General features: G+C 53.8%; 194 protein-coding genes, 5 tRNA genes and 5 pseudogenes. 141 read left to right on the top strand and 63 right to left on the bottom strand.

Translation table 11 applies throughout. The features are described from left to right. Window positions 1-113: 113 nt before the first annotated feature. A complete protein-coding gene (locus FYJ24_RS03670) occupies window positions 114-983 on the bottom strand; it encodes an MFS transporter (protein ID WP_154543686.1) in 870 nt (289 codons plus the stop codon). Window positions 984-1,204: 221 nt separating this feature from the next. Here FYJ24_RS03670 and hrcA point away from each other — a divergent pair, with 221 nt between their 5' ends. The 13 genes and pseudogenes from hrcA (at window position 1,205) to FYJ24_RS03605 (ending at window position 14,473) form a co-directional block, all read left to right on the top strand. Then, complete coding sequence (gene hrcA, locus FYJ24_RS03665) at window positions 1,205-2,218, top strand: heat-inducible transcriptional repressor HrcA (RefSeq protein WP_154543684.1); 1,014 nt, start codon at window positions 1,205-1,207, stop codon at window positions 2,216-2,218. Continuing rightward, complete coding sequence (gene dnaJ, locus FYJ24_RS03660; protein ID WP_154543727.1) at window positions 2,218-3,324, top strand: molecular chaperone DnaJ; 1,107 nt, start codon at window positions 2,218-2,220, stop codon at window positions 3,322-3,324. Before hrcA ends, dnaJ begins: the two co-directional genes overlap by 1 nt. After that, entirely contained in the window at window positions 3,324-4,052 is a 729-nt protein-coding gene (locus tag FYJ24_RS13520; RefSeq protein ID WP_206192476.1) for a 16S rRNA (uracil(1498)-N(3))-methyltransferase, read from the top strand. Before dnaJ ends, FYJ24_RS13520 begins: the two co-directional genes overlap by 1 nt. Beyond that, complete coding sequence (locus FYJ24_RS13515) at window positions 4,049-4,975, top strand: PhoH family protein (protein ID WP_404814689.1); 927 nt, start codon at window positions 4,049-4,051, stop codon at window positions 4,973-4,975. Before FYJ24_RS13520 ends, FYJ24_RS13515 begins: the two co-directional genes overlap by 4 nt. Further along, window positions 4,972-5,424 (top strand): rRNA maturation RNase YbeY, encoded by a 453-nt coding sequence (gene ybeY, locus FYJ24_RS03645; RefSeq protein ID WP_154543680.1) that lies wholly within the window; start codon window positions 4,972-4,974, stop codon window positions 5,422-5,424. The genes FYJ24_RS13515 and ybeY overlap by 4 nt, the downstream gene beginning before the upstream one ends. Next, on the top strand, window positions 5,421-6,728 hold the full coding sequence (locus FYJ24_RS03640) for a hemolysin family protein (RefSeq protein WP_154543678.1): 1,308 nt from the start codon (window positions 5,421-5,423) through the stop codon (window positions 6,726-6,728). The genes ybeY and FYJ24_RS03640 overlap by 4 nt, the downstream gene beginning before the upstream one ends. Then, a pseudogene (gene era, locus FYJ24_RS03635) lies at window positions 6,727-7,629 on the top strand (GTPase Era); the annotation flags it as partial. The gene FYJ24_RS03640 and the pseudogene era, both read left to right, overlap by 2 nt. 8 nt (window positions 7,630-7,637) lie before the next feature. Further along, window positions 7,638-9,032: an LssY C-terminal domain-containing protein gene (locus FYJ24_RS03630; protein ID WP_154543674.1), complete on the top strand. Its 1,395-nt coding sequence runs from the start codon at window positions 7,638-7,640 to the stop codon at window positions 9,030-9,032. Window positions 9,033-9,209: 177 nt separating this feature from the next. Then, window positions 9,210-10,958, top strand: coding sequence for a 2-isopropylmalate synthase (gene leuA / locus FYJ24_RS03625; RefSeq protein WP_318656506.1), 1,749 nt, complete (start codon window positions 9,210-9,212; stop codon window positions 10,956-10,958). Beyond that, window positions 10,955-11,692 carry a DNA repair protein RecO gene (gene recO, locus FYJ24_RS03620; RefSeq protein ID WP_318656504.1) on the top strand — a complete coding sequence of 246 codons (738 nt, stop codon included), beginning with the start codon at window positions 10,955-10,957 and terminating at the stop codon, window positions 11,690-11,692. The genes leuA and recO overlap by 4 nt, the downstream gene beginning before the upstream one ends. Further along, window positions 11,689-12,444 carry an isoprenyl transferase gene (locus tag FYJ24_RS03615; protein ID WP_154543672.1) on the top strand — a complete coding sequence of 252 codons (756 nt, stop codon included), beginning with the start codon at window positions 11,689-11,691 and terminating at the stop codon, window positions 12,442-12,444. The genes recO and FYJ24_RS03615 overlap by 4 nt, the downstream gene beginning before the upstream one ends. 60 nt (window positions 12,445-12,504) lie before the next feature. Continuing rightward, on the top strand, window positions 12,505-12,870 hold the full coding sequence (locus tag FYJ24_RS03610) for an RNA polymerase-binding protein RbpA (protein WP_154543670.1): 366 nt from the start codon (window positions 12,505-12,507) through the stop codon (window positions 12,868-12,870). Window positions 12,871-13,018: 148 nt separating this feature from the next. Then, window positions 13,019-14,473: a cation:dicarboxylate symporter family transporter gene (locus FYJ24_RS03605; RefSeq protein ID WP_318656503.1), complete on the top strand. Its 1,455-nt coding sequence runs from the start codon at window positions 13,019-13,021 to the stop codon at window positions 14,471-14,473. 85 nt (window positions 14,474-14,558) lie between these two features. Here the strand turns inward: FYJ24_RS03605 and FYJ24_RS03600 are convergent, their stop codons facing one another. From FYJ24_RS03600 to FYJ24_RS03585, 4 genes are all read right to left on the bottom strand, one after another. After that, window positions 14,559-15,086 carry a DedA family protein gene (locus FYJ24_RS03600; RefSeq protein WP_154543668.1) on the bottom strand — a complete coding sequence of 176 codons (528 nt, stop codon included), beginning with the start codon at window positions 15,084-15,086 and terminating at the stop codon, window positions 14,559-14,561. Between the two features lies 1 nt (window position 15,087). Continuing rightward, window positions 15,088-15,471 (bottom strand): Fur family transcriptional regulator, encoded by a 384-nt coding sequence (locus FYJ24_RS03595; protein ID WP_318656502.1) that lies wholly within the window; start codon window positions 15,469-15,471, stop codon window positions 15,088-15,090. A gap of 74 nt (window positions 15,472-15,545) precedes the next feature. Continuing rightward, window positions 15,546-16,382, bottom strand: a complete 837-nt coding sequence (locus FYJ24_RS03590; RefSeq protein WP_154543664.1) for a metal ABC transporter permease — start codon at window positions 16,380-16,382, stop codon at window positions 15,546-15,548. A gap of 26 nt (window positions 16,383-16,408) precedes the next feature. Beyond that, a complete protein-coding gene (locus FYJ24_RS03585; protein WP_154543662.1) occupies window positions 16,409-17,155 on the bottom strand; it encodes a metal ABC transporter ATP-binding protein in 747 nt (248 codons plus the stop codon). A 193-nt stretch (window positions 17,156-17,348) separates the two neighbouring features. Between FYJ24_RS03585 and FYJ24_RS03580 the strand changes: the two genes are divergently transcribed. The 3 genes from FYJ24_RS03580 to FYJ24_RS03570 are packed head-to-tail and all read left to right on the top strand — an operon-like array spanning window position 17,349 to window position 20,708. Then, on the top strand, window positions 17,349-18,674 hold the full coding sequence (locus tag FYJ24_RS03580; RefSeq protein ID WP_154543660.1) for an ammonium transporter: 1,326 nt from the start codon (window positions 17,349-17,351) through the stop codon (window positions 18,672-18,674). Window positions 18,675-18,690: 16 nt separating this feature from the next. After that, on the top strand, window positions 18,691-19,029 hold the full coding sequence (locus tag FYJ24_RS03575) for a P-II family nitrogen regulator (RefSeq protein WP_154543658.1): 339 nt from the start codon (window positions 18,691-18,693) through the stop codon (window positions 19,027-19,029). Beyond that, window positions 19,026-20,708: a [protein-PII] uridylyltransferase family protein gene (locus FYJ24_RS03570; protein ID WP_154543656.1), complete on the top strand. Its 1,683-nt coding sequence runs from the start codon at window positions 19,026-19,028 to the stop codon at window positions 20,706-20,708. The genes FYJ24_RS03575 and FYJ24_RS03570 overlap by 4 nt, the downstream gene beginning before the upstream one ends. Here FYJ24_RS03570 and FYJ24_RS03565 read toward each other — a convergent pair. The 3 genes from FYJ24_RS03565 to FYJ24_RS03555 all read right to left on the bottom strand — a co-directional run bounded on the left by FYJ24_RS03565 (window position 20,705) and on the right by FYJ24_RS03555 (window position 22,533). Then, complete coding sequence (locus FYJ24_RS03565; protein WP_154543654.1) at window positions 20,705-21,259, bottom strand: PadR family transcriptional regulator; 555 nt, start codon at window positions 21,257-21,259, stop codon at window positions 20,705-20,707. The two genes, FYJ24_RS03570 and FYJ24_RS03565, sit on opposite strands and share 4 nt — an antisense overlap. Before the next feature lie 186 nt (window positions 21,260-21,445). After that, window positions 21,446-21,892 (bottom strand): aminoacyl-tRNA deacylase, encoded by a 447-nt coding sequence (locus FYJ24_RS03560; RefSeq protein WP_154543652.1) that lies wholly within the window; start codon window positions 21,890-21,892, stop codon window positions 21,446-21,448. A gap of 47 nt (window positions 21,893-21,939) precedes the next feature. Next, the gene (locus FYJ24_RS03555; RefSeq protein ID WP_154543650.1) at window positions 21,940-22,533 is read right to left on the bottom strand and encodes a hypothetical protein; all 594 of its coding nucleotides are present in this window, start codon (window positions 22,531-22,533) and stop codon (window positions 21,940-21,942) included. 172 nt (window positions 22,534-22,705) lie between these two features. Between FYJ24_RS03555 and FYJ24_RS03550 the strand changes: the two genes are divergently transcribed. From FYJ24_RS03550 to FYJ24_RS03540, 3 genes are read left to right on the top strand one after another with little or no spacing between them, the layout of a single operon-like run. Further along, window positions 22,706-22,966, top strand: a complete 261-nt coding sequence (locus FYJ24_RS03550) for a WhiB family transcriptional regulator (protein ID WP_404814692.1) — start codon at window positions 22,706-22,708, stop codon at window positions 22,964-22,966. Next, window positions 22,966-26,100: a glycosyltransferase gene (locus FYJ24_RS03545; protein WP_154543648.1), complete on the top strand. Its 3,135-nt coding sequence runs from the start codon at window positions 22,966-22,968 to the stop codon at window positions 26,098-26,100. The genes FYJ24_RS03550 and FYJ24_RS03545 overlap by 1 nt, the downstream gene beginning before the upstream one ends. Then, window positions 26,090-27,313 carry a DUF5719 family protein gene (locus FYJ24_RS03540; RefSeq protein ID WP_154543646.1) on the top strand — a complete coding sequence of 408 codons (1,224 nt, stop codon included), beginning with the start codon at window positions 26,090-26,092 and terminating at the stop codon, window positions 27,311-27,313. Before FYJ24_RS03545 ends, FYJ24_RS03540 begins: the two co-directional genes overlap by 11 nt. Window positions 27,314-27,346: 33 nt before the next feature. On the opposite strand, the gene FYJ24_RS03535 is transcribed toward FYJ24_RS03540, so the two are convergent. Further along, complete coding sequence (locus FYJ24_RS03535) at window positions 27,347-27,772, bottom strand: metallopeptidase family protein (RefSeq protein WP_154543644.1); 426 nt, start codon at window positions 27,770-27,772, stop codon at window positions 27,347-27,349. Between the two features lie 40 nt (window positions 27,773-27,812). Here FYJ24_RS03535 and FYJ24_RS03530 point away from each other — a divergent pair, with 40 nt between their 5' ends. From FYJ24_RS03530 to secA, 7 genes are all read left to right on the top strand, one after another. Further along, window positions 27,813-28,271: a DUF3499 domain-containing protein gene (locus FYJ24_RS03530; protein ID WP_154543642.1), complete on the top strand. Its 459-nt coding sequence runs from the start codon at window positions 27,813-27,815 to the stop codon at window positions 28,269-28,271. Window positions 28,272-28,283: 12 nt separating this feature from the next. Next, on the top strand, window positions 28,284-28,964 hold the full coding sequence (gene mtrA, locus FYJ24_RS03525) for an MtrAB system response regulator MtrA (protein ID WP_154543640.1): 681 nt from the start codon (window positions 28,284-28,286) through the stop codon (window positions 28,962-28,964). Beyond that, window positions 28,930-30,516, top strand: a complete 1,587-nt coding sequence (gene mtrB / locus FYJ24_RS03520) for an MtrAB system histidine kinase MtrB (RefSeq protein WP_318656500.1) — start codon at window positions 28,930-28,932, stop codon at window positions 30,514-30,516. The genes mtrA and mtrB overlap by 35 nt, the downstream gene beginning before the upstream one ends. Then, entirely contained in the window at window positions 30,503-32,131 is a 1,629-nt protein-coding gene (locus tag FYJ24_RS03515) for an LpqB family beta-propeller domain-containing protein (RefSeq protein WP_154543638.1), read from the top strand. Before mtrB ends, FYJ24_RS03515 begins: the two co-directional genes overlap by 14 nt. Before the next feature lie 82 nt (window positions 32,132-32,213). Then, the gene (locus tag FYJ24_RS03510) at window positions 32,214-32,867 is read left to right on the top strand and encodes a ComF family protein (protein WP_154543636.1); all 654 of its coding nucleotides are present in this window, start codon (window positions 32,214-32,216) and stop codon (window positions 32,865-32,867) included. A 262-nt stretch (window positions 32,868-33,129) separates the two neighbouring features. Then, complete coding sequence (gene hpf / locus FYJ24_RS03505) at window positions 33,130-33,792, top strand: ribosome hibernation-promoting factor, HPF/YfiA family (RefSeq protein WP_154543634.1); 663 nt, start codon at window positions 33,130-33,132, stop codon at window positions 33,790-33,792. A 113-nt stretch (window positions 33,793-33,905) separates the two neighbouring features. After that, window positions 33,906-36,689 carry a preprotein translocase subunit SecA gene (gene secA, locus FYJ24_RS03500; RefSeq protein ID WP_318656499.1) on the top strand — a complete coding sequence of 928 codons (2,784 nt, stop codon included), beginning with the start codon at window positions 33,906-33,908 and terminating at the stop codon, window positions 36,687-36,689. 9 nt (window positions 36,690-36,698) lie between these two features. Here the strand turns inward: secA and FYJ24_RS12835 are convergent, their stop codons facing one another. Next, window positions 36,699-37,199 (bottom strand): Rv3235 family protein, encoded by a 501-nt coding sequence (locus FYJ24_RS12835; protein ID WP_225871964.1) that lies wholly within the window; start codon window positions 37,197-37,199, stop codon window positions 36,699-36,701. Between the two features lie 204 nt (window positions 37,200-37,403). Here FYJ24_RS12835 and FYJ24_RS03490 point away from each other — a divergent pair, with 204 nt between their 5' ends. Next, window positions 37,404-37,796: a hypothetical protein gene (locus tag FYJ24_RS03490; RefSeq protein WP_154543630.1), complete on the top strand. Its 393-nt coding sequence runs from the start codon at window positions 37,404-37,406 to the stop codon at window positions 37,794-37,796. On the opposite strand, the gene FYJ24_RS03485 is transcribed toward FYJ24_RS03490, so the two are convergent. Continuing rightward, entirely contained in the window at window positions 37,776-38,522 is a 747-nt protein-coding gene (locus tag FYJ24_RS03485; protein WP_206192475.1) for a glutamine amidotransferase, read from the bottom strand. The genes FYJ24_RS03490 and FYJ24_RS03485 overlap by 21 nt on opposite strands. 40 nt (window positions 38,523-38,562) lie before the next feature. On the opposite strand from FYJ24_RS03485, the gene hisN reads away from it, so the two are divergent. Beyond that, the gene (hisN, locus tag FYJ24_RS03480; RefSeq protein WP_206192474.1) at window positions 38,563-39,348 is read left to right on the top strand and encodes a histidinol-phosphatase; all 786 of its coding nucleotides are present in this window, start codon (window positions 38,563-38,565) and stop codon (window positions 39,346-39,348) included. Window positions 39,349-39,425: 77 nt separating this feature from the next. On the opposite strand, the gene rsgA is transcribed toward hisN, so the two are convergent. Genes rsgA through FYJ24_RS03465 form a run of 3 tightly spaced genes read right to left on the bottom strand, consistent with a single transcriptional unit; the run spans window position 39,426 to window position 42,115 of the window. Beyond that, entirely contained in the window at window positions 39,426-40,400 is a 975-nt protein-coding gene (rsgA, locus tag FYJ24_RS03475) for a ribosome small subunit-dependent GTPase A (protein WP_154543624.1), read from the bottom strand. Further along, window positions 40,393-41,580, bottom strand: a complete 1,188-nt coding sequence (locus tag FYJ24_RS03470) for a 3-phosphoshikimate 1-carboxyvinyltransferase (RefSeq protein WP_318656498.1) — start codon at window positions 41,578-41,580, stop codon at window positions 40,393-40,395. Before FYJ24_RS03470 ends, rsgA begins: the two co-directional genes overlap by 8 nt. A 43-nt stretch (window positions 41,581-41,623) precedes the next feature. Beyond that, window positions 41,624-42,115: a DoxX family protein gene (locus FYJ24_RS03465; RefSeq protein ID WP_154543620.1), complete on the bottom strand. Its 492-nt coding sequence runs from the start codon at window positions 42,113-42,115 to the stop codon at window positions 41,624-41,626. A gap of 52 nt (window positions 42,116-42,167) precedes the next feature. On the opposite strand from FYJ24_RS03465, the gene FYJ24_RS03460 reads away from it, so the two are divergent. The 53 genes from FYJ24_RS03460 to glmM all read left to right on the top strand — a co-directional run bounded on the left by FYJ24_RS03460 (window position 42,168) and on the right by glmM (window position 83,305). Further along, window positions 42,168-42,737: a sigma-70 family RNA polymerase sigma factor gene (locus tag FYJ24_RS03460; RefSeq protein ID WP_318656497.1), complete on the top strand. Its 570-nt coding sequence runs from the start codon at window positions 42,168-42,170 to the stop codon at window positions 42,735-42,737. Continuing rightward, a complete protein-coding gene (locus FYJ24_RS03455) occupies window positions 42,727-42,906 on the top strand; it encodes a hypothetical protein (RefSeq protein ID WP_154543618.1) in 180 nt (59 codons plus the stop codon). Before FYJ24_RS03460 ends, FYJ24_RS03455 begins: the two co-directional genes overlap by 11 nt. 82 nt (window positions 42,907-42,988) lie before the next feature. Further along, window positions 42,989-43,063: a 50S ribosomal protein bL37 gene (locus tag FYJ24_RS13510; protein WP_404814691.1), complete on the top strand. Its 75-nt coding sequence runs from the start codon at window positions 42,989-42,991 to the stop codon at window positions 43,061-43,063. 402 nt (window positions 43,064-43,465) lie between these two features. Next, complete coding sequence (rpsL, locus tag FYJ24_RS03450) at window positions 43,466-43,840, top strand: 30S ribosomal protein S12 (protein ID WP_318656496.1); 375 nt, start codon at window positions 43,466-43,468, stop codon at window positions 43,838-43,840. Continuing rightward, a complete protein-coding gene (gene rpsG, locus FYJ24_RS03445; RefSeq protein WP_154543616.1) occupies window positions 43,840-44,310 on the top strand; it encodes a 30S ribosomal protein S7 in 471 nt (156 codons plus the stop codon). The genes rpsL and rpsG overlap by 1 nt, the downstream gene beginning before the upstream one ends. A 22-nt stretch (window positions 44,311-44,332) precedes the next feature. Continuing rightward, the gene (fusA, locus tag FYJ24_RS03440; RefSeq protein WP_318656495.1) at window positions 44,333-46,453 is read left to right on the top strand and encodes an elongation factor G; all 2,121 of its coding nucleotides are present in this window, start codon (window positions 44,333-44,335) and stop codon (window positions 46,451-46,453) included. Window positions 46,454-46,603: 150 nt separating this feature from the next. Next, complete coding sequence (tuf, locus tag FYJ24_RS03435) at window positions 46,604-47,794, top strand: elongation factor Tu (protein WP_318656494.1); 1,191 nt, start codon at window positions 46,604-46,606, stop codon at window positions 47,792-47,794. A gap of 238 nt (window positions 47,795-48,032) precedes the next feature. Beyond that, window positions 48,033-49,136: a serine/threonine-protein kinase gene (locus FYJ24_RS03430; protein WP_206192473.1), complete on the top strand. Its 1,104-nt coding sequence runs from the start codon at window positions 48,033-48,035 to the stop codon at window positions 49,134-49,136. A gap of 17 nt (window positions 49,137-49,153) precedes the next feature. Continuing rightward, a complete protein-coding gene (locus FYJ24_RS03425) occupies window positions 49,154-54,937 on the top strand; it encodes an Ig-like domain-containing protein (protein ID WP_206192472.1) in 5,784 nt (1,927 codons plus the stop codon). Window positions 54,938-54,960: 23 nt separating this feature from the next. After that, complete coding sequence (locus FYJ24_RS03420; protein WP_154543612.1) at window positions 54,961-55,929, top strand: AAA family ATPase; 969 nt, start codon at window positions 54,961-54,963, stop codon at window positions 55,927-55,929. Beyond that, complete coding sequence (locus FYJ24_RS03415) at window positions 55,926-57,290, top strand: DUF58 domain-containing protein (RefSeq protein ID WP_154543610.1); 1,365 nt, start codon at window positions 55,926-55,928, stop codon at window positions 57,288-57,290. Before FYJ24_RS03420 ends, FYJ24_RS03415 begins: the two co-directional genes overlap by 4 nt. After that, window positions 57,287-59,713: a DUF3488 domain-containing protein gene (locus FYJ24_RS03410; protein WP_154543608.1), complete on the top strand. Its 2,427-nt coding sequence runs from the start codon at window positions 57,287-57,289 to the stop codon at window positions 59,711-59,713. Before FYJ24_RS03415 ends, FYJ24_RS03410 begins: the two co-directional genes overlap by 4 nt. Window positions 59,714-59,889: 176 nt before the next feature. Further along, window positions 59,890-60,486, top strand: coding sequence for an FHA domain-containing protein (locus tag FYJ24_RS03405; RefSeq protein ID WP_206192471.1), 597 nt, complete (start codon window positions 59,890-59,892; stop codon window positions 60,484-60,486). A gap of 3 nt (window positions 60,487-60,489) precedes the next feature. Beyond that, window positions 60,490-61,272: a PP2C family protein-serine/threonine phosphatase gene (locus tag FYJ24_RS03400; RefSeq protein WP_154543604.1), complete on the top strand. Its 783-nt coding sequence runs from the start codon at window positions 60,490-60,492 to the stop codon at window positions 61,270-61,272. A gap of 2 nt (window positions 61,273-61,274) precedes the next feature. Then, the gene (locus FYJ24_RS03395) at window positions 61,275-61,772 is read left to right on the top strand and encodes a hypothetical protein (protein WP_154543602.1); all 498 of its coding nucleotides are present in this window, start codon (window positions 61,275-61,277) and stop codon (window positions 61,770-61,772) included. A gap of 277 nt (window positions 61,773-62,049) precedes the next feature. Next, window positions 62,050-62,358 (top strand): 30S ribosomal protein S10, encoded by a 309-nt coding sequence (gene rpsJ, locus FYJ24_RS03390; protein ID WP_154543600.1) that lies wholly within the window; start codon window positions 62,050-62,052, stop codon window positions 62,356-62,358. Between the two features lie 11 nt (window positions 62,359-62,369). Continuing rightward, window positions 62,370-63,023 (top strand): 50S ribosomal protein L3, encoded by a 654-nt coding sequence (rplC, locus tag FYJ24_RS03385; protein ID WP_154543598.1) that lies wholly within the window; start codon window positions 62,370-62,372, stop codon window positions 63,021-63,023. Beyond that, window positions 63,020-63,706, top strand: a complete 687-nt coding sequence (rplD, locus tag FYJ24_RS03380) for a 50S ribosomal protein L4 (protein WP_318656493.1) — start codon at window positions 63,020-63,022, stop codon at window positions 63,704-63,706. The genes rplC and rplD overlap by 4 nt, the downstream gene beginning before the upstream one ends. Next, on the top strand, window positions 63,703-64,005 hold the full coding sequence (rplW, locus tag FYJ24_RS03375; protein WP_318656492.1) for a 50S ribosomal protein L23: 303 nt from the start codon (window positions 63,703-63,705) through the stop codon (window positions 64,003-64,005). Before rplD ends, rplW begins: the two co-directional genes overlap by 4 nt. Window positions 64,006-64,022: 17 nt before the next feature. Next, window positions 64,023-64,859, top strand: coding sequence for a 50S ribosomal protein L2 (gene rplB, locus FYJ24_RS03370; protein ID WP_154543596.1), 837 nt, complete (start codon window positions 64,023-64,025; stop codon window positions 64,857-64,859). 12 nt (window positions 64,860-64,871) lie between these two features. Then, window positions 64,872-65,153: a 30S ribosomal protein S19 gene (gene rpsS, locus FYJ24_RS03365; RefSeq protein WP_154543594.1), complete on the top strand. Its 282-nt coding sequence runs from the start codon at window positions 64,872-64,874 to the stop codon at window positions 65,151-65,153. 21 nt (window positions 65,154-65,174) lie between these two features. Then, entirely contained in the window at window positions 65,175-65,531 is a 357-nt protein-coding gene (gene rplV / locus FYJ24_RS03360) for a 50S ribosomal protein L22 (protein WP_154543592.1), read from the top strand. A gap of 10 nt (window positions 65,532-65,541) precedes the next feature. Beyond that, complete coding sequence (gene rpsC, locus FYJ24_RS03355; protein ID WP_154543590.1) at window positions 65,542-66,351, top strand: 30S ribosomal protein S3; 810 nt, start codon at window positions 65,542-65,544, stop codon at window positions 66,349-66,351. Between the two features lie 5 nt (window positions 66,352-66,356). Further along, window positions 66,357-66,776, top strand: coding sequence for a 50S ribosomal protein L16 (gene rplP, locus FYJ24_RS03350; protein WP_154543588.1), 420 nt, complete (start codon window positions 66,357-66,359; stop codon window positions 66,774-66,776). Then, a complete protein-coding gene (gene rpmC / locus FYJ24_RS03345) occupies window positions 66,776-67,009 on the top strand; it encodes a 50S ribosomal protein L29 (protein WP_154543586.1) in 234 nt (77 codons plus the stop codon). The genes rplP and rpmC overlap by 1 nt, the downstream gene beginning before the upstream one ends. Before the next feature lie 2 nt (window positions 67,010-67,011). Continuing rightward, window positions 67,012-67,287, top strand: a complete 276-nt coding sequence (gene rpsQ / locus FYJ24_RS03340; protein ID WP_318656491.1) for a 30S ribosomal protein S17 — start codon at window positions 67,012-67,014, stop codon at window positions 67,285-67,287. 62 nt (window positions 67,288-67,349) lie between these two features. Beyond that, entirely contained in the window at window positions 67,350-67,718 is a 369-nt protein-coding gene (rplN, locus tag FYJ24_RS03335) for a 50S ribosomal protein L14 (protein WP_154543584.1), read from the top strand. After that, complete coding sequence (gene rplX, locus FYJ24_RS03330; RefSeq protein ID WP_154543582.1) at window positions 67,718-68,137, top strand: 50S ribosomal protein L24; 420 nt, start codon at window positions 67,718-67,720, stop codon at window positions 68,135-68,137. The genes rplN and rplX overlap by 1 nt, the downstream gene beginning before the upstream one ends. Before the next feature lie 2 nt (window positions 68,138-68,139). Continuing rightward, entirely contained in the window at window positions 68,140-68,688 is a 549-nt protein-coding gene (rplE, locus tag FYJ24_RS03325; protein ID WP_154543580.1) for a 50S ribosomal protein L5, read from the top strand. Between the two features lie 2 nt (window positions 68,689-68,690). Then, window positions 68,691-68,876 (top strand): type Z 30S ribosomal protein S14, encoded by a 186-nt coding sequence (locus FYJ24_RS03320; protein WP_154543578.1) that lies wholly within the window; start codon window positions 68,691-68,693, stop codon window positions 68,874-68,876. A gap of 71 nt (window positions 68,877-68,947) precedes the next feature. Then, the gene (gene rpsH, locus FYJ24_RS03315) at window positions 68,948-69,346 is read left to right on the top strand and encodes a 30S ribosomal protein S8 (protein ID WP_154543576.1); all 399 of its coding nucleotides are present in this window, start codon (window positions 68,948-68,950) and stop codon (window positions 69,344-69,346) included. Between the two features lie 10 nt (window positions 69,347-69,356). After that, window positions 69,357-69,893, top strand: coding sequence for a 50S ribosomal protein L6 (rplF, locus tag FYJ24_RS03310; protein WP_154543574.1), 537 nt, complete (start codon window positions 69,357-69,359; stop codon window positions 69,891-69,893). Further along, window positions 69,893-70,264 carry a 50S ribosomal protein L18 gene (rplR, locus tag FYJ24_RS03305; protein ID WP_154543572.1) on the top strand — a complete coding sequence of 124 codons (372 nt, stop codon included), beginning with the start codon at window positions 69,893-69,895 and terminating at the stop codon, window positions 70,262-70,264. Before rplF ends, rplR begins: the two co-directional genes overlap by 1 nt. Window positions 70,265-70,292: 28 nt before the next feature. Then, entirely contained in the window at window positions 70,293-70,973 is a 681-nt protein-coding gene (gene rpsE / locus FYJ24_RS03300) for a 30S ribosomal protein S5 (RefSeq protein ID WP_154543571.1), read from the top strand. Beyond that, window positions 70,970-71,152: a 50S ribosomal protein L30 gene (rpmD, locus tag FYJ24_RS03295; protein WP_450097626.1), complete on the top strand. Its 183-nt coding sequence runs from the start codon at window positions 70,970-70,972 to the stop codon at window positions 71,150-71,152. Before rpsE ends, rpmD begins: the two co-directional genes overlap by 4 nt. Before the next feature lie 2 nt (window positions 71,153-71,154). Beyond that, the gene (gene rplO, locus FYJ24_RS03290) at window positions 71,155-71,637 is read left to right on the top strand and encodes a 50S ribosomal protein L15 (protein ID WP_154543567.1); all 483 of its coding nucleotides are present in this window, start codon (window positions 71,155-71,157) and stop codon (window positions 71,635-71,637) included. Window positions 71,638-71,734: 97 nt separating this feature from the next. Next, window positions 71,735-73,030: a preprotein translocase subunit SecY gene (gene secY, locus FYJ24_RS03285; RefSeq protein WP_154543565.1), complete on the top strand. Its 1,296-nt coding sequence runs from the start codon at window positions 71,735-71,737 to the stop codon at window positions 73,028-73,030. After that, on the top strand, window positions 73,027-73,608 hold the full coding sequence (locus tag FYJ24_RS03280) for an adenylate kinase (RefSeq protein ID WP_154543563.1): 582 nt from the start codon (window positions 73,027-73,029) through the stop codon (window positions 73,606-73,608). Before secY ends, FYJ24_RS03280 begins: the two co-directional genes overlap by 4 nt. 1 nt (window position 73,609) lies before the next feature. Then, window positions 73,610-74,434: a type I methionyl aminopeptidase gene (gene map, locus FYJ24_RS03275; RefSeq protein ID WP_318656490.1), complete on the top strand. Its 825-nt coding sequence runs from the start codon at window positions 73,610-73,612 to the stop codon at window positions 74,432-74,434. An 18-nt stretch (window positions 74,435-74,452) separates the two neighbouring features. Then, window positions 74,453-74,959 carry an HXXEE domain-containing protein gene (locus FYJ24_RS03270; RefSeq protein WP_206192470.1) on the top strand — a complete coding sequence of 169 codons (507 nt, stop codon included), beginning with the start codon at window positions 74,453-74,455 and terminating at the stop codon, window positions 74,957-74,959. Window positions 74,960-75,103: 144 nt separating this feature from the next. Continuing rightward, window positions 75,104-75,325, top strand: a complete 222-nt coding sequence (gene infA, locus FYJ24_RS03265) for a translation initiation factor IF-1 (RefSeq protein WP_154543559.1) — start codon at window positions 75,104-75,106, stop codon at window positions 75,323-75,325. Between the two features lie 16 nt (window positions 75,326-75,341). Then, on the top strand, window positions 75,342-75,455 hold the full coding sequence (rpmJ, locus tag FYJ24_RS03260) for a 50S ribosomal protein L36 (RefSeq protein WP_017793389.1): 114 nt from the start codon (window positions 75,342-75,344) through the stop codon (window positions 75,453-75,455). Between the two features lie 114 nt (window positions 75,456-75,569). Beyond that, window positions 75,570-75,944 carry a 30S ribosomal protein S13 gene (gene rpsM, locus FYJ24_RS03255; protein WP_154543557.1) on the top strand — a complete coding sequence of 125 codons (375 nt, stop codon included), beginning with the start codon at window positions 75,570-75,572 and terminating at the stop codon, window positions 75,942-75,944. 40 nt (window positions 75,945-75,984) lie between these two features. Next, window positions 75,985-76,389 (top strand): 30S ribosomal protein S11, encoded by a 405-nt coding sequence (gene rpsK, locus FYJ24_RS03250; protein ID WP_154543555.1) that lies wholly within the window; start codon window positions 75,985-75,987, stop codon window positions 76,387-76,389. A gap of 69 nt (window positions 76,390-76,458) precedes the next feature. Next, on the top strand, window positions 76,459-77,445 hold the full coding sequence (locus tag FYJ24_RS03245; RefSeq protein WP_318656489.1) for a DNA-directed RNA polymerase subunit alpha: 987 nt from the start codon (window positions 76,459-76,461) through the stop codon (window positions 77,443-77,445). Between the two features lie 29 nt (window positions 77,446-77,474). Continuing rightward, window positions 77,475-78,011: a 50S ribosomal protein L17 gene (gene rplQ, locus FYJ24_RS03240; RefSeq protein WP_154543553.1), complete on the top strand. Its 537-nt coding sequence runs from the start codon at window positions 77,475-77,477 to the stop codon at window positions 78,009-78,011. A gap of 143 nt (window positions 78,012-78,154) precedes the next feature. Then, the gene (locus FYJ24_RS03235) at window positions 78,155-78,400 is read left to right on the top strand and encodes an FtsB/FtsL family cell division protein (RefSeq protein WP_154543551.1); all 246 of its coding nucleotides are present in this window, start codon (window positions 78,155-78,157) and stop codon (window positions 78,398-78,400) included. Then, window positions 78,372-78,956 (top strand): hypothetical protein, encoded by a 585-nt coding sequence (locus tag FYJ24_RS03230; protein ID WP_154543549.1) that lies wholly within the window; start codon window positions 78,372-78,374, stop codon window positions 78,954-78,956. The genes FYJ24_RS03235 and FYJ24_RS03230 overlap by 29 nt, the downstream gene beginning before the upstream one ends. After that, a complete protein-coding gene (locus tag FYJ24_RS03225; protein ID WP_154543547.1) occupies window positions 78,953-79,720 on the top strand; it encodes an ROK family protein in 768 nt (255 codons plus the stop codon). Before FYJ24_RS03230 ends, FYJ24_RS03225 begins: the two co-directional genes overlap by 4 nt. After that, window positions 79,701-80,579 (top strand): tRNA pseudouridine(38-40) synthase TruA, encoded by an 879-nt coding sequence (gene truA / locus FYJ24_RS03220; RefSeq protein ID WP_154543545.1) that lies wholly within the window; start codon window positions 79,701-79,703, stop codon window positions 80,577-80,579. Before FYJ24_RS03225 ends, truA begins: the two co-directional genes overlap by 20 nt. Before the next feature lie 169 nt (window positions 80,580-80,748). Next, window positions 80,749-81,192 (top strand): 50S ribosomal protein L13, encoded by a 444-nt coding sequence (gene rplM, locus FYJ24_RS03215; protein ID WP_318656505.1) that lies wholly within the window; start codon window positions 80,749-80,751, stop codon window positions 81,190-81,192. A gap of 22 nt (window positions 81,193-81,214) precedes the next feature. Then, entirely contained in the window at window positions 81,215-81,706 is a 492-nt protein-coding gene (gene rpsI, locus FYJ24_RS03210; RefSeq protein ID WP_318656488.1) for a 30S ribosomal protein S9, read from the top strand. A 249-nt stretch (window positions 81,707-81,955) separates the two neighbouring features. Continuing rightward, window positions 81,956-83,305, top strand: coding sequence for a phosphoglucosamine mutase (gene glmM / locus FYJ24_RS03205; RefSeq protein ID WP_154543541.1), 1,350 nt, complete (start codon window positions 81,956-81,958; stop codon window positions 83,303-83,305). A 63-nt stretch (window positions 83,306-83,368) separates the two neighbouring features. On the opposite strand, the gene FYJ24_RS03200 is transcribed toward glmM, so the two are convergent. From FYJ24_RS03200 to coaA, 6 genes are all read right to left on the bottom strand, one after another. Beyond that, entirely contained in the window at window positions 83,369-83,605 is a 237-nt protein-coding gene (locus tag FYJ24_RS03200) for a hypothetical protein (RefSeq protein ID WP_154543539.1), read from the bottom strand. Next, complete coding sequence (locus FYJ24_RS03195) at window positions 83,562-84,464, bottom strand: hypothetical protein (protein ID WP_154543537.1); 903 nt, start codon at window positions 84,462-84,464, stop codon at window positions 83,562-83,564. The genes FYJ24_RS03200 and FYJ24_RS03195 overlap by 44 nt, the downstream gene beginning before the upstream one ends. 8 nt (window positions 84,465-84,472) lie before the next feature. Beyond that, window positions 84,473-85,000, bottom strand: coding sequence for an RNA polymerase sigma factor (locus FYJ24_RS03190; protein ID WP_206192469.1), 528 nt, complete (start codon window positions 84,998-85,000; stop codon window positions 84,473-84,475). A 197-nt stretch (window positions 85,001-85,197) separates the two neighbouring features. After that, a complete protein-coding gene (locus FYJ24_RS03185) occupies window positions 85,198-85,635 on the bottom strand; it encodes a hypothetical protein (protein WP_154543533.1) in 438 nt (145 codons plus the stop codon). A 44-nt stretch (window positions 85,636-85,679) separates the two neighbouring features. Continuing rightward, on the bottom strand, window positions 85,680-85,850 hold the full coding sequence (locus FYJ24_RS03180) for a hypothetical protein (RefSeq protein ID WP_154543531.1): 171 nt from the start codon (window positions 85,848-85,850) through the stop codon (window positions 85,680-85,682). Window positions 85,851-86,097: 247 nt separating this feature from the next. Next, on the bottom strand, window positions 86,098-87,072 hold the full coding sequence (gene coaA, locus FYJ24_RS03175) for a type I pantothenate kinase (protein WP_154543529.1): 975 nt from the start codon (window positions 87,070-87,072) through the stop codon (window positions 86,098-86,100). 58 nt (window positions 87,073-87,130) lie between these two features. Between coaA and glmS the strand changes: the two genes are divergently transcribed. The 10 genes from glmS to FYJ24_RS03125 all read left to right on the top strand — a co-directional run bounded on the left by glmS (window position 87,131) and on the right by FYJ24_RS03125 (window position 97,044). Beyond that, entirely contained in the window at window positions 87,131-89,050 is a 1,920-nt protein-coding gene (gene glmS / locus FYJ24_RS03170) for a glutamine--fructose-6-phosphate transaminase (isomerizing) (RefSeq protein WP_154543527.1), read from the top strand. Next, on the top strand, window positions 89,043-89,804 hold the full coding sequence (locus FYJ24_RS03165) for an ADP-dependent NAD(P)H-hydrate dehydratase (RefSeq protein WP_154543525.1): 762 nt from the start codon (window positions 89,043-89,045) through the stop codon (window positions 89,802-89,804). Before glmS ends, FYJ24_RS03165 begins: the two co-directional genes overlap by 8 nt. After that, window positions 89,801-90,769 (top strand): GRP family sugar transporter, encoded by a 969-nt coding sequence (locus tag FYJ24_RS03160; RefSeq protein ID WP_154543523.1) that lies wholly within the window; start codon window positions 89,801-89,803, stop codon window positions 90,767-90,769. The genes FYJ24_RS03165 and FYJ24_RS03160 overlap by 4 nt, the downstream gene beginning before the upstream one ends. Before the next feature lie 15 nt (window positions 90,770-90,784). Continuing rightward, complete coding sequence (alr, locus tag FYJ24_RS03155; protein ID WP_318656487.1) at window positions 90,785-91,906, top strand: alanine racemase; 1,122 nt, start codon at window positions 90,785-90,787, stop codon at window positions 91,904-91,906. Further along, window positions 91,903-92,391 (top strand): tRNA (adenosine(37)-N6)-threonylcarbamoyltransferase complex ATPase subunit type 1 TsaE, encoded by a 489-nt coding sequence (tsaE, locus tag FYJ24_RS03150; RefSeq protein WP_154543521.1) that lies wholly within the window; start codon window positions 91,903-91,905, stop codon window positions 92,389-92,391. The genes alr and tsaE overlap by 4 nt, the downstream gene beginning before the upstream one ends. Continuing rightward, the gene (tsaB, locus tag FYJ24_RS03145) at window positions 92,388-92,969 is read left to right on the top strand and encodes a tRNA (adenosine(37)-N6)-threonylcarbamoyltransferase complex dimerization subunit type 1 TsaB (protein WP_154543519.1); all 582 of its coding nucleotides are present in this window, start codon (window positions 92,388-92,390) and stop codon (window positions 92,967-92,969) included. Before tsaE ends, tsaB begins: the two co-directional genes overlap by 4 nt. Further along, a complete protein-coding gene (gene rimI / locus FYJ24_RS03140; RefSeq protein WP_154543517.1) occupies window positions 92,959-93,423 on the top strand; it encodes a ribosomal protein S18-alanine N-acetyltransferase in 465 nt (154 codons plus the stop codon). Before tsaB ends, rimI begins: the two co-directional genes overlap by 11 nt. A gap of 180 nt (window positions 93,424-93,603) precedes the next feature. Further along, a complete protein-coding gene (locus tag FYJ24_RS03135) occupies window positions 93,604-94,305 on the top strand; it encodes a succinate dehydrogenase cytochrome b subunit (protein WP_154543515.1) in 702 nt (233 codons plus the stop codon). 16 nt (window positions 94,306-94,321) lie between these two features. Beyond that, window positions 94,322-96,304: a fumarate reductase/succinate dehydrogenase flavoprotein subunit gene (locus tag FYJ24_RS03130; protein ID WP_154543513.1), complete on the top strand. Its 1,983-nt coding sequence runs from the start codon at window positions 94,322-94,324 to the stop codon at window positions 96,302-96,304. Then, entirely contained in the window at window positions 96,301-97,044 is a 744-nt protein-coding gene (locus FYJ24_RS03125) for a succinate dehydrogenase/fumarate reductase iron-sulfur subunit (RefSeq protein ID WP_318656486.1), read from the top strand. Before FYJ24_RS03130 ends, FYJ24_RS03125 begins: the two co-directional genes overlap by 4 nt. A gap of 283 nt (window positions 97,045-97,327) precedes the next feature. Here FYJ24_RS03125 and tsaD read toward each other — a convergent pair whose 3' ends face one another. Genes tsaD through FYJ24_RS03110 form a run of 3 tightly spaced genes read right to left on the bottom strand, consistent with a single transcriptional unit; the run spans window position 97,328 to window position 100,762 of the window. Next, on the bottom strand, window positions 97,328-98,386 hold the full coding sequence (gene tsaD, locus FYJ24_RS03120) for a tRNA (adenosine(37)-N6)-threonylcarbamoyltransferase complex transferase subunit TsaD (protein ID WP_154543509.1): 1,059 nt from the start codon (window positions 98,384-98,386) through the stop codon (window positions 97,328-97,330). Next, window positions 98,386-99,561, bottom strand: a complete 1,176-nt coding sequence (locus FYJ24_RS03115; protein ID WP_154543507.1) for a glutamate--cysteine ligase — start codon at window positions 99,559-99,561, stop codon at window positions 98,386-98,388. Before FYJ24_RS03115 ends, tsaD begins: the two co-directional genes overlap by 1 nt. A gap of 1 nt (window position 99,562) precedes the next feature. Continuing rightward, on the bottom strand, window positions 99,563-100,762 hold the full coding sequence (locus tag FYJ24_RS03110; protein ID WP_154543505.1) for a class I SAM-dependent methyltransferase: 1,200 nt from the start codon (window positions 100,760-100,762) through the stop codon (window positions 99,563-99,565). Between the two features lie 187 nt (window positions 100,763-100,949). Between FYJ24_RS03110 and groES the strand changes: the two genes are divergently transcribed. Then, the gene (gene groES, locus FYJ24_RS03105) at window positions 100,950-101,243 is read left to right on the top strand and encodes a co-chaperone GroES (protein WP_318656485.1); all 294 of its coding nucleotides are present in this window, start codon (window positions 100,950-100,952) and stop codon (window positions 101,241-101,243) included. A gap of 64 nt (window positions 101,244-101,307) precedes the next feature. On the opposite strand, the gene FYJ24_RS03100 is transcribed toward groES, so the two are convergent. Next, window positions 101,308-101,592: a WhiB family transcriptional regulator gene (locus FYJ24_RS03100; RefSeq protein ID WP_154543503.1), complete on the bottom strand. Its 285-nt coding sequence runs from the start codon at window positions 101,590-101,592 to the stop codon at window positions 101,308-101,310. 489 nt (window positions 101,593-102,081) lie between these two features. On the opposite strand from FYJ24_RS03100, the gene FYJ24_RS03095 reads away from it, so the two are divergent. The 4 genes and pseudogenes from FYJ24_RS03095 (at window position 102,082) to putP (FYJ24_RS03080) (ending at window position 107,438) form a co-directional block, all read left to right on the top strand. After that, window positions 102,082-102,966 (top strand): MerR family transcriptional regulator, encoded by an 885-nt coding sequence (locus FYJ24_RS03095; protein WP_206192468.1) that lies wholly within the window; start codon window positions 102,082-102,084, stop codon window positions 102,964-102,966. Beyond that, window positions 102,957-104,201 carry an AGE family epimerase/isomerase gene (locus FYJ24_RS03090; protein WP_154543499.1) on the top strand — a complete coding sequence of 415 codons (1,245 nt, stop codon included), beginning with the start codon at window positions 102,957-102,959 and terminating at the stop codon, window positions 104,199-104,201. The genes FYJ24_RS03095 and FYJ24_RS03090 overlap by 10 nt, the downstream gene beginning before the upstream one ends. A 24-nt stretch (window positions 104,202-104,225) precedes the next feature. Continuing rightward, on the top strand, window positions 104,226-105,746 hold the full coding sequence (gene guaB / locus FYJ24_RS03085) for an IMP dehydrogenase (RefSeq protein WP_154543497.1): 1,521 nt from the start codon (window positions 104,226-104,228) through the stop codon (window positions 105,744-105,746). A 187-nt stretch (window positions 105,747-105,933) separates the two neighbouring features. After that, window positions 105,934-107,438, top strand: a pseudogene (gene putP / locus FYJ24_RS03080) (sodium/proline symporter PutP). Between the two features lie 26 nt (window positions 107,439-107,464). Here putP (FYJ24_RS03080) and FYJ24_RS03075 read toward each other — a convergent pair. Then, complete coding sequence (locus tag FYJ24_RS03075) at window positions 107,465-107,878, bottom strand: class B sortase (protein ID WP_154543495.1); 414 nt, start codon at window positions 107,876-107,878, stop codon at window positions 107,465-107,467. A gap of 10 nt (window positions 107,879-107,888) precedes the next feature. On the opposite strand from FYJ24_RS03075, the pseudogene FYJ24_RS03070 reads away from it, so the two are divergent. Beyond that, window positions 107,889-108,444, top strand: a pseudogene (locus FYJ24_RS03070) (IS3 family transposase); the annotation flags it as partial. 13 nt (window positions 108,445-108,457) lie between these two features. Here FYJ24_RS03070 and FYJ24_RS03065 read toward each other — a convergent pair. The 6 genes from FYJ24_RS03065 to FYJ24_RS03040 form a co-directional block, all read right to left on the bottom strand. After that, window positions 108,458-108,889, bottom strand: coding sequence for a hypothetical protein (locus tag FYJ24_RS03065; protein WP_154543493.1), 432 nt, complete (start codon window positions 108,887-108,889; stop codon window positions 108,458-108,460). Between the two features lie 155 nt (window positions 108,890-109,044). After that, window positions 109,045-109,365 (bottom strand): hypothetical protein, encoded by a 321-nt coding sequence (locus tag FYJ24_RS03060; RefSeq protein ID WP_154543491.1) that lies wholly within the window; start codon window positions 109,363-109,365, stop codon window positions 109,045-109,047. A gap of 187 nt (window positions 109,366-109,552) precedes the next feature. Then, window positions 109,553-111,343, bottom strand: coding sequence for an ABC-F family ATP-binding cassette domain-containing protein (locus tag FYJ24_RS03055; RefSeq protein WP_318656484.1), 1,791 nt, complete (start codon window positions 111,341-111,343; stop codon window positions 109,553-109,555). Beyond that, on the bottom strand, window positions 111,343-113,091 hold the full coding sequence (locus tag FYJ24_RS03050) for a hypothetical protein (RefSeq protein WP_206192467.1): 1,749 nt from the start codon (window positions 113,089-113,091) through the stop codon (window positions 111,343-111,345). Before FYJ24_RS03050 ends, FYJ24_RS03055 begins: the two co-directional genes overlap by 1 nt. Next, window positions 113,076-113,831, bottom strand: coding sequence for an ABC transporter ATP-binding protein (locus FYJ24_RS03045; protein WP_154543487.1), 756 nt, complete (start codon window positions 113,829-113,831; stop codon window positions 113,076-113,078). The genes FYJ24_RS03050 and FYJ24_RS03045 overlap by 16 nt, the downstream gene beginning before the upstream one ends. A 16-nt stretch (window positions 113,832-113,847) precedes the next feature. After that, window positions 113,848-114,351 carry a MarR family winged helix-turn-helix transcriptional regulator gene (locus FYJ24_RS03040; RefSeq protein WP_318656483.1) on the bottom strand — a complete coding sequence of 168 codons (504 nt, stop codon included), beginning with the start codon at window positions 114,349-114,351 and terminating at the stop codon, window positions 113,848-113,850. Window positions 114,352-114,448: 97 nt separating this feature from the next. Between FYJ24_RS03040 and FYJ24_RS03035 the strand changes: the two genes are divergently transcribed. The 5 genes from FYJ24_RS03035 (at window position 114,449) to FYJ24_RS03015 (ending at window position 118,359) form a co-directional block, all read left to right on the top strand. After that, window positions 114,449-114,519, top strand: a tRNA-Gln gene (locus FYJ24_RS03035). Between the two features lie 29 nt (window positions 114,520-114,548). Then, window positions 114,549-115,508 (top strand): NTP transferase domain-containing protein, encoded by a 960-nt coding sequence (locus FYJ24_RS03030; RefSeq protein ID WP_318656481.1) that lies wholly within the window; start codon window positions 114,549-114,551, stop codon window positions 115,506-115,508. A gap of 20 nt (window positions 115,509-115,528) precedes the next feature. Continuing rightward, entirely contained in the window at window positions 115,529-116,509 is a 981-nt protein-coding gene (locus FYJ24_RS03025) for a ribose-phosphate diphosphokinase (protein ID WP_154543483.1), read from the top strand. A gap of 105 nt (window positions 116,510-116,614) precedes the next feature. After that, window positions 116,615-117,229, top strand: a complete 615-nt coding sequence (locus tag FYJ24_RS03020) for a 50S ribosomal protein L25/general stress protein Ctc (protein WP_154543481.1) — start codon at window positions 116,615-116,617, stop codon at window positions 117,227-117,229. A gap of 128 nt (window positions 117,230-117,357) precedes the next feature. Then, entirely contained in the window at window positions 117,358-118,359 is a 1,002-nt protein-coding gene (locus FYJ24_RS03015) for a mannose-1-phosphate guanylyltransferase (protein WP_154543479.1), read from the top strand. A 17-nt stretch (window positions 118,360-118,376) separates the two neighbouring features. Here FYJ24_RS03015 and FYJ24_RS03010 read toward each other — a convergent pair whose 3' ends face one another. From FYJ24_RS03010 to FYJ24_RS13150, 7 genes are all read right to left on the bottom strand, one after another. Beyond that, complete coding sequence (locus tag FYJ24_RS03010) at window positions 118,377-119,168, bottom strand: hypothetical protein (RefSeq protein ID WP_154543477.1); 792 nt, start codon at window positions 119,166-119,168, stop codon at window positions 118,377-118,379. Further along, window positions 119,165-119,869 (bottom strand): ABC transporter ATP-binding protein, encoded by a 705-nt coding sequence (locus tag FYJ24_RS03005; protein ID WP_154543475.1) that lies wholly within the window; start codon window positions 119,867-119,869, stop codon window positions 119,165-119,167. The genes FYJ24_RS03010 and FYJ24_RS03005 overlap by 4 nt, the downstream gene beginning before the upstream one ends. Next, a complete protein-coding gene (locus FYJ24_RS03000; protein ID WP_154543473.1) occupies window positions 119,862-120,233 on the bottom strand; it encodes a GntR family transcriptional regulator in 372 nt (123 codons plus the stop codon). Before FYJ24_RS03000 ends, FYJ24_RS03005 begins: the two co-directional genes overlap by 8 nt. A gap of 183 nt (window positions 120,234-120,416) precedes the next feature. Continuing rightward, window positions 120,417-121,616, bottom strand: a complete 1,200-nt coding sequence (nhaA, locus tag FYJ24_RS02995) for a Na+/H+ antiporter NhaA (RefSeq protein ID WP_154543471.1) — start codon at window positions 121,614-121,616, stop codon at window positions 120,417-120,419. A gap of 140 nt (window positions 121,617-121,756) precedes the next feature. After that, complete coding sequence (locus FYJ24_RS02990; protein WP_154543469.1) at window positions 121,757-122,809, bottom strand: glycosyltransferase family protein; 1,053 nt, start codon at window positions 122,807-122,809, stop codon at window positions 121,757-121,759. Then, window positions 122,806-125,220 (bottom strand): sodium-translocating pyrophosphatase, encoded by a 2,415-nt coding sequence (locus tag FYJ24_RS02985; protein WP_154543694.1) that lies wholly within the window; start codon window positions 125,218-125,220, stop codon window positions 122,806-122,808. Before FYJ24_RS02985 ends, FYJ24_RS02990 begins: the two co-directional genes overlap by 4 nt. A 245-nt stretch (window positions 125,221-125,465) precedes the next feature. Next, complete coding sequence (locus FYJ24_RS13150; protein ID WP_154543468.1) at window positions 125,466-125,999, bottom strand: TetR/AcrR family transcriptional regulator; 534 nt, start codon at window positions 125,997-125,999, stop codon at window positions 125,466-125,468. A gap of 137 nt (window positions 126,000-126,136) precedes the next feature. On the opposite strand from FYJ24_RS13150, the gene FYJ24_RS02975 reads away from it, so the two are divergent. Then, the gene (locus tag FYJ24_RS02975; RefSeq protein ID WP_154543466.1) at window positions 126,137-127,648 is read left to right on the top strand and encodes an MFS transporter; all 1,512 of its coding nucleotides are present in this window, start codon (window positions 126,137-126,139) and stop codon (window positions 127,646-127,648) included. A 14-nt stretch (window positions 127,649-127,662) separates the two neighbouring features. Next, window positions 127,663-128,358 carry a 2-phosphosulfolactate phosphatase gene (locus tag FYJ24_RS02970; RefSeq protein WP_154543464.1) on the top strand — a complete coding sequence of 232 codons (696 nt, stop codon included), beginning with the start codon at window positions 127,663-127,665 and terminating at the stop codon, window positions 128,356-128,358. On the opposite strand, the gene cimA is transcribed toward FYJ24_RS02970, so the two are convergent. Genes cimA through FYJ24_RS02945 form a run of 5 tightly spaced genes read right to left on the bottom strand, consistent with a single transcriptional unit; the run spans window position 128,345 to window position 132,185 of the window. Beyond that, window positions 128,345-129,949, bottom strand: coding sequence for a citramalate synthase (gene cimA, locus FYJ24_RS02965; protein WP_154543462.1), 1,605 nt, complete (start codon window positions 129,947-129,949; stop codon window positions 128,345-128,347). The genes FYJ24_RS02970 and cimA overlap by 14 nt on opposite strands. Before the next feature lie 58 nt (window positions 129,950-130,007). Further along, entirely contained in the window at window positions 130,008-130,502 is a 495-nt protein-coding gene (locus tag FYJ24_RS02960; RefSeq protein WP_154543460.1) for a dihydrofolate reductase, read from the bottom strand. Next, window positions 130,499-131,296 carry a thymidylate synthase gene (locus FYJ24_RS02955; protein WP_154543458.1) on the bottom strand — a complete coding sequence of 266 codons (798 nt, stop codon included), beginning with the start codon at window positions 131,294-131,296 and terminating at the stop codon, window positions 130,499-130,501. The genes FYJ24_RS02960 and FYJ24_RS02955 overlap by 4 nt, the downstream gene beginning before the upstream one ends. Then, on the bottom strand, window positions 131,293-131,694 hold the full coding sequence (locus FYJ24_RS02950) for an OsmC family protein (RefSeq protein WP_154543456.1): 402 nt from the start codon (window positions 131,692-131,694) through the stop codon (window positions 131,293-131,295). The genes FYJ24_RS02955 and FYJ24_RS02950 overlap by 4 nt, the downstream gene beginning before the upstream one ends. Then, the gene (locus FYJ24_RS02945; protein WP_206192465.1) at window positions 131,691-132,185 is read right to left on the bottom strand and encodes a DUF2505 domain-containing protein; all 495 of its coding nucleotides are present in this window, start codon (window positions 132,183-132,185) and stop codon (window positions 131,691-131,693) included. Before FYJ24_RS02945 ends, FYJ24_RS02950 begins: the two co-directional genes overlap by 4 nt. Before the next feature lie 79 nt (window positions 132,186-132,264). Here FYJ24_RS02945 and FYJ24_RS02940 point away from each other — a divergent pair, with 79 nt between their 5' ends. Beyond that, window positions 132,265-133,719, top strand: a complete 1,455-nt coding sequence (locus tag FYJ24_RS02940) for a sensor histidine kinase (RefSeq protein ID WP_318656480.1) — start codon at window positions 132,265-132,267, stop codon at window positions 133,717-133,719. Window positions 133,720-133,731: 12 nt separating this feature from the next. Here FYJ24_RS02940 and FYJ24_RS02935 read toward each other — a convergent pair whose 3' ends face one another. After that, complete coding sequence (locus tag FYJ24_RS02935) at window positions 133,732-133,980, bottom strand: WhiB family transcriptional regulator (RefSeq protein ID WP_154543452.1); 249 nt, start codon at window positions 133,978-133,980, stop codon at window positions 133,732-133,734. Window positions 133,981-134,059: 79 nt separating this feature from the next. Continuing rightward, window positions 134,060-136,747: an FtsK/SpoIIIE domain-containing protein gene (locus tag FYJ24_RS02930; protein ID WP_154543450.1), complete on the bottom strand. Its 2,688-nt coding sequence runs from the start codon at window positions 136,745-136,747 to the stop codon at window positions 134,060-134,062. A gap of 108 nt (window positions 136,748-136,855) precedes the next feature. On the opposite strand from FYJ24_RS02930, the gene ligA reads away from it, so the two are divergent. Further along, on the top strand, window positions 136,856-139,138 hold the full coding sequence (ligA, locus tag FYJ24_RS02925) for an NAD-dependent DNA ligase LigA (protein ID WP_154543448.1): 2,283 nt from the start codon (window positions 136,856-136,858) through the stop codon (window positions 139,136-139,138). Window positions 139,139-139,149: 11 nt separating this feature from the next. Here ligA and FYJ24_RS02920 read toward each other — a convergent pair whose 3' ends face one another. Next, the gene (locus FYJ24_RS02920) at window positions 139,150-141,645 is read right to left on the bottom strand and encodes a DEAD/DEAH box helicase (RefSeq protein ID WP_404814690.1); all 2,496 of its coding nucleotides are present in this window, start codon (window positions 141,643-141,645) and stop codon (window positions 139,150-139,152) included. Window positions 141,646-141,742: 97 nt separating this feature from the next. Here FYJ24_RS02920 and FYJ24_RS02915 point away from each other — a divergent pair, with 97 nt between their 5' ends. After that, window positions 141,743-142,519, top strand: a complete 777-nt coding sequence (locus FYJ24_RS02915) for a fumarylacetoacetate hydrolase family protein (RefSeq protein ID WP_154543446.1) — start codon at window positions 141,743-141,745, stop codon at window positions 142,517-142,519. 99 nt (window positions 142,520-142,618) lie between these two features. Here FYJ24_RS02915 and FYJ24_RS02910 read toward each other — a convergent pair whose 3' ends face one another. After that, window positions 142,619-143,758 carry a MalY/PatB family protein gene (locus FYJ24_RS02910; protein ID WP_154543444.1) on the bottom strand — a complete coding sequence of 380 codons (1,140 nt, stop codon included), beginning with the start codon at window positions 143,756-143,758 and terminating at the stop codon, window positions 142,619-142,621. 35 nt (window positions 143,759-143,793) lie between these two features. Here FYJ24_RS02910 and gltX point away from each other — a divergent pair, with 35 nt between their 5' ends. The 5 genes from gltX (at window position 143,794) to FYJ24_RS02885 (ending at window position 146,755) form a co-directional block, all read left to right on the top strand. Further along, the gene (gene gltX, locus FYJ24_RS02905; RefSeq protein WP_154543442.1) at window positions 143,794-145,299 is read left to right on the top strand and encodes a glutamate--tRNA ligase; all 1,506 of its coding nucleotides are present in this window, start codon (window positions 143,794-143,796) and stop codon (window positions 145,297-145,299) included. Window positions 145,300-145,387: 88 nt separating this feature from the next. Continuing rightward, window positions 145,388-145,459, top strand: a tRNA-Gln gene (locus FYJ24_RS02900). 18 nt (window positions 145,460-145,477) lie between these two features. Further along, a tRNA-Glu gene (locus tag FYJ24_RS02895) sits at window positions 145,478-145,550 on the top strand. A 34-nt stretch (window positions 145,551-145,584) separates the two neighbouring features. Beyond that, window positions 145,585-145,660 (top strand) — tRNA-Glu (locus FYJ24_RS02890). Between the two features lie 18 nt (window positions 145,661-145,678). After that, the gene (locus FYJ24_RS02885; protein ID WP_154543440.1) at window positions 145,679-146,755 is read left to right on the top strand and encodes a glycosyltransferase family 4 protein; all 1,077 of its coding nucleotides are present in this window, start codon (window positions 145,679-145,681) and stop codon (window positions 146,753-146,755) included. Here the strand turns inward: FYJ24_RS02885 and FYJ24_RS02880 are convergent. Beyond that, entirely contained in the window at window positions 146,752-147,489 is a 738-nt protein-coding gene (locus tag FYJ24_RS02880) for an IclR family transcriptional regulator (protein ID WP_154543438.1), read from the bottom strand. The two genes, FYJ24_RS02885 and FYJ24_RS02880, sit on opposite strands and share 4 nt — an antisense overlap. A 112-nt stretch (window positions 147,490-147,601) precedes the next feature. Here FYJ24_RS02880 and leuC point away from each other — a divergent pair, with 112 nt between their 5' ends. The 9 genes from leuC to FYJ24_RS02835 all read left to right on the top strand — a co-directional run bounded on the left by leuC (window position 147,602) and on the right by FYJ24_RS02835 (window position 155,445). After that, a complete protein-coding gene (gene leuC / locus FYJ24_RS02875) occupies window positions 147,602-149,008 on the top strand; it encodes a 3-isopropylmalate dehydratase large subunit (RefSeq protein ID WP_154543436.1) in 1,407 nt (468 codons plus the stop codon). Window positions 149,009-149,013: 5 nt separating this feature from the next. Further along, the gene (leuD, locus tag FYJ24_RS02870) at window positions 149,014-149,616 is read left to right on the top strand and encodes a 3-isopropylmalate dehydratase small subunit (protein ID WP_154543434.1); all 603 of its coding nucleotides are present in this window, start codon (window positions 149,014-149,016) and stop codon (window positions 149,614-149,616) included. 45 nt (window positions 149,617-149,661) lie between these two features. After that, the gene (murA, locus tag FYJ24_RS02865; RefSeq protein ID WP_154543432.1) at window positions 149,662-150,987 is read left to right on the top strand and encodes a UDP-N-acetylglucosamine 1-carboxyvinyltransferase; all 1,326 of its coding nucleotides are present in this window, start codon (window positions 149,662-149,664) and stop codon (window positions 150,985-150,987) included. Window positions 150,988-150,989: 2 nt separating this feature from the next. Next, window positions 150,990-151,823 (top strand): lysophospholipid acyltransferase family protein, encoded by an 834-nt coding sequence (locus FYJ24_RS02860; RefSeq protein ID WP_154543430.1) that lies wholly within the window; start codon window positions 150,990-150,992, stop codon window positions 151,821-151,823. 84 nt (window positions 151,824-151,907) lie between these two features. After that, window positions 151,908-152,930, top strand: a complete 1,023-nt coding sequence (locus FYJ24_RS02855; RefSeq protein WP_154543428.1) for an NAD(P)H-dependent glycerol-3-phosphate dehydrogenase — start codon at window positions 151,908-151,910, stop codon at window positions 152,928-152,930. Between the two features lie 9 nt (window positions 152,931-152,939). Continuing rightward, window positions 152,940-154,028, top strand: a complete 1,089-nt coding sequence (locus FYJ24_RS02850) for a D-alanine--D-alanine ligase family protein (protein WP_154543426.1) — start codon at window positions 152,940-152,942, stop codon at window positions 154,026-154,028. Between the two features lie 29 nt (window positions 154,029-154,057). Continuing rightward, the gene (locus FYJ24_RS02845) at window positions 154,058-154,972 is read left to right on the top strand and encodes an ATP-grasp domain-containing protein (RefSeq protein WP_154543424.1); all 915 of its coding nucleotides are present in this window, start codon (window positions 154,058-154,060) and stop codon (window positions 154,970-154,972) included. Continuing rightward, window positions 154,969-155,313 (top strand): metallopeptidase family protein, encoded by a 345-nt coding sequence (locus tag FYJ24_RS02840; protein ID WP_318656478.1) that lies wholly within the window; start codon window positions 154,969-154,971, stop codon window positions 155,311-155,313. The genes FYJ24_RS02845 and FYJ24_RS02840 overlap by 4 nt, the downstream gene beginning before the upstream one ends. Before the next feature lie 56 nt (window positions 155,314-155,369). Then, window positions 155,370-155,445 (top strand) — tRNA-His (locus tag FYJ24_RS02835). 337 nt (window positions 155,446-155,782) lie between these two features. On the opposite strand, the gene FYJ24_RS02830 is transcribed toward FYJ24_RS02835, so the two are convergent. Together FYJ24_RS02830 and FYJ24_RS02825 are read right to left on the bottom strand one after the other, a co-directional pair. After that, entirely contained in the window at window positions 155,783-156,502 is a 720-nt protein-coding gene (locus tag FYJ24_RS02830; protein WP_154543420.1) for a response regulator transcription factor, read from the bottom strand. Further along, complete coding sequence (locus FYJ24_RS02825) at window positions 156,489-157,553, bottom strand: sensor histidine kinase (protein ID WP_154543418.1); 1,065 nt, start codon at window positions 157,551-157,553, stop codon at window positions 156,489-156,491. The genes FYJ24_RS02830 and FYJ24_RS02825 overlap by 14 nt, the downstream gene beginning before the upstream one ends. Window positions 157,554-158,280: 727 nt before the next feature. On the opposite strand from FYJ24_RS02825, the gene FYJ24_RS02820 reads away from it, so the two are divergent. Then, a complete protein-coding gene (locus tag FYJ24_RS02820) occupies window positions 158,281-159,576 on the top strand; it encodes a coiled-coil domain-containing protein (protein ID WP_154543416.1) in 1,296 nt (431 codons plus the stop codon). A 70-nt stretch (window positions 159,577-159,646) separates the two neighbouring features. Here the strand turns inward: FYJ24_RS02820 and FYJ24_RS02815 are convergent, their stop codons facing one another. Continuing rightward, entirely contained in the window at window positions 159,647-161,641 is a 1,995-nt protein-coding gene (locus tag FYJ24_RS02815) for an ABC1 kinase family protein (RefSeq protein WP_154543414.1), read from the bottom strand. Between the two features lie 86 nt (window positions 161,642-161,727). Further along, window positions 161,728-163,161 (bottom strand): L,D-transpeptidase family protein, encoded by a 1,434-nt coding sequence (locus FYJ24_RS02810; RefSeq protein WP_154543412.1) that lies wholly within the window; start codon window positions 163,159-163,161, stop codon window positions 161,728-161,730. 343 nt (window positions 163,162-163,504) lie between these two features. Here FYJ24_RS02810 and putP (FYJ24_RS02805) point away from each other — a divergent pair, with 343 nt between their 5' ends. Both putP (FYJ24_RS02805) and FYJ24_RS02800 read left to right on the top strand, forming a co-directional pair. Beyond that, window positions 163,505-165,034, top strand: coding sequence for a sodium/proline symporter PutP (putP, locus tag FYJ24_RS02805; protein WP_154543410.1), 1,530 nt, complete (start codon window positions 163,505-163,507; stop codon window positions 165,032-165,034). 73 nt (window positions 165,035-165,107) lie between these two features. After that, a complete protein-coding gene (locus tag FYJ24_RS02800) occupies window positions 165,108-168,698 on the top strand; it encodes a proline dehydrogenase family protein (RefSeq protein WP_154543408.1) in 3,591 nt (1,196 codons plus the stop codon). Between the two features lie 45 nt (window positions 168,699-168,743). On the opposite strand, the gene FYJ24_RS02795 is transcribed toward FYJ24_RS02800, so the two are convergent. Then, window positions 168,744-169,613, bottom strand: coding sequence for an HhH-GPD family protein (locus FYJ24_RS02795; protein WP_318656477.1), 870 nt, complete (start codon window positions 169,611-169,613; stop codon window positions 168,744-168,746). 51 nt (window positions 169,614-169,664) lie between these two features. Continuing rightward, complete coding sequence (locus tag FYJ24_RS02790; protein ID WP_154543404.1) at window positions 169,665-171,086, bottom strand: APC family permease; 1,422 nt, start codon at window positions 171,084-171,086, stop codon at window positions 169,665-169,667. Window positions 171,087-171,198: 112 nt separating this feature from the next. Here FYJ24_RS02790 and FYJ24_RS02785 point away from each other — a divergent pair, with 112 nt between their 5' ends. The 4 genes from FYJ24_RS02785 (at window position 171,199) to FYJ24_RS02770 (ending at window position 179,015) form a co-directional block, all read left to right on the top strand. Beyond that, a complete protein-coding gene (locus FYJ24_RS02785) occupies window positions 171,199-173,259 on the top strand; it encodes a chorismate-binding protein (RefSeq protein WP_154543402.1) in 2,061 nt (686 codons plus the stop codon). Next, window positions 173,250-173,552, top strand: a complete 303-nt coding sequence (locus FYJ24_RS02780; RefSeq protein WP_206192464.1) for a hypothetical protein — start codon at window positions 173,250-173,252, stop codon at window positions 173,550-173,552. Before FYJ24_RS02785 ends, FYJ24_RS02780 begins: the two co-directional genes overlap by 10 nt. A 93-nt stretch (window positions 173,553-173,645) precedes the next feature. Next, window positions 173,646-178,223: a DEAD/DEAH box helicase gene (locus FYJ24_RS02775; protein WP_154543398.1), complete on the top strand. Its 4,578-nt coding sequence runs from the start codon at window positions 173,646-173,648 to the stop codon at window positions 178,221-178,223. Continuing rightward, window positions 178,224-179,015 carry a DNA-formamidopyrimidine glycosylase family protein gene (locus FYJ24_RS02770; RefSeq protein WP_154543396.1) on the top strand — a complete coding sequence of 264 codons (792 nt, stop codon included), beginning with the start codon at window positions 178,224-178,226 and terminating at the stop codon, window positions 179,013-179,015. Window positions 179,016-179,091: 76 nt separating this feature from the next. On the opposite strand, the gene FYJ24_RS02765 is transcribed toward FYJ24_RS02770, so the two are convergent. Next, the gene (locus tag FYJ24_RS02765) at window positions 179,092-179,586 is read right to left on the bottom strand and encodes a hypothetical protein (RefSeq protein WP_154543394.1); all 495 of its coding nucleotides are present in this window, start codon (window positions 179,584-179,586) and stop codon (window positions 179,092-179,094) included. A 302-nt stretch (window positions 179,587-179,888) separates the two neighbouring features. Here FYJ24_RS02765 and FYJ24_RS02760 point away from each other — a divergent pair, with 302 nt between their 5' ends. After that, complete coding sequence (locus tag FYJ24_RS02760) at window positions 179,889-180,680, top strand: ABC transporter ATP-binding protein (RefSeq protein ID WP_225871961.1); 792 nt, start codon at window positions 179,889-179,891, stop codon at window positions 180,678-180,680. Beyond that, the gene (locus FYJ24_RS02755; protein WP_154543392.1) at window positions 180,677-182,074 is read left to right on the top strand and encodes an ABC transporter permease; all 1,398 of its coding nucleotides are present in this window, start codon (window positions 180,677-180,679) and stop codon (window positions 182,072-182,074) included. The genes FYJ24_RS02760 and FYJ24_RS02755 overlap by 4 nt, the downstream gene beginning before the upstream one ends. Before the next feature lie 6 nt (window positions 182,075-182,080). Here FYJ24_RS02755 and FYJ24_RS13505 read toward each other — a convergent pair. From FYJ24_RS13505 to FYJ24_RS02735, 5 genes and pseudogenes are all read right to left on the bottom strand, one after another. Beyond that, window positions 182,081-182,242 (bottom strand): annotated as a pseudogene (locus FYJ24_RS13505) (hypothetical protein); the annotation flags it as partial. A 14-nt stretch (window positions 182,243-182,256) separates the two neighbouring features. Further along, complete coding sequence (locus FYJ24_RS13145; RefSeq protein WP_206192463.1) at window positions 182,257-182,430, bottom strand: MGMT family protein; 174 nt, start codon at window positions 182,428-182,430, stop codon at window positions 182,257-182,259. 5 nt (window positions 182,431-182,435) lie between these two features. After that, window positions 182,436-183,335, bottom strand: coding sequence for a SpaA isopeptide-forming pilin-related protein (locus tag FYJ24_RS13335; protein WP_154543390.1), 900 nt, complete (start codon window positions 183,333-183,335; stop codon window positions 182,436-182,438). Between the two features lie 24 nt (window positions 183,336-183,359). After that, a complete protein-coding gene (locus tag FYJ24_RS02740) occupies window positions 183,360-184,706 on the bottom strand; it encodes an RCC1 domain-containing protein (protein WP_154543388.1) in 1,347 nt (448 codons plus the stop codon). Between the two features lie 139 nt (window positions 184,707-184,845). Further along, window positions 184,846-185,154, bottom strand: a complete 309-nt coding sequence (locus FYJ24_RS02735; RefSeq protein ID WP_154543386.1) for a hypothetical protein — start codon at window positions 185,152-185,154, stop codon at window positions 184,846-184,848. A gap of 995 nt (window positions 185,155-186,149) precedes the next feature. Between FYJ24_RS02735 and FYJ24_RS12570 the strand changes: the two genes are divergently transcribed. The 3 genes and pseudogenes from FYJ24_RS12570 to FYJ24_RS02710 all read left to right on the top strand — a co-directional run bounded on the left by FYJ24_RS12570 (window position 186,150) and on the right by FYJ24_RS02710 (window position 189,060). Then, window positions 186,150-186,308 carry an LPXTG cell wall anchor domain-containing protein gene (locus FYJ24_RS12570; protein ID WP_154543382.1) on the top strand — a complete coding sequence of 53 codons (159 nt, stop codon included), beginning with the start codon at window positions 186,150-186,152 and terminating at the stop codon, window positions 186,306-186,308. 145 nt (window positions 186,309-186,453) lie between these two features. Next, window positions 186,454-187,330, top strand: a pseudogene (locus tag FYJ24_RS13500) (class C sortase). A 59-nt stretch (window positions 187,331-187,389) separates the two neighbouring features. Further along, window positions 187,390-189,060 (top strand): alpha/beta-hydrolase family protein, encoded by a 1,671-nt coding sequence (locus FYJ24_RS02710; protein ID WP_206192460.1) that lies wholly within the window; start codon window positions 187,390-187,392, stop codon window positions 189,058-189,060. A gap of 192 nt (window positions 189,061-189,252) precedes the next feature. Here the strand turns inward: FYJ24_RS02710 and FYJ24_RS02705 are convergent, their stop codons facing one another. Then, on the bottom strand, window positions 189,253-189,648 hold the full coding sequence (locus tag FYJ24_RS02705) for a PaaI family thioesterase (protein ID WP_154543374.1): 396 nt from the start codon (window positions 189,646-189,648) through the stop codon (window positions 189,253-189,255). Then, window positions 189,645-189,950, bottom strand: coding sequence for an ArsR/SmtB family transcription factor (locus FYJ24_RS02700; RefSeq protein WP_206192459.1), 306 nt, complete (start codon window positions 189,948-189,950; stop codon window positions 189,645-189,647). The genes FYJ24_RS02705 and FYJ24_RS02700 overlap by 4 nt, the downstream gene beginning before the upstream one ends. Window positions 189,951-190,031: 81 nt before the next feature. Here FYJ24_RS02700 and FYJ24_RS02695 point away from each other — a divergent pair, with 81 nt between their 5' ends. The 8 genes from FYJ24_RS02695 (at window position 190,032) to FYJ24_RS02660 (ending at window position 202,370) form a co-directional block, all read left to right on the top strand. Beyond that, window positions 190,032-192,014 (top strand): heavy metal translocating P-type ATPase, encoded by a 1,983-nt coding sequence (locus tag FYJ24_RS02695; protein ID WP_154543372.1) that lies wholly within the window; start codon window positions 190,032-190,034, stop codon window positions 192,012-192,014. 184 nt (window positions 192,015-192,198) lie between these two features. Next, window positions 192,199-193,689, top strand: coding sequence for an SLC13 family permease (locus FYJ24_RS02690; protein WP_206192458.1), 1,491 nt, complete (start codon window positions 192,199-192,201; stop codon window positions 193,687-193,689). 61 nt (window positions 193,690-193,750) lie between these two features. Continuing rightward, window positions 193,751-195,439 carry an ABC transporter ATP-binding protein/permease gene (locus tag FYJ24_RS02685; RefSeq protein WP_154543368.1) on the top strand — a complete coding sequence of 563 codons (1,689 nt, stop codon included), beginning with the start codon at window positions 193,751-193,753 and terminating at the stop codon, window positions 195,437-195,439. Then, the gene (locus FYJ24_RS02680) at window positions 195,426-197,120 is read left to right on the top strand and encodes an ABC transporter ATP-binding protein (protein WP_206192457.1); all 1,695 of its coding nucleotides are present in this window, start codon (window positions 195,426-195,428) and stop codon (window positions 197,118-197,120) included. Before FYJ24_RS02685 ends, FYJ24_RS02680 begins: the two co-directional genes overlap by 14 nt. A gap of 52 nt (window positions 197,121-197,172) precedes the next feature. Then, window positions 197,173-198,012 carry an HAD-IIA family hydrolase gene (locus tag FYJ24_RS02675; protein ID WP_154543364.1) on the top strand — a complete coding sequence of 280 codons (840 nt, stop codon included), beginning with the start codon at window positions 197,173-197,175 and terminating at the stop codon, window positions 198,010-198,012. Between the two features lie 283 nt (window positions 198,013-198,295). Next, window positions 198,296-199,894: an anaerobic glycerol-3-phosphate dehydrogenase subunit GlpA gene (gene glpA / locus FYJ24_RS02670; RefSeq protein WP_154543362.1), complete on the top strand. Its 1,599-nt coding sequence runs from the start codon at window positions 198,296-198,298 to the stop codon at window positions 199,892-199,894. Further along, window positions 199,891-201,138 (top strand): glycerol-3-phosphate dehydrogenase subunit GlpB, encoded by a 1,248-nt coding sequence (gene glpB / locus FYJ24_RS02665; protein WP_154543360.1) that lies wholly within the window; start codon window positions 199,891-199,893, stop codon window positions 201,136-201,138. The genes glpA and glpB overlap by 4 nt, the downstream gene beginning before the upstream one ends. Continuing rightward, complete coding sequence (locus FYJ24_RS02660) at window positions 201,135-202,370, top strand: anaerobic glycerol-3-phosphate dehydrogenase subunit C (protein ID WP_154543358.1); 1,236 nt, start codon at window positions 201,135-201,137, stop codon at window positions 202,368-202,370. Before glpB ends, FYJ24_RS02660 begins: the two co-directional genes overlap by 4 nt. A 346-nt stretch (window positions 202,371-202,716) precedes the next feature. Here the strand turns inward: FYJ24_RS02660 and FYJ24_RS02655 are convergent. Beyond that, on the bottom strand, window positions 202,717-203,103 hold a 387-nt coding region (locus FYJ24_RS02655), incomplete at its 5' end, for an integrase core domain-containing protein (protein ID WP_154543356.1).

The raw sequence follows: 203,103 nt of genomic DNA, 5'->3' as shown, positions 1-203,103 counted from the left end.
AAACCCTTATGCGATGTCACAATCGAGATCGCCGGGACCCAGCAAACGCTACCCAGCCATATCCCCGAAGAGTTCCGCCACTACCTCAAGACCGAACCGGGGCACTAGCCGCGTCAGAAGTCAGGAGGTTTAGCATCTTGCGCCGTGGTGCCATAGGTGAGTGCAAATGTGGTGGTGAGGTAGAAGAGGACATAGGTGGCCAACATAATGAAGGTTCCTAGTACCACCTCACGGAAATGATGACGGAGAGTCTCTCCTAGAGGAAGTTTGCTGATCTTTCCCTGTTTTTCTGCCTGCTTGAATGCTGCAGATTCCGTGAGTTTAAGGCGCACCCACAGGCCAATAATGACCATGACAGCAGAGAAAATGAAGGGGATTCTCCAACCCCAACCTAGAAACGCATCGGAGGTCATCAGTGGATCGTCGGGGTGAGGCAGTGCCCAGTTAATGATGAGAAAGAGACCATTAGCGATGATGAAGCCGATGGGAGCTCCCAGTTGGGGAAAGGTACCGTACCAACCGCGTTTGCCTTCTGGCGCGTTCTCCGTGGCAACTAGCGCAGCACCAGACCATTCGCCACCGATCGCAAAGCCTTGTGTGAGGCGTAGAGCAAGCAGAAGAACCGGCGCTAGTATGCCGATCTGGTCAAACGTGGGCAGGAATCCTATGAGGAACGTAGCAATGCCCATGGTCATGAGGGATGCAACCAACGTGGTTTTGCGTCCGCGTTTGTCGCCCATATGTCCGTAAAAGACTGCGCCGACGGGACGTGCAACCATTGCCGCTCCAAATACGGCAAAAGATGCTAACAGGGCTGTTGTTGAGTTTTCAGAGGGAAAGAAGAGTTTGGGGAACACCAATACTGCGGCCGTGGCATAGACATAAAAGTCATAGAATTCGATGGTGGTTCCCACTAGGCTGGCAGCGATGACCCGGCCTGGAGAGTTAAGAGGCTTCGCCTCTTTTGCGCTTGTAGCAGACATATGAAGGTACTTCCTTCTATGAGATAGGTGACAGTGTGCTGCACTTATGCAGCATTTTCTGGCCAAGACGCTACGCCTTAGAACTTTACAAGGAAATATTCGTCCGCATAGTGAGGAAATGTGATTCAGGTCCTGGTATTTCCTAGGATCAGGGCCCCGGACTAGACTTAGCAGTCTAGGGAGGCAAGTGCCAGAATCGTGAATGGAATGAGGAGGGGAGAATGACAGAGCCGAAAATGCGACAACTTGACGTTTTACGCGCGGTGGTTTCGCAGTATGTTGCAACAGGTGAACCTGTAAGCTCGAAGGCTGTGGCTAATGCGCATCCTCTCGATGTTTCATCGGCGACCATCCGAAATGATATGGGTGTACTTGAGGATGCCGGATTCATTTATCAGCCGCACACTTCGGCTGGCCGCGTTCCTACTGAAGCCGGTTACCGCAGGTTTGTTGATCGCCTCACAGAAGTGCGGCCATTGTCTTTGCCGCAACGTCAGGCAATTGAGAGATTTCTTTCAGAGTCGGTCGATTTTGAGGATACAATCGGTCGGACTGTACGCCTTTTGGCGCAGCTCACTGGATCTGCGGCCGTGGTGGAATATGCACTTCCAGGTATAGGGCGTGAAACTCTGCGTCGCCTGGACATTGTTGATCTTGATTCGCACCGGATTTTGGTTGTCGCGATCACAAGTCTTGGACGCGTGGTAGAGACGACGCTGACTCTCGACACCGAAGTGACTGCCGATTTTGTTGAGAGGCTTCGAGAGGCGCTAGGTGAAAGACTTGTCAATCTTGACTCAGATGAGATTGCGGACGCGGCAGCAGATGCAGCCGAGTCTTTTGTTGAGGCTGAACGGGAGATTGCTACAGAAGTAGCTCTTGCCTGTGGTCGGTTGGCCCAACGGGAGCGGCCAATGCGAATGATGGCATCTGGGCTGTCGAATCTGGCGAGATCAGGCTCAGATTTTATGGATGTGTCTGAGGTACTCGATACTATTGAGGAACAGGTGGTATTGCTCCGGCTTTTGGCAGAGGTCCACACAGGTCCTTTGCAGGTCTCTATCGGTGCTGAGAATCAGTCAGAGGCGCTATCGCAAGCTTCAGTGATCTCAGCCAGTTACCAGGGTGAAGCTAGAGTGGGGGTCGTCGGACCTACGCGTATGGACTACCCGGGCTCATTGGCGGCGGTGGAAGCAGTCTCCCGCTACCTTGCTAGGTTGATAGAAAGAGGATGATGAGGGACTTCTACGAAGTTCTCGGGGTGTCACGAGACGCCTCCGCGGATGAAATTAAACACGCCTACCGTAAGAAAGCTCGGCAATTACACCCGGACTATGCTGGCCCTGAGTCAGAAGAGGCTTTCAAAGAAGTCTCTGTCGCCTACGAAGTATTGCGGGATCCTCAAAAGCGCCGAGAATACGACATGGGAGGTGCTTCAGCCTTCTCAGGTGCCGGTGCCGGTGATAACTTCGGATTTGCCGATCTTTTCGAAGCCATGTTTGGTTCGATGGGGTTCTCCAGTGGGATGGGCCAAACGAGAGCAAGGCGCGGACAGGACTTACTTCGAGCAGTCGAGATTACTCTCGAAGAAGTCACTTTTGGAGTAACTAAAGATATTCGCCTGGATACCGCGGTCGTGTGTGAGACCTGTGAGGGTAGCTGCTGTGCGCCGGGTACTTCACCGGCAATCTGTTCGACTTGTGGTGGTTCTGGATCAATCCGCACGGTCCAAAACAGCCTTTTGGGCCCGATCCAAACCACTATCGCGTGTCAAGCCTGTGCGGGACGTGGACACACAATTCCGCATCCCTGCCCTGAATGTGCTGGGGAAGGGCGGGTTCGCGCAACACGAACCCTGCAAATCCAGATTCCGGCTGGCGTTCAGGACGGGGCGCGCTTGCGTTTGACTGGTGAAGGAGAAGCCGGTCCCGAGGGCGGCCCATCGGGCGATCTTTACATAGAGATTCGGCAAAAGAGCGATTCCCGTTTTTCTCGCCAGGGGACCGACTTGCATACGCGGATCACCATACCGATGACTACGGCAGCTCTAGGAACTGTGTTCTCACTGGAAACCTATGATGGTGAGCAGGAAGTCATTATTCCAGCTGGAACACAGCCTGAGACAGAAATCGTTCTCAAAGGTTTGGGGATCGGACGTCCGACGGGACGGGGAAGAGGTAACTTGCGCATCCATATTGGCGTGAATATTCCTGACGATTTATCAGCTGATCAGCGCAATGTCCTTGAGCAACTTGCCCAAGAACGGGGAGAAACCCGCGTACCTCCTCCGGACAGTGCAGCTGGCCCCTTGGGCTGGCTCAAGAACAAGTTTGGGGCCTAGTGACACTCCCGGTATTCATAGACCTCGATGCCGATGCCTCAGCCGAGTATTTGACACTCGATGGGCCTGAGGGACGTCATGCTGCCACCGTGATGAGGGCCCGGCCTGGTGAACTTATCGAAGTGGTCAATGGTCGAGGGTTACGAATACGCGCTGAAGTTGAGGAAGTAACTCCAACCGGCCTCTCACTGCGAGCCGTCACGACAGTGCAGGATCCTCAATCCGTCCCCCACGTCACTATTATCCAAGCCTTGGCAAAGGCTGGTCGCGATGAGATGGCTGTCGAAATCTGCACGGAGTTGGGGGCTGATGCTTTTATACCTTGGCAGGCCGACAGGTCGATTGTGCGGTGGAATAGTCAAAAAGCTCTCAAAGGGGAGAAAAAGTGGAGAGACCAGGCTATAGCGGCTGCTAAGCAGTCTCGTCGGTCGTATGTTCCTGAAGTAAAATCGGTGATGAAGAGCACTGAGCTAGCTCGCGCAATCGATGGGTATAGCCAAGTTCTCATCTGCCACGAAACGGCGACTCAGGCAATCGAAGATGTCGATTTTGGAATGGATATTGCAGTTGTCGTTGGTCCCGAGGGTGGTATCTCAGACGCTGAACTGGCGGCATTTGAGGAAGCCGGTGCAACTGCAGTTTCGCTAGGACCGCATGTTCTCAGAGCATCTACCGCTGGCGCTGTGGCCTTGGCGGCTATTAGCATCGTCAGTGGGAGGCATAGGTGAAGAGAATAACGATTCCTGAGGGAGTCGACCCTGTAACCGTATTTGGACCATCGGACCAGGTATTGCGTGCTATTGAGCGGGGATTTCCTGGCATAGAGATTTCTGGGCGGGGTGACAAACTTGCTGTCAGCGGTGATGCACACACCGTCGATATTGCCGCAGGGCTGCTAGAAGAACTGATGGCGGTGGCACAGACGGGCACCCGTCTCACTGTCGGCCTTGTCGACCAAGCAATCGCACTCTTGCAGGCACCCTCGGTGCGTGTTCCTATCTCCGTCCAGGGTAAGGAAGTTCATGCGAAAACGCCGGGGCAAGAAGCCTATCTAGAGGCGCTGCGTTCCTATCCGGTGGTGTTTGGTATTGGACCCGCGGGAACGGGGAAAACTTATCTGGCAATGGCGGAGGCGGCGGCGTCGCTTTTGTCGGGGCATGTGCGGCGCATAGTATTGACCAGACCTGCTGTCGAGGCTGGTGAGAATCTTGGGTTTTTGCCCGGGTCCGCTTCGGAAAAGATCGACCCGTATTTGCGTCCACTTTTTGATGCACTGGGGGATCTTGTTGAGGAAGAGACTCTTGCAAAACTCATGGCGGCTGGGGCGATCGAAATAGCTCCTCTGGCGTATATGCGTGGGCGAACTCTTAACGACTCCTACATCATTTTGGACGAGGCGCAGAACACAACTGCGGCGCAGATGAAGATGTTCCTTACTCGCTTGGGTTTTGGGTCACGCATGGTGGTCACTGGAGACGATTCCCAAGTTGACTTGGGGCAGACAAAAGTGTCGGGTCTGCAGGTTGTCCAAGACATTCTTGGAGATATCCCACAGGTCAACTTCACTTATTTGACCAGTGCAGATGTGGTTCGCAATCCACTTGTGGGGCAAATAGTGGAGGCGTACTCACGGTGGGAGGCATCTCGATGACCACTGAAGTCATTAATGAGACTGATTATTCGTTAGATGAAGCAGAGTTCGCTGCACTGGCAGAGTACGTATTTGATCAGATGCATATCGGCTCTGCTGTCGAAATGTCGATTCTTTTTGTCGACGAAGAAGAAATGGAGCGTCTACACGTTCGATGGTTAGATCTTCCCGGTCCAACGGACGTGATGAGCTTCCCCATGGATGAGCTACAACCAGGACGTCCCGGTAGGCCGGTTCTCGTTGGAAACTTGGGCGACATTGTTATTTGCCCCAGCGTTGCTGCCGCGCAGGCCGCACGTGCCGGACATTCAGATATTGAGGAAATGCTGCTGCTAGCCACTCACGGCATGCTGCATTTGCTTGGATATGATCATGTCACTGATGAGGAAGAACGTGTCATGTTTGATCTGCAACGTAAACTTTTTCTCACTTTCTTGGCCCAAGCATGAGTGAATCTTTTGGTTCGGCACCGGTGGCCGTACTCCTTGCCGCGGCAATCGCGGCGATAGTTGTTACGGGTTTGCTTTCTGCCGTCGAGTTATCTCTTGCGAATCTCTCAAGAGCCTACGTTGAGGACCTTGTTGAGGAAGGACGTCCTCGCGCAAATAAATTGGTTCCTCTTGTTGAGTATCCAGAGCGAACAAATCTGTCGCTGCGCGGTGCCAGAGTGACGCTACAAACCGTGGCGATAGTCGGAGCGACGATTGCCCTGGTTGATTTACTGGGCGATGTCAACATGTCTTGGTGGGGGACGTTTCTCATCGCCACTATCGCCATTGGAATAGTGGAATTCTTTGCTGTTTCGGTGTTGCCAGTCTTGTGGGTGAAGCGCAACTATGTGGCGGTCGCGTCTGCAGGGGCAGGTATCGCGGCATTTCTCGTTCGACTCTCTCACATATTCGATCCGCTCATTCGTACCAATGGGCGCCGTGAGCGTCGCACCAATGAAGAGGCGCAGGACGCCAGGTTAGCCGTTGCTGATGATTTACGCGAGATCGTAGACGAGGTCGGGGAACCTGAAGACTTCGATGACGAAGATAAAGAAATGCTTCGTTCTGTCTTTGAGTTTGGACAGACTTTGGTTCGCGAGGTGATGGTGCCGCGCACTGCGATGGTCGTTATCGATGCAGACAAGAGTCTTGACAAGGCAGTAAGATTATTCGTCCGGTCGGGCTTTTCGCGCATCCCGGTGATCGAAGATGACATTGATGATGTGATTGGCATTGTCTATTTCAAAGATGTCATTCGCCGACTCACGGATGATCCGGCTCAAAAGGACGTGCCGGTACGTAACGCTCTTCGCCAGGCTGCTTTCGTTCCAGAGATGGTGCGTGTCGACGATGAGCTCCGGGCCATGCAAACAGAGAACACACACTTAGCTCTTGTTGTTGACGAATATGGTGGTATCGCGGGTTTAGTCACCATGGAAGATCTCCTGGAAGAGCTGGTAGGCGAGGTCACCGACGAACATGACCACCGCGAAATGGAACCAGAGGAAATAGAGCCAGGGCGTTGGCGTGTTCCGGCTCGTTTTGGACTTGGAGATCTTGAAGAACTGCTGGATGTTGAAATTGACCAGGAAACTGTTGACTCGGTCGGTGGACTTCTCACGTGGGCAGTGGGAAGAGTACCGGTTGCCGGTGCGACAGGCGAGGCATTCGGGGTGAGAATGGAAGCTGAATACCACGTAGGTCGCCGCCATGAACTTGGAACGGTGCTGGTGGAAAAGGTGGAAGAGGAACGGGATGACTGAAAATTATCGCGCGGGCTTTGTTTCTGTGGTAGGGCGCCCCAACGTGGGGAAATCGACTCTTACGAATGCGCTAGTAGGCCACAAAGTTGCGATCACTTCAATGCGGCCCGAAACCACTCGGCATAACATTCGCGGAATTGTCACGACGGATCAAGGCCAGCTCATCTTGGTGGATACGCCCGGATACCATCGTCCCCGTACTCTTCTGGGCAAGCGACTCAACGACATGGTAAGAGAAGCCCTGGCAGACGTAGACGCCGTTGCTTTTTGTTTGCCTGCCGATCAAAAGGTAGGTCCGGGTGATCAGTTTATTGCGCGTGAACTACGAGGCCTTAGAGCTCCTGTAGTTGCTGTGGTCACTAAAACTGACACCGTGACAAAAGATCAACTCTTGCAACACCTCCTAAACGTTGAGAGTCTCGCTGACTTTGCCGCTATTGTGCCGGTTTCAGCAGCTAAAGCCGATAACCTAGATGAATTGGTCAGTGTGCTGATTGGCCTCATGCCACAATCACCACAGCTTTACCCCACCGGCGATGTCACCGAAGAAGATGACGAAGTGTTGATAGCTGAGTTTGTGCGCGAGGCGGCTCTCGAAGGGGTGAGGGATGAACTGCCGCACTCCATTGCTGTTCAGGTCGAAGAAATCATCGAAAGGGAGCAGCAACCGGGGGCGAAGAAACCTCCACTATTGGATGTGCATGTCAATATCTATGTGGAGCGGGAATCACAGAAGGCCATTATTATCGGCCGTAAGGGTGCGCGTCTAAAGGATGTGGGCACGCGCGCACGCAAGCACATTGAAGAGTTACTGGGTCGGCGGGTTTTTCTCAGTTTGCATGTGAGGGTGGCCAAGGATTGGCAAAGTGACCCGAAGATGCTGCGGAGACTTGGGTTTTGAGAGGTCAGATGGTGAATCGTGAATCGGGGATTCTTCGTACCGTAGCTGCCCTCATCGATCTCTTTTTCTTCCTCTTTGCTGGAGCAGCCTCTATTTGGCTAGTGTGGCTGATCTTCGCGGATACAAATCGCAGTCCTTGGGCGTGGATACTCTTCTTCATTCTGCTGTGGGGCGCGCTTGCATATTTCCTGTTGCCGCGTCTGCACAGGCTCTTCACCGCGATCTATGTCCCCAACTATTTCATCGGGCGGTCTCGCACCGGAGAGGGCCTCTTGGGTGACCCGGTGAATCTCGCATTCAACGGTACAGAAGATGACATCCATCGCATTATGCAAGCTGCCGGTTGGACGTTGGCCGACCCCTTAGGATTGCGTTCCTCACTGGGCATTGTCGCCTCAACCCTTGCGAGAAAATCCTATGATGCCGCTCCCGTGTCCACGTTGAAACTTTTTGATTCCATGCAAGACTTTGCCTATCAGCAGGAAGTTGATGGTAGTCCCTCTAAGCGTCACCACATTCGGTTTTGGAAATGCCCTGATGATTGGCCGCTGCCAGGGGGTTCGCGGCATGTTCAATGGATGGCGGCAGCCAGTTATGACAGGGCAGTGGGCTTGTCGCTTTTCACTCTCCAAGTCACTCACAAGATTGGTGCGGATATTGACAAGGAGCGCGACCACGTTGTCGATACCCTCAAGGCAGTCGATCCAGGTCTACATGTTGAGTATCTGAAAGACTTTTCCACTGCCTATCATTCAGTCAATGGAGGAGGGGACGCAATCGAAACTGATGGGACGCTCCCCATCGTGGCTGTCGAAAACCTACCTGAACAGCTTCCACAGCCCACCTTTAATGCCGCTCAGATTGCGCGCACGCGCGGAAGTAATGAAGATCAAGCATCGCAGGTCGAACTCGCCAGGATTCCTCGTCCACCAGCACTGTACGGGGCTCTGTGTCTTATTGGGCTCCAACTGATCAGCACGCTGGTTTTCTTATGGGAAGTTCTAGTCAATAGAGATGAGCTTGCTGTTCTTTTTGACCCCCAAGCCCAAGAAATTATGGGAAGCGCCGACTTTGATGGGCACGATATTCTCACCATTGTTGTTGTCACAGTGATTGTGATCGCGGTGATAAGGGTGGCTTTAGCGTGGGCGATGTGGGCTGGATACGGTGGAGCGCGAACTACGTTGATGATTTTTGAAGGCATCACTGTCATCAACAGTTTTGTGCAGTGGTATCAACTCAAGGAAGCAATAACCGTCGATACGACGTTAATTCCGGTTGCCATGGCGATTGTTCTTCTTCTACTCTTGTCGTCTTCGGCCGTGGGAGACTTTGCCGCACAAAAAAGAAAATGGCGACAAGATCGTAAAGACGCAAAGCGCGAACATCATGTGGCTCCATGAATCTGTCCCACGAGGTGTATCACGTTTGCACATTGCCTCGCACTTCGCTAGATTGCGAACTATGACATTGGCACGTGAACTACTTACTCGCCGCGATTTGCCCCGTTTCTGATCGGAAGGCATATCGCGGAGGATGTGGAGTTCCGATCATCCATTAATCGTATGTGGGATGAAAAAGTGAAAACAACAGGATCAGTGCCAGCACAACAATCAACCGCAATGCCTAGGGGAAAATACCGCCCTTTTTTGGATGTCAACCCCATTTCGCTGCCGGATCGGCAGTGGCCCAATAACCGCATCGTGAAGGCCCCCAGGTGGCTCTCAACAGACCTTCGAGATGGAAACCAGGCCCTTGTCGAGCCAATGGATCCGGCAAGAAAGCGAAAGCTCTTTGACCAACTTGTGAACATGGGGTTCCAGGAAATCGAAATCGGTTTCCCGGCCGCCTCGCAAACCGATTTTGACTTCGTTCGCTCCCTCGTTGACGATGATGCAGTTCCCGAAAATGTGACAATCTCAGTTCTCACTCAATCACGACCGGAGATTATCGAGCGGACTGTTGAATCATTGGTCGGGTTTCCTCGAGCCACGGTACACCTATATAACGCCACTGCTCCGGTATTTCGCGATATCGTATTTGGAAATAACTGGGAGCAAACAGTCGACTTGGCCGTATCTGGCACCAGGGAAGTAATGGCGCAGGCTGAGAAACGCCTAGGAGACGAAACAATTTTTGGTTTCGAATACTCTCCAGAAGTCTTTATCGATACAGAGATTGATCGGGCGCTAGAGATTTGCGATGCAGTAATGGGGATTTGGCAACCTGGGGATGATCGCGAGATTATCTTGAATCTTCCAGGAACTATTGAGCGCGCAACTCCCAATGTGTATGCCGATCAAATCGAATATATGTCGCGGCACCTTCCCCACCGTGACCATGTGGTGGTCTCTGTACACCCTCATAACGACCGTGGTACGGGCGTTGCCGCGGCTGAACTCGCGCTCTTGGCTGGAGCCGATCGAGTCGAAGGATGTCTTTTTGGGCAGGGTGAACGCACCGGAAACGTCGATCTCGTGACCGTGGCACTGAATCTCTATACGCAAGGCGTAGACCCACAGCTCGATTTCAGTGACATAGATCAGGTGCGTGGCGTCGTCGAGTATTGCACACAGATGAAGGTACCCGAGCGCACTCCTTATGCGGGGGACCTCGTCTACACCTCGTTCTCAGGCTCACACCAAGATGCCATCAAGAAGGGCTTTGCTGTCAGGGACGCACAACTTGCCAAGGGGATTTCCGACAACGAACTGGCGTGGAATATTCCCTACCTCCCTATCGATCCACATGACGTGGGCAGAACGTACGAGGCGGTTGTGCGGGTCAACTCGCAGTCAGGCAAGGGTGGCATCGCCTATCTCATGTCGAATGCGCACTCGCTGGAACTTCCACGCAGGCTACAAGTTGAGTTCTCCCGCTTAGTGCAGCGATACACCGACGCTCACGGCGGCGAGATCGATGCTGACACTTTGTGGAAGGTCTTTGCTGATGCTTATCTTCCGGCTTCCGCCGCCCACGGATTGGAACCCTGGGGGCGTTTCCAACTGGGCAGTACTTCTGTGCGAGCAGACGGTGATGTAGCAGTATTAGAAGCAGAACTATTCGACCGCGGCCAGAGAGTGAAACTGCAGGCTAAAGGAAATGGCCCCGTCGATGCCTTTGTGCATGCACTCACCGAACTGGGATTCGACATGGCAGTTCGGGACTACTCGGAACACGCCCTCTCCCGCGGTAAAGATGCAGAAGCTGCCTCATATATCGAAGCCGAAATCGATGGACAAATAGTCTGGGGTGTGGGAATCGATGCATCGATTGCTCGCGCAACCTATAAGGCCGTAATTTCTGCACTCAACCGTGCTTTGCGGTGAAAAGCTACCGCGACCGAGCAATAGTGCTGCGAACCTACAAACTAGGGGAAGCAGACAGAATCATCGTGCTTTTAGCAGAACAGAAAGGTCAGATTCGCGCGGTCGCGAAAGGTATCCGCAAGCCGACATCACGGTTTGGGGCACGCCTTGCGCCATTCAATCTTGTCGATTTGCAGCTACATAAGGGCCGTGCAATGGATACCATCACACAGGCAGACCTCATTGCAGGGTATGGCACTCCCGTTGCCGCGCAGTATCCTAATTTTGCTGCAGCAAAAGTGATGGTTGAGGCGGCGCAAAAACTCACAGACGGGGTGGCAGAATCACAAGCTGAGCATTTCGCGCTTCTCCATGGCGGACTTGCTGCATTGGCTGCGGGCCGCATTGATCCAACAATGGCAGCAAGCTCCTACCTCCTGCGTTCCATGAGCCTAGCCGGATGGACCCCCTCATTTGGCGTGTGCGCAGTGTGTGGTGCCACAGAAGGATTGCGATCCTTTAGCCCAGAAGCGGGCGGATTTGTATGTTCCGCTTGCCTGGGCCAGGGGGCTTTAGCGGTACCGCCAGGAACCCGCGATCTGGTTGAGTCACTCATGCGTAGCGACTGGAAGAGTGTCGAGATGGCTCCTCCAGCCGCAAAGGCATACGCTTTGACAGTAGCAACGCGGTGGACTGAATGGCATGTAGAACAGCGCTTGCGGTCTGTCGAACATCTACGATCGGAGCAAAGATGAGTTTCACCGATCCTATTGCACCTCCTTTTCGACCGGCGGAGGAGGTGTGTAGAGCAGCCCCGCAGCACGTTGCAGTCATCATGGATGGCAATGGTAGATGGGCAAATGCGCGAGGTCTTCCGCGCACTGAAGGCCATAAGGTTGGCGAGCTCTCGCTGATGGATACCGTGGCTGGAGCCGTGGGAGCCGGAGTTGGGTATATCTCTATGTATGCATTTTCAACGGAAAACTGGCGAAGGTCGCCCTCAGAAGTACGTTTTTTGATGGGCTACTCTCGCGATGTGATCCGTCATCGAGCACAGCAGCTTAACGAGTGGGGTGTGCGCATTCGATGGGTTGGGCGTGAGCCTCGACTATGGAAGTCGGTCATTCGCGAGTTGAGAGCCGCAGAGCAACTTACGGCTGCCAATACCGGAACTCAATTGCTGTTATGTGTCAACTATGGTGGGAGAGCAGAGATTGCTGACGCGGCTAGAGGCCTCGCTCTCGAAGTCGAGACCGGTAGGAGAAAGGCCTCAAGCATCAATGAGAAGTCTTTGGCCAGGCATTTGTATGCGGCCGATGTTCCAGATGTGGATCTTTTGATTCGGACATCGGGAGAACAAAGGATTTCTAATTTCTTGCTGTGGCAGTTGGCATATGCTGAGTTGGACTTTGTCGATATTCCTTGGCCCGATTTTGGCCGTGAGGCACTTTGGAAGTCCATTACGGCATTCGGCCGAAGGCAGAGACGCTTCGGTGGTACCAACTAGTTAGCGGCACAGTGGTACAATGATCGATGCACTTTTGTTCCCTATCTAAATGAGGTTGTCTTGGCTGACCGGGCACTGCGTGGAATGCAAATTGGCTCCAAATCACTGGAATCTGAGGACGGTGTCGTTTTCGCGGATAGGTTTGAAGCGCGTTATGTGTGCCCCAAGGGGCACGACTTTAAGGTGACTTTGGCCGCAGAAGCAGAACCACCTGCGGTGTGGGAATGCAAATGTGGTGAAGAAGCAGAACTCGTGGGTGATACGGAGGGGGAAGAGGAAGAAAAGCCTCTCAAACCCCAACGCACGCATTGGGACATGCTTCTTGAGCGTCGCTCTATAGAGGAATTAGATCAGCTTCTCGGTGAACAATTAGAGGCGTATCGGTCTGGTGAACTTCAACTGGGTGGTTCTTACCGCAAACCGTAAGGTGGAAAGACTTCCGCATATCTGAGCGAAAGGTAGGACTTCAGTCCCTACTGTGACATATTTCACACTACCGTTTGGTTAAACTTTTCTTTCTCGAGGGTAAAGTGCTTCGGGTACACCCCTAAAACTCTCAAGGAAGAGGTCAATAGTGGCTCACAGTACTTCATCTGAGTTCGATAAACCCATTGCTGGGCAGGCAACGGGACCAAAGATAGTTCAGAAGGGTCCGAAGAAGGATCGCTCACACTGGCTTTACATCATGGTAATTATTGCTGTGATCGCGGGCATTGCGATGGGCGCCATTTGGCCCTCTGCAGGTGCAGCAGTCAAACCCCTTGGAACGATATTCGTATCGCTCATCAAAATGATGATTGCCCCAGTAATCTTTTGCACCATAGTGCTTGGAATTGGGTCGGTCAAGGCTGCAGCAACGGTAGGAAAAACCGGTGGCTTGGCCCTCGCATATTTTATTACCCTGTCAACATTCGCTCTCTTTATTGGCCTGGCGGTTGGAAATATCATCCAACCAGGAACAGGCTTAGATATACCTGAAGACGGTTCTTTCGAGTTACCCAGTACCGAAGACCAAGGGGATGGTGGATGGGGATTCATTAAGTCCCTGATCCCCACCACGATCTTCTCATCTCTCACAGGTAGCTCCGTGCTGCAGACACTATTCATTGCTTTGTTGACAGGTTTCGCTGTTCAACGCATGGGGACTGGCGGACAGCGAGTTCTGGACGCAATCGCCCTACTACAAAAGCTAGTATTCCGGATGCTGACCATGATTTTGTGGCTTGCCCCCATCGGCGCCTTTGGTGCTATTGCCGGTGTTGTGGGTGAAACGGGAATGGAAGCGGTATGGCAACTTGGTCTGCTTATGATCGCGTTCTATATCACCTGTTTCTTATTTGTATTCCTTGTGCTTGGGACAATCCTACGAGTGGTGACGGGCATCAACGTATTCAAGCTATTCAAGTATCTTGCTCGTGAGTTCCTCTTAATCGTGGCAACGTCGTCCTCAGAATCCGCGCTGCCGAATCTCATGGCAAAGATGGAGCATATGGGGGTGGAGCGTTCAACAGTGGGCGTTGTGGTTCCCACAGGATATTCCTTCAACCTTGATGGGACTGCCATATATCTAACGATGGCGTCAATCTTCATTGCTGATGCCATGGGCAAAGGAATGCCTCTGGGCGAGCAGTTTGGTCTGTTGGTCTTTATGATTATTGCTTCAAAGGGTGCTGCAGGGGTCACAGGAGCTGGAATTGCGACTTTAGCTGCGGGGCTTCAAGCGTACCGTCCCGATCTCCTTGACGGAGTGGGCATAATCGTAGGTATTGATCGCTTCATGTCCGAGGCCCGCGCCCTCACTAACTTTGCTGGAAATGCCATCGCAACAGTAGTGATAGGGAAGTGGACGCATACCTTCGACAAAGCGCGCGCTGATGAAGTGCTCTCAGGAAAACTACCCTTCGACTATTCCTTGGTGGGAGTAGACGAACCCGACGTGAGAGCAGGTGAAGTTCCCGAGGTGGTTGACGAAGTTGCCGAGCTTCCATCGGCCACACCATATCCAGTACTTACGGAACAAAAGCGCTGAAATACCGATACGCTCACAAAAAAGTCTTAAGGCTGGGAGCCCACGGTGGTGCTTCCAGCCTTAACCTTTTTATTGAGGACTAATGTCAGTCTTGTTCAAGCGCTATGGCTTCCATTGAGGCCATTTTGCGAGAGCTGGCACGTTTGACCACGTATATAATGCCACCAATGAGTGCTACCGAGGCGATAGCAGCAATCGCCCAAGGACTTCCGGTAACTGTTTGAATCGCGGCCACCCACACTGCCAGCATGCCAAGCCCATAGAGGAACGCCCACGCTATTGCGCCGGGCAGCATCGCTAAAGTAAAGCGGCGCCACCGCATCTGAACGAGCCCTGATCCAGCTAGGACTGCTGTTTGTAGGCCGACAGTGAGGAAACACAACGGGATGACGACAATGCCCCTCCGTTCAAGTATTGCCGCCCCTTTTCTCGGTGTGGGTCCATGCAACCAGCGGCTAACGGCCCCCAGTACTCCCTTTTTATCTTGCGCCTTCACTAGTCCGGCGGGGACAGCGCGACCTAACCAATATGTGCCTTGGGCTCTAAAAAAGACGACAAAGAAAAGAAAAATGATCAGTGGCGCACCAGATTGGGCCCAGCTGGGAACAGGCATGTTACTCCTGACATTGGGCGCAAATGCCCGAGATTTCGATGGAATGCTGTAAATCAGCAAAGTGGTGCTCAGTCGCGACACGCGCGACCCACGCTTCGACCTCAAGCGGCTCTATTTCAGTAACTTTTCCGCACGATCGACACACTAAATGGTGGTGGTGGCTGTCTTGAGTGCAGCTGCGATACAGAACTTCACCGTCGGGAGCCCGTAATGTATCGAGCTGTCCAGACTCGGCAAGTGCATTCAGATTTCTATAGACGGTTGCCAACCCGACTTTCTCGCCTGCCGCGCCCAGGTCTTCGTGGACCTGTTGGGCCGAGCGAAAACCATCGTGTCTGGCGATCTCTGCCAATACGGCACTACGCTGCCTCGTCATCCGTTTCACTACGTGCCACTCCTGTACTTAGGATCACCTTATAAGGATAGGCTACAATTCTACGCATGTCTGCATGATGATGGTTATTTCACTTGTGAGCGTCGGCGCGTTCTGCCCTCGATACCGCCAGGACGAAGTAGGGAAGCGACGGCGTACAGTGCAATAGCTATGACGACGATCATTGCTCCAGGAGAGAGATCTACGGTGTACGTGACGACCAATCCGACGACACAGAGGATTGCGCCGAGGGCCATGGAGAACAGCATTGTCTTTGTGAAAGAACGACTAAATAGCTGCACTGTTGCGACGGGAATAATCATCAGCGCCGACACTAATAGGGCGCCTACGACTCGCATAGAAATTGCTACTGTGAGGGCAGCCAAGATTGCAATAAGCATGGATAGGGAACGGACTGGAAGACCCGTTGAACGTGCGAAGTCCTCGTCGTTCGTCACTGAAAACAACGCTGGTCGTAGGCCAATGCCGACTGCTACTACCACGATCGCAAGTACCGCAATCACGCTAATGTCGAACCACGATACCGTAGCAATGGAGCCGAAAAGGTATGAGTTGAGTTGAGTGGAGGTCCCCCCAGCAATTCCCATGAGCAGAACACCCCCTGCTATGCCGCCATAGAAGAGAATTGCTAAAGCGACGTCAGCTGACGCCCGTCCTGTGTATCTCACGGTTTCGATCCCGATGGCTCCAAGTACTGAAGCGACTATAGCACCTGGAATTGCGAGTTGATCAGGTGCTACCACATGCATTCCTGTCCCAACCAACCAGCCCAATGCAACGCCTGTAAGAGCGACGTGTCCGATACCATCACCGAGCATGGAAAGTCTGCGATGAACCAAATAGGTTCCTACAACGGGTGCTGAAAATCCAACAAGAACAGCTGCAATGAGGGAACGGATCATGAGGGGAGATGAGAGAAGCTCTATTATCACAGTACATCCATTCCAAGTTCAAAGGACGTCATGGTTGGCTCTTCGTGGTGTGAATGCAGCTCATGTACCGCGTGAGTACAAGGACCATCGTGCACTATATGTCCGGCGCTTATGCGTAATTCTCTATCGACCAAGGGTGCCAGCTCGCCCAGCTCATGGAGGACGATCATACTGGTGTGTCCTTGTTCCTTATGTTTACCGACAATCTCAGCCAGAGCCTTTCGGTTATGCGTATCAAGACCTGTTAACGGTTCGTCCAACATGAGAAGGTCAGGATGGCGAATCAGTGCCCGCGCAATGAGGGCGCGCTGTTGTTGTCCACCGGAAAGGATACTGAAAGCGTCGGACTTCCGATGTGAGAGTCCAACATGGTCCAAGACTTCATCAAGTCTCTTTTCAACCCCTCGAGGAAGCCACCATTGTCGTGGGCCCAATAACCCGGTTAATACGACTTCTCGAACCGTTGAAGAGACCCCGCCCCCAACAGACATCCTTTGAGGCACGTATCCGATGCGTCGCCACGGGATTTTTTCTCGTTTCTCCTCTCCATAAAGTCTTATGCTGCCAGCACTGACGGGAGCTATTCCAAGAATTGCCTTCACGAGTGTTGATTTTCCAGATCCGTTGCTACCCGTTATCGCCACGCACGATCCGGGGGTAACCGATGCTGTGATGCCGTGCAATACGACGTTTTCTCCATACGAGACCTCGAGGTCATTGAAAGCAACTGGGGGGATTGTCATAGCTCAATCGTGACGGTAATGAGAACGAATGTCAAGAACACGAAATAGTCTTTACTTACAAATTACTTTATATTTATCAACGATTGATTGAGTCGTCATTTAAGGTTGTCCAAATCATGAACAAGAAAAGAAACGATCAAAACTATCTCGATATTGTGAGATTGTCCGTTCCGATCCACAGGAAGGCAGAAAAATGGGACCAGATGATCCAGTAGGTTTGATTGACCTCGGGGCAACGTGGGATTCTGGAGCAACCGCATGGATGTTGGTATCAGCTTCACTCGTTCTCCTTATGACCCCCGCCGTGGCGCTTTTTTATGGGGGCATGTCCCGCGCAAAGTCTGTACTCAATATGATGATGATGACTTTCGGGGTAGTGGCAGTAGTAGCAGTGATCTATCCGCTGTGGGGATGGTCAATGAGTTACGGCAATGAATCGATTGGAGGAGTCTTCGCTAATCCATTTGAACAATTTGGATTATTAGGAACCTTCGATGGTGCTGCAGTTGATGACTTTGGCGTTCCAATGTGGGTGTCTGTGGCGTTTCAGGTCACTTTCGCCATGATAACAACGGCACTAATTGCAGGATCGCTTGCTGAGCGTGTGAAGTTTTCAGCATGGGTGATCTTTGTCGTTATCTGGGTAACCCTTGCGTACTTCCCGATGGCTCACATGGTGTGGGGAGGAGGCATTCTCTCTGGTGGTGAGGGGTCTATAGCGGCGGCGCTCTTTGGCACTACTGATGGGGTCGCTAACGTCGCACCTATCGACTTTGCGGGGGGAACGGTAGTGCACATTAACGCCGGTATGGCAGCTCTTGTGATTGCTTTGGTGATCGGACGTCGGCCCGGTTTCAACAAAGAGGGAATGAGGCCGCACAACCTTCCGATGGTCATGTTGGGATCAGCCTTGCTATTCTTCGGATGGTTTGGATTCAATGCAGGTTCGGCATTTACAGCTGATGGCCTTGCTGGAATGGCTTGGGTCAATACCACGACAGCTGCAGGCGCAGCCATGTGCGGTTGGATGATCTACGAAAAAATACGTACCGGAAAGCCAACGTCTCTTGGTATTGCCTCAGGTGCAGTCGCTGGTTTAGTGGCTATTACACCCGCTGCAGGAGCTCTTGACCCAATAGGTTCTCTGATCCTTGGCCTCATTGCTGGCTTGGTCTGCGCATGGGCCGTGAGCTTGAAGTACAAATTCAACTACGATGATTCTCTCGATGTTGTCGGTGTCCACTTCGTTGGCGGAATCATTGGTACAGTTGCCATTGGCTTCCTTGCGACCGACACTGGGCTCTTCTACGGCGGCGGTGGTGCGCAGTTGCTCATTCAGGTGATTATTGCTGCAGTCGCGATTCTAATATCCGGTGTCGTTACACTAGTGATAGCACTGATTCTCAAATACACGATTGGCTGGAGAATCTCCGCTGAAGACGAATTGCGAGGCATTGACATTGCTGAACATTCAGAATCAGCCTATGAAGCTCCCACTGCAGCCAGCCGTCTGGCATAACGAGTAAGGACGCGAAATGAAACTGATTACGTCAATCATTCAGCCGCACCGTTTGGGTGCGGTGAGGGAAGCTCTGGAAGCTATCGGTATTACCGGGGCTACTATTTCCGAGGCATCTGGGTCGGGACGGCAAAAGGGACATAGTGAGTTTTATCGAGGGGCCGAGTACAACATTACAGTTGTTCCCAAGATTCGCTTAGAGACCCTTGTTGAAGACGATCTTGTTCCCGCAGCTCTTGATGCCATTGTTGAAGCTGCAGCTAGCGGGAAGATCGGCGACGGGAAGGTGTGGGTGACTCCAGTCGAAGAAATAATCCGTGTCCGAACTGGCGAACGTGGTTCTAACGCATTGTGAAACTCAGCGAACAACTCGATGCCGCCCCGGAGCGCTCCAGCTATTCCCACCTTGTCAGAGAATATTTGATAGACAGGTGGAAACAGGTGGAGGAAGCTCTTCCAGGGGCGGCATTAGGGCTGGTGGGAAGCTTCGGTCGAGATGTTGGAGGGCCACGATCCGACCTCGATGTAGTTGTCCTTTTACCCGGGCCGATTTCGCGATTAGACGATGGTGAAGAGGCGATCACACAGTTTGTTCAAGGGCTGTGGGACTCTGGGTTGGGAGTCGACCATTCGGTACGTACACCAGCACAAGCTGCAGAGATAGCAGGCGCCGACCTTCCTGCCTTGACCGGGTTGTTGCACCTTACTCACGTAGCCGGAAATGAAGAACTATCGCGCACTACCGTCTCTCGGATTCTCGACGAGTATCGTAAGGCTGCGAGGCGGCGCGCTGGTGATCTGTTGGCTGACGCTGAGCGACGTTGGAAAAGGTTCGACCGACTCGACCGTCTCAACGAACCCGACCTCAAATACTCAGAAGGTGGGCTCCGTGATGTGGACTTCCTGTTGGCATTGTCGACATCATGGCTGACTGATTTTGACCGACCAGCGGTTGCACAGTCGGAAACCATTATTTTAGATGTGCGCGATGCTCTGCATCGAGTGACAGGACGCCAGGCCACCCGTCTCATGCGTGCCTATCAAGAAGACGTGTCGGAAATGGCCGGATACGCGTCAGAGACGCGCATGATGAGAGCTCTACGAGACGCTTCAGAAATCATCTCTGATCAAGTGCGAGAGGCGGCTGTTGCGGCAAAAGCGTCACAGAAGTCCTGGGGCCCTATGGGATTGTCTCTGAGGCGCAAGCGGCCCCGTGTGGATCCTGACTGGGTTTCGGATTCCCTTCAAGTAACTGAGGGAACTCTCTGTTTTAGGCGCCCTGCCGATGCCCATGACCCTGATCGAGTTTTCGAGATAGCGTGCTGGGGGGCCACCCACCGCATTCCGATCTCTCCAGCCACCCTGGCAGATATGGCTGAAACAATCGGAATGCCATTTGAGTGGACTCCGCAACGCGTTGATTCGCTTATTGATTTACTGGGGGCAGGTCCCGGGCTCAGGGACACTTGGGAACAACTTGACCGTGTGGGGATTCCCGTCTGGTGGATTCCACAGTGGGCTGGGCTTAGAGGTCGGCCTCAGAGTGCAGACTTTCATCAATGGACTGTGGACCGGCATCTCATTGAAACGGTCATTCGAGCACAGGCGATCATTGCGGGAACCGAAGCTGAATGGGACGGTCGCCCAATCCCATATCCCGATACCCTGCTGCTCACTGCTCTATTGCACGACTTAGGTAAACAGCCACCTCATGGGGGAGTGCATCATGCGGCACACGGGGCCGCATTGGCCGCTCCACTTCTAGACGAGATGGGGATAGCGCAAAAAGCTGATGTCATTGCTCTTATTGAAAACCATCTGCTGCTTGCAACGCTATCGACAGAAGCTGATCCTGAGGATCCGTTAACCAGCGAGACGCTTGTGAACGCGGTATCGGGACGTCGGGATATGGTGGTGATGCTTGAGGCTTTGACTTTTGCAGACTCTTTGGGTGCTGGGCCAAAAGCATGGAGCCCCTGGCGCGCTGCACTCATGCGGCAGCTCATGAGTCAAGTGCAGCTGCAGTGGGGTTAGAGTTTTTCTACTTCTTCTTGCAGTGATTTGATCATGTCTACCAACCGTAGGCGTCCTTGGCGATCGAGGCGCATGGCAGCTGCGCGCAGTGACTGCTTGAGCTGGCCGACCGCCTCACGCAGTTCTGCACCTCCCTCATAGCCGCCTCTAGGACCATTCCATAATTCGGCAATGCGCGCTGCCTCATTGTGGAGAGTTTCTCTACCCGAATCGGTCAGAGTGTAGATAGTTCCTCCGTTTTCTTGTGGTGAGGCACTGACCATTCCTTCATCAACGAGTTGCGCCAACGTCGGATATGTCGATCCGGGGCTGGTTTTCCACATCCCGTCCGTGCGCTCTTCAATCCGCTTGATGAGTCCGTAGCCATTAGCTGGCCCCTCCTCAAGAACTGATAGAAGAGCTAGACGCACGTCACCGCGTCGCGCACGCATTCCCCGGCCGCCACCGCGGGGACCATGACCGTGATGTGGTGGTCCCCAGGGGTTTTCGTGATGGCGATAGCGGTGTTCTTCTGGTTCTGGTGTGCAGTGTGGGTGATGTATGAATCTCATGATTGCTCCTTAACAGTTACCGATATATCGTTACACGGAGAAACTCTCATGTCAACGATATATCGTTAATTTGCTGAGAGTGAACCGCTGAGTGGATTGTTGTCAATGTGCGTTGGGTGACTCAATGTGCAGGGGGCGCACGCACATCGCACCTCCCCGTGCACATCGGGTCCGTAAGACGACTAATCAGTTACCGGTAAGCTCTACGAATCGCGCAGCGGTCTCATTGGCTAGTTCCTGCGGGGATACTCGGAAGGCTGCTCCAGGACGCCCAGCGGATACATAAATGGCGTCGTGACCAGCAAGGGAAGAATCTATCCATGTCTTTATAGGAGGCTTACCTCGAAGAAAGGGTGAGACGCCGCCTGGGCGATATCCAGTTGCTTTGAGGACCTGTGCGGGACTTGCCAGATGTGCCTTCTTGACGCCACATGTCCTAGCGATCCGCTTCAGTGAGACTTCTCTATCTGCAGGAGCAATCACCACAATGAGTTCAGTTCCGCAATCAATCACGAGAGTCTTTGCGACTTGTCCCGCCGAAACTCCAAGAATGAGAGCAACCCGTTCGCCGTAGGTCAGCCCATCATTGCTGCGCAGGGGAGCGGATTGGTATTCGACCAACTGGCGTGTCATGGAAAAACTACCTTCTGGATCGAGGAATAGAGATCGCTTGTGCGAGGCTACACCTTTTCTTGGACTCTTATTTTCTCAAGTACTTTGTCGGAGACGTAGAGTGGGTCAACTACTACGGCAGTGCCACCTGCCCCCAGGGTATCCAGGACATCTCTATAGGTGCTGTGAGAAGCGAAGATAAGACGACGTCTCGCCTCGTCAGGAAAGGTGAGAGTCTCTGACGACGGGACCAGAAGCTGGTCCGCTTGACCCATAACATCTGCCGCGCCATCGACGATGCCTGGCGCAAGCTCTGTAGGCCATGTGAGGGCTAAAGATTCAAGAGGCTGGGCTACAACTACCTCAGCCGTATTGGGCATTGGAGAGTCAGTGATTAACAAATCAGGAGAGTCTGACAGAACCCAACCCCGAAATCTACACACTGCGTCCCACGGAAAAATCCTCCACGACAAAGGTGCATCCAGCAAATAGGTCCCTCCTCCAAATGGAAATTCTTCGGCTAAGAGATTCTCGGTCTTTGCGAGCCATCGCGCCAGATTTGCTCCGGAGAGCTCGATACGATCTTTTCCGTACCAGGTCAGCACAGGAGTTGAAAGTGCTGCTAGATTTCCTATGAATGTAGAAAGAGTTTGTTCTGCCACATCTTGAGCTTAGCGAGTATACGCGCCTGACTGTGACAAATTACCAAAACGTGCGGCGTGTCGTAACAGTTTGCTGTTTCCGTTTGACGAATGAGAACTACACCTGTGTAATTAGTGGGACAGCTACTTCTCAGAGGGGGCCCTTGTGTGGAATATCTTCGGTGAGGGCGTCATCACGTGGGTTGATGACGACACCGCAGAGGCACTTGATGGACCCCTTGCCTGGCAACAACTAGCGCTGTGTGCTCAGACAGACCCGGAAGCTTTCTTTCCCGAAAAGGGCGGTTCTAGCCGGGAAGCCAAGTCGGTATGCTCACAATGCGAAGTTCGTGCAGAATGCCTCGAATACGCTCTTGCAAACGATGAGAGATTTGGTATTTGGGGAGGTCTCTCTGAACGTGAGAGGCGTCGCCTTCGCCGCGAAGCAGGCTAATGATCGATGAAAAGATCGCGCTTCCGCGAGTTTTGGCCATTGTGGTTGCAAGAGGAAGCAGCGAGAACCTCACAGAGATCATAGAGTCAATCGCAGCAAGCAAAAAACAGCCAACGACCCTTATTGTCGCCAACGTTGATGCTCCTGCTGATTCACACGACATTGCCCGGCATCTTAGGGAACTGTTTGGAACTAGAGCCTGGGTGGTGGATCTTCCTGCAGTAAAAAACTTCGGAGAAGCAATCCGGGCAACCCTGACCAGTGACTCTATCGTTGGCACCTATACGTACATGTGGTTGTTGCACGACGACACGAAACCTCATCCAGAGGCTCTTGAGGCTTTGGTGATGCGCGCCGAACGGGGCGGAACCATCGCTGCAGTTGGCCCAAAACAAGTCCGATGGGGGACAAGAGACGAAGTCCTTGAGGTTGGAATAGAAGCGACCCGGAGTGGTCGGCGGCTTCCGCTGACAGGTATTGGAGAAATCGACCAAGGCCAATACGACGACCGGGGTGACGTATTAGCGGTAGGGACCGCAGGAATGTTGGTGCGTGCCGAGGTGTGGAGGCACACCAGAGGTCTCGATCCTCACCTGGGGCCCTTTGGTGACGGACTGGAATACGGTAGGCGGTTGCGGCGCAGCGGATACAGGGTCACCGTTGAGCCTCGTGCAGTCGTTGAACACGCACAACAGTCGTTTCCTCCAGACGATCCGATACCTTCCTACGGTGCACGGCGCGAAGCTCAGCTCTACAACTGGATGGTTGCCTGCCCTCCCTTGATGCCGATCCTGCTCCTTATATGGCTAGTCATTTGGTCACCAATTCGGGCTATTGGTCGGTTGGTGTCTCGTCAACCTCGGTTGGCTGCTTCGGAGATAAAGGCATTCTTTCTCCTTATCGCGGCTTTGCCTGCAGTAGCAAGGGCCAGACGTCGGGTGAGGCGGACAGCTAGAGTTCCACGGTCGGCGCTCACCCCACTTGAAGCGTCGAGTAAGGAATTGCGACAACGACTACGATCTGTCCGCAAGATCGACAAGACACCACGAGAACTTCTTGGTGGGATGGACTCTCTTTCGCTGCGGTTATGGCAACGCTCGCGGCGTCGCAGCGCCCTCATACTGGGACTGTCTCTTGTCGTAACTACTGCAACCTCATATCTTCTGTGGTACCGATACCTCGCAGGAATCGAAGGCGGCGACTGGATAAACCTCCCCGCCACGTGGACTCAACTGTGGGAGCAATCCTGGTCTCTATGGTCTGCCGGAGGTAACGGAGCTCCCGGACCAGCGGCGTCACTGCTGACCGTGATAAGCGTACTAACAGCACCTTTGTCGCTTACAGGTATGTCACCACTTTCTTTCGGTATCGTGTTGATGATGCTGGCGTGGCCCGGTGCTTTTCTGGGCGGTTGGGCTCTTGCTGGAAGCATGTCGCGTTCACTTCCGATTCGAGTGGCAGTCGGATTGCTTTGGATGGGCTTGCCTCCGCTTACTGTTGCGCTAGAGAACGGCCAACTGGGACAGGTGATCGCGTGGGTGGCCCTTCCCTATGTATTTGCTTGTCTGTGGCGCGTAGGCAGAGCGCTCCCTGTATTTCGAGTACACGGGCTAGAAGACTTCACCGGGTGGCGTCCAACGGATCCGATACTGTGGGGAGCCCTGGGCGCCCTTGCCCTCATCGTTGCTTCAAGTGCGGCTCCAGGAATCGTCCTCATAGTCATCCCAGTCGCTTATCTTATTGCCTGGACTCCGTGCCCTCTGCCGCGGTCATGTCCTGAAGGTTTGCGTGCCACAGTAGTGCAGAGAACTATCGGTGCAACTGTCCTATGGGTTCCAGCTGCAGTGTGGTTGCTTCCTTCGTGGCCGCTTCTTTGGAAGGATTTTGCGGCTCTGTTTGATACGACGGGTATTGCTTCGCAACCGTTGTCTTTCTCTCCACTGCTATTGATGACCGTTATTCCTGCTGTCGTCACGATTCTTTGGGCGCTAGGATCTCTCGTGGTCACCGTCTGGAGGCCATTACCGCATCCGTGGCTTGCTCGCGTGACTGGGGTAGTCGTGGTGGGCTGTCTTGGAATACTTATCGGCACATACGGAGTGAGTCTTACACCCGCCGCACTGTGGGCACCGATTTTCTTAGGTCTCATCACGATCGGAATGTGCGCGGTGAAGCATAGTGGCATTCGTCCCCATGAGGGGAAGTTTTCTGCCGCACAGTGGCGCCGTGGCATTCTTGCTTCTACGATTGGTGTCGCCGGTCTTGTCGGAGCCGCAGCTCTTTTCATCCAGTTCTTATCTGCTCCTGTCCTGGCACCTGCATCGTCGCCGCTTATACCTGTCATTGCCCAAGAAGCCCAAAAGAGTCCTCGTGCTGGCCGGTTGCTGGTCCTTCAATCCGGGGAAGATGGTGTTACTGCCCAGTTGTGGCGTGGCGTGCGTACCCAAGTTATCGATCGGTCTTGGGGACTGCGGCACGGCCCCTTGGAGGGCGATGCTGCGCTGGCTCAAGCGGTAGGAACACTTGCCGCGCGTCCGTCAGAAAGCGCCGCGCAGGCTTTAGCGTCCCATGCTATTGACCTGGTGCTTATCCCACAGAACTCTGAGGATGAGCAATTACGTGACAATCTCGATGCTTCCGGGGGAATGGAACGCATTGGCACGACCGATCTTGGTACCCTGTGGAGGGTGCGGCCGCAGGGAAACATCCCCGCTAGAGTCACTCTTAATGGTGATGTCATACCTGCGGGTGAAGGAAACGTTGACGTTGCAGTTGCGGCCGATTCAGGATCGCTGTACATGGCCGAAAACCACGATGCAGGATGGTCTGCCTGGTTTAATGGGACAGAACTAGAGCCCATCGAGGACGTCGATTACGGGTGGCGTCAAGGCTTTGACTTCCCCGGTGGTGAAGGACGCCTGGTCATCACGTACCGATCGGCGCCACAGGTAACCTGGGGTGTCTTGGGGGCAGTGACCGGCATTGTTGCCCTTGCATTGGCGGTGCCTTGGAAACCGCGCCGGACCACGTGGCACGCTGTCTCTAGCGAAGAAGAGATCGGGCCAAGACAAGAGACAGCTTCAGATACTGAAGACTTGGAGTCAGACAGGGAGGCGGTAGACAGTGAATCGTAGAGATATTGTCTGGCGAGCCCTTACAACAGTGGGAGTTGTCGGCTTGGCAGCAGTCGGGGTTGTCGCGATTCCGCAGTCACGTGCTACTGACATTGCTGATGTAGATCAGAGGACTTTTGACGTTACCGTCGATACAGATGAAATGTCGTTGGTATGCCCTCCCGATTTTGTCGACCCCTCGAAGGCATCTGCTGGTTCCAAAGAGACTCGAATAATCGGCGCAAATAATCCCGAGAAGATTTCCGGAGGTGCCTCGTTGGTTCCCCTCCTCGGCCAACCTCGCGATGCGACCCCATTTTCTGTTGCTGTTACCGAGCAGGGAATATCCGTTGAGGAATGTGTGCTTCCAGCTCAGCTTTTGGCAGTCGTCGGGGGATCAACAGAAGCTGAGGAAGACTCCGTACTTACGATCGTCAACCCGGCCACTCAACCGGTGGAAATAGAGATTGAAGGATTCGGTGAATCTGGATATCTGGGCTCACCCGATGCCTCTTTGACGGTCCCAGCCCAATCCGTACGGTCGTGGCTTGTTGCCGCGTGGTTTCCAGATCAGCCAACCGTTGGACTGTCCATAAAGTCCCGTGGCATGGGTGTTGCCGCATGGTTGCAGAGCTCTGGATGGGATGGGGAAGTATCCCAGGGGCTGGCACGCATGCGCGCGACGCAGCCCGACACTACTGCAGTTTTCCCCCAAATCAGTGAACGTGATCATAAAGCCGTTCTTCATGTGATGAATCCTGAGGATTCAGAGGTAACTATCACGGTAAACGTGGACGATGGAACGGGACTCTCGCCTCTTCCAGGAGCTGAGAGTATTCCAATCCCTCCCGGTGCAGTCACATCGGTTTCCCTCAAAGGACTAAGCGATGAGAGCGTGGTCGTGGAGGCGAGTAAGCCCGTTTCGGCCAGCATCTCATTTGGTATTCAAGGGAATACGGACAAGGTTGTGCGCGAGCAGAAAACCTGGAGTCGGACACTTATTGCCCCCGCATTTGGCTCTGTCTTTGAGATAAACGATCATTTGGCTGCCGAGTTGAAATCTGCTGGCTTAGAAAAAGTTGATACAGGTCAGGCTTCCGTAGACGTTAACGATACTGAATACATGTCGTTGAATATCCGTGGGGTGACTAGTTCTGGCCCTGTGGAAGTTGTTGTGGGCGGGGGCGGAACCCTTGTGGAAAAGCTCATGCAGCGTGTCACGATCGCTGATTGAGGACACTGCTACAAGCATACGAGGCGGTAAGCCTTAGAAGATGAGGTCCTCTGGGGTGATAGCAAGGATATGGGAGATGCGCTCAGCCAATAGAAGACGTAAGAACTCAGACATTTCCTCACGGCGGCAACGCAAACCTACTGCATGACGGTAGATGACGATCCGGTCCCGAAGACCCCGTGCCCCGTCACGGGAGAACGCGCGCGCTAAACAGACATCATGGGTTTCCCATGGAGCAGGGTCAGAGGGGGGGATATCCTCGACAGCGAACTCAATCTCGTGAATTTCTGGAAAACGTTCCGCCATCTCAGCAACGATTCGACGGACTAAGGCGTCAAATTGTTCACTTCGAGTTCGCCATACGGGCAAAGTCGGGGGAAGGAGGGTTCCTTGGCCGCGCGCGTGGCGGTCTTTGCGCCGACGCGGAGAGGTGAATCTGTCAATTGCGCGCGTGGTCATGTGAGAATACTATCCGGAAGTGTGCGGCAAGGTAGTCTAGATGGGATTGTTGGAGGGAACTGTGAGACATTGTTCTAAACAGGGATGTTCGCGTGCCGCTATGGGGACGTTGACGTATGACTACGTTGCTCAGACGGCAGTTTTGGGTCCCCTGGCAAGTTCGGCTGAGCCCCATGCGTATGACCTATGTGAGACTCACTTACGTAATCTGACGGTGCCCAAGGGGTGGGAAGTCCTCAGATTAGAAATCAATTACGATCAGGTAGCACCCTCTGACGATGATCTTATGGAGCTGGCTGAAGCTGTAAAAGAAGCAGCAAGACCGGCTGCTGTCGGTGCTCCCTCCAGTTTTACGGCCTTTGTCCCTGCCGATATTCCTGGTCCTGCCCACTCTGATCGCCCAAAATTAGAAGTGGTCGCGGGGGCCGAAAAGACAGACACTTCCCCAAAACCTCAGGCGGGACCATTTGGTCCGCGTGACAGCAGCCCAACTTCGTGACACTATCGAATCATGGGTGCAAGAGTTTTAGTCGTAGACGATGATGCAGCACTGGCTGAGATGATTGGTATTGTCTTGAAAGCCGAAGGGTATGAGGTAACCGACTGCTATGACGGTGCATCTGCCCTCGACGTTTTCCAAGAGACACAACCGGATCTGGTGTTACTCGATGTGATGCTTCCGGGTATTGATGGCATACAGATATGCGAAATGATCAGACGCAACTCCAATGTTCCGATTGTGATGTTAACGGCGCGATCTGATACCGCAGATGTGGTTGCTGGGCTAGAGGCTGGGGCTGACGACTACATGCCTAAGCCTTTTAAACCAAAGGAACTGGTTGCGCGGGTAAAGGCTAGATTGCGAAGAACCGACCAGGAAGATGAAGAACTCATTGAGCTGGGAGATCTGGTGATTGACGTCTCAGGTCATCGCGTGACACGCAACGATGAGCTAGTTCCTTTGACCCCACTGGAATTCGATCTTTTAGCGACACTGGCCCGGACGCCGTGGAAAGTCTTCTCACGTGAAGAGCTCTTGGAACGGGTGTGGGGATATCGCCATGCTGCGGATACACGTCTGGTCAACGTCCACGTACAAAGACTTCGTTCAAAGATCGAACAAGACCCGGAAAACCCGGGGCTGGTAATCACAGTTCGTGGCGTTGGGTATCGTGCAGGCTCCCACACATAAGCAGCACTGGTGGTCCCAACTTGCTCTATGGCGTTCATTCTCCGCAAGGGTTGCGATCACCCTCGCTCTAGTATTGCTGCTTTTACTGCTTCTAGTAGGTGTTTTTGTCGCTTCTCAGCTGCAAACCCAGATGTTTCAAACCCGAAAAGCAGCGATTCTTGAAGACGCTAGTGTTCGCTTCACTCAAGCACAGAGTCAGCTAGATCAGTCCACTGCGGTAACAGTCGATCAGGTACAAGAGCTCACCGCAGGTCTTGTCAGTGCCACCGCAGACTCTGCCGCCGGAGCTGGGGTAATCTCCGTCATGATGCTTCGCTCTTCCGAGTCCTCTGATTCGTTCATCATCAATGAATATGCTGACACGCGCTTGCGGCCCATCATTACTGAGCAGCTGCAAACAACAGTCGGTGAGGGACAAGCTGCCTGGCAGTCAGTTGCCGTTCCATCGGGTCGAGGTTCCGTCCCGGGAATTGTCGTGGGTAATCTGATGGAGGTGCCCCAAGCGGGCCCTTACGAGTTCTTCATCGTCTACTCACTTGAGTCCGAACAAAATACGGTTGGTCTGGCAATACGCACTTTTTTTGTTGCGGCGGTTCCTCTTGCGGTCGCCATGTCGATTGCGACGTTCGCGCTTATCTATCACACCCTACGTCCAGTGCGTTCTACCGCGGCGGCTGCGGAACAGATTGCGGCAGGCGATCTAGAGAGCCGAGTTGATGTCCATGGTCAAGATGAAATGGCGCGACTGGGGAGTGCCTTCAATGACATGGCAGATTCTCTCCAAAACCAGATTAACGAGTATGGGAAATTAGCCGAGCTGCAACAGCGCTTTGTTTCGGATGTTTCTCACGAGCTACGCACGCCGTTGACTACTATTCGTATGGCTGAGGACATGATCTACGACGTTCGTGACGAACTGGATGCGATTCCTAAGCGCTCAGCCGAACTTCTCCATTCAGAAGTCGCGCGTCTTGAAGAAATGCTTGCAGACCTCTTAGAAATTTCGCGTTATGACGCTCAATCTGCGCAGCTAGATTGGGAGACAGTTGATGTTTACATGGTGGTGGAAAAAACAATCGCTGAAAACCAAGAACTGGCAGAGCATTTGGGAGTTTCTGTTTCGTTGTCACCTCGACCCGATAGGCCCACAGCAGAAGCTGATGGAAAGAGACTTGAAAGAGTCGTCCGAAACCTCCTAGTGAATGCTTATGAACACGCTGAAGGTAAGCCTGTCGACGTTACAGTGGCTACATCGGAGCACTCCGTAGCTGTGAGCGTGCGGGACCACGGAGTGGGGATGAATAGTCAGACGATGAAACGAGTTTTCGATCGTTTTTTTCGAGCGGACCCTGCCCGCGCACGTACAACCGGCGGAACTGGGTTGGGCCTTGCTATCGCTAGAGAAGATGTTGCAGCCCACGGTGGTCAACTACACGTTGACGGCAGGCTGGGCGTAGGGTCGGTGTTCGTCATGACAATTCCGCGCAAAGCAGGCACGCCCGTATTCGAATTTCCCTGTGTGGCAAAGGTGCAGTTCGATGAAGAAAACTAGGTTCTTAGTTTTGGCGCTCAGCGCCTTGATGTGCGTCAGTTGTGCAACGCTCCCAAAATCTGGGGACCCTCAGGTTTTTACCATTGAAGCTCCAACGCGAGATCCCCTCTATCAAATGGGATCGGGACCACGTGCAGATTCCACACAGATCCAGTTGATCAGTGACTTTCTTCGAGCTTGTCAAGCAGGAGCCAGTGACGACTACCAAACTGCTCGGCAGTATCTCACGGCAACTGCTGCAGCCACATGGCAGCCAGAAGCAGCAGTGCTCATCTACGGCGCTGACGAGTCTCCGGAGGTGGTGGCACCTTCGGAATCAGAAGTGACAGTATCGGTTCACACGAAGGGAAGCCTCGACGAGAGAGGAGAGCTTTCGGGCGCCGATGGGTCTGAGGCCCGAGTGGGCTTCCACCTCGAAAAGAATTCAGAGGGTGAATGGAGAATAAGCCGTTTGGATGATGGAGTACTGTTGTCCCAGCCTTCGTTCCTCACGGCATTCCAGGCTGTCCAACTCTATTTTTTGGCACCGACCCAAGACTCGCTGGTGCCCGATCCTAGATGGTATCCAAGCAAGCGCCTAGCGTCTCATCTGATTAACGGCCTTATTGCGGGGCCTAGCGCAGAACTGAATGATGCGGTATATACCGCCCTCAACACGTCAATGATGCTGCCGACGCAAGGAGTTGAAACTGGAGAAGACCAGATTGTCAATGTAGATCTGGTGGGGTCTGTCCCGGAAGGCCAGGCAGTTCGTGACCACTTGGCATGGCAGGTTACTGCGACTCTTTCACAAGTACCCAGTACGACGGGGGTGTCAATATCGCTCAACGGGGTAGAACTAGAACCGGTGGTGCCTCCTTTCGGGCCGAGAATGTGGCTTGACAGGGCTGTCGGAGTCGAGGACGGCATCATCGTCGTTGGAGAGGGTGAAAGCTGGTCGCCACTTGGCGTCGACACCCAAGGCTCCGTGAGTCATCCCGGCATTGGCCCGGCTTCCGATGGGGTAGTTGCTTGGCTATCTGATCGTGAACTGGTTGTTCTGCGTGATGGAGACATCGCGAGCACCGGGATTATCACAGACCTTCCTCCAGTGGTGGACCGTTGGGGATGGGTATGGGTAGTTCCTGATGGCGCCAAACAACTCGTTGCGGTTGGTCCGCGTGGGGAACAAGCACAGCTAACGAACGAAATTGTCGATTCTGGCCGATTGCGGGCTGCGGCCATGGCTCCCGATGGAGTGCACCTTGCATTGGTGTCCGGTACGACGGGAACAGCAACTGTGCAGAGTGTTCTTCGCGATGGGCGCGGTGTTCCCGTAGGTTTGGGGGCACCCGAAGCACAGCAGTTTTCAGGCGATGTGTACGACATCACCTGGGCGGGAGCGACGAGCCTTGCCACACTCACTGGCACTGAAGAAGACCCGGATGTGGAGATTCTCCCGTTGGGCGGTTTTGTACAAGTGGCTACTGGTCGAAGCGGCGCAGTGGCAATTACGGGAGCCTCTTCTACCTCGAGAATCTATCTTCAGACGTCAGACAATATGCTCTATTCGCGAGCGGGCGCCCTATGGCGTCCATTGGGCAAGAAAGTTGCAGACGTGAGTTTCCCCGGGTAGTCACATGCAGTCGATGGGCGTTTTTCCACAAGAAGTGGCGGCATGCCTGGTGCGGGGATGAGTGAGAAGAAATACTTAAGGCATGCCTCATTTCCTGCAACACCTCAGCGACATTCTCTTTCCTCGCTATTGTGCAGGTTGTGGTTGTTGGGACACAGATGTGTGCTCTCAATGTTATCTCCTAGCCGATAGCGAACCGGTGTTGAAGGCGATTGATGATTCCTCTGGAGTACCTACCATTCCAATCTGGGCTCTTGGCGCCTACCGAAAGGAACTTCGCAATCTCATACTCACAGCCAAGCATGCCGCAACTCACCGGCTCGACTCGTTCCTGTGGCTTGCTGGAACGCGTTTGGGTGCCGCAATATCAGACGACGTGCACAACCATCCGGTATGGGTAGTTCCCGCGCCTTCTTCCTGGAAGCGGCGTTGGCAACGCCGACATGTCACGCCGATTGTCGCCCGTGGGGTTGTGGCAGGTTTATCCGAGATGGGCATTGATGCGTGGTTGGCAGATATCGTGCGACTACGTTTCGGTGCGGGAGCTCAGAGCTCTCGCAGTGGGGAGCTTCGCCGCAGGGGAAGGCGGGGCGCAATGAAGACTACAGCGATAGTTCCCAAGGGGACCCTAGTAGTGCTGGTTGATGACGTGATGACTACCGGTGCCACACTGGCAGAAATGTCGCATGTAATGGACCCACATGTAGTATCTGGTGCTGTTTTAGCTTATGCGTGATTAATGAGGATTCGCGGGAAGCGAAAATACTCACCTTTGACGGTTGCAAAGAGTGGGAAAAGCAGTTGAGATATAGCGATTTCATGTGTATTGAGTGCTCAGATAGGGTGTTGCAGAAGCATTCAGCTGCGTACCCCAGTTAGCAAGTGTGTTGTCTATCACGTATCATTGAGAGATCAAGAAAGGGGGTTTGTAGCCTAGAGCATCACGTCTCTCGACACATTGTAGATACGCACATTCTTATCCTTCTTGGAGGACTCCCATGGATATTATCGTCACTGGCCGATTTGCCGAAATTCATCCTGATTTCAGAGAAACGGTGGAAAATAAGCTGTCAAAGGTTACGCAGTTTTACCCGCGTGCCCAACGCGTTGATGTTGTGCTCACTCATGAGCGCAACCCTCGACAAGCCGACCGTTCGGAACGAATAGAGCTAACGGTATACGGCAAGGGGCCTGTTATTCGCGCGGAGGCTGAATCATCTGATCGATATGCGGCAGTCGATATTGCGTGTGGGAAGCTATTTGAACGTCTGCGCAGACTCCGTGACCGCAGTAAAGACCATCGCCGCTACAAGGTGGATCCTCGCAGCCTAGAGGCAGAGTTGGCTGCCTCCCACGGAGATGTGAAAGACATCGCGTCAGACCTTACAGAGGCTGAAGAATATCAGCTGCGTAGCGCTGCTGATTTGGCTCCCGGAGAGGTTCGGGAAGAGCAGGTTGGCGATTCACCTGTGATCGTTCGGCAAAAGGTTCATGAGGCGCAGCCAATGACGGTTGATGAGGCACTTTACCAAATGGAGTTGGTAGGGCACCCCTTCTTCCTCTTTGTTGACTCAGAGACTATGCAGCCCTGTGTTGCTTACCATCGTCGTGGATGGACCTATGGTGTTGTTCGACTCAATAGCAAGGTCGAAGTGGCCTAGACATAACGTGATAGGAGCCCCGTTTTTGCGGGGCTCCTCGCATGTTCGCCAGCTTTTCCGTAGACTGAGGCGAGTGCTATGTGCACGACAAAAAGAGTGTTTGAGGAGACCTAGTGTCAATCATTGACAGAATTCTGCGCGCAGGTGAGGGCCGTACCCTCCGTAAACTTGACCGTATTGCTGACCAAGTTGACGCGTTGGAAGAGGACTTCAAAGCCCTCACTGATGATGAACTGCGTGCGAAAACAGACGAATTCAAAGAGCGTTTAGCTCAGGGCGAGACACTTGACGACATTCAGGTTGAGGCTTATGCAACGGTCCGCGAAGCTGCATGGCGCGTGCTAAAACTGCGCCCCTTCCATGTGCAGATTATGGGGGGCGCCGCACTCCACCTCGGCAACATTGCGGAAATGAAAACCGGTGAAGGTAAGACGCTGGTTGCGACGATGCCCACTTATCTTCGAGCGCTGACCGGCAAAGGTGTACATGTTGTCACTGTCAATGACTATCTGGCTAAATACCAGTCAGACATGATGGGACGTGTTTATCGTTTCTTGGGAATGACCTGCGGCTGTGTGCTGACAGGGCAGACACCCCAAGAACGCCGCGAACAATACGAATGCGATATTACCTACGGTACAAATAACGAATTTGGTTTCGATTATCTTCGCGACAATATGGCCCAACGTACCGAGGATATGGTGCAACGCGGACATAACTATGTGATTGTTGACGAGGTTGACTCGATCCTCATTGACGAGGCGCGTACGCCGTTGATTATTTCAGGCCCTGCCGCGGGCGATCTCAACCGCTGGTACGTAGAGTTCGCTCGGATAGTCAAGCGCATGGAAAAAGACGTCCACTACGAGGTGGACGAGAAAAAGAAGACTGTCGGTGTCACCGAAGAAGGCATTGACGTAGTCGAAGACCAACTGGGCGTTGAGAACCTGTATGAAGCGGCGAACACTCCACTTATTGGTTTTCTCAACAATGCTATTAAGGCGAAAGAACTCTTTCACCGCGATAAGGATTACATCGTTGATGGGGGAGAGGTTCTTATCGTCGACGAGCATACGGGACGTGTTTTACCGGGGCGTCGATACAACGACGGTATGCACCAGGCTATTGAGGCCAAAGAGGGCGTAGAGATCAAGGCGGAGAACCAGACTCTAGCGACGATTACTTTGCAGAACTACTTCAGGCTTTACCCGGAGGGGTCACGTGCTGGCATGACCGGTACGGCCGAGACTGAAGCAGCTGAGTTCGCTTCGACCTACAAGATTGGTGTTGTGCCGATTCCAACGAATAGGCCGATGATCCGCGTTGACCAGCCAGACCTGGTGTATGCCACTCTTGAAGGAAAACTCAACGCGATTGTTGATGACATTGCTGAGCGTCATAAGAAAGGTCAACCGGTGTTGGTCGGTACCGCCTCGGTTGAATCTTCAGAAATTCTTTCCCGATTGCTCAAAGAGAAACGTATTCCTCATCAAGTATTGAATGCCAAACAGCACGCGCGTGAAGCCCAAGTCGTTGCAATGGCTGGGCGTAAAGGTGCAGTAACTGTTGCGACCAATATGGCCGGGCGTGGAACCGACATCATGTTGGGTGGGAACTCTGAGTTTATTGCCCAGGCGAATCTGGCGGCGCAAGGACTTGACCCGGTAGAAACTCCGGAAGAATATCAAGAAGCCTGGCCTCAGGCCCTGGAAGATGCGCAACGTGCAGTTGCTGCCGAACACGACGAGGTTGTGGAGCTAGGAGGACTCTACGTTCTCGGCTCTGAACGGCACGAGTCACGGCGTATCGACAACCAGTTGCGAGGCCGTTCAGGCCGTCAGGGGGATCCTGGTGAGTCGCGGTTCTATCTGTCGATGGAAGATGACCTCATGCGTCTCTTCAACTCGGCGATGGCCCAGAGAATCATGGCTTCGGGTGCGTACCCGACAGATGTTCCTCTTGAGTCGAAGATCGTGTCTAAATCGATTGCATCCGCTCAGCGTCAGGTCGAGGCTCGTAACTTTGAGATCCGCAAGAATGTTCTCAAGTACGACGATGTTATGACTGGTCAACGCGAGTTGGTATACAAGGAACGCCGGGCAGTGCTTGATGGTGAAGATATGCAAGATCAGTTGGCATTCTTCATGGATCAACTCGTAGGTGACTTGGTTGCGGAGCACACGGCCGCAGACTCACCGGCGGACTGGAACCTGGAAGAGCTGTGGGTTGCACTCAAAGGGTACTACCCGGTCTCTATCACGATTGACGAAGTCTTGGATGCCTATGACGGACATCCCACGCGCGAAGATCTGATTTTTGAAATCCGCTCCGATGTGCGGTCTGAATATGAGAAGACCGAAGAAGAGATCAATGATAATCCCATCGCCGTCCAGCAGCTTGGCAGCGAACCCATGCGGGATCTTGAACGCCGAGTTGTGATCTCTACGGTAGATCGCCTGTGGCGTGAACACCTCTACGAGATGGACTATCTCAAAGAAGGCATTGGACTGCGAGCTATGGGTCAGCGCGACCCCCTTGTGGAGTACAAGGATGAGGGTGCCCGAATGTTTCAGTCGATGATGGCGCGTATTCGTGAGGAGTCGGTGCAGGCTGTCTTCGGATATGCCCACCAGTTCTCCAGGGCTCTCACCCAGGCGCAGGAATCGGAGCAAGAGAAGGCACAGGCGAAGAAAGAGCCAAGCGAGACTCCTACTACCGCCCGCGTCAATGTTCCTTCGCAAGGAGCTCAGATGGCGAAGGTCGCGTCGGTGATGGGCACAGTGGGACGTGAAGCTCAGCCTAAACGAGTCAAATATGAGGGAACTACGCCGGAAGAGCCTGCAAAGAGCGGCAACCGGGCGCAACGGCGGGCAAAGAACAAGAAGAAAAAACGCTGAACTAGGGAGTCACCCCATTTCTAGTGCGGTGATATGCCATCGATGTCTATGCTTTTCGACGCGCATAGCGACGGCATACACGTGACCGTAGTCCTCAACGATGACGCAGATTTCTGCTGACGCTGGGGAGAGAGATTGAACTCGTGTGCGTCGCACTCGAGCCGACCTTGCACATGAACTGGGTGGTGGAAGCTCCGATTGTTGTAATAGCGCTGCGCACAAGTGTGGTTGGAGCCAACGTCGAAGTCCGCCAAGGCTGCGACGCCCCAGTCTGACTTCCACTAGCGCACGAGCAAGATTTGCAGCCCATGCCTCAGGTCTGTCATAAGAAGATATGTCATTTGGGGATACGCTTTGGGGAGCCGGTGCCCTCTCAGACGGTCGGCTTCGTCCTTTTCGTGCATCCTCAGCATTCCAGCGGATGCGTTCGGGTCTTGTGGAGATAAGTCTTCTGGAAGCGGATTCACGTGTAGTGCACGGTCCTGGACTGGTGATACGGCGACGAGTCAACGGCGGTCCTTCCTACGATGGGTATGGGGCTAGCATGATGGGCTGAAAGTCTCATAAGAAGCTGTTTCTTAACTGTGGATGACACGCAGAAAACCAGATAGTAGGGGACAAAAGTGCACACCACTCGGTTTGTGCAGGCCTTTATCCACAGTCCACGGTGATTCCGCGACATTGTTATTGCTACAAAAGTGAGACAATCGTGTCGTGAGAATCTTTCTTCCGCTCAAAGCCAGCGAACTGTGCGATGTCCGGCCGCCTCGTCGTGATGGAATGTGCCCGCTTGAGAACTCAGATGATGCTGCAGAAGAGGCACTGTATGAAGCAGCATTTGCCTCCATGGAACTTAGTTTTGCCGAAGGCGTACTTCCAGTTCGTGTTGTTGCTGTAGGTGAAGGTCCTCTAACAACATGGGATGACGTCGAATCTTTCCATGTCGAGAGTGAGCGAGGGATAGCCATCGCACGAAGAATGCTCCATATTGAGGATCAAGAAGTGCTTGATGCTGCAGTTGAGGAAATTTTTGAACAACCGCTTCACTGGTATGACGTCACCGAATTACCGCTGCTGCGATCGGTGTTAGGCAGCTGTGATTCTTGAGCCATACCTTGTAGCAAAGTTGCGGAGGATGGAATGAGCTGCTGATGTATCGACTCCCAGGACGCGTTCTTCCACAAGTGCGCGCTCGCTTGGAGGGTAATAGCCCGCATCAGCAAAGAACTCGATACGAAACTGAATTCCGGCCAGATCTAACTCGGGATGGAACTGTGTTGCAAAAACATTCTTCCCAATACGAATCATTTGAGTAGGGGCTGCCTGACCCTGAACTAGCGTTACCATATCGGGCGGCAGAACTGATACTGCCTCATGGTGCCCCACGTAGGCCTGAAAACGCGGAGGGATGTTGGACAGTAGCGGTTCGCGCAAACCTTCGGAGGTGAGAGTGAGAACCGGAGCGCTGATGTCTTCAGAGTAGGTGGTATCCATGCGGCCACCGAGCTGTACGGTCAGAAGGCCAAGCCCGTAACAAATACCCATAAAAGGGAAATCTCGCGCAATAATTTCTGACAAAAGTCGGTGAAGATTTCCTTCGATTTCTTGTTGCTTGAGAGACTTAGAGGATTCAGGAGCGCCCACATCGAATCGCGACCCGCACAAGATAATCCCATCCCACGCGCTCAAATCGATGCGAGGAAAGGCATCGCGCTCCAAGCGAACCCACGTCAATTCATCGTGGTTTAGCCCGCTGTATTTGAGTAATGCGCTTCTTTCACCAAGGGCAAGATCATCATTGTCTCGCGTCGAGAGCATGAGGAACCGTGACATGCTTCGATGGTACACGGCCCTAGCTGGGTATCCTGATTCTATGAATACATCTGCGCGCCTCGAACGTGACCTCCGCATGGCCTTAGATATGGCTGACGCTGCCGACCAACTCACCTTGTCACGTTTTCGTGCAGCGGATCTCAGCGTTGAAACAAAACCAGATATGACCTTAGTCAGCGATGCTGATAAAGCAGCTGAAGAGCTTTTGCGCGAACGCATCGAAGAATATTGGCCTGGTGACAAGGTTCTGGGTGAAGAACAAGGGGGCACTACAGATGCAGAGCGACTGTGGGTATTGGATCCCATTGACGGCACCCATAATTTTGTTCGAGGCGTCCCCGTGTGGGCAACACTCATCGGACTTGTGGAAGATGGGCAAGTTGTTGCGGGCGTTGTCTCGGCGCCAACTCTAGGAAGGCGCTGGTGGGCAGCGTCGGGCCACGGTGCATACTGTGGCGGGAGCCTCGCTAGTCGCACCAAACTGAGGGTTTCTCGGGTCGGCGAAGTAAAAGACGCCTCGTTCTCTTATTCGTCATTGGGCGGGTGGGGTCCCAGACGCAATGCGATGAGGGGACTCATGGATGAGTGCTGGCGGACCCGCGCTTACGGTGACTTCTGGAGTTACATGCTGGTGGCCGAGGGGGCAGTGGACATTGCGGCTGAACCAGAACTAGCCCTCTACGACATGGCAGCACTGGTTCCCGTGGTTGAGGAAGCCGGAGGACGTTTTACTTCACTTGAGGGGGCACCAGGACCTTGGGGCGGTAATGCGGTGGCTACCAACGGGTTGTTGCACGCAGAGGTTCTTGCTGCTCTGAAGGAATAACATCTGCACCGATGTGCACGGGGAGGCTCAATGTGCATGTGCCCTGAGCACATTAAGTTTGCCGATGCACATTGCCGCTAGCCGGTGGTGGAACTACTCAACCCCTCGAGAATCGCCCGCGCTCTACTGACCAGCTCTTGGTCGGCGACGGTAGAAAGAGCGCAAGAAGGCTCACTTTCGAGGTGTGTGCATAGAGGAAGACAGGTCGCGGCAACTTCGCTCAACCCAGGAAATACTTCAAGCACATGGTCTGCGGTAGCGTGTCCTAGGCCAAAGGACCGTACCCCAGGAGTGTCGACAACCCACCCGCCGCCAGGTAGCTCCAAGGCAACTGATGAAGTCGAGGTATGTCTTCCTTTCCCGGTCTGTGCATTGACATGGCCCACCTGCCGGTCAGCATCAGGAACCAGCTGGTTGATCAACGTGGATTTTCCAACACCAGAATGTCCGACAAGGACAGAAAACCTGTTCTCAAGATATGCGCGGAGATCCTCCAGTTCGCCAGCAGCTGCGACCCAGTCAAGATCGAAGCCTCGGAAACGATCAATAAATGCCTGCGGGTCAGCCAAGTCCGTTTTCGTCATACACAGCAGAGCGGGAACGCGTGCTTCACGTGCGGCCACTAAACACCTCTCAACCATGCCAACTCGGGGTTCTGGGTCTGCGGTTGCGGTGACAATCACCATCAAATCTGTGTTGGCAGCAATGATCTTTTCAGCTTTTCCTTCGGCATCCTCCAAGGAACGACGTAGCACATGCTGGCGTGGCTCAATGGCAACAATCCGAGCCAACGTGCCTTCCTTGCCAGCGACATCACCACTGAGCCGAACGAGGTCCCCCATCACGACCCCACCTCGGCCAAGTTCACGGGCTTTCACACACGACACAAGGACGCCAGATGCGAATACTTTGTACCGTCCCCGATCGATAGCCACCACTCGTCCAACGGGAGCTGACGAATAGTCTGGACGCTGTTTTGACCGAGGCTTTGTTGAACGCCCTGGCCGAACTCGAACCCGCGGATCATCCGTTCCTATGTCACGCCTACTCAACAGACAACTCCGCTATTTTTGGGCTTCGTCCACCCCGCAACATCGCATCCCACCGGGCTACGAAATCGGGCAGAGTTTTTGCTGTCGTCTCGATGTTGTTAATCCGAGAACCAGGAAGTGCAAGTCCCAAGATTGCGCCGAAAGTTGCCATCCGGTGGTCGTCATAGGCAATAAAGTCTGCTGGGTGCAGCCTGCCTGGGCTAATAACCAAACCATCCTCGACAACCCTGCATGTGCCTCCGCATCTGCTGATTTCTGTAGCAAGAGCAGCCAACCGATCAGTTTCGTGACCGCGGAGATGCCCGATTCCGCGAAGGCGTGACTCTGACTCTCCCAATACTGCCAAAGCAGCTACCGTGGGTGCCAGCTCGCCAACATCACCTAGGTCGATATCTATCCCAGGCCAGCGCCCTCCAGAGTGAGTCACTCGAAGTCCCACGTCGGTAAAGGAAACTTCAGCCCCAAACATCGGGAGAATCCACCGCCAGGCGTCACCCGCCTGATAGGTAGACTCGGGCCAATTAGCCACGGTCACGTTACCGCCACACACCAACGCTGCCGCTAAGAAGGGGCCCGCATTCGACAGGTCAGGATCGATACGAATGGGCGAGGGGTGTGTGAGCGCCCCGGAGGTGAACCAGGTGCGCTCATCAAGTTGTTGGACGTCTACTCCCTGAGACTGCAACATGTGTGCAGTCATGCGAATATGAGGTACGGACGGCACTCGACCAGTCAGATGGATTCTCAGTGGGGCAGGCGAAGCCAGTAACAACGCCGACAGATACTGTGATGACTGAGACGAGTCGAGCTCAACCTCAGCGGGGTACGGTCCCCCATGTCCCGTAATCTCAAAGGGGAGAAAGCCCGGGACGCCCATGTAGCGTACCTTTGCCCCCAAGCGTTCCAATGCATCGAGTAGTGGTGCAATTGGACGCTTGCGGGCGTGCGGATCCCCATCAAAGCGTGTTGTGGCAGTGTTGAATGCAGCAAGAGCTGGGACAAACCTCATGACGGTCCCTGCAAGACCACAATCCACTGAGGAAGTACCGGGGATCAGGGCGCGACGTGCTAACTCGGTGTCCCGTGACTTCAGTGCGCCCAGTATTGGTATATTCCCGCCGGCGCGTGCCCTCAGCACCAATGCGCGTGCAGTCTCAGACTTTGACCCCGGAAGAGTCACGGTTGCATTCAAGGGCCCTTTACACGTTGGGGCGTTCCACCACTCAGCTGGCATGCGTAACAGTGGAGCGAGCGGCAGCAATAGCCTGCTTGTGTTCTTTCATGAAAGCGCGCTTCCACTTCAAGGAAGGCTTTCCTTGTCTGTCAACAGTGCCGAGAAGTAAACCACCGAAGAGTACGCCGTAGTCGACCAGTTTTCTCCGGGCAACTTTACGATCATGTCTATTTCCTGAGACCCAAATGGGTGCATTGATCGCGGCGAGTGGCACGGTGAGAACCGCTAATGCCGTCGCAGTGGTTCGTTTGGACGGTCCGATGATATATGCGATGCCTAATCCTGTAGAAATGGCTCCGCATACCCGGCTTGCAGCTCGCAGCTTTTCAATAGAGATTGGGGGTGCGCCCCAGTCTTCTGCAGCTGACCATGCTTCCGCTGCTTTCTTTGCATGCGGAGCTGGATGCGTCATTGCGTTGATTCCATCAACGATAAACGGTGTGGCTAAAAGTACATGTGCAGTGTGGCGAAGAATGCTCATACCTCAATGATCGCGTGAAACGGCTGATATTTCCAGACGGTAGAGTGAAGACGTGGTGAATAAGGCAAGAGATGCTATCGAACGCGAAGAGCTCTTCGCATCCGAAGCCTTGCCATTGCTTGATCAAATGTATGCAGGTGCTATGCGGTTAGCACGTAATCGGGAGGACGCTGAAGACCTTGTCCAGGACCTCTATCTCACCGCATATGACAAGTTTGACGGTTATCAACCCGGTACGAATATTCGTGCATGGATGTTTCGGATTTTGACGAATCTCTATATTTCCCGATACCGAAAAATGCAACGCGAGCCAAAGCTGGCTGACTCAGAGAATGTCGAGGAATGGCATATGGTGCAAGCCGCCCGTCGGGAGGGGCGCCCAATGCCGGGTGAAGATTTCTTTGAAACGCTACCTGACGAGACGATCCGCGAAGCATTTCAAAAGCTGCCTGAAAACTATCGCTTGGCTCTTTATCTAGTTGACGTGCAGGGATTCACCCATAAGGAGACCGCCCAAATGTTGGACATTCCGGCAGGTACGGTCATGAGTCGTGTGCACCGGGGAAGAAAAATGCTTCGCAATGCGTTAGATACATATGAGGAGGTATCTGATGGCAGCTGAGTCTGATCCAGCTGATTTAGAGCGTTTGGCATATAAACTGCGCTGTTGCATGGATCATAGTGAGCCTTGTGCTCCGCGGGAACTGAGAGTGAAGATAATGGTGTCTATTCGCAGGAGAACCCTCCATTGGATTGATGAGGATGAGGCAGAAGCACGCGATACTCAATAGTGGGGGTCGTCTCCTTTCTTGGGCCCAAAGGCAAAGATGTGCAAAAATGGCAGGGCTAAAAACTCTGTAGATGGAGAAACCCATGAGCAAGCGTGGACGCAAGCGTCGCAATCGCCGTAAGAACGCGGCCAATCACGGCAAACGCCCCAATACCTGAGGGGCTGGGGTCTTCCGGTAGGAAGGCCCCTTTTTTATTCCCACCTCTGTTCCGCATCCTGGGCGATCTGGCATGCACCTGGGCGGTATACGGCTCCGTGTACGGTTTTATGACCCCGTACGCGGGAAATTTCCAGCCCGCACGTGGAGATCACGTGTGCAACCACACACCCAGCGCATTGACCCTCAGGAACCGCGCAGATTAGGCTAATACCCGGTACTCGACACGTCGAGACCTTCTCGCCGACTTTCAGAGTCGGTTGCGGGCTCCTTTCCGTGGAGCTCCGGGCGTCATCCTCCTGCTTGAGGAATCTCAAGTTCAGTCATGGCGATCCGGCCCCAGCGGATGGACTATGCCCGCGGGGGACCGAAGTGCCGGATAGCTGTCAACAAAGGAGAATAAGTGCCTACTATTCAGCAGTTGGTGCGCAAGGGGCGTAAGACTAAGCCCCATAAGACGAACACCCCTGCGCTCAAGGGTTCCCCTCAGCGCCGCGGTGTGTGCACCCGCGTCTACACCACTACCCCAAAGAAGCCGAACTCGGCATTGCGGAAAGTTGCGCGTGTGCGTCTCTCTTCCGGTATTGAAGTCACTGCATACATTCCCGGTGAGGGCCACAACCTTCAGGAGCACTCGATGGTGCTGGTCCGCGGAGGCCGTGTGAAAGACCTTCCTGGTGTTCGTTACCGCATCGTGCGCGGTTCCTTGGATACCCAGGGTGTCCGTGATCGCAAGCAGGCTCGTTCCCGCTACGGCGCGAAGAAGGAGAAGAACTAATGCCTCGTAAAGGTCCCGCTCCTCGTCGCCCCCTCGTTGACGATCCGGTATACGGCTCAAAGATTGTCTCGCAGCTCGTGAACCGCGTGCTGCTTGACGGCAAAAAGTCTTTGGCTGAGCGCATCGTTTACGGCGCGTTGACTATTGTTGGCGAAAAGACAGAGCAAGAGCCAGTTGTCGTTCTCAAACGTGCACTGGACAACATTCGCCCTAGCCTTGAGGTTCGTTCACGTCGCGTAGGCGGTGCAACGTACCAGGTTCCAGTTGAGGTTCGCCCTTCCCGCGCAACCACACTGGCCCTTCGCTGGCTCACCGATTATGCGCGTCAGCGTCGCGAAAAGACCATGACAGAGCGTCTTGCCAATGAAATCATGGACGCAGCTAACGGCCTTGGTGCCGCTGTGAAGCGTCGTGAAGACATGCACAAGATGGCTGAGTCGAACCGTGCGTTCGCGCACTACCGCTGGTAGTAGAGAGTAAGGAAAACCACTCGTGGCACAAGAAGTGTTGACTGACCTGAACAAGGTCCGCAACATCGGCATCATGGCCCACATTGATGCTGGTAAGACCACCGTGACTGAGCGCATCCTGTTCTACACGGGTATCAACTACAAGATTGGTGAGACCCACGACGGTGCCTCAACCACTGACTGGATGGAACAGGAAAAGGAACGCGGCATCACCATCACGTCTGCCGCTGTGACCTCTTTCTGGAAGGGCTATCAGATCAACGTGATCGATACGCCCGGACACGTGGACTTCACCGTCGAGGTGGAGCGCGCTTTGCGCGTTCTTGACGGTGCTGTCGCAGTCTTTGACGGTAAAGAGGGCGTAGAACCACAGTCTGAGACTGTATGGCGCCAAGCGGATAAGTACAATGTCCCCCGCATTTGTTTCATCAACAAGATGGATAAGCTGGGTGCAGACTTCTACTTCTCGGTTCAGACCATTATTGATCGTCTGTCTGCAACACCGATCGTCATGGAGCTTCCGATCGGGGCCGAGCAAGATTTCTCTGGTGTTGTTGACCTCGTCAAGATGAAGGCTTTGCGTTTCCCGGCTGAAGTTGACGGCGAGAAGACTCTTGGCTCTGTTGTTGTTGAGGAAGAGATTCCTGCTGAACTCCAAGAGAAGGCCGAAGAATACCGTGAAAAGCTCATGGAGGCCGCAGCCGAGGGTATCGATGATCTGATGGAGGCTTACTTAGAAAATGGTGAGCTTACCAATGAACAGATCAAAGCCGGTATTCGTGAACTGACCATTACCGGTCAGGCATACCCGGTGTTCTGTGGTACTGCTCTGAAGAACATGGGAGTTCAGCCCGTGTTGGATGGTGTCGTCGACTATCTTCCATCCCCTCTCGACATCGGTTCAATAGATGGCTTCAAGCCAGGTAAAGAGGAAGACGGCAACACGGAAAAGCGTGAGCCCAGCGAGGACGAGCCTTTCGCAGCGCTAGCCTTCAAGATCGCGGCTCACCCCTTCTATGGCAAACTCACCTTCATTCGTGTCTACTCAGGCCGGCTTGAAGCTGGTTCACAGTGCTTGAATGCAACTAAAGGTAAGAAAGAGCGCGTCGGTAAGATCTTCCAGATGCACTCGAACAAAGAGAACCCTGTTGACGAGGCGCATGCGGGCCACATTTATGCCGTGATTGGTCTGAAGGACACAACAACCGGAGATACGCTATGCGCGATCAATGCACCTATCGTGTTGGAGTCGATGACCTTCCCGACGCCCGTTATTCACGTGGCTATTGAGCCGAAGTCGAAGGCCGATCAGGAGAAGCTAGGAACGGCTATCCAAAAACTGGCTGAAGAGGACCCAACCTTCTCTGTCGAACTTGACCAGGAAACTGGCCAGACGGTTATTGGTGGTATGGGTGAGCTTCACCTAGACATTCTGGTTGATCGCATGAAGCGCGAGTTCAAGGTTGAGGCAAATGTTGGTAAGCCCATGGTTGCCTACCGTGAAACCATTCGTAAGCCTGTAGAAAAGCACGAATACACTCACAAGAAGCAGACCGGTGGCTCTGGACAGTTCGCCCGTGTCATCATCGCTCTTGAGCCGATGGAAGCAAACGCCGAAATTGACTACGAGTTCGAGGACAAGGTTACTGGTGGCCGCGTCCCGCGTGAATACATTCCTTCGGTTGACCACGGAATCAAGGACGCCATGAATACTGGTGTCTTGGCCGGATATCCCGTTGTGGGTGTGAAGGCAACACTGCTTGATGGTGCGTATCATGACGTTGACTCGTCTGAAATGGCCTTCAAGATCGCCGGTACTATGGCATTCCGTGAGGCCTCAAAGAAGGCCAAGCCGGTATTGCTTGAGCCGGTCATGGATGTCGAGGTGCGTACCCCTGAAGAGTATATGGGTGACGTCATCGGCGACCTCAACTCTCGTCGTGGTGCCATCCAGAGTATGGATGAGCAGCACGGAGTGCGTGTGGTCCGCGCACTGGTGCCGCTGTCAGAAATGTTTGGATACGTTGGTGACTTGCGTTCAAAGACGCAGGGGCGTGCTGTGTATTCAATGCAGTTCGACAGCTATGCCGAAGTTCCAAAAGCCGTGGCTGAGGAAGTTATCGGAAAAGCTCGGGGCGAGTAGTCCCACGGGGGGAGTGGTCGCAATTTTATGATTTCGGCCACTCACCTCACACACTGTAAGAAAACCCTGTAGGAACTCTGCCCCGGCCGGTGATAAAGTAGCACCGAGCCAAAGGCTGAGAATAACTACCCGAGTCCAGGAGGACGACAAGTGGCGAAGGCCAAATTCGAGCGCAGCAAGCCTCACGTAAATATCGGTACCATTGGTCACGTTGACCACGGTAAGACCACTCTTACCGCAGCTATTACCAAGGTTCTGGCGGACAAGTACCCAGAACTGAATGAGTTCACCCCCTTTGATCAGGTGGACAACGCTCCTGAAGAGCGCGACCGCGGCATCACCATCAACGTGTCTCACGTTGAATATCAGACAGATGCTCGTCACTACGCGCACGTTGACGCCCCAGGCCACGCCGACTATGTGAAGAACATGATCACCGGTGCGGCTCAGATGGACGGCGCTATCCTCGTGGTTGCCGCCACCGACGGCCCCATGGCCCAGACCCGCGAGCACGTTCTGCTCGCCCGCCAGGTTGGTGTGCCAACCCTGCTGGTTGCCCTGAACAAGTCGGACATGGTTGACGACGAAGAAATGCTGGAACTGGTTGAGGAAGAGGTCCGTGACCTCCTCAACGAGCAGGGATTTGACGGAGACAACGCTCCTGTCATCCAGGTTTCAGCTCTCAAGGCTCTTGAGGGCGACGAGAAGTGGGCTGGCAAGGTTGCAGAGCTTATGGAAGCTGTTGACACCTTCATCCCCACGCCTGAGCGTGACATGGACAAGCCATTCTTGATGCCTGTTGAGGACGTCTTCACCATCACCGGTCGTGGAACGGTCGTTACCGGCCGTGTTGAGCGTGGCAAGCTGCCCATCAACGCCGAAGTGGAAATCCTCGGCCTGCGTCCCGCACAGAAGACCACCGTCACCGGCATCGAAATGTTCCACAAGAGCATGGACGAAGCATGGGCAGGCGAGAACTGTGGTCTCTTGCTGCGCGGCATCAAGCGCACAGACGTTGAGCGTGGCCAGGTCGTTGCGATCCCAGGATCCATCGAGCCCCACACCACATTCAAGGCTCAGGTCTACATCCTCAAGAAGGACGAAGGCGGCCGCGAGAAGCCATTCTTCTCAAACTACCGTCCTCAGTTCTACTTCCGTACCACCGATGTCACCGGCATCATTCAGCTGCCCGAAGGCACTGACATGGTTATGCCTGGCGACACCACCGAAATTGAGGTTGAGCTGATTCAGCCAATCGCAATGGAGGTTGGCCTCGGCTTCGCTATCCGTGAGGGTGGCCGTACCGTTGGTTCCGGTAAGGTAACCGAAATTATCAAGTAGTAACTCTGTTTTTTTACTGATAGAGGCCCGGCAGCCGTTAAGGCGCCGGGCCTCTATTGTGTTTTCTGCTTTACGCATTACAGAGTCATAAATCTACACCAAATGCAATATTTACCACGGTGTTGGCTTTTATGACTCTGTAATGTGCAAAGGGTGGACTTCAAGCCGGTAATATCGAATACTGGAATGAAAACTCTACGTATTACACGCTGGTAGCAATCGAAAGGACCGTGGCAACGTGACGGACCGACTACCTGGAAGTCCACCGGTGATTCCCGGTTTCCATTTCATCCGTCCCCTCGGGGCTGGAGGTTTCTCCGATGTATTTCTTTTTGAACAGGACCGCCCCCAACGCCAGGTTGCAGTTAAAGTGTTGCTTCACCGAAACATGGACGCGGAAGTCCTTCAGATGTTCAATACGGAAGCGGATACGCTAGCACTCTTGTCGGCACACCCAGCAATTCTTACCATCTATCAGGCGGGCATATCAGCCGACGGGCGACCATATTTGGTAACCGAATACTGCCCTTCGTCCTACGCAAGACGCTACAGAGAAGAATATATTCCAGTTCCTGAGGTACTGGCCTTGGGTGTGCGTCTTGGAAGTGCAGTGGAATCATCACATCGTTCAGGGGTGATCCACAGGGACATCAAACCCTCTAATCTGCTGGTCAACGAAATAGGTGCATTGGTTCTCTCAGATTTTGGAATCGCAGCGGTAGTGGGGAATACCGATGCTGAGGTGGAAGCAATGTCCGTTCCATGGTCAGCTCCGGAAGTAATCGACGGAAAGGTCATGGGGACCGTCGCCTCGGACATATGGAGCCTCGGTGCAACGATCTACGGTCTTTTGGCTGGGAGAAGTCCTTTTGAAGAAGTACGCGGACAGAATTCGTCTGACCGATTGAAAGCGCGTATTTCAAAAGCACGATACACGCCGATCGAAAGAACAGATATTCCTCCGCAGCTGGAAGAATGCCTGAGCCGGGCTATGGCCAAAGATCCGTCAAAGCGATACCCCAGTGCAGCGGCATTTGCTGAGGATCTGCAGCGCATACAAATGTCAATGAATCTGCCACTTTCGCCTCTTGAATATGCGTCGGCACCGCCGTTGCGTGTAGATCCCTCAGCCTTACGAACAGATCGTGGAGAGATTCAGTCAACGGTACCTATGCAATCCCAAAGGCGCAGAATCCAGCCACGTGACTACTCTGCTTCGGGGAAAGCAAAGGATAGTTCTAACGGAATTAGACGCAGAACGGTTGTGTGGATAGTTGTCGGTGCTGTCGCCGCGACTGTAGCCGTTATGGGCATTCTCGTTGTCTTCTTGGGGGGAATGTGATGGCAGAGGCTAATGGAGTGCCAAGACGCAGAGCAATTCCGATTGGCATTGCCATTGTGGTGACTGTCGTACTCTTTGTTGCAGGTGCCATTGCGTGGCCTGGCTACGATGCTGCGAAGACGCCGCCACAGGAAATATCAGTATGGGCCCTTCAGAGTACAGTCGGGAAAAGGTATGCCCGGGTTAACACGGTTCTGGGCGAACTGGACACAGTTCGTTCTGTTGAAGCGGCTGTAGGGGTTGAGCAATCGGGAGCACATGCGCTTCTCTTCACAGAAGGACACCAGAGATTTGCGGACCTCAATGTAGCTGACCCTCCAGATTTGACCGGCGATGAAATAGAAGAGCTGCAAACGGCTCCAGCAGATACCAGTATTGTGGTGTCTAACCGGGATTACTTAGCCTTTCTTACCGGGAGCGGCAAAGTATTTGTGAGCCCGTTCGATCAACCTGAAACGACTGTTGCCGTTGACCCATATATTGATGACGAACAAAAGGGCGAGGGGGCACAGCAAACTTTCAAAGCAGATGCTATCGCCTTGTCTGCTGATGACAATATCGTGGCGGCCTATTCTGCTACGGAGCATCGAGTAGTCTTTGCTGATGCGGCGACCGGGAAGATCCGTGACGAACAGTCATGGGATATTGGCGAAGCAGAACAGCTAAATCTCACGTTTGTTGGTGATGAGGTTGTTCTCTTCGACGGGGCTTCTGGGAATCTTTGGTTCCAAGGCGATGGTACGCCAGTCGTGACCGGCGCCGAAGGAGAGGCCAAGCTGCAAGAGTCGGGTCCGTCGTCGAATCCTCTTATCGCTGATTCGATGGGATTACTTGAAGTATCTCCCGAAGCCAGCTCTCGGATTGTCGAGGTGCCTGGTCCCTATGAGCCAGCTGCCCCGGTTGCCACAGGGGGCGAGATGATGGCGGCTTGGCTGGGTGGGGCTGAAGGATTACTGTGGTCCACGAGTGGGGGAGAAGTCCCTCTGTCGTATGGGGGAGGTGAATCCCAAGTTCACCAGCCACGAATCGCCTCGAATGGGGCGCGAGCAATTGTCAATGACATTGCCTCGGGATGGGTGTGGCTAGCACCTAGCGGTGACCTTGTAGAGTCTTCTCAGCAGTGGGACATTGACGAGGAGATTGTTCAGCAAGTCCATGAAGCCACGACGGAAAGGGTTACAGACCCTAAGCCTCCTATTGCAGTTCCCGATGCTTTCGGTGTGAGGGCAGGCCGCGACACGATGCTGCCGGTGCTTCTCAACGATCACGACCCCAACGAAGACATTCTTTCGATTGTCCCAGGGTCGCTTCAAGGACTACCAGAAGAATTTGGAAAGGTAAGTGTCGGCGCTGACAATCAGACAATCGTTGTCTCTGTATCCCCAGAGGCTTCTGGCTCTGCAACCTTCACCTACCAAGTGACAGATGGAACGTCACCGGATGGACTCGTGTCAAACGCTGCCATCGTGACATTGACGGTTGCACCTGAAGAACAGAGTGCACCCCCGCAATGGTGCGCGGTTGAGGGGTGTCTGGCTGAGTGGCCCACGCCCACAGTTGCTCCAGGCCACACTGTCACGACGCAGGTTCTTCCCGGCTGGGTGGATCCCGAAGGAGACCCCATCTTTGTCTCGCAGGCGACGCTATCTGGCGAAGGAACGGTTGTCGCTAATCCCGATGGGACTATTACTTACCAACATCCTGACCCCAATGCGACTGAACCCATCACCGTACCAATCGAGATTGAAGTTACGGACACGACCGGACAAGCTGCTACGAAGACTCTCAATATCCAGGTGACTCCCACCCCACAATTAGAGGTATTGCCGGTCGTGGCCATGGGAGTAGTTGGGCAGACACTCACGGTCTCCATGGAAGACCACACGAGTGGCGCGCTGGGAAAGGCTACTGTCAAAGCTGCGGCCGCTACTGCCGGGGATTCAGTAGATGTCAAGGCTAATGGCGACGATATGAGTTTCTCTATCACCGCAAATAAGCCCGGGTCGTACCCAGTGCAACTTACCGTAGCTGACTCGATGGGAGAAGTCAGTGCTGCAGCGCGCGTCATAATTACCGAAGCAAAAGATGCCCAGGTTGCCGCGATCCCTCTCACAATCTTTATACGCCCCAACGAGGACGTCACGGTTGATGTGATGCCAACAGTGACGAACCCAGAAGACCTTGTGCTCATGGTGGATCAGCTCAATTTCGAGCCAGCCCCCGAAGCGGAACTATCTGCATCCGTCGTAGGGCAACGCAATCTTCACGCTTCAGGAAGAACATCGCATGGGGGGCCCGGCCTCTTGGGAACCGGCACATACCAGGTCTCCGATGGGTCAGGCGACCCGCTTCGCAGTGCAACTGGACAGGTCACTTTTGTTCTTCTTGACGAGGCGCCGGCCCAAGCTCCCATTACCAACGACGATTGGATTACGGTTCCTGTAGGCACCCAAGTCGATATCACGGTGTTAGACAACGATATTGCCCCTGTTGGGTCACAAATGACAATCGACCCGGCCAGCGTGGTCAACGAACAACAGGCTGGTCTTGCTTTTGCTTCGGGAAGGCTTGTCAGATACTTGGCTCCTGAGGAAGCGGGGGAATACTCGATTTCCTACTCGGCGGCCCGTCTTGGATACCCAGAACTCACCTCTACTTCCCGGGTACATGTCACCGTCATTGATGAGCAAACCGATACGGTTCCCCGGCCTAAACCACTGCGAGGCCGAGTGCTGCAAGGCAGTGCGGTTCGTATCGAATTCGACCGGTTCAAAGCTGACCAAAACGGTTCGATTGTTGAACTTTCGCAGATCACCAAACAGCCAGAAAAGGGAGATGCAGTAGTCTCACCGGAAGGCGATGCGATCATTTACACCGCACGTCCAGGCGTGAGCGGTCAGGACGTATTTGAATATCAGGTTCGCGATAGCCGCGGCGAGGTTGGAGTCGCGCCAGTTCGGGTGGGAATATTGGACGCGCAGGCAGACCCGCGACCGATTACTTTCTCTGACTACCTCCAAGTCCAACAGGGTACCGATTCGGAAGCTGTTGTGTACCCCGCTGCCACGGATATCGATCCTGCTGGCGGACCGCTTGCACTGGTCAGTGTCGTGCCTAATGCGCTTGACGGGTCGCGCGAATATCAACAGCTCAAAGATCGATTGGTTAACGTCGACGAAAAGAGCGGTGAAGTCCGCATCAAAGCTGGCGGAGAGCTGGGCACCACCTCGTACATATATACGGTCAGTAATCAACACGGCGATACATCAATGGGACTCATTGTCATCAAAGTAGTTCGAGGCAAGGTCCCAGATGCTCCCATTGTTCAAGACACAACTCTGACAGCCGAATCCTTAGAACGGTTACCGCGCGGCATTGATGTGGTCAAAGACAAGGTGGTATGGAATACCGGCGACGTATCTGACCTGAGCATGTCCTTGTGGAAAGACGAATCTGACTTCAAGGCCTCAGGGTGGTCAATCTCTGGAACCGTTCCACAACAGTGGAAAATCGTTCCTTTCAGAGTCGAAGGAACGACCTTCACTGGCGAGGCTGCATCATCATATGGTTTTTTGCGCATTCCAGGGGTGCATGACGTCCACTTGTCATTTAGGGCAGGATTCTCCCAAGCCGAGGTGAATGAAGGAGAATCCGTTTCACTGAACTTGAATAAGGCCATAGCGCATCCCCGGGATGAGTCTCTTGATATCAACGCAACCGAAGTACGCGCGTCAGGGATACGCGGCGAAGCATCGTGCTCGGTCTCCGGTTCCACATTGACATATGCGGCGGGTAAAGGAGCCCCGTGGAAAGACACCTGTACGATTCCGGTGAAAGTATCCAGTCAAGAGTATTACACCTACCTCACTCTCAGTCTCAAAATTATTCCTAACGAGCCACAACCCGTGCTCCGCAATGCTTCTTTTGAGGTATCTCCAGGGCAAGAGGCGACCTACGACCTACGACAAATGGTCCAGTGGGAGGGGGAGCCGCGCTGGGAGGGACTTACTTTTGCTGTCGAAACACACGGTGAACTATTTGAAGTCCAACACCAAGGATCACAACTCACTATCACTGGCAACGATAATGCCCGGCAGGGCAATGCTGAGACCGTGACCGTGACTGTACCTTCACATCCTCAAACGGCTCCAGGTAAGCTGAATCTCACTGTTGGTCCCGCGCCCACAACCCTTCCTAAAGGCGCAACGGTAACCCAGCAGTGCATCGCCGGAGAGCCGTGTACGGTCCCTGTGATTGGGGTGGCCGGTGAAGTTAATCCGTTGCCAGGAACACCACTGACTTTGCAGTCTGTGGGAGAGGCCTCTGGTTGCGACGCCACGCCTGAAGCTGCGGGTTCCTCGATCACCTTAGTGTCGACGCGTGAGACTCCGGGCGGTACCTGCACTATCCCCTTCTCGGTTGCCGATGCGCAAGGACGCACAGGCAACGGCACAGTTGTTGTTGACCTGCAAGGATATCCGAAGGCGCCCGCATCAGTTGAGTGGGCTGGCTACTCTGAAAACTCGGTAACTCTACGACCGGTTGCCCAGGGGGAGTCTTACCCTGCGGTCACCGGCTACGTTGTCAGTGGGCATGGAGCACCGGTGACATGTGCTGTGGGAGAGCTCTGTCTGATTGAGGGGCTCGAACTAGGGGCGGAAACTGAATTCACCGTGCATTCAGTCAACTCCATTGGACAATCCAGCACCGCCGCAACGGTCCGTGCGTGGGCATACCGGGCTCCAAAAAAGCCAGCGTCAGGTGGGTGGGAGCCGGTGGTCAATGGAAATGAAGGTGGCAGAGCCAAGATCACCCTTGTCAATGTGGATTCGACGACTGATCGTTTTGTGGTTAACGGCCGGGAGTATCCTGCAAGTAAGCCGACGACGACTCTTGACGTGGAGGTCAGTAACGATACGGCCACGACGTTCACAATCGTTCCAGTGTCGTCGCTGAAAGTTCCGACCATTGCCGGTGGCAGTGCGGAAGGTGAGAGTCTGACAGTTTCGGGAGTACACGGCATTGGTGCACCGATTCCTGTGGCAGGCACTCCGCAAGTACAGAAAACTGACAAAGGCATAATAGTGTCTGTTGAGGTTTTAGCAAATGGGGCGATTGGTGATTATGCGAAGACCCAGGTTGGTGTGGTATTCGGTGTGGGAGAATGCGTGGCTGACACTGACGGACTGACACTAGAAAGTAAGTTGACCGCAAAGCCCGGAGAAAACATCACTGTTAGGGCTTGCGCGAGGAATGGGGAATACGGAACGTGGCAATCAGAACTGGTGCAAGTGCCCATTGGCGTTCAAGCCCCAGCAAGTGGCGGAACCTATCGCATCAACAAGACTCCTGTCACTAGTGGCGGCAATCAGTGGGTGTGGAATTCAGTCTCGATTGTTGATCCGCCCACCGGAGTCACCTCGGACAACTACACGTTTGACTACCGCTCAGGTGATAGGAGAGTATCCGCTGGTGAGATTGGTTCACTCTTTACCTTTGGAGTTACGCCAGCGATAGTAGCGTATGCCTCAAGGGAAGACGTATGGTCTGAATCGGGGACCCCTGTGGGGGCGGCTGCCGATTCTCTTCCTTACACAGCTAAGGTTGTTTTCCCCGATGCTGGCAGTGCGTGTCCGGCCTCTGATCAGCAGAGTAGCTTCAGCAAGTCTGTTGCCGACAACAGTCCCGGGGCCGGACTTAAAGACTGGGACTTCAGCCAAGAAGGCAAAGTCACCGTGTCTACCTCATGGGGCCACATTATCGAGTGGTCCTGCACCGCCACGGACCCAGACATTCCCTAAAACACCTGATATAAGGAGAACTCATGAACGCAGTGACGCCAGAACAGGCAGCCTGGTTTCAGGACGTTTTTTCACGTCTAACCAGCAACGTGGAACAGGTGATCTTTGGGAAGAAACATGCCGTCGAACTTGCGTTTGCAACAATGCTTTCTGAGGGGCATCTTCTTCTTGAGGACGTTCCTGGGACAGGGAAAACATCACTGGCCCGCGCCATGGGGGAATCCATAGACGGTACGTCGCAGCGCATTCAGTTCACCCCCGACCTACTTCCAGGCGACGTCACAGGCATCACTGTCTACGACCAAAAAAACCGCGAGTTTGAATTCCACCCAGGACCAGTATTCGCCAACGTAGTCTTAGCTGACGAAATCAACCGTGCCAGCCCCAAGACACAGTCAGCTCTTCTCGAGGTGATGGAAGAAGGACAGGTGACTGTTGACGGGATCAGTCGCAAAGTGGGTGATCCATTCATGGTTATCGCCACTCAAAACCCCGTAGAACAGGCAGGAACCTATCGTCTCCCCGAAGCCCAACTTGACCGTTTCCTCCTCAAGACTTCTCTGGGATACCCTGATGCGGCATCGACGTTGAGTATTTTGCAGGGTGCTGGGGCCGCCAAACGTGCTGTTGCGGCAATCATTGCCCCGCAGAGAGTCATCGAGATGGTCGATATTGCCAACGGTGTTCACGCAGACCCAGCGGTATTGGACTATATTTCTCGCTTAGTTGAGGCAACCCGCACTGCCACGCAGGTCAGGCTAGGATCCTCTGTGCGAGGCGCCATCGGACTGACCCGCATGGCAAAGACTTGGGCCTGTGCGCACGGTCGCGGTTTTGTCACTCCAGACGATGTGAAGACTCTAGCCGTCCCTGTTTTAGCGCACAGACTCATTCTTGAACCGGAGGCAGAATTTGAAGGTGTGACGGCTGAAGCAATAGTGGGGCAAATACTCCTCGATGTTGTTCCCCCCACAGCGGGAGCACTCGCTTGACTTCTACTTCACCACGCCCAAGAGACCGCACCGGTACCACGCGCGGGACTGCCACCGGGAGGACTAGAACCCCTGGTGGCGCGCGGGAAAAGCGGCGCGCTGAGCGGCGTGCAGGAATGGGACGGGCTTGGCTGCACTCGAAGAAGAGTTTGCTCCTGGCGTGGAAAGCGGTCCGTGAAACGGTCTCGCCTGCAGGATGGCTGGTCATATTCCTTGCCGTTGCGGGATTGTCTTGCGGTATGACTTTTGGGTGGGCGGAGCTCATTGCCGCTGGAGCGGCGTCAAGTGTTCTGTTACTACTCTCCCTTCCGTTCCTCGTCGGACACAAAGGCTACGACGTGAGTCTGATAGTAGAAAAAGACCGCGTCACTGTGGGGCAGGATCTGCCAGCAACCGTGCGAGTTACTAATATAAGGCGAAGCCCGGCACTGCCAGGTACCATCGAACTTCCCGTTGGTGCCGGGATGGTAGAACTGCCTATTCCTTTCCTCAGTTCCAAAGCAGTTACCGATAGAAAAATCGATATCTCGACTTCTCGACGTGGCATCATAGATGTTGGACCTCCCCACGTCTCCACCGGCGATCCACTCGGTCTTTTGCGACGTGAGCGAACGTGGCCTGACAAACATCGTGTGTACATTCACCCGCTGACGACGGTGTTGCCACACAGTGCAAGCGGATACGTGCGAGACTTGGAGGGCAGTCCAAGTGCGAAGTTAATCAACGATGACTTAGCTTTTCATGCCATTCGTGAATACGCAGTAGGTGACTCTCGGCGCCAAATCCACTGGAAATCGACAGCAAAAACCGGGCAACTCATGGTTCGCCAATTCGAAGAGACACGGCGTTCCGAGATGTTGGTGGTCCTTGATGTGCAAGAAGGCGGCTATCAAGATAATGAAGAATTTGAGCTGGCTGTCAGTGTCGCCGCCTCGCTGGGCTTACGGGGTCTTCGAGACGGACGAAACCTCAGCATCGCAATGGGACAAGAAGCCCCGCCGTTCGCATCAGAAGAAGTACGCGGCCTGGTGCATTTGAGTACCCTTACCCCCTTGTCTATGCTTGATGGCTTCTCAGGAGTGAAATGTCTCCAAAGGGTTGCCTCTTTTCCGTATGTTGTCGCGCAAGCCGCTGAAAATGCGGATTCTGTATCGATCGCACTTCTAGTCGTCGGCTCAGCAGTGACAACGGGTGAGATTCGCAATGCTGCTCTATCTATGCCCGTAGGAATCCCCATACTGACGGTTATCTGTGATCTCAGTGCTGAACCGACAGTGCGTAGGCTCGGAGATCTGAACGTGATGACAGTGGGATTGCTTGAAGACCTACGTCATTTGATGAGCAGAGGGGCGTTGGAATGAAACTCTTCCTCACTCCCAGTTTGTGGGCTGACATGTTACTCAATGCCCTTCTTGCTGTTGCAGCGGCGTCAGCGTGGCCGATATTCGAAACGCCATGGTACCTACTTGTTGCCGTTACCGCTATCGTCGCTGGAAACGTGGTGGCAGGAGTATCCCTTGCCAGGAAGTGGCAGTGGTGGCACACCTTGCTGGTCGCTTGCGGGACATACGTTGCTCTGGGCTTACTCGTGGCAAGTCCATCATTGTATTCACAGCCATCGCGGATCGGTGCAGCTCTTATGGGCATCGTGATTGCTCCCGTGACCGGCTGGAAAAACATCCTCACCCTTGACATGCCACTTGGCACCTACCAAGAAATACTGGCCCTTCCCTTCTTCTTATTGTTTACCACTACTCTTATAACATTTCTTTTCGCCTGGAGGCTACGCAGGTGGTGGGGTTGGGCTGCCGTCCCAGCGTGGGTTTTCATTGTGGAATCTGCTTTATTGGGAACTAGGAACGAATGGTTTCCTTTTCAGATTCCCTATTCTGCTCAACTGATTACGGGAGTAGTCGCCACGGCGCTGACGGTGGGATGGGCAGTGTGGCGCCTAGCAGCAATACGAAAGAACTCACTTCGCTCGGCTACAACCAGGTCGGGCGCTAGTGTGGTGCAACGCGGACAAGCCGGTAAAGGACTTCGACGTGTCAGCGGGGTGGTGATTGTTGCCCTATCTGTTGTGATAGCAGCACTGGTCACACCAATGATGGCTCACAGTGGCCGCACAACATTACGTGAAGGTACCGACCCTGAGCTGTTTGCTGAACAACAGTTGAGCCCATTAGTTAGCTACAGGCAATTTTTTGATGACGAGCACTATAGCCAGCCATTGTTCTTAGTCGATGGGGCAGGTGAGAGGGTTCGCCTCGCCATTTTGGACCATTACGATGGAAAAACTGCGACGTTGTTGTCCGCCAGCCCTGCAGACAGCAGCACATTTGTGAGGGTTCCTTCGTTCCTCCCTACGTCCAATCCAAGCGAAGAAACTACTTTTGAAATTCGCGACTATACAGGAGCGTGGGTTCCCCTTGTTGGTGAGCTCGAATCGATCACATTCACCGGAGCCAATGCGCAAAGCCTCAATGATGGATTCTTTTACAGTCGATCCAACGCCACTGGGCTACAGACTGCAGATGGCGGTCTGTCTGAGGGGGATCGCTACCGCATCAAGAGTGCGCCGTACACAGTAGCGCAGTCAGAAGTGACATCATTTCGCCCATCTAATGACCACCAGTGGGCCGCACACGACCAGGTGCCATCATCGGTGGCGCAGTGGGTCGCAGCCCAGGATCTGGGTTCAGATGGCGCATCGTTAGTAGAGCTCATTTCCCGGCTGCGTTCACGCGGATACCTCAGTCACTCCTTGGATGTGAATAGTGAGGAACCGCCAGTATGGGCAGCTGACCTTGGAGAAGTGATACCGATTCCTTCTCGCCCAGGACATTCTGCGGGGCGGGTGGGAACGATGTTCTCAGAGATGCTACAGCGCCAGCTTTCGCTGCCAGCCAATACGGACCCCGCGATGCTTGTCGCTACGACTGGTGATGACGAACAGTTTGCCGTAGCCGCAGCCCTTATTGCCGACCATTTAGGATACGACGTCAGAGTAGTGGTCGGCGCAGTCTTGAGCCGCGAACATGAAGACCGATTCACGATCCCCCCTTGTGAAGACGGAACCTGCTTTGGACGGAATATATCTGCTTGGATTGAAGTGCGCGATGCGGCGACAGGTGCTTGGGCCCCACTTGATGTGACACCGCAGTGGGAAATGGCACCACTGCCAGAACCACAACAGGGAGCAGATCCAGAAAACTACACGCCTGTTCAGCCAAAACAGGTTGAGTCTATTCCGCCTCCTGCAGGATACCCGCAAGACACAGAAGCACTGGACGCTTCAAACACATCCCCGGAATTATCCGACCAGGCATCAGCGAGGATTTGGAGAAACATCGGTATTGGTGCGCTGATCCTGTTGTTGCTGGTATTACCCGTTATTGCAATTCTTGGTGCGAAAGCACTTCGCCGTTCATCGCGATACCGCAACACTGATCCCAGAAAACGCGTCGTTGCAGGATGGGAACAGTTTGTTGATGAAGCTATCGACTTCGGTCTGCCTGGACCTGGTGTGAGCACGCGAAGCGAACTGGCTATGCTCTATGATCCATATGATGAAAAGGCCTCATACCTGGCCAACGGGGCTGATTTTGCCGCCTTTTCATCGGACCCCATTAGTGAAGCAGATGCCAAGCATTATTGGGACGTGGTCGCTTCAGCCCGAGCCACTTTGGCTGGCCATGAGGCAGCCAAGAAGCAGTGGCGGGCTAAACTGTCTCTAAGATCATTTAAGAAGAAAAACCGACAGGAAAAGGGAATGACTAGCTGATGGCATCCAAAAAGAATGAGTCACCGTCGATGCCGCATTCGACAGGACATAACCTGCCCCCCGTACCTCCGCCTCCTCCCGGATGGAAGCCGATCCGTCCGCTGCCCACTGCTCCGACAGCACAAGTCCCAGAGCCCCCAACGCCCACAGGTCCTCCCGTAGAGCAGCCTCCCGCCGTGAGTCGGTCAAACGACTTGTCGGCCGCAGATGTGGTGTCTCAGGTTCCGACCCCTCTTGATCCGTTGACTCCGTTAGCAACGCCTCGTCGAAGCGTGGCGCCAGCACCCGGGAGATCAGATTTGCCGGTTCCGCAGACTCCCCAAGAATCCTACCGTCCGCCTTCGGCACCGGTGGCGCAGCCAGTTGAGGTGCCCGCAGCGCCAGTAAAACGCAGGGTCCAGGTGGATGATGAGCCAGAAGAAAAGACGGTTCTAGCGGTTCGTCGTCGTCAGCCGGTTTCCATCGTGCTTCCAGATGGAAGTCGAATCCCACTCAAAGCAGATACTGTAATTATCGGTCGAAAGCTGGATCCTTCAGCCTGGGAAACGGATGTTCAACTCATTAACGTCAAAGACGCTACTCGCACAGTCTCAAAAACCCATGCGCGCCTCTCACGTGAGACAGAGGGGTGGATCATTGAGGACTTGGATTCGACAAATGGGATCTTTTTAGTAGCTGATGATGGTTCAGAGGCCGAACTCGATGGAGGCGGCCGCTTGAGTGGGACCTTCATTCTGGGCGACCTCGAATTCTCCCTAGAGACAACGGCGTAACCAATGACTGGGCCCCTCGAGTCATTCGACATACAGGCTGCGGGTGCCACAAACCGTGGCCCCTATCGCGATCTCAATGAGGATTCACTGTTGGCAGAGTTTCCGGTGTATCTCGTTGCCGACGGGATGGGTGGTCACAGCGCGGGGGAACGCGCAAGTCAGGCTGTTGTTGATGAGTTTGCCTCGCTTATTGGGCGCACAGATATTTCTGCAGGCTCGGTCCGCGAGTGCATAGCTACCGCCCAGCGTTCCGTGACCGATATAGGCGGTGGAGCCGGCTCGACACTCAGCGGTGTGGTGGCGGTACAGGAATCACAGGGTCGGTGGACGTGGATAGTGATGAATCTGGGCGATTCACGCGTGTATCGCTGTGTAGGCGGGAGAATTCAGGCTCTCAGTCAAGATCACTCTGAAGTCGCCGAATTACTGCGCGCAGGGATCCTCGACAGTGAACAGGCCCGACACCATCCGCATAAGAACGTCATCACCAAGGCCGTAGGGGATGGAGAGAGCGACGCAGACTATTGGATTACGCCGATTGTCCCTGGAGATACGGTGTTGATCTGCTCTGACGGTCTCCACGGCGTGCTTGATGAAGGGACGCTGTACAGATGGCTGGCTTCTGACTCTTCCGCCGATACTATTGCTGCAGGGCTAGTCAACGAGGCGATCGCAGAAGGGTCGAGGGATAATGTCACTGCTGTTGTGATCCGGGTTGATGGGAGATCTGCTGGTGGGGCTAGCTCATCGTTGCCTGGGATCATGCCAATTGAGTGGAGGAAGTAACAGTGCCCGCTGAGTTGGACGATGACACTGCACCTTCAGTACGTAAAACTGAAGTAGACGATCGGACAGAGCTTTCTACGCGAAAAGTGGGCTTCGACCAAACGCAAATTTCCTTCCGTAACGAGGCCGATAGCACGCAACTATCAGCACGGAGGCTTGACCAGACGGTGCTTGCGCAACGCCAGAAGTCGGTGAAGGCACCCCAACAGCCACTTCCTATGAAGCCAACTTCGCGCCATGAAGCAGGTACGTCAGTAGTGCTGTCGTCGCATAGACTGGCTTACGATCCCGTACTTCAAGGCGTATCTACGCCCACATATTCTGTTCGAGGGGAACCGGTGCCTTCTCCGGTTACCCATGCGGCACCGTCCGTGTCGCCACCAAGTATTCAGCGGCCGAAACAGTCGACAAGGTCTCATGGCTTAGTATGGTGGACCCTATTCATGGGGGTAATTGCGATCGGCGCAGTATGTGCCCTTGTTTGGCTGCTTCTTAACTAGCGCTATATGCGGTATGGACAAGCAAGGTAAGGCGTTTCACACCGAATCGCAGAGGTCTAGCTTGCGTGTATGCCTTGAAAAGTGCCAAGATAGTGGAGTTGCCCCGCAGCAGTGGGGTTTCTTCAGGTTTTCCTGAAGAATAGAGCACAATGCTCAAGATCTTTTGACAAGACAACGGTTCCCGAGGGAAATCCGAGGCTCATATGTGTGTCGCAAAATGCGACACGCCCGAGTGCGGGAACCGGTGACGAATCTGTATGAGAAGAGGTTAGGCGCCATGGCGGGACAGAAAATCCGCATCCGGCTGAAGTCCTACGACCACGCGGTGATTGACGACTCTGCGAAGAAAATCGTAGAGAAAGTACAGGCAGCTGGCGCAACAGTCGTGGGTCCAGTACCCCTACCGACCGAAAAGAACGTATTCGTGGTTATTCGGTCGCCCCACAAATACAAGGACAGCCGCGAGCAGTTTGAGATGCGTACACATAAGCGTCTCATCGACATCATTGATCCCACGCCCAAGGCCGTCGATTCGCTCATGCGTCTTGACCTACCCGCCGACGTGAACATCGAGATTAAGCTCTGAGGACATCTGCAATGACTACGAACACCAAAACGGCTAAAGCGCTGCTTGGCCGCAAGCTGGGCATGACCCAGGTTTGGGATGAGAACGGACGGCTGGTGCCTCTTACCGTCGTGCAGGTAGGCACGAACGTTGTAACGCAGGTCCGCGTTCCCGACGTTGACGGCTATGCAGCCGTACAGGTTGGTTTTGAAGACATCGACCCGCGCCGCGTCACCAAACCACTTGCTGGCCACTTTGAGAAGGCTGGCGTCTCCCCGAAGCGTCATGTAGCGGAGTTCCGCACTGCTGACGCTGATTCATATGAACTAGGCCAGGAACTGGCAGCTGACACATTTGATGTTGGACAACTGGTTGACGTATCTGGCAACACTAAAGGTAAAGGCTTTGCAGGCGTTATGAAGCGCCATGGCTTTGCTGGCGGTCCTGCTAGCCACGGTGCACATAAAATTCACCGTAAGCCAGGATCCATCGGTGCCTGTGCTACCCCTGGACGTATCTTCAAGGGGCAGCGTATGGCCGGACGCATGGGTAATACTAAGACCACTGTTCAGAACCTCAAGGTACAAGGTATCGACGCAGACCGTGGTCTATTGCTCATCAAAGGGGCTATCCCCGGACCTAAGAATGCGGTCGTCATGGTTCGCACTGCGGTGAAGGGAGCGTGACTGTGAGTACCGTTGAACTTCAAGATCGTACCGTCAAGGTAAAGAACGCAAAAGGAAATAACACTCGTTCTGAGGTTGCTCTTCCTGGCGAACACTTTGACCGTCCACTGAATATTCCATTGATCCACCAGGTGGTCGTGGCCCAGCAGGCTGCTGCCCGTCAAGGCACACACGCGACGAAGACTCGTGGAATGGTCTCTGGTAGTGGCAAGAAGCCTTTCCGTCAAAAGGGAACAGGTAATGCCCGCCAAGGATCTATTCGCGCACCACACTTCACTGGTGGTGGAGTTGTCCATGGTCCGCAACCACGTGATTACTCACAGCGGACACCTAAGAAGATGAAGGCTGGCGCTTTGCGTTCGGCCCTATCAGACCGCGCCCGTAATGATCGTGTTCACGTTGTAAATGAACTGGTTTCAGGCAAGACACCTTCAACGAAGGCCGCCAAGGCAGCTCTTCAAGCGCTTGTTGGTGACCGGCTTGCTTTGGTGGTTCTCACTCGTGACGAAATGGTTACAGCGCTGTCGCTGCAGAATCTGCAGCAGGCACAGGTTATCTGGGCAGATCAGCTCAATACCTACGATGTCATGGTAAATGACGACGTCATCTTCTCTGTCGATGCGCTCGCCGCGTTCCTAGGAACCGAGGCGCAGGACGAGGCGGAAACTGAGGAGCAGCTGTGAGTCTAGAGTTTTCGAAGAACCCACGCGATATCATCATCGCTCCCGTAGTTACTGAGAAGTCTTCGGGACTGATGGACGAGGGAAAGTACACCTTTGAGGTTGACCCTCGTGCCAACAAAACAGAGATCAAAATTGCGATCGAAGAGATCTTTGGTGTGAAGGTAGCTAAGGTTGCCACGCAAAATCGCCAAGGTAAGGTCTATCGTACGCGTGATGGCATTGGTAAGCGCAAAAACTGGAAGCGCGCCATTGTCACCTTGCGTTCGGGCTCGATCGACGTGTTCGGCGAAGCGCGCTAGGTCGGGAAGAGGAACTAATGGGAATTCGCAAGTACAAGCCCACGACTCCGGGTCGACGTAACTCTAGCGTTTCTGATTTCGCTGAGATCACACGCTCGACTCCTGAAAAGTCGTTGGTCAAGCCACTGTCGAAGTCGGGCGGTCGCAACTCATATGGGCGTGTCACCACGCGTCACCGCGGTGGTGGACACAAACGCGCATATCGTCTCATCGACTTCAAACGCAATGATAAAGATGGCATACCAGCAGTCGTCGCAGAGATCGAATACGATCCGAACCGCACGGCGAATATCGCATTGCTGAAGTACGCCGATGGCGAGAAGCGCTACATCATTGCTCCAGAAAACATCAAGCAGGGCGACCGGATTGAAAACGGTCCTAAAGCTGACATCAAACCAGGTAACTGCTTGCCTCTTCGTAACATCCCACTGGGTACTGTTATCCACGCGGTTGAACTCAAGGCCGGGCATGGCGCTCAGCTGGCTCGGTCTGCGGGAGCTTCGGTCCAGCTTGTTGCTAAAGAGGGCCGTTTCGCTCAGTTGAGGTTACCCTCGGGTGAAATCCGCAACGTTGACATCAACTGCCGTGCATCGATCGGTTCAGTCGGCAATGCTGAGCAGGGAAATATCCGCTGGGGTAAAGCTGGCCGTATGCGCTGGAAGGGCCGCCGTCCGATTGTCCGTGGTGTTGCCATGAACCCGGTTGACCACCCACACGGTGGTGGTGAAGGCCGTACTTCTGGTGGTCGTCACCCAGTTAGCCCTTGGGGCAAGCCTGAGGGACGCACTCGCAAGCAGAATAAGCCTAGCGATAAGTACATTGTTCGCCGTCGCCGCACTGGCAAGAAGCGTTGATAAGGAGCTCACATGCCACGTAGTTTGAAGAAGGGCCCCTTCGTCGACCCGCACTTGCAAAAGAAGGTTGACGAACAGAATGAGAAGGGGACGAAGACTGTCATTAAGACCTGGTCCCGTCGTTCCATGATCACTCCTGATTTCTTGGGCCACACATTTGCCGTTCATGATGGCCGTAAGCACGTTCCCGTGTTTATTACGGAATCGATGGTTGGCCACAAGCTAGGAGAGTTCGCACCTACGCGCACCTTCCGTAGCCACGATAAAGACGACCGCAAGGGGCGGCGCCGCTAGGCGCCCCGGAAAGGCTGAGAGATGAAAGCCAAGGCGCAAGCGCGCTTTGTCCGCGTCACACCCCAGAAGGCCCGTCGCGTCGTTAATGCGGTGCGAGGCAAGTCGGTTTTGGATGCAGCGGACATTTTGACATTCGCTCCCCAAGCAGTTGCTAATGACGTTCGCAAAGTACTTATGAGTGCTGTTGCAAATGCCAAGCAGGTTGCTGAAGCAACGGGGGAGAAGTTCAACGAGGGCGATCTTCAGATCGTAGAAATCTACGTTGATGAGGGACCAACGATGAAGCGGTTCCGTCCCCGAGCACAGGGAAGGGCTGGCCGCATTCTTAAGCGCACCAGTCATATCACTGTGATCGTTGGCACCGAGGACGAAAGGTAGGGAGTCAATAATGGGACAAAAAGTAAATCCCACAGGTTTCCGCCTGGGAATCACCACAGAACACCGTTCGAAGTGGTTTGCGGATTCCACCACCAAGGGCCAGCGGTATAGAGATTTTGTCGCTGAGGATGTAGCCATTCGCAAGCTGCTTTCGGATGGTCTTGAGCGCGCCGGTATTTCCAAGGTGAAAATTGAGCGCACCCGTGATCGTGTGAAAGTTGACCTGTATACGGCTCGTCCAGGTATCGTCATTGGACGTCGTGGAGCTGAGGCCGACAGGCTACGCCAAGACTTGGAGAAGCTCACTGGCAAGCAGGTTCAGCTCAATATTCTCGAGGTGAAGAACCCTGAGATCGACGCGCAGCTTGTTGCACAGGGAATTGCTGAGCAGCTAGCGGCTCGCGTGTCATTCCGTCGTGCGATGCGCAAGGCTATGCAGTCCGCGCAGCGCGCTGGCGCAAAGGGTATCCGAGTACAGTGCTCTGGCCGTTTAGGCGGAGCCGAAATGTCTCGTTCAGAGTTCTATCGCGAGGGCCGCGTGCCATTGCAGACTCTGCGCGCGAACATTGACTACGGTTTGCACGAAGCCCACACCACTTTCGGACGTATCGGTGTGAAGGTGTGGATCTACAAGGGCGATATGACCGAGCAAGAGTTTGCTGCCCAGCAGGCGAAGGCAGGAGACCGCGGCGGAAACCGTCGTGGCGATCGCCGCGGTGGGCGCGGACGCTCAGGTGCAGGCCGCCAACAGCAGCAAGCATCTGCAACAACTGATAATGCGGCAGCTCCTGTTGCTGCCAAGACCGGATCGGAGGCCTGAGTCTAATGCTCATTCCCCGTCGCGTGAAATACCGCAAACAGCACCGCCCAAAGCGCGGTGGTATGGCTAAGGGTGGCACGGAACTGGCCTTCGGCGACTACGGTATTCAAGCGCTTGGCCCTGCCTACCTGACAAACCGCCAGATCGAGGCAGCTCGTATCGCCATGACCCGCCATATCAAACGTGGCGGTAAGGTGTGGATCACGGTATTCCCGGATCGGCCACTCACGAAGAAACCAGCCGAAACCCGTATGGGTAAAGGTAAAGGTGCCCCAGAATGGTGGGTGGCACCAGTCAAGCCTGGACGCATTCTTTTTGAACTGGGTGGTGTCCCAGAACAACTGGCCCGCGAGGCAATGGAACGCGCCATGCACAAGCTTCCAATGAAGACCCGTTTCGTGGTCCGTGAAGGCGGTGAAAACTGATGGCAAACAAGGGTTTGACGACAATAGAGCTTGATGCCATGGATGACGCCGAGCTGCGTAAGGAGCTTGAGCGTGCAAAAGCAGAGCTTTTCAATCTGCGTTTTGCTCAGGCAACAGGCTCATTGGAAGATAGCGGCGCCATGAAGTCTGTACGCCGCACAATTGCCCGAATCTACACGGTTGCGCGGGAGCGGGAGCTTGGCATCCGCACTGCGCCTTCTACTGAGGAGTGACAGTGACTGAGAGCACTACCACGACCGAGCGCAACCATCGTAAGGTGCGCCGCGGTTATGTGACCAGCGACAAGATGGACAAAACCGTCACCGTCGTGCTGGAAGACAGAGCAAAACACCCGCTGTACGGCAAGGTGGTTCGCAAGTCGAAGAAGGTCAAGGCTCACGACCAGGACAACACCTGTCGTGAAGGCGATTTGGTTCTTCTCATGGAGACACGCCCGCTCTCGCGCACAAAGCGCTGGCGCGTGGTGGAAATCCTCGAAAAGGCCAAGTAGGAAATCCGTTCGGCTAGGCTCAGCACCGCTGAGAACCGGCACGACGACAGGAGTTTATAAAGATGATCCAGCAGGAGTCACGACTGAAGATCGCTGACAACACGGGTGCTAAGGAAATCCTTTGCATTCGCGTTCTTGGCGGCGGAAGTCGCAGATACGCGGGTATTGGTGACACAATCGTCGCCACCGTGAAAGACGCGATCCCGGGCGGCAACGTCAAAAAGGGTGAAGTCGTCAAGGCCGTCGTGGTGCGCACCAAGAAAGCTGCGCGTCGTGCCGATGGCTCATACATCAAATTCGACGAGAACGCCGCCGTGATTCTGAAGAACGACGGTGAGCCCCGCGGTACCCGTATTTTTGGGCCGGTAGGGCGCGAGCTGCGCGATAAGAAGTTTATGCGCATTGTGTCTCTGGCACCGGAGGTGATCTGATGGCTGCCAAAATCCGTAAAGGTGACTTGGTGGAAGTGGTGCGGGGACGCACCAGTGACGAAAAGAAGCTGAAAGAGCGCAATGCCCGTCGCGAGGCGGAAGGCCTGGAACCATTGGCTCCAGGAGATAAAGGCAAGCAAGGGCGTGTCATCAAAGTCTTTCCAGCTGAACAAAAAGTGTTGGTCGAGGGTGTTAACCTCAAGACTCGGCACGTGAAGCAGGGTGCTCGTCAGCAGGCTGGCGGTATCAGTACCGTTGAGGCCCCTATTTCTGTTGCGAAGGTTGCGCTTGTCGATCCTGATACAAAGAAGCCGGTTCGCGTAGGCTTCAAAGAAGAACAGGTTGAGCGTAACGGGCGTTCGAAGACAATTCGCACTCGCGTGATTCGCAGCGGTGAGAATGCTGGGAAGGAAGTGTGAGTATGACTGCGCCACGTCTAAAGACAAAATATGTCGAGAAGGTTCGTCCAGCTCTCGCTGAAGAATTTTCTATCGAGAACGTTATGGAAATCGCCAAACCCCTCAAGGTTGTCGTGAACATGGGTGTGGGTGAAGCCGCGCGCGATTCGAAGGCTCTTGATGGAGCGCTTCGTGACTTGACTGCGATTACCGGACAGAAGCCTCGCGTGAATCGCGCAAAGAAGTCGATCGCTCAGTTCAAGCTGCGCGAAGGACAGGCAATCGGTGCCTCTGTGACACTGCGGGGAGACCGCATGTGGGAGTTCCTAGATCGCCTGCTTTCGACGGCTCTGCCCCGTATTCGTGACTTCCGCGGACTGTCACCTAAACAGTTTGACGGAAATGGCAACTACACTTTTGGACTCACCGAACAATCTATGTTCCATGAGGTCAACGTAGATTCCATCGATAAACCACGCGGCATGGACATCACGGTTGTGACGTCTGCTCGTAATGATGCAGAAGGACGCTCATTACTTAAGAATCTCGGCTTCCCGTTCAAAGAGGACTAAATATGGCTAAAACCTCCATGAAAGTAAAGGCCGCGCGTAAGCCGAAGTTCGCAGTGCGTGCCTACACGCGTTGCAGCCGCTGCGGACGTCCGCAGTCTGTATATCGCAAATTCGGCCTGTGCCGCATCTGCTTGCGTGAGCTTGCCCTTTCAGGCGATCTCCCTGGCGTCCATAAGAGTAGCTGGTAACACTTACGACGTAGGTCCAGGAGACACGATGTCTCTGAGGAAACCGCGTCGAGGAAGGGGATATCCCCCAAATGACAATGACTGATCCGATTGCAGACATGCTTACGCGTCTGCGCAATGCTAATTCGGCGCATCATGAGTCGGTTTCTATGCCGTACTCGAAGCTGAAAGCGGCTATTGCTCAAATATTAGTTGAGGAAGGCTACATCGAGGGAACCTCGGTGGAAGACGCTCGCGTCGGCAAAACCCTCACTTGCACATTGAAGTATGGCTCAAAGCGCGAACGCGCAATCACAGGCTTGAAGCGTATTTCTAAGCCCGGTTTGCGTGTGTACGCGAAGTCCACCAATTTGCCTCAGGTCCTTGGCGGACTGGGAGTGGCGATTCTTTCGACATCTTCCGGTTTGCTGACTGACCGTCAGGCTTCCGACAAAGGTGTAGGCGGGGAAGTCCTCGCTTACGTCTGGTAGGGGGAGCGACATGTCACGTATTGGCAAGCAGCCCATCACGATCCCAGCCGGTGTTGAAATTTCGATTTCCGGCCAAGATGTGAAGGTCAAAGGACCTAAAGGACAGCTGGAGCTTACGATTCCAGATCCAATCACCGCGAAGATTGAAGGCTCGGAAGTGGTCGTGGAACGACCCAATGACGATCGTACGTCGCGCGCCCTTCACGGTCTTTCTCGCACCCTCGTCTACAACATGGTTGTGGGTGTTACTGAGGGATACAAGAAGGATCTTGAAATCGTCGGTACAGGATACCGCGCAGCTCAAAAGGGTAAAGGCCTTGAGTTTACACTTGGCTTCTCTCACCCCGTGATTGTTGAGGCACCTGAAGGTATCGAGCTCAAACTAGAGTCACCTACCAAATTTTCGGTAATTGGCATCGATAAACAGCTGGTTGGAGAAACCGCTGCGAACATCCGTAAGATTAAGAAGCCAGAACCCTATAAGGGCAAGGGCATTCGCTACGTCGGCGAAGTTGTACGTCGCAAGGTCGGAAAGGCGGGTAAGTAATGTCTTACACCGTGAAGGGTAAGGGCAAGCGCATTGCTCGCATTCGCCGGCATCAGCGCGTGCGCCGCAATGTATTTGGTACGCCTGAACGGCCCCGTTTGGTCGTCACGCGTTCGAACCGTCATATGTTTGCGCAGGTTGTCGATGACGAGGCGGGCAAGACTCTTGTATGCGCCTCGACAATGGAGCCTGAACTGCGCGAGCTCGATGCAAAGAAGACCGAAAAAGCTAGTAAAGTCGGTCAACTGATTGCCGAGCGCGCAAAGGAAGCTGGCATAACCGCCGTTGTCTTCGATCGCGGAGGCAACAAGTATCATGGCCGTGTTGCAGCGGTCGCTGACGGCGCCCGCGAGGGTGGGCTCACACTGTGAGCAGGAAAACGGAAAGAGAGAGCAACTGATGGCTGCACAGCAGCGAGGTACTCGAGGAGAATCGGACCGCACATCCCGCGACGGCGACCAGCGTCAGCGTGGAGGCCGCGGTGGCCGAGGCGGCGAACGTCAGGGACGTGACGACCGCAACCAGTTTATTGAGCGTGTAGTTACCATTAACCGCGTGTCCAAAGTTGTCAAAGGTGGACGTAGGTTCTCCTTTGCTGCCTTGGTAGTCGTGGGTGACGGCGACGGCACTGTCGGAGTCGGCTATGGCAAGGCTAAGGAAGTTCCCGCGGCCATCGCCAAGGGCGTAGAAGAAGCAAAGAAAAACTTCTTCCGCGTCCCCATGATTCGCCGCACCATTCCTCACTTGGTTGAAGGAGAGGACGCCGCAGGCGTAGTGCTATTGCGTCCCGCTTCCCCCGGTACGGGTGTTATTGCGGGTGGTCCTGTTCGCGCCGTATTGGAATGCGCTGGTATTCATGACGTATTGACGAAGTCATTGGGATCGTCGAACGCTATCAACATCGTTCGCGCAACAGTGGCAGCACTCAAGCAACTTGAAGAGCCAGAAGAGATTGCCGCGCGACGTGGTCTTCCTTTAGAACGAGTCGCACCGACAGCTATGTTGGTGGCTCGCGCCGAGGGGGAAGCCGACAAGCGTAAGGCAGCTGAAGAGGCTAAGGCATCGGAGGCGGTGGCCTGATGGCTGATCTGAAGATTACTCTGAAGAAGTCCCCGATTGGGGCCAAACAGAACATGAAGGATACGCTGCGTAACCTGGGGTTGCGGAAGATCGGTCAAACGACTGTTCGTCCGAATAACGATGCCGTAAAAGGCATGGTTCGCACGGTCCGTCATCTTGTGGACGTTGAGGAGGCGTGAAGATGGCGAAGGTTACTAAAGAGGGCCTAGAGCCAGCTGAGGGCGACGTCGTCAAGCTGCATCATTTACGTCCTGCGCCCGGAGCTAAGAAAGCCAAGACTCGTGTGGGTCGCGGTGAAGGTTCAAAGGGCAAGACTGCAGGGCGCGGTACTAAGGGAACGAAGGCCCGGTACCAGGTACGTGCGGGATTCGAGGGTGGTCAAACCCCGATCCATATGCGCATGCCTAAGCTACGTGGTTTCAAGAATCCTTTCCGGGTCGAGTATCAGGTTGTCAACCTAGATTTACTCGAAGAACTATTCCCCGAAGGTGGCGCAGTCACCGTTGCGGATCTCGTTGTCAAAAACGCAGTGCGTAAAGGCAAGCCGGTGAAGATACTGGGAACCGGTGAGGTCACCAAGGCCTTCCAGGTAGAAGCTGACAAATGGTCTGCAACTGCTGAGGAAAAAATCAAGGCCGCTGGCGGCACGCTAACAGCACGCTGATTTCTTATAGGGGAGAGTTCACCACTATGTGGCGAACTCTCCCCGCTTCGACTCAGAGCCTAGTAGGCTCAGAATCGACCCAATCCCAGGAGGAGCTTTGCTTCGAGCATTTGCACAGGCATTCAAGACGCCAGACCTACGCCGTAAGATCATTTTTTCGCTGATTATTATGGCGCTTTACCGATTGGGTACATTTGTCCCCACTCCGGGAGTGTCTGCCGCAAACGTTCGGGAATGCATCGCGGTCAATTCAGAAGGCGCCAACCTTCTGGACATGTTTAACCTATTTTCTGGTGGCGCTCTATTGCAGCTGTCAGTATTTGCACTGGGAATCATGCCGTACATCACGGCATCGATCATCATCCAGGTGTTGCGCGTGGCGGTGCCTCGCTTTGATGACCTCTATAAAGAGGGACAATCGGGACAAGCGAAACTGACACAGTACACGCGCTACCTCACAATCTTCCTCGCGATACTTCAGTCAACGACGATGATCGCGTTGGCATCATCCGGACAGCTATTCCCCGGATGTTCTATGCCAGTCATCGTCAATGCTGGTCCCACCACCTACTTGTTCATGGTGCTGGTAATGACCGCTGGAACGGCCGTCATCATGTGGTTTGGCGAACTCATTACCGAAAAGGGTATTGGTAATGGTATGTCGCTGTTGATCTTCACTTCTATCGTTTCGTCTATGCCAATGCAGCTCTTCCAGATTGGTGTTGGGGGCGGCTGGGGCAAAGTTGCAATAATAGTTGTACTGATTCTTCTTGTAACCGTAGCCGTCGTATTTGTAGAGCAGGCTCAAAGGCGCATACCAGTGCAGTATGCGAAGCGTATGGTGGGGCGTCGTACCTACGGTGGAACTACGACCTACATTCCGCTGAAGATCAACATGGCTGGTGTTATCCCGGTTATCTTCTCAACGTCAATTCTTGCGTTACCACCGTTGGTTGCCCAGTTTGGCAGTCAAGAAGATGGATGGGTCCAGTGGATTCAACGCAGCTTTGACCAAACATCGTGGGTCTACCTCCTAGTGAACGGTCTTTTGATCATAGCCTTTGCTTTCTTCTACACTTCTATTACCTTCAACCCCGATGAAGTTGCAGATAATATGAAGCGCTATGGCGGATTCATCCCTGGATTCAGGGCAGGTAAACCTACTGCAGAATATTTGCGGTATGTGATGAATCGACTGACAACGGTGGGCGCCCTTTACTTGGCTATCATTGCGATTTTGCCGTCAATCATTATGATTCCACTCAAGCTTGCTCCTGGGCAGATGCCCTTTGGTGGTACCACTTTACTGATTATGGTGGGCGTCGGACTCCAGACAGTCAAAGACATCAATGCGCAACTGCAACAACACCACTATGAGGGGTTTTTGAAATGACACGTTTAGTACTGATGGGCCCACCTGGAGTGGGGAAGGGAACACAGGCTCGGATTATCTCAGAAAAGCTTGGGATTCCGGCAATCAGTACTGGACAGATATTCCGAACTAATATGGCTCAAGGTACTGAATTAGGTGTCGTTGCTAATCAGTACATCTCCCAGGGCCGCTTTGTTCCGGACTCGGTGACTAATCCGATGGTGGCTGCCAGACTTTCTTCGCCAGACGTAGCAGAAGGTTTTCTTCTTGACGGATATCCACGAAATCTAGACCAAGCTCATGCCTTGCGAGACATGCTGGCTAGTCAAGATGCGAAGCTGGACGTAGTTATCGACATAAATGCTCCGCATGATGTTTTAGTTGAGCACATGGTGCATCGGGCACAAATAGAGGGACGCACCGACGATTCTCCAGAGGTATTTGCAGAACGTCTTCATGAGTACCACCGCAAGACTGAGCCGGTATCTACTTACTATGCCGATCAGGACCTACTGGAAGTGGTCGATGGGGTAGGGACAATCGAAGAGGTCAGTGGGCGCGTTTTTGCGGTGCTTCAGGCGCGGACGGTCGCGGTCTAACGTGCGGGTCGGACTCAAGAACGCGGCCGAGATGGCCTATATGCGTGAGGCTGGCCTGGTTGTGGCTGCGATCCATAAGGCTTTAGCCGACGCATGTGCTCCTGGGGTAAGACTGCGAGATCTCGACCACGTGGTTGGCGAGGTCACTGCGGCGCATGATGCTGAACCAAACTTCCTGCATTATCAAGGGTTTCCCGCGAATGTGTGCATTAGTGTCAATGAAGAAATAGTCCACGGTATTCCCTCGGATAGAAAGCTAAAAGACGGAGACATTGTCTCCTTCGATTGCGGTGCGAGAATTCGTGAGGACGGAAAATGGTGGCATGGCGACGCGGCCTTCACAACGGTTGTCGGGGACGGCTATGAGGAACTCGAAGACCTCAGTAGGGTAACCGAGGGGTCGATGTGGGCGGGTATAGCCGCTCTATCAGCTGCGCGTCGAATCAATGACATCGGTGTTGCTATTGATCAGTACGTAGCTGAAAACTCACCCTATGGGCTAATCGAAGGCTACACGGGCCACGGTATCGGTAACGAGCTTCACGAAGGCCCCACTGTCTATAACTATCCAGTTCGTGGACGTAGCGAAAAGGTCAAGCCAGGCATGGTGCTGTGCATTGAGCCAATGGTTGTTGCTGGCGACATAGCTACTGACGTCTTAGCAGATGACTGGACGGTTGTTACCAAAGATGGATCTCCTTCTGCTCACTGGGAGCACACAGTAGCTGTCTTGCCAGGAGGCATTTCCGTACTGACCGCATTCGATAGTGGCGCTGCTGGATTGAAAGACTTTGATGTGGAACCGGTGGTCGTCACCACTGCATAGCACAAGATGGATGCGGTGATGGCAGCAAACTGTAACGCACTGGTCCCCGCGGCACTTGTCGCCTCGTGGACAATCAACGACATCGAAGAATGGTTCACCATGGGCCAGTGGACCAGGAAACATGCAGCCAGGTTACGTAGCCTGAAACTCCCTCTGCCGTGGCCAGAGAAAGGCATGACAGACCAGCAGGCACATTTTGCAATCACGCTAGTAGGCGTCGGCGTATTGGCTGCAGCTGCTGCGGGAGTGAAGTCACAAGGGCGGTCTTCTTTCTACCGCTCGAGCGTATTGGCTTTTGGACTTCACGGTCTTACGCATCTGGGGCAAGTGGCTCTTTTCCGAGGATACACACCAGGTTCTATCACCGCTGTGCTAGCAGTCCTCCCTTTTTGGGCATGGGCAGAACACTGTCGAAAGAGGAATGGGGCAGATTTGTACACCCTTCGCGAAGTATTTGGAGCGTGCGCAATAATTGCGGGACTTGTGCCCATCGTTGGGCTAGCTGGTCGCGTTGTAAGGCGGTAAAGGTATCATGAGTGCGTGTCGTTTGGTGAGATCGGTTACTTGAGCCCGATCTGGCTAGTTTCACTTGAATTTCTCTACTAAGCTAGTTGATCGGGCATGCTCATCTGCGTACCCAAAATACTGATGTGAGGACTAGCGGAGGATATGGCGAAGAAAGACGGCGTAATCGAGGTTGAGGGCACGGTTGTCGAGGCGTTGCCCAACGCCATGTTCCGCGTCCAGTTAGAGAATGAGCACATCGTGCTCGCACATATCTCTGGCAAGATGCGGCAGCACTACATCCGGATACTCCCGGACGACCGCGTGGTTGTTGAACTAAGCCCTTATGACCTCTCCCGAGGTCGTATTGTCTACCGCTACCGATGACGACTGAGGACTTCTGATGAAGGTAAAACCCAGCGTGAAGAAGATCTGTGACAAGTGCAAGGTGATTCGTCGCCACGGCAATGTCATGGTCATCTGTGAAAACCCACGCCACAAACAGCGCCAAGGCTAACGCGGCGCAGTCAGCGTTCACTCACCTCCCTGAGAGGAACCCTCAGTTCAGAGGCTGGGGCCGGAAACGGAGAGTGGGCGACACCTCTGAGAGAAACACGGAGAAATAGAAAATATGGCACGTATTGCCGGCGTCGATCTCCCTCGCGAAAAGCGCATGGAGATCGCACTCACCTACATCTACGGCATTGGCCGCACCCGGGCTAAGGAAACCCTGGAGGCAACCGGTGTAAGCCCTGACCTGCGCGTAAAAGACGCGACAGAAGAGGATCTGGTGAAGCTCCGCAGCTTCATTGATTCTAACTTCCAGGTTGAGGGAGATTTGCGTCGCGAGGTGCAGGCTGATATTCGACGCAAGATCGAAATTGGCTGCTACCAAGGCCTTCGTCACCGTCGCGGGCTTCCCGTGCACGGACAGCGCACAAAGACGAACGCACGTACCCGTAAGGGACCAAAGCGTACCGTCGCAGGTAAGAAGAAGGCTAAGTAGAAGTAGCGCATAGCGCCTAGATTGTAGGAGAAAGCACCAAATGGCTCAAAAGACTCGCGCGACTTCGTCGCGTAAGCCGCGTCGCAAAGAGCGTCGCAATGTGACCCACGGACAGGCTCACATTCGTTCGACCTTTAACAACACCATTGTTTCTATCACCGACCCGACTGGGGCAGTCATCGCCTCGTCAAGTTCTGGTCAAGTTGGATTCAAGGGCTCACGTAAGTCTACCCCATTCGCAGCACAGTTAGCAGCAGAGGCTGCTGCTCGCCGCGCGCAGGAACAAGGCATGAAGAAAGTGGATGTATTCGTCAAGGGACCTGGTTCAGGTCGTGAGACAGCTATCCGTTCTCTCCAGGCTGCCGGCTTAGAAGTTGGCACTATTCAGGATGTCACTCCGCAAGCACACAACGGATGTCGTCCTCCTAAGCGTCGCCGCGGCTGACGTCATCACCCCTTTCAACTCCGAACCCCCCAGTGTCATATAGCGGTCACTGGTAAGAAAGGAACAAACGTGCTGATTGCACAGCGACCCATTCTGACTGAAGAGGTTGTCAGCGAATACCGTTCGCGTTTTACGCTTGAGCCCCTAGAACCGGGCTTTGGCTACACGCTTGGAAACTCGCTTCGTCGTACCCTTCTTTCATCTATTCCTGGAGCGGCAGTCACCTCGATTCGCATTGAGGGCGTTCCGCATGAGTTTCAGACTATTGAGGGTGTAAAGGAAGATGTTTCCGAAATCATTCTCAACGTCAAGCAGCTAGTTATCTCCTCAGAGAATGACGAGCCGGTTGTAATGTATCTGCGCAAGCAGGGTCCCGGTGAAGTCACAGCTGCGGATATCACACCTCCAGCAGGGGTGGAAGTTCACAACCTTGATCTCCACATTGCGACGCTCAATGAGCACGGCAAGCTTGAGGCAGAGCTGACAGTTGAACGCGGACGTGGATATGTTTCGGCCGCTCAAAACAAGGATCCCGATGCCGAATTGTCGCGTATCCCTGTTGACTCGATCTACTCGCCAGTCCTCAAAGTGACCTACAAGGTGGAAGCCACCCGTGTTGAACAGCGCACGGACTTCGACAAGCTGATCATCGACATTGAGACAAAGCCAGCTATTGATCCTCGCGATGCGCTTGCATCAGCAGGTAAGACACTGGTTGAGCTCTTTGGACTAGCAAGAGATCTCAACATCGAGGCAGAAGGCATCGAAATTGGCCCCACCGTCACGGATGAGACAGTGGCAGCTGATTTGGCACAGCCGATCGAAACGCTGAACCTTCAGTCCCGTTCTTTCAACGCGCTGCGTCGTCGTGGGATCTTGACCGTGGGTGAGCTTCTTGCTCACTCAGAGGCCGATCTGTTGGATATCCGTAACTTTGGCACCAAGTCAATCGAGGAAATCAAAGAAGCCCTCGCTGGCTTGGGAATGGCATTGAAAGATTCGCAGGTGCCACCGTCTGAAGGCGGCTCCATTTTCTCTGACACTCCCGCCATCTGATTTTTCATTTTCGTTATTGAGGAGCATTTATGCCCACCCCTAAGAAAGGCCCCCGCCTCGGCGGTTCACCTTCGCACCAGCGTCAAATTCTCAAGAATCTGGCTACCCAGCTGACTCTTCACGGTTCAATTCGGACCACGGAGGCCAAAGCGAAAGCACTTCAGCCATATTTTGAAAAGCTGGTGACTAAGGCACGTCGCGGTACCATCCACGATCGCCGTGTAGTCGGACGCAAGATTACCGACAAGGAAGCACTGTACGTCCTCTTTGACGAGGTTGCTCCCTCGATCGATAAAGAACGCCAAGGTGGATACACGCGCATCATTCCCCTTGGAAACCGCAAGGGTGACAATGCCCCCTTGGCTGAAATCTCGATCGTCACTGAACCAGTGATGAAGAAGGCAATCGTCAAGGACGCTACCGCGACAGCTAAGAAAGCTGCCGAAAAGGAAGCGAACGAGGCTGCAGCCGAAGAGGAAACTGAAGTAACCGAGGAAGCCGTTGAGGCAGAGGCAGTTACTACAGATGAGGACACCTCGTCCACTGAAGACGCAGAAGACAAGTAGTCCTTTAGCAAAAAGACATAGATGGGTCGGTGCCAGAGAATGGTGCCGACCCATTTTGTCTCATTGAAATGCATAAGAGCCCTCAAAGTGTCGCTTGTAGTTCTTGCTACTATTGATCAAGATGAAATGGGAAAAGGTGTGGGATGACAGCTAACCAGAAGCCAAGAAATCAATACGGTGGCGTTCCAGCGAGACTTATTCTCATTGTCGCGGGTGTATTCGTTTTCATCGGAGCTGTATTCTCCGGTGTCGGCGTCGTTTTGCACGCACGGGCCGAAGCGGCACAAGTACAGTTGGATTCGGTGATGGAAGAGTTGAGTGCGGTCGAAACCTCGAATACTGATCTGGAGGTGGAGATTAATGAACTCGAAAACAGCTATGTCGATTAAGTTCCCAGTGTGGTTAGCTGTGCTGCTGAGTGTCACGGCACTTGTTATAGCGGGGCTTGGCTTGACCGCCGCGGTGGTGACGTATCAGCGCAACCATGCGATCGAAGCAGAAATCGTCGCTCAAACAGAGGCATTATCGACAGCAGAGGCGACACAAGAACACCTCAAAGAGACTCGTCAGAGCGCTGCAACGGCAGCTGAAGAACGACGCGCAGTGTTTGAGACCGATCAGTCGTATGTTGAACGAGGGTATGACGTTTGGGAGCACGGTGTCTATTGGCGTTGGTTGAGTGATACCGAGATGGCAAATCTTAGCGACTCTGACAAGCGTGCTTGCGGTGACAACGGTTGTGGCAGCATCTACGTGGTGCTCCACGAAGGTTGCCCAGGCACTCTGAGCGGTACCGTTGAATTCGTTGATGCCGCGGGAAACTTTGTCGAAAACGCCAAAGCTAATGCATACGGTGTGAAATCGGATACCGACCAGCTTCTTATTTTCCCTGCTGGGAACGACAGCTCTCACCGTTACTCTCTGACAAGCCTTGAATGCCGATGAGTGTTGACGATCTGACATTATGTATTGACTGTGGCGGAGGCGGTATAAAGGCCTCCGTCTTTGATTCATTTGGCAACCGGTCAGGGCCAGCACTGCGGACACCTACGCCCTACCCATTGCCCCCATCGCTTCTCGTTGAAGTTATTTGTGATCTGGCTGAACAGCTTCCTTCGTCTACTCGATGCACTGTGGGAATGCCGGGTATGATACGGCATGGGCGCGTTATCGCGACGCCCCACTACATCACCAAGGATGGCCCTCGATCTAAGGTGCTGCCCGACTTGAAAGAAATGTGGCGTTCGTTCGACATGCGACGGGCGGTGAGTGACGCTCTTCAAATACCAGTACTTGTACTCAATGACGCCGAAGTTGCCGGTGCTGGTGTTATCACTGGGGCTGGCCTAGAAATGATTATCACCTTGGGAACCGGATTGGGCAATGCGATCTTCGACAATGGCGTGCTGGCACCCCATCAAGAAGTATCCCAAGGGTTTGTGCGCTGGGGACTCACCTACGACGACTATATTGGCGAGCATGAGCGTCTGCGTTTAGGTGATGCTCACTGGTCCCGCCGGGTTCGCCGAGTAGTTGAGGGGTTGCGCCCAGTCTTTCTATGGGACCGGCTCTATCTGGGCGGTGGCAATTCTCAGAGAATCACGCTACCAAACCTCGCCAAGATGGGTGACGATATCACTATCGTCCCCAATCAGGCAGGGACTTTTGGGGGGGTGCGAGCCTGGGAATATGCCTCGACTGCGGATTGATCTTGCCTACAATGGTGCATATTTTCATGGCTGGGCGGCCCAGCCGGGGTTGCGGACTGTAGAAGGCGAACTTTCTGACGCTCTGAGCACGATTCTTCGTCGTCCAGTGAGTATTACTGTTGCGGGACGAACAGATGCAGGAGTTCACGCTCGCCACCAGGTCGCTCATATTGATGTGGATGAGGCCGAAACAGAGCTATTGTCTGTGAGACGACTGCAGGGGCTTCTTACTCAGAGCTATTCTCGTCTGTGGGGGCAAGAGCCAATCGCTTCCTCGCTCTCGAAGTTAGAGAGTCGTTCCGGTATGGCTGATATATGGCTAAAAACGGTTACCCACGTTTCACCAGACTTCGATGCGCGTTTCAGTGCTCTGTCGCGGCGCTACTGCTATCGGATAGCTGATGCTGCAAGTGTTATTGACCCTATTGAGCGTTCGAATATCTGGTGGAATACCGGTGCCGAACTTGATATTGACGCAATGCGCAAAGCGGCGGAAGTCCTGCTGGGCGAGCACGACTTCCTCTCCTTTTGTCGCCCCCGCGAGGGTGCTACAACGATACGCACTCTCAAAGAGTTGGCTGTGGAACGCGGTGATGTGATAGAAATCTGCCCGCAAGCTGATGCCTTTTGCCACTCAATGGTGCGTTCACTGGTGGGTGCTCTGGTCGAGGTGGGGCGCGGTCGGCGTAATAGAGACTGGTTTATAGAACTGGTCTCCACGCCTTGTCGCAAACACGGTGTCCCTATTGTGCCAGCGCGAGGTCTCACCCTTGAGGGAGTCGAGTATCCGGAAGAGGCTCAATGGGCGTCCCGGGCCGCACAAGCGCGCAATCGGCGTGAAGGTGCCCACAATCTTTGACCGCAGTGTATCCCCGAGATTACACTTGTACTGCTTGTGGCTGGCGTTATTCAGCTTCTTCCCACTCGCTGTTGACGCAACAGGCCACAGGAACGATTTAGTTTTCGCGAACTGACTCTTGCATCCCGCGCAAGTGATCGGTTCTACAAGACAGGAAATGAGCACACAAGTGCGCACATACTCACCCAAGCCAGGGGACGTGGACAAGAAATGGTACGTCGTTGACGCTACCGATCAGGTCCTTGGTCGCCTCGCAGCACAGGTCGCTACGCTTCTGCGCGGCAAGCACAAGCCGACGTTTGCCCCCCATATGGATATGGGCGACTACGTCATCATCGTCAATGCCGACAAGGTGGTCCTCACCGGCAACAAGCTGGACCAAAAGAAGGCCTACCGTCACTCCGGCTACCCGGGCGGCTTGCGTTCTATCACCTACCGCGAACTGATGGAAAAAGATCCGGCTAAAGCTGTTGCTAAAGCCGTGGTTGGCATGATTCCTCATAACTCTTTGGGGCGTGACCAAGCCCGTAAACTTCACGTTTACGCAGGCCCAGAGCATCCTCATGCTGCGCAGCAACCAGAGCCATACCAGCTCAAGCAGATCGCCCAGTAGGCGCTAATACTTTAGGAGAACCGTGGCTGAGACCACCGAAGTTATTGAGCTGGAAGAAGAAGTAGCACCCAGCTCTTACACAACAGAAACGGAAGCTCCCGCCGAAGGGCGTGGAGAATCCATCACCGCTCCAGGCCAAGGCCTGGGACGTCGTAAGGAAGCTGTCGCCCGTGTGCGTCTAGTTCCTGGCACCGGCCAGTGGACCATTAATGGGCGCACTTTGGAAGACTACTTCCCGAACAAACTGCATCAGCAGCTTGTGAAGTCACCTTTTGTTCTTTTGGATATCGAAGGTCGCTTCGACGTTGTAGCACGCATCGCTGGTGGCGGCCCTTCGGGTCAAGCTGGCGCGTTGCGCTTAGGAATTTCACGTGCACTCAATGAGATTGATCGTGAAGCGAACCGCCCAGCACTGAAGAAGGCTGGATTCCTTACTCGTGATGCCCGCGCTGTAGAGCGCAAGAAGGCCGGACTCAAGAAGGCCCGTAAGGCACCACAGTACTCAAAGCGCTAAATCTCGCTTTATGCAAAATCCCCTTGCCGTTTGGCAGGGGGATTTTGTGTTTTCCTCACCCTCTTCCCACGTGGGTCCCACGTACGGGGTCATGAAACTGTACACGGAGCCGTATACCGCCCCGGCAGCTACCACATCGCCCAGGCTGTGGTTGTGGAACCTCAGACCGCAGTAATGCGGTCGCGGTCAACGATTCAGGCAGATGCTTCTATACTGGAATGCGGCGAATACTTGAGAGTAAGGGCAACAATGGCACGACTATTTGGAACCGACGGCGTTCGGGGCCTGGCAAATCGCGATATTACTGCAGACCTAGCTTTACGTCTGGGCGAGGCAGCCGCTCGAGGGATCGGTGGGGGACCACGCGAAGACGGTTCGAAGCCTCGCGCAGTAATAGGACGCGACACTCGAATCTCGGGAGAGTTCCTTGATCATGCGATTGCTGCAGGTCTTGCTGCTGCTGGTGTCGACGCTGTGCGTATCGGAGTCGTCACCACGCCGACGGTTGCCCACCTGACCGCCACGGAACCTGAGATTGACCTGGGGGTCATGATCTCTGCGAGTCACAACCCCATGCCTGACAATGGCATCAAGTTTTTCGGACGTGGCGGATACAAACTCGACGATGCGGTCGAAGACCATATTGAGGCACTTTTGGACCAGCCTTGGGATCGTCCAACCGGAGCCGCTGTGGGTGAGGTTTGGTATGACGACGACATGGCCGAAAAATCCTACGTTGAACACCTTGTCGAGTCCACCGACGCGGACCTCAGAGGCCTGCGGATTGCGGTTGACTGTGCCAACGGTGCCGCGTCACACCTTGGTCCTGAAGCATTGAGAGAGGCTGGCGCGGACGTTGTTGTTATCAACGCCTCGCCCGATGGTCGCAATATTAACGACGCCTGTGGGTCGACGCACCCTGAGCAGCTGCAGGCTGCCGTTGTTGCTTCGAAGGCAGACTTTGGTGTCGCTTACGACGGTGACGCTGACCGCTGCCTGGCAGTTGACGCGAACGGCAACCTGGTCGACGGCGACAAGATCATGGGAGCTCTGGCCATCGACATGAAGGCTCGCGGCCAGCTGGCGCAAGACACGTTGGTCGTTACCGTCATGAGTAACCTTGGGTTGAAACTTGCCATGGAAGCGCACGGTATTGCCGTAGTCCAAACCGCGGTGGGTGACCGTTATGTGCTCGAGGCGATGCGTGAGGGCGGGTACTCTCTGGGAGGCGAACAATCCGGCCACATCATCGCGCTGGACTACTCAACCACGGGTGACGGTATCCTCTCGTCCATGCTGATTTCGCGCATGGTGAAGAACAGTGGGAAGACTCTTGCCGAGCTGGTGGCCCCCATCAACCGGTTGCCACAGACCCTGATCAACGTTTCTGGGGTGGACCGCGGGGGACTTGAAAATGAAGCCGTTCAGCAGGCAGTTACGCACGCTGAGGGACTTTTGGGAGAACGCGGCCGCGTGTTGTTGCGGGCCTCTGGCACGGAGCCACTGATTCGCGTGATGGTCGAGGCATCCACTCAACAAGAAGCTGACGGCGTTGCCGCTGCGTTGGCAGATGTGGTGGAGAAGAACCTGGCATTTTAACCACGATGAGGGGCACGGTACATGGTGTGCCGTGCCCCTCATCCATATTCACTTCGATGCCGTTTACCCTTCCGGTGGAAGAACTTCGCAGCCTTCGATCTCCTCACAGGGTGCCAGCGAGTCGATGCCGCGATATTCGAGGTAGGTCGTTGAGCCCGCAACATGCTCGTATGATGCGAGGATGAATGGTCCGCGCATAGTTGATTCAGTTGCCGAAATCATCCCGGTCGATGGATCAACGATTATGCGGATCTCCTCACGGAATCCCTCTTTCGTTCCGGGATATGGCGAAAGCCTCACCCACGCGGCCTTGAGAGTCAGTCGCGGTTCCTGAATATGTGACACCATCTTCGTCTGCCAATACCTCAAAAAATGCTGGGCGGTTCGAAGCCGTCAAGCCGATACCCCCATCCCAGCGGTGAATAAACTCAAATACAAAGTCATAAGTGGTAACTGATGCGGGATCGTAATACCACATAAGATCGGTGATGATGCTGGCCCTATCGGGTTGTAGTCGTATTTCTGCGCGCACGGGACGGGGAGTGTAATCATAGGTTGAGTTTCCAGGTAGCGGTGGTGTGGATTGCCAAAACCGCACATCCCCCTCTGCTAGTTGGAATTCGATATCGTCGTTCCCTTCAAGGAGTACTGTGGTCTCTTTGTCCCGGTGTACATCATGAGAGATAGGCCAATCCCATCGCTCACTTTCGCGAATGTATGCGCTTGAGCCATCTTCCATCCAACCGTCGCCCCGTGAGATTGTGTGAACCTCGGCGATCTGATCAGGGCGGCCCAGGTCTGGAGCTTGAGCCGCATTCGCTGCAATTTCTCGAAGTTTGTTGCTGGCAGACTCTTGGGGGACTTGATCGGCATAGGTGACGGTGCCCGCGTCGGCCGACCGCATGGCGTGAATACCCATTCGGATTGACTGCGGAGTGACTCCAGCGGCATAGGCAAAGCCGCACAACCCCAGCATTGTCGCAGCGGCAATAGTGGTGCGCACCAGGATGCGGCGACGTTTGCGCGAGGACTTGGCTTGGTGAGAGGTAAGCGTCGTGAGGAGGCGCTCAGCGTGTGCCTGTTCGCGCGCCGTCAAAGTGAGGTCGGGAACGGGATTGTGGTTGGCGATCATTGTGTCGAGGTCATAAGAACGAGGCATCGTTACTCCTAAAACTGGTTCGTGGAGACGGGGACAGAGGCGGAAACGTCCGCTTGGCTATCGAGGATTTCGCGCAGTCGCTTGCGGGCCCGCGATAGTCGCGTTGAATAGGCGACGCGGCTGATAGCCAGAACGTTGGCAGCCTCTTTGGAGCTCAGGCCATCCCACGCGGTGAGAGCAATTGCTTCCTGCTCGCCAGGGGAGAGCTCTTCCCAGGCTGCCTGAAAGTCGAGGGTGCCAGCCACCTCGTCGGACAAGGAAGGCTGAAAGGGGTGCGGTTGCGCGGCGCTTTTGCTGGCGAGTCGCAGACGCCGGTTTTCTCCTCGATTGCGTTCTGCCAAGAGGTTACGTGCGCTTCCGAACAACCACGGGCGTGGCTGCTTGGGTGCGTCGGCCCAGCGTCTCCAAGCAATGGTGAAAGTTTCCGAGGCGATGTCCTCTGCGTCGGCCCTGTCCGAGCTGCGCCTGGCCGCAAAGGCCAATATGTCAGGATAGTTGTCTCGAAAACAGTCAGGGAAATGCTCTGGTTTGGCCACAGCCCCTCCTTTAGGTTTGTGCTGTAGCATTCCCCTACACATGGCCGGCACTGCGCTAATTGTGACATGCGGTTTCTCTGCTGCCTTCGCCTTCCCCCTTCCCACGTACGGGGTCATAAAACCGTACACGGGGCCGCATACCGCCCAGGCAACTACCACATCGCCCAGGATGCTGCGGCTATCTGGCTGCGGAAAATCTAGAACCTGCGACCGGGAACAAAAAACCCGGAAGGCAGTTTTTTCCATAAGGTGCGCTTAGGACCGTTGACCGGGCGTCCGCATGACTGCACATGGGCAGCAACCTTGCCGAGCGCGGACACTGGGCGCACAAACTCGCGCGAAGAAATGCGCATGAGTTTCCAGCCGGCCCGCAAAAGTGAGTTTTGGCGGTCAACAAAATCGCGGCGCCCCTCGGACGTAATGTCCACCTTGGTGTAGCCATCGAATTCGAAGCCACAGCGAATACCCGGTATAGCAGCGTCGAGAAAATACTGCCTTCCCTCAACCCAAACCTCATACTGAGTTATCACTTCTTCTGGTGGGAGGATGCTTGCCAAAAGCCAACGTAAATACGCCTCGCCAGGACCTTCACAACCGGGATCACAAGCCTCAATGACGGCAAGAGCTTTGGCCAAGTTGAAATCATTATTTTCCGCAGAATCAGCGAGTTTCTTCTTGGTTACGGCGGATCCTTTTCGCCAGTGAATACGGGAAGAGAATCTGGGCTTTTACGCGACAGTGTGATTGAGCGCGCACGAACCCGGGTGATGAATGCTCGCAGTTGCCACGCGGTGGCACCATCTGGCACTAATGCTGCATCGAAAAAATACCTTGTGTGATTTTGATCCACGTCGTTCCTGCGGGAAGGTCGCGTGCATGGCCAATGAAGAATCCAGTAGTAGTGATACCCATTGAGGCATGGTGTCATTTCTTGCGAATGCCCGTTTACGGTGAAAGCTCTGACTGTGGATATACGGGGTATTCCAACCTGTGGATAGGTGGCGATGCACTGCCACAGCCTGGGCGACGTGGTAGCTGCCGGGGCGGTATGCGGCCCCGTGTACGGTTTTATGACCCCGTACGTGGGAAAAGGGGCGCTAGGTTTTCCGCAAGGAAATCTCCTCAACCCGATGATCACCGGATTTACGCAGCACTAGGGTGGCTCGTGGCTTGGTCGGTTCAATGTTGTCAATGAGATTCGGGAGATTGATATCCCTCCAAATCCCGCGGGCCACGGTAACGGCCTCGTTGTCTGAGAGTCCGGCGTAGTTCGTGAAATATGAATCGGGATCGGAAAAAGCGGTTGTGCGCAGCTGCAAGAAGCGATCAATGTACCAGCGTTCTACGTCCGCGGGGTCAGCATCAACAAAGAGGCGAAAGTCAAAAAAATCAGCGACAGAGATTCCCAAGCCGTCCGGGGTCGTTCGTGCAGGTTGTAACACATTAAGGCCCTCAATGATGACAATATTAGGGCGATCAATGATCTGCTGTTTTCCGGGAACTATGTCGTAGGTGACGTGAGAATAGACCGGAGCCGCAATGCGTGCTTGACCACTCTTGATGCGAGCGACAAAATCGAGCAGAGCAGTTCGGTCATAGGATTCAGGGAAGCCTTTGCGTCCCATCAAGCCGTGTTCTTCTAGGTAACTGTTGGGATAGAGAAAACCGTCCGTCGTGACCAGGTCAACACGCGGGGTGCGCGGCCAACGCGAAAGCAACAATCGTAACAATCTACTGACTGTTGATTTTCCCACTGCAACGGAACCGGCCACGCCAATAATAAAAGGCGTGACTTGATGGCGGGGTTGCTGAATGAGTGTCTGCTGTTGCGCCCCAATCCTCCGTGTCGCATCGACATATAGCTGTAGGACGGCAGAGAGCGGGCGATAAATTGCGTCCACTTCGCGCAGGTCAATAGGGTCTCCAAGAGAAGCCAATCGCTCAATATCGAGTGCCGTCAATGGTAGCGGAGTGCGGGTCGCTAAGGCTGACCATTGCTCCCGCGTGAAATGCTCGAATGGACTGAGTTCACCATGTTTTCCCAGGAAATTCACCCCTCTATTGTGCCGCATAAAAATCACTTCCTGATCCAGCTTGCGTCAGGGGCATTACCAGTGGTTGAGTAAAACCATGTGCGGAATCGCTGGATATGTTGGACAAAACCCGGATAGCAAAGCCCAAGAAGTCGTCATCGCCGGTTTGAGGCGCCTCGAATATCGTGGCTATGACTCTGCAGGGATCGCTCTACTTACCCCTGCATTTGATGATCCGCTGGTAGTGCGCGCAGTGGGGAAACTCGTGAATCTTGAACGAGCGTTAGAAGACGCAGATATTCCCGATGCCACAACCGCAATTGGGCATACCCGGTGGGCAACCCACGGGGAAGCAGTAGTTGAGAATGCTCACCCCCAGGTTTCCGAAGATCGTGCGGTCGCACTGGTCCACAACGGCATCATTGAAAATTATGCTGAGCTCAAACACCAATTGCGCGAAGAGGGCGCAGAATTCACCTCCGACACCGATACAGAAGTGGTGGCCCACCTCTTGAGTAAAGCCATGGCCGACCCGACGCTCACTCCGTGGGACGGGGAACTGCCCGGAATCTCGGGTGAACAGGCAAAAGTTGGCGCCACGATGATGGCAGCCATGCTGGCAGTCACCCGCCGACTGGTGGGCAGCTACACGCTGTTAATGGTGCACCGCGACGCGCCCAACGTCGTGGTCGCCTCCCGGCGTTCGTCACCGCTTGTGATCGGGGTAGGGGAGGGCGCTAACTACCTTGGATCTGACGCGCTGGCTTTCGCCGACTACACAACTTCAGCTCTAGAAATTGGACAGGATCAGGTGGTTGGTGTCACCCCTGAAGGTGTTGTTGTGGTTGACAGGGACGGCGAAACCGTCGACCCCAGAGAATTCAACGTTGATTTTCTTCGGGATCGTGCAGACAAAGATGGTTGGGATACTTTCATGGAGAAAGAAATCCATGAACAGCCAGAGGCCGTGCGGGCCACACTTGAGGGGCGTCTCGATGCGAAGGGCGCTCTTACACTAGACGAGGTGCGCATACCCGAGTCTTTGCTACGTAGCGTGGACAAGGTAGTGATTATCGCTTGCGGAACTGCTGCTTATGCTGGACAGGTTGCGCGTTATGCCATTGAACACTGGTGTCGTATTCCTGTCGAGGTGGAGTTGGCTCATGAGTTCCGCTACCGTGACCCGGTTGTCAACGAGAAAACCTTAGTTGTCGCCATCTCTCAATCGGGAGAAACAATGGACACGATCATGGCGATTAGGCACGCCCGTGAGCAGGGAGCACGCGTGGTGTCGATTGTGAATACGCCCGGATCGACCATCGCTCGCGAATCGGATGCCGTGTTGTTGACTCACGCGGGTCCTGAAATTGCTGTTGCCTCAACGAAGGCGTTCACCGCGCAGATCACCGCGTGCTATCTCCTAGGCCTCTACTTGGCGCAGATTCGCGGCAATAAATATATTGACGAAATCCACGACTACTTGGACAAGTTGGCGCAGATACCGGACAAAATGCAGGAAGTCTTGGATAGTGGTGAGTCCGTTCGTCAGATTGCTCGGGCTATGGCCGATGAGGAATCAGTTCTTTTCCTGGGACGACATGTGGGCTATCCGGTTGCTATGGAAGGAGCTCTCAAGCTCAAAGAGATCGCATATATTCATGCGGAAGGCTTTGCCGCAGGAGAGCTCAAACATGGCCCGATAGCTCTTGTTGAAGAGGGTCAACCAGTTTTCATTGTGGTTCCGACGCCTCGTCGTCCAGAACTTCATCAAAAAACTGTGTCAAATGTTCAGCAGGTGAAAGCTCGCGGGGCGAAGACCATGGTGATTGCCGAGGTGGGGGACGACTCTGTCGACGAATACGCGGATATTGTTTTTCGAGTTCCTCCAGCCCCAACCCTTTATCTGCCGCTACTACAGGTGATGCCACTCCAGATTTTTGCGTGTGCCTTAGCAGGTGCAAAGGGCCTCGACGTAGATCAGCCTAGAAATCTCGCGAAGTCGGTGACCGTTGAGTGACGTTCTTGAGATCACTGCCCAACGAGTGCATGGATTCTTCCGTGTACCAGGGCCCAATGACGACAAATATAGTCGAGGAGTAGTCCAGTTTGTCACGGGCTCGGAACAGTATCCTGGGGCGGCAGTTTTGGGTATTGCTGGGGCTTTCGGCATCGGACCGGGTATGGTCCGCTACGCTGGAGCGGCCCGTACATTAGTTCTCACTCATTTTCCTGAGGTTGTCTGTCAGCTGGGTCGCTCCGCTGTATCGGTCATTGGCTCTGGGTGGGGTGAAGACCTTGTGGAACACGCGCTACAAGCTGAGGCACCTTGCGTTGTCCTGGACGCGGGTGCAATGGAGCGTGAAGAGCTTCGTCACATGGGCGGGACATTGGTTCTCACGCCTCACCACGGTGAGGCCGCCCGTCTGCTTCACTGCTCTCGCAGTGAAGTTGCGGACAATCCGCTCCGCAGTGCCAGGGCTCTGCAGGAACGCTTCGATGCGATCGTCGTCCTCAAGGGCTCTGCCACCTGGGTTGTTGGGGAGCAGGAGTGGTGTTTTGAGGCGCCCTCGCATTGGGCTGCCACTGCTGGAGCAGGTGATGTATTGGCTGGAGCTATCGGCGCTGCCATTGCTGCCAGCCCTGCGACAGTGGAAGAAGCCGTGGTTGCAGCGGTGTGGGCTCACGGAAGCGCTGCCTATTCTACGAAGCCAATGAGAGCAATGGCTATTGCGGATGAGCTTCCAGCAAAAGTTGAGGCTATAGCAGTATGATCCTGGTTGCGTTGTTGCCGTCGGTGGCATTTGGCTGTATGTCGCTGTTGACCATGAAGTTACAAGGTGATCAGCGCCAGCAAACTCTGGGAATGATGCTAGGTGGCCTCATTGTTGCGCTGGTATTGTGGCCATTTTCAGGCGGGATGATCAGTCTGCACCTGTGGCTTATTGCTATGGGCTGCGGGTTTATGCTTGGTATGGGAATCCACTTTCAGATCATGAGTTTCCATGTTCTAGGTGTTTCGCGGACAATGCCTATTTCTACCGCGTCGCAGCTTATTTTGATGTCGGTTCTTGGTGTGCTCGTTCTGGGCGAGTGGCGAGCACCAGGGGCCCTGCCGGTAGGAATCGTGGCTCTGGTGTGTTTGGTGTTCGGCGTGATTGCTACTACGTGGACTGAAAAGTCTCCCTCCCTTGCAGCAGATCAGAGCGCTATAGAGGGAATTGCTTTTGCGCCTGCCCCTACAGCTGTACCTCCGGAGAGCCCGCGCCAAGAAAAAGTAGTGTTGGATTGGCCTAAAGGAATCCTCTACCTGGTCCTATCCACCCTCCCTTTGGTGCTTTACCTCATTATTCTTCGTTGGTTCGATATTGATGCCATCAAAGGTTTCCTCCCGCTGGTTCTAGGGGCCGCAGTAGCGGGATTACTTTTCAGCTTTCCTCAGTTCAGCCCGCACTTAGGAAAGCGAGATACACGGTGGCAGCGCTCGACACTGTGGCAGCTTATCCCGGGATTAGTCTGGTGCGCCGGCCTAGCAATCATGCAGTATGCGACCGAACAGGTGGGGGTGGCCACGGGCTTCACCCTCTCTCAGCTTGGAGTGATCATCTCGACGGTGGGCGGCATCACTTTGCTCGGTGAAAAGCGCAGCCGCAAGGAACTATGGGTTCTGTCGGTGGGTATTGTCCTTTTGGTTGTTGGTGCAATTTTGGTGGGTGTGGCAAAAGGTCTGGATGCATAGTGGGATAATGCTGTGGTGACTGAACGCTTTCCCGCTACAATATTCGTCGATCTTGACGCAATCGACTCTAACGTTGAGGTTCTCCGCGATCGAGCCGGTTCAGCAGAAACTATGGCAATCGTGAAGGCTAATGCGTATGGCCATGGTCGGGAACTAGTATCACGGCAGCTCTATTCTTCAGGTGTGAGAAGCTTTGGGGCTTCTCAGCTGTCGGAAGCCCTCCAGCTTCGGGCCGAAATTCCTCGCGACACTCGTATCTTTACGTGGCTTGCCAGTCCGGGGGTGTCGTGGCAAGACGCGGTCGATCACGATTTGACGCTCAGCGCTTCATCCATTGATGTCCTTGAAGAACAAGCTCAGGTTCACGGCGTTCCACGAATACATCTGAAGATTGACACTGGTATGTCGCGCGCGGGTGCCACACTTGCAGATTTTGATCAGCTGGCACAGCGGGCAGCCGAGCTTCAGGCGCGGGGAAAAATTGTCGTCGAAGGGTTGTGGTCGCATCTGGCCGAGGCGGATGATCCCGATTCCGATCGAACCGACGAACAAATGCGAGTCTTCAGTCAGGCAGACCAGGTACTTGCGGGGCACGGTATTGATCCGGAATATCGACATATGGCAGCGACTGCAGGAACACTGTGGCATCGGCAAACTCACCTCGATATGGTGAGAGTCGGGATTGGACTCTATGGGATGTCGCCTAACCCGGCTTGGCAGTCAGCGGAAGAACTCGGTTTGAAACCGGCCCTGAATGTGGCCGCACCACTTGTCATGGTGAAGCAATTAGAGGCAGAAAGTCGTATCTCCTATGGCGGAACCTGGCATACCACCAGCAAGAGATGGGTTGGACTGGTGCCTTTGGGATATGCCGATGGGATTCCTCGCAGCGCATCAAACGGTGCGCCGGTCGTCGTGGCTGGGCATGAATCTCATGTTGTTGGCCGGGTGTGCATGGATCAGTTCGTGATCGACCTAGGCGAAGGAACCGCCCCGATAGCAAACAGGGGCGACGTAGTGTGGGTGATGGGCCCAAAGGGGGCAAACGTGGAACAATGGGCTGAGAAAACAGACACCATCAACTATGAGGTGACAACTCGTTTGGCACGTCACATTCCCCGTGAGGCTCTGCGATGAAAAGGGTATGGAACACTCATTCCGCTGATGAAACACGTGAAGTAGGCATCCAGCTGGGGCGGGTGCTTCGTGCTGGCGATGTCGTTTTACTTCATGGTGATTTGGGTGCTGGTAAGACAACATTCACGCAGGGTTTAGCCCAGGGGCTTGGTGTCCAAGGACGGGTGACGTCACCGACTTTCATAGTTGCCCGAGAACATGCCTCGCGTGGGAACGGCCCAGCTTTGGTGCATGTGGATGCTTATCGAATCCGGGATGACCAAGACATGACAACTTTGGACTTGGAGCGGTCCCAAGACGATGCGGTGACCGTGGTCGAATGGGGCGAAGGGAAAGCTGAAGGCCTTTCTCGCCAACGGCTGGAAGTGTCCTTGACTGATCAGGGGGAAGGCAGCTGGGAAGACGTCGATGCGGGGACTCGCGTCATCACTTTTTTGCCGCACGGTGACCGCTGGAATGACGTATTCGACAAGGAGTCTTCATGATCGATTTATGTATTGATACATCTGCGGGATCATCAGTTGCTGTCATGCGTGACGGTGAGGTTGTGGCCAGGGGTTATGAGGATAACCCCCGAATGCATGCAGAAGCTTTGACTCCACTTATCGAGCAGGCGCGTAGCGAAGCTGGTGTAGCGCCCGGATCGTGGGACCGAGTCCTTGTGGGGACTGGACCTGCGCCTTTTACCGGCCTGCGGGCTGGTCTCATCACGGCAAAGGTCATTGCGAAAGCAAGCGGAGCTCAGCTGCACGGGATTCCCAGCCTGGCAGTCTTGGCGAAGGCTCATCTGGGAAACGAGGTGGGGGAGGTAGTCACGGCGATGAGTGATGCGCGCCGTGGCGAAGTGTATTGGGCTGTATACCGCAATGGTGAGGAAGGACTAGAAGAAGTTCGTCCTCCGTATGTCGGAAAGACCGCTGAAGAGCAGGGGCGCGTTGTTGGTCCGGGAGTTCCCGTCGATGTGACTGTCATGCCAGCTTTGGTTGAGGAATACCTCGCCCGCGGAGAGGACACTCCTGTGCAGCCGCTATATCTTCGGCGTCCAGATATTCATGGCGCATAAGGAAGTAGATATTCGTCGCCTCGTTGATAGGGACATTGACGCCGTCGTGACAATAGAACAAGAAGTCTTTGGTGCCGAGGCGTGGAGCCGAGAACTGGTCGCTGAAGAGATAGCGAGCCCTTGGTCCTTTTATTGCGGAGCTTTTGTGGACGAGGCTCTGGTGGGGTATGGCGGTATCAAGGGGGACCTCGAAAAAGACCTTATGACCTTGGGGGTACTGTCTCAGTGTCAGGGGCTTGGAATTGGTCGGCAGATACTTCGCACTTTAGTGATGGAAGCTGCGGGCGCTGATATTTTCCTGGAAGTGCGTGCTTCAAATACGGTGGCTATTGCCCTTTATAGCTCCTTCGGTTTTTATCCGATCGGAAAAATAAAGGACTACTATCGGCAGCCTCGTGAAGATGCGGTGTCAATGAAGCTCAGTAAAGACAACGATAGGCTTTCGAAAACCTGACTGTTATGTAAAAGATAAAGTAGTAGGTAAACCTTATCTTCGGCGACGGGCTTCTATAGGGTTACTACTTGTCGATATACCTGCAGGTCAGAGCCGTATGTGATGGGGTGATGTACGGCACACATGTGGGAAGCCCGGAGGTCCCACACTTAGAGAGCGTGACCCAGATAATGTGGAGCCATGGCCACAAACACTGTCGCAACGAAGAAGCGGCGAGCATGGACCACGGGCGTGTTTGTTAAACAGCTCATGGCCATCTCCGGACTTGTCTTCGTACTATTCCTGTTATTCCATTCCTATGGCAACCTAAAGATGTTCTTAGGGCCTGATGCCTACAACCACTATGCCGAGTGGCTCAAGACAGATATGTTGTACCCGATCTTGCCTAAGGGCGGATTCATCTGGCTTTTCCGCACGGTACTCCTTCTGCTCATCCTCATCCATATCATTGCTGCGTTCATTGTGTGGTTCCACGCTAAGAAAGCGCGTCGCAATGGTTACGTAGTGAAAAAGAGTGCGGTTGACGCTTACGCGGCGCGGACCATGCGCCTCTCGGGTGTCGCATTGATCTTCCTGATCTTTTTCCATATTTTGCACTTCACAACGAAGACTGTGAAAACTGGCTTCACTGCTGAGGCAACTCCCTATCAAATGATGGTGGACTCATTCCAAAATCCTTGGGTGTTTATTCTCTACCTTGTGTTTGTCGCTTTGGTGACATCGCACGTGGGACACGGGTTCTGGTCTGCATTCCAAACCATGGGATGGGTGCGTGCTAACACGCGGACCTTCATGGTCTGGCTCTCTGGGCTTATTGCCACGATCATTTTTGTCATGTTCATGATTACCCCGCTGGCAATCACTGTCGGCTGGATTCAGTGAGAGGGGCGAGAGACTAATGACAGAAACGTTAGTAAAAGGCGTCTACAAAGTCGGCGAAGAGATCGAAGACACGAAGGCTCCCAAGGATGTTCCACTATCTCAGGTGTGGCAGGAACGTAAAAACCATGTCAACCTGGTGAACCCAGCAAACCGTCGAAAGCTCAACATTATTGTTGTTGGCTCCGGCTTGGCTGGCGGCGCTGCTGCCGCATCTCTTGGCGAACAGGGCTACAACGTCCAATGTTTCTTCTACCAGGATTCGGCACGTCGTGCGCACTCGATTGCCGCACAGGGCGGTATCAACGCGGCTAAGGATTACCGCAACGATGACGACTCGGTCTACCGCCTGTTCTATGACACGGTCAAGGGTGGCGATTATCGTGCTCGCGAAACCAACGTGTACCGTTTGGCGGAAGTGTCGACCAACATCATAGACCAGTGCGTTGCTCAGGGCGTACCTTTCGCGCGTGACTATGGTGGCTACCTCGACAACCGCTCATTCGGTGGTGTACAGGTTTCCCGTACCTTCTATGCCCGCGGCCAAACAGGCCAACAGCTCCTCATCGGTGCGTACCAAGCTCTTGAACGTCAGGTGGCTGCGGGAACCGTCAAGGAATTTCCTCGCCATGAGATGGTTGAACTGATCGTATCCGAGGGGCGGGCCCGCGGCATCGTCGCGCGCAACATGGTCACCGGTGAGTTGGAGACCTACATTGCAGATGCTGTTGTCTTGGCCACGGGTGGCTACGGCAACGTATTCTTCCTTTCCACCAATGCAATGGGCTGTAACGCGACGGCCATCTGGCGTGCATACCGCAAGGGCGCATACTTTGCGAACCCATGCTTCACGCAGATTCACCCGACGTGCATTCCTCAGCATGGTGATCAACAGTCAAAGCTGACGCTCATGTCAGAGTCTCTGCGTAATGATGGCCGCATTTGGGTGCCGAAGAAAGTAGAAGATTGCGCTAAGGATCCTCGTGAGATTCCTGAAGAGGATCGGGATTACTACTTAGAGCGAATCTACCCGGCTTTCGGAAACCTGGTCCCTCGTGATATTGCTTCACGTCAGGCTAAGAACATGTGTGACGAGGGCAGAGGGGTCGGACCTGAAGTTGATGGAGTCCGCCGCGGTGTCTACCTTGATTTTGCTGAAGCAATCGGTCGCCTCGGTAAGAAGGCTGTTTCCGACAAGTACGGAAACCTCTTTGATATGTATGAGCGGATCACGGGTGACAACCCCTATGAGGTTCCGATGCGTATCTACCCCGCGGTTCACTACACAATGGGCGGCATGTGGGTTGACTACGATCTTGAATCGAACCTTCCTGGTCTCTACATTGGCGGTGAAGCAAACTTCTCCGATCACGGTGCTAACCGCTTGGGCGCATCTGCCCTTATGCAGGGGCTAGCGGACGGTTACTTCGTGCTTCCAGCAACGATGAGCAACTACCTGTCGCAGGCGTTCTCGTTCCCGAAGCTGGATGAGAATAGTCCCGATGTTGTTGCTGCAAGGGAGGCCGCACAGTCTCAGATTGATCGACTTATGTCGATCAATGGGACTCGCTCGGTTGACTCGTTCCACAAAGAACTTGGCAACATCATGTGGGAATACTGCGGTATGGAACGCACCGAAGAAGGCCTTCTCAAGGCCATCGGACTCATCCGGAAACTACGTGAGGACTATTGGCAAAACGTCAAGGTCCCGGGTAAGACGGTTGGTGGATTGAACCAGTCCCTTGAGCGTGCTGGACGTGTTGCGGACTTCATGGAGCTTGCAGAGCTGATGTGTATTGATGCCCTACACCGTGAAGAGTCAGCCGGCGGTCACTTCCGCGCAGAATCACAAACGGAAGAGGGCGAAGCCCTACGGCAAGATGACCGATTCGCCTACGTGGGTGCTTGGGAATGGGGTGGCTCAGCAGACGCCGCACCCATCCTTCACAAGGAACCACTGGTGTACAAGAACATCGAGTTGAAGCAGCGGAGTTACAAGTGAACCTGAAACTGAGAATCTGGCGTCAGGATGGCCCTGAGGATAAGGGTGCGATCCACGAATACGACGTTGCTGGAGTGTCTGAAGATTCATCATTCTTGGAGATGCTCGATATCCTCAATGAGGAACTTTTTGAAAAGGGCGAAGAACCGATTGCCTTCGATTCTGACTGCCGCGAAGGAATTTGTGGTCAGTGCGGTGTTGTCATCAACGGTATCGCTCACGGACCAGAACGCACCACTACTTGTCAGCTGCACATGCGCACATTCAACGATGGTGACACCATCACGATTGAGCCATGGCGTGCTGAAGCCTTCCCGATCATCAAGGACCTGGTAGTTAACCGTTCCGCGTTCGACCGGATCATCCAAGCTGGCGGTTACATCACCGTCAATACGGGTGCGGCCCCCGAGGCGCATTCGCAGTTGGTGCCAAAACCTGAGGCTGATAAGGCATTCAACGCGGCGGCTTGTATCGGTTGCGGTGCTTGTGTTGCAGCATGTCCGAACGCTTCGGCAATGCTGTTCACTTCAGCAAAGGTCACTCACCTGGGTCTCTTGCCCCAAGGCAAGCCTGAGAACCTCTCGCGTGTGGTGAACATGCTGAACCAGATGGATGAGGAAGGCTTCGGAGGCTGCACGAACGTCGGCGAGTGTGCGGCTGTGTGCCCCAAGGAGATTCCTTTGGATGTGATCTCCACACTCAACCGTCAGCTGGGTAAGGCCCTAGTGCGCGGTGTGTAAAGCGTATGCCTAGATTTCTAGGAGGGGGCTCGGTTTCGGCCGGGCCCCCTTTTTTCCTCTCTTTTTGTCCGCGTACGGGGTCATAAAACCGTACACGGAGCTGTATACGGCCCAGGCACCTACCAGATGGCCCAGGCTGTTGCGGCTGGGTAAGTGTTGACCTCCCTAGCTCATAGAGCTCAGGTGCGCGTTATGTGTCCGTTATGGCAGTCAGTAGGTCGCAAAAATCCAGCACCTGGCGGAAAGGGAGGAATTCTGGCGTAGAGAAGAAAGAGATGAGGGGCTAGCGCACGCTGATCTGTTCCAAAGGCATGGCTGTGTCTGGTCCGAAAGCCAATGGGGATGGTGCGACCCCGGCTTCGACGAGGGCAGCTCCGATAGCGGCGATCTGAGCCCCATTGTCGGTGCAGAGACGAAGGGGAGGGAACCGCACAGAAACTCCGGCGGCCTCAGCACGCTCCACAAGTAGTTCGCGCAGCCGAGAATTTGCGGCAAAACCACCACCAACAACGATGGTGTCACAGTTATTGTCGCGTGCGGCAGCGACTGCTTTGGCGCTGAGAGAATCGTTGACCGATTCGGAAAAAGCTCGACAAATGTCGGCAACTGCTTGCTTTCGTGCCGTCTCATCGTCAGGTAGGGGGTTGGCGGCCAAGTAGCGGCTGACAGCTGTTTTGAGGCCAGAGAACGAAAAGTCGTAGCGGTAGCGGTCTTTGTCTTTTGCTGCGGCAAGGCCCCGGGGGAACCGGATGGCGTCGGGCGTTCCGCTCTGCGCCATGCGATCTACGTGGGGCCCGCCTGGATAGGGAAGTCCTAGCAGGCGCCCAACCTTATCGAAGGCTTCACCGGCTGCATCATCCAGAGTACCGCCAAGTTCAACGATATCGGTGGCGATGTTGTTGATGAGAAGTAGGTTTGAGTGTCCCCCAGAGGCAACAAGGCCAATGCACGGTTGTGGCAGCGCTCCTTCGGCTAGGGCATCGACCGCCAGGTGCCCAATGACATGGTTGACCCCATACAGTGGAAGCCCAAGAGACGTTGCTAGGGCCTTGGCGGCGCAAATCCCCACTGTCAGCGAACCCACAAGTCCGGGTCCCGCGGCGCAGGCAATGGCTGTCACGTCCGACAAGTCCAGGTCGGCTTCGTGTAGGGCAGCATCAAGAACGGGCAGGAAACTCTCCAGGTGTGCTCGCGAAGCGATCTCGGGGATAATGCCGCCATATCGTTCAAATTCGCCCATAGATGTGGCTAGTCCTTGGCCCAGCAGAGTGGTACCGCGAACTAAAGCTACGCCGGTTTCGTCACAGGTGGATTCAATGCCAAGGATTACACTCACAAACATCAAGTGTAGCGCCCACGAGACTCCAAAAATTCTTCGGGGTCGAGGGGGCGGTCTGCGCTCATTTCAGCGCGCATTAGTTCGACAACTGCGTCGAGGCCTCCTCGCTCAACCATACGGGAGACTTTACGTTGCCGTTCATATGCTGCACCAAAGTCGAGAATTTCAAGGGCATAGTCCAAACCGCGTTCGCACCCTAGACGCCGTGCAGTGGGACGTAACTCGTCAATGGTTTCTGCCAATAGGTCGCGGGTGAAACCCTGTTTGCCGCGAGGACCGCAAATGAGTCGGGCCTCGAGCCCATATCTTGCTGAGCGCCATTTATTTTCTGCCACGAACCAGTCGGGCAACCAGGGGAGTGTCTCTCCGGCGTCGATCATCGACGAATAGTGGTCCACTAGGCAATGGGACAAAGACGCGACGGCTTCGACTTCGCGAATGTTTGTGCATGCATCAAAAATGCGCAGTTCTATGGTCCCAAGTCCAGGGGACGGGCGAATATCCCAGCGGATTTCGTCGAAACCTTCGATGACTCCGGCAGTTCGCATGCCGTCCTCGTAGGCTTCGAGTTCTTCCCACCGTTGGAATTGTCTGGGGATTCCGGCCGTGGGGAGTTGTTGGAAAACCATGGCACGGTTGGAGGCATATTTGGTATCTTCTCCAGCCCAGAATGGTGAGGAGGCCGAGATTGCTTGGAGCCGGCCAGCTTGCGTCACTAGTGCATTGACAATGGGAAGGACTTTGTTGCGGCTTTCTACTCCCACATGGACATGCACTCCGAAGAGGAGCATTTGCCTACCCCAGTATTCTGTGCGACGTACCAGCTCTTCGTAGCGCTGAGAATCAGTCACTCGTTGATAGCGAGGCTTTGCAAAGGGGTGGGATCCAGCTGTTGCCACGTCGGTGCGCAGTTCGTTGGTGATGGGGCGTAGCCCGGCGACTGCTCGGCGGATATCGGACAGGCAGTCGGCGACAGTGCTATGGGGAGCAGAGGTGACTTCTACCGTATTGAGGAGCATTTCGCGGTGAATATGGGGTGCGAGAGTCGCATCTTCCCAGGCCCGCTCGATCACAGCATTGGCTGCTTGCCGTAGATCATTGGAGTCTTTGTCGACCAGTTGGAGTTCCCACTCAATCCCGATGGTCGAGCGGGTAGAGTCCGCAAAAGTCAGTGTCATCTCAGTCCTCCTTGGCCGCGGTATCCCTCGAGGCAATGATTGCACGATGTCGGTCACCTATGCGCGTTGCAAAGACAACTAGGTGGTCTTCGCCTGCCCCCGATAGCTGCTGTTGCAGGACGGCGGGGTCAATGTCAGCGCCGCGTTTTTTGACCTCAACCGTCCCTACATCAAATTTCTGGAGAGCCTTTTTTATGGCTTTGACTTTGAGCGAGGTGACGTCCAGAACCGTAAACCAGCGGCCAAAGGGAGTTGCGGATATGGACGAGGCGGTGGCGTAGGCGATCTTTGGATGTAGCAGGTGGGCGGACAGCTCGTCGCAGAGGTGGCCTAGCAGCCCAGATCGAATCACAGCTGGGTCAGCTTCGAAGATGTAGGTGTCTAGGGGGCCCGTTTTTGCTGGGTGGAGCGAGCCCCCAAGGACATGGAGCCCTCCGTCGTCGATGACTGCGGCGGAATGGCCAGGTCCTTCGGGGCTGAGCTCGGGTGACCACATGGACGCTTCGGTGAGCTCGCCTCGAACAGAAAGCCACTGGGTGTGCATAGTTGGAGGAAGACGTGCATGGTCGATTCCAGGAGCTAGTTTTGCTCCTAGCGGTAGGGGCCCGCGCGCTAAGTCCATGAGGAAGTCCCAGGAGGGCGACCAGTCTTGAGGTCGCATTTTCCTTCCGCGCGCATCCCGGCGTGCTGGGTCTAGGAAAAGTCCACGGACCCCATGATCAGCAGCATTAAATTGGGTAATGTCACCGTGAAGAACCAGAGATTGAGGAAACTCGCGAAGGTTGACTGCGGTGCATGCTACGGCTTCGGGGTTGCGGTCTACTGCGACCACGTCGATACCTAGGGTTGCTAGGGCAAGGGATTCTGTGCCGAGCCCACAGCCGAGGTCTGCCACCTTGGGAATATCCGCTTGGAGAAACCTGTGTGCGTGGAGCAAAGCGATCTGGAACCTCGTGGCTTGTTCAAGAAGCTCGCGCGTAAAAAGCATGTGCCGTGCGCTGTCGGCGAATTTTTTCTTGGCGTGGTCTCTGAGTTCCAGCTGGGAGGTGAGTGCTGCGGCTAGATCTGGGTCGAAACCGGCGCGGCGCAGTGCCTCGCCCAAAGAAGCCAGGGGTAAGGGATTTGCGTCGTATTCTTGTTGAAGGGCGTTGAGGGTGCGCCAGTTGTCGCTGTTTGCGAGGAGTTGTGCGGGTCCGTTCACCCTTCTATCCTTGCATGTCTCAGCTAAGAGTGAACGTTGGCACTCGGCTTGTCAGAGTGCTAGGCGGTGCTTAGAATAGATTGCGGACGTGGTTGAAAGCCACATTCACGTAGAGTTCAACTCGACACCCGCGACGGCGAGAAGAACTGTAAGAGCACAGACTAGTTGTGAGAAAGGGAGTGCGACAGTGTCGATCTCCATTAGTCCTCTTGAGGACCGTATTGTCATTCGTCAGAGTGAAGCTGAGACCACCACCGCTTCCGGGTTGGTGTTGGTTGATAGCGCTAAGGAAAAGCCTCAACAGGGAGAGGTTCTTGCTGTTGGTCCAGGCCGTATTGATGACAACGGTAACCGTGTTCCCCTCGATGTTGCTGTGGGTGACAAGGTGATTTACAGCCGCTATGGTGGCACTGAAGTGAAGCTGGACGGCGAAGAGTACCTGATTCTAGGTGCTCGTGACATTCTAGCTAAAGTCAACTGAAATACTTTTAGACAAAGTAATGGCCCTGGCAGTTGCCAGGGCCATTACTGTTGAGTGATGTCTATTAGCCAACACGCATGACAGCGAGATATTCGCGACGCTCTTCCTCAGTCATGCCTCCCCAAATGCCGTAGGGTTCACGCGCGGCAAGCGCGTGAGAGCGGCATTCTTCAATCACTGGGCAACTTGCGCATATTGCTTTTGCGTTTGCTGCCCGCCTCCTACGGGATGAACCGCGTTCGCCTTCCGGGTGGAAGAACAACTCGGTATCTAACTCACGACAAGCGCCAGCATATTGCCAGTCCCACTTTTCCATGAGTGGTCCGGGGAGACGTGAAACATCGGACATTGGTGTTCCTCTCGCTAGGACTTAGTATTCGGGAACCGGTGTGATTCCGTCCTAACAGTTATCGTACAGAGTTATGCATACATTATTCAAGTCCCATTTTTTTGACCTGACAGAGAGGTTAGTGAAACGTATACGCGCACTTCAAGCCGTGTGTGAATGGCAAAAGGTGTAGCATAACACTATCAATAAGGGGCGAAAGTTAACAAAAGATGTTGCGTTCATTTTGAGTTTCTATGTCGATAAATGCCGCTGGTGAACAGAATCACATGACTGGTTTGCATTTCTGCTTATGCAGGTAAATCGAGAATGACTACGAGGAAAATATGTCGTTAAATTAACTCAAAGGATGAAACAGGACCATAGTCAGGCTTATGCAAGTTGTGCATGCAGATGATCGTAGTTCTATAGACCTGCACGCACGATCTGCACAACCCGCATCCCTCGGGCATACTGAGACCGTATAGCAGTATGAAGCATCTAAGGAGAATAGTGCCCGAAAATCTACCCTTTGGGGACAGTGGGCTGACAGTCTCGGCAGTTTCTACCCAATTAGGTGTTTCTCCTTCCACGTTGCGTAGCTGGGACCGGCGATATGGAGTCGGGCCAACTGGGAGGCAAGCTGGAAGTCGCCGTATGTATAGCGCTGGCGACGTTGAACGAATCCGCCGTATGATTCGTCTGATAGAAGAAGGCCTTCCTGCTAAGCAGGCAGCTGTAGAATCCAACGAGTTCCCAGCTCATGACGATGCGCGACCGGTTGATGTAGCAGATTTACTCATGCTCGCCCGTCGGTCCCCGGAGTCGTTAGACGCTCTGCTGTGGCGAGAAACTATGCGTGATGGCTTGGTTTCTGTGTGGTCTCGATTGATAGAACCCGCTCTCGCGGAACTCAGTGAAAACACTCAGGGCGCACGTCCGGGCCACTTGGTCGAGACTGTTATTTATGGCGCGCTCATGCAGCTACAGAAAAAGCTTGCTGTGATAGCTGGGCCCACTACGGGAATACGCGTATCTGTCGCATCGTGGCATGACCGCTTTCCGCTAGCTACGGTCGTGGGGGGCGCGCTGCAATGGGAGGGGATGGATGTTCGTATCCAAATCATCTCGCGCCTAAAAGAAGAAGAAGCCGTCACTATTCTACGAAAACATATGGACAGCTTTGGCCCTCATATCGTTGTGGCTATTGGCAGGCTTCCCTTAGCTAAAGAGCAGTTTTCTGAACTCATCAGCGGGACTCAAGCATCTTTCTTCCTGATGTGTGATGACTTACCCGATTTTGTTCACCCTAAACTTCAGCGCGTACGAACCGCATTGGCCTGTGTCGAAGAGGTTCGTGCGCTGGTCCAGAGTGTAGGCTCTAAGGCATGGGATTGATCAACTCAGAGGTTATTGCTGCCGTCGAATTCGCTAAAGGCGCGAAGGTGCCAACCGGTTTTGGGTACCTTGATGAAGATGGCCACGTTGACCCCAGTAAGCCGGTCGAACTGTGGGTCACCAGCCGTATGACATACGTTTTTGCTTTGGCGACTCTGCTGGGGATTCCGGGAACGAAAGAATACCTCCGTCATGGCGTTGAGAGTCTCAGTAAGTACTTCCGCGATCCTGTCTATGGTGGTTGGTTTAGCGCCATTGAGGCGACTCCGGATGCGCAGGGTGACGCGGTCCCTGTCAACGATCGAAAAGAAGCGTACGCCCATGCGTTTGTTCTTCTAGCAGCAAATGCGGCGCTTGCCGCTGACGACCCAGAGGCTGGGTATCTTCTGACGCAGGCGCTCGACAGCCAAGAAGAACACTGGTTTGACCCTGCATATGGAAAAGTACGGGAATCGTGGGACCGTGCTTTCACAGTCACTGAAGACTACCGCGGCGCTAATGCAAATATGCATACGGTCGAGGCGTATCTGGCGAACGCTGATCTCACCGATAATCGTGAAGCGCTTGACCGTGCAATTGAAATGTGTCACTTCATTACAAACCAAGCCCGCAATCACGACTGGCGCATTCCTGAGCACTACGACCAGCAGTGGAACCCATTGCCGGATTACAACAAAGACCAGCCCGCACACCCATTTCGGCCCTTTGGTGCAACTCCCGGGCACGGACTTGAATGGTCCCGTCTCATCCTGCAGGCGCGGGGATCCTTGCAGCGAGCAGGACAAGCCGCACCGGAATGGATGCTTGAATCGGCCAAAGCGCTCTATATTCGCGCAGTAGCCGATGCTTGGCATGTTGATGGTGCACCCGGTTTCATCTACACCACCGATTTTGCGGGTCAGCCTGTTACCCGTCAGCGCATGCACTGGGTTGTGTGTGAGGCTCTTGGCGCCGCCATCGTGTTGAAGAAGGTGCTTGAAGAAGAGGAACCAGACTCTGCTCTGCTGAATCAAGTCGTGACCAGTATCACGCAATGGCGTGAATATGCGGAAAAGTACCTGATTGAGGCGCCGGGACGTTGGAGGCATGAGTTAGACCCACACAATCAGCCTGCGTCCGAAACGTGGCCGGGGAAACCGGATGTTTATCACTTCTTTCAAATGCTGATTTTACCAGATCTGCCGGTCAGCCCTAGTTTTGCTGCTGCGCTGAAAGAAAACACTGCTAGGAAATAGCGTGTGGCTGACTAAGCTAAGGACATGGGGCTATATCGCGAAGATAAGTTTGTCGGAACTGGATTGACCTATGATGACGTTCTGTTGCTCCCTGAGCTCACAGACGTTATTCCCTCGGAAGTGGATACCACTGCCAGGTTGACCAAGAACCTCACACTGCGCATCCCGTTGATCTCTGCAGCAATGGATACAGTGACCGAGGCACGCATGGCGATTGCGATGGCTCGCCAAGGCGGCATTGGCATCATTCACCGCAATCTTTCGATTGAAGATCAAGCGGACCACGTGCGCAGAGTAAAGCGTTCAGAGTCGGGCATGGTTCAAGATCCGGTCACGGTTGGGCCGGATGCAACCATCGATCAACTTGATGAACTTTGCGGCAGATATAAAGTCTCGGGTCTACCTGTAGTCGACGAATCGGGCAAGCTACTGGGCATTGTCACTAACCGTGATCTGCGCTTCTTGCCAGCATCTCAGTGGGAGACCACCCGGGTCGCTGACGTCATGACCTCCGAGGGACTCATTACAGCGCCTCAAGGGGTTTCCCGGGAAAAAGCCAAAGACCTGTTGGCAAAACACCGCGTTGAGAAACTGCCTCTGGTTGACAATGAAGGACGACTAGCAGGGCTGATTACGGTAAAAGACTTCGTGAAGACTGAGCGCTACCCTGATGCCACAAAGGACAAAGAAGGGCGCCTACTTGTTGGCGCGGCTCTTGGCTACTGGGGCGACACCTGGGATCGGGCTCTCGCTCTTGCTGAGGCGGGCGTAGACGTCCTTGTCGTCGACACCGCCAATGGCGGGGCAAAACTAGCCCTTGACATGATGAAACGCCTCAAGAACGATTCCGCATTTGCTGGCATTGATATTATCGGCGGGAACGTCGCAACCCAAGAAGGCGCTCAGGCGATCATTGATGCAGGTGCTGATGCTGTCAAAGTAGGGGTTGGACCCGGCTCTATTTGCACCACACGCGTCGTTGCAGGCGTAGGCGTTCCCCAAGTTGCCGCTATTGACATGGCGTCTCGCGCTTGCGCGGCCGCCGATGTGCCTCTCATCGCTGATGGTGGATTGCAGTATTCGGGTGATATTGCCAAAGCGATCGCGGTGGGTGCTGACACGGTTATGCTGGGCTCTCTGTTGGCAGGATGCGAAGAGTCCCCCGGCGACTTGGTCTTTTCACAAGGCAAACAGTTCAAGGCTTACCGCGGGATGGGCTCGCTAGGGGCAATGAGTTCGCGCGGTCGCAAGAGTTTTTCTAAAGATCGTTATTTCCAGGCTGAAGTGACTTCGGATGACCAGCTGGTGCCTGAAGGAATCGAAGGGCAGGTCCCGTATTCTGGCACGCTGGCCAATAACGTCTATCAGCTAGTGGGTGGCTTACACCAGTCCATGTTCTACACAGGGGCACGGACTTTGCCTGAGCTGCAGGCTAAAGCCCGTTTGGTGCAGATCACCTCTGCTGGCTTGCGTGAATCGCATCCCCATGATGTCTCGATTACATCTCAGGCGCCTAACTACCGTAGTTCTGATCGCGCTTCTTGATCAAATATTGGTGACACCATTGTGATGGGGTCTTCCTGCTATTTGTGACACAAAGAAATGGTGTCACAAATCGACAGTGCATTCCAGATAAATGTGCGCGGGGTCTTTTCTGTTCTGCACATGAAAGGTCGGGAAGCCAAGGGCGAATAATCGCTAGGGTAGATTGTCCCCAGTAGAGAGTATCCGCATGTCTGACCAGCATTATGTCATCCTCACAATGGCTATCTATCTGTTGGCTATGGTCGGCCTGGGAATAGCTGCATATAAAAGGACTAAAAGCCTAGATGACTATATGTTGGGTGGTCGCGATATTGGACCTATCGTAGGTGCCTTATCGGTGGGGGCTTCTGACATGTCGGGCTGGCTTCTCATGGGGCGCCTGGTGCGATCTACGTTTCTGGTCTTATCGAGGGGTGGATCGCGGTTGGTTTGACCATTGGTGCTTTTCTGAATTGGAAGTTTGTTGCACCCAGGCTGCGCTCTTATACGAAGGTATCGTCGGATTCGATTACGATTCCTTCCTTCTTGGGTTCGCGAGTCCGTGACACAAGCCGGATCATTCGCGTCACCTCCGGCATTATCATCATGGTGTTTTTTACCTTCTATGTTTCATCTGGAATGGTTGCTGGCGGGGTCTTCTTCGAGTCGTCGCTTGGCTACGATTACCTCACTGGCATGTTGGTGGTAGCGGGTGTCACGGTTCTCTACACATTGGTGGGCGGATTCCTAGCCGTCTCGTGGACCGACGTGGTGCAGGGAACCATGATGCTTTTGGCATTGGTTTTCGTTCCTTTGGTGGGGCTCATACACGTTGGGGGACCGGCTGCGATGATCGATGAGATTCAGGCAGTAGGCCCTCATTTGTTGAACCCTATTGGTAATCCTGCGGCTTTCTCATGGCTCACCATTGTCTCGATTCTTTCCGCAGTCTCATGGGGGTTGGACTATTTTGGTCAGCCCCACATTTTGGTGAGGTTTATGGCGCTTCGCACTGTGGGCGAAGTAAAGTCAGCCAGGCGCTTTGGTATTGGTTGGATGATCCTGTCGCTGATTGGTGCCGTATTCACCGCACTTGTTGGTATCGCCGTGTACCATCACGATCAGCAGGCACTTCCCGACCCGGAAGCAGTGTTCATCACCCTGGGGCAACTACTTTTCCACCCTCTCATTGCTGGCTTCATGTTGGCGGCAATCTTGGCTGCGATCATGTCAACTATTTCTTCTCAGTTGCTGGTCACCTCTTCAGCGATCGTCGAAGACGTCTATCACGCATTTACTTCACGTGATATTCGCAGCGGACTGGGCGTTATTATCTCCAGGCTGTCAGTATTAGCTGTGGCGTTGGTGGCCTGCGCGCTATCGTGGGAGCAAAATGAGACAATCCTGGACCTTGTGGCTTTTGCCTGGGCAGGTTTCGGATTGGCCTTTGGGCCAGTTATTCTGCTGTCTCTCTATTGGCGCAAGCTCACGAAAGGCGGAGTTCTCACCGGCATGCTTGTGGGAGCTATCACCGTGGGAATCTGGGGTTCTCTGGATGGCGGCGTATTCGACGTCTATGAAATGCTGCCTGGTTTTACCTTCGCGCTACTGAGTGCCGTGGCTGTTTCGCTGGCAACGTATCGCCCTGATGCGGTGATCGAGTCTGAGTTCGATGAAATGACTGCCGAGGTAGCCACGACTGCCACCAGTTAGCCAACATATCTACTCATGTCATCTATTCAATTGGTGTGAGTGTTGTGAGGAGTAGGTAGCGGGCGTTGTTGTATTCGTATGTGCAGGTGGGGAGGAGTAGGTAGGGGCCATCGGGTGGGTCGTGGGGTTGGTTGGGGGTGGTGATGGTGGTGTGGTGTTGCATGTAGGCGAGGAGGCGGGGGAGGTTTTTGGGTGTACATGAAGGCTTTTTCGCGCCATTGCCCGGCGGGGATGACGGCCCCGTGGGTGATGTTAACAGTGTAGTTGGTGGTGGGGGTGGCGAGGTACATGGTGGGGTGTGCTTGGTAGTAGTCGGGGTTTTTGTATTCGGTGAGTGAGGCGAACATGGCGTTGTTGGCGCTGTGGTGTCCGTAAATAATATTTAACTGGTCGGTGAAGTCCTCTGGGTGGTTGTAGTCGGTGAAAAGACTACCAAGCACGCTGGCGTTCGGCCCTGTGGTTCATGATGATTATGTGAACCGTAACTTCACCGCAGCAGAGCCGAACCGGCGTTGGTTGACCGACATTACCGAGCACTCAAGCGAAAGAAGGCAAGCTTTATTTGTGTGCGATCAAAGATGTATGGTCAAATCGAATAGTTGGCTACGCTATCGATTCTCATATGCGAGCTTCTCTTGCTGTTAGGGCTCTCAAGAACGCTGTATGCCAGCGGGGGTTCCCAACTGGGACCGTCGTTCACTGGGATCGGGGTAGTCAGTTCGGCTCCAAGAAATTCCGTAAGACTTTAACCTGCTATGGCCTGCAGGGGTCGATGGGAAGAGTCGGCGCGTGTGGTGATAACGCGGCAATGGAGTCTTTCTTCGCTCTCCTCCAAAAGAACGTGCTCGATAGACAATCCTGGAACTCAAGGCGACAACTCAGACTAGCGGTTGTTTCCTGGATTGAGGGGAAATATCACCGCAAACGTCGTCAGCGTAGGTTAGGGAAGATGACACCAATCGAATTTGAGCTGATAATGAGAAAAGCTGACCAACAGGCAGCATAAGACACAGACTCAACTAAACCTTCAGCAGTCCCATGGCGCCTCCACTAATGCCCGCACCTGGACCCAGATCAACGACGTGGTCGGCGGCGTCGATGACTGTCTTGTTGTGTTCAACCACAATGATGGCGTTGTGAGCGTCGCGAAGTTTCTTGAGTAGTTTGAGGAGCCGGTGGACGTCGTGGGGGTGGAGACCTGCGCTTGGCTCATCGAACACGTAACATACATCGCTGAGCGCGCTACCCAGATAGCGAATCACCTTGATTCTTTGAGCTTCACCGCCCGAAAGAGTGGTGGATTCGCGGCTAAGCGAAAGGTACCCAAGGCCTACCTCCTCAATCGCATCGAGACGTTCGCGTATGGCAGTCAGGAGAGGCGCAACCTCCGCGTTATTGATGTTTGCTACGGTGCGATGCAGCTGAGTGAGTGGCATGTTCATCCAGTCCACAATCGAAAGTCCTTCAATGAAACTGTTGCGGGCGGCTTCATTGAGGCGACTATCACCGCAATCAGTGCAGGTGGCACGCGTGATGATTCGTTCCAGGGCCGCATCACATGCTCACAGTCCTTGTGGGGCAAGGGGAAAAACGCCGTATCGACAGTTCAACAACATTTGGACTTTTTGGTACAGGAGAGCCAACTTGGGGAGAAATCAATTACCGTGCTTTTGGAGTGTGCAGCAATGACTTCCATAATGAACTCTATGGTCACATGCAGCGCTACCTTGAAGCGCAGAAAGGGGACGGCAGGTTCGCGAACGAGAGGGAAATTGACGACTTTCTGGTAGAAGAATGCTGGTGGATCTGGCATGGGGTGTCCTTCGACTTCCGCAAGCCGGATCACCGAGAAACATGCCAGCTGCACTGCCTGGATCACAAGAACACGGCGCAGGCAGTCAAACACTTCCCGTCGTTTGTGGGCCACAGTTCTGAGCCGAGAGATAGTCTCTGCACGTCTAACAATCCCAACGTGCGGGCGGCTGCATTCTCATCGTGGCTGATCCAAGAGCACGTACCTGGAGCGAGGACGACCAGAAATCCTCGGGATAGGCAGAACAATTTGCGTAGAAGGGGGAGGTAGAGCTGGCGTTATTTGCTAGTCGACACAGTCCCTAGCTCACCTGTTCGCTCAGCTCCAGCCAGTGTTCTTCCGTAGCGTCTTTTTCTTCCGTGAGGGCTTGCAGCTGAGCGGTGAGCTTGGCAAGTCCTTCAAAATCACTTTGGTCATGGCTCGCCATTTTCTGTTGCAGCGCTTCGGCCTGCTTGTCCAGCTTTTCAATCTTCCGTTCGGCCGCGGCAAGTTCCTTTTGTGCGGCGTGAAGTTCAGCGCCGCTGAGGCCACTTCCAGAGGGCCGCGCATTGACCTCGGCAGGGGAGGGAACTTCGGTGTGACTGGTAGCTTGCTGCTGGCGAAGCCGCAGATATTCATCAACACCACCGGGCACGTGACGCAGATGGCCATCGAGGATGGCGTATTGCTGGTCGGTGACGCGCTCAAGAAGATAGCGATCGTGAGAGACAACAATCAATGTCCCCGGCCATGAATCGAGAAGATCCTCCATAGCGGTGAGCATCTGATGATCCACGTCATTCGTGGGCTCATCTAAAAGAATCACGTTGGGCTCACTGAGCAGCAGAAGCAGAAGTTGGAGTCTACGTTTTTGGCCGCCCGAAAGCTCATCGACGCGGGTAGAGAGGTGAGCTTTAGAAAACCCGAGGCGCTCTAACAACTGTGCTGGCGTGAGATCTTTGCCGTCGATGTGGAAGGTGGTTTTTGTTTGTGCCAATACCTCGCGAACTGGGTCAGAGCCAATATCTTTCAACTGAGAAAACTGCTGGTCCAAGATGCCGATGCGAACTGTCTTACCGTGTTTTACGCGCCCAGACGTTGGGGTCAGGTTGCCACTTATCAAGGAGAGAAGCGTTGATTTTCCAGCGCCATTGGCCCCCAGGATTCCGGTGCGTTCCCCTGGGGCGATGCGCCAGGTGACGTGTGAGAGAACCTCATTATCGTCAAAACGTACGCTCACGTCGCCCAGGTCAACTACGTCCTTGCCGAGGCGCGCCACTGCCAGGCGCTGCAGTTGAATGGAATCACGAATAGGAGGAACGTCTTCAATCAGCTGGTTAGCTGCTTCGATGCGGAAACGCGGTTTGCTGGTCCTGGCGGGGGCGCCACGCCTAAGCCACGCGAGTTCCTTGCGCATAAGATTCTGCCGCTTTGCTTCTGAGGCCGCCGCCATTCGGTCACGTTCGACACGTTGAAGGATATATGCAGCGTAACCGCCCTCGAAAGGCTCAATGATGCCGTCGTGAACCTCCCAGGTCTGGGTGCACACCTCGTCCAAGAACCAGCGGTCGTGAGTGATGACAAGGAGGCCACCTTGGTTCTTCGGCCACCGATTCTTCAGATGCTGAGCCAACCAGGCGATACCCTCAACATCCAAATGGTTAGTCGGCTCATCGAGGGCAATAAGATCCCAGTCGCCAGCAAGCAGCGCCGCCAAGGCGACTCGTCTGCGTTGCCCACCAGAAAGCGTGCCTACCGTGGCATCCCAAGGAAGGTCCGCTACCAGGCCAGAGATAACCTCGCGAATCTTCTTATTTCCAGCCCACTCGTGTTCTGGCATGGTGCCGACTATCGCTTGGCCAACTGTCATCTGGGGGTCCAAGCGGTCATCTTGTGAAAGATACCCAATCTGCAAGCCGGAACGGGGGATTACCTGACCGGCATCGGGAGCGCGTTCCCCGGTGAGAATACGTAGCAGGGTTGTCTTGCCCCCGCCATTAGTTCCCACCACACCTATCCGGTCGCCTTCGCCAATCCCAACAGTGAGATCGTCAAAAACAACCTTGGTGGGATATTCGACAGTGACGTTTTGTATTCCAAGCAGATGTGCCACTAAGCAGTAACTCCATGTCCAGGCCAGTTACGAATCTTCGTGAGGATCTCAACCTCAGAGCGATCGAGGATCTTCCCGCCCCACCATACCGAAAGCCAGATGATGGCACATGACCACGCAATCGCGACAAGTGCGGCAATCAGCTTGAGTGCGGTTCCACCGCTCAGTGACCACACCAAAAGACCCGCAGGAAGCGCTGCAAAAAGAGCGGTCACAGCAAACTGAAGCAAACCAATGAGCAGCGTGATACCGAACTGGCCCGTTCCTTTCGTGGACATAGCAGAGGTGCCGGGAGGCTGGACAGGATAAACCCATTGGGATCCGATTATCGAAGTTGCTGTGGCCCCGCAACTGAATACAAGCAAGGATGCAACAGCAAGTAAAGCGATATTACCGGGGGCCATTCCAACCAAAATGCCGAACACTACTGTCGCAACTAGCAGAGCAGGGACCATAAAAATTGCTGATCCCAGGAATCGTCCCAGTCTATCGTGAGCCCCGCGAATACCAGTGGAAACATGCAGCCAAAAGGCAGTCGAATCGTATTGCAATAACGTTCCCAGCACTCTTCCAAGTACAAACGCTGCAAGAATAACGAAGAAGAAGCTCATGCCTGGGAAGTACGCCATGCTCTTATCCATGATAACGGCGACGATGATGAGCGTAAGCGAGCTGAGGGACTGAACACTCAGACGTGAGTCTTTGAGCCAATAGATTTGGGTGCGGGCCGCAACTGCTGCGGTTGGGCCAGATATGCCAAGGCGCTGCCACATGTCAACGAGAGACAAATATTGGGGTACCTCACCGGCGCGAACATGCTCGGTTTGAGTGGCAGTTGGATCGACTTGGGTGCGACCGGCGCGCAAAGCATCCTCAATTGCCGGGGTGATCTTCGCAGCTTTGCCAACCATGGCCGGTCCCAGCATAGCTCTCATCAGCCACCAGCCAAGTGCAATAGTTACTGCGCTGATCAGTATGAGAACGGCGAACTGTGTCCAGTCGTTTTCTACAGCGGCTGCAGGTAGAAACCAAGGGGCGCCAAATGGCGTCCACTTGAGATACGGCAGTAATGAGAGCCAAAAAGAGAGGTCCAGATTCTCTAGAAGATCTGGCAGCAAATAGATGCTGGGGATGAAAACAACGAGGAAAAGAACACCGATGATGAGGCCAGCACGATCTTTAGCAGAGGTCTTTGTTGCTTTGCGTCGCCCCAGCCAGGTTCCTAAAGCTTTGAACCACACCAAAGCCACCAAGCTCCCCAGCACGGCACCCAAGATTGCAGACCACAATCCTAGGCCCCCGCCGATTCCGGCCCAACCCACAATCGCCCCAATTTGGACCAAAAGGAAATACACACCTCCGACGCCAACCCCACCAACAATGATGAGAGCTAAGGCCAGCCTTGAAGAGTTTGACACGTAAGGCGTGAGTTTTATGGGGTCAAGAGTACCTTCTTGGCTTGCAAGCACCACCGGTACAACGATCCATCCCAGCGTGTAGAGGCTGCCCGCCAACGGCAGTAAGAGTGGCATTGCCTGAGCGCCAGCAAGCCCCGCGGTGGCAAGACCAATCGCGATGACGCCTATCCAGATCAATCCGTAAATGTAAGCAATAATTGAGAGAACCAGTACGTATGTTTGTGCACGCAAGGCTTCCCACATGGAGCGCAGTTTGATCCCGGAAAGTTGCCGCACTAACCCCCGTTTACGTGGGGAAGTGCTGGGCGAGGAGGTTAGTTGCCCAACCACGATAGGCCTCCTTCAAGGTGGCGCCCGCCTACCAGCTCAGCGAAACGCTCATCCAAAGTCATATCTCCGGCAACTTCCGCGGTCGTTCCTGCTGCAATCACATGACCTTGATTAATCACAGCCACATGGTCGCAGAGTTTTTCCACGGTATCCATCACGTGACTAGACAGCACCACAGTGCCACCATTGTTGACAAATGCTTGAAGAATCTGCCGGATATTGCCAGCAGAAACTGGATCGACCGACTCGAAAGGCTCGTCAAGAACGACTACGCGGGGGCCGTGGACCAGCGCCGCTCCAAGGGCAGTCTTCTTCGCCATACCTGCCGAGTAGTCGGCAATAATTTTCTTTCCAACGTCGGTGAGGTCTAACACCTCGAGTAGTTCAGCGGTGCGCTTGCGGGCAACGTCTTTAGGTAGGCCGCGCAACATGCCGACATAGGTGAGGTAATCAGGACCTGACATGCGGTCAAAAACCCGCATACCATCGGGCATCACACCGAGAATTTGCTTAGCATCTGAGGGGTTCTTCCATACGTCGATTCCGTCAACATATGCAGTTCCCCGGTCAGGAATAAGGAGCCCTGTTGCCATTGAAAGGCTTGTGGTTTTTCCAGCGCCATTGGGGCCGACCATTCCGAAGAATGAGCCTTGAGGGATGTCGAGGGATAAGTCGCCGACGGCAACTGTGTTACCGAAGACTTTGACGAGGTGCTGCAGTGACATTGCCGGTGTGGTCATGTCACAAGTCTACTGGCTAGGGATTCTCGAACTGGGCCACTAGGGGAAAGAGTAGCGACGCGAGCTCTGTGCGCTCACTCAATTCGAGCACGGAAAGGATCCGTTTTTCGGCTTTGAGTAGTGCTTCAAGGGCTCCGTCCACCCTTTGAGCACCCGCATCTGTGAGTTGTACCAAGACAACTCGCCGATCACGGTTGCTAGGCTTGCGTTGAACCAGCCCTGCTTCTTCAAGTCTGTCAATGCGGTTGGTCATCGTTCCCGACGAGACCAGAAGATCATTCATTAGTGCGCCGGGCGTTGCCTGGTAGGGTTCACCAGACCGCCTGAGAGCGGCTAACACATCAAATTCCCATGTCTCAAGGTCATGAGCAGCGAAGGCTTTTCTTCGTTCGCGGTCCAGATGCCGAGATAATCGTGACAGACGTGAAAAAACCAACATTGGGGAGGGGTCAAGGTCGGGGCGCTCAGTGCGCCAAGCATCGACAATACGCCGGGATTCATCGTCTCGAAATGGGCTCACGAGATCAAGAATACCGGCGTCGAGAGAAAATGCTGGCATACGTCACACTTATCGAGTGTGACGAATCGTCTTTGATGTGGCACAATCATTTGTGTTTTCCGCCTTGGTGTAATGGCAGCACAAGGGTTTTTGGTACCTTTAGTCCAGGTTCGAGTCCTGGGGGCGGAGCGTTACGGTTCCGAACTCGAGAGGTGCACGTGAGCAGTAGTTCGGTTGTGGTGCTGGCCGCAGGTAAAGGCACCCGCATGAAATCAAAAACTCCCAAAGTTCTCCACTCGCTATGCGGACGCACTCTATTGGGTCACGCGCTCCATGCAGCCAAGGGAATCGCCCCTGAGCATATCGTTGCCGTAGTGCGTCATGAACGCGATGCGGTTGCAGCTGAGGCGCAGCGAGTCATCCCTGATGTGATCATCGCTGACCAGGATGATATTCCTGGAACCGGTCGGGCCGTACAGTGCGCATTGATATCCGCCAAGGAAAACGGCGTAGACCTGGGAGACACTGTCTTGGTCACCTCGGGGGATGTTCCACTTCTTGAATCGGCTACTTTGCAAAAAGTGCTTGAAGCGCATGTGGATGCGAGTGCAGCAGTCACTGCGGTTACGACTATTGCGCCAGACCCGACCGGTTATGGGCGCATCGTTCGTGATGGTGAGGCGATTGCTCGCATCGTTGAACAAAGAGATGCCAGCACTGAGGAACGTGGGATCAATGAGATCAACGCGGGAATCTACGCCTTCGACAGGGAATTCTTAGAAGAGGCTTTGCGTGGTCTTGGAACCGACAACGATCAAGGTGAGGTCTATCTCACGGACATTGTTGAGATCGCGGCTACTGCTGGGCGCCTCGCCCAGCCCTATGTCTTAGAGGACACCTGGCAGGCGGAAGGATGCAACGATTTAGTGCAGTTGGCTACTCTGCGCCGCGTTCTCAATACGCGACTATGTGAGCACCACATGCGCCAAGGAGTATCAATCGTTGATCCGGTCACCACCAGCCTTGACGTTGACGTGGTGTTGGAGGCAGATTCACGGATTGAACCATTCACCACTGTGCGTGGTCACAGCATCGTAAGAAGTGGGGCAACTGTCGGCCCTTACGTCGTTATCGAGGATCTGGAAGTCACTCCCGGGTCTACAATGGACGCAGGCTGAAAAGGAAGGGCTGTCCCTCTATGAGCGGCATTATCTCAACCGGTGAAAAACGATTGGTACTGGTCTCGGGGCGCGCATACCCGGGCTTGGCAGAACAGGTAGCCGAATCACTTGGTACGGAGGTGTCTTCCACTACTGCCTACGATTTTGCTTCCGGTGAGATTTACGTGCGATTCAACGAATCTGTCCGAGGCGCAGATGTCTTCGTCCTGCAGTCAATGACCGCACCCATCAACAAATGGTTCATGGAACAGTTGATCATGGTCGACGCCGCTAAACGCGCTTCGGCCAAGCGCATCACTGTTGTTGCTCCGCTCTACCCCTATTCACGTCAGGATAAGAAGCACCAGGGACGTGAACCCGTATCAGCCAAGCTGATTGCTGATATGTATAAGACCGCGGGAGCTGATCGCATCATGAGCGTTGACCTTCACGCCTCTCAAGCTCAGGGCTTCTTTGACGGACCCGTTGATCATTTGTGGGCGATGCCGGTTCTCGTGGACTATGTGCGCGGCCGTATCGACCCTGAAAAAGTCGCTGTTGTGTCACCTGATGCTGGTCGAATCCGTGTTGCAGAAAAGTGGTCTGCAAAACTGGGGAACTGCCCTCTTGCTTTTGTCCACAAAACCCGTGATACGACTCGCCCAAATGTTGCTGTCGCAAATCGCGTCGTAGGTGACGTAACGGGACGTCAATGCGTTCTGGTTGATGACATGATCGATACTGCAGGAACGATTGCTGAGGCTGTCAAGGTTCTCTACGATGCTGGCGCCAGTGATGTGATCGTTGCGGCAACGCACGGAGTGCTCTCTGATCCGGCGCCACAAAGACTGGAAGAGTCAGGCGCATCAGAGGTAATCGTCACAGATACTTTGCCGATCGAGGAAGATAAGCGGTTCCCACACCTGACAGTTTTGCCGATCGCACCCCTTTTAGCACGGGGAATCTTTGAGGTGTTTGAGGACGGCTCAGTGACGTCAATGTTTGACGGGGTCGCGTAGAAAAACTATTCTAAGATAGTTGCCCCGGCGAGGGAGCGTTGCTCCGTTATCGGCAGGGATTCCTTCTCCGGCGCGCGTGAGTACAATCGCTTGAGAGAGGGCATCATGGCCACCGAAAATCATGTGCTGAATGCACAAGTACGCACCGAAACCGGGAAGGGCCCCGCTCGTCGTGCCCGCCGCGCAGGACTGGTCCCTGCTGTCATGTATGGCAAAGGCTTCGAACCTGTCCACTTAGATCTTCCAGGTCACGGAATCTTCCTCATCGTCAAGGATTCAGCAAATGCTGTTATTGAAGTATCGTACGACGGTAATAAGCAGCTGTGCTTGGTCAAAGCTGTGCAGACTCACCCAGTCTCGCGCAACATTCTGCACGTTGATTTGCTAGTGGTCACCAAAGACCAGAAGGTTGACGTGGAAGTTCCAATCGTTCTGGTTGGCGAGCCTGCCCCTGGTACCCAGACACAACAGGAAGAGTTCGCGCTGCCAGTCAAGGCTTCTGCAACTGCTATTCCAGAATCCATCGAGGTGAGCGTCGAAGGTCTCGCTGAGGGAACAGTTGTTCGCGTCTCCGACCTGCAGCTGCCTGCTGGCGTTGAAGCTGAACAGGACGCCAATCAGGATATCGTCTCTATCATCGCTATCACCGATCAGGTTGACGTTGTCGAGGACGCTGAAGAAGCTCTTGCTGAGGCAACTCAGGACAACGACGACGAGTAAGAATACTCGATAGAAGCGCACAGCGTCTGCATAATGGGGAGGGAATTACCCTCCTCTGCGGCGCTGTGTGCTTTTTGGTATTTCGCAACGATGCGCTCCATACACCATATGAAAGGCCGTGAGCACCAATGAGGCGACTGCATGCAATCATTCCCGCGGGAGGGACTGGCACCCGTTTGTGGCCGCTGTCTCGGGCAGATCATCCCAAGTTTTTCCTTGACCTTTTGGGGGAAGGCCGCTCTCTTTTGCAGGCGACAGTGGAGCGGCTACTTCCTATCAGTGAGACAATCACGATCGTGACCGGTAGTCGTCATGAAGACCAGGTGAAGGCACAAATTAGTGACTCCCGCGTGCGAGTCTTAGTGGAACCGAGCCCCCGCGACTCTATGGCAGCTATTGGATTGGCTGTCTACCGGTTAGCCGAAGAGTTTGGCGATGACTGCATTGTCGGCTCGTTTGCCGCCGACCATGTGATAGAAGATGAACAAGAGTTCGTGGCCGCGGTGAACAATGCCATTGAAGGTGCGGCCCAGAACTATCTGACGACTATTGGAATCACCCCCGCTGAACCCTCCACAGCGTTTGGGTATATCGAGCCTGGAAGCGAAATTGCTCCCTCGGTCTACGCAGCACAACGCTTCGTTGAAAAGCCCGAGAAGGACGTTGCTGAAGAGTACTGCCGCAATGGCTTTTTGTGGAATGCAGGGATGTTTGTCATGCGGGCGGGACTGCTCCGTGAGGGCCTGGCACAGATGCTCCCCCAGATGGACCGGGGATTGGCAAAGCTGTCAAGCGGACCGGTGGATGCTGCAGCGTGGAATACGCTTCCTCGAATTGCTATCGATTATGCGCTGGCAGAGCCAATGGCTGCCCAGGGACGGGTAGCTGTAACACCGGGCAATTGTGGGTGGTCCGATATCGGCGACTTCAAGGCTCTAGCAGATATTGCCGGGGTTGAAGGTACCGGAGTGTTCACACGGTCAAAAAAACATGTGGTGACTGTGGGGCTATCAGATGTAGCCGTCATTGATACCGATGATGCGTTGCTCGTGATTGACCTTCACCAAGCCCAAAAAGTAAAGCAGGTGGTTGACCATCTCAAGGAGACTGGTCAAGACCACCTGCTGTAGGTACGAAAATCTATCAGCTAGTTGAGGGAAGCCCCTTTGCGCCACAGGCGTGCCGCCCAGAATATTTGTATGAGGGAGAGAATAACAACGGCCGGTATCCAGCCTACCGGCATGAACTCCACAGTATTGGATGTGAAGAGACTGGCGAATGAGAAGGTGTGGAGTTCCATTCCGCTAGGTCCTAAGCCAATGCCCACGGGTATGAGCAGTATCGTCAGCAGTAACGTCATTTGAGTGACAAAGTACGATGCAACCATAATCACCACGGGGCCGCCGATTCCCCAGCGGTTCAATGGCTCGATGGACCCCAATGTTGCAGCGAAGAATAGTGATATCACTAGGTTGAAAAGATAGGTTACGGCGACGATTCCTACGACGATAAAGGCCCATGCAGGGGTAATCTCTAGTACCTGATCCCACCAATTGGCAAGTGTTCCCAGTTCGCCAGCGGAGGCGACAATGGCTAACGCAAGTAATACTGCGATTATCGCGCTGACCACAGTCGCAATAACAGCCCAGGCAAGTTTTGCCCAGTAGATGCGTGGTCCTGGTATCGGCAGTGTCTGCGTGAGATAGCCTTCTCTGCGATAACTACTGGCCCAATAGTCAATACCCAGATAGAGCTGGGTTGCAGGTATTAATAGAACCGTCACCATAACAGCGAAGGCCAGGCCCAGTGACGATAGCGCGGGAATTTTCATGAGAATCATGAGGCACCCGACCGTGGCTATTCCAAGGGCAATAGCCCAAATGATGAGAATGCCATCACGAGTGCGCAGGTATTCATATTTGAGTAGTTTGGAGGTCATTGGTACACCTTCCTGAAGAGCTGATCCATCGACAGTCCGTGTTCGCCTCGCAAATCATCGACCTGTCCCGTGAGGATCACACGTCCTGCACGCATCATGACAATAGAATCCAAGATTGGTTCTAAATCGTGAATAAGGTGCGTAGAGATGAGGACTAGAGAGTCACTATCCAAATGGCGGGTGATGGCCTGAAGTAGCACATCGCGAGCCGCAGGATCCACTCCTGATATTGGCTCATCCAACAGATAGATTCTGGCTTTGCGGCCCATGGCCAAAGCAATCTGCACTTTTTCGCGCATTCCTTTACTCATTTCCGAGAGCTTTTTGTCACGCGGGAGTGCGAATAGATCTAGTAGGTCTTCTGTTCGTGCAGGGTCGAAATCGGCGAAGAAGTCACGGTAGAGGTCGATGCATTGGGGGATCGTCGCCGAATTTGCCAGGAATGATGTATCTGGAAGGAACGAAACTATTGCTTTGGTTTCTGGACTAGGCTTCATGCCGTTGATACGGACATGTCCGGAATATCCTTGGAGTACTCCAGCTAGTATTTTTAGCAGCGTTGTCTTACCGCATCCGTTTTCCCCTAGCAGCCCGACCACCTGCCCCGTGCCTAGTTGGAGATTAAGGCCCGCAAGCGCCGGGAAACCACTGAATGTTTTAGTGAGGTCTCTCACCTCCAGTATTGGTTGGTCTTCATTCATGCGTTATGGTGTCCTTCCATTGAGTGGTGATGAGATGGGTTGCCTGCTCTGAGCTCATGTGTAGACCTTTGGCCTTGACGATGAAATCACGTGCAGCGTCAGTGGCAAGAGTTAGTTGAGCTTTTTCGATGAGTCGGGGATCATCGGTGACAAAACGTCCAGAGGTTCGCTCTGAACGGCACAGGCCGGTGCGTTCAAGTTCGGCCAAGCTGCGTTGGACCGTGTTGGGATTGACCCCCATCTGGGATGCAAGATCGCGTACCCCGGGGATGCGGGAGCCTGGAGGCCAGATTCCCACGGCGATGTTTCGCGCAAATTCGTCGTGTAACTGCAGCCAGATTGGTTGAGTGTTGTCAAAATCCATCGCACCCCCTTGTCTTACTGTATTAGGTGATTAATACAGTAAGACAATTGTGGAGTGATTGCAAATTCTTTCGCACTCATGACAGTGTGCTAATACCTGTGGCAGTTTGATATTTGTCGCCGGGACACTGTTTTATTCGCCGGGATACGCCAAGGGCTTTGGGGGATTGACTAAGAAGCAATATCAGTGACGCTGCGGTGCGAGAATAGCCGCCCCAATGAGACCCGCCAAGAGAGACCCCGCGAGAACGCCGATGGTGGCATGACTTCCAACGGTACTGCCAACCCCAAAAGAAAGCTCGGATACCAACAGTGAGACTGTGAAGCCAATCCCGGCAACAAATGACATGCCGATAAGGTGGCGCCAGCGCAGCGCTGGTGCCAGCTCCAAGGACGGAATGTGGGTAAGGAGGAAAGTTGTCGACAAGATACCCAGTGGTTTGCCAAGGACGAGCCCAATGATGATTCCAAGGGCGACAGGATCACGAAGAGCTTCGCCTAGTCCCGAGAAACCACCAATAGTTACCCCCGCCGAAAAGAAGGCAAAAACGGGCACAGCCACCAGTGTCGATATGGGACTCCAACGACGAATGAAATACTGGGTCATCTCTTTGGTGGCTGAGTAGGAAGGCGTGGTCACGACAATGGGGACAGTAAATCCCAGGGCAGCTCCAGCGATAGTGGGGTGAATGTCCGAAGCGTGCGTGAGCCCCCACGTTAGCAATGCCAGTGGCAACAATATCCACCAGGCGTGGATGCCGCGCCTAAGTAAGAATGCGAAGATGATGAGGGGGATGAAGGCAAGTGCCAACCACACGAGGTTTACTTCTTCGGTGTACACGGCCGCAATAATGATGATGGCAATAAAATCGTCGACGACGGCCAAGGTGAGGAGAAAGACGCGCAAGGCTGTTGGCAAGCGGCGCCCCACCAGTGCAAGGAGTGCTACAGAGAACGCTATGTCGGTTGCTGTGGGAGTAGCCCATCCCTGCAAGGCTTCCTGACCACCAGAATGGTTCACCAGGACATAAAGCAATGCTGGCATAAGCACCCCACCGCAGGCCGCGGTAATAGGTAGCAGGGCAGTGCGAGGATTGCGGAGGCGCCCGATGACAAACTCTTCTTTCAGCTCCAAACCGACAACAAAGAAGAAGATTGTCAGTAGACCATCAGAGGCCCACTGGCCAACACTGAGTGAAAGATGCAGCTGAGGGATTCCCAGGCGAAAATCTCGCAGCGCCTGATAGGCAGGTGCAAGGGGACTATTGGCAAGGATGAGAGCCAGGATAGTGGCACCAAGTACCAGGGAGCCGCCGAAGATGTCTGAGTTCAAAGCTGCTTTAATGCGCCCATGCAAGGAGCGACGCTTGGGTGAGTATTTCATGGAGGCCTTTCGTCGATCACCGATCCGCACGGACCAGTACCGACCAGACTTCCCGGCACACCGCTTTCCAGTATATCGAGAGATAGAAAAACGAGTGACAAAAAGTGCCCAACCACACGGGCCGGGCACTTCCTGTCAGATTAGGCAAACCAGTTGTTGACTGCAGCAACGACTTCTCGATCGAAAACGTCATCGCTGTGGTGTTCATTAATCCACCCAGTGAAAGACCCGCCGACAAGTTCGTCAAGTTCCTTGCGGCAAGCGTCCGGATCTTCTACTGCGCGTGTAAGCAGCGTGGTTGCCTCATCTTCAGTGTCGTAAAGGAATGGGTAGCCCTCTGGCACCAAAATCCGCGCCCATTCAAGATTGGGAAATACTCCTATTGCGCCAGCGCCCATCGCTTCCACATATGACAGGCCATAGGATTCTTCAGCTGCGGTAGCCAAGAATGCCGTCGTGTGCGCTAGAGCCTCCCAATAGGAATTGCGCTCTGCTGTGAGTGGGCCGACCCAGACCCAGTTGAGTCGTGAGAATTGCATTGCTTTCTCGCTGACCAAATGTGACTCTTGGAGGCGCATTTCGACCTTGAGAGGAACCTTATCCCGAACCTTCTCTACCACTTTGCGGAAGAGGTCGGGGCGCTTGCGGTCGGAGAGATAGATGGCCGGATAGAGAACTACTGGCACGTCGGTTTCCTGGCGATCTTTGACGTGATCGAGGCGGAAGCCCAAATTCACCCACGCTAGTTTTGCTTGTTCTGCTAATGAACTGACGGTGAGTTTGCGGGTGAGTTCGCGAATCTCGGATGCTGTGCGCTCAGAGTTGGCGAAAGTGGGAAAGAGTGCGCATGACAACGCCATGGTGGGGCGCTCCACGGTGCTCTCTAAATCGGAGGTTGGCCACCAGACAAAATTCATAATGTTGGCGTGGGCCCCGCCGGATTCTCGATAGATGGTGTTCCAGATGTCTGTGGAATCTAGAACATCCATGTTGATAATGACGGTGTCCTCAGGGTCAACGAACGCGATTGGAACAACATCAAAGCCGTCGCAGCGGCGAGGCACAGGCCCGATGACTTGGGCCTCTGGAAAGAGTCGCAGGAAACGCCGCACTAGGGTTGCCCCCGAGTCGTGACCGGCTACCCTACCATCTTCACTGATGACGGTGGCTTCTCGTTTGATGGCAATTTTCATGAGTTACCTCCAGCTTGGTTGGTGAGGGCGAGTTCGTCCTCATCGGCGGGGGCCGACTGAATCCTCATCCCGTAGAAAGAACGATAGACGAAGAATGTGGAGATGAGGAAGAACACTGCGGAAAGAATGTAGACCAGTGTGCTCAGTCCTTCGTTTGATAGGTGAACTCCCAGTTCAACAGCCAGCAGTCCGAAGAGTGTGGTGAACTTGATGATGGGGTTCAACGCAACGGACGAGGTGTCTTTGAATGGATCGCCCACGGTATCTCCGACAATGGTGGCATCGTGGAGGGCAGTGCCCTTGGCATGCAGGTCGGTTTCGACAACCTTCTTTGCATTGTCCCAGGCACCTCCGGCATTTGCCATGTAGATAGCTTGGTAAAGGCCGAAGATGGCGATGGAGATCAGATAGCCGATGAAGAGGAACGGCTCTACAAAGGCGAAAGCCAATGTGGCAAAGAATACCGCTAGGAAGATGTTGAGCATTCCTTGCTGCGCATACTGAGTGCAGATTTCCACGATAGCGCGTGAGTCTTTTTCGCTGGCTCTTTCTGAAGAATCATCTAGTTTGATGGTCTTCTTGATGTATTCAACTGCGCGGTATGCGCCTGTGGTCACTGCTTGAATAGAGGCCCCTGAGAACCAGAAGATGATAGAGCCACCCAGGATGAATCCCAGCAGGAAGGGGGCATGCATGATGGATAGGAACGCCGTGTTTTCGAGACCATTGGTCAGTCCGATAATGATCGAGAAGATCATGGTAGTGGCCCCAACGACAGCAGTTCCAATGAGAACTGGTTTGGCTGTTGCTTTGAAGGTGTTCCCGGCACCATCATTTTCTTCAAGCATGTACTTGGCACGTGACCACTCTGGCTTTTCACCTAATGCCTTGGTGAGTTCTGCTTCGATTCCTGGTACCTGTTCGATTTGTGAGAGCTCGTAGACTGATTGCGCATTGTCAGTTACTGGTCCGTACGAGTCGACAGCAATCGTCACTGGCCCCATACCTAAGAAACCGAATGCGACGAGGCCGAAGGCGAATACTGCAGGCGCATCGACTTGCATAACATCGGCGAGGCCGAAACTGGAGATCCACAAAGCTACCGCCATGAGACCAACGATGACGATTCCCAGCCAATAGGCAGAGAAGTTTCCTGCCACGACACCTGAGAGAATGTTGAGTGAGGCGCCGCCTTCCCGGGAGCTCTTCACAGTTTCGCGAACGTGGCGGGACTTGGTGGAGGTAAAGACTTTCACCAATTCTGGAATAAGAGCTCCGGCCAGGGTTCCGCACGTGACAATGGTGGCAAGAATCCATCCCAGTTGCTGACTTCCGAGGATGGCCCAGCTGGTGAGGTAAGTGAATCCAATACAGATGATTGAAGTGATCCACACTAAGGATGTGAGGGGCGCTTCGAAGTTCATCTCTTTGGCATTGCGGTATTTATTGTCGGTGATGAGAGCGTTGATTCCGTACGCCAGCACCGAAGCAACCAGCATTGCTGCGCGGATTGCAAAAATCCAGACTAGGAGAGTGGCTTGAATATCGGGATTGAAGGCCATGATGATGAAGGTCACTAAGGCGACACCGGTAACACCATATGTCTCGAAACCGTCAGCTGATGGGCCTACGGAGTCTCCCGCATTGTCTCCGGTGCAGTCGGCGATGACTCCTGGGTTTCGTGGGTCGTCTTCGTCAATCTTGAAGACGATCTTCATCAGGTCGGAGCCGATGTCAGCAATCTTTGTAAAGATCCCGCCAGCGATGCGCAATGCTGATGCACCTAAGGACTCTCCGATAGCGAAGCCGATGAAACATGCACCGCCCAGGGTGGGGGGTAAGAACAGCAGAATTATCAGCATGACGAAGAGTTCAAGAGAGATCAGAACCATGCCAATCGACATGCCTGACTTGAGAGGAATCCGGTGCAGAGGGAGGGGCTTGCCACCCAATGCGGCGTACGCGGTGCGCGAGTTGGCAAGAGTGTTAACACGGATGCCAAACCACGCGACTCCGTAAGAGCCTGCCATGCCAAGAAGGGAGAAGAACACAATAATGAGTACGGCCCCCCATGGGAAGGACATGAGCACGTTGTAATAGACAACGATGACGGCCGTAATGAAAACCCACAAGATGAGGAGGAATTGTCCCTGTTTGGTGAGATATGCGCGGCATGTCGAATAGATGAGTTCCGAAATCTGCAGCATCGCTTTATGCACTGGCAGTTTCTTCAGCTGCGCATAGACGACAAGTCCGAATGCAAAGCCAAAGAAACACAGAATAAGCCCGATGTAGAGCACGCCTCGGCCGCTGAGGCCGATGGCCGTTGTGGCTTGATCGAGAGCAGGAATCTCTAAACTAGCCTCTCCCTTCGCGTCCTCTGGTATTTCGATACCGGTGCACCCCGTCATGAGGGTTGCGGCCGTGAGCGCAGTGATGCTGAGAAAAAACTTCTTGATTGGATGAGTAAAGGGGGCCCGAGTCCGCCCCGAACTGTTGATGGTCATTTTGCCTCTGGGTAGTCGCTCCATTGCTGGCGTTTCCACCTTAGTTCGCTTGGCAGAAAAGCCAAGGCGTTTGGACTGGGCAAAGGTAATTCGAAAGCAAAAAACCGGTGCTTTAGCGCTCTAGCCTTTAATCGAAAGGGACAGAGGTCCTAATCTAGCTGCGTAAGGTGGTCGACGACCGCAAGGAGGCTTTCGTGATCGGATGCACCAAGCGTGCGGATGGGCGAGGGAGTGAACATATTTTCAAAATACAAGCCATCGCCTATGAGCTTGATTGCATAGGCTGCGTGGGGATTTGGAATCTGTTCGCGAAGGACCATAAGCCACTGTTTGTCGGCGTATGAGGCTGCTTCTCGGGCGACCTCGTAACCGGCATCTTGCAGGCGGGCTGCTGCCAATAGTGCCCGATCGAGGGGACTGTCGGTGAACGTCGAAGCTCGGACATAATACCGAGCCGCACCCTCGGGGGCTTGGCGCATTACCTCGACGTCCTGGTCAACGAGGGTAGTGAGGCGGCCACATATTCCTTCTACCAGTGCCTCCTTGGAAGCAAAATGATAGATTAATCCGCCTTTGGATACGTGAGCTCTTGCGGCGATTGCATCCATTGTGGCTCGACGTTCCCCACTTTCACCCAATATTGCTTCATAAGCGTCGAGAATGCGTTCGCGGGTAGGACTCATGCTTAGCATCATAGCTAACGGATCATCTCACATTCGTATGTCTTGCCGACTGAACCGACTAGACGGTACAGTAACACGGGTGTCACCGCAGTGACACCTCCATAAAGATTTTCGGGGTAAATACCGTGACTACGACAATGAGTGAAACAACGAGGAAGTCTACTGATCTGCGCAGGTGGATAGCGTTGGCGGTTCTTATGCTGCCGGTGCTGTTAGTGTCCATTGACGGCACTGTCGTGAACCTTGCCCTTCCCATGATTTCATTGGAGTTCTCCAGCAGCGGCACCCTCTTGCTATGGATTATCGACGCATATTCTCTGGTGTTGGCCGGACTCCTTGTCACAATGGGAAGCTTGGCTGATCGATTTGGCCGCAGACGGATGCTTCTCATCGGCGCGTCAGGTTTTGCTCTTATGTCAGTCGGTGCGGCCTTTTCGCCTACGGGTCTCACCCTGGTGTTTTTTAGAGCTGCGCTAGGGTTTTTCGGTGCCATGCTTATGCCAGCAACGCTGTCAATCATCCGTAACATGTTCACCGATCGATCTGAGCGACGTCTAGCGCTGGCAATATGGGCTGCTTCGTTTTCTGCGGGAGCTGCTCTGGGGCCGGTAGTTGGAGGCATACTTCTTCAGTATTTCTCATGGCATTCGGTATTCCTCATTGCTGTACCGTTGTTGGTTCCCATGCTCATCCTTACCCCCATCTTTGTTCCCGAGTCCAAAGATCCGCAGCCCGGACCTGTTTCCATCCTCAACGTGGTGCTTTCGATGGCAACCTTGACGCCAGCCGTCTATGCCATTAAGACAATTGCCACTGAAGGCTTTACCCCGCTGAGCGTAGGCGCGTTGGTTGTGGCGCTAATAGCTGGCGTGTGGTTTGTCTACCGACAGCTGCATTCCACCGCACCGATGCTTGACATTCGGTTATTCTCCAGTCGCTTCTTCTCAGGATCTGTCCTCACCAACCTCTTTATTGTCTTTTCGATGGTGGGATTCTTGTATTATGCGTCCCAACACCTGCAACTAGTGGAGAGGCTAGATCCCATCCACGCAGGATTGACGTTACTTCCAGGCACTGTCGTCATGATGGTTTCAGGAATAGGTGTTGTGTCCGTCGCCAAGAGGGTCCCCGTCAACCGCATCATCTCCGTGTCGGTGTTGATTGCGGCTATAAGTTTCGGTCTATTGGCTGCTTTCGGAGTGGGTGCATCACCACTTCTCGTTGGAGGTGTTTTTGCGCTTCTTGCATTAGGAACAGGACCGGCAGAAACACTGACAAATGATGCTATCGTGTCGGCGGTTCCCGCACATAAAGCGGGCGCAGCCTCAGCGATTTCCGAGACCGCCTATGAGGTGGGTGCAGTGCTGGGAACTGCAGTATTAGGTACCGCCTCGGTTGCCACCTACCGTTCCAATGTGGCCTTGCCTCAGGGCTTGTCTCCTGCGCAGCGTCTCGAGGCTGGTGAGACCTTGGGGGGAGCGGTGAGCGTGGCCGATACATTGCCTGCTGCTGACGCGAACAGCCTTTTGGCATCGGCATACCAAGCTTTTGACTTGGGAGTTGTCGCCATTGGTGTTATGGGTGCGGTGATTATGGGAATTGCGGCCGTCGCATCGTGGATACTCCTACGTAGGCCTAAGACACAGTAGGCATACTGAAGCCTATGAGTGAGAGCTTTCAGCCTGGTGGCATTTACCTCGACCGATTCCAGATCGACACTGTGCGTGGGCCGGTAGTCGTGGTTGATGTCTTACGAGCCTTCACAAGCGCTGCATACGCCTTTGCAGGCGGAGCTACACAGATCACTCTTGTTGGGACAGTAGAGGATGCCTTCGCACTCCACCGCGAGCATCCGACGTGGCTGCTCATGGGGGAGGACGGGGGACACCGCATACAAGGATTCGATGTGTCAAACTCTCCGGTCGAGGTGGCCCATGCGGACCTTTCAGGGCGTGCGCTCATACAACGAACCACTGCGGGCACTCAAGGGGTACTTGCCTGCGCAAATGCTGACCGAGTCTTTGCCAGCGGCTTAGTGACAGCGTCGGCGACGGCGCGCGCTATTGGGCAAGATCAGCCTCACTATGTGGTGACCGGTTCCTGGCCAGGCAGGAAACTATCCGGGAATGACGATTGGTGGACTGCGCAGCTGATTGAAAGGGCACGCAAAGGTCAGGCATTGTTGTCTGGAGAAACTGAGCAGCTTATACGCGATTCCGACGAGGCTCGGTGGACGTTGTCCTTAGGTGAGGGATCAGTGCACACAGACGACGTCGAATATGCGCTGCGTACGGATCTCTTTGACTTTGCAATGGAGGCAAACCTAGAGGGCTCCCACTGGGTTCTCAGGCAGGTGTGACTTCCGCCCTTACGAGTCCGTAGCGATAGGCTTCGAGCAGCGCTTCCCATGATGCCTCGATAACATTGGTTCCCACCCCAACGGTTGTCCAGATGTCACGAGAATCCTCCGTGTCGATGAGGACCCGGGTGAGTGCATCCGTTCCTCCGCGGTCTTCGTCAAGAATGCGCACTTTAAAATTGCGAAGCCTGAACTGGTCAACTTGAGGATAGACGCCGCGCAGGGCACCTCGCAAAGCATTATCGAGGGCGTTGACGGGGCCGTTGCCTTCAGCAGTGGTGACGAAGCGGCCCCCGGCATGAAGTTTGATGGTTGCTTCTGATTCAGTAAAGATACTCTCGGGAGTTACAGTAACTTCGCGGGTCGTCACCTTCCACGATTCGATGCGCCACAGCACAGGTGCCGTGCCCATTTCTTCACGCAGCAGCAGATCAAAGGATGCGTCCGCCGCGTCATAGGTATATCCCTCCGCCTCGCGGGCTTTGACTGTGGCAGCAATGCGGCCGGTGAGCTCTTTGTCATGACTCACGTCGAGTCCCAACTCGGCCGCTTTGAGCTCAATAGAGGCACGGCCCGCCATTTCCGATACCAGCATGCGTCTGGCGTTACCCACCTGTTCAGGTTCCATGTGTTGGTAAAGGTCGGGATTGACCTTGATAGCCGAAGCATGCAGCCCAGCCTTGTGGGCGAAAGCAGAATGACCGACGTACGGGTCGCGGGCAAATGCCGCCATATTGGCTATTTCTGCCACCGTATGGGAAACAGACGATAGATTCCTCACCCCCTGCGGGGGAACCACATCGTAACCCATTTTGAGCTGTAGATTCGCAATACAGGTGAGGAGATTAGCGTTGCCGGTGCGTTCCCCATAGCCGTTGACGGTTCCTTGGATGTGCCTAGCGCCCGCCTTTACTGCAGCAAGCGTATTGGCAACGGCGCACCCAGTGTCGTTGTGAGCGTGCATTCCCACAACGACGTCGGCGTAACCCTCTTTGTCCAGCATAGTCCTCACGGCGCGAATAGCATCGGCAATTGAGTGGGGCAGCCCGCCACCATTCGTGTCACAGCAGATAACCGTTGTTGCACCAGCTTGCGCCGCAGCAAGAGCTACATTAAGTCCATAGGTAGCGTCGAAGGCAAGTCCATCGAAGAAATGTTCTAAGTCGACCATTACCTCGCATCGAGAGGAAAGAAAACTGACGGTATCAGCAACCATCCGGAGGTTTTCTTCCTCGGAGGTTCGAAGTGCCTGTTTGACATGGCGCGGATCTGACTTTGCCACTAGCGTGACTACTGACGCCCCGCTTTCAGCAAGGGCCAGAACCTGAGAATCGTCTTTTGCTGATATGCCAGGCTTACAGGTAGACCCGAAGGCTGCAAGCCTGGCACGAATGTCGGGTGCTAGGGTGGCAGCCTGGCGAAAAAATTCGGTGTCTTTAGGAATCGCTCCTGGCCAACCGCCCTCAATGTAGTCCACACCAAGAGAATCAATCACTGTCACAAGCCGTAGCTTGTCGGCAACAGAGAGCGAGATTCCCTCCATTTGTGCACCATCGCGCAAAGTCGTGTCATAAGCCTGTACGTGAACCATGGTAAAGAGTCTCTACTACATCAGTGTTGTGTGGCTGACCCGTCCAAACTGGGGCCCTCTAGTGGGTGGAGCGGACATATACTTCTACCCGCCAGCGTGCATCGCCAGATTGCGGTCTCCACTGGCCATCCGACTGAGCGGGGTCCAAGCGCCATCGTGCGGGATCAATGGGTGGAGCCTTCACGCCCGGACCCACCTCAAGATCCAGCTGCGAGACGACCAAACGATCCACCAGGTCAATGGTTTGGGCATAGACCTGCGCCCCACCGGTTATCCACGCATCTTCGCCTTCCACATGATCCAGAGCTTGAGCTAAGGACGACACAACAGTGGCCCCCGGTGCCACATAGTCTTTTTTCGAGGTGATAACAATGTTTTCGCGTCCGGGAAGCGCACCACCGAGCGCCTCCCACGAGGCGCGCCCCATGATAACCGGCTGCCCCATTGTCTGTTCTTTGAAGAATGTCTGGTCAGCAGGGACACGCCACAACATTCCAGTGCCAGAACCGATGACACCGTTGCGATCTTGAGCCCAGATAGAGCTGAGCGTCATACTGAAACCTTCGCTTTGATGGCCGGATGGTGCTGGTAGTCAACTACCGCAATATCGTCAAAGTCGTAAGAGAAGAGATCCTTAGCCTTAGCAAGTTCTAAGCGTGGGAATGGGTAGGGTTCACGCGAAAGCTGCTCTTGTACTTGGGTGAGGTGATCAAGGTAAATGTGGCAGTCGCCCCCTGTCCAAATGAAGTCACCGACCTCTAGCCCTGCTTGTTGAGCCAGCATGTGGGTGAGTAGGGAATAAGACGCAATGTTGAAGGGGACTCCCAGGAATAGATCGGCGCTGCGTTGGTATAGCTGCAGACTAAGTTTTCCATCAACGACGTAGAGCTGGAAAAAAGCATGACATGGTTGTAAAGCCATCTGCTTGAGCGCGCCCACATTCCACGCAGAGACAATCATGCGCCGAGAATCGGGGTTGGTGCGCAAGGTGTTTAAGACTTCAGCTAACTGGTCTACTGTCTCCCCGCCGGCTGTCTGCCATGAACGCCACTGGACTCCGTAGACTGGGCCAAGTTCGCCGTTCTCGTCGGCCCATTCATTCCAAATGCGAATGCCGTTATCTTGCAACCATTTCACATTGGACTCTCCGCGGATGAACCACAAGAGTTCCCCTACAACAGACTTGAGATGTATTTTTTTTGTTGTGACGACGGGAAAACCCTTGGCTAGGTCGTAGCGGATCTGGCGTCCGAATACTGACAGGGTTCCGGTCCCAGTTCGATCATCTTTGCGTGCGCCATTGTCAAGCACATCGCGCAGGAGGTCTTCATACTGCCGGTCTATCATTCTTCTACCGTAATCGTTGTCCTGTGAGGCACCACATGGTCCAGTGTTCGACCGATGGTGCACTGTCTGTCGATAGCGCGCAATGCTCTTTTGATCACTGCGGCAATCTCTTCGTCACTGTGCCCGGAGAAATCAGGGACCAGTTCAACGGTAAAGTCTGTGTAGCGATTTTCTGCTTCGGAATACTCCCCATCAATGCCAGCACTGAGTTGGAAGTCTTCACCGAGGAGGCCAGCCAACCGGTGATCCGATGACATGGCATTACATCCCAACAGTGCCATTTTTAATAGCTCTCCAGGGCTCCACTGGCCTTCACCTTTGCCGATTTCGAGAGTTGCGCCGCGCTCATTTTCGCCGTGATATTGGCGGGTTCCTGTGCGTTCAATATGCAGGCTCATGCGTGCTGCTCCAACCACACTGAAGAAGCATCTAGCTCTCCTTGCACGAGGCGGGGGACATACTTCACGGCTTCTTTTTCTATACGACCGCCTACAAGGGGAATGGAAACCTTCACGTCTCCGCTCATACTGCGCTGAGTCTCATTCCCGGCTCCTGTCAGTGTGGACTGTGAGGTGAATGATACTGGTGCACCTTTAGCGACTATCTGAGATGTGCCGGTTGCGGCATCTGTCCCCGAACGAGTCCATTCCTCTACCAGAGTCACCTGTACATCGCTTTTGACGAAACGTTGAGCAACTGAGGGAAGATCCGAGGCGGGGATTAGGGCGCTCACCTCAACGCGGAACTTACTATCGTCGCCTTTGACCTGTACCTGCGCGTCATCCAGGTGGGCTGCCGCTAGGCGTTTGACCGTGTAGTCGGGGTCTTGATACATCTGCCAGATGCGATCAAAAGCAGCGGGGTAGGCATAGTCTTCTTGAAACTTCATCTCACTCCTCATATTTGTTTTCATCTTAGTCGGGCTCGCTCGCTTAGGCTCTATCGATCGAGGAGGCTAGGCTTAAGGTGTGTTAAGTCTGAATCAATTAGTGCGTGAGTCCTCTGCCGTACCACTGAGCAGAGAGGCAACTGACCATCTTTACGCGTTGATGTCGGACTGGCAGGTCATTGCAGACCTTGTTGGAGCCGATTTGGTTTTGTGGCTTCCGACCTCTGACGGCCGTTTTGTTGCTGCGGCGCTATGCCGTCCTGCGACGTCGTCAACCGTCCATGTTGAAGACATTATCGGGCGTTTTTCGTCTTCTGTTCGCGGGGCAGCACTGATGGAGGGGCTGGATACCGGACAGATTGTTGAACCCACTGGTTCCGATTGGGCGGGGGCGTATTCGACGTCAGTGGCGTATATTCCAGTGCCGGTGGACGGCAAACCGGTTGCCGTTATCAGCCGTGAAATGAATGTCGCTGCCCGGGGGAATACGGTCGGGCATGGCATGTGGACTGAGTGGGCTGGCAACGTTCTGATTGAGATGATTGCCCGCGGTGAATACCCCTATCATGAGGCCCCCACCATGGCGGGACACGGTATTCCACGTGTCATTGACGGTGCACTACTTCTCGATGCAGAAGGTGTTGTGCGTGACATGACCCCTAACGCGAACTCTTGTATGAGACGGCTAGGAATCCGCTGTGACCTGGTGGGAACAAATCTTGGTGAAGCAGTCACCTCGGTTTTGCGCGATGGATCGGCGGTTGAGGAAACGATGGCTGTGGTGGTGATGGGGCGAGCCCCGTGGCGAGTCACGGTTGAAGCCAACGGTCACGCTGTTAATATTCGGGCCTTGCCGCTGTTGGAATGGGGCCAACGGATTGGCGCAGTGTTGCTCACCCGCGATGTTTCAGAGACACATCGCCGTGAGCAGGAACTGATGACCAAGGACGCCACTATCCGCGAAATCCATCATCGCGTGAAGAATAATCTTCAGACGGTGTCGGCACTGTTGCGCATGCAATCGCGTCGATCAGATTCTGCAGAGGTCCACGATGCTTTGCATGAAGCTGGGCGCCGCGTGCAGGCGATTGCGACGGTGCACCAAGCTTTGAGTCAAAATGTTGATGAAGTCGTTGGTTTCGACGAGGTGGCACGGACAGTTTTGCGAATGGCAGGGTCGGTCGCCTCGATGGACCATAATGCCCGGGTGGTCGTCGAAGGAGAATTTGGTCCGATTCCAGCCGATGCTGCAGCTGCCCTAGCCACTGTGCTCACCGAACTGGTGACCAACTCTGTCGAACACGGGTTTGTGGGGCGTGATGGAACCGTTACGGTGAAAGCTCAACGCAATGGAGATTCCTTGACCGTTGTCGTTGAAGATGACGGAGTTGGTATCGAAGAAGGCAGAGAGCTTAGCGGCCTAGGTACACAAATCGTTGAGATGATGGTCAAAGGTGAACTCCACGGAACCATTGATTGGGCGCGCGCAAATCCTGGAACCATCGTGACGCTGCACCTTGATGTCAGCGAGTAACGATGTGAAAAATCAGGATGCGCGGCGGGCGCGGGCAGCACGCCTCTTGAGGGAGCGGCGCTCTTCTTCACTCATGCCGCCCCATACCCCAGAATCCTGGTTGTTCTCGATTGCCCAACGCAAGCAGACCTCAACGACCTCACATGTTGCGCATACCATTTTGGCTTCGGCAACCTGTGATATAGCCGGACCCGTATTTCCAATCGGGAAGAAAAGTTCAGGGTCAACACTCAAACAAGCAGCGCGGCTACGCCAGTCCATTACTTGGCTCCTTAAAATGTGGTCAACATACCACTGACAACTCAGATAAATACCAGTGTGAAGCACGAAGCCGCCTCGATCAAGAGTTTTGTGAGCGAACCCGCATATGACTGCTGTGGTGAGTATCACAGTGACGATGAGTTGCCCATGTGACTGCGTCTTTCACTGCCATCACGCCCGTGTCTTCAAGGTATGGGTAACTGGCTCGTAACCACAAGGAATCCGCTGGATAGCGCTGAGCTAGATGGCGAACCACATCAAGAGAGGGCTGGGAAAAATATACCGATGTATGTCCAGCTGTCAGTGCTTGGAAAAACTGATGAGGCAGATAGTGTGTGCATTCCCAAGTATCCGCAAGGCCACTGTTGCCCACTACCGCATCGGCGTGGTCAATGACGACGGGATGGGGTAGATCTAAGGGATTTGCTACCGGTTTCATGAGATCGTCGCCTAGCTGGACCATCGTGAGTGGAAGGCTGTCTACATAGTTCATGGCAAGAAAACGCCCCGCAAGGGAAGAAATTGCCTCTTCACGAACCAGCTCACAGTCGGGACTGGCATCACGGAAAGTTGGCAGTGATGGCACAATCCGGGCCATCAATGGATCCTGCCAAGCGCTAAGAGAGGGAATTTGCAGCAGTCGTGTGGCAATCCGCCCAGAGGTTGGATGCCCCTCACTGTCAGTGACAATAATGTGGTTGCCGCGCTCACCAGCAGAACTCAGAATCTGCGCCCACATGCGTCCTGCCTCCAACGTCGCACCCTGTGATTCTAACTCTCGCAGGATGGGACCTACTTCTTCGAAGACCATGACCCTGTTGCCCTTCAGTGACTCGCACAGGATGTGCCCTAGCAGAGCTGGCCCCAAGGCAGCGTTGGCTATCACCAACGGAAGATTGACGTAATCGGCGACGGCAGCACCAATTCCGCGAGCCCACAGCCCCAATTCGGCGCTGCGTCCTGCAGGTGCGGCTATAAGAAGCGGTGTACGAGGCGGCGGAAGGGTGCATCCGAGCGCGCTTACTCCAAATGTTGCCCGCGTAGATTGTGGAAGGAGCGGAGGAAATGGACTAGCAGGAGTGGGAACACGGGGAAAACATGGGATTGGGCCGTAAGCGAATTGAACCAGCGTAGAGCCAATGAGTCCGCGCCCTGGAACGCGTGGAAGAGCGGCAGCCGCAGCATTGCCTAATACCGCTTGGGAATCAGCATCCTCGGTGCATCGCAAGGCAACACGAATATCTAAGTTTGCCTTCAAAGTGGCTGTAACCACGGGGCCCGGATGCTGCGTGGACACAATCAGGTGAATACCCAGTGAACGCCCCTGGGCAGCTAAACGTCCCAGGGCTGGGAGAAATTCCGGATGGTCTTCACCCAGAGCCTGAAATTCGTCAATCACAACCACAATGCGAGGCGGAGCGTCAAGGCGTGAGCATTCCCACTGGTAAATATCAGTAAACCCGGCGTTGTGTAGGTGCTCTTTTCGGTCTGTCATGACCCTTCCTAAGCGGCGCAAAAGCCACGCAGTCATGGGTGCCTCCAAATCCGTGTGGAATTCTACGACGTGAGGAAGCCGCTGCAGAGGCCCCAGGCCAGCCCCACCTTTGTAATCGATAAGGACCAGCTGAAGATCGCTGGGACTGTTGTGCAGTGCCAGCGAACAAATCCAGGTCCGCAACGCTTCTGACTTTCCGCTGCCGGTAGAGCCAGCGACAAGCCCATGAGGCCCATCACCGGGCAAGTCGATGGTGACAGTTCCACGCTCATGCGCTCCCACAGGAACCTCCAGGATGCGTTTTCTTGTCTGCCATCGCGCCGCAGTTGCGGGGATGGAACAATCGATGCCCAGCTGATCCCATGTCACAAGAGAAGGAATCTCTTCACTTTTATCGCTAATATGCATCCACCCTGAGGCCGCGATAGGGCGAGAGTTAACAATCTGTAAGCACTCTTGTGGCACCCGCTCAGCAGTGTGTCCCCAAGCAACCACATACGTGCCTTCTGGAGCGTCTGCGGCTGTTTCGTTGCCACATAACCACACCGAAGGGTCAGCGGCGGGACACTGAGAACCGGACAAAGGAAGCCCACTGGCAATAGAAAGCTGCGCTGCAATCCACCGAGCATGGACCTCGGCATCAGGGCCAACACAGGCAATACTATGGCGCGCGGACACTTCGACAGAACGTCCCCCCACCGCATAGAGCCACACGCGCACAGGAGTAGTCACGCGCGGGTGGTTTTGTCGGGTATGGACTGCCAGCGACAGCAAGGCTGGGTCATAGCGGCTGCGACGCACCAAATATCGGGTCAACCACAGTGACAGTGCCACCATGACAACCGATACCAGTGCCGCCACAAGATAGTGCAGACGTACGGGCATCCAGCGTGAGAGAGCAAAAACGATAAAAATGAGTGGTGATAGCCGCATCCACTTCATGGGAGTACGTGATGGCGACGGAAGAGGCCAGCGCAGATCCGTGGGCCGATGACGCAACTCCCAAATATCGCTTCCTACCTGTAGGCGATTGCCTGGCCGAAGAGTCACCGTTTTTTCGGTGCGCATATCCAGTACACGAACCCGAGGGTTTCCGCGGTGTCTACTAGGAGAAACGCGCGCAGCATATCTGGGCGTGGAGGGGTCTGCCAAAGCAATAGAACCCCGGCGTCCGATAATTACTTGAGTACGTAGAGCAATGACAATGCCGCGATCTGGTCCCCGCACGCATGCGAGGTGGAGTGCGGCAGATAGGGCATCGCGGTGGGGCATACTCAGATTCTGACAGTCCCAGAATCCTAAGACACATCACAATTTCAATACCTGTGGATAAGCGCAGTATGAGCGGCTGTGGAGAGCTGGCACTGGCACAATAGGTGCATGGACGCATCACAGATTCTCTCCCTTGCCGATGCTGCAGTGCGCTGGCGTGAACTGACAGACCTCATCGAGGCGGCGCGCCACGACTACTATGACCGCGACCAGCCACGCATGGCTGATGCTGAATATGACGCTTACTATCGCGAATTACAAGAGTTGGAAGCAGCCTTTCCTCAGCTCGCATCGCAAGACTCACCTACGGCAACCGTAGGAGGACAAGCCAGCGCCGTATTCACTCCGGTACCGCACAGGCAACAAATGATGAGCTTGGACGACGTCTTCTCAATGGATGAGGTCGAGCAGTGGTATCGGCGAATGCATGATGCCTTCCCCGGGGAAGACCTTGACTTTACGGCAGAGGTCAAAGTCGACGGACTGGCAGTAAACCTTACCTATGACCATGGAGTATTAGTTCAGGCATCGACCCGCGGTGACGGTTTTGTTGGCGAAGACGTGACCGCAAACGTCCTCACAATCGCATCGATTCCAACGCGTCTGCAAGGAACTGGCCATCCGGCAGTGCTCAACGTGCGCGGAGAAGTGTTCTTCATGCTCAGCGATTTCGCCACAGTCAATCGAGAAAGAGAAGACAACGACGAACGCCCATTCGTCAATCCTCGTAATGCTGCGGCTGGTTCGTTACGTCAAAAAGACCCCGCAATTACGGCCAGCCGTCCACTTTCCATGGTTGCTCACGGTGTCGGATACGTCGAAGGTGAGGACCTTCCTCAGACCCAAATGGGATGGTATCTAGCTCTCAAAGAGTGGGGAATACCAGTATCCCAGCACACCATACTGGTGCGGTCCTTCACAGAGATAGCGGACCTCATTCGCAAAAAGGGTGATGAACGCCCCACCATGGACCACGAAATTGACGGCATTGTCCTCAAAATCAACGACCTAGACAAGCAGCGTCAACTCGGAGCAACCTCGCGTACACCTCGCTGGGCTGTCGCATACAAGTATCCACCTGTCGAAGCCTTCACTCGCCTCCTCGATATTCAAGTCCAGGTGGGGCGTACCGGAAGAGTTACTCCCTTTGCTGTTTTTGAACGGGTTTTGGTGGCAGGCTCGCACCTCCAGCATGCGACGCTACACAATGCCAAAGAAGTACGTCGCAAAGGCGTATTGATCGGCGACAAAATCATTGTGCGCAAAGCTGGCGATGTGATTCCTGAAGTTGTTGGGCCAGTCATCGAAGACCGCGACGGAACGGAACGCGAATTTGTGATGCCTGAACTGTGTCCTTCGTGTGGGGCGCGCTTGCGGCCAGCTAAAGAAGGTGACGTGGACCTGCGGTGTCCAAACGCCGCTCACTGTCCAGCGCAACTCACAGAGCGTATTGCACACCTCGGTTCGCGAGGGGCACTCGATATTGAGGGCCTGGGAATTGAGGCTGCGTATGCGCTCACGCAGCCTGAAGCTGGACGTGAAGATGCCGTTGCCGCGCTGGCGGAGGGGCACTCGGTGACCTTGGCAGATGGTAGGACCGTCCGCCTCGACAATCCGGAAGAAATACCTCATGGTGAGCGGTTTGCCAGGGCAGAAGAACTTCTTGATGCGCCGCAGACACCAGTGCTTAACTCCGAAAAGGACCTTTTTACTCTCACAGCCGAGGATCTGTCTCAGGTAAGCGTGTGGCGTCCAGTGACGAGAGGAGGAACCCACACAGGAGCGTGGGAAAAAGTCCGTTATTTCTGGTCGAAAAGTGGTCGACCCTCCAAGACGACAGAACTTATGCTGGGTCAGCTTGACACCGCAAAAACACAAGAACTGTGGCGGCTGATGGTGGCACTGTCGATACGACACGTGGGTCCCACAGCTGCACGCGCATTGGCGGCACGGTTCAAGTCGATCGACGCGATTGCACAGGCACCACTAGAAGAACTCACTGCCGTCGACGGAGTAGGTGCGGTGATCGCAGAGTCGATCAAAGAATGGTTCCAGGTTGAGTGGCATCGCGACATCATCGAGGGGTGGAGAGGTGCTGGAGTAGTATTCCAAATCCTTAATGAAGACGAAACACCCCAAACCCTGGAGGGGATGACCGTCGTTGTTTCGGGCTCCATGCCCGGCTATGACCGAGAGAGCGCCAAAGCGGCGATCATTGCACGCGGTGGTAAAGCCTCAGGCTCGGTGTCAAAAAAGACCTCAGTTTTAGTGGCAGGCCCCGGTGCGGGGACAAAACTGGCTAAAGCGGAATCGTTGGGTGTGCCGGTCCTCACGGAACAGGACTTTGATCGTCTCCTCGAGCTAGGTCCTGCGGCGCTGCCGCAGAGCTGAAAACAGCGTCTCTAGCGGGGTGCGAAATCTATGATCTGGGTTTCGTCGCCATCAAAGTCCACGATGAGACGCCAGTCTCCATCTCCTGCCGGGTCAAGAATCGTCTGTTCGACTCGGGTTCCGTCAACATGAAATAGCTCAGGGGACCTCGCCTCTTGGTCGATGCTAATCCAATCGTGTTCTGCCCAATAGCGTGCCAGCGCCTTATCCCAGCGGTCAAAATCCCATGCGGGATCAAGACGGCTCAACGCATCAACATTGTCATTAGCCAGCAACTCGACGATCGTGAAGGCTCTTTGACGCAGTGCGCGGCGCTCCGCGTAAGGGTTAGAGCCCTCACCAAAAACCACCTCATCGTCACCGCCTGGCTCAACGATGGCTTCTGGTGTCTTTCCTGCAGCCAAGGACTCCCACTCGTCCAAAAGTGACGAATCGACACTGCGAACCAATTGGCCCAGCCAGTCAATGATGCGCTGTACCTCGTCGGTGTGGAACTGGGCTTGGAGAATTTGGCCCATCGCACGGTACACGTCGGTGAGGTAGCGCAAGAAAATTCCTTCGGAATTCGTGCAATCATAGCGCGAAATATAGCCGGAAAATGTGGCAGCAGTTTCGATCATTTCCCTGACTACTGACTTGGGTGACGGCTCCAAATATCCCACCCAAGGGTTGGTTGCGGCGAAAACTTCAAAAGCCGGTTCAATGATTTCCGCCAGGGGCTTTGGCCATGTCACCTCTTGAATGGCATCCATCCGATCAGCATATTCGCGTCCCTCAGCTTTCATAGCAGCCATTGCTTGGTCACGCGCGACCCTTTGCTGAGCATAGAGAATGGGGGAGGGATCTTCGACAATTGCTTCGACAACAGAGAGAACGTCGAGAGCGAAATCTTCACTGCTGGGGTCAAGAAGGTCGAGTGCGGCCAAAGCAAAAGGAGCTAAAGGCTGGTTGAGAGCAAATTCGTCCGGCAAATCTCCACTCACTCTCAGCTTTGGATCGCGGCTGACGATTCCGGCCTGCTTGAGGGAACGATAAATGTCGCCCAGTTGACGCAAATAGGGATTGGAATCGCCGGTGGACGAATGGTTGTCGCGGGCGAGGCGCAGAAGTTCTTCCTCGACATCACCCGGACCAGACAATACGTTGAGGACCAAGGCATGATTGATATCAAACTGTGACGAAAGCGTTTCTGGGTGAGCCCCAGCAAGTCGTTCGAAAGTCCCGGCTGTCCACGTAACCTTTCCCTTTTGGGCTTTTGGAGCCCGTGATTTAGCCAGTTTCTTGAGTTTCTTTTGGTCGCGGGCTTCTTGAGCTGCACTCAGGCGAGCTTGCCGCTTAGCCTGCTCTACCTCGGACTCAGAAGCTAACGCCCTCACGTAACCCACAGTGTCGTAGCCTGCCCGGCCAGCGCGGCCCGCAATCTGGTGAAACTCCCTGGCACTCAAGTGACGTGTGCGGCGCCCGTCATATTTGACGAGGGCTGTGAAGAGCACCGTGCGGATAGGGACGTTGATTCCCACACCTAGGGTGTCGGTTCCGCAAATGACGGCAAGCAGTCCAGACTGCGCCAGGCGCTCCACCAGTCGGCGGTACCGTGGCAACATTCCTGCGTGGTGGATGCCAATGCCCTGAGCCAAGAGGCGACGCAATACTTGTCCGAAACCTCGTCCAAAATGGGTGCCCGCAAGGTGAACGGCAATCGTTTCCTTTTTTGCCTTGTCGATCATAGTAAGTTTGGACAAGGTGACAGCTGTTTCGACAGCTTGTGCTTGCGCGAAATGCACGATGTAAATGGGAGCCTTGTCTTCTTTCAGCAGGCGCTCAACCACTGTTGGAAGGTCATCAACACAGTATTCAAACTCCAGGGGGACTGGGCGGACTGCGTCTGCTATCTCACTAACTGCGCGTCCCGTCCGCTTTTCGAGGTCGGCCCTCAAGGCAGTGGTATCTCCCAGTGTCGCTGACAGAGCAACAAACTGAGGTTTTCTCAGTTGCAACAGTGGAACCTGCCAGGCCCAGCCTCTTTGAGGGTCACCATAGAAGTGAAACTCATCCATGATCACCATGTCAGCATCGAGTTGTGCGCCCTCGCGCAAAGACTGGTTTGCCAGGATTTCAGCTGTGCAACAGATGATGGGAGCATCAGCATTCAAAGATACGTCCCCGGTCACCATTCCCACATTGGAGGCACCGAACTGATCGACGAGGTCGAAGAATTTTTCAGACACGAGAGCTTTGAGTGGAGCTGTGTAATAGGAACGTCCCCCGCGTGCCAAAGAAATAAAGTGTCCTGCCAGGGCAATGAGAGATTTGCCGGAACCCGTGGGAGTCTGTGCAATCACATGGTTGCCCGCTAACAGCTCCAAAAGGGCTTCTTCCTGATGAGGGTAGAGCGGACGCCCTGATTGACTAGCCCACTGAGAGAAGGCGTCTAGCAGGTCATCCTCAGATAGGTGGCCTTCATCCTCCAGCTGATCCAAAATCTCATTCAGTGTCCTCACCTGCACCACAATACCCGGGCTGTTGTTAGTTATTTCCCGGGGAGGTGATTGAATGGGCTGACTTGACCGGGGCGAAACACCCTATACGCGGTATTCTGGTCCTATGCGGATTGTACGATTTTCAAGTGGGGGCGACCCAAAATACGGCATTGTCAAAGACGATTCTACGCGTATCTTTGTTTTGCGCGGTGATCCAATCTTCTCAGAGGTAAAACTCAGTGGAGAAGTGTTTGAACTCGATGAGGTTCGACTGCTTTCTCCGGTTATTCCCCGATCCAAGGTGGTCTGTGTGGGCAAGAACTATCGGGATCATGCGGCGGAGATGGACAGTGAGGTTCCCTCGGAGCCGCTGTTATTCATCAAGCCGAACACTTCGGTTATCGGCCCCGACGATCCTATTGTGTTGCCGAACTGGTCCCATCACGTGGATCATGAAGCCGAGCTGGCAGTGGTGATCAAAACCTTAGCTAAGAACGTGGCTGTTGAAGACGTGGACGATGTCATTTTTGGGTACACAGTTGCCAATGATGTGACGGCGCGTGACATTCAGAAAAAAGACGGCCAATGGACGCGGGCTAAAGGGTTTGATACGTCGTGCCCACTGGGCCCCTGGATTGTTGTTGATCCCGAGCTGAATATTGACGACCTGCGCGTGACAGCTAGTGTTGACGGTGATCTGCGCCAGAGCGAAAGCACGTCGAAGATGATCTTCCCGGTTCGCGAACTGGTTTCTTTCATCTCACATGTCTTTACGCTGCTACCTGGTGACGTAATTCTTACGGGAACTCCTGCAGGCGTTGGCCCCATCCAGCCAGGGGACCGCGTGGATGTTGCAGTTTCAGGCATTGGAACATTGTCGAACCCGGTAGTGCGACGCTGAAAACCACCACCTTTTCGCATCCCGGCAAGTAAAACGGTGTCCCGGTGGCATATTTCTCACTGCCACCGGAATTAGGACACTGTGATAGGACAGGTAGTGCTAGGGGCGTAGGGCTGCGACAGCCAGCTCCAAAGTTTCCTCCCATAGGGGCCGGGGCATTGCCGCATTCACACGCGCCCAATTGCCATAGTTGGCACCCAAAGTGATACCAGCGTTCACTCCCACGCCAGCTTTCCTCAACGTTGCAGCAGGATCCGGCCGGTCCCAACCCCACCACGTGAGGTAAGTGGCTTCCGGGCGGCTGTATTCAATAGTCGTGCCAGCAAGCGCCTCGTCCGCAAGATCAAGATTTTTCGATATGTAGGCCAAAACTTCATCCAACCATGCGTCGTCCAGCGTGTAGGCGGTGGCCGCCCCCAACAGACCAAAGGTAGTAGCGCCGTGGGTGAAGGGCGCTGCCTGCCGGTCCCAACGATCTCGAAGCTGATTGTCAGGAAGAATCACCTGGGCTGCGGGAAGGCCCGCGATATTCCAGCCCTTCGACGCAGCAACTGCGGTCACAGTATGTGCCGCATAGGTGGGACCAAGAGAGGCGTAGGACACGAATTTAGACGCATCCCCATAGACCAGAGGGGAGTGGATTTCGTCAGCAAACACTAGAGCGTCATATCCAGAAACTAGGTCGTGGAGTTCTTTCAACTCCGCTACCGTGAGTACGCGGCCGGTTGGATTCCACGGATTACACAGCATCACTAAGCCGGCGCCGTCCTCCAGTGCAGCGCGAATGCCCTGCAAGTCCAGTTTCCAGCCGGGAAGCGAGGGAACCTGAACAGCTTTTCGCCCCAGTTTTTCGGGGATGGTCAAGAATGGCATATATGCAGGGGTAGGGACTACCACGGACGAACCAGGCCGTGTCAACTGGGTGATAGTGGCTTCCAGGGCTCCCAAAACCGAACTGGCGATGCGAACTTGAGAAGGCTCGACTACCCACCCAAAACGACGCTCTTGAAAAGTGCAGGTCGCCTCGCGCACAGCATCAGTGAGCCAGGGCGGATTATAGCCAAGCATCCCCTCGTTGACGGCTCGCACCAGGCGGTCACGAATCTCAGGTGCGGTGCCAAAATCCATTTCAGCGACCCACGCGCCTTTTGTGGGCATACCATCGGGAGTGAGGATGCCGGTCCATTTCAAAGAGCCAGTATCACGCAGGGCAAGTTCATTGGGGAGCAGCAGAGACATAGACCTTCACTTTCAGCGACTAGACTGATTCCATTATGGCTCTAAATGAATCAGTTCGAGTTCGCTTCTGTCCGTCACCTACTGGGACCCCGCACGTGGGAATGGTCCGTACCTGCCTTTTCAACTGGGCATATGCGCGTCACACCGGGGGAACTTTTGTTTTCCGTATTGAAGACACTGACGCTCAGCGAGACTCGCAAGAAAGTTTTGATCAGATTATTGAATCCCTGCAGTGGTTGGGCCTTGACTGGGATGAAGGTATCGGCGTAGGCGGTCCCCACGGCCCCTACCGGCAGTCGGAGAGAATGGACATCTACAAAGATGTCATCCCGAAACTGCTTGAAGGCGGCTACGCATACGAAAGCTACTCGACGCCCGAAGAGGTCGAAGCCCGCCACATTGCTGCGGGTCGTAGTCCCAAACTCGGATATGACGGATTCGACCGGAACCTCACACAAGACCAGATTGACGCCTTCCGAGCCGAAGGGCGAGAGCCGGTTATTCGCATGCGGATGCCTGACGAAGACGTCTCCTTCACCGATCTCATTCGTGGTGAGGTAACGTTCAAAGCTGGGTCTATCCCTGACTATGTCATCGTCCGCGCCAACGGCGATCCTCTCTACACACTGGTGAACCCAGTCGATGATGCCATGATGAAAATCACACACGTTCTTCGTGGTGAAGACTTGCTGTCTTCCACACCCCGCCAGGTTGTTCTCTATCGGGCTTTGGTGGAACTTGGTATCGCAGATGCCATCCCGCAATTTGGTCATCTTCCCTACGTGATGGGTGAGGGAAATAAGAAACTCTCGAAACGTGACCCAGAATCAAACCTGTTGCTGCACCGCAAAAACGGGATGATTCCGGAGGGGCTTCTCAACTACCTGGCCCTATTAGGATGGTCCATTTCTCCAGATGAAGACATCTTCACCATGGAAGAAATGGTCAAAGCCTTCGACATCAGTGATGTGAACCCCAATCCTGCACGTTTCGACCAAAAGAAATGCACGGCAATCAACGCTGACCATATTCGTATGCTCACTGGCGAGGACTTCCGAGGACGTATCGTGCCCTTCCTCCATGAAGCAGACCTGGTCTCAGCACCCGACTTTGATAGCCTCCTGCCACGAGAAAAAGAGATTCTCACTGCGGCGGCCCCACTGATTCAAACCCGCATTCAGACGCTTGCGGAAAGCGTGGGGATGTTGGGATTCTTCTTCATCCTTGATGACCAAGTCACCATTGAGCCTGACGCGAAGAAGACGCTCAAAGCAGGTGCAGATGAGGTTCTTGCCAAAGCAATTGAAGTGCTGCAGCCACTGGAAGACTTCAGTGCTGAGAATCTTAATGAAGTATTTCGCGAGGCGATCGTGGAGAAGATGGGTGTCAAGCCCCGCCTAGCCTTTGGACCGCTGCGGGTCGCATTATCGGGAAAGCGTGTGTCGCCGCCTCTATTCGAGTCGATGGAAATCCTGGGCAAGGCAGCAACACTCACACGGCTGCGGCAACTTAGTGACCAGGTTGGCACGGCTCAGATTTGAGCCAGGCACTCCTCTCAAGTAGTATTTCTCTTCGTCAGCTTGCTTGACCGTCACGGAAGTGATGGGCATGCGGGAGGGCGAAACACCTTGGGATATGGTGTAATTGGCAGCACGAGTGATTCTGGTTCATTTAGTCTAGGTTCGAGTCCTAGTATCCCAGCGGTTGCACCGCAATCAGGCCCCCATCGTCTAGCGGCCTAGGACACCGCCCTCTCACGGCGGCGACACGGGTTCAAATCCCGTTGGGGGTACGAAACAGAATCTGAAACGATCAGAATCTGTAGGGCCCCCATCGTCTAGCGGCCCAGGACACCGCCCTCTCACGGCGGCGACACGGGTTCAAATCCCGTTGGGGGTACCACGACCTGCGGAGGTGCCGGTGCGAATTATTCATGTTTCGGACTGTTTTGCTCCCAGTATGGGAGGCATTGAAACCCAGGTCTCGCATCTTGCGGAACGCCAGCACATGGCAGGCGATGGCGTCACAGTTCTCACCTGTAGTCCAGATGTTGATAACAGTGATGGACAACGGCCTTATCGAGTTATTCGCTCAGTGTGGCCTAATCCAGTAGGTGCGCCCGTTGATCCCAGGGCACCACGACGCTTCCTGGCGATGATTGAGAAACTTCAACCCGATGTTGTCCATCTTCATCAAGGGGAACTCACCCCCGTGGTCCAGGCACTCATGCCGCGACTAGCCCAGAAGAATATTCCCTCTGTGGTAACCGTCCATTCAGTGTGGAATCCAACAACAGGTATTCCCCTTATGAAACTCTTTGCTTCTGCAGGCAAACTACCTGGTCCAATTCTTTTTGCTGGGGTTTCGAATTTGGTGAGGGGACGCGTTGCTCAGGTCATGGGGGAGGATAACGTCCAAGTGTTGCCCAACGGTGTGGACACAGGCCAATGGGCGGTAGAACCGGTGTCCCATGAAGGACTCCACGTGGCGGTTGCTACCCGGTTTGCGCCTCGTAAAAGGGTTCCGGCCCTTTTACGTATGCTGCAGCACGCAGGCTCCCAAGCGGTGATCGCAGGGGAAGGCCCTGGTCTGCCGTGGGCGCGACGTTATGTTGCTAAGCATCGTCTCCCTATCTCCTTGCCTGGAAGGCTCTCAGCGGACCAGCTACGCGCTCTCTACGCTGAATCAGATGTTTTTATTGCGCCCGGACATGCCGAGGCAGCATCCATCGCGGCCGCTGAGGCGCAGGCAGCAGGTCTGGCGATCCTTTCTCGGTCCCAGTCGGGTCTGGGTGAGAGGATCAGTTCTCAGGAGGGAGCCGTTGCTGCGACCGATGCTGAAATGGCAGAGATCCTTCGACAGTGGACCGAAAAACCCGAACTGGTTGTTCCCATTAAGAAATACAATCGTGAGCACAGGCTAGCCCTAGACTGGCAAGAAGTCCTACCTCAGACATATGAGTGCTACCGACGTGCTCAGCAGCGATTTTTGGCCTAAAGGCCCATTTTTTCTGCGGTGCGTAGGAAGTCGGTGAGACGGCTAGCAGCTGCGACAACAGCTGGCCCGTGAACTCTTCCGGGTTGACGTCCCATGCGGTCTACGGGACCTGAAATTGACAGTGCGGCGATAACCCGCCCGTCTGAGCCCCGTACGGGAGCCGATACTGAGGCCACTCCGGCTTCGCGTTCACTCACTGATTGCGCCCATCCACGCCTGCGGACCTGGGAGAGCATCGTTGCCGTGAAAGAGGCCCCTTGCAGACCGCGGTGCAGTCTTTCGGGCTCTTCCCATGCCAGCAGTATCTGCGCTGCCGATCCTGCTTTCATTGATAGTGCTGCGCCTACGGGGATGGAATCCCGTAGGCCTACCTGCCGCTCGGCGGAGGCAACACAGACGCGATGTTCACCTTGGCGGCGGAATAGCTGTGAGGACTCCTTAGTGTGGTCTCTCAAGGCAATTAAGATAGGCATGGATGACGAAATAAGGCGATCTTCGCCCGCAGCAGAGGCTAGTTCTTGGAGGCGTGGACCTAGAACAAAACGGCCTTGCATGTCGCGGGTGACAAAACGATGATGCTCCAAAGCCACCGCCAATCGGTGTGCTGTTGGGCGTGCAAGGCCTGTTGCGGTCACCAATTGTGCAAGCATTGCCGGTCCGGCCTCAAGGGCACTCAGGACCAGCGCTGCTTTGTCGAGTACACCAACTCCACTGGAATCTGTCGCTCCGTCCATAATTGGATACTGCCATCTCAAGGCCTGAGATTCCAAATCGAGAGATCGTCGATTGGCCGATTGTTGGGGATAGACTGCCAAGACTAAAAACGAAATTGTGAGGTGAGCGTGCATGGGTAAGACCATGGCTGAGAAGGTTTGGGAAGAACATATCGTCAAACGTGGCGAGGATGGTGCACCGGACCTTCTCTACATTGACCTGCATTTTGTGCATGAGGTGACCAGCCCGCAGGCCTTCGAGGGGCTGCGACTGAATGGGCGCCAGGTACGCCGGACAGACCAGACAATCGGCACTGAGGACCACAACACCCCGACAAAAGATATTCATCTTCCTATTGCGGACCTCACATCGCGACTGCAGATCGATACGCTGCGAAACAATGCGAAAGAGTTTGGTGTGCGCCTGCATTCATTGGGGGATGTTGACCAGGGCATCGTGCACGTGGTCGGGCCACAATTGGGTTTGACTCAACCGGGAGCCACAATTGTATGTGGCGATTCTCACACATCTACACATGGTGCGTTTGGTGCGTTGGCTTTTGGAATCGGCACTTCTGAGGTTGAGCACGTTCTAGCAACGCAGACGTTGCCCCTGCAACCATTCAAAACTATGGCGATCACCGTCAACGGGAAACTTAAGCCAGGTGTGACGTCAAAAGACATCATCCTGGCTGTCATCGCCAAGATCGGCACTGGCGGCGGACAAGGCTACGTTTTGGAGTACCGCGGTGAAGCCATTCGGAGTCTTTCTATGGAAGCCCGCATGACCATATGCAACATGTCCATAGAGGCGGGTGCTCGCGCCGGCATGATCGCCCCCGATGAAACGACTTTCGAATACCTCAAAGGACGCCCTCACGCACCTGAGGGAGAGCTGTGGGATGAAGCAGTAGCCCATTGGAGGACCCTCGTCTCAGATGAAGACGCGCAGTTTGATACTGAAGTCATTCTCAATGCCGAAGATATCGAGCCATTTGTGACATGGGGGACCAACCCCGGCCAAGGAATCTCGCTGTCGCAGAATGTTCCTGATCCAGAAGATTTTGAAGACCCAATCGACAAGGCGACAGCTGAGCGTGCTCTTGCCTACATGGATCTGCAACCAGGACAGCCCCTCAAAGGACTTCCCGTGGATGTGGTGTTCTTGGGCTCATGCACCAATGGGCGCATCGAAGATCTGCGCATGGCAGCCGATGTGATTCGTGGCCGCAAGGTCGCTGACAACGTGAAAATGCTTGTAGTACCAGGATCGGCGCGCGTGCGACTACAAGCTGAAGAAGAGGGCCTGGACCAAATTTTCAAAGACGCCGGTGCCGAATGGCGCAATGCGGGATGCTCCATGTGTTTGGGGATGAATCCCGACCAACTAACGCCGGGCCAAAGAGCCGCCAGTACCTCGAACAGAAACTTCGAAGGACGGCAAGGAAAAGGTGGGCGAACCCACCTGGTCTCGCCACTCGTCGCCGCGGCAACTGCTGTTGCCGGTTCATTAGCATCACCTGCAGATTTGGAGGACTGAAGACCATGGAAAAGTTCACCACGCATACTGGAATTGGCGTCCCGTTGCGGCGCTCAAATGTGGATACCGACCAGATTATTCCCGCGGTCTACCTCAAACGCATTACCCGTTCGGGTTTTGAAGACGCACTGTTTGCTGCGTGGAGGAAAGATCCCTCGTTCATTCTCAACGATCCGGCTTACGCTGCTGGTTCAATCCTGGTTGCGGGGCCAGATTTTGGCACCGGCTCGTCGCGTGAACACGCAGTGTGGGCCCTCAAAGACTATGGATTCAAAGTCGTTCTTTCCACAAAATTTGCCGACATCTTTCGCGGAAACTCCGGGAAACAGGGGCTGGTCACTGGGGTCATCTCTCCCGAGGACTGCGAATCCATATGGAAGATTCTGGAATCTGAACCCGGAGCTGAACTCACAGTTTCGCTGGTAGATAGAACTGTCACTGCCGGGGGTGCCACTTTCACCTTCGATATTGACGATTACACCCGCTGGCGGCTCATGGAAGGGCTCGACGATATCGGTCTGACCTTGAGAGATGAAGAAGCCATTACTGCTTTCGAGGCGACACGACCCGCGTGGAAGCCGAAGACCCTTCCGATCAAGACTGCTTGAGTCACCCGCTAGAGTAGTACTCAGTACTAGCAGAGCAGGAGGGCCATGAGCTCAGTATTGCGGGTCGAGGGCGGTAAGCCACTACACGGCACTATTTCGGTGCGTGGAGCCAAGAATTTCGTACCAAAAGCAATGGTGGCGTCTCTTTTAGGGGAGACTCCAACTGTGTTGCGTAACGTACCGCAGATTCGCGACGTCGATGTGGTCAATGAGCTGCTCACGGCTCACGGCGTCAAAGTGTCATATGACCAGGGCGCGGGGATTCTAGAGCTTGACCCCAGCAGTGTTGAACTTGCAGCTCGCTCTGACATTGATGCACTGTCGGGTTCTTCACGGATTCCGATTCTCTTTTGCGGGCCGCTCTTACATCGTCTGGGTGAGGCTTTCATTCCTGAGCTGGGTGGTTGCAACCTGGGTGGCCGTCCCATTGACTACCATTTGGAGACGCTGCGCCGCTTCGGCGCCAGTGTCGACAAACGTCCTGAAGGCGTCTACATTACGGCCCCCAGGGGCCTTCACGGTACGGTCATTGAGCTGCCTTATCCGTCTGTCGGAGCAACCGAACAAACACTATTGACAGCCGTTCAGGCTGAGGGGATTACCACCCTGGAAGGTGCTGCCGTAGAACCAGAAATCATGGATCTCATCAATGTTCTCCAAAAGATGGGTGCTGTGATTTCGGTAGATATCGACCGCACCATCCGCATTGAGGGAGTGGAAAAGCTCAAAGGTGTCGTCCATACGGCTCTTCCAGATCGTATCGAAGCAGCCTCGTGGGGTGCCGCTGCGCTTGCCACACACGGAGATCTTTTTGTTCAAGGTGCAGAGCAACCCGATATGACCACCTTCCTCAACACTTTCAGAAAAGTGGGGGGAGAATTTGAAGTCAAGGATGACGGAATCCGTTTCTATCATCCCGGTGGAAAGCTCAAACCCATAGTTCTTGAAACGAACGTGCACCCAGGCTTTATGACCGATTGGCAACAGCCTTTGGTTGTGGCTCTCACGCAGGCAGAAGGGCTGTCCCTAGTCCACGAAACGGTCTATGAAAACCGTTTTGGCTTTGTCAATGCATTGCGGAAAATGGGTGCAAATATCCAACTGTATAAAGAATGCGTTGGGGGAGTCCCCTGTCGTTTCGGTCAACGTAACTTCTTACACTCGGCGGTCATCCAAGGCCCCACGCCGCTTCATGCGGCCGATATTACTGTCCCTGACCTGCGGGGAGGTTTTTCGCACCTGATTGCTGCATTGGCTGCGGAGGGCGTTTCGCACGTTGCAGGTATCGACATGATTTCCCGCGGGTACGAGCACTTTCTTTCGAAACTTCGCAGGCTCAATGCCTCCGTCGAATATGTAGGACAAGACTGACGATGGCGCGAACATACCATTCAGGACACCGAGTAACAGGCATCTATCGGGGCTTGGAAATTTTCCTGGCTCCGGTCCTTAAACTTCTCTTGCGGCGGCACTGGGATGGTATTGAGAATCTGCCTCGCGAGGGTGGTTTCATTCTCTCTCCCAATCATCTCTCCAATTTCGATCCGGTCGCCATGGGGTATTTCATGGTGATGCAGGGATATGAAATGCGTTACTTGGCGAAATCTGGAATATTCACTGTTCCCGTTGTCGGTCCCATTATGCGCAAGTGGGGAATGGTTCCTGTTCAGCGAGGTACTTCAGACGCCACGGAGGCGCTGAGTGCGGCTCGTGAAGCGTTGGAAGCGGGGGAGGTCATCGGCCTCTATCCGGAGGGGACGCTCACCCGGGACCCCGCCTACTGGCCGATGACGATCAAGACCGGAGCAGCCCGGTTGGCACTGGATACGGGCATGCCGTTGATTCCTGTTGTGCAGTGGGGACCGCAGGATTTTATGGAACGCTACTCTGCGCGCATGAGAATCTTCCATAAGACAGACGTATATGTGCGGGTCCTTCCCGCACTTGACCTTTCTGGTTTTGCAGGAAAAGATTCATCGGATCATGAGGCGGTGCACGAGGTAACACGGCGCCTCCACGAAGCTCTCACCCAGGGGCTAGCTAAGCTGCGCGATTCTGCCGCACCGGACTCTACATGGGACATGAAGAAAGATGGCCCCGCAAAAGAAACAATGAAGAGTCTTGCCAAGTGGCGTATCGCGCTGCGCAAGTCTGTGAAGAGGCAGGATATTCTTCCGCCTCCTCGATCCCCCTCGCCCATCGCGTGACAGTGTCATAATTCCCATGCCAGTGAGAAATAATGCGTCGGGACACTGTTTTATTTGCCGGGATAAGTACAAATAGGTGGAGATATGACAAGTCAGAATGTGGTTGTGCTAGGAACCGGAGCGTGGGGTACAACTTTCTCGCAGGTCCTTGCAGACGCAGGCCTATCTGTCACTATGTGGGGCAGAAATCAGGCTGTGGTTGAGTTCATCAATGAGGGAGAGAACCCCACCTACTTGCCGGGTATTGAACTCTCTGAGCAGATACGCGCCACTACGGATATAGGCGAGGCGATGGCAACGGACCCCGTCATGGTCGTCGTTGCCGTTCCTTCCTATGCCGTTGCTGAAACTGTCAGCCAAGCCAACTTGGCCAGTATCGATGCGCATATAGTCTCGCTGGTCAAAGGCATTGACTTAGAGACCTACCACACGATGGTTCATGTGATAGCCGAATCGGCTGGCATATCTGAAGATCGCATCGCGGCGCTTTCGGGTCCGAACCTCTCACGTGAAATAGCGCAGCGCCAACCCGCTGCAGCCGCAATCGCCTCGTCTAGTTTTGACACGGCAAAAAAAGTGGCACAGCTGTGCCACACACACTATTTCCGCTGTTACGTCTCAACGGATGTGATCGGCTGCGAAATTGCCGGTGTGGCAAAGAATGTCATTGCCATGGCTATTGGTGCGGCCGAAGGAATGGGCTTGGGGGCAAATACTAGGGCAACGCTGATCTCCCGCGGCCTGGCGGAAATCACCCGGCTGGGAATAGCCATGGGTGCCAAGCCTGGAACCTTCTCAGGCCTTGCCGGGGTGGGGGATCTCATAGCTACGTGTTCTTCAAAGCTTTCCCGCAACTATTCTCTTGGATTCCACCTCGGCCAAGGACGAACACTCAAAGATTCGCTCTCTAGGCTTCCTGGAGTAGCCGAGGGTGCTCGATCGGCTAAACCAATATTGCAGCTAGCAAATAGTCTCGATGTTGATATGCCAATTACGCGTGGCGTCGTCGCAGTATTGCATGAGGGGGCGACTGCGGAGCAGATGGGTGAGATGCTTCTCTCGCGACCCCAGAAGACAGATGGTTGGGAGATCGAACTGCTGGACTAGGCTATTCCCATGACACAATCGCGTCCCACAGTCATGGTTCTTTTTGGTGGCCAATCTAGCGAACACCAGATTTCTTGCGCTACAGCTGCAGGAGTTCTCAAAGCTATTAATCGACAAAAATGGGATGTTGTTCCGGTTGGAATCACACCTGAAGGCGAATGGGTGCTGATGCCTGATGACCCAAACTTATACCAATTGCAGAGCGGCCACGGATACACAGTGTCGGCGCGGGCAAGGCCGCAGGTATCTGTGCGCACCGGCCACCCAGAGATTATCGTAGGCGAGGATACTCGTCACATTGATGTTGTTTTTCCTCTTCTTCACGGGCCGTGGGGAGAGGATGGGACTCTGCAGGGGCTCTTGGAACTCTCTGCGATTCGCTATGTGGGGTGTGGGGTTGCTGCCTCGGCAGTATCTATGAACAAATACCTAACCAAGGCAGTGTTGTCACAAGCTGGTATTCCGGTGGGACGCTGGGAATACGTGACGCCGCGACAGTGGATGGATGACCCGGAGAGTACTTTAGAAAGACTCAGGGAACTGGGAACTCCAGTATTTGTTAAGCCATGTCGAGCAGGTTCATCTCAGGGCATATCCCGAGTGGAGGACCCCTTCGAACTGCCCGCTGCGATCGAGAAAGCACGATCCCATGACCCACGGGTTATTGTCGAGGCAGCCAGTCCTGGACGCGAAATTGAGTGTGGCGTATTGCAGTTAGCTGATGGGCGGGTTATCGCCTCCCCATTAGGAGAAATAAAAGTCACTGACGGCCAGTGGTATGACTATGAGACAAAGTATTTCAATCCTGATGGTGCAGATCTTCAGTGTCCTGCAGATGTTCCTGAACTTGCTGCCAAAGAGATCCAGAAGACCGCACTCAAAGCATTTGATGCTTTGGAACTCGAGGGGCTCTCACGCATCGATTTCTTCTATGAGCCGTCCACCGGTGAGTATTGTGTGAATGAAGTCAACACCTTGCCTGGCTTCACGCCATTTTCGATGTATCCAACAATGTTGCAGGCTGGGGGATATTCGTATCCTGATCTGGTTCATGCTCTACTCGATGAAGCCCTGATGAGAACTCCCGGGTTACGCTGATTCAATGTCAGGAGACTAGGGTAGAAGACATGACTAAGCCACGAGTGACCCTGGCAACTGCCGCTTCCATGCCAAACCTGTATGCCGACGAAACCGGACTATTAGATGCACTAGCTGATCGAGGTATGGACCCGCACATTGCCGTGTGGAACGACCCAGCAGTTGATTGGGACAATGCTGGTTTGGTCGTCATTCGATCAGTTGTTGACTATGCAGCAGACCGAAATGGCTTTCTAGAGTGGACACGCAGCCTACCGCGTGTACTCAATCATGCTGACGTCCTCGAATGGAATTCAGATAAACACTATTTGAATGAGCTAGCCGAACGTGGCCTCCCCACTATTCCCACCACATGGCTTTCAGCCTCCCGAGGATACAGTAAACACCAAGTGCATTCGCGTTTTCCTGCCTTTGGTGATTTCGTGGTCAAGCCAGCGGTGTCCTCTGGCGTCCGCGATATCGGTAGGTACTCCTCAACCAGCATTCTTGGTCGCCAAGCAGCAATCGCACAGGTGATGGAACTCTTGGGTGAGGGCCGCGACGTGATGATTCAACGGTACGAAGAAACTGTTGAAACCCAGGGAGAACGGTCGCTCATCTTCTTCAACGGCATCATTTCCCATGCGGTGGATAAAGGAGCGCTACTTACTCCCGCACAGGTAACCGAGGACGAAGTGCAACAGGTGCCTGTCGAGGCGCATTCGGCAACCGACCAAGAACTTCGCTGGGGAGAACAAATTAGACTGGTCCTGCATGAATATGTGCGTGAGCGTATGGGCCGCGACGAACAATTCCTTTTCAACCGGGTCGATCTTGTTCCCGATGGAAAAGGATCATTCGTTGTCATGGAAGTCGCACTGGTGGACGCAGACTTGTATTTGAATGCTGCACCGCGAGCCTTGGGTAACTTTGCCGATGCCATTTCTGTGCGAGCCTTCTGGTGATTGACGTCAGTGACGACCAGTTCGAAGCTCTGGTGGACCGTGCGTTTGAGCGCATACCCCAAGGACTTATCGACCTGGTTGACAACTGCATCGTTACCATTGAGAACGAACCTCCAGTGGGGGAGGACCTATTGGGGTTGTACGAGGGGACCGCGCTGACAGAACGCGATGACTACGCTGGGGTACTTCCTGACGTGATTACCCTCTACCAGGGGCCGCTAACCCGCCTTGCGGATTCGCTCGAAGAGTTGGAAGAAGAGGTGTTCGTCACCGTAGTTCACGAAATAGCTCATCATTTCGGGATTGACGACGAAAAACTGCATGAGCTGGACTGGGCCTAAACTTTGTTCGGCGCTGGGACACTGGTATAGTTACTACCCGTGCGCATGCGCATATGGTGGCTGTAGTTCAGCTGGTAGAGCACCTGGTTGTGGTCCAGGACGTCGCGGGTTCGAGCCCCGTCAGCCACCCCAATGTTGATGTGGGTGAGTTAATATTCTAAAGAAGTGATTCGATAGGTGCGGCTTACCCCCTCTACCCCCACGTACGGGGTCATAAAACTGTACACGGGGCCGAATACCGCCCCGGCACTTGCCACATCGCCCAGTCTGTGACCAATGAGAATTGAGACTGGTCAGTTCTCCACTCGAAGCACTCCCATCAAGATTCTCGATAGCTCAGTGTACGCAGGGAGGCTCAAGGTGCACGTGCCCCCTGCACATTGAGCCTCCCCCTGCACATCGGGACGGCCATTGTGAGTCTGATAGTGTAAGCGTTTTTGATCATGCTCATCTAGATTGCTAATCGCTTCTAAAGCGCAATGCTGCTGCTGTGTTTATGCTCAGAGGATGAAAAAAGGCCTGCTTCGTACGCGAGTATTACTAGAAGCGCCCTGTCGTGAGCCCCAGTTTTTGTCATAATGCGATTCACATGAGTTTTCACTGTGTGCGGCGAGATAACCAAGTAGTTGGCAATTTCATCATTTGAGAGTCCTTGGCCAACGTAAGTGAGTATTTCGACTTCTCGTTCGGTGAGGTTACTGGTATCACTGAGCTCAAGAACTGTAGAAGCCTGTATTCCTGCTTGGGGTGTGGTGAATCTACCGATCAGGGCGCGGGTTGCTGCGGGCGAAAGCAATGCATTTCCGCAATGAACAGTGGAAACAGCTTCACAAATTTCTTCTGGTTCAGCTCCCTTACCAATGAATCCACTGGCCCCTGCTCTCAAAGCTGACACCACATAGTCATCTTCCTCAAAGGTGGTGAGAATCAGAATCTTAACGTCAATATTACGAGGGTTGGCACATATAGCAGCCGTGGCCTCGATACCGTCCATTTCAGGCATACGTATGTCCATAACGACAACGTCAGGATGGGTCTGCTCGCACAACGCGACCGCTTGGGTTCCATTGGTCGCTTCACCGCAGACGTCAATGTGATCAGTTGAGGTGAGAATGTCGCGTATTGCCTGGCGAATGAGCGCTTGATCATCGACCACCAGCATTCTGATGGGGCTCTCAGATGCTGTCATGACTCACTGGTAGTTCAGCGACAAAGATGAATTGTGTGCTCGTGTGCCGGGTGGTCATGGTGCCTCCGACTGCTTGCGTTCGTTCCTGTAAGCCACGCAAACCCCAACCCGTAGAAGGTGACTTTGTCGTGGAAGCAGCTGTCACCTCATTGATTATTGTTATTTCCACGCTGTCCTTCTTTCTCGTCATGTCAATATTTGCCGTTCCAGTTCCGTATTTGGGCGCGTTGGTGAGGCCTTCTTGGATTACCCGATACGCTACCGTTTGCGTAGCGCTGCGAAGCTCGCTGGTGAACGGCATATCGGGGGTTTCTGAGGCGTCAACATGGTAGTTGACTGAAAGACCTGATTTGCGCATGGAATCAATGAGGTCTGAGATCTCACCCATGCCTGGAAGTGGGCGCAGCCGAGCGCCGGCTCCGGGATCTGTGCTGTCTTGGCGCCTGAGATACTGCATGAGTTCTCCGATATCGCCTAGAACAGAACGGGATGCTTTTCGAATAGTCGCCAGTGCTTCAGGTGCCTTTGTTGGATTGCTGTCTATAGCGCTACTCGCTACTCCGGCGTTGAGGCTGATGACTGATATTTTGTGGGCGACAACGTCATGAAGGTCGTGCGCTATTCGCAGACGTTCTTCGGCCACCGCGCGGTGAGCTTCTGCCTCTCGGGTGCGTTCAGCGCGCTCAGCTCGTTCGGTGACTGAACGAAGATGTTGTCGGCGTGAACGCGAAGAATCACCCAGCGCAGCACTAATGGCGACGACGGCTGCGAACTGGAAAATTGTGGGGTCTAGAGAGCTTCCTTTGCCTGCAGAAAAAGACAATGCAGTGATGGCAGTTGTTGCAAGGATGCCCCATATGTAGGTAACTTTTCTGCTCCGCTGGTTTCCAAGTATATAGGTAGTGACCGCCACGGTGATCCCCGTAGCTAGAAGGGTCATCTGGGCGGCGCATGCAAAAGTGAAGGCAAGAAGAGCTGCCATTGCCGTTGTAAGAGGAAAACGGTGACGCAGCCACACACAGAGTAGACATATGACGACCAACAACCACATGGCTGCAACTTTGTGCTCGGGTAATAGGCCGAGGGGCGCTGGGGAGGGCCCATGTTCGGCAGGAAAAGGCGTTTTTTGGATCGGAAAAAGGGTTGTGGTACCACAGTAAAAACCAGAATCAGTGCACTGATGGCAGCATCTGAACGCCACGAGGTGGAGAATGCTGAGCCAATACGGCGCGCCAATGTAGTGATCATCCTTCTAGTCTGTCTCCTCAAGGCTGAAAAGTGGATACCGCGCGCAGAGTGTAGTTATACACCGTTGGCGGTACAGGAAGTCCACCTGGGGGGAGGATGTACTGGCGGGACGAAGAGATGAAACTTATACGCACATAGCTTGCAGCAGAACCTGCATCGCACCCCCATAGTGGAATCCCATGTATTTTTCACTGGGCTTAGATTTGGTACTGATTGTGGTCCTGACGGTTGGTATCTATTACCGACGTTATCGCCGACAAGACTTACTTGTCGCAGCCTCCGGAGGCCTCCTAATAACCACCACAGGCAAAAAAACACAATAATATCCATGTGCTGCTGGAGAATTCCTAGTGGGGGAGCCAAGGGTTTTCGCGGTGAGTACGGGTGTGTTCTTCGCCAATGTGATTCTAAGTCATAGGTGTTATGAAAGGGGGTGCGTGAGAAGAATGTGACGCCTAGTCGATAGTGTGACCGAAATCCGATAACGTATGTAGTGCCAGCAAAAAGCCGCCGTGTGGAAGGACCTGAATATGAGCGATGCTCGCCAAAATCCCAACGAAGAACAAGGGGCCACAAAATCATCTTTTGATGAGATGCTGCCCGGAACAAGTTCAGAGTCGGCACCCTCATTCTCGGTAGGGTTCCGTGGCTATGATCGGGATGAGGTGGACAAAACCATCGCAGATTTGACCGGCCAGCTCAAAGCAATGCAATTAGAACTTGATTCAGTTCAATCCAGTGAACGCACAACAACGGCACAGTTGCAGGCTGAACTTGAACAACTCAAAGACAAGTTCAAGACGACAGAAGACCTGCAGGACGAACTGCAGGCAAAGGCCGCGCAACTTGCAGAAGCTGAAGAGAAAATCAAGGCTCTATCAGAACAGCTGGTTGAAGGGGACGGTGAAGACGATCAGCTTTCCACCCGAACCAAGTTTGAAGCCGTGTTGCGCGTTGCTGAAGAACAGGCCAATGTTCTACTGCAGAATGCAGCCGTCCAGGCTGAACGGTTACTTGATGCGGCTCGACAAGAAGTGGCCTCCCAAAAGGCTCAAGCTGAAGCTGACGTTGCGCGAATCACCGAACAGGCACAACACGACGCAGACCAGATTCGTCTGAAGATCGAAACAGAATACACTGCCCATGAAGCGATGATTCAAAGGGAAAGCGCTCACGCAAAAGAAAAAGTTGCCCAGGCAGAACAGGAAGCAGAAGCTATTCGCACCGAGGCAGAAAAAGGCGCGGCATCCCTGCGTTCCATGGTTACGCGTGAAACCACCCAGCAACGCGCTGATGCGGAGCGCGAAGTCCGTGAGATGAATGCCAGAGTTCTTGAGTTTGAAGAAAGCCTCACACGTCGCCAAGATGAGGCTCAACAAGAATTCCTGGTACTGCACAACCAGGCCGTAGCCCATGCTGAGCGGATCACAGAAGATGCGAACGAGCAGGTAGCTGCTTCCCTAGAACACGCACATCGGATTGCTGCCAAAGCTGACGAATATGAGAAACTCATGCGGGCACAAGCCGCACAGATTGAAGCTGAGGCAACCGTACGGGCACAAGAAACGCTCGAACGGGCCAGACAAAAAGCTCAAAAGATTATTTCGTCTGTCACCGACCACACGACAGCCGTGTTGCGGGATGCCGAGGACCGGACCCAGCAGCTGCGCTGGCAGCAACAACAACTAGCAAGTTTCATGACTGAAGTGCGGGAACTGATCCGTCCTGAAGGCATATTGGCCACGCCAGCAGAAGCTGACGTGGAAGAAGAAGCCGATGTGACTGAGGTGGAAGAAATTACCGAAGAAGACACTACCGAAGAATAGATCCAAGTCTCTTTTTGGGGGTGGTCCTGGTTGGGCCGCCCCCATTGTGTTGCCATTGGCATGGCGCGCTTTAGTGCCCCTCATCTTTGTCGCGGCGCACAAAAAGCTGAATAATGGCACGCAACGCCAGCATCGACGCAGCAAAAGCCAACAAATAGCCAAAGAACTCAAAGAGAGACACGTTCTGCGTGATCATAGCGCCACTCTCATCGGTGATGAGGGTGACGGACGCAATGAGGGCCGCGCATGCGAACGCTACCGATAAGACATTGTCAATAATTCTCTTCAACCAATTTCGATCATGCGGATTCGCGAATAGTCGAGTACGAACACTGAACTGACCATCGGCTATTTGGTTCGTGATTGAATCCAGCCTCTCAGGTAACCGGCGCGCCAAAGCAAGACTGACTGACGCCGCCCCTAACGTTCTTGACGCGATACTGCGAGGCGAAGCCAGTGAAAGAACGATGTTGGGCAGTTCCGCCTCGATCAACGAAACAAACGATACTGAAGGCGCCAAGATAGTAAGGACGTCTTGCAGGGAGGCAATAGTGTGCAAAGCTGCTGCGACGTGACCTGGGATGGTGATACCGTGATTGCGGACCAGCTGAAGAAGTCGTCCAATCTGGTCAGAATCAAGATTCTTTGTGGCATTGAAAATAGCTATTTCTCGACCGACTTCTCTGCGAAGTGCTGCAATGTCGGTATTGGTAGGGCCTCCAAATGCTAAGAGAAGCGCATCACACGCGGTGATAGTGTCATCACTTACGATCGCAAGGATGAGCGTGGCGAGGAGGCGACGAGTCTCATCGTCAAGGATGCCAACCGAACCAAAATCTAGCATTCCTAGAGTGTCATCGCTCAAAAGGAGCACATTGCCCGGATGTAGATCCGCATGGAATATCCCGCGCGAGAAAATAGCGGACAATGCTTCTCCTGTGAGTTGCTTTGCAAGGTATTCGCGGTCTTTATTTGAAAGAGATTTCAATTGATCTTCCACCTGCGACTGGCGGGAAAGGGGAGTGCCATCCAATAGGTCCATTGTGAGGACGGTGGTTGAGCATAGTCGCGGGTAGGTTTGGGGGATAGTGATAAGGGGATCTTCACTTTGGCTGCTTTTCGCAATCTCCATATTGCGTGCCTCGGCCAAAAAATCTAGCTCTTGAGCTAAAGATGAGGATAGTTCCTTGCTGAGTGATGCCAGTTGCATAGCTCGCGCCCAGGCAAAACGCCTCTCTGCTGTCGTAGCTAACCGCACCATGATGTCAGCGTCGATTGATACCTGCTTTGCGGCCCCAGGCCGTTGTACTTTGACAGCAACAGAAGTGCCATCAACTAGCACAGCCCGGTGTACTTGCCCTATTGAGGCTGCTGCGATTGGCTCATCAGAGAACTCGCTGAAGAACTCAAAGAGAGGTGCGCCTAGTTGATCTTCGATCTGGTGACGAATGAGAGGGGAAGGGACGCGAGTGGCTTCCGATTGCAGTGAAGAAAGCGCGTGTGCTGTCGCGGGGGGCACCAGTCCGGGTTGGGTGGCAACAAACTGGCCCAGTTTGACGAAAACTGGGCCTGCCTGGTTGAGCATGTTGACTAGTGCGTGAGCGAACCGTGCGTCATTAGGGGACTCGCCGCGTTGTATGGCTGAACGCAGCCCGGTGGTCGAGACGATAGTGAGAATCTGGCGGTAGCGATTAGCGCGGTACCAGCGGGCTTGCCAGTGTTTGGCCGTGCCCACTATTCCATGCCACTGCTTGGTAGGAAAGACCGCTTCCAAGAGCACTAAGATGATTGCGCAAATCATTATTGCCCACAGGAGGACGAGGAAAAGGAAGGCGAGGAGCGAAGCGGGGGATACGAGGACGGATTCATTCGGCCCAAATACGCCCAAGGCTTCTCCGGCAACTTGAGCAAGAGGAAGACTGCCCCACGTGCCTAAAGCACCCACAATTATTGAGCGGGGCCACCCAAGGTTTGCGCCAAGTGCCCGGCGTAAGAGCGCTCCAACGACGACTCCAACACATGCTCCAAGAGTAAGAACCACAATGTCTTGTATTGATGAAAGCATGTGCCTCTCCTAGCAGATTGCGGACACCTGTGATTTTAGCGAAATACCGCTGTATTGAGAGGCGGTTAGAAAAAGGTGGAATCTGCTTAGCTGTGTGAGATGACCTTTGTTCCAATATCAACCCAGTGGAAGAGAGTGTTCGCGTCCTCATCGCGCATATTGACGCACCCCGCTGAGCCCTGCACATAACGAGTCGCCGGATCCCCAAAACCACTTTGCCAAGAGGACGACCCGTGGAGAGCATATGAGCCGGTGAAGTAACTGACCCAGGGGACATCTTTCGCACAGTAAGACCACTCAGGGGTGCATCCCATGTCCTGCTTTTCATATTGCAGGTAGACGTTGTATTCGCCCTCAATGGTGGGGGTGGAGGCTTTACCAGCTACCACGGGGAAGGTGTAGACGGGTTTAGCGCCCTCATATGCGGTGACGGTTGCGCCACCAATGTCTATCTCAACCCACTTTTCACCAGGTGCGGCCCGGTAACGCATTCCCTCAGTAGCAGGGTCAGCCTGCCTCTCGGTCCATTCTCCGGTTTGCTCTTTGTAGTCGAAGGTGGCGGTGATCGCTTCTTTTAGGGGAAGCCCACCTACAATCGCATCGGTAATCACATCGGCATTACTGACTACCCAGCCTTTGGTGGGTTCAATAACCGTGGCGACGACCTTTCCACTCGCATCAAGGTTGCGGATACCCTGTCCTGGCTCAATATTGGTTGTTTTAGCGTAGTCCTCAACCCAGGATTTTACTGCATCCCTATCCACCGCGGGCGTCAAGCGCTCAGCATCGGAAGCGAAAGTGATCCAGCTACTCTTCGTTGCTGCGTCTGGAGTGGTTTCCATCTGGTCGCCGTCATTGACGGTAATAGGAGTTGCCAGCCAAGTGTTGGCCTGATCGGCCGCGGCTTGAGCGACTTCAGTGCTGATTGAAGGCTCCGCGTGAATGGTGCTGGCTGTAACTGCTGTAGCACCGGTTTTTGCTGCATCAACCAGTGCCTGCTGAAGTGACTCTTCGTCTATTGCTTCACCACTGCGAGATGGCGTGACAGCAAACGAATTACCGTCGAAAGCGATCTGAGCGTCGGCAGGTTCTGCAGTATCCGCCAGCGGTAACTCGGCAGCGAATTTAGTGAACGTCTTGTCGTTAATGTGGACTTGCGGAGAATAGGAGCTTCCACTCACCAGACCACCTAAAAACGAGCCTACTGAAGCGGAATCAGAAAAAATATGGTCGACGGTCTCTTCAGCGTCGAGGACAACGCCGGTCTCTGAAAGAGGAACCGTTATGTCCCCGCCAGGAGCTGACACTGTAATCTCTGGGTCCCCAAAACCAGATGCGACAGCGGTGACGGCATCGGAGGGGGTGAGTCCAGATATGTCGATGGCGCCTACTTGAGTGCGTGGCAATGCGTGAGCACGAAAATAGGCGAAAGAGCCTGCAAAGGCGCCAAGAATAACGAGTGCGGTCACTGAGGCGGCAGCCACGACTCTGCGAGTTGTTGACGCAAATAAAGTACTCATAACATAAAATATCCTAGCGTGAGGCGCCGAATTCGGCACCTAATGTTTCATGAATGTGGCTTGAAAAAGCGGAATGCGGCAGGTCACCTCGTTTAGGATGTGGTCAGTTTTACAGTTTTTGGTGATAAGAATTTCATAGGATTTCTATGAGTATTCCCAGTGCGAAGACAAAAACAGGGTAAATACGGCTTGCGAAAGAGACCTAAGACACACTAATGTTGTGGTTGGTTAGGTCGAAAGGCCCGGCGGGTCGTCGTGGACACAGATGTCCACTCGGGGAGCGTCATAACCGTAGTCACCGGATCGAAGCGACGATGCAGTCGTGATGAGGAGCCATAAGACTATGGAATCAGAGTACGTCTTTCAACTTATCGCCATGGTGGTATACACCCTCGGCATGGTCACCTTGGGGGTGTTGGCCTACCGGCAGACCCGTAACCTGGACGATTACGTTCTAGGGGGTCGCAGCCTAGGGCCTTTCGTCGCGGCACTTTCAGTAGGTGCGTCTGATATGTCGGGGTGGCTGCTCATGGGGCTTCCAGGGGCCATCTACATGTCGGGTCTCATCGAAGGATGGATTGCAGTGGGCCTGACTGTCGGGGCGTGGGTCAACTGGAAAGTAATCGCACCCCGACTGCGTGCCTACACAGAAAGAAGTGCAGATACCATCACGATTCCGACATTTTTGGAGTCACGAGTAAAGGATCGCTCACGAATGATCCGTATCATAGCGGGTCTCATTATCCTGATATTTTTCACTTTCTACGTCTCTTCTGGCTTAGTAGCTGGTGGCGTATTTTTTGAGTCATCTTTTGGCATGGAATACCGCTACGGGATGCTTTTTATTGGGACAGTAGTTGTTCTCTACACGCTGCTAGGGGGATTCTTAGCGGTGTCGTGGACTGACGTAGTCCAAGGACTGATGATGGTGACGGCACTGCTGTTGGTTCCTCTCGTCGGAATTTTTCACGTCGGAGGTTTTGGCAACCTAGTATCTGGAATACAGGCGGTCGATCCGGCCATCCTCAATCCTTTTGGTGATCCCGCAAAGTTTGGAGTCGTGACAGTTGTATCAATTATTTCAGCCCTGGCGTGGGGACTGGGTTACTTTGGTCAGCCGCATATTTTGGTGCGATTCATGGCGATCCGCAATGCGGAAGAGGCAAAAGCTGGTAGACGATATTCGATTATTTGGATGGCGGTGTCGGTACTTGGTGCGGGAACAACCGCTCTGGTGGGGGTTGCTGTCTACCACCATGATGCTGCGTTACTCCCTGATCCAGAAGCTGTCTTTATCTCGCTAGGGCAGTTGCTTTTCCATCCACTTATCGCAGGATTCTGGCTGGCAGCGATTCTGGCGGCAATCATGTCGACTCTGTCCTCTCAGCTGCTCGTCACCTCATCAGCGATAGTCGAAGACATCTACCATGTATTCACCAAAAAGGATCTGCGCTCAGGGTTGGGAATGTGGCTGCGGAGGTTGGCAGTTCTCGTAGTAGCAGTTGTTGCTGGAGCACTTGCTTGGAAACAAAATGACACCATTTTAGCTCTGGTTGCGTTCGCATGGGCTGGGTTCGGGTCGTCTTTTGGTCCCGTCGTCATCTTGTCAATGTACTGGCGCAAACTCACTTGGCAAGGAACACTGGCGGCAATGATTGTAGGAGCAGTAGTTGTCGGGGCGTGGGGAACACTGAGCGACGGTGTCTTTGACGTGTATGAGATGATCCCCGGATTCCTCCTATCGCTCTTGGTAGCGGTTGGTGTCTCTCTTGCAGCCTACCGCACCAACCCTGAGATCGATGCCGAATTTGATCATGTAGAGGAAGTGGCGAAGAGATCATTTTCTTCCAAAAATGACGCCGCCGCCCAATGAACGCAGCGGAAACAAGTTCCCGAGTAGCAACGCCGACTGGTACTGCCTCACTATCAACCATTCAGGAGAAAAAATGACTCAGAAAGATCTGGATCGCCCAGGGGCTACCACCGACATGGAAACAGCCATTGACAATGCGGTGATCACAGCGGGACGTTGGGCTGAACGTTCAAAAGCCTATTCGGAAACACCTACCGCGAAACTTCTTGCTGATGTACTCAAACATCCAGATGGTCTGGCTTTCACCGTAGAATTCGTCGACGGTGTGATTCGCCCTGAAGATGAAAAAGTGGCTGCCGGGAATCTAGCTAAGTTAATGAAAAATCCTCCTAGTTTTCTTCCTGCGTGGCTTCGCATTCCGGCAAGTGTTGGCGGAACCGTCTCAAAAAAGCTGCCGGGATTGGTCGTTGCGGCAGCGCGGCGCGTATTCGCTGGGCTCGTCGGTGATTTGGTATTAGATGTAGGGGACCGCAAACTGGCTTCTGCCATCGAGCGCTTGCGCTCTTCAGGTGCCCGGCTCAACATCAATCTTTTGGGCGAGGCTGTGCTGGGAAACGCGGAAGCAGACCGGCGTTTACAGGACACTTTTGAACTGTTGAAACGCTCTGATGTCGATTACGTGTCTTTGAAAGTCTCCGCCGTTGTCGGCCCACATTCGGAGTGGTCACATGCTGAAGTGGTACAGACTGCAGTCGAACGTCTACTCCCGCTCTATCAGTATGCAGCTTCCAGTCCGGACGCAAAGTTCATCAACCTCGATATGGAAGAATATCGGGACCTCGATCTCACACTCGATGTTTTCAAAACACTGATGGATTCTCCCGAACTCATCGGCTTAGATATGGGGATCGTTATTCAGGCATATCTGCCCGACGCTCTTGGAGCCATGGAAAAGTTACAGTCTTGGGCGAAAGAACGGCGTTCTAAGGGAGGAGCCTCGATAAAGGTTCGACTTGTCAAAGGCGCCAACCTTGCGATGGAACGAGTGCAATCGGAACTTCATGGTTGGCCCGTAGCGACCTGGGATTCCAAACAGTCCACCGATGCAAACTACTTACGTCTTTTAGATTGGGCACTCACTCCTGAACGAACCGCCAATGTTCGTATCGGTGTTGCTGGGCATAATCTGTTTTCTCTGGCAACAGCATGGGAACTGGCGGGACTGCGTGGGGTTCGTGAGAGCATTGACATTGAGATGCTGTCGGGAATGGCAGTTCCCCAAGCTAAAGCGGTTACAGAGGAAGTGGGGCCTCTGCTGTATTATGTGCCGGTGGTGCGTCCAAGTGAATTTGACGTCGCCATTGCCTATTTAGTTCGTCGACTCGAAGAGAACTCTGATTCAGCCAATTTTATGGCATCGATTTTCGATTTTGCTGTCAGTGATGATGCTTTCTTGAAAGAAAAACAGCGATTCCTTAACGCAGCTGAAGAAATGAGGCAGACAGGAACCTCGGTTTGCACACCCAAACGTCGCCAAAACCGTTTGACTGAAGCTCGCGACGATTTCGAGGAAACTCAGAAAGATTCTCAGGGAAGATGGAGATTTTCTCATACTGCAGATACTGATCCGAGTCTTCCAAGCAATCGCGAATGGGCCACAACAATCAGCGAAAACATCGTTTCTTCCACTGCTGGGGAAGAGACGGTGGCAGCTCACAGGATCAGTAGCAAAGAACAGGTCGACCTGGTTTTGTCGAAGGCTCAAAGAGCTAGCGAAGAGTGGAGGAAGAAGAGCGCGGCTGAACGAGCTGAGCTCCTTCACAACGTGGGGTTTGAACTTGCCCGGAGGCGAGCCGACCTCCTGGAAGTAGCCGCTTCAGAAGTAGGGAAGACTCTGGATCAAAGTGATCCCGAAGTATCGGAGGCAATTGATTTCGCGCATTACTACGGTGAATGCGCTCGAGAACTCGAAACAATACCAGGGGCAACTTTCAAACCTGCTGAAGTCACCCTTGTTACGCCACCGTGGAATTTCCCGCTTGCAATCCCTATGGGAGGTATTACCGCAGCACTTGCAGCTGGAAGTACGGTTGTATTCAAACCCGCTAGTGCTACTCAGCGTTGTGGTGCGATACTTGCCGAATGCCTATGGGCCGCGGGAGTTGATCCAGACGTGATGCAACTGGTGGTGCCAGACAATTCTTCACTGGGTAAAGCACTTGTCGAAGACCCGCGCGTGGGAAACATTGTTTTAACTGGTTCCTCAGAGACTGCGCAGAAGTTCTTGCAGTGGCGACCAGATGTCAATCTATTGGCGGAGACATCAGGTAAAAACGCCATTATTGTCACTCCGTCTGCAGATTTGGATTTGGCCGTGAAAGACGTTGTCTATTCGGCATTTGGGCATGCTGGGCAAAAGTGTTCGGCTGCTTCATTGGTGATACTTGTTGGTTCAGTAGGTACCTCACAGAGGTTCTATCGTCAGCTAATTGATGCCACCCAGTCCCTCACTGTTGATTGGCCGCAGAATCCAATGGGCGAGGTGGGGCCACTCTCAGTGCTTCCGGGGGATAAGCTTATGCGTGGTCTCACTACGTTGGAACCCGGTCAAAGATGGGCGTTGGCGCCGCGTAGACTCGATGCGACAAATAGATTGTGGAGTCCTGGTGTGAGAAGTGGTGTTGTGCCTGGATCGGAATTTCACACAGTCGAATACTTCGGCCCACTATTGGGTGTGATGCGCGCGGATACCCTTGGAGAAGCAATCGAAATTCAAAATGGAACTGAGTTTGGTTTGACCGCGGGCTTACATTCTCTTGACACTGAAGAGATACGGTTGTGGCTAGATCATATTCATGCAGGAAATGTCTACGTTAATCGGACTATTACCGGTGCGATCGTCAGGCGTCAGCCGTTTGGTGGTTGGAAGCTGTCAGCAGTTGGTAGCGGCGCTAAAGCCGGAGGCCCCAACTACCTTCTAGGTTTTGGAGACATTGAGCAAAGAACTCAAGTGACAACCAACGACATCGTGGACGTGTCGATCACAAAACCGCAGTTGCGCGAGCTAGGTCAGCTGGCGCAACAACTGTTAGGAACGGAAGACGCGTCTCGGGTGCTAACGGGATTGCGACATACGCAAAAGACCTGTGATGAGCATTTTGATCGGTTGAATGATCCCAGCGGTCTTCGTTGTGAACGCAATGTGCTGCGCTACGTGCCCGCTGCCGCGACAATTCGCGCCGCCGAGCAAGCTTCACTATGCGATGTGATGTTGACGGTTGCTTATGCTTTGGCAGTAGGAGAGTTTGTGCAGGGAGAAGGAAGCGATTACAAACGACGCTTAGCACCGGGACAATCAACAGTCGATAGAAGACTGAGCCCTCATCTCGTGCTCTCTTCAGCCCGGAGAATTCCTTCAGCCTTTACACAATGGGCTAACCGATACGAATGTGTATGTATCGAAGAAGACGACGAGGCATTTGTGCGCGGTCTCTCTCATCAAGACAACGACGCGCGGATCCGTTTGGTGGGAGCCCAACGACAGGGCCTTGGTAGGGAGTTGACCTCTTCCATCAACCTGGCAGTGTGGGATGGCCCAGTGACAACTGCAGCGCGCGTTGAGATACTCCCATTTGTTCATGAACAGGCAGTATCCATTACGATGCACCGTTTTGGAACCCCCTCAGCAGCAACGCAAGGAGTGATGGAGGAAGCCTTCAGCTAGGGATTACTGCTTTGAAAAGCGCTGATGGTGTGGCTTCTATGAAACTCACTCGATGTGTTGTGCAGAACCAAGATAATAGACGTCAGACTCTGGTGAGTGGATGAGACCGTCATGCGTGAGTGAGGCTATGGCTCGAGATAGTTGCGAAGCATCGGGCCACAGTCGACGCAATTCATCGACATTCCCGGCGAAAGACGGTGAATGACGAAGGAAGTCGATGATTATTCCGCGCGCCTGACGGTCAGTTCCCTCCCACGCTTGCGTGCGAGGCGTGAGCTCACTGGGCGGATAGCCCGCCAGTCGCCATTTGCAGCGATCAGCAATCGGGCATTCGCCGCAGGCCGGACTGCGCGAAGTACATATCAAAGCGCCAAACTCCATGATGGCTGCGTTCCACGATGGGTGGCGATGCGCCTCGTCAAAAGCTCTAGCAGCCCACTGGCGGTCAGTATGTGTGATCGAAGAGCTAACACGTTCCACACCTCCAAAAACACGTCCAAGGACTCGGCGTATGTTGATATCCAAAACTAAAGCTGGCATGCCGAAGGCAAAAGATTGGATTGCGGCGGCAGTATATTCGCCAATGCCAGGTAGTGCCCGCAGTAGTGCTGCATCGGAAGGAACCTGGCCGTCATATTCGGTGGCAATGCGGTGAGCAGCCTGGTGTAGACGAAGAGCCCGGCGGGGATATCCCAGGCGTCCCCAAGCCTCAAGCACCTCGGCCGTCGAGGCACTGGCAAGATCACCTGGGGTGGGCCAGCGGCGCATCCACGCATGCCACATGGGCTCAACTCGCGCGACGGGAGTTTGCTGCAACATGACTTCCGATACCAGAATGCCCCATGCAGTGACGTTGGGCTCACGCCAAGGTAGCGGTCGGGCGTTTTCAGCAAACCAGGAAATCAAGCGAATCACAATGCTAGTGTGGGCAAGTATCGATCGAAAAACCAATTGAAGTTGACGCCGCTACATAACTATGTGGTCAGTCTCGGACGTTTTGTGTTCTTCGGTAGACATAGCGACAGGCGAAGCCTTGTGCAAACTGGGGGATAACAGTCCCACGGTGAATGTCCCTAAGAGGACTATTCCCCATATGATCGCGGCCATATTACTGCCCACTAGAACCGGGAAATTCCATATAGAAATAATGAGTACCAGTAGTAATCCGAGCGTACCTAGCGCCGTTAATGTGCGAACTACATGAGGCGCTTGAGTTGAACCTCGGCTAGTGCCAAAGACAATGACGGCAATACTGGTCAGGGTCATCATCACGATGACTCCCAATGCTCCCGCTCCCGAATACCACGTGTAGATCTGAATGACAGGATCTAATTGAATGAGTGCTGAAACAACAACAATGACCGACGTAATAATGCTCACTAGCAGCGACGCGCGTGAAGGCGCAGTATGGCGCGGATGCACAGTGGCGCAAGCAGACGGCAGAATACCGCGTTGGCCGAGAGTGAAAATATAGCGGGTCACAATGTTGTGGAAGGCAAGCATACATGCAAACATGCTCGTGACAACTAGTATTTGTACAATATCGGCCATGATTGGCGCAACTACTTCGCCAGCCAGATTCATGACCACGTGCTCGGGATCGGCGGAAGCTGCAGCTACTGCGTTCGATGTGCCGAGGCCATTGATGACCAGCCAAGAACTTAGTGTGTAGAGAATCCCAATGCACGATACCGCAATGTAGGTAGCTCTGGGGATTGTCCGTTCAGGCGTCTTTGCTTCGTTGCGGAAGACCGCGGTTGCCTCAAAACCGAAGAAACCAAGAAAGGCAAAAAGAAGTCCCAGTCCCGGAGCCCCTGATAACGCCTGGGTGGGACTAAAGGGACTCAGACTCAGTTCCCGGCCAGAAAAGATCACTCCTAGATCGATGAAGAGCACCGCGACGACTTCAAGGATGAGGACTATGGCCAAGACTTTAGCGGACAACTCTATATCGCGATATCCCAAATACCCGACAATGATCAGCATCAATGCTGATACCAGCCACCAGGGCAGTGAGACCCCGGTCCACATCAAAAAGAGATTGCTGGCTTGAACGCCTAAATAACAGGTCATTGACACAGTGAGCAGTACATATGAGACCAGGGCGAGGGCGGCAGTTCCTAGCCCGGATCTTCTTCCCATTCCCTTATCAACATATGAGTAGAAAGCGCCGGCATCTGGTACGAAGGGTGTCATCCACGCATACCCAACGGAGAACAATAGCAAAATGACTGTCGCCAACAGGATCATCAACGGAGCACCGATCGACTCAGAGACGCTGAAAATGATAGGAAAATTCGCCGCAACTACAGTGATGGGAGCCGCAGCAGCAACCACCATGAAGAGGATTCCAGCCACGCCTAGCTTGCGTTCAAGTGCAGGTTCCATCTCTGAGCTCCCCGATATAACATGCATTACTGGCGAAGTAGCAGTCTAGTTGAGGCACGAAATTACTTAGGGCTCAGTCCGCTATGCGTTTTCTGTGGCAAAGAGATTTTCCATGAGGAGGTGCGTTGCACCGATCAAGGGTGCATCGGGGCCCGCAGTTGTTGCGATAGATCAAGTGTTCGCGCAGAACCTGCCGGAGAGGATTCGCGGGGGAGAATTCACTCACCTGGTGCTCTCACCTGGTCCTGGACGTCCCAGTGACTATCCGGAATTGGCTCAGCTCATTGATGCAGCATCACATATTCCGCTATTGGGTGTGTGTCTGGGACACCAGGCTCTGGCTCAGTACTACGGAGCGGACGTTGAGCCTACTGCAGTTCCTGTTCACGGAACAGCCGAGGAAATCATGCACGATCGCAGTGGTATTTTCCGTCGAATGCCTTCTCCCGTGGTGCAGGTTCGTTATCATTCGCTGGCGGTCTATCATCCTCTTCCTAAGTCATTACGCGCATGTGCATGGAGTCATGATGGCACCATCATGGGCATCGAAGTGAAAGATCGCCCCCATTGGGGAGTGCAATTCCATCCCGAAGCGTATGTGAGTGAAGATTCCAGGGTGTTGATCGAAGATTTTCTGTGCCAGGGAAGACTGCCGGTTTTGGTGCCTCCTGTAGAGGACGACCGTAGGGCAGTTGTCGATGAATGCACTACAGTGGCAGTGAAGCATACGGAAGTTGCGGGGACGCTTGACGTGCGTGCGACGGTAGAAAACTTGTCGGTTGATTTCGAACATGTGATTGTATGCGAGGTAGGCAGTCGCTATACGATTATCGGTTTCGACAACGCTTCGGCACCTCAGCTTTCCTTCAACGTTGGGGATGAACCATTTCTCGCCGTTATTGAAAGAGACCTATTGGGGGTGAACCTGATTCACTCTCTTCCTGAAAATTTACCTTTTTATGGTGGTTGGATGGGGTACATAGGATTTGAGGCGTTAGAGCACGAAAGCAGCTCATCACTGCCTGATGCGATGTGGATTCGACCTGAACAATTCTTCATTCATGATCGTGAAGAGTCCCGTACCTTTGTGGTGTCTCTAAGTACTGACCCGGGACAGTTACAGCACTATATTACTGGTCGGCCACGCGCATCGAACGCCACCAATATTAGAGGTGAGTGGGACAGTGACGACGCCTCGTACATAGAAAAAATTCATCGTTGTTTAGAGTATCTGCGGCGCAGCGACTCCTACGAAATTTGTCTTACCGATAGCTTCAGAGGCCGGGTCCATGGCAACATACTTAGTCATTATCGTGGTGACACGGAGTATGGTGCCTATCTCAAGTTGGGCGATGACCTCGAAATCGTATGCCATTCCCCAGAACTATTCCTCAGCATAGACCGAAATAACATGGTTTCCTCGGGTCCAATAAAAGGGACTGCCAAGCGAGAAGATGATCCGGTAACTGACGCGCTAGCTGCATCCCAGCTCTCTCAAAGTGATAAAACGCGGGCAGAGAACATGATGATTGTCGATCTGACGCGAAATGACTTGGGGCGGGTGTGTCAAGTGGGGTCGGTACAGGTTCCCTCTTTTATGCGGGTCGAATCGCAGAGGGTCCATTCGTTGGTCTCTACAGTGACAGGAGAACTTCGACCCCACGCCACCGTGGTCGATGCCATTAGGGCATGTTTCCCACCGGGGTCCATGACGGGAGCTCCGAAGAAACGTTCTTTAGAGATCATCAGAGAACTCGAGAGTGCGCCTCGTGGCATTTACTCTGGCAGCATCGGATACATCGGATATGACGGGACCGCTCGCCTCAATGTGGTCATTCGAACTGTCGTGCGCTCTGGACATGAGCTGAGTATCGGAGCAGGTGGTGCGATTGTCCTTGACTCAGATCCGCGTAGTGAAATGGCGGAACGCAATCTGAAATCGGAGTGCCAGTTGACCAGGCGAGTCCTGCAGAATTGGTCACGATACTCGACAGCGTTGCCCGCGATGACTATGCACAATGGAGTCCGGAAGAAAACCAGGCGATTGCAGACCGAATCGAACAGCTGGAGGAAGACGCTGAAGTACTGGACCGCGAGGCTGTCGGCAGAAAAGTTGAATATGATGCGTACGGCAACGTGGTCCAACCCGAAAAGACCTCGCAGGTGCAATTAAGCGGACTTCCCGGGAGCGCCAAAGTCGTGCAGGCTGCATTACTTGGAGAAAATGATCAGACCCGCACATTCTGGTTAGACATGGTTGTGACTCCCGACAGTGGTGGTGAGAGCTTCAAAGCGGGCATGCGTCTGATCATTCGCAAGACAACAGAATCTCGGGTTCAGAGTTTTGCATTGCCAGGCTTTCAGTTTCGCGTTCGCTTTGCCGCGGATAATCACAAGCACGTGGCTTTGGCTCCAGAAGAGATCGGTGATTCTTCTGCGAACCATTGGGGGTCACAATCGAAGTAGAAACCGAATGGTGGGTATTGGAAGAGAGACTTCTATGCCAGAGAGCTGCGGGGGAGACATTCCCTTGTCGGAGGCTCCCACTAGACTTATTGCATGCACCAGCAGTCCGCGGGAAATGACGTGCTTCCATTCTCAGAGGCAACTCAGCGGTGGTTTGACTCGTCTTTTGCGCAGCCCACAGAGGCCCAGGTCGGTGCTTGGAAGTCGATTGCTCGGGGCAATAACACATTGGTGGTGGCACCCACTGGGTCGGGGAAGACTCTCTCGGCTTTCCTCTGGTCTATCGATAAGTTAGTTCAAGAACGCTCTGAAGAGGCTGACGAAAAAGTCAAGATTCTCTATATTTCTCCAATGAAGGCACTGGGGGTGGATGTTGAGAAGAACCTGCGTTCACCTCTGGCGGGAATTACCCAAGCCGCACTTGCGCTCGGCTTGTCGGCGCCATCCATTTCCGTGGGGGTACGCTCAGGGGACACGTCTGCGCAAGAACGCCGGCGTCTTGTAAAACACCCACCTGATATTCTTATCACCACACCTGAGTCACTGTATCTGATGCTCACCAGCGAGGCTGGAAAATCACTCTCATCAGTTCAGACAGTAATCATCGATGAAATACACGCTTTAGCTGGGAATAAGCGGGGGGCTCACTTAGCTTTGTCGCTTGAGCGCCTTGACGATCTCCTTCCAACACCTGCTCAACGCATCGGGCTCAGTGCTACAGTCAAGCCGCACAGAGAGGTAGCTCGTTTTTTAGGTGGGGAACAGGTAGTCACGATAGTAGCGCCTCATGCGGAACCTCGTTTCAACATTCGCGTTGAAGTTCCCGTGCCCGATATGACTCAGCCACCAATGCCTGAGGGGTATGACAGTGAGGACTATGGCGGTGAACATCGGCTCGGCTCAATGTGGCCGTCGATCGAAAATGCAATCTATCGCCATATTCTTTCGGTGCACTCCACTATCATCTTTGCTAATTCGCGCAGGTTAGCCGAAAGGCTCACCCAGCAGATCAACACTCTTCACGAAAAGGAAACCGGCAGTGAAGAGCCTCTGGCCCAAGCCCACCATGGTTCGGTGTCAAAGGAACAGCGTGAGAACGTAGAAGAGGGACTTAAAAGCGGTCGAATTCGCTGTGTGGTATCGACATCCAGTTTAGAACTGGGAATAGACATGGGGCTGGTGGACCAAGTGATACTCATGGACCCACCGCCATCGGTGGCTAGCGGTCTGCAACGAATAGGTAGGGCTGGTCACCACGTAGGTGGCATCTCCCAAGCGATTATTTTCCCTACCCATCGCTCCAAATTGCTAGAGACAGCAGCTGTTGTTAAACGAATGCGTAGCGGGCAGATAGAGGACACTCAGGTCCTCACTAATCCTCTCGATGTTTTGGCGCAGCATACCGTTGCTGCGGTATCAATGAGAGACTGGGATGTTGATGAGTGGTATCGAACCGTTGTAAAAGCGGCTCCGTATCAGAGACTGCCACGAACTGTTTTCGATGCGACTTTGGATTTGCTGGCTGGCAAATACCCCTCAACGGAATTCGCCCAGCTAAGGCCACGTCTGATCTGGGACCGCACAGATAACCTACTGTCCGCGCGTCCAGGAAGCCAGCGTCTTGCGGTAACTCAAGGCGGCACCATTCCTGATAGGGGTCTATTTCGTGTCGTCACCGCCGGCGATGACTACAGTCGCAGTCGCGTCGGTGAACTTGATGAGGAAATGGTGTATGAGTCGCGCGTGGGGGAAGTATTCACGTTAGGCACAACATCGTGGCGCATCAAAGAAATTACCAAAGACACTGTCGAAGTCTTACCGGCATTTGGAGTTCCTGGAAAAATGCCTTTTTGGCGAGGTGACTCAGCATCACGTCCATTCCAACTGGGGCAAGGACTTGGTGAGTTAATAGGTCGACTGGATCACTCTCTCGTCAAAGGGAGTGATGATTCGGCGGTTGATTTCTTACGTGAACTAGGCTTTGACGATAACGCAGTCGCCAATACATTAGCTTATGTGACTGAGCAGCGAGAGGTTGCAGGAACTGTACCAACCGATGCGACATTCTTAGTTGAACAGACCAAAGATGACGTTGGAGACTGGCGTCTGGTCTTGGAATCTCCTTTGGGTCTTGCCGTCCACGCACCGTGGGCACTTGCTATCAATGCGCGGGTACGGCAGCTCTACGGGCTTGAGGCGACTGCGATCGCTTCGAACGACGGAATCATCGTGCGACTTCCCGACACGGATGATGACGTTCCGGGTGCTAGTCTCTTCGCATTTGATCCCGATGAGCTACGCCAGTTGGTACTAGACGAAGTGTCAGATTCAGCCCTTTTTGCTTCGCGTTTTCGTGAATGCGCGGCTAGAGCTTTGATCCTTGGAGGTGGAAAGCCCGGCAAGCGAAGCCCGCTATGGCAGCAGCGTCAGCGCTCGGCCCGGCTTTTAGAAGTGGCGACTCGTTATCCCACGTTCCCCATAGTGTTAGAGGCTCTGCGTGAATGCCTCCAAGATGTGTACGACGTTGATGCGTTGGTCGGCGTACATCAAAAGATTCGAGACGGGCGCATCCGCCTCCAGCAAAGTCACACCGATGTCCCGGGTCCCTTTGCCCAGTCACTTCTCTTTGGCTACGTCGGTGCGTTTATGTACGAGGGGGACACACCTGCAGGTGAACGGCGTCTTGCTGCCCTCAGTGTGGACCCAGAGCTGTTGCGTGAGCTCTTGGGAGATACAGATCTCTCTCAAATCCTCGAACCAGAGGCCATCAGGCAAGTACACGATGAACTGCAAAAACTTGCACCGTCGCGGTGGTTTAGAGGACCAGAGGGCGTCGCTGATCTCTTGCGCCTCTTAGGCCCCATGTCGATTCCGCAGCTTTCAGCGCGTCTTGGCAGCACGGCTACGCCGGATGAGGCAATCACCGAAAAAGAACTCGATGAGGCCTTATCTGAACTCATAGATGCAAGGCGCGTCATAGTCATTCGCATAGCAGGAAGTGAAGTCTACGCAACGATAGAAGACGCCGGCGTGCTGCAGCAAGCCTTGGGGATCGCACTGCCGATGGGTGTTCCCTCTGCTTTCACCCAGCCGCAACCAGACGCATTGCGGAACCTCTTGGTTCGCTATGGTGCCAATCGTGGCCCCTTCACAGCCCAAGAGGCTGCTCACTCTTTTGGTTTAGGGACCGCGGTGGTCGCCTCTGAGCTGAGAATTCTCACCCAAGAGAGGCTTTTCATTGAGGGAGTTTTCTCCGAGGAAAGTGAAGGCTCTCAGTCTCAGTGGATACACCGCGACGTATTACGCCGAGTGAGGGGACGGTCAATAGCGTTGCTGCGGGGCAGCGTTGAAGCCGTGCCACAGCACGTATACGCTGCTTTTTTACAAGAATGGCAGGGTATCGGTACGGATGTAGCGGGGGCTGAGGCAGTCGAGATGGCTCTTGATGTCTTGACTGGGCTTACTCTTCCTGCCTCCACATGGGAAAGTTTAGTTTTGCCAGCACGTGTGGAGGGATACCAACCTGAGATGTTGGACTCTTTTATCACCTCGGGAGAGTTCTTATGGGTGGGCGAAGGCCAGCTTTCCACCACAGATGGGTGGGTCAGCTTCCACCATCGTGACACCGCACCGTTAACACTCCCGCAAGCCGAAGCACCTAGCGACGGATTAGAGCAGCGCGTCGTTGAGGTTCTCACGCAGCACGGTGCATTATTCGCCCCAGCAATCATGGAGCATCTGCGCGATGCAGACATACAGATATCTTCATCCGATCTCTCCGGCGCTCTTTGGTCTTTGGCGTGGAAATCGGTAGTCACTACCGACAATATTGAAGCGCTTCGTGTAGCGGTGAAGGGTAAGCGTGCGGCTCAAAAAACCTCGCCGCATCGCCGACGTCCACGGCGTATGCGAACTTCTCTTCTCCGTGAGATGGCACCGCCCCTGTCTGCGACACCGACTGAGCCGTCACTGGTTGGTCGTTGGTCCTTGTTGCCCTCGGTGGACCCCGATGCATCCCATCGTTTTGTAGCTACCTTGGGACTGCTGTTGGACCGCTACGCGGTTGTAAGTAGGGGAGTTGTCAATGCGGAATCTGTGGAGGGAGGATTTAGCCGTATATATCAGGCTTTGGTTAAGCTAGAAGAAAGTGGAAAGTGTCGGCGCGGGTACTTGATCCAAGGCCTCGGTGGCGCACAATTTGCACTGTCACACACAGTTGACCGACTTCGGGAATTTGCAGAGCATATGGAAGCCCGCGCGCAGACCGGCAATCCTCATATCGTGGTTCTTTCTGCAACTGACCCAGCTAACCCCTATGGCGCAGTATTGCCGTGGCCAGATATTCAATCGAGTTCTGATCTGCCTGAGATTGCTCGACCACGGAGAAACCCAGGTGCCTTAGTTGTTCTGGTTGATGGCGAGGCTGTTTTCTACATGGAAAGAGGAGGTCGCACTGCTGTAGACCTGCTAGGGGAGGATGCCACTAAGGACGATCGGGCGACCTATGCTCACGCTCTTGCCCGCGCACTCATCAAAGCGCAACTCAACGCGTTCACTTTGGAGTCTATTAACGGTATTGCAGTATCTCAGTCGCCGTGGGCTCCCGCACTGTTAGATGCAGGGTTTGAGAGAAAACCCCGGGGCTTGATCTGGCGAAAGAAGGTGTTGTAGATGCCTGAGGGAGACACAGTATTTCGCACCGCAAAGATGCTTGATCATGCTTTAGCTGGGCAGATACTCACCCGTTTCGAATTGCGAACGCACCGCCAAGCTCCGGATATGGTCGGGGAACAGGTAATCGGATGTATTCCGGTAGGCAAGCATCTTCTACTGCGCATTGGCCATCGCACTCTCCATTCGCACTTAAAAATGGAGGGTGTGTGGCATGTATATCGTCGGGGGCAATCCTGGCGCAAACCGGCACATAAAGCGCGAGTTGTATTGGAAACAGAGGAAAAACAAGCGGTAGGGTTTGAAATTGCTCAGGTGAGTGTTATCCCAACCACTAGCGAATCGGAAGTGGTGGGTCACCTGGGGCCGGACATCCTTTCTCCGCAGTGGAATAAAGCAATGGAAACTCTGGTCTTGGGTAACTTTACAGCTGACTCAAGGCCGCTCCATGTGGCATTGCTCGATCAGAGAAACGTTGCGGGGTTTGGTAACGAATACGCCAATGAGCTCTGTTTTCTCGGTGGATTTGACCCTCGGTCTGCAGCCAATACTCTCGACCTCAAACGCCTTATTACAATTGGAAGGCGCGCAATTGTTGCCAACTGTGCCAGGTGGGAACGCACATTGACCGGTGACACTCGGCCTGGACGGCGCCACTACGTCTATGGAAGAGCGCGTAAACCCTGCCGCAGGTGTGGAACGCCGATTGCTTTTACTAGGCTTGGGGCAAAAGCTACAGAACTACGCGACGTATATTGGTGCCCCACCTGCCAACCAGCTATTGTACAGTGACAAGGGAACTCCTGGATTTCCCTGTTTGTAGTCGACTCCTTCTGGGGATGATCGGTGCGAACGGTATCAGACGCCTTCACTTTGTTGACGGTCTGTCGGTGACGCGGAAACCGTAGCTTGCATAGTTGGTTTCTATTCTTGAGACATGTATGACTGGCTCAGAGGAACCACTGTCAGAAAGTTCGACGTTGGGACGAACGTAATACACATGGATAATGATGACTTTATCTTCGGGAGTCACCGTTATCAGTACGTCCACAACGCTCTCTTTAGGATTGAAGCCGTAAGAGCAAGTGCTACTCGTTGAGCAGTCTTCATCTCTCCCTGCGCCCACGGGGATGCCGTTCTCATCGATCTGATCAAAGCGAGTGATGGACACCTGATCTGGCAGCTGATCCGTGTTGAGTTGGGCATGAATACGAGAATTCTCCAAGACCACGGTATTGAGATCATAGACGGTGAAACTCTCGGGCGGCGTAACGAGGTCTCTACTTCCTGATTCCCCTCGCCAATCACTATTGAGCGGCGACAATACCAAGGGACCGATAGAGAGCATTGGCGGAGAGGCCATTGCGGGTCCTCTCAGTTGCAGGTCGGTCGTTGCTTTTCTATCGTTTCGAACTGCCATCGTCCTATCCGTATCTTTTGCGCTCTTCTTATTGCTAGGAGGTTGAATGCCGCAAGCAGGGTGTCCTTTGCCCACGTACGGGGTCATAAAAACGTAAACGGGGCCGTATACAGCCCCGGCATCTACCATATCGCCCAGGCAGCTGCATTGGGGTCTGCCCCATGAAGGTAACTAGTCCTTTCGACTGAGAAAAATCAATACTTTTAGGCGATCCGTTTCTTTTCATCTCTATTTACTCTGGTGATATGACGTATCAGACAGGAATACCAACACGTACAACAGATGCCATGAAGCAAGTCCCCTATGTTGCTTCGGCCCGTGAGATCAGCAAAATCTATGGCAGCGGTGACACCGCCGTCGAGGCTCTCCGATCTGTCACTTTGGAGGTAGCAGCGGGAGAGTTTGTTGCTGTCATGGGGCCATCGGGTTCTGGAAAATCAACTCTGATGAACTGCATGGCTGGTTTGGACGCGATATCCAGTGGCGAGGTAACAATTGCGAACCAAAATCTCGATTTCACCAACGACCGCCAACTCACCGAACTTAGACGTGAACAGGTAGGTTTCGTTTTTCAAAGTAGTAACCTCGTCCCAACGCTCAACATCACGGAAAACATCGAGCTTCCCTTCCTTCTAGCGGGTCGACGACCCAGCGCAGAAGAACGCGCATGGGGCCATCAGCTTCAAAGGATGTTGGGCCTTGAACAGCGGGCACACCATCGTCCAGCTGAACTCTCTGGCGGCCAACGCCAACGCGTTGCCATCGCCAGAGCATTAGTGACGCGTCCAGCCGTTGTTTTTGCCGATGAACCTACGGGAAGCTTAGATTCGGGATCGAGCCGAGAAGTACTTGAACTACTACGGCAAATGACCGATACTCTGGCGCAAAGTATTGTCATGGTGACTCATAATCCGAGTGCCGCATCATATGCTGACCGCATCATTGTCATTGTTGATGGGCGTGTCACCCACCAACTCAGTGGAGCAGGTGCGGAAGAAATCTCCGGGCTCATGCTGACTTTAGAGGAATCGCGATGAGCCTTAAAATCAACACATTTGATTTTCGAGAGCTGAGTGGTGCGGTCACAGTTACCGCGCTGGCAGCCGGTTTTGGAGTCGTAGTTGTCAGTGCAGCTGAGGCTCTGGGCAGTGGGATGTCCGCCTCGACCATAGGGCAATCTGAGACTGTCCGAGGTGTTCTCCTCACCATCAGTTGGATTTTCTTAGGTCTAGCGTTTTTTGTTGGTGGAATCGTCACTGCCAATACTTTCGCGACAATCATCGTTGGAAGAGCACAGCGGTTGGCGCTCTTTCGTCTGTTGGGAGCGTCTGCGGCCGCATTGCGCGCAGCATGTTTGAAAGAAGGAATCATTGCGGGCATTATTGGAGCGGTGAGCGGAGGCCTGGTCGGGATACTGGCAACCCAAGGCGCCATAGCCCTTGGCATGCGCTATTGGGGATTCCCTCCTGAAACATCAGCCCCATGGGTGAGTGTGGCGATCATTGCGCCAGTAATTGTGGCGGTATTGATGACTGCATTGTCATCATGGGTTGGCTCACGAGGAGTTCTGGATATTACACCCGTTGAGGCGTTTGGAAATGCGCAGGCTGGTTTTGAACTTCGCGAAGATAGCGAAGGAAAAGTGAAAATCGGATCGAAGTGGACCATGGGCATACTTGGTGTACTCCTGTTAGTTGGAGGTATCGCTATCGGAATTGTCTCTCCGTTGGGAGTGCTTGTTGCCTTCCCTGGAGGGGTTCTCACGTTTATAGCCTTCATGATGAACGGACAAAAGATCATTCCTCCAATTTTGCAGTGGGGGAGTCAGCGCAGCCGTAAAGCCCCTCAAGTATTGGCTGCTCGCAATACCTCGAGGAACCCAAAACGTTCCACGCGCACGGCAATGGGAATTATTATTGGGGTCGGGTTGATCACCATGTTCACTGTTGTCGCAGCAACATACGCTCGGGTTGTAGAGGACGGATTCGGTGAAGAACTTTTCACCCAAGAAATGATGCTGCCAGCTCTCATCGTCCTGATGCTCGTAGGATTTTCGACGGTCCTTGCTGTTGTGGGACTACTCAATAATGCAAAACTCAACGCAATTCAGCGTCAACATGAGATTTCACTTTTGCGAGCTCTGGGACTCACCGAACAACAAACTCGCGCAATGGTGATGCTCGAAGCGCTACGTATGGCTGGGATTTCCGCGCTCATCGGTTTGGGGCTTGGAGTCTTCTACGGATGGGCGGGGGCCGCCTCGTCCATCGGATCGCTGATGAAGGTGACCGGAGCTTTTACTCCCGCAATCCCTTGGCAGCTGGTGGTAGCAGTGATCCTTGGTGCTGGAGTGGTCACGGTTGTTGCCACATTGGCTGCCATGAGAAAAGTCGTTGAAGCGAAATCCACTTTAGCTTTGGCAGAGGCGTAAGACTGTTTAGGGGAGCGTTGGCTCCCACCATAGGGACGATGCTACGACCCGAGGGCGTTCGCCTAGTGTGAGGTCAATTCCTTCTGCTTTGAGGAGTTTGCTTTGGCGCTCACATAAATGTGGGGCACATTCACCACGGGCGTTGACGACCCGCCACCACGGAAGTTCCTCTCCGCTGTCAGCTAGGACACGGCCAACTTGGCGAGCCGATCCCTTCCGATGAGTGTGCGAACTACCGCTGCAATAGTCCCATAGGTAGTAACGTGACCTGGTGGAATCTGCTCCACCAGGTCACGAACTACATCTTCGACATCTGTCATACTGACGATCGTCTCATCTTCTTGGTCATACTGCACGTGGCCTATGCAGCGTGACGGCCAGGTATCCTCCTCATACGGAATAGGGCTGTGGCAATGACTGCAGCCATAAGAGCCACGCCGATCACAGTGAAGAATAGAAGAGAAGTGCCTGACGCCTCAGGAAGAGCAAGTTTGGGAACGTCCTCTACGGTGATCGTGGGAAAGCCGTTGAGTGTTTCCACAGAGATCAAAGAAGACCTTCCTGCGCCAAGAGTGACCGTGCCGTTCGCATCAATAGCGAAACGTACCGGTTCAGCTAAGAGTTCGAATCCCGTGAGAGCCTGAGTTTCTTCCAGCCAGTAGACTCCAGCAGGTAATTCCTCCCGGAATAAACCGGTAACCGGTTCACCATCCTCAGTTACCGCGGCTTTCGCTGTTTCGACGATGACGTCGCCTAGAGAGCCGTTATTGTCCTGGTAGATGCGCCATTGTGAGCCATCCATCGGTATAGCTTCAGACCCCGCAGAAACCCCGATCTTTTGGATTTGTAGGGGGTGGTCAAGAGCGAGAAACTCTACCGCGGCCTCTACGAAACACGATGAGTTGACATCATCCGCGTTGGCATCAATGCAAGCCTCGGGTATTTCCGCATTGGTGGGGGCACTTCCTTCGGGGACAAATGAGACAATTTTGCCATCAATGCTTGCCGCTGCCCGTAACGAATAGGTGCCCTTCTTTTCGGCAGACAGCTTGATTGTTCCCTCGTGTCCATTCCAGGACTCGTTGGTTGCGGTCATGCCTTCTGAGGTTTGTAGCACTAGGTCCGCATTTTGTGCGAGATCCGCTAAGTCTTCGCTTATGTTGGTGCGGAGGGTGGCAGTGCCACCCTCTGGTACAAAGTACTCTGGATCAACAGAGATAGAATCAAGCGGAATAAGGTATCCGATTGTCCCTAACTGCACTGGTGCGATTTCGGCTCCGGGTGTTCACGACAGTGATGCTCCAAATTTTCCGTAGACCGGATAATATCCTGCCTTGTGCGTTGGCGCAGGAACCGAAAACGCGCCGGTAGATTGGCCGGAATCGTCGGCTGTCCACACGAATTGCGCTGGATCGAATTGTGTAGTTTGCCCGTCGGCATCTTGTAGGTACATGTCAACGGTGGGCTTGAAAGCAATTTGTTGGGGTTTGTTGTATGTTGTGTGTTCAGCAAGGGTCAGCTGGCCTTCGCTATTGTCACCCCATCCCCATAGTTGTTGGTCCCCAGTGATGGCATAGACGAATTCGCCACGTGACGCGATGCTTGTGACATCAGATAGAGAAGAAATCCTTGTGAGCTTCTGAGTTTTCGTATCAGAACTTACGGGAAGTCCTAGTCCCAGCTGTCCCCATTGGTTTGTACCGAAAGTCCATACATAACCGGCATCATCAAGCGCAGCAACACTGTTGAGATTAGTTTCAATAGATGTGATGAACGGGTAGTCCTGGCTGCCGGTTCCGGACTCAACGACAAATGATGCGGAGGAATTACCTGGAACAAGAGCCCACACCGCCCCACACTTATCTAGACCCAAAATAGAGCCATGCGGATTATCGACCCCAGCGAAGTTGTTTGATAGTTGGGTGAATCGTCCGGGGCTAGTACCGGTGCGGCAACGTGGTGGCAGCTTAAGATATTCTTGTCCAACTGTGGAGGGCTCCAACATGAAGCCTCCCGGAACGCCTTGAGGTGCCGTTGCCATCGTCATGTCAAAATGGAGGGGATATCCGGAAATGTCGCCTCCTGCAATCGCGTAGCCGTATATGGTGTAGTTATTTGAGGCAGGCTCGCCGCCAAAATTTACGCCCATCACCACATCAGTAAAAATGTCATCTGAACCAGTATTGAGGGGCTGTGGTGTTGGTGAGGATGCGCAAAGATCTCCTGAATTTGCTGCCCAGCAACGTTGTGAGGGCGCATTTCCTCCCCACCACCATATCTTTCCTTCGAGGTCGATACCGAGAGAATACTGGGGAGACGAGAAGAAATTTACACTTGTGGAAATATCAGAATAATAATATGGATTCCCGCTGTTTTGGTTGGTAACTAACGTGGGGAAGCGATAGAAGCCGAGTGAAGGAAGTCCCAGAGCGCCCTTAGTGTTATTTCCCCAAGCCCACAGGCGGCAATACTGATCAAGAGCTAAGACGCTGTCACTTTGGACCGCGACATCCACAAATGTGACTCTTTCGCCGTCAATGCTACTTGTCTGATACATGATTGTGGGTGAACCGTCGCCAGCGGGTACAAGATTTGGATCTCCCCATGTCCATACTTGCCCGTTGTCGGTCATGGCAACAGCGGAGCCGGTGCCGCCTTGAATAGTGTCGAAGTGGGGGAGATCAACTTTTCCTTCAACGGATAACCCCCGTTTACCGTTGTGGCCCCGAGCAACTTGTCACTGTCTTGGGGCGGTTCGACCGGGGCAGGACTTATGCCCGCGTACGGACACGCCCCACGTGGCGTCGTTGTTGATGCACGTGTCTGAGCAGACTGAGCATCGCCAGCTGATTCTTCAGCAACGCTGTTATCTGCAGTGTTGCTTTGGACATTGTCGAGGTCATTTTTTCTGCAGCGTCTGCGCTCTGAGGGGATTCAAGAGACTCTTCCTCAACGTGTGACTCTTCGGTGATACTACCTGCGGGCATATCCGGCATTGAAAGATGCGCGAATGTTGGCGTGGTGAATGACAACGATAGGAGGCCTATCAACCCCCTAAGTACATTTTTTAGTTTTTTCATAGGCCAACTCCTTGGTGCAAGGGAAAAAGTCTTTATATAAAGGCGTACCAGACGCCCGATCTATTGAAGGGTAACGCGGTTATCGACCGTGGGGAAGCGGGAAAGCCTGTGTGGTGGTGTAGATCATGTCTGGTGGGGAAGCGGTGACAGTTTTATGATCCGTCGGTTGATATGGGCAGATCTCTTGGGAGCGACAAGTTAACTGTTCAGAGAGGGTATTATGAGATTGTGCGCATAGGGGGTTGAGATGTGCCTAATAGGAGTCCAACAATTCACGGTTGCATGCGTGTGACTCAAAACATATAAAACGGTGTCATTTTGGGGTAGCGTAACTGCGTTCTGGTTGGTAGTGTTTTCATTACCAGGCGATCGGATGAATTGTCGGAGGTGGAGGCGCCGGGGGTGAATCTACCGAAAGTTGGCATTAGACACATAAGAAAGTGTCAGCTTTGTACATATTCACACAGACTATTTTTGGAAGGAATGCCTGTGCGTAATAACAAGACTTTGCGGGGTCTTCGTTCAGTTCTCGCGACACTAGCAGCCGCAACTGTGGCGACCATCGGGCTAGCTGGAACTGCAATGGCAGCTGAAGTGTCAACCATCGATCCTGATGCAAAGGGATCCCTGAATATCCACAAATATGAGGGTGATCCTAGCCAAGGTCAACCTAACCCAAATGGGACAGAGCAAACTGTATCCCGTACTCCACTCGAAGGTGCGGAGTTCACTCTTTACAGCGTTACAAAAGACGGTTTCAACCTCGCTTCGAACAAGGGCTGGCAGGACTTGCAAACCCTAGTTTCTGATTTGGGTACACCGACGCAAGCAAAGCTTGTGGATGAAGGGTTCTCGGTCAGCCAGGTAGATCGGGGCACAACGGATAGTAATGAGGCGAAGGTTACCTCTACTACTGGCTCAAAGAGGTCAAGGCTCCTTCCGGGTACGAACTCTTAGCAGAGCCCGTTGCCTTTGAAATCACCAAAGACAACACCGTGGACGACATATATGAGCTTTCAGTGGAAAACGTCAAGCGCGGAGCCGGAATCCAACTGCCCTTCACCGGTGGTCCAGGAACGGTTCTCTTCATTGTCGCGGGCGTGCTTTTAGTCGCAGGGGCAACAGCATTGACAGTGCGTTACATACGTCGATAGAGCCTCTCAGTAGTTGTTGGGGTGTGGGCGTTGGGGGGCCTACACCCCAACGCGTCTAAGAAGTATCAAGAACAGCTGGAGGGAAGAGTTGGCTATGAGGTCTATATGATCGTCTCCTTGGCAGCGGCTACTATTAGTGCTGATTATGGAGATCGGGGCAGTAGTGCTACTATTTCCTACCATTGCGAACTGGTTTTCCACGCTGGGATATCACGAGCAGAGTCGGGCTTATGCTGACAGTGTTGCAACATTTGACCAGCAGCAACTGGATCGCATGATCGATCAAGCCCGCAAATACAACCGGCAGCTTTCCAACGGCCCTCTGCGTGACCCCTATATTCTCAATGAGAGGGGCCAGGCTGAAGATATGCGGGATCGTATACCCGAATATGAAAGACAACTGGATTTTGGTGAAGGGTTACCCATGGCTTGGGTTGATATTCCTTCTGTTAATACCGCATTGCCCATATTTCACGGTACAGCAGACCAGACGCTGGAGAGGGGTGCTGGACATCTACATGGATCAGCTCTGCCTGTGGGAGGGGAGTCTAGTCACTCGGTGATCACCGCCCATTCGGGTCTGACTACAGCAAAGCTTTTCTGAGTTGCACAAGGTGAAGATTGGGGATGTTTTTAGCACTCAAGTTGGTGATCGTTCTTTCTACCATCGGGTGAATCGCATCGTCACGGTGGAGCCCGATTCTGGAGAGTACCTGAGGCAAGTAGCGGGAGCGGATCTCGTGACCTTAGTTACCTGCACACCCACCGGTGTGAATAGCCATCGACTATTGGTGACTGGAGAGCGCATCCCAACTCCCTCAAGTAACGAGGATGTCGGTGTCAAAGTCTCTGATTATCACCCCGACTTTCCTTGGTGGATCATTATTTTGCTGGCCATCGGCATCACAACGTGGACGGGACTGTGGGCAGTGGATCGAAAGAAAGCTGCTAGGTCCCGTATTCCTCGACACTGCGCTGAGAAAAGTGCTGAGGAAAAGGGGTTGCCTATTCCTATAAGGTAGAAGCACTGTCTAACGGAGAATAGATGTTTCACCTTTCCTTTTCACTACTAGGTGTGCTCATGGCTGTAGTCATGTACGCAGTGTCTGTCTCACCTTCACTTTTACCGCGTCCATGGTGGTGGCATGCCTTTGTTTCTGGCATTGCGCTGACTATGGGGTATTGCCTGGGATGGTTGGTTGAGAATGTGGGGACCGGTCTCCTGCGTTTTTTAGACATCCACATTACGGCTTCCGCATTCGCTACTCGGCTTCTCATGTGGTGCGGTTTAGCGGCTTTGTCACTGTGGGCATTAAGACTCATTGTCCTTTCGGCTTTCGCGATGAATCGCGAAGCACGAATGATCGGGGCTACACCGCAGACTCTTGGGCGATATTTCCTCGGTGTACTTGGTTCCCTTGTGATGTTTGCAACGCTCATGGTTTTAGTCGGCATTATCGTTGCTCTCTATATTAAAGGTGTCAATATGTTGGCACCGTTCATGCCGCATATGGTTGCTGCAGTTGTCCAAGGCATTATCACCGTTGTGGTTGTTCTACTTATTGCCAATAAGATCGTTTTCCGCTTCATCATGAAGATATTTGCACATGATGCTGCCAAGCGAGATAACCGTATAGTCTCTTCAGTGAACCGGCCTTCTCAGCCTGAGCGCTCTGCTTCTCCGGAGTCATTGTGTTCCTGGCAATCCGTGGGTGCCCAGGGACGAGCGTTCTTGTCGAGAGGAGCGCATGTTGAAGGAATCCAACAGTTGATGGGGGGTCCCGCCATGGAGCCCATTCGACTGTATACAGGCCGTTCGCCTCATGCTGGGGACTACCAAAGTAGCGCTGATCTTTTGGTTCGTGAAATGGAACGGACGGGAGCTCTCGACAGATCGGTACTTCTCATCTATTTCACTACGGGATCTGGATGGGTGGACGAGTGGAGCGTGCAACCCATGGAATACCTTACCCGTGGGGACTGTGCAACAGTAACTATGCAGTATTCGTATCTGTTTTCGGCAGCAATCTTGACCACCGAAATGGAGACATGTAGGGAGTCTTCGCGCGTCCTCTTGAGAACAGTAATGGACTACGTCAAAAAGCGTCCGCGTGAATCGCGGCCTTTCATCGTTGTCGCAGGGGAATCCCTCGGAGCTGAAGGCGCACAGTGGCCTTTCGAGGGAGTTGATGAACTCCTCGACCAGGTAGATGGTGCACTATTTGTTGGTGCTCCGGCAACGGCACCGCTGTCTCGGCTAGTGACAGAATCTCGCCATAGGGGGAGTCCGGAAGTGGCTCCGGTCTACGACTCAGGAAAAAACGTTCGTTTTATTAACCAGCCCGACCACCTCGATAAGGATATATACGGTCGTGAGTATGGTAGATGGTTTTTTCCTCGCGTAGTTTTTGTGCAGCATGCTTCGGACCCGGTGGTGTGGTATCGACCTCGGACAATGATTTGGGAACCCGATTGGATTCGTGAGCGAGCTGGCCTCGATGTCAGTCCATACATCCGCTTCACTCCCTTTGTGACGTTTCTTCAGATTATTGCTGACCTTCCCATGGCAGGGATGGCTCCCGCAGGACATGGTCACACCTATCAGGAAGAGTTGGCTTTTGTGTGGGTACGATTGTTGGGACTGGGAGAGAAAGAAGCCCCCTATCGAGGATCTGTATTGAGTTTTTCTGAAGCGAAGATTACCGAGATGAACCTTGTTATTAGGGAACAGCTAGGTGTCACTGGCCGATAAGACACTGCGAGGAAGTTTCGAGGCGACTCTCTAATTTATTCTTGACCTACGAGCGAAAGTCGGTCACGATCTCCTACGGCTGCGCGGTGTCATCGGCGTGGCATCTGTTGGATGCTTTGCCTGATGAACTCTCTGATGAACAGCACCAGCGTATTACAAAAGCATTAGACGGTGTTGAAGCTACCAGGTTAGCTACCGTGGACTCTCCCGGCGCGGGCGAATCATACAGGTGAGGCGGGCCGTGGCAAGGCGCTGGTTGGCATCGTCACTGATCTCAATATGGTAACTAGCTAGAGTCCTTCCACGCGAAATTGCGTGGGCGTGAGCATGAACTAGGCCGGCCGTGACACTTCGATGGTGGGAGATAGAAATTTCGATCCCAACCGCGATGCTATCTGGTTGAGCATGAAGGTAGGCCATTGCTGACCCTAGTTGCTCGGCGAGAACAGCGTTTGCGCCGCCATGGAGCAATCCAAAAGGCTGAGTATTTCCCTCAACTGGCATTGTTGCGTAGCCAGAACCTTCGTCGATGGAGACTATAGAGATTCCCATTTTCTCCGCAAGGGGTCCCAATGGAAGGTTGGTCATTGGAAATCATCATCCTCGTGCTGAATATGTTCAAATATCTCAGAGATCATTGTGCGAACGTGATTGTCAGGCAAGCTGTAGACAACATTTTTCCCCTCACGCGTGCCCTTTGCGAGATTGAGATGTCGCAAAATACGCAAGTGATTGGAGACGGCTGCCTGGCTAAGCCCCAGGTCTTGAGTTAGTTCGGTAACTGTTGCTGGAGAGTCGAGTAGATGGGCCAGTATGCGCACACGAACAGCAGTTGAGAGACCGCTCATGACTTGGGCAACCTTCTCCGCTTGTTCCGATGAAAAATCCACATTTTTATCTTACCTGCGACTGAAGATCATTATACATTTCTACGACATTGACATATTTAAATGTGATGATATATTAACGATATGGCTACTCAGGATCAGCACCAGCACCAAGGCTTCCAATGGGAACTCGTGTTTGCAGCTATGTCAGGATTGGCGTATGTGGCTGGCCTGATGTCCGAATTTGTATTTGGTGCACCAGAGTTCCTGTGTGTGGGCTTCTATCTCACCGCATACTTTTTCGGCGGATTCTTTACAGTTCGCGAAGCCTTCACATCCCTGCGTCGCGGCCAGTTCGATGTTGACCTTCTCATGCTTATCGCCGCGGGTGGGGCGGCCGCCATAGGTAGATTTGGTGAAGGTGCTGTGCTTCTTTTCCTTTTCTCCTTGGGACACTCGTTAGAAGAGTATGCGATGTCGCGTGCTACCAAATCCATCAGTGCGCTGGGTGACTTGATGCCGACCACTGCAACTGTGAAAGAGACTGATGGAGAGCTGCGTGAGGTGTTGGCCAAAGACCTCCGGGTGGGAGATACTGTTCTAGTAAAGCCTCACAGTCGTATTCCTGCTGACGGGTATATAACGCAGGGGGCCACCTCTGTGGATCAAGCCGCAGTGACGGGAGAATCAATGCCCGTGGACAAGGTGGCTGCTGACGGCAAACCTTCAGAAAACTCACAGGTATACGCTGGGACGGTCAACGGTAATGGCGCTTTTGAAATGACTGTGACTGCAGCAGCCGCTGAGTCTGTTATTTCTCGCGTGATTGCTATGGTTTCCGAGGCGGATGTGGCATCTTCACCTACAGGAACATTTATTAATCGTTTTCAAAAGATTTATGTACCAAGTGTCGTCGTTGGTGTTGTCATAGTCCTCCTTTTCGGAGTTGCGTTCTTGAAAGAACCGTTTAACGATAGTTTTTATCGCGCCATGGTTATTTTGGTGGCGGCAAGTCCTTGTGCCTTGGCAATCGCCACTCCGGCCGCGGTGTTGTCGGCAATAGCCCGCGCTGCTAGAGCAGGGGTCTTAGTTAAAGGTGGGGCACCACTGGAGCTCTTTGGCCGGGTTGACACTATTGCCTTCGATAAAACTGGAACGCTCACATGGGGGCAGCCAAGAGTCACAGAAGTATATGTTGTTCCTGGCCAAAGTGAAGCGCAGCTTGTATCGGTGGTAGTAGCAGTTGAGGCTCTTAGTGATCACCCACTTGCCCAGGCAATTAGCATGCAACTAGGCCCACAAGTCCCTGCCGAAAAGCGTCTGGACGCAACTGGTCTAGAGGCGGCCGCCGGGCGCGGAGTCAGCGCATACGTCGACGGTCAAAAAGTACTCATCGGAAATGACCAGTTATTTGCCGATGCGTCTATGCCTGAAGAACTACAAAGACATATGGAGCTCATGCAAGAATCGGGACAAACAATCATGGTGGTGAAACTGGGGGAAAACTTTCTGGGAATCATAGGTTTGATGGACCAGCCTCGCCAAGAAGCGCGCGAGACTATTACTATGTTGCGATCTTCAGGAATTGACCGCGTAGTGATGTTATCTGGCGACCACCAACGTGTTGTAGGTACTGTCGCTGCCCAAACCGGTGTGGACGTAGCTGCTGGGGGCCTACTGCCTGAAGATAAAGTCAGTAAGGTAGGCGATCTTTGTCACGATGACGCATTGGTGTGCGTGGTGGGAGACGGAGTCAATGATGCTCCCGCCATGGCTCGCGCCTCACTCGGAGTAGCCATGGGGGCCGCTGCCTCTGCAGTAGCGCTAGAAGCAGCAGACATTGCGTTGATGTCCAATGACCTAGGAAAACTCCCCTTTATTCGCAGACTCTCTGTAGCGACGACTCGAACCATCCGACAAAACCTACTGATTTCGTTGGGAATCGTAGCGTTCCTTGTGCCCGCATCGCTGATTGGATTGGCGATCGGACCCGTTGTCATCATCCACGAAGGATCAACTCTTCTCGTCATCCTTAATTCTCTGAGGCTTCTTGGATTTGACAAAAATAGGGAGCATGAAGGGATAGAGCATGAGGAATCTCCACGCCTTAGCACATTAGCGCAGTGATTAGCGAATGAGGAGAAAGGTCCCAGATTTTACCGGATAATCCTCTGCTAACGTGAGAGATGGACGCGTCTACTTCTAGGACCGCCCTATTCTTCATAATTCGGCTTGATGGTGTGAGCTGACGGGGAAAATCTAGCTGTAGATGCGCGTCTTAGTCCCTATGTCAGCGACCAAGAAAGCTATTATGACCGCCGCAATCGCAGCGATCCGTGAACTAGCCATCCCGACGAATCGTCGAGTGGGAGCACTTTTAGGACCACTAGCCGCACTGGTTGTTTACATGCTTATGCCAGATATTGAGCCCTCGGCCGAGGCGATCGACGCTGGCTTTGTAAGTCCCAGAGCCGGTGCAGTGACCATGGCGCTCATCGTGCTTATGGCTTTGTGGTGGATGCTAGAAGTCGTTCCGCTCGCAGTCACAGCCCTGTTACCTATCGTCGTTATTCCGCTGACAGGGGTTAACTCGGTAGGAGTCGTCACCGCCTCGTACGGGAACAAAGTCATTTTCCTGTTCTTAGGTGGCTTTCTTCTCGCAGTGGCAATGCAACGATGGAACTTGCACCGGCACGTTGCACTGCGGATAGTCCTCCTGTTCGGCACAGAACCCAAAAAACTAGTCTTCGGTTTCATGCTGGCCACTATGCTCCTCGGTATGTGGATTTCCAATACGGCCACAGCAATCATGATGATATCCATTGGCTCCTCCATGCTGGGACTGCTGCGCAAACATGGAGTCGATTGCCGAAAACTCTCGACTTCACTGCTAGTAGGTATCGCTTATGCTGCCTCAATTGGTGCTTTCGGCACGATCATTGCTTCCCCGCCCAATGCGCTGCTTGTCGGATACCTGGCTGACAACTACGGCATCACCATAGGATTTGGTCAGTGGATGCTCGTCGGTGTGCCGCTGAGCTGCGCGTTCTTGTGTATAGGTTGGTTTATCCTGACGCACGGGCCATTTCGCACACCCATGACACAGGTTCCAGATGGAGAAAAAATTGTTGCAACCGAACTGGAACGCCTAGGTCCCCTAGAATCTCCGCAGTTGAGAGTCTTAGCAATTTTCGCAATCACCGTGGCCTGCTGGATACTACTCCCTCTTGTCTGGCCGGGGTCAACTCTCACCGACGAGGTTGTCGCCATCGCCGCGGGCATTGCATTCTTCGTTCTTCCGGCTAGAGGACCAGGTTCTGGGAGCCTTCTGGTATGGGAAGACACCCGCAGCGTCCCTTGGGGCATCCTGTACCTTTTTGGTGGAGGTCTTGCGCTGGCCTCAGAAATCAATACATCTGGCTTATCCGGCTGGCTGGCTCACAAACTCCACGCACTCAATGGTTTCCCCACGTGGATGCTGATCATAGGGGTGTGCCTGGCGACGATTGCACTCACCGAATTCATGTCGAATACAGCTTCGGCAGCAACACTGATTCCTATAGGTGCGGCGATGGCCGTCACAGTCGGGTTGAGTCCAGTGGCGCTGGCGTTACCAGTAACGCTTGCGGCATCGTGTGCGTTTATGATGCCAGCCTGCACGCCGCCCAATGCAATCGCGGTAAGTTCAGTTCTGGTCAGGCCCCCCGAACTGCTCAAAGTAGGGTGCATGATGTCTTTAGCAGGCATTGTCCTTGTCTCATGTGTGAGTCTCTTTATCGCACCTGTGGTTTTTGCGTTCTAATTGGCCTTCGCCGATGATCTTTCCCGGTGAGTACGTGTAATCTCGGTGGCGGAGGAAAACGGTGGCAGTGAAAACACGACAGCGCAAGAGCCTGGATCCCAGATTGAAGGCAACAGTGCCAGCTTCGGTACGCCTCGTACAACTTACACTGCGCTGGTCTGTAGTAATAGCATCGGTGCTTGCTGCAATCACACTAGGCAACGGAATCGACCGGTTGAAAGCCGAAACACCACTCGATATAACCTGGTGGGGTTTGTTTACAGCCGAAGTGGCGTGGACAGCGATGAGTGCTGGATTAGCCATCTTTCAAGGGCTTACGGTCCAGAGCCGCGCCGAGACTCGTTTTCGCAGGATCGCTCATGATGCCTGGTTTCGACTAGGCCCGATGCCATTGCGTGACCGTGAAGGCGCACAGCTTGACCTTGCCACCAACGGGGCAATGCGTGTGGCCCGCTACAGGGCAGAATTTCTCTCCAACAGTGTTGCATCATTGAGCTCGACGGTAGTTGTTTGCATCGTCATGGGGGTTTTCTTTGGCTGGTGGGTGGCCGGATGGATGTCGCTAGTTATTGTTATCGGCCCGCTTCTAGTGGGATTTTTCCACAGTCGCACAAAAGAATCTGGAGATGAATTCCGCGCCTCGCAAATGAACCTTCGAGCGACATTCCTCGAAGGTGTCAATGCTCTCGAATCGTTATCTTTTGCAGGGGCCAGCCGTTCTTATGCTCGCAGTCTTGCTGCCGCAAGTGAAAAGCATCGACAAAAAATCATGTCCCTGCTGGCAGAAAATCAAATGCTCATCTTCGTTATGGACATTATTTTCTCCATGGTGGCGTTGCTGTTGGCTGCCTACATGGGCCTAGTAGGCATCCACAATGGGGCGCTGACTCTGGGACAGGCAATAAGCCTGGTGATTGTGACGATCGTCATGGTAGCGCCCGTAGATCTGATAGGACAGTTCTTCTATATTGCCATTGGCGGTCGAGCCACACAGCGACAGTACGCGGACCTTCTAGCTGAGGCCGACCTTGCCCCCTACATACAAATATCGGACGAGGCGATCCTTGAGTCTGGCACACAGGCCGACATTCGTATCGACGATGTTACTGCTGGATGGGAGGAAGACGCAGATCTGTTGAGAAATGCTACCTGGCATATCCCTTCTGGCAGTCATGTGGCTTTAGTTGGCCCCTCAGGCGTAGGAAAATCGACGCTTTCCGCCCTCATCCAGGGGCATATTCGCCCAGAAAAAGGACGAGTAATCGTGGCTGGAAAAAACACACGTTCCTATTCCCCCTCTGATATTGCCCGTGTGCTTGCTGTTGTTGAACAACGGACCTATCTCTTCAACGGAACGATCGCTGAGAATCTACGCCTAGCTGCCCCTGAGGCAACTGATCAGCAGCTTTGGCAGGCACTAGAAAGGGCAAATCTTGATGCCGATGTGCGTGGTTTTACTGCGGGTCTCGACACAATCGTTGGTGACCACGGTGCGCGGCTATCGGGAGGCCAAGCACAAAGACTGGCCCTGGCGCGTGCATTTCTCAAACAAGTGCCTATCCTCATCCTGGATGAGCCAACATCCCAAGTAGACCTTGGTGGGGAATCGGCGATTTTAGAGGCGATATCTCGGATAAGTGAAGACCGAACTGTTCTGATGATTGCTCATCGGCCCAGCGCCCAGCACAATATGGATGCCGTCTTTGAACTCAAGGAGAAAAAGGTGGTGGCCATCAATGGAAAGCACTGAGAAGAAGAGCGGGATCATCACCTGGCTTCTTTCGCGTACTCAAGGTGTGCGAGCTATGTGGATGCTGGCCGCACTCTCACGCATACTCAATCAGCTTCTCACCGTAGGAATTATCGTTCTAATCGGACATATTTTGCTTGAGGGTGGCCCTTTTGTCGCACTATGGTGGGTTGCAACGTTGTCACTAGTGAAGGCATTGTTTCGATATTCAGAGCACTACTGCGGACATTGGGTTGCCTTCACTATGCTCACTCGCTTGCGCACGGAGTACTACAACGCACTGGTTGATCAGGCTCCAGCAGTGGTGAAGAACGTCGATACTGCAGAAATAAGCGAGAAAGCTACCCGCGATATCGATCGTATCGAAGTGTTTTTCGCCCACACCATACCTCCGGCGCTTTCCGCCGTCGTGGTGCCGTTGCTCAGCATTCTATGGGCAGGTTTCTTTTTGGGCTGGCCCTATGCCGGAATAATTCTCATGGCATCCGCAGTCATGGTTGCGGTTCCTGCCTTCGGGCGTAGGCTCACGTGGAAGAAGGCGAGGATACAGGCCGGTCACAATGCAGCCATTTCAACGCACGTGGGTGATTCTATTCAGGGGTTACGGGAAATTAGGGCTTTCGGTGCCGAAGGCTTGCGCCTCAACCAGTGGAAGAGCCTAGAAAAACGTGCGGCTAAGGTACGTAGACCTATCCATGTTCTTGCCGCATTTCGCGCAGCGATCCTCATTATTGCGGAGCTTCTTACGATGGGAATCCTCCTATCTCAAGGACAGCTGACATCCGCTGTTTTAGCAACTCTCACATGGGTAGCGCTGTGGGCGCCTTTACGTGGAATCGACGATTTTGTTGATGGCCTCGACGAAGCACTAGCTTCCGCGCAGCGCATTCGTTCTGGAATCGAAGCCGCGCCAGTCGTATCTGATACGGGGACACGCAGTCTCGATTACACAGTATCGAGTCCCATCATTGCGTTAGAAGCAGTGGATTTCTTCTACGGAAATAGAGCTTTTGAACTACGAGAGATCACGCTTGCTTTCGAACGTGGCTCTTGGAACTACATTGTCGGTGTCTCAGGCAGCGGGAAGTCAACACTAGCGGCGGTAATAGCCAGGGGATGGGATCCTCAACTCGGCCAGGTCACTTTTTCGTCTGTTCCGCTACCACAGATTCCTCTTACGGAGCTTAGGCAGCGCGTATCCCTTGTTGTCCAGCGTCCTGTTTTGCTTGAAGCGACACTTGCCGAAAATCTACGGCTCTGCCAGCCACAGCTCAGCCGCACAGCGATGTGGGAACTCTTGAAGTGCGTAGGTTTGGATGGCTGGGCCCACGAACTACCTGATGGACTTGATGAGGTCATCACAACCGACGGTAAGAACATGTCAGGGGGGCAAATACAACGCCTCGCGATTGCCAGGGCGCTCGCTGGTAAGCCCGATGTCCTAATTCTTGACGAGGCGATGTCTCAGCTCGATGAAGTGACTGCCTGCAATGCGCGCGAACAGATCCGCGATAGGTTCCCACATATTACGGTCATTGAGATTTCACACCAGGTGGATAGAATCTCCGGTGATGAGCGAATCGTAGTGATGGACGGCGGTCGCGTCGTCGAAGATGGAATCAAAAGCGAACTGCAGAGTGACTCACATAGCTATACGAGCCGGCTTCATCAGCGAGCCTGACCTAATACCTGCGTAATTTGCCAGAAAGTATCCGCAACGAGGAGGATCGCCCATGGGCGAAATAAGTTGGCCAACAATGTTCTACGATGCCTACGTCTTTGACATGGACGGAACAATCTATCTTGGAGATGAGCTACTCCCCGGTGCGAAACGCATGCTCGAAGAGCTGCGTAGGCGCGGCTGCACGGTTCGTTTTCTTTCAAACAATCCAACCAAGAATCCTGCGCAGTACGTGGAAAAGCTGGAGAAAATGGGAATACCGGCACCAATTGAGGACATTGCCAACACAGTGGTGACCACCGTTCGCTGGCTTCTTGAAAACCATCCGAATGCAACCGTATTTCCTATTGCTGAGGAGCCTTTAGTTCAGGCGTTGCAGGAGGTCGGAATCCGTATCAGTGACGATCCTCGTCAAATTGACATCGTTATTGCCTCATACGATAGGACTTTCGACTACAGGAAGCTGCAAATTGCTTTTGATGCCATATGGTTTGAAAAACGCGCATTTCTTATTGCTACCAATCCAGACCGTTTCTGCCCTTTTCCAGGAGGACGTGGTGAACCTGACTGTGCGGCCATCGTCGCGTCAATTGAGGCATGTACGGGCGTAAAATGCCAGGCAGTAATGGGAAAGCCCAATCCGACGATGCTCACCGCGGCACTAGGGAGTGAGCGTCCGAAGAATGTTCTCATGGTGGGAGACCGGCTCACTACGGACATTTCGATGGCAGTTGCCACCGGAATTGACTCTGCAATGCCGCTGACGGGCGAATCGACCTTGGAGGATGTGCGTGCCATATCTGAAAGAGAACGCCCTACGTACGTACTCGATCGGATCGACCGTCTTATCCCCCAGGAAGTATGGATGCAACTCGGGTGGGATGAGGACTAAAGTCTCATGCACTAATTAGTGGTTTGTTGGGACGTGCGATTGCCGTCCATAAGCTAAACCGTAGTCTTGCACGTCTTTCGTCAGTTCTGTGCACGATCGTGCACTATGAGTTTTTCGGATGTGCACGTGCGCGCCAAAGCGCCAAAAAGTCGTGATTTTGTCCTCCTACAGGAGGCTCGCGCACTAGCCTGAATGTAGACCTACAGTGCCAATGCTGACGTCGAAGGGGCAGCAACGGTGTGCCAGTGTCATAGCAGAGATGAAGTGTCGTGGAGGAACCGAAATGAAAAATCTAACCGCTGACGTAGTGGTCATAGGCGGAGGGTCCACCGGAGCGGGAGTCGTTCGCGATGTCGCTATGCGAGGTTTTCGGGCAGTCTTAGTTGAGAGGGCAGACTTAGGTCAAGGAACTACGGGCCGATTTCATGGGCTTCTTCATTCCGGTGGCCGGTATGTCGTATCTGATCCCGAGTCCGCGACAGAATGTGCGGAAGAAAATGCGATCCTTAAACGCGTTCAGGCGGATGCAATTGAGAATACCGGTGGCCTTTTTGTTACCACGCCGTATGACTCCGAAGAATACGCTGACGGTTATGTTGAAGCGTGCCGGGCAACGGGAGTTCCTGTCGAAGAAATATCGGTAGCGGAAGCTATCCGACGTGAGCCCCGATTGCACCCAGAAACCAAACGGGCTTTTGCTGTTGAAGATGGAACCATTGACGGTTGGAAACTAGTATGGGGTGCTGCTCGCTCAGCGCAAGCCTATGGGGCGACGATTCTTACCTACCATCGTGTTACCGAAATAGCCCATGGGGATGGACAAGTCCAAGCTGTTGTCGCACATGATGAACGGACCGGTAATGATGTTCGTATCGAATGTGCCTTTGTTCTGAACTGCGGCGGTGCATGGGCAGGAAAGATTGCTCAGATGGCTGAGTGCCACGGCGTGGATGTGGTGCCAGGAGCGGGCATCATGGTAGCCATGAACCATCGGCTCTCCCAGTCGGTTATTAATCGCTGTGTGTACCCTGCCGATGGTGACATTTTGGTTCCGGCCCACCCGGTGTGCATCATAGGAACCACAGATCAGAGGGTTGATTCTCCGGATGACATCGCAATTCCTCGAGATCAAGTGCAACAAATGTTGGATTCGGGAGAGGCGATGATTCCAGGATTCCGACATGCACGGGCAATCCACGCGTGGGCGGGTGCTAGGCCGCTGGTGCGGGATAGTCGGGTATCTGCTGACGATACCCGGCATATGAAGCGCGGGATGAACGTCATTGATCACCTCGAAAGAGATGGTGTGAAGGGGCTGCTTACCATAGCTGGCGGGAAGCTGACCACGTATCGACTGATGGCCGAACGGATTGTTGATCAGATGTGTGAGCAAATGGGTGAGCAGCGTCCGTGCCGCACTGCTGAAGAAGCCGTACCGGGTTCGGAAAGCGGAAAGATGTATACCCTCAGCCGCCGGTTAGCAGAGGTGGAAAAGAAGACTCCGGGATCTCAACAGATCATCTGCGAATGCGAACTGGTAACCCGGGCAAAACTTGAACAGGCAATGAACGGACTACAAGAGTTCAGTCTTGATGATGTTCGCCGGCAGGTTCGTCTGGGAATGGGATCATGTCAAGGCGGGTTCTGTGCTTCTCGGGCCGCTGGCATTGCCCACGAAACTGGTCACGCTGACACGACCAAAGCCAATGAGCTACTTCGAAAGTTTATGGAGAATCGCTGGATTGGCTTGTGGCCGATACTCTACGGCGCGCAGGTGCGACAGTGCGCACTGGATAACTGGATATACGAAGGAACCTTGGACATAGAACATTTACCTGGTGAAGAAGACTCCGTTGCCGAAGAAGAGGTGGTAGTGAGATGACAAGCGCTGTAGTCATTGGAGCAGGCCTGGCAGGTCTCACCACTGCATTGAGGTTAGCTGAAGCAGGCACTCAGGTCACCTTAGTAACGAAAGGCATAGGCGGTCTGCAACTGGGCCAGGGAACTATCGATGTGTTGGGATACCAGCCTCACCTCGTCAAGAAGCCATTGGCGGCCCTGGATGCGGACCTCCATGATAACCACCCCTATAAGCATTTCAGCTCTCATGACATGGACAGAGCTCTCCGATGGTTGCGGGCCACAGTTGGAGATGAACTATTGGTAGGGGATGGGCAGCGTAACTATCTTTTGCCCACTGCGGCGGGTGTTCTTCGTCCCACGGCGTTGGCACAACCATCCATGATTGCGGGAGAAGCGACAGTGGGAAAACGCTATGTCATCGTTGGCTTCAACCGACTCAAAGACTTCTACCCGGACCTTGTAGCCCAGAATCTTACCCGCTATCGGGACAGTGAAGGAAATCGAGTACAAGCCAGATCTCTTCGCGTTGATCTGCAGGTGCGTGATGGGGAAGAGGACACCTCGGGACTCAACTTTGCGAGAGCTCTCGACAAGCCCGAGGCGCGGCAGCGGTTAGCAGATCTGCTAAGAAATCAGCTGAAGCCAGGGGAGACCGTTGGCTTGCCAGCCGTATTAGGAATCAAAGACGTAACCGCATGGCAGGATATTCAAACGCGGCTGGGCCATGATATCTTCGAGATTCCGCTACCACCCCCATCTGTTCCAGGCATGCGCCTGAACGAAAAACTCATGGGGATCGCGAAGAAGACGTGCCGGGTTATCAACGGAGCACCGGTGACCAGTTTTACTGCTGATAACGACCATATTGTGTCGGTCAGTGCAGCTAGCGCAGGAAGGCCAACGGAACTACCAGCCGATCATTTCGTATTAGCTACTGGTGGATTTGAGTCAGGTGGTTTGGTGATGGACTCGTATGAAAACGTGTCTGAACCAATCTTTGGGCTTCCGATTGCCGGAACAACCGATAGGCCCTTTACTGATACCTATTGGGGTGAGGACCAGCCAGCATTTTTGATGGGGCTGAATGTTAATGATCAGATGCACCCCTGTGAGCCCGACTCAACTTTGCCGGTTTACTCCAATCTTTTTGCCGTGGGTGGTCTATTGGCGGGGGCAACCCGCTGGAGAGAAAAATCTGGAGAAGGTATTGCCCTCGTCAGTGCAATAGTCGCAGCTGAATCGATGTTAGGAGAGCAAAAATGACAGAGTCAGCTATTGATCTTGAGTCGCTCAGTTTGCGCGCCAGCTTGGATGCCTGCGTCAAATGTACGATTTGTGAAACACAATGTCCCGTCGCCCGAGTGACTCCACTTTTCCCAGGCCCTAAATTCGTTGGACCACAAGCTGAGAGGTTCCGGGGCGCCTCGGACACGTCAGTAGATCATTCAATTGACTATTGTTCGTCGTGTGGGACTTGTACGTTGGCGTGTCCTCAAGGCGTAAAAGTGGCTGAGATCAACCACCATGCTCGAACAGCAATGAAACAACAACAGGGGATACCGCTGCGAGACAAGTTGATTTCCCGAACCACACTGATGGGTGCGGCCATGACTCCCGTTGCACCCATCGCCAACTGGGCTCTTGAACAAAAGCCCATTCGCACCGTCGTAGAAAAAGTCATCGGAATCCATCGGGACGCTCCCATGCCAAAGGCTGACGGACATACTTTTAGCGGATGGTTCAAGAAACACACGCCTGCGCCCCAGTCCGGAACTAAGGGACAGGTAATCTTCTTCCATGGTTGTGCAGGACAATATTTTGAAGTGCAGACCTCGATTCACTCAGTGGAGATTTTGGAACATTTAGGATATGAGGTGCTGGTGCCGAAGCAGGGATGCTGCGGCTTGGCGCTTCAATCCAACGGCCTCTATGACGATGCACGCAAATATGTTTCTCGGCTTACTGAACAGTTGCGGTCGGTGAGTCGCGATGCTCCCATTGTGACTGCGTCAGGTTCATGTGGTGGGATGTTGCGTCACGAAGCTCGTGAGATTTTGGAAATGGAAGACCCGGAACTGAAAGACGTTTCCAACCGTACGTGGGATATTTGTGAGTTTCTTCTTGATCTGCATCGAAAAGGTGAGTTGGATGAGGAGTTGGAGCGTTTCGATGTTACCATTCCTTACCATCAGCCTTGCCAGCTCAAGTCCACTGGAATCGGAATGCCCGCCATTCACCTTCTTGAGCTCATCCCCGGTGTCAAAGTTGTTGAGTCGGGTCAACCGTGTTGTGGGATCGCCGGAACCTACGGACTCAAGAAGGAAAAATACGACATCGCGCAGGCGGTGGGTGAGCCCGTCTTCGATTTCATCAAGGACGTAAATCCAGAGCTTGCCGCGTGTGACACCGAAACATGCAGATGGCAGTTGCGCACAGCTACGGGGGCGAATGTGGTTCACCCGATTTGGCTGCTGCACAAGGCATACGGACTGTAAGAAATTGTTGTGTAGCGTGCAGTTGGGTACTTGGGTCTAGATTAACTGGCTCTTCTGACCCGCTGCTTGGGGGTGTCTTTAGTCCGACTTGTCTGCCTGCTGTTCAGGTGGCAACAATCCGCCCCGTTCATGGTGGCTTGATTAGAAGATTGTCCGTTCTATGGTGAGCATGGCTCGTTACAGAACCGCGCCGTGAACACGAAACTTCCGGATCGAGCCAACAGTAACCGGCTATTGGATTAGAGAGGTCACTGTAATGACCATTGTGGCCCGCGTTTACCAGTGAGGTGGACCCCGTTGGTTGGACAGTCCGCGGCGTTTTTTAGGTGGAGTCCTTGCCTGGTTTTTATGCCGCGTGCGGGAGCGGCTGGTCCTTGAAATATGCCTTGTCTGGTGTACGCCTGCCTAGACCTTGGTGACGCCTGCGTGTGTTGTAGTACTTGAAGTACGCTCCGAGCCCGGCCCGGGTGCCGGAACCGTTCTCGTAAGCATGCAGGTAGACTTCTTCGTACTTCACTGACCGCCACAAGCGTTCGATGAATACGTTATCCATCCACTGGCCCTTCCCGTCCATGCTGATCTTCACTTTCGCGTCCTTGAACACACCAGTGAATTCGGTGCCGGTGAATTGGGATCCTTGATCTGTGTTAAAGATTTCCGGCACCCCGAAGGCATCAAGTGCTTCTTTGAGGGCTGCAACACAGAATGTGTCTTCCATCGTGTTCGACAACCT

It is taken from the genome of Scrofimicrobium canadense, assembly GCF_009696615.1.
In the GTDB taxonomy this organism is placed as follows: Bacteria; Actinomycetota; Actinomycetes; order Actinomycetales; family Actinomycetaceae; genus Scrofimicrobium; species Scrofimicrobium canadense.
This window is presented reverse-complemented; position numbering and strand designations above follow the sequence as displayed.

Bases quoted from the DNA above. Each gene is read 5' to 3' on its own strand.
- FYJ24_RS02860 (WP_154543430.1), top strand. From the start codon at position 150,990: ATGGCGCGAACATACCATTCAGGACACCGAGTAACAGGCATCTATCGG.
- rplR (WP_154543572.1), top strand. From the start codon at position 69,893: ATGTCTTACACCGTGAAGGGTAAGGGCAAGCGCATTGCTCGCATTCGC.
- FYJ24_RS02755 (WP_154543392.1), top strand. From the start codon at position 180,677: ATGAGCCTTAAAATCAACACATTTGATTTTCGAGAGCTGAGTGGTGCG.
- FYJ24_RS02710 (WP_206192460.1), top strand. From the start codon at position 187,390: ATGGCTGTAGTCATGTACGCAGTGTCTGTCTCACCTTCACTTTTACCG.
- FYJ24_RS02960 (WP_154543460.1), bottom strand. From the start codon at position 130,502: ATGACGCTCAGCTCTATCTGGGCTCAAGATCGCAACGGTGTCATCGGT.
- rpmC (WP_154543586.1), top strand. From the start codon at position 66,776: ATGGCAAACAAGGGTTTGACGACAATAGAGCTTGATGCCATGGATGAC.
- FYJ24_RS03160 (WP_154543523.1), top strand. From the start codon at position 89,801: ATGATCCTGGTTGCGTTGTTGCCGTCGGTGGCATTTGGCTGTATGTCG.
- leuC (WP_154543436.1), top strand. From the start codon at position 147,602: ATGGGTAAGACCATGGCTGAGAAGGTTTGGGAAGAACATATCGTCAAA.
- rpsH (WP_154543576.1), top strand. From the start codon at position 68,948: ATGACAATGACTGATCCGATTGCAGACATGCTTACGCGTCTGCGCAAT.
- FYJ24_RS03100 (WP_154543503.1), bottom strand. From the start codon at position 101,592: ATGTCCGATGTTTCACGTCTCCCCGGACCACTCATGGAAAAGTGGGAC.
- nhaA (WP_154543471.1), bottom strand. From the start codon at position 121,616: ATGAAATACTCACCCAAGCGTCGCTCCTTGCATGGGCGCATTAAAGCA.
- leuD (WP_154543434.1), top strand. From the start codon at position 149,014: ATGGAAAAGTTCACCACGCATACTGGAATTGGCGTCCCGTTGCGGCGC.
- rplV (WP_154543592.1), top strand. From the start codon at position 65,175: ATGAAAGCCAAGGCGCAAGCGCGCTTTGTCCGCGTCACACCCCAGAAG.
- FYJ24_RS02680 (WP_206192457.1), top strand. From the start codon at position 195,426: ATGGAAAGCACTGAGAAGAAGAGCGGGATCATCACCTGGCTTCTTTCG.
- FYJ24_RS03465 (WP_154543620.1), bottom strand. From the start codon at position 42,115: ATGAGCATTCTTCGCCACACTGCACATGTACTTTTAGCCACACCGTTT.
- rpsM (WP_154543557.1), top strand. From the start codon at position 75,570: ATGGCACGTATTGCCGGCGTCGATCTCCCTCGCGAAAAGCGCATGGAG.
- glpB (WP_154543360.1), top strand. From the start codon at position 199,891: ATGACAAGCGCTGTAGTCATTGGAGCAGGCCTGGCAGGTCTCACCACT.
- FYJ24_RS02935 (WP_154543452.1), bottom strand. From the start codon at position 133,980: ATGGACTGGCGTAGCCGCGCTGCTTGTTTGAGTGTTGACCCTGAACTT.
- FYJ24_RS03280 (WP_154543563.1), top strand. From the start codon at position 73,027: ATGACACGTTTAGTACTGATGGGCCCACCTGGAGTGGGGAAGGGAACA.
- FYJ24_RS03560 (WP_154543652.1), bottom strand. From the start codon at position 21,892: ATGACACGCCAGTTGGTCGAATACCAATCCGCTCCCCTGCGCAGCAAT.
- FYJ24_RS03530 (WP_154543642.1), top strand. From the start codon at position 27,813: ATGGGATTGTTGGAGGGAACTGTGAGACATTGTTCTAAACAGGGATGT.
- rpsG (WP_154543616.1), top strand. From the start codon at position 43,840: ATGCCTCGTAAAGGTCCCGCTCCTCGTCGCCCCCTCGTTGACGATCCG.
- FYJ24_RS03230 (WP_154543549.1), top strand. From the start codon at position 78,372: ATGAACTCGAAAACAGCTATGTCGATTAAGTTCCCAGTGTGGTTAGCT.
- FYJ24_RS02955 (WP_154543458.1), bottom strand. From the start codon at position 131,296: ATGATAGACCGGCAGTATGAAGACCTCCTGCGCGATGTGCTTGACAAT.
- rpsK (WP_154543555.1), top strand. From the start codon at position 75,985: ATGGCTCAAAAGACTCGCGCGACTTCGTCGCGTAAGCCGCGTCGCAAA.
- FYJ24_RS02825 (WP_154543418.1), bottom strand. From the start codon at position 157,553: ATGTGGTTGTTGGTCGTCATATGTCTACTCTGTGTGTGGCTGCGTCAC.
- rimI (WP_154543517.1), top strand. From the start codon at position 92,959: ATGGCGCATAAGGAAGTAGATATTCGTCGCCTCGTTGATAGGGACATT.
- FYJ24_RS03510 (WP_154543636.1), top strand. From the start codon at position 32,214: ATGCCTCATTTCCTGCAACACCTCAGCGACATTCTCTTTCCTCGCTAT.
- FYJ24_RS02775 (WP_154543398.1), top strand. From the start codon at position 173,646: ATGCACCAGCAGTCCGCGGGAAATGACGTGCTTCCATTCTCAGAGGCA.
- rplE (WP_154543580.1), top strand. From the start codon at position 68,140: ATGACTGCGCCACGTCTAAAGACAAAATATGTCGAGAAGGTTCGTCCA.
- FYJ24_RS02930 (WP_154543450.1), bottom strand. From the start codon at position 136,747: ATGCCCCACCGCGATGCCCTATCTGCCGCACTCCACCTCGCATGCGTG.
- hisN (WP_206192474.1), top strand. From the start codon at position 38,563: ATGAATACATCTGCGCGCCTCGAACGTGACCTCCGCATGGCCTTAGAT.
- FYJ24_RS03580 (WP_154543660.1), top strand. From the start codon at position 17,349: ATGGGACCAGATGATCCAGTAGGTTTGATTGACCTCGGGGCAACGTGG.
- FYJ24_RS03670 (WP_154543686.1), bottom strand. From the start codon at position 983: ATGTCTGCTACAAGCGCAAAAGAGGCGAAGCCTCTTAACTCTCCAGGC.
- rpsC (WP_154543590.1), top strand. From the start codon at position 65,542: ATGGGACAAAAAGTAAATCCCACAGGTTTCCGCCTGGGAATCACCACA.
- cimA (WP_154543462.1), bottom strand. From the start codon at position 129,949: ATGGTTCACGTACAGGCTTATGACACGACTTTGCGCGATGGTGCACAA.
- FYJ24_RS03020 (WP_154543481.1), top strand. From the start codon at position 116,615: ATGGCCACCGAAAATCATGTGCTGAATGCACAAGTACGCACCGAAACC.
- FYJ24_RS03565 (WP_154543654.1), bottom strand. From the start codon at position 21,259: ATGAGATTCATACATCACCCACACTGCACACCAGAACCAGAAGAACAC.
- FYJ24_RS03090 (WP_154543499.1), top strand. From the start codon at position 102,957: ATGGGATTGATCAACTCAGAGGTTATTGCTGCCGTCGAATTCGCTAAA.
- FYJ24_RS02660 (WP_154543358.1), top strand. From the start codon at position 201,135: ATGACAGAGTCAGCTATTGATCTTGAGTCGCTCAGTTTGCGCGCCAGC.
- tsaE (WP_154543521.1), top strand. From the start codon at position 91,903: ATGAAAAGGGTATGGAACACTCATTCCGCTGATGAAACACGTGAAGTA.
- FYJ24_RS02785 (WP_154543402.1), top strand. From the start codon at position 171,199: ATGAGGAGGTGCGTTGCACCGATCAAGGGTGCATCGGGGCCCGCAGTT.
- FYJ24_RS03015 (WP_154543479.1), top strand. From the start codon at position 117,358: ATGAGGCGACTGCATGCAATCATTCCCGCGGGAGGGACTGGCACCCGT.
- FYJ24_RS03600 (WP_154543668.1), bottom strand. From the start codon at position 15,086: ATGCCTGTTCCCAGCTGGGCCCAATCTGGTGCGCCACTGATCATTTTT.
- FYJ24_RS03630 (WP_154543674.1), top strand. From the start codon at position 7,638: ATGGTGAATCGTGAATCGGGGATTCTTCGTACCGTAGCTGCCCTCATC.
- FYJ24_RS02830 (WP_154543420.1), bottom strand. From the start codon at position 156,502: ATGACAGCATCTGAGAGCCCCATCAGAATGCTGGTGGTCGATGATCAA.
- FYJ24_RS03585 (WP_154543662.1), bottom strand. From the start codon at position 17,155: ATGACAATCCCCCCAGTTGCTTTCAATGACCTCGAGGTCTCGTATGGA.
- tsaB (WP_154543519.1), top strand. From the start codon at position 92,388: ATGATCGATTTATGTATTGATACATCTGCGGGATCATCAGTTGCTGTC.
- FYJ24_RS03195 (WP_154543537.1), bottom strand. From the start codon at position 84,464: ATGCCTCGTTCTTATGACCTCGACACAATGATCGCCAACCACAATCCC.
- FYJ24_RS02815 (WP_154543414.1), bottom strand. From the start codon at position 161,641: ATGCTTTCATCAATACAAGACATTGTGGTTCTTACTCTTGGAGCATGT.
- FYJ24_RS02950 (WP_154543456.1), bottom strand. From the start codon at position 131,694: ATGAGCCTGCATATTGAACGCACAGGAACCCGCCAATATCACGGCGAA.
- FYJ24_RS02945 (WP_206192465.1), bottom strand. From the start codon at position 132,185: ATGAAGTTTCAAGAAGACTATGCCTACCCCGCTGCTTTTGATCGCATC.
- rplQ (WP_154543553.1), top strand. From the start codon at position 77,475: ATGCCCACCCCTAAGAAAGGCCCCCGCCTCGGCGGTTCACCTTCGCAC.
- hpf (WP_154543634.1), top strand. From the start codon at position 33,130: ATGGATATTATCGTCACTGGCCGATTTGCCGAAATTCATCCTGATTTC.
- FYJ24_RS02705 (WP_154543374.1), bottom strand. From the start codon at position 189,648: ATGACCAACCTTCCATTGGGACCCCTTGCGGAGAAAATGGGAATCTCT.
- FYJ24_RS03135 (WP_154543515.1), top strand. From the start codon at position 93,604: ATGGCCACAAACACTGTCGCAACGAAGAAGCGGCGAGCATGGACCACG.
- glmS (WP_154543527.1), top strand. From the start codon at position 87,131: ATGTGCGGAATCGCTGGATATGTTGGACAAAACCCGGATAGCAAAGCC.
- glmM (WP_154543541.1), top strand. From the start codon at position 81,956: ATGGCACGACTATTTGGAACCGACGGCGTTCGGGGCCTGGCAAATCGC.
- putP (WP_154543410.1), top strand. From the start codon at position 163,505: ATGGAATCAGAGTACGTCTTTCAACTTATCGCCATGGTGGTATACACC.
- FYJ24_RS03025 (WP_154543483.1), top strand. From the start codon at position 115,529: ATGAGCGGCATTATCTCAACCGGTGAAAAACGATTGGTACTGGTCTCG.
- FYJ24_RS03045 (WP_154543487.1), bottom strand. From the start codon at position 113,831: ATGACCACACCGGCAATGTCACTGCAGCACCTCGTCAAAGTCTTCGGT.
- infA (WP_154543559.1), top strand. From the start codon at position 75,104: ATGGCGAAGAAAGACGGCGTAATCGAGGTTGAGGGCACGGTTGTCGAG.
- FYJ24_RS02790 (WP_154543404.1), bottom strand. From the start codon at position 171,086: ATGGAACCTGCACTTGAACGCAAGCTAGGCGTGGCTGGAATCCTCTTC.
- FYJ24_RS02845 (WP_154543424.1), top strand. From the start codon at position 154,058: ATGACTAAGCCACGAGTGACCCTGGCAACTGCCGCTTCCATGCCAAAC.
- FYJ24_RS02985 (WP_154543694.1), bottom strand. From the start codon at position 125,220: ATGACGGGGTGCACCGGTATCGAAATACCAGAGGACGCGAAGGGAGAG.
- ligA (WP_154543448.1), top strand. From the start codon at position 136,856: ATGGACGCATCACAGATTCTCTCCCTTGCCGATGCTGCAGTGCGCTGG.
- truA (WP_154543545.1), top strand. From the start codon at position 79,701: ATGCCTCGACTGCGGATTGATCTTGCCTACAATGGTGCATATTTTCAT.
- FYJ24_RS03115 (WP_154543507.1), bottom strand. From the start codon at position 99,561: ATGACACTGACTTTTGCGGACTCTACCCGCTCGACCATCGGGATTGAG.
- FYJ24_RS02915 (WP_154543446.1), top strand. From the start codon at position 141,743: ATGCGGATTGTACGATTTTCAAGTGGGGGCGACCCAAAATACGGCATT.
- rplB (WP_154543596.1), top strand. From the start codon at position 64,023: ATGGGAATTCGCAAGTACAAGCCCACGACTCCGGGTCGACGTAACTCT.
- FYJ24_RS02800 (WP_154543408.1), top strand. From the start codon at position 165,108: ATGACTCAGAAAGATCTGGATCGCCCAGGGGCTACCACCGACATGGAA.
- FYJ24_RS03420 (WP_154543612.1), top strand. From the start codon at position 54,961: ATGAACGCAGTGACGCCAGAACAGGCAGCCTGGTTTCAGGACGTTTTT.
- rplP (WP_154543588.1), top strand. From the start codon at position 66,357: ATGCTCATTCCCCGTCGCGTGAAATACCGCAAACAGCACCGCCCAAAG.
- FYJ24_RS02735 (WP_154543386.1), bottom strand. From the start codon at position 185,154: ATGAAAAAACTAAAAAATGTACTTAGGGGGTTGATAGGCCTCCTATCG.
- FYJ24_RS03545 (WP_154543648.1), top strand. From the start codon at position 22,966: ATGATCGATGAAAAGATCGCGCTTCCGCGAGTTTTGGCCATTGTGGTT.
- hrcA (WP_154543684.1), top strand. From the start codon at position 1,205: ATGACAGAGCCGAAAATGCGACAACTTGACGTTTTACGCGCGGTGGTT.
- rplC (WP_154543598.1), top strand. From the start codon at position 62,370: ATGACTACGAACACCAAAACGGCTAAAGCGCTGCTTGGCCGCAAGCTG.
- FYJ24_RS03410 (WP_154543608.1), top strand. From the start codon at position 57,287: ATGAAACTCTTCCTCACTCCCAGTTTGTGGGCTGACATGTTACTCAAT.
- FYJ24_RS03485 (WP_206192475.1), bottom strand. From the start codon at position 38,522: ATGTCACGGTTCCTCATGCTCTCGACGCGAGACAATGATGATCTTGCC.
- FYJ24_RS03235 (WP_154543551.1), top strand. From the start codon at position 78,155: ATGACAGCTAACCAGAAGCCAAGAAATCAATACGGTGGCGTTCCAGCG.
- FYJ24_RS03320 (WP_154543578.1), top strand. From the start codon at position 68,691: ATGGCTAAAACCTCCATGAAAGTAAAGGCCGCGCGTAAGCCGAAGTTC.
- FYJ24_RS02810 (WP_154543412.1), bottom strand. From the start codon at position 163,161: ATGAGTACTTTATTTGCGTCAACAACTCGCAGAGTCGTGGCTGCCGCC.
- rplF (WP_154543574.1), top strand. From the start codon at position 69,357: ATGTCACGTATTGGCAAGCAGCCCATCACGATCCCAGCCGGTGTTGAA.
- FYJ24_RS02675 (WP_154543364.1), top strand. From the start codon at position 197,173: ATGGGCGAAATAAGTTGGCCAACAATGTTCTACGATGCCTACGTCTTT.
- FYJ24_RS03005 (WP_154543475.1), bottom strand. From the start codon at position 119,869: ATGAATGAAGACCAACCAATACTGGAGGTGAGAGACCTCACTAAAACA.
- FYJ24_RS03575 (WP_154543658.1), top strand. From the start codon at position 18,691: ATGAAACTGATTACGTCAATCATTCAGCCGCACCGTTTGGGTGCGGTG.
- FYJ24_RS03000 (WP_154543473.1), bottom strand. From the start codon at position 120,233: ATGGATTTTGACAACACTCAACCAATCTGGCTGCAGTTACACGACGAA.
- FYJ24_RS02970 (WP_154543464.1), top strand. From the start codon at position 127,663: ATGAGTGAGAGCTTTCAGCCTGGTGGCATTTACCTCGACCGATTCCAG.
- FYJ24_RS02990 (WP_154543469.1), bottom strand. From the start codon at position 122,809: ATGAAAATTGCCATCAAACGAGAAGCCACCGTCATCAGTGAAGATGGT.
- rpsS (WP_154543594.1), top strand. From the start codon at position 64,872: ATGCCACGTAGTTTGAAGAAGGGCCCCTTCGTCGACCCGCACTTGCAA.
- FYJ24_RS02880 (WP_154543438.1), bottom strand. From the start codon at position 147,489: ATGGACGGAGCGACAGATTCCAGTGGAGTTGGTGTACTCGACAAAGCA.
- rpmJ (WP_017793389.1), top strand. From the start codon at position 75,342: ATGAAGGTAAAACCCAGCGTGAAGAAGATCTGTGACAAGTGCAAGGTG.
- FYJ24_RS03010 (WP_154543477.1), bottom strand. From the start codon at position 119,168: ATGACCTCCAAACTACTCAAATATGAATACCTGCGCACTCGTGATGGC.
- dnaJ (WP_154543727.1), top strand. From the start codon at position 2,218: ATGAGGGACTTCTACGAAGTTCTCGGGGTGTCACGAGACGCCTCCGCG.
- FYJ24_RS02855 (WP_154543428.1), top strand. From the start codon at position 151,908: ATGACAAGTCAGAATGTGGTTGTGCTAGGAACCGGAGCGTGGGGTACA.
- rplO (WP_154543567.1), top strand. From the start codon at position 71,155: ATGGCGAAGGTTACTAAAGAGGGCCTAGAGCCAGCTGAGGGCGACGTC.
- rplX (WP_154543582.1), top strand. From the start codon at position 67,718: ATGGCTGCCAAAATCCGTAAAGGTGACTTGGTGGAAGTGGTGCGGGGA.
- mtrA (WP_154543640.1), top strand. From the start codon at position 28,284: ATGGGTGCAAGAGTTTTAGTCGTAGACGATGATGCAGCACTGGCTGAG.
- FYJ24_RS02695 (WP_154543372.1), top strand. From the start codon at position 190,032: ATGGCTACTCAGGATCAGCACCAGCACCAAGGCTTCCAATGGGAACTC.
- FYJ24_RS02850 (WP_154543426.1), top strand. From the start codon at position 152,940: ATGACACAATCGCGTCCCACAGTCATGGTTCTTTTTGGTGGCCAATCT.
- FYJ24_RS03225 (WP_154543547.1), top strand. From the start codon at position 78,953: ATGAGTGTTGACGATCTGACATTATGTATTGACTGTGGCGGAGGCGGT.
- FYJ24_RS03640 (WP_154543678.1), top strand. From the start codon at position 5,421: ATGAGTGAATCTTTTGGTTCGGCACCGGTGGCCGTACTCCTTGCCGCG.
- rpsJ (WP_154543600.1), top strand. From the start codon at position 62,050: ATGGCGGGACAGAAAATCCGCATCCGGCTGAAGTCCTACGACCACGCG.
- FYJ24_RS03130 (WP_154543513.1), top strand. From the start codon at position 94,322: ATGACAGAAACGTTAGTAAAAGGCGTCTACAAAGTCGGCGAAGAGATC.
- FYJ24_RS02820 (WP_154543416.1), top strand. From the start codon at position 158,281: ATGAGCGATGCTCGCCAAAATCCCAACGAAGAACAAGGGGCCACAAAA.
- glpA (WP_154543362.1), top strand. From the start codon at position 198,296: ATGAAAAATCTAACCGCTGACGTAGTGGTCATAGGCGGAGGGTCCACC.
- FYJ24_RS03535 (WP_154543644.1), bottom strand. From the start codon at position 27,772: ATGACCACGCGCGCAATTGACAGATTCACCTCTCCGCGTCGGCGCAAA.
- FYJ24_RS02910 (WP_154543444.1), bottom strand. From the start codon at position 143,758: ATGTCTCTGCTGCTCCCCAATGAACTTGCCCTGCGTGATACTGGCTCT.
- FYJ24_RS02740 (WP_154543388.1), bottom strand. From the start codon at position 184,706: ATGACCGACAACGGGCAAGTATGGACATGGGGAGATCCAAATCTTGTA.
- FYJ24_RS03400 (WP_154543604.1), top strand. From the start codon at position 60,490: ATGACTGGGCCCCTCGAGTCATTCGACATACAGGCTGCGGGTGCCACA.
- FYJ24_RS03455 (WP_154543618.1), top strand. From the start codon at position 42,727: ATGGCAGCTGAGTCTGATCCAGCTGATTTAGAGCGTTTGGCATATAAA.
- FYJ24_RS02690 (WP_206192458.1), top strand. From the start codon at position 192,199: ATGACCGCCGCAATCGCAGCGATCCGTGAACTAGCCATCCCGACGAAT.
- FYJ24_RS02760 (WP_225871961.1), top strand. From the start codon at position 179,889: ATGACGTATCAGACAGGAATACCAACACGTACAACAGATGCCATGAAG.
- guaB (WP_154543497.1), top strand. From the start codon at position 104,226: ATGGGGCTATATCGCGAAGATAAGTTTGTCGGAACTGGATTGACCTAT.
- FYJ24_RS03615 (WP_154543672.1), top strand. From the start codon at position 11,689: ATGAGTTTCACCGATCCTATTGCACCTCCTTTTCGACCGGCGGAGGAG.
- rplN (WP_154543584.1), top strand. From the start codon at position 67,350: ATGATCCAGCAGGAGTCACGACTGAAGATCGCTGACAACACGGGTGCT.
- rpsE (WP_154543571.1), top strand. From the start codon at position 70,293: ATGGCTGCACAGCAGCGAGGTACTCGAGGAGAATCGGACCGCACATCC.
- FYJ24_RS03515 (WP_154543638.1), top strand. From the start codon at position 30,503: ATGAAGAAAACTAGGTTCTTAGTTTTGGCGCTCAGCGCCTTGATGTGC.
- tsaD (WP_154543509.1), bottom strand. From the start codon at position 98,386: ATGTTTGTGAGTGTAATCCTTGGCATTGAATCCACCTGTGACGAAACC.
- murA (WP_154543432.1), top strand. From the start codon at position 149,662: ATGAGCTCAGTATTGCGGGTCGAGGGCGGTAAGCCACTACACGGCACT.
- coaA (WP_154543529.1), bottom strand. From the start codon at position 87,072: ATGCGGCACAATAGAGGGGTGAATTTCCTGGGAAAACATGGTGAACTC.
- FYJ24_RS02975 (WP_154543466.1), top strand. From the start codon at position 126,137: ATGAGTGAAACAACGAGGAAGTCTACTGATCTGCGCAGGTGGATAGCG.
- FYJ24_RS03590 (WP_154543664.1), bottom strand. From the start codon at position 16,382: ATGATCCGTTCCCTCATTGCAGCTGTTCTTGTTGGATTTTCAGCACCC.
- ybeY (WP_154543680.1), top strand. From the start codon at position 4,972: ATGACCACTGAAGTCATTAATGAGACTGATTATTCGTTAGATGAAGCA.
- gltX (WP_154543442.1), top strand. From the start codon at position 143,794: ATGGCTCTAAATGAATCAGTTCGAGTTCGCTTCTGTCCGTCACCTACT.
- FYJ24_RS02765 (WP_154543394.1), bottom strand. From the start codon at position 179,586: ATGGCCTCTCCGCCAATGCTCTCTATCGGTCCCTTGGTATTGTCGCCG.
- FYJ24_RS13150 (WP_154543468.1), bottom strand. From the start codon at position 125,999: ATGAGTCCTACCCGCGAACGCATTCTCGACGCTTATGAAGCAATATTG.
- FYJ24_RS03270 (WP_206192470.1), top strand. From the start codon at position 74,453: ATGGCAGCAAACTGTAACGCACTGGTCCCCGCGGCACTTGTCGCCTCG.
- FYJ24_RS02770 (WP_154543396.1), top strand. From the start codon at position 178,224: ATGCCTGAGGGAGACACAGTATTTCGCACCGCAAAGATGCTTGATCAT.